The sequence below is a fragment of the Oceanimonas sp. MB9 genome (assembly GCF_011319775.1).
In the GTDB taxonomy this organism is placed as follows: domain Bacteria; phylum Pseudomonadota; class Gammaproteobacteria; order Enterobacterales; family Aeromonadaceae; genus Oceanimonas; species Oceanimonas doudoroffii.
Genome location: NZ_VFBE01000009.1, coordinates 55,997 through 283,730 on the forward strand (window position 1 = coordinate 55,997; position 227,734 = coordinate 283,730).

Consider the following 227,734-nt stretch of genomic DNA (forward strand, 5'->3'; position numbering starts at 1 on the left):
GTGTCCTGTGCAATGAAATCAATAAAAGCAGGGGAGGGAATATTCGGCCCGCCATGGGGCGGGCCGTTGGCAGGAGCCTGACTTAGATTTTGCCGACCAAGTCCAGGGACGGGGCCAGGGTGGCTTCGCCTTCCTGCCATTTGGCGGGGCAGACTTCACCCGGGTGGGCGGCCACATACTGGGCGGCCTTGATCTTGCGCACCAAGTCAGAAGCATCGCGGCCAATGCCTTCGGCGGTCACTTCAATGGCCTGAATAACGCCCTCGGGATCGATGATAAAGGTGGCACGGTCGGCCAGGCCCTGACCTTCACGCATCACACCAAAGTTGTTGGTGATGGTGCCGGTCTGGTCGCCCACCATGTAGTACTGGATCTTGCCAATGGTGTCTGAGCTGTCGTGCCAGGCCTTGTGGGTAAAGTGGGTGTCGGTGGATACCGAGTACACTTCCACGCCCATTTTCTGCAGCTCGGCATAGTGATCCGCCAGATCGCCCAGTTCGGTGGGGCACACAAAGGTGAAGTCGGCCGGGTAGAAGAACACCACGGACCATTTGCCCTTGAGATCGGCGTCGCTCACCTTGACGAATTCGCCCTGATAAAAGGCATCGGCGGTAAAGGGTTTGATTTCGGTATTGATGGAAACGGCCATAACAGCTCCTTTCGTGTTGTCGGTAAATGTGTGTCTCGAACGCCGTTGATGGTAAGGGAGAATAGATTGTTAGGTAAAATCATTGGTTTCTATTGAATTGATTGTTGTTTCCTATTTTAAATGTCGGGAATGCCGCGACCCGCCAAAAAAATCTTCCTCTTCGACTGGCCGACCAGGGCGGCAGCCCAGCCTTAAATGAGCGAAGTTGTCGCCTGTCTGTGCCCTGTTCAGGGGCGATCATGAAAATGACAAAACAACGACACTCCTGGTAATCCGTGGTTGAGGGTACTGTAGGAGTGAATGATTTTTTGCGATCGCAAAAATACTGGTCGATAATTGTACTGGTTCCCGCTGGGCCCGGCTTCAGCCCACGGCTTACCGCGGACAGGTGGCGTATGTAAGGAAAAGGGTTTTGTTTGATATTAGTCCAAGGTTGTTATTATTTTGGTGTTAAATTTACGTAATTAAATTACATTTGTCGCCGTTGTGACCTTGATTATGGTTTTTTTGATGTGCCTTTATTCAAGGGGGTTAGCCAGTTTTTAACGTTTTATTGGGCCAGGGATGGAATGTGACATATGTTGTGTTTTAGTTAAATCGGATCTTGATTTAGGGCTTTTTTTTGCGCAACGTAATAGTCACACCGCAACGCAAAACAAAATCTGAGTCTTGTACGGCAATGCCTTTTGGCCGCTACAAGCCAAACAAACGGAAACGGGCCGAGCCGCCCTACAACAACAAGAACCCGATTGCCGAGCCAGCCGAATGCGGTGCCAACGCTGGTTTGACAGGGATGTATAACCGATTGAGCCCATGGCTCGACGCCAACAACACAGGACTGGAACCATGCCATACGCCAACGAGATCGATAAACTGGCCACCCTCATCAAACAGAACCCGAGCTGGGGCGCCATCAAACCCGAACATGCCGCCCGCATGCGCGTGCAGAACCAATTCAAAACCGGCCTTGATATCGCTAAATACACCGCCAAGATTATGCGCGAAGACATGGCCGCCTATGATGCGGATCCGGCGCAATACACCCAGTCTCTGGGTTGTTGGCACGGCTTTATCGGTCAGCAGAAGCTGATTTCCATCAAGAAACACTTTGGCAGCACCAAGCGCCGCTATCTCTACCTCTCCGGCTGGATGGTTGCCGCCCTGCGCTCCGAGTTCGGCCCACTGCCGGATCAGTCCATGCACGAAAAGACCTCGGTACCGGCCCTGATTGAAGAGCTGTACACCTTCCTGCGCCAGGCCGACTCCTGGGAGCTGAACCACCTGTTCCGTTCACTGGAAGACGCTCAGAATGCCGGAGACAAGGCCAAAGCCCAGGAAATACTGGCCCAAATTGACAACCATGAAACCCATATCGTGCCCATTGTTGCCGACATTGATGCCGGTTTTGGCAACGCCGAAGCGACCTACCTGCTGGCCAGAAAAATGATCGAAGCCGGCGCCTGCTGTATTCAGCTGGAAAATCAGGTATCCGATGAGAAGCAGTGCGGTCACCAGGATGGCAAAGTGACCGTGCCTCATGCCGACTTTCTGGCCAAGATCAACGCCGTACGCCTGGCCTTTCTTGAGCTGGGTGTGGACGACGGTGTTATTGTGGCCCGTACCGACTCCCTGGGTGCCGGCCTCACCAAGCAGATTGCCGTGACCAACGAGCCGGGCGATCTGGGTGATCAATACAACAGCTTTATCGATGGCGACGTGATTGAAAGCGCGGCAGACATCGCCAACGGCGACGTGGTGATCAAGCAAAACGGCAAGCTGGTTCGTCCCAAGCGCCTAGCTTCCGGCCTGTTCCAGTTCAAGCCCGGCTCCGGTGAAGACCGTGTTGTCATGGACTGTATCGCCAGCCTGCAAAACGGTGCCGATCTGCTGTGGATTGAAACCGAGAAGCCCCATATCGGCCAGATCAAGGGCATGGTAGACCGCATTCGCGCCGTGGTGCCCAATGCCAAGCTGGTGTACAACAACAGCCCGTCCTTCAACTGGACCCTGAACTTCCGTCAGCAGGTGTTCGATGCCTGGGCCGCCGAAGGCAAGGACGTGTCCGCCTACGACCGTGATCGCCTGATGAGCGCCGATTACGACAGCACCGAGCTGGCGCAACTGGCCGACGAGTGGACTCGCAACTTCCAGCGTGACGCCGCCCGTGAAGCCGGCATTTTCCATCACCTGATCACCCTGCCGACCTATCACACCGCGGCCCTGTCCACCGACAATCTGGCCAAGGGTTACTTCGGCGACGAAGGCATGCTGGCCTATGTGGCGGGTGTTCAGCGCCAGGAAATTCGTCAGGGCATCGCCACCGTCAAGCATCAGGACATGGCCGGCTCCAACATCGGTGATGACCACAAGGAATTCTTCGCCGGTGAGGCCGCGCTCAAGGCCGGTGGCAAGGACAACACCATGGGTCAGTTCGACAATATCTGAGCCCGGTTGACCCCATAACAATAAACCATCGCAATACCTATCTCGTTTTTCGGCAGCCCTTGAGGCTGCCTTTTTTATGTGTTTTTATTAATAGGTGTTAAGTAAAAGGTAACACTGCCGATATTCCACTTCAGCACTACATGGATACTGCATCGAGTCATTCTTACTGACCGTACGCATTAGTCATACCTCTTTATCGGTAACATGAATGGAGGGCATCCCTTGCCATAATGGTATTGGCGGTTGCTCGGAAGGATCCTTTACTATCATGCTTCACATTAAAAAAACCGCCCTGTCGGCCAAGTTGTTTGTGACCACCGGCCTGCTGTTGTTGCTTTGCGTGCTGATCCTAAACAGTGTCGTGAACCACTTTTTGAAACAGACTGCCGGCGACGTCGGGCGGGAAGCCGCGACGGTGCTGCAAGCCGAAATCAGCCAGCAGCTCAGCAGTCAGGCGGCCACTGCGGGGACCCGGCTGGCTGCCTTCATCAATGACAGCTTTCGCACCCCCCTGACCCTGGCCCAGGTGCTGGCCGCCAGTATTTCGGGACCTGCTCAGGATCAACTCAGCCGGGAGCAGGTGGTGGCGATCAACCGCCAGTTGCTGATGGCCAACCCTCAGCTCGGTGCCATTTACAGTCAATTCGAGGCGAATGCCTATGATGGCCTGGATGCTCTCTATGTGAATGGCTATACCCATTCGGTGAACGGTGCCGGCAGCTTGGAGGTGTACTTGGTACGTCAACAGGATGGTGCGCTGGAGCAATTGCGGGTGGACGACGCCGCCGAGAAACACGACACCGGCCGCAACGAACGGGGAGAGCGCAACGCCGAATGGTTTCTGTGTCCGATGGAGACTAGCCAACCCTGCCTGCTGGAGCCGTATTTGTATGAGATTAAGCCTGGCCACAGTGAATTGATGACCAGTGTAACGGTGCCCATTATCGCCGAAGGCCGGTTTCGTGGTGTGAGCGGGGCAGACATTCATCTGTCGGCGTTTCAGCAGCAGATCATGCAACTTGCCGACTCCCTTTACCATGGTCAGGCTGAAGCCTTGTTGCTCAGCAGCCAGGGGATGGTGGTGGCGTCCAGTCGTCAGCCCGACAGCCTGGGCCGTCCGCTGAGCGAGGTGATGGAAGGAAACGCATCGCAGCGCTTGCTGGCCCTGAGCGGGGGTGAGGTGAGTACGCTGGGGGATGATTATCTGTATGGCGTTTATCAAATGCCGATCACCGCAGCCGGGGTGAACTGGTCGCTGTTGATCCGGGTGCCCCGTGAGGTGGCTCTGGCTGATGTGGCCCTGCTTCAGCAGCACCTGACGGCCGGTGTGCGCGAGCTGACCCATCAGCAGTGGTTGGCCGGAGGCCTGATCATGATTGCCGGTATTGGCGCCATGGTCCTGTTGGTACGTACCATTACCCGCCCGCTCACCCTGATGAACGAACGGATTGGCAGCCTGAACAGTGCCGAGGGGGACTTGACCCGAACCGTACAGATAGACACTCATCGGGAACTGATCGCCTTGTCTGGCGGCTTTAACGGTTTCATCGAGACCCTGCGTCAGCTGGTGCTCAGGCTCAAGCTGACCGGTCAGGAGGTGGGGCGGGAATCCGATAACGGCGCCCGGCTGGCCGGCGACATGCATCAGCAGGTGACCCGACAAAACCGGGAGTTGGAGTCGGTGGTGACCGCCATGAACGAGATGAGTGTGGCCTCCGCCGAGGTGGCCCGTTTCTCCGAGCAGGCGGCGATCGAGGCGGGGCAGGCCAATCAGGCCCTGCAGGGCACTCAGGGGCGACTGGCCGGCACTGTGGATGACATCGGCCAGCTGGCCGTCGAGGTGCTGGCTGCGGCCCAAGCGGTGAACCAGGTGGCGGAACGCAGTGAGGCCATCAACAGCATTCTCGATGTCATACGGGCCATTGCCGAGCAGACCAACCTGCTGGCGCTCAATGCCGCCATCGAAGCGGCCCGGGCTGGCGAACAGGGCCGGGGCTTTGCGGTGGTGGCCGACGAGGTGCGGGCACTGGCGGCCAAGACCCGTCAGTCCACCGATGATATCGCCGAGTTGATTGAGAGGCTCAACCGGCAGGTGGGTGATACCGTGCAGATCATGGAGCAGGGAGCGGCGCGGGCCGAACACACCTCGGCGCAGTCGAAAGAGGCTTACCAGGATCTTTCCGGGGTAACAACATTGATCCAGACCATCAGTGATCACGTTACCCAGATGGCGACCTCGGCTGAAGAGCAAAGCGCGGTTTCAAGCGACATTAACCGCAACCTGACCAGACTGGGTGAGGCAGCGGCGCAACTGGCCGATCTTGCCGAGTCGGTGGGACAGCACGGTCAGCGCTTGAGCGGCCTGTCCGGGGGGCTCAAGCAGGAGTTGGGGCGCCTGAAAACCTGAGCCCGGGCATGCCGGTTACTGAGCGGCCGGATTGGTGTCATATCGGGCCGCCCATGCAAAAACGACTAGAATTAGCCTCGAGGTTCCAGTCTGGACTGCGAGGGCGGCATGACCAATCCCAATAACGCCACCATTACCTTGGTGCACCGGATCCGGTTCGTGGACGGCCACGGCCTGACCATTCCTACCTTTCGGCTGTTAAAGGACGACGGTCACTTCTATGCCGATGCTATTGCGCCTGAACTCGACAAGGAGCAGGCGCTGGCCATGTACCACAGCATGGTGGCCACTCGGCTGCTGGATGAGCGCATGCTGGCGGCCCAGCGCCAGGGCCGTATCAGCTTTTACCTGCAGAGCCTGGGGGAGGAAGCCCAGGCGGTAGCCAGTGCGGCGGCGCTGGCACCGGAAGACATGATCCTGGCCCAGTACCGGGAGCAGGGCGCCCTGCTGCACCGGGGTTTTACCCTGGCGCAATTCATGAGCCAGCTGTTTTCCAATGAGGACGATCTGGGCAAGGGCCGGCAGATGCCGGTGCACTACGGCTGTCGTGAGCTCAACTTCATGACCATTTCCTCCCCTCTGGCCACGCAAATTCCCCAGGCCACCGGGGTGGCCTATGGCCAGCGACTGGCCGGCGAGTCCGCCATCACCCTGTGCTACTTCGGGGAAGGGGCGGCCTCGGAAGGGGACTTTCACGCCGGCCTGAACATGGCGGCGGTGCTGAAAACCCCGGTGATCTTTTTTTGCCGCAACAATGGCTACGCCATTTCCACGCCGGCCAGCGAACAGTTTGTAGGTGACGGCATCGCCAGTCGCGCCGTGGGCTACGGCATTCGTACCCTGCGGGTGGACGGCGCCGACACCCTGGCGGTGTTTGAGGCCACCCGTCAGGCTCGGCAACTGATGCTCGACGATCCCCAACCAATGCTGATTGAAGCCATGTCCTACCGGCTGGGGGCCCATTCATCATCGGACGATCCCAGCGGCTACCGCTCTCAGGCCGAAGAGGAGCGCTGGCGCAAGCGGGATCCCATTGGTCGCTACCGCCTGTGGCTGCAGCATCAGGGCTGGCTGAATGAGGATGATGATCGCCGTCACCGTGATGAGCTGCGCCGGCAGATCCTGGAGGCCATGAAACAGGCCGAGCAGCGGGCCAAACCCGCGCTGGAGAGCCTGGTGGAAGACGTTTATGCGGCGGTGCCGCGCCACCTTGAGCGTCAGCTGGCCGGGCTGAAACATCCTTCGAGTGGCCGGCAAGGGGAGGACGCATGAAGCAGATGAACCTGTTGCAGGCGGTCAATCAGGCGCTGACCCTGGCCATGGAGCGGGATGCCAGCGTGCTGTGCTTTGGCGAGGACGTGGGCCACTTTGGCGGCGTGTTTCGGGCCACCAGTGGCCTGCAGGACAAATATGGCGAAGATCGTTGTTTCAATACTCCGCTCACCGAGCAGGGCATTGTCGGCTTTGCCAACGGCCTGGCGGCAAAAGGATTGAAGCCGGTGGCGGAAATTCAGTTCGCCGATTACATCTTTCCCGCCTTTGATCAACTGGTCAACGAAACCGCCAAGTTCCGCTATCGCTCCGGCAACCAGTTCAACGTGGGCGGCCTGGTGGTGCGTACGCCCTACGGCGGCGGCATTGCCGGGGGCCATTATCACAGCCAGTCGCCGGAAGCGTATTTTGTACATACCCCGGGGTTGCGGGTGGTGGTGCCCCGAGGACCGGTGCAGGCCAAAGGGCTGCTGCTGGCGGCCATCGCCTGCCCGGATCCGGTGATCTTTTTTGAACCCAAGCGGCTGTACCGGGCGGCGGTGGCCGAGGTGGACGAAGGCTATTACCAGCTGCCCCTGGATAAGGCCGAGGTAGTGCGGGAAGGCTCGGATATCACCCTGCTGGCCTGGGGAGCCCAGATGGACTACCTGCTGAAGGCGGCGGATCTGGCCGACAATGCGGGCATTTCCTGTGAGGTGATCGATCTGCAGAGCCTGCTGCCCTGGGATGAAGACACTGTGGTGGAATCCGTGCTCAAGACCGGGCGGTTGCTGATCAGCCATGAGGCGCCCCTGACCGGTGGCTTTGGCGCAGAGATTGCCGCCACTGTACAAGAGCGCTGCTTTCTGTATCTGGAAAGCCCCATCGCTCGAGTGTGCGGCCTCGACACTCCCTTTCCGCTGGCGCTGGAAAAGCGGTACATGCCCGATCAGCATCGGATTTTCGACGCCATTAACGCCACCATGAATTTTTAGGAGCGCACATGAAAAAGGACTTTCTGCTGCCGGATATCGGCGAGGGCATAGTGGAGTGCGAGCTGGTGGAGTGGCTGGTGGCCGAGGGTGATCGGGTGGAAGAAGATCAGGCCATTTGCGATGTGATGACCGACAAGGCGCTGGTGCAGATTCCGGCGGTGCACGCCGGCACCATCTCTCGCTTGTATGTAAAAAAGGGGGACATGGCCAGGGTGGATGCGCCGCTGTTTGAAATGACGCTGGCAGATGATGAGGCCACCGCAAGCGTCCCTCGAAGCGACTCGCAGCAGAATGAGGCGACGGAAAACGCCGAGACCAGCGAAGGCGAGAGGTCCCCGGGTGCCGGGGCCTTCGGCGAAGCGACTTGCCATGCCGAGTCTCCTGAGAAAGCCTTTGCGGCCGGCAACCGGGCCGTGGCCAGTCCGGCGGTGCGTCGGCTGGCCCGGGAGCATAATGTGGATCTGGCGCAGGTGCCGGGTTCCGGCGATAAGGGCCGGGTCTACAAGGAAGATGTGGAGGCCTGGCTGGCGGCCCAAGGCGCGCCGTCGCGGACCGAATCGGCCTGGCGCGAGCCCCTGAGCGGTGTGCGCGCCGCCATGGCCCGGCACATGACCGACAGCCTCACCGTTCCCCGCTTTACCTATTGCGAGGAGTTTTGCCTGGACGAGCTGCTCGCGCTCAAATACCGGCTGACGCCGGAGTTTGAGCGCGATGGGGTCAAACTGACGCTGTTGCCGTTTTTTATCAAGGCGCTGTCGCTGGCGCTGTCTGACTTTCCGCTGCTCGGTGCCCGGCTTGAAGGCGATGGCCGCACCCTGGTGTATGAAGACGGTCATCATGTGGGGGTGGCAGTGGACACTCCAACCGGCCTGCTGGTGCCGGTGCTGCACCACTGTGAAGACAAGTCGTTGTTGACGCTGGCGCGTGAACTGACCCGGCTGACCGAGGCGGCCAGGGCCGGTCGCCTGTCTCAGGCCGAGCTCGCCGGCGCCACCATCAGCCTGTCCAATATCGGCGTGCTGGGCGGTACCGTCTCCACCCCCATCGTCACTCCGCCTCAGCTCGCCATTGCCGCCCTGGGGCGGTTGCAACGGTTGCCCCGGTTCGATGAGCAGGACCGGGTGGTGGCCCGGCAGTTGATGACGGTGTGCTGGTCGGCGGATCACCGAGTGATCGACGGCGCCACCCTGGCCCGCTTCAACCGCTGTTGGCAGGGTTACCTGGAGCAGCCCGGGCGCATGCTGGCCCGGCTGCACTGATGCCCGCCTGACGCCGCCATGGACGCCCTGGGCAACTTTTACATTCCCGAAGAGCAGTCCATCTATTTGCTGAGCGCCAACGATGCGCAAAAGCTGAAGGACTGGATTGCCCTGTGCATCGCCGAGCTGGAAAAGCTCGGCTACCGCGACATCACCCTGGCGGGCAAGGGAGTATACGGCTTTACCTTTGCCGGCACCGGCGAACGGGGCGAGCAGGTGGCGTTCAAGTTTTCCCGACTCGATTTGCCCGAAGCGGTGCGCGAACGGCTGGCCGACGAGGCCTATATGTTGTCCTGCGTGCGGCATCCGCTGATCCCTGAATACCTGGCCTATGCCCTGCGCGGCCGTCAGGGCATTTTGCTGATGAGTCGGGCGCCGGGGGAAGATCTGGAGCACTACAGCCTGCGCCGGGGTCGCCTTTCGGCCCGTGAAGTGATCGACATTGCCGCCCAGCTGGCGGACATTCTGCAGGCCCTGCGCCGACAGACGCGGGACGGTGAACCGGCGCCCGTGGTGCACGGCGATATCAAGCCGTCCAACATCATGTATGACCCCGGCAGTGGGCGTATCAGCCTGGTGGACTGGGGCTCGTCTGTGTTTGCCCAGCAGGATGCCGATGGCCACTGGGCCGGGGCCGGCGGGTTGGCGCTGCTGTCGGGAGATTTGCAGCAGTCCAACGCCCGCATGGGGGATGTTTATTTTATCGGGCCCGAACAGCTGGCGGGTGCGCTGTCGAGCCCCCGCTTTGACGAGCAAGGAGTGGCCGGCACCCTGTACGCGCTGGCCTCGGGCCAGGGTTGTCGCTTTGGCCGCAAGGCCATGCCCGCCGCCAGCCTGGGCTTGCCACTAGAGTTCGCCCGGCTGCTCGATGCCCTGCTGGACGACGATCCCGAGCGTCGCCGCCGGGCCGGGGACTATTGGCTGGCGGCCATGCCCCGGCTTAAACAACTGGTGCTGCCCGAGCTGCCCCTGTTTGACGACAAGCCGCAATTGCCGGTGTGGCCCGGCTCGGGAACGCGGGACATCGACACCGTGGTGTATTCGTCACGCAAGTCCTTTCTCCGTGAGCACAGCGAACGAGAAGACATACAACAGGTTGCCGATGCCCAGCTGGAGCGCTATTACAAACAATACCTCGAAGGCATGGGGGAGACCGAAAAGGCCTTTGTGGCGGCTGTCGGCCGGTTGGGGCGCTACCCGGTGATGGGTGGCCTGGCCATTCACTGGCACGACGGCGGCGTGGACATCGACTCCAGCCTCAATCTCTATGACAAGGCGCTGCTGCCAGCCTTTGGTGTGGCGGTTAACAATGTGGTTGCCCTGGCCCGGGCCATTACCAAAAACGGCGTGTTCAAGGCGTGCCTGTTCAACGCGCGCAACACCCTGCATTTAAGCCGCAGCGGGCCTGCTCAGCCCTTTATGCCGGCGCCGGCCATGCGTATTCCCTACCGGCTGGCGGACAGCCCCGACACCGGGGCCGATCGCCAGCCTCACTCCTATTTTGAAGACGGTCGTGATCCGGATGAGCAGCTGGTGCTGCCCGAGGAGATCATGGTGGTAATAGCCAGGCTCAACCACATTCACCACAGCGGCTGCATTATTTTTGAAGTGACGTCCGATCATCTCAAGTTGCACAGCTACTACCGGCTGCTGGATGTGGCCGCCGAGGCCGAATTCGCCGCCCTGCTGGCGCAAATTGTCGCGCATATTCCGCTGATCACCGACACGGGGGTGGGGGGCTTTATGAAGCTGCCCTGCAAGAATACGCGGTTTTTTAGCCGCCAGCCGGTGCAGCCCGAGCGCTTTTACCCCGCCAACCCCCGGGCCTGGTCGAGAACAAACGCTTCCAGCTCGGGATAAAAGTGAAGGAAGGCGGTTTCCATGTCGCCGTAATGCTGCTCCAGCAGCGGCCGGCACCGGGGCAGGGGAGTAGGTCGTTTAAAGCGCTGGTCAATGCGTGCCAGCGCGCCGAGCAGGGCGTCAAAGTCCCGGTAGCGGGCGAGCATGCCACTTTGCTTTAGTCCGGCCACCAGCCGCACCATGGCCTCGGGCCAGTGCCGGTCGGGCGTCAGCCGTTCGTGGGCCTGCCGGACAAACTCGTCAAGGGGCAGCGCATGGTAGCGGGACCAGTGCCGGGCCAGAAAATGATCGAACATCATGTCGGTGATAATGCCGCCAAAGCGACGAAAGGGCGGCGGCAGGGCGCGCACCCTGGCCGCGTGCAGCGCGTGGGCATCGGTAAAGCTGTCGATGCGCCGGTGCAGCATAATGCCAATCTGCAATGAGGCGGGCAGGGACGTATCCACCCCGCCCCGGGCATATTCCCCCAGCAGGGCGCCGGCCAGGCTGGTGTGGCTGAGTTCGGCCAGGTGCAGGTGAGCCAGGTAATTCATTTAGTTGGGGGAGTCGTCCCGGTATTCGGCGCCGTCGGTCTCGGCCTGCAGTTCATCCACCTCGCCGGCGTCGAGCTCGTCATCCTGCTCGTCCAGTTGATTGTCGAGCACCTCCAGCAGGTGAATGGCCACCGCCACAAAATCGCTGTCGGTGACAATGCCCACCAGCCTGTCCTTGTCCACCACCGGCAGGCAGCCGTATTTGTGCTTTTGCAGGTACAGCGCCGCCTCGCGAATGCCGGCCCGAGGGCTGACGGTGGTGACACCGGTTTTCATGATTTCCGACAGCATGTGGTGTTCAAGGAACTGGCCGTTGCGGCCCTGCTCCAGGCTGGACTCCTGAGCGGCGAGAATGTCCCGCTGGCTGACCAGGCCAACCAGCCGATCCTGCTCCAGCACCGGCAGGTGGCGAATATGATGGCGCTGCATCAGGGTGCGGGCTTCGGCCAGGGTGGCGGAAGGAGGCAGCCCCAGAACGCGGGATGACATTATTTCGGAAACAATGGCCGGCATGATGGTTCTCCTCTTTTTATATCAAGATAGCCCAACACGGTGCGTCGGTAACCTGACCGGGATCATGGGTGAGGCAATCATGGCTCACTTTCGCTGCGGGGTCGAAATTGCTTCAACGTCGAATTGCCTTGATCCCTTCAGGTGCGCTCACTAGACTAGCGCTCGTCTTATACAGAGGTAGTTATGCAGGTCCAAGATTTTTCCTTTGAACTTCCCGATGAACTCATTGCCCGCCACCCCATGCCCGAGCGCACCGCCAGCCGGCTGTTGCAGCTGGACGGCAATACCGGGAACCTGGTGCACGGCCGCTTTGGCGACATTCTGGACCTGATCAATCCCGGCGACCTGCTGGTGTTCAATAACACTCGGGTCATTCCGGCCCGGCTGTTCGGCCGCAAGGCCAGCGGTGGCAAGCTGGAAGTGCTGGTGGAGCGTATGCTTGACGACAAACGGGTGCTGGCCCATGTGCGTTCCTCCAAGTCGCCCAAACCCGGCACCGAGCTTATTCTTGAGCCCGACGTTCGCGCCACCATGGTGGCCCGCCACGATGCCCTGTTTGAAATCGAGTTCAACGACGACCGTAGCGTGCTGGAGATCCTTGAAGCGGTGGGGCACATGCCGCTGCCGCCCTATATCGATCGGCCCGACACCGACGCCGACAAGGAACGCTACCAGACCGTTTACAACGAAAAGCCCGGCGCAGTGGCGGCACCCACCGCCGGCCTGCACTTCGACGAGCCGCTGCTGAACGCCATTCGCGCCAAGGGCGCCGAGCTTGCCTTTATTACCCTGCACGTGGGCGCGGGCACCTTTCAGCCGGTGCGGGTCGACAATGTGCTTGAGCACAAAATGCATGCCGAATACATCGAAGTGCCTGCCGAGGTAGTGGCGCAAATCGAGGCGACCCGGGCGCGTGGCGGCCGGGTGATTGCGGTGGGCACCACCTCGGTACGGTCGCTCGAAAGCGCGGCTCAGGCCAGCCTCGCCAAAGGCGAGCCGCTGGCCCCTTTTTATGGCGACACCGACATCTTTATCTACCCCGGTTACCGCTTTCAGCTGGTGGACGCTATGGTCACCAACTTTCATCTGCCGGAGTCGACCCTGATCATGCTGGTCAGCGCCTTTGCCGGTCAGGACCACATTATGGAGGCCTACCGTCAGGCGGTGGCCGAGCGTTACCGTTTCTTCAGTTACGGCGACGCCATGTTTATTACCAGACAGATCAAGTGATAAATAAACGTGAGGGGTAAGGAGTGAGGTGTGAGGGACAAAGCATAAGACGTTGGTTTTTCACCTCACTCCTCACGACCCACCCCTCACTTGTTTACAAATAGGGTCGGACTGTTTCTCCGGCCAGTGAGGTAAAGAATGAAATTTGAACTGGATACCACAGACGGACGCGCCCGCCGCGGTCGGCTGATCTTTGACCGGGGCGTGGTGGAAACCCCGGCCTTTATGCCCGTGGGCACCTATGGCACCGTCAAGGGCATGACGCCCGAAGAAGTGGCCGCCACTGGCGCCCATATTTTGCTGGGCAACACCTTTCACCTGTGGATTCGTCCCGGGCAGGAAGTGATGAAAATGCACGGCGATCTGCACGACTTTATGAACTGGCAGGGACCCATCCTCACCGACTCCGGCGGCTTTCAGGTATTCAGCCTGGGGGACATTCGCAAGATTACCGAGGAAGGCGTGCATTTCCGCAATCCGGTGAACGGCGACAAGATTTTCCTGTCACCGGAAGTGTCCATGGAGATCCAGTACGATCTGGGCTCCGACATCGTGATGATCATGGACGAGTGCACCCCGTACCCGGCCACCTGGGAAGAAGCCAAGAAGTCCATGGAAATGTCCCTGCGCTGGGCCAAGCGTTCCCGGGATCATTTCGACAAGCAGGGCAACAAGAACGCCCTGTTTGGCATTATTCAGGGCAGCGTTTACGAAGATCTGCGGGATCAGTCTCTGGAAGGCCTGCTCGACATCGGCTTTGACGGCTATGCCGTGGGCGGCCTGGCGGTGGGTGAGCCCAAGCACGAGATGCACAAGGTGCTGGAGCATACCTGTCCGAAAATTCCCGAAGACAAGCCCCGTTACCTGATGGGCGTGGGCAAGCCGGAAGATCTGGTGGAAGGCGTGCGCCGGGGCATCGACATGTTTGACTGCGTGATGCCCACCCGCAACGCCCGTAACGGTCACCTGTTCACCACCGACGGCGTGGTCAAGATTCGCAACGCCAAACACAAGACCGATACCGGCCCGCTGGACGCCGATTGCGATTGCTATACCTGCAAAAATTACTCCCGCGCCTATCTGTATCACCTGGACAAATGCAACGAGATACTGGGTGCGCGTTTAAACACCATTCACAACCTGCGTTACTACCAGCGGGTGATGGAAGGTTTACGCGGCGCCATTGAGCAGGGTAAATTAGATGACTTTGTGGCAGAGTTCTATCGTCGGCAGGGCAAACCCGTGCCGCCGCTGGGTCAGCCAGCATCCACGAGTGAATAACGGCTTTTAACCATAACGAGGAAACTGCAAGAATGGATATTATCTCCAGTGCTCACGCCCAGGGTGGCGGTGCCGCCGGTGGCGGTATGGAAATGATCATCATGCTGGTCGTGTTCGGCCTGATCTTCTATTTCATGATCTTCCGTCCCCAGTCCAAGCGGGTCAAAGAGCATAAAAACCTGATGTCTTCCCTGAGCAAGGGTGACGAGGTGCTGACCAACGGTGGCCTGGTGGGCAAGATTGCCAAGATCTCTACCGACAACGACTATGTGGTACTGAGCCTGAGCGAGCAAAGCCAGGTGACTATCAAGAAGGACTTCATCACCGCCGTCCTGCCCAAGGGCTCCATTCAGTCCCTCTAATTCTTTCCTGTCGAGGAGCACAGCGTGTTAAATCGATATCCGCTGTGGAAATACTTGATGGTGATCCTGGTGATCACCATCAGTTTTCTTTATGCAGCACCCAACCTGTTTGGTGAAGATCCGGCGCTTCAGGTGTCCGGCAGCCGTGGAACCCAGGTTTCTGCCGAGGTACTGGTCAAGGCCCAAAGCAGCCTCAATCAGGCCGGCATCGAGGTAAAAAGCGCCGCCCTGGAAAACGACCAGCTTCTTATCCGTTTCCGCAATACCGACGATCAGCTCAGGGGCAAGGACCTGGTTGCCGAGACCCTGGGTGACGACTACGTCACCGCCCTCAACCTGGCCCCGTCCACCCCCGCCTGGCTGGAAGCCATCGGTGCCGGTCCGCTCAAACTGGGCCTGGATCTGCGCGGCGGCGTGCATTTCCTGATGGAAGTGGACATGGCCGAGGCCCTGAACCGAGTGCAGGAGCAGACGGTTCAGGACTTTCGTACCGAACTGCGCCAGGAGCGGCTGCGCTATTCCGGCGTACTGAGCCGGGACGGCGGCACCCTGGTGGTGTTCCGGGACGTTGAGACCCGTGACAAGGCCATCAGCCATTTGCGCAATCGCAACACGGATCTGGTGTTTACCACCAGGGACACCGGCGACAGCTACGGCCTGTTTGCGGTCATGAGCGAGCAGCGGCTGAAGGAAGTAAAGGAATACGCCCTGCAGCAAAACATCACCATTATTCGCAACCGGGTCAATGAGCTGGGCGTGGCCGAGCCACTGGTTCAGCGCCAGGGCGCCGACCGCATCGTGGTGCAACTGCCCGGCATTCAGGACACCGCCCGCGCCAAGGAAATTCTTGGTGCCACCGCCACCCTGGAATTCCGCCTGGTGGATGAACGGGCCGATGCCGCCGCCGCGGCGGCAGGCAGGGTGCCCCCGGGCTCCGAGCTGTTCACGGATCGCGATGGGCGCGCCGTGGTGCTGCAAAAGCGGGTGATCCTCACCGGTGAGCACATTGTCGATGCCAACTCCGGCATGGACGAGTTCAGCCGTCCCCAGGTGAACATCAGCCTGGATGCCCCCGGTGGCAGCCGCATGGCCGACTTCACCAAGGACAACGTGGGACGGGCCATGGCCACCGTCTTTACCGAGTACAAACCCGGTGACAAGCCCAGCGCCGATGGCAAGCCGACCCTGCGCAAGGAGCAGGAAGTGATCAACGTGGCCACCATTCAGTCCCGACTGGGCCGCAGCTTCCGCATTACCGGCATCGACTCCATGGCCGAGGCCCAGAACCTGGCACTGCTGCTGCGAGCCGGCGCCCTGATTGCGCCCATTCAGATTGTGGAAGAGCGCACCATAGGGCCGAGCCTGGGGCAGCAGAACGTGGAAAACGGCCTGCTGGCCATGATCTACGGCCTGCTGGCGGTGGTGCTGTTTATGAGCATCTACTATCGCAAGTTCGGCCTGGTGGCCAACCTGGCATTGCTGGCCAACCTGGTGATCATTATCGGGGTCATGTCCATGGTGCCGGGGGCGACCATGACGCTGCCGGGCATTGCCGGTATCGTGCTCACCATCGGCATGTCGGTGGATGCCAACGTGCTGATCTTCGAGCGTATTCGCGAGGAATTGCGGGACGGGCGCAGCATTCAGCAGGCGATTCACATGGGGTATGAGAAGGCCTTTGGCACCATTACCGATGCCAACATCACCACCTTTATTACCGCCATCATTCTGTTCGCGGTCGGCACCGGGCCCATCAAGGGCTTTGCCGTTACCCTGATGATCGGCATCCTGGCCTCCATGTTTACCGCCATTGTCGGAACCCGGGCCCTGGTCAACCTGCTCTGGGGCGGCAAGCGCCTCAAGAAGCTGTCGATATGAGGAGACTGAGCGATGTTTGAAATCCTCAAGACCAAAGAGCCGCTGCCCTTTATGCGTTTCTCCAAGGGCGCTACCGTGCTGTCGCTGGTGCTGATTGGCCTGTGCTTTTTCAGCCTGGCCACTCGGGGCCTGAACTGGGGCCTGGATTTTACCGGTGGCACAGTTGTGGAAGTGGCCTTTGAGCAGGCGGTGGAGCTGGACGGCGTACGTGAGCAGCTGGACGGCGCCGGTCTGGCCGGCGCCACCGTGCAGCATTTTGGTACCAGCCGGGATCTGCTGATCCGCATGCCGCCCCAGGAAGGCGCCGATGTGCAGCAGCAGGGCGATGCGGTGATGGCCGCCATGCAGCAGCTGTCGGCGGACGCCGAGATGAAGCGGCTGGAGTTTGTTGGCCCGTCCATCGGCAAGGAGCTGGCGGAGCAGGGCGGCCTGGCCATTCTGGTGGCGCTGCTGTGTATCCTCATTTACGTGGGCATGCGCTTTGAGTGGCGGCTGGCGTCCGGCGCTGTGCTGTCACTGGCCCACGATGTGATCATCACCCTTGGGGTGTTTTCCTGGCTGCAGATCGAGGTGGACCTCACCATAGTGGCGGCGTTGCTGACCGTGGTGGGTTACTCCCTCAACGACACCATAGTGGTGTTTGACCGGGTGCGGGAAAACTTTCGCCGCGTGCGCGAGGCCACCACGGCCCGAGTGTTTGACGAAGCCATTACCGACACCCTGAGCCGAACCCTGATCACCTCGGCCACCACCCTGGTGGTGGTGGTGGCGCTGTTCATGAAGGGTGGCGCACTGATCCACGGCTTTGCCACCGCGCTGCTGCTGGGCATCGGGTTCGGTACCTATTCGTCCATCTATATCGCCAGCGCCTGGGCCATGCTGCTCGGGGTCAAGCGGGAGCACATGCTGCCGCCTGTGGTGGAAAAGGAAGGTGCGGATCAGGAACCCCTGGTGTAATCGCAGCCATGCAGACATAAAGAAGCCTTCGGGCTTCTTTTTTTTGCACCGTCTTTGGCATGGGGATGCGGGTTGGGACGAGTACAGCGGGTTGCAGCCGTGTCGCAAGCCTATGGCCGCAAGAGGCCGAAGCATGGCCCGAATCCATCTGGCGCACAGAAACGCGCCCTTTAGCCCCCTTTCTCGTCATTGATTGCATTTGCAGCATGACAAACGCCTTGCGGCTGCATAACATGGGGACATAGAACAAGACAAGTTCGGAGCCTTCTTGAAACACAGATTTTTGCTCGGTCCGTTGGCCCTGCTGGGCATGATGCTGACCGGATGCAGCGCCCCCAGAGTGGTCACGCCGACCCTGGTGTTGCCGGTACCCATGCAGGTTTCCTATCAAAGTGAGCTGGGCATTGCCCGTTTGGGGCAGATGCTGAGTGCGCCTGGGCTGACCCCGGAGCAGCGGGCCGAGCTGTTTTTTCAGCGAGGCGTGGTGTTTGACCGGGTGGGCCTGCGCGCCATGGCCCGGCTCGACTTCAACCGTGCGCTGCGCGAGCGGCCCGACTTTGCCGATGCCTACAATCTTAACGGCGTTTACCTGACCCAGAATCAGGAGTTCGACGAGGCCTATGAGGCCTTTGACTCGGCCCTGGAACTGGCGCCAGATTATGTGTATGCCAACCTCAATCGGGGCATCGCACTGTATTATGGTGGTCGTCCCGAGCTGGCGACGCGGGATCTGAAAGTGTTCCTCGACGAAGAGCCCACGGATCCTTACCGCCTGCTGTGGTGGTACCTGGCGCTGGAAAAGGTGGACCTTGCCATGGCACAGGAGCGCTTGGCCGAGCATCGCCGGCTGTACGGCACCGACGAATGGGCCTGGGACATCGTCGATGTCTACCTTGGTACCCTGACCCCTGAGGCACTGCTGGCGCGCATTTCCGAACAGAGCGAAGACAACCAGGAACTGGCCGAAATGCTGTGCGAGGCCTACTTCTATCTGGCCAAACAGGCCCAGCGCAACGAGCAGCCGGAGCAGGCCGAGGTTTACCTCAAGCTGGCGCTTTCCACCAACATCTACGACTTTGTCGAGCACCGCTACGCCCTGCTGGAACTGGATCTTATCGGCCAGCAAGCCCGGCTCAAGCGCTGAGCCAAAGACGGGATTAACACCTGACCCTCCAGCACGACTGTGATAAAATCCTGCGCCCTGAGCGCAACGGAATTAAGTGAACATGCTTGAGCAAGTACGCATCGTGCTGGTAAACACCTCCCACACCGGCAACATGGGATCTGCCGCCAGGGCCATGAAGACCATGGGCCTGAGCGATCTCTGCCTGGTCGACCCGGTCAGCCCGCCCGATGGTCAGTCGGTGGCCCTGGCCGCCGGTGCCAGCGACATTCTGGCCAATGCCCGCACCGTGCCGACCCTGGCCGACGCGGTGGCCGATTGTGGCCTGGTGATCGGTACCAGCGCCCGCTCGCGTACCTGGTCCTGGCCGATGCTCGATGCCCGCCAGGCGGGCGAAAAGGCCATGGCGGAAGCGCCCAGACACAAGGTGGCGCTGGTGTTCGGCCGGGAGCGTACCGGCCTGACCAACGAAGAACTGCAGCTGTGCCACTATCATGTGGCCATTCCCGCCAACCCGGAATACAGCTCCCTCAACCTGGCCATGGCGGTACAGACCCTCAGCTACGAGGTGCGCATGGCCTGGCTGGCCGGCAGCCACCACGAACCAGAAGCAGCCGACTACCCGCTGGCGGCGGATCTGGAACGCTTTTACGCGCATCTGGAGCAGACCCTGCTGGACACCGGTTTTATCATCAAGCCGCACCCCGGTCAGGTAATGACCAAGCTGCGCCGGCTGTTCAATCGGGCCCGTCCGGAAGACCACGAACTCAACATTTTGCGCGGCATTCTGACCTCGGTTCAGCGCCTCGGCCGGCAAGGCAAATAGCCGACTGTTTTACTGGGGTAAATACTTGACTGAATCACTCGGGTATGACACCCTGACGCCAATGTTGGAAAACGGTTTGACCACATGAGACTGACATCAAAAGGCCGTTACGCCGTGACCGCCATGCTGGATGTGGCGTTGCATGCCAATGACGGTCCGGTATCCCTGGCCGACATCTCGGAGCGGCAGGGCATTTCCCTGTCCTACCTTGAGCAACTGTTCTCCCGCCTGCGCAAGCAGGGCCTGGTGAGCAGCGTGCGGGGGCCCGGCGGTGGTTACCTGCTGGGCCTGGACGCCGAGGCCATTTCCGTGGGAGCGGTCATTGCCGCCGTGGATGAGTCGGTGGATGCCACCAAGTGTCAGGGCAAGGGGGACTGCCAGAGCGGCAACCAGTGCCTGACTCACTCCCTGTGGTGCGCCCTGAGCGAACGGATCAGCAATTTTCTCGACGCCATCAGCCTGGCCGAGCTGGTCAGCCAGAGCGAAATCCGGCGCATATCCGGACAGCAAGACAAACATCTGAGCATGCTGAATCTGCACGATGAGCAGGATCGGCAAGTGAGCCTGAAAGTTCAACTTTAAATGTCGATGACAAGACTGCCGTACAGGGCAGCGTTGGAACGGAGAATATGATGAAACTGCCCATTTATCTCGACTATGCGGCTACCTGCCCGGTAGATCCGCGCGTTGCCGAAAAAATGATGCAATACCTGACGCCGGACGGCATCTTCGGAAACCCGGCCTCCCGCTCACACCGGTTTGGCTGGCAGGCGGAAGAGGCGGTCGATATCGCCCGTAACCAGATCGCCGACCTGATCAACGCCGATCCGCGGGAAATCGTATTCACCTCCGGCGCCACCGAGTCCGACAACCTGGCTATCAAGGGCATTGCCAACTTCTATGGCAAAAAGGGCAAGCACATTGTTACCTCCAAGACCGAGCACAAGGCGGTACTGGATCCCTGCCGCCAGCTAGAGCGGGAAGGTTACGAGGTCACCTACCTGGAGCCGCAGCCCAACGGCCTGTTTACCCTGGAACAGATTGAGGGCGCCCTGCGTGACGACACCGTGCTGGTGAGCATCATGCACGTCAACAACGAAACCGGCGTGATTCAGGACGTCAAGGCCATCGGTGAGCTGTGCCGCAGCCGCAAGATCATGTTCCATGTGGATGCCGCTCAGAGTGCCGGCAAGATTCCGGTGGATGTCAAAGAGATGAACATCGACCTGCTGTCCATGTCCGCCCACAAGATTTACGGTCCAAAAGGCATCGGTGCCCTCTATGTGTGCCGCAAGCCGCGGGTGCGCCTGGAAGCCCAGATGCACGGCGGTGGCCACGAGCGTGGCATGCGTTCCGGTACCCTGCCGACCCACCAGATTGTGGGCATGGGTGAGGCCTTCCGCATTGCCAAGGAAGACATGCAGGCCGAAGGCGAACGCATTCGCACCCTGCGCGACCGCCTGTATCAGGGCGTGAAGGACATCGAGGAAGTTTATGTCAACGGTGACCTGGAACAGCGCGTTCCCGGCATTCTCAACATCAGCTTCGCCTACGTCGAAGGCGAGTCACTGATGATGGCGCTGAAAGACCTGGCGGTCTCTTCCGGCTCGGCCTGTACCTCTGCCAGCCTGGAGCCTTCCTATGTGTTGCGCGCACTGGGCCTGAACGACGAGCTGGCGCACAGCTCCATTCGCTTCAGCATCGGCCGTTTCACCACCGAGGAAGAGGTCGATTACGCGGTGCGCCTGGTAAACGAGGCCATCGGCCGTCTGCGCGAGATGTCTCCGCTGTGGGAGATGTTCAAGGACGGTGTGGATCTGGAAAAAGTTGAGTGGGTACACCATTAAGGTGTAACGGACTGCGAGAGGAATTGAATCATGGCTTACAGCGAAAAAGTAATTGATCACTATGAAAACCCCCGCAATGTCGGTGGTTTCGACAAGAATGACCCGAGTATTGCGACCGGCATGGTGGGTGCCCCGGCCTGCGGCGACGTGATGAAGCTGCAACTCAAGATCAGCGATGACGGCATTATCGAAGATGCCAAATTCAAGACCTATGGCTGTGGCTCTGCCATCGCCTCCAGCTCACTGATCACCGAGTGGGTGAAAGGCAAGAGCCTGGATGAAGCCGCCAGCATCAAGAACACCGACATTGCCGAAGAGCTGGCCCTGCCGCCGGTGAAGATCCACTGCTCCATTCTGGCGGAGGATGCCATCAAGGCGGCCATCGACGACTACAAGCAGAAAAAGAACCTGGCGTAAGACGGAGACATCATGGCGATCACCATTACCGACGCGGCCGCCCAGCGGGTGCAGAGCTTTCTCAACAACAGGGGCAAGGGCATCGGCCTGCGGCTGGGAGTGAAAACCTCCGGCTGTTCCGGTCTGGCCTATGTGCTGGAGTTCGTGGATGAGCTGTCCGAGGGCGATCAGGTGTTCGAGCATGGCGAGGTCAAGGTGATCGTCGACAGCAAGAGTCTGGTTTATCTGGATGGCACCGAGCTGGACTTCGTCAAGGAAGGCCTGAACGAGGGCTTTCAATTCAACAACCCCAATATCACCGGGGAGTGTGGCTGCGGCGAAAGCTTCAACGTGTAAGGAAAGTGGCATGAACTACTTTGAGCTGTTTGGTCTGCCTGAGCAATTTCAGCTCGACGGCCAGGCCCTGGCCGCCGCCTACCGTCAGCTGCAGTCGCAGTTTCATCCCGATAAATTCGCTTCCCGCCCCGAGCGGGAGCGATTACAGGCGGTGCAACAGGCCGCCCGTATCAACGACGCCTTTTCTACCCTGAAAAATCCCCTTGGTCGCGCCGAATACCTGCTGTCACTGCAGGGAGTGGACATTCGTGGCGAGCAGCAGACCCTCAAGGATCCCATGTTCCTGATGCAGCAAATGGAATGGCGCGAGCAGCTGGAAGACATTTCCGCCGCCGGCGACGTGTTTGCCGCCATCATGGCCTTTGAGCGGGAGCTGAAGCAGGCTTCCGACGATTACTACCGCGAGCTGGAACAACGGCTTGACGCCGGTCACTGGGAGCAGGCCGCCGACACGGTGCGCAAACTCAAATTCATGGTCAAGCTGCACGCCGAACTTGAGCGGGTGGAAGACGCGCAGCAGGAATTCTGAATCTCATGGCATTGTTACAAATTTCCGAGCCGGGCCAGAGCGCGGCTCCGCACGAGCACAAGTGGGCCCTTGGCATCGATCTTGGTACCACCAATTCACTGGTGGCCGTGGTGCGCAGTGGCCTGGCCGAAACCCTGCCCGACGAACAGGGCCGCGAACTGCTGCCGTCCGTGGTGCACTACACCGCCGATGGCCTGCGGGTGGGCTTTGATGCCAGGCAGGAAGCGGAATTCGATCCGCAAAATACCATCGTCTCGGTCAAGCGGCTGCTGGGCAAGGCCCTGGCCGATGTGCCGCGCAACCGGCTGCCTTACGACTTTCGCGATACCGATGCCGGCATCATCGAGCTGAATACGCCTCAAGGGCCGGTTAACCCGGTGCAGGTTTCCGCCGAAATCCTCAGAACCCTGGGCGAACGCGCCGAGGCCAGCCTGGGCAACCCGGTAGAAGGCGCGGTGATCACCGTGCCCGCCTATTTTGATGATGCTCAGCGTCAGGGCACCAAGGATGCGGCCAAGCTGGCCGGCCTGAATGTGCTGCGCCTGCTCAACGAGCCCACGGCTGCGGCCATTGCCTACGGCCTGGACTCGGGTCAGGAAGGGGTGATCGCGGTATATGACCTGGGCGGCGGTACCTTTGATATCTCCATTCTGCGCCTGCACAAGGGCGTGTTTGAAGTGCTGGCCACCGGTGGCGACTCTTCCCTCGGCGGTGACGATTTCGATCACGCTCTTGGCGACTGGATTCAGCAACAGGCCGGTGTCACCGGGCTGTCGCCGGCTCAGCAACGCAACCTGCTGGATGCCGCCATCGCCGCCAAGGTGGCATTGACCGATAACGAGCAGGTTAATGTCGCCTGGGAAGGCTGGCAGGGCGAGCTCAGCCGTGAGCAGTTTAATAGCCTTATTCAGCCCTGGGTCAACAAGACCCTGATGGCCTGTCGCCGCGCCCTGAAAGACGCCGGCGTCAGCCAGGACGAAGTGCAGGAAGTGGTGATGGTGGGTGGCTCCACCCGGGTTCCGCTGGTGCGGGAGCGGGTTGGTGAGTTTTTTGCCCGCGAGCCACTGACCAGCATCGACCCCGACAAGGTGGTGGCCATCGGTGCCAGCATTCAGGCAGACATTCTCATCGGCAACAAGCCCGACAGCGACATGCTGCTGCTGGACGTGATTCCATTGTCTCTTGGTCTGGAAACCATGGGCGGCCTGGTGGAGAAGGTGATTCCCCGCAATACCACTATTCCCGTGGCCCGGGCACAGGAATTCACCACCTTCAAGGACGGCCAGACCGCCATGGCCATTCACGTGGTACAGGGTGAACGCGAGCTGGTGGCCGACTGCCGCTCCCTGGCCCGCTTTGTGCTGACCGGCATTCCGCCGATGGCCGCCGGCGCCGCCCATATTCGCGTGACCTTTCAGGTGGACGCCGACGGCCTGCTGTCGGTGAGCGCCATGGAAAAATCTTCCGGCGTTCAGGCCAGCATTGAGGTCAAACCTTCTTACGGCCTGAAGGAAGAAGACATTTCCACCATGCTCAAGGCGTCCTTTGAGCATGCCCAGGAAGACATTGCCGCCCGTATGCTGGCCGAGCAGCGGGTGGAAGCGGCGCGGGTGGTGGAAAACATCATCAGCGCCCTGCAGGCCGACGGCGACGAACTGCTCAGCGAGCAGGAGCAGGCCGACGTAGTGGCTTCGCTGGAAGCATTGCAGCAGGCGGCTCAGGGGGACGACCCGGAAGCCATCAAGCGCGCCATTGAACAGACCGACAAACAAACCGCCGACTTTGCCGCCCGCCGAATGGACGCATCCATTCGCAAGGCACTGGCCGGCCAACGAGTGGACAAGGTGTAACGATGCCGAAGATTGTATTTCTGCCCCATGCCGACCTTTGCCCCGAGGGCGCTGCCGTCGAGGCCGAAACCGGGGAAACCGTGCTGGATGTGGCGCTGCGCAATGGTATCGACATTGAGCACGCCTGTGAGAAGTCCTGTGCCTGCACCACCTGCCATGTGATCGTGCGGGAAGGCTTTGACTCGCTGGAAGAAAGCACCGAGCTGGAAGACGACATGCTGGACAAGGCCTGGGGCCTGGAGCCGGAGTCCCGGCTGGGTTGTCAGGCCCGGGTGGATGACGAGGATCTGGTGGTGGAAATCCCGCGGTATACTGTGAACATGGTATCCGAAGGCCACTAAACACGATACAAGCCAAGGTGAAGGTGAAACGCATGAGTTTGAAATGGACCGACAGTCTGGATATTGCCCTGGCGCTGATGGAACGGCACCCGGAGGTGGATCCCAAAACCGTGCGCTTTACCGATCTGCACCGGTGGATCTGCGAGCTGGAGGAGTTTGACGACGAGCCCGAACACTCCAACGAGCGCATTCTTGAAGCGGTGATCCTCGCCTGGATGGACGAATACGACTGACAGAAAGCCAGAAGCTTGAAGCCGGAATAATTTTAGGCTTCCAGCTTTCAGCTCACCGCTTATAGCTTTATAGAGAGCCACAGTGATACTGTGGCTTTTTGCGTTTTTTGACGAGATAACAAGGAATCATGATGTCCGCGACCATGAAGGTGATGCTGACCAACGACGCCGCCCCGGCCTGCTGGGGCGACAAGGCGCTGCTCAGCTTTCAGAATGACGAAGTGCGTGTGCACCTGGGCGAGGGAGAGCCGGCGCGCCGGGTGCAGCAGGCGGGGCGCAAGCTCGACGCCATGGGCATCAAGAACCTGGCCCTCTGTGGTGATGACTGGACGCTGGAAAGCCGCTGGGCCTTTGCCCAGGGCTTCTATAACGCCAAGGGCGGCCAGCAGCTGGAGCTGGGCGAAATGAGCGCCGACGACCAGGCGGAGTTCGACGCCCGCCGTACCGCGGTGAACTGGGTACGGGAGATGATTAACGGCACGCCGGAAGACGTTTACCCGGCATCTCTGGCCACCGAGGCCGGCAAGTTTCTGCAGTCGCTGGCCCCCGAGGCGGTAAGCTACCGCATCTACAGCGGCGAGCAGCTCAAGGATCTGGGCCACGTGGGCATCTACGAAGTGGGCCGGGGCAGCAGCCGTCCGCCCACTTTGCTGGAGCTGGACTACAACCCCACCGGCAATGCCGATGCCCCGGTGGCCGCCTGCCTGGTGGGCAAGGGCATCACCTTTGACTCCGGCGGTTACAGCATCAAGAGCTCGGACGGCATGTCGGTGATGAAATCCGACATGGGCGGTGCCGCCACCGTCACCGGTGCCCTGGCCCTGGCCATCTCCCGCGGCCTGACCAGTCGGGTGAAGCTGTTTCTGTGCTGCGCCGAAAATTTGGTGTCGGGCCATGCCTTCAAGCTGGGAGACATTCTCACCTACCGCAACGGCCTGACCGTGGAGATCCTCAACACCGACGCCGAGGGCCGGCTGGTGCTGGCCGACGGCCTGCTGGCGGCCTCGGCCACCGGTGCGCCCTTTATTCTGGACGCCGCCACCCTCACCGGCGCGGCCAAAATGGCCCTGGGCCGGGACTACAACGCCGTGTTCAGCATGAACGACGAGCTGGCGCTGCAGACGGTGCAGGCGGCGAAGGACGAAGACGAAAAGGCCTGGCCGCTGCCGCTGGAGCCGTTCCACCAGAATCTGCTGACCTCGGCCTTTGCCGACATGGCCAACATTCACGGCGGCGAGGGGCAGGCCGGGGCGTCCACCGCCGCCGCCTTCCTGTCCCGCTTTGTGCCCGACAACGGCCGCAGCTGGGTACACATGGATCTGTCTGGCTCTTACCAGAAGGTGCCCAATGACCTCTGGGCCGCCGGTGGCAAGGGCCACGGCGTGCGCACCATTGCCGCCATGCTGGCCCGCGTGTGCCAGGGCTGAGTTCTCCCGAGAAAAATATGCGCGGGCGGTGTTAACTCGCCCGCGCTTTTCGTATAATCCGCGCGTTTTTACTGTCGAAAACAGAACCTGTTGATTAAAGGATACCCCTATGGCTATCGAACGTACCTTTTCCATCGTCAAGCCCGACGCCGTTGCCAAGAACCTGATCGGTGCCATCTACGGCCGTTTTGAGTCTGCTGGCCTGAAAATCGTTGCTTCCAAAATGGTTCACCTGAGCCGTGAGCAGGCCGAAGGTTTCTACGCCGAGCACAGCGAGCGTCCCTTCTTCAAGGCCCTGGTTGACTTCATGACCTCCGGTCCGGTGATGGTACAGGTGCTGGAAGGTGAAGATGCCATCCGTCGCAACCGTGAAATCATGGGCGCCACCAACCCCGCCGATGCCCTGGCCGGTACCCTGCGCGCCGACTACGCCAACAGCATCGACGAGAACGCCGTACACGGCTCCGATGCCCCGGCGTCTGCTGCTCGCGAAATCGCCTACTTCTTCAGCGACGAAGAAATCTGCCCGCGTACTCGTTAATCGCGAGTCGACGGCAATAGAAAAGGGAGCTTCGGCTCCCTTTTTTTATGGCGGCCGATGGCCCTGTTGTTATTTTGGTATACACAAAATGTAAATATTGTTTACATTGACTGCAACATTAAAGCTGATATTGTACCGGTTGTGGTATACATAAATTAACATTTTCAGGGAGTGATCATGAGTACAGAATCTCGTAACACCGCTGTCGGTAACCGTCCGGAAGACGAAAACCTCGGCATTGCGGCCAACATTGCCTACGGCTTTCAGCATGTGCTGACCATGTACGGCGGCATCATTGCGGTGCCGCTTATTGTGGGGCAGGCGGCGGGCCTGGGCTCGGCGGAAATCGGCATGCTGATCGCCGCCTCGCTGTTTGTGGGCGGCGCCGCCACCCTGCTGCAGACCCTGGGCATTCCCTTCTTTGGCTGCCAGCTGCCGCTGGTACAGGGGGTGTCCTTTGCCAGCGTGGCCACCATAGTCGCCATCGTCACCACCGGTGGTGGCCTGCCATCGGTGTTTGGCGCCGTCATTGGCGCGGCCCTAATCGGGCTGTTGATCACGCCCGTCTTTTCCAAGATCATCAAATTTTTTCCGCCCCTGGTCACCGGTGCGGTGATCACCACCATCGGCCTGACCCTGATGCCGGTGGCGGCCCGCTGGGCCATGGGCGGAAACAGCAGGGCCGAAGATTTCGGCAGCATGACCAACATTGGTCTGGCCGGCGCCACCCTGGCGATCGTGCTGCTGCTGAGCAAGCTGGGCAATGCCGCCATCAGCCGACTGTCCATCCTGCTGGCCATGGTGATCGGCACCCTGCTGGCCTGGTCCCTGGGCCTGGTGGATTTCTCCCGCGTGCTGGAAGGCCCGATTTTCGCCTTTCCCACGCCGTTCCATTTCGGCATGCCGGTATTTGAGCTGGCCGCCATTATCTCCATGTTGATCGTGGTGCTGGTGATCCTGGTGGAAACCTCCGCCGACATTCTGGCGGTGGGTGACATCATCGACACCAAGGTGGACGCCCGTCGCCTGGGTGACGGCCTGCGTGCCGACATGATTTCCAGCGCCGTCGCACCCATGTTCGGCTCCTTTACCCAAAGCGCCTTTGCCCAGAACGTGGGCCTGGTGGCGGTCACCGGTGTCAAGAGCCGCTACGTGGTGGCGGCGGCCGGTGTGATCCTGGTGACCCTGGGCCTGATGCCCATCATGGGGCGAGTGATCGCCACCGTGCCCACCGCGGTACTGGGCGGCGCCGGCATCGTGCTGTTCGGCACCGTGGCCGCCAGCGGCATTCGCACCCTGGCCAAGGTGAACTACACCAACAACATGAACCTGATCATCGTGGCCACCTCCATCGGCTTTGGCATGCTGCCCATCGCCGCGCCCAGCTTCTATCATCATTTCCCGGACTGGTTCGCCACCATTTTCCACTCCGGCATCAGCTCCACCGCCATCATGGCCATTCTGCTGAACCTGCTCTTCAATCATCTGAGCTGGGGCAACTCCGACAAGCAATCGGTGTTTGCCGCGGGCACCGAACGAACCATTCGCCAGGAAGACATCGCCTGCCTGAACGACGGTGACTACTTCGTCGACGGCAAGCTGTTCGATGCCGACGGCAACGAGGTGACCATTGAAGTCTGCAAGGGGCGCTCCGGCAAGCAGCCGGCGCTTACCCCGGTGGCCAGCGGTCACTGATAACCTCTTGCCATGTGAATCAGGGCCGCCATTGGGCGGCCTTTTTCATGGGTGCCACGCGGCGCCGAAGCAGGCCGGCACTGGCAACCGAATGCTAAACTCTGTACAATTTCGCGCCCTGTGGGCTCTGGTCATAACGCGTGAGGCAACCGATGAGTGAAACCAAAATAAATCTGCTGGATCTGGATCGTGACGGCATGCGAGAACTCTTTCAGGAAATGGGAGAGAAACCCTTTCGTGCCGATCAGGTGATGAAGTGGATTTACCATTTCGGTTGCGATGACTTTGACCAGATGACCAACATCAACAAGGTGTTGCGCGGCAAGCTCAAGGAGCGGGCCGAAATTCGTGCCCCCGAAATCAGCGTCGAGAAAAAGTCTGCCGACGGCACCATCAAGTGGGCCATGCAGGTGGGCGATCAGGAAGTGGAAACCGTGTACATTCCCGACGGTGACCGCGCCACCCTGTGTGTGTCGTCCCAGGTGGGCTGTGCCCTCGACTGTAAATTCTGCTCCACCGCCCAGCAAGGGTTTAACCGCAACCTTCGTGTGTCGGAGATCATCGGCCAGGTCTGGCGTGCCGCCAGCCGGGTGGGCTTTGTGCGCGACTCGGGCCGCAAGCCGATCACCAACGTGGTGATGATGGGCATGGGCGAGCCGCTGCTCAACCTCAACAACGTGGTGCCGGCCATGCGCCTGATGCTGGAAGACTACGGCTTTGGCCTGTCCAAGCGCCGGGTGACCCTGTCTACCTCCGGCGTGGTGCCGGCGCTGGACAAGATGGCCGACATGATTGACGTGGCCCTGGCGGTATCGCTGCATGCCCCCAACGACAAGCTGCGCTCCGAGATCATGCCGATCAACGACAAGTACAATATCGCCGAGCTGATTGCCAGCATTCGTCGTTACCTGGCGGTGTCCAATGCCAACCACGGCAAGGTGACCATCGAATATGTGCTGCTCGATCATATCAACGACGACATGCAGCATGCCCACGAGCTGGCCGAGTTGCTCAAGGACCTGCCCTGCAAGATCAACCTGATCCCGTTCAACCCGTTCCCCGGCAACCCTTACGGCAAGCCCAGCAACAGCCGCATTGATCGCTTTAACAAGGTACTGATGCAATACGGCAATACCGTCACCATTCGCAAGACCCGGGGGGACGATATCGACGCCGCCTGCGGTCAGCTGGTGGGGGATGTGATCGACAGAACCAAGCGCACCATGAAAAAACGGATGCAGGAACAAAATATATCCGTCACAATGGTTTAACTGCAAAAACCACTGGCGGAATGGGGAATGCGAAGGGTCATTCTGTTACCGGCATTGCTGATGGCGGGCGCACTGGCCGGGTGCGTACATGAAACCATTAATCTCAGTGACAAGGGCAAGGCCGGCAAGATGGTGTTTGAACCATCCCAGGCCGCGCTGACCCGCATGAACCTTGGGCTGGAATACCTGCGCCGGGGAGACACCGGTCAGGCCAAGTTCAACCTGGAGCGGGCCCTGTCCCAGGACCCGCGCAACCCGGACATTCACCTGGCGCTGGCCTACTTTTTCCAGTCGGTGTCGGAATTTGACAAGGCCGAGCAGCACTACAAGCGCGTGCTGCGTCTGGATGCCGAACATGGTGACGGGCTGAACAATTACGGTGCCTTTCTGTGTGACAGGGAACGATTTGACGAGGCCGATGTCATGTTCAGGAGGGCGGTGGCCGTTGCCGGTTATGTGAAGGTGGCGGATACCTATGAGAATGCCGCCCTGTGTGCCCTTGGCCATGGGCGGGAGCAGGCGGCGATGGGTTACTTTCAGCGTGCGCTGGAATACACCCCGGAGAAGCCGCGGGCGCTGCTCGGCATGGCCGGACTGCTGGCAGGCAGTGACGGCGCCAGTGCCCTGCACTACCTCGACCGCTACCGGCAGGCGCATCTGCCCAGTGCGCAGAGTTTATGGCTGATAGTCCGTGCCGCCGAGGCCGAGGGCCGGGTGGCGCAAGCCCAGCAGGCTGGTGCCGAGCTGGTACGTTTATTTCCCGATACAGAACAGGCCAGGCGATTCCTGACAAATGACTACTAACGAAGAACAACAACAGGCCGGTGAAGAGCAACAGGCACCGACATCCGGACCGGGCGCCCTGCTGCGTCAGGCGCGTGAAGGCAGAGGCTGGAGCCAAAATGAGGTGGCGCGCCGGCTTAACCTGCGGGTGGCGGTGATTGAATCCCTCGACAGCGACCAATACAAGGCCGGCGTGGCGCTGACCTTTCTGCGGGGCTACGTCAAGGCCTATGCCCGCCTGGTGGGGGTGAGCGAGCAGCAGGCGCTGGCCGCCTTTGACGGCATGGCTGGCATGGAGCAACGGCGCCAGGATGCCACCGTGTCGATGCAGAGCTTTTCCAAAAAGACCCGGCAGCAGGCCAGTGACAAGTGGCTCAAGCGCATCAGCTGGCTGGTGTTGCTCGGCCTGGGTACTTCCCTGGTGTTCTGGTGGTGGCAAAACAGCGGCGCCGGTTTTGTGGAGCGTGGCGAGCCCGTGCCGCAGCAACAGATAGCCGAGCCGGTTGACGCCCCCGAGCCGGCACCGCTGCTGACGTCGCCTGCCCTGAATGACGCCGCCGACGAGGCCGTGACCATTCCTGCCGGTGATGCCGACCTGACCGGTGCGCCTGTGTTGCCGGAGGAAACACCGGCGGCCCCGGCGGTTGTGGAAGACGTGACCGAGGTGGCGCCCGAGCCGACGCCGGAGCCGGCCCCCGCAGCGGAGCCGAAAGCGGATCCGCAATTGCTGGTGTTAAGCTTTTCCGACGATTGCTGGATAAAGGTCACCGACGCGGAAGGCCGAGTGCTGTCCGAAGGGGTCAAAAAGTCCAGTGACCGCCTTGAGCTGAAGGGGGAGCCGCCGTTCCGGTTGGTACTGGGCGCTCCCCAGGCGGCCAGCGTGGAATACCTGAACCAGGCAGTGGATCTGTCTTCCTTCCGCGCCGGCCGGGTTGCCCGCCTGACCGTCCCGCAATCCTGATGTAACGAGCAAGAGCAAACCATGTCCCAACACGAATCACCCATCATTCGTCGCAAGTCCAAGCAAATTCGTGTCGGCTCCGTGCTGGTGGGGGGGGATGCCCCCATCAGCGTGCAGACCATGACCAATACCCTGACCACAGACGTGGAGGCCACCCTGGCCCAGATTCGGGCGGTGGAAAAGGCCGGTGCCGATATCGTACGGGTGTCGGTACCCACCATGGAAGCGGCGGAAGCCTTCAAGGTTATTCGTGCCGGTACCAGCATGCCGTTGGTGGCCGACATTCACTTCGACTACCGCATTGCCCTGCAGGTGGCCGAATACGGCGCCGACTGCCTGCGCATCAACCCGGGCAACATCGGCCGGGAAGACAGGGTACGGGCGGTGGTGGACTGCGCCCGGGACAAGGGCATTCCCATTCGCATTGGCGTGAACGGCGGCTCGCTGGAGCGCGATCTGCAGGAAAAATACGGTGAGCCCACGCCGGCGGCACTGGTGGAATCGGCGCTGCGCCATGTGGACATTCTCGACAAGCTCAACTTTGACCAGTTCAAGGTCAGCGTCAAGGCCTCCGATGTATTTCTGGCGGTGGGTGCCTACCGGGAGCTGGCCCGCCAGATCGAGCAGCCCCTGCACCTCGGCATTACCGAGGCCGGCGGTTTTCGCAGCGGCGCCGTCAAGTCTGCCATTGGCCTGGGCATGCTGCTGGCCGAAGGCATCGGCGACACCCTGCGCATCTCCCTGGCTGCCGATCCGGTGGAAGAGGTCAAAGTCGGCTTTGACATTCTCAAGTCCCTGCGCATTCGCGCCCGGGGCATCAATTTTATCGCCTGTCCGTCCTGTTCACGTCAGGAGTTCGACGTCATCGGCACCGTCAACGCCCTGGAAAACCGGCTGGAAGACATTGTCACCCCCATGGACGTGTCCATTATCGGCTGCGTGGTCAATGGGCCTGGCGAGGCCCTGGTGTCCGATCTGGGCCTGGCCGGCGCCCAGCGCAAGAGCGCCTTCTACGATGGCGGCGAACGGGTAGACCGGCTCGACAACACCCAGCTGGTGGATGCCCTTGAAAGCCGCATTCGGGCCAAGGTCGCCAGGATGGATCCCGCCGCCCGCATTCCGGTGCAGGACAAGGACTGACCCCCGCTTTTTACTCATCGATTCAGAACCAGAGATATTTTTGTGGCCAAACAAATTCAAGCAATTCGAGGAATGAACGACTGCCTGCCGGAGCAGACTCCGGCCTGGCAACAGGCGGAAGCCGTGCTGCGCAATACCATGAGTGCCTACGGTTACAGTGAAATTCGTCTGCCCATCATGGAAGTGACCGGCCTGTTTCAGCGCGCCATCGGTGAAGTCACCGATGTCGTGGAAAAGGAAATGTACACCTTTGAGGATCGCAGCGGCGACAGCCTGACCCTGCGCCCCGAAGGCACCGCCGGCTGCGTGCGCGCCGGCATTGAACACGGCCTGCTGTACAACCAGGAGCGGCGCATGTGGTACATGGGTCCCATGTTCCGCTATGAACGTCCGCAAAAGGGTCGTTATCGCCAGTTCCATCAGTTCGGGGTGGAAGTGTTTGGCCTTCACGGCCCGGACATCGATGCCGAGCTGATTATGCTCACCGCCCGCTTCTGGAAGGCCCTGGGTGTGACCGAGCACCTGACCCTGCAGCTTAACAGCCTGGGTCAGCCGGAAGAGCGGGCGCAGTACCGTCAGGCCCTGGTGGACTTTCTGCAACAGCACGAAGATCGTCTGGACGAAGACTGCCGCCGGCGCATGCACACCAACCCGCTGCGGGTGCTCGACAGCAAGAACCCCGAGGTGCAGGCGCTGCTGGCCGACGCCCCTGTGCTGTCCGACTACTTCGGTGAAGACACCAAGGCCCACTTTGACGGCCTGCAGGCGTTGCTGAGTGCCGCCGGCATTGGCTTTGAAATCAACCCTCGGCTGGTGCGCGGCCTGGATTATTACAACCTCACCGTGTTCGAGTGGGTCACCGAAAGCCTGGGCGCCCAGGGCACCGTTTGTGGCGGCGGCCGCTACGACGGCCTGGTGGAGCAACTGGGCGGACAGGCCACCCCGGCGGTGGGCTTTGCCATGGGGATGGAGCGGCTGGTGCTGCTGCTGGAAACCCTGAATCGGGTTGCGGAACAACCGGCCCAGGCCGATGTCTATGTGGCCATGATGGGGGACAGCACGCGCGTGGCGGGCCTAGCCCTGGCCGAACGCTTGCGGGACGAACGACCCGGACTTCGGGTCATGAGCCACTGTGGCGGCGGCAATTTCAAGAAGCAGCTCAAGCGGGCCGACAAGAGCGGGGCCGTGGTGGCGCTGATCCTTGGAGAAGACGAAGTGGCCCAGGGCCAGGTGACGGTCAAGTTCCTGCGTGGCCAGGCCGAGCAACAGACCCTGGCCCAAAGCGAGCTGGTTGAACACCTCGAACAAAAGGGGATATGAGTTGGACGTTTACAGCACGGAAGAACAACAAATTGAAGCCATCAAGCGCTGGTGGCAGGAATACGGCAAGGCCATTATTCTGGGCTCCGCCATCGGCCTCGCCGGCCTGTTTGGCTGGCGTTATTACCAGGGCCACCAGCTGGAAACCCGTGCCGACGGCGCCGAGGCTTTTGAGCAGGTAAGCCGCGATCTGGCCAGCCAGGGCAGTGCCGCCTTTGACAGCACCGCGGCTTTTGTCAGCGAGAACCAAGGCAATAGCTATGGCGAACTGGCGGCCATGCTGCTGGCGGCGGAAGCGGTCAGGGCCAATGACCTGGAACTGGCTCGGCAGCAGCTGGAACTGGCCCTGGCGGGCATGACCGATGATGCCCTGGCCAACACCGTGCGCCTGCGTCTGGCCCGGGTGCTGATCGCCGCCGGCGATCTTGATGCCGCCCAGCGCCGCCTCGACGAGGTAACCGGTGACGCCTTTGCCGCCCAGTTGCACGAGGTGCGGGGCGATCTGTTCCGGGCCCGGCAGCAGCCCGCCGAGGCCCTGGCGGCCTATGAGGCGGCCCGTGAAGCAGGTGGGGTAGGCGACAATCCGGCGCTGACCCTGAAGCTTGACGATCTGGCCGGCGTTGATGCCGGCAAGGGAGAGTGAGCATGTCCAGACACCTGCTGAAGGCCCTGCCGCTGTCCCTGAGCCTGGTGCTGGGGGCCTGTTCCAGTTCAACCCCGGTGGCACCGGCCAATGCCTTGCCCGAGATCGACAATGCCTTTGACGCCGAGACCCGCTGGTCCGCTTCCGTGGGCAAGGGCGTGGGCGATTACTACTCCCAGCTGCGCCCGGCGGTGGACGGTGACCGGCTGTTTGCCGCGTCTCGCAATGGTGTGCTCAAGGCGTTTTCACTGGTCGAGGGAGACGACTTGTGGGAAACCGAACTCGATGAGCTCGATATCAATGAAAACCAGCGCAGCCCGCGCATTGCCGGCGGCCTGACCGCCGCCTACGGCAACCTCTATTTCGGATCGGAAAACGGCGTAGTCTATGCCGTATCCCAGGCCGATGGCGAGCTGCTGTGGACGCGGGACGTGCCCGGCGAAGTGCTGGCGGCCCCGGCGGTGGACGAAGGCAAGGTGGTGGTGCATACCAGCGCCGGCAACCTGGTGGCACTGGATGCCGGCAGCGGCGAGCAGCAGTGGCTGCTGCGCAACGAGCAGCCCAGCCTGACCCTGCGCAGCATGGCCACCCCCATTACCGCCGGCGGTGCCGTGCTCTATGGCCGGGCCGACGGACGCCTGGGCATTGCCCTGCTGGCCAACGGCCAGCCGGTGCGGGACACCCGCATTGCCAGTCCCAAGGGCGCCACCGAGTTGGAACGCATGGTGGATGTGGCCGCCAGGCCGGTGATCCTGGGCGATATTCTGTTCACGATCGCCTATAATGGCCAACTGACCGCGCACCAGCTTATTTCCGGCCAGTCCCTGTGGAAACGCCAGTATCAGGGCTCTCAGGATCTGAGCACGGACGGTCGCCAGCTGTATATCACCGACAGCCGCAGCCACCTGTTTGCGGTGGATGCCCGCAGCGGCAGCGAGGTATGGGCCAATACCGAGCTGGAAAACCGCCGGCTGACCGCTCCCGTGGTATTCGGTGACTACCTGGTGGTGGGTGACGACGACGGCTATCTGTACTGGCTGAATCGCGACAGCGGCGCCATCGTCTCGCTGGAGCGCGTCGACGGCTCGGGTCTGTATGTGGCGCCCGTGGTGTCTGGCGACACCCTGTATGTGCAAAGCCGCGACGGCGACCTGACGGCTATCGGCCAGCCCTGAGGTCGACGAAACCTGACGTCATCGGCTCCTGATTGCGTGATCAGGAGCCGTTATTGTTTTTCGGAGAATGTTTTTATGATGCCAGTAGTGGCTCTGGTGGGCCGCCCCAATGTGGGCAAATCCACCCTGTTTAACCGCCTGACCCGCACCCGTGACGCCCTGGTGGCCGACTTTCCGGGCCTGACCCGTGACCGCAAATATGGCCAGGCCCGCTTTGGCGAGCTGGAATACATCGTAGTGGATACCGGCGGTATCGACGGCAGTGAAGAAGGCATCGAGCTGGAAATGGCATCCCAGTCGCTGGCGGCCATCGACGAGGCCGATGTGGTGTTGTTTATGGTGGATGCCCGCGCCGGCATGACCTCGGCGGATGAGGCCATTGCCAGCCACCTGCGTCGCTGTCAGAAGAAAACCTTGCTGGTGGCCAACAAGACCGACGGCATCGACGCCGACTCGGCGGTGGGCGAGTTTTATCAGCTGGGCCTGGGCGACATTCACCAGATTGCCGCCGCCCACGGCCGCGGTGTGCTCGGCCTACTGGAAACCGCGCTGGCGCCTCAGCTTGAGCTGCTGGCCGGCGAGACTCGGGACGATGCCGACGAGGCGGATGAAGAACACGAGTTTGACGATGCCACCCTGGAAGACGCCATGGCGGTGCTCGACGAACTGGAGCAGGAAGAAGCGGCACCTTTTGAAGATGCCCCCATCAAATTGGCCATCGTCGGTCGCCCCAATGTGGGCAAGTCCACCCTCACCAACCGCATTCTGGGTGAAGAGCGGGTGGTGGTATACGACATGCCCGGTACCACCCGTGACTCCGTGTATATTCCCATGCAGCGGGACGAGCAGGATTACATTCTGATCGACACCGCCGGGGTACGGCGCCGGGGCAAGGTGCACGAGGCGGTGGAAAAGTTCTCGGTGATCAAGACCCTCAAGGCCATTGAGGACGCCAACGTGGTGCTGCTGGTGCTGGATGCCCGGGAAGGCATCTCCGATCAGGATCTCAGCCTGCTGGGCTTTGTGCTTAACGCCGGCCGCAGTATCGTACTGGCGGTGAATAAATGGGACGGCCTGAGCCAGGACGTGCGCGACGACATCAAGCGCGAGCTGGACCGACGCCTGGGCTTTATCGATTTTGCCCGCCTGCACTTTATTTCGGCCCTGCACGGCAGTGGCGTGGGCAACCTGTTTGAATCGGTCAAGGAGGCCTATGCCTCGGCCACCAAGCGGGTGAACACCTCCATGCTGACCCGTATCATGCAGATGGCCCAGGACGATCACCAGCCGCCGCTGGTGCGTGGCCGCCGGGTCAAGCTCAAATATGCTCATGCCGGGGGCTATAACCCGCCGCGTATCATTGTGCACGGCAACCAGGTCAAGGATCTGCCCGACTCCTACAAGCGCTATCTGATCAACTATTTCCGCCGTTCACTGCAGATAGTGGGCACGCCCATTCGTGTGGAGTTCCAGGAAGGGGACAACCCCTACGCCGGTCTGAAGAACAAGCTGACCGCCAGCCAGCTGCGCAAGCGCAAGCGCCTGATGAAACACCTCAAGAAAAAGTAAACCCGATAAAAAACGCCGGCCCAGCCGGCGTTTTTTATCATTTGAGACCTGTGATTTTGCGCCCGCCCGTGCTCCCGCCTAGGCTGAAAAGGCATTCCCGCTTTTATTGTACGGAGGCCCCATATGTACAAGTCTTTGCTGGTGGCGGTAGACGGTTCAAAAAATGGCCGCAAGGCGCTGGAGCTGGCCTGTCACCTTGCCAGGGTCGATAATGCCGAGCTGCATATTCTGCATGTACCCGAAGTGCTGCCCCACGAGGCCACCCTGATCTGGGGCATTGGTGCCGTGGCCATTGGTGATGAGTTGCAGGAAATGGAAGCCCTGGGGCATCGCATCATCTCCGGTGCCGAGGCCGAGGCTCAGAAACTTGGGGTGGAAAAGATACAGACTCACCTGGTAAAGGGCGAACCGGCCCGAACCATTCTCAAGCAGGCCGCCGGGCTGGGCGCCGAAGTGATCGTGCTGGGTACCCGGGGGCTGGGAGATCTGGCCGGATTGGTGCTGGGCAGCGTATCCCACAAGGTAGCCAGCAATGCCAAATGCGGGGTGATTACCATTCGTTGACCCGCGCAGAATACCGGCGCGGTCAGGGGTTATTCAAAGCCGGCCTGGGTCAGGAAATAGGTGGCGTTACGGCGTAATATCTTGCGCCGCACGTCGTGCATCATGATCTTGCGGCGGGCGCCAACGGCGGGTTTGCGCTGTTTCAGCGCGATGCGTCTTCTTCTCAGCATAAGTTCTCTCGTCTCTACCAGGCCGCATACTGCGGCCTTTTTTGCCTTGATATCAGCTTGTGATATCAGGGTAAAGTGACAATGTTATTAATATGTTGGATCTGTCGGCTGGGTCTCAGCCTGAGCGGTGGCCAGGCCGGCATCCGTGCTGGGTTTGTACAGCCACTGCAGGCTCTGGTAGTACTGGCGAATGTTGCGCACAAATTTTCTGGCTTCCCGACCCCGGGCATAGCCATACCGGGTCTGGCGGTGCCAGCCCGTTTGGTGCAGCAGGGGCAGGCTGTCCTTGACCGAGGCCCAGGCATCGGGATCCTGCCCCCTAAGTCGAGTGATGCGCCGAGCATCGAGCAGGTGACCCAGGCCGATGTTGTAGGCCGCCAGCGCAAACCAGATGCGTTCGTCATCGGGAATGCTGTCGGGCAGGCGTTCGAGCAGCGACGCCAGGTAACCGGCGCCGCCACGAATGCTCTGCTCGGGATCCAGCCGGTCTTCAACCCCCATCTGGCGGGCGGTGTCTTCGGTCAGCATCATCATGCCGCGCACGCCGGTATAAGAGCGGGCTTGCGGATCCCAGTGGGACTCCTGGTAGCTCACCGCCGCCAGCAGGCGCCAGTCGAGGCTGCCCGCGTGGCGCTCAAACAGTGGCCGGTACCGAGGCAGCAGGTCTTCGGCCCGGCGCAGAAAGGTGCGGGTGTCGACGTAATCGAAGTCCTGAATATGGCCAAAGTACTTTTCATTGAGCCGGGCCATAAGGCCACTGGCCCGCTGTTGGGCGAAGTAGTCCAGCATGGCCGCCAGCAGGCTGTCGTCGTCGCGCCTGTCCATGATCCAGGCCACCGGCTGGGAGTTGGGCAGGCTAAAGGCGGCGTCCACATTGGGGTAGTAACGCTGGGTGCGGGCCAGCAGGGTGTCTTCCACCAGGGTGTAATCGGTGCGGCCCTCGGCCACCTGGCGCAACAGGTCTTCCGCATCCGTGTCCTTGCGGGGCTCCCATTGCAAATCGGGCAGATCCTGTGCCATACGGTGCAGCCATTCCGCCTGGCTGGAGCCGGCCAGCACCTGTACCTTACCCTCGAGTTGGGTCAGATCCTGAGGCCGGGTGTCTCCCTTGCGGTAGACCAGGGTCTGGGCCACTTCATAGAGGCTGGGGCCAAAACGGTAGTGCTGCCGGCGCAGGGGGGTTCCGGTAAGGCCGGCGGCCAGCATGTCGACCTGACCGGCATCGAGCAGGGCGAACAGCTCGTCCAGGTTATAGGCGGGCACCATGGTCAGCTCGACGCCCAGGTAGTCGGCAAAGCCCTGTGCCAGCTCATAGTCCAGCCCCTCTTCGCGCTCGTTGCGCAAAAAGTAGTAAAGGGGGTGGTAGAGGGTGCCGACCCTGAGCTCTTCCCTGGCCTGGATCTGTGCCTGCTGACTGGCGCCCGTGCTCTCGGGCCGGCAGCCGGCGAGGGCAAGCAGCGCCAGCAGGGCCGTGGCGGCGAATACGCGCGTTGTGTGCAAAGGCTGCTCCTTATGAGAAAACGCCGGCATTTTATAGCAAAAGCCGGCGCTTTGGTCAGGTTATTGCCGAATTTTACGTCGCCTGGGCAGGGGATGCTGCGGCAAATCGGCGTCGACAGGGCAGGGGTGTAAACCTATAATACCGCCAGTTTGAGAACCCCCCATACACTCACGCTTTGAGAATTAGCCACTATGGAAATACTGAGAGGCTCACCGGCCTTATCCGGTTTCAGAACCCAGGCGATCCTTCGTCGCGCCCAGGAGCAGGCGCTGCCCCTGACCGCCGTTGAAACCGAGTATGTGCACTTTGTCGCCCTGACCGCCGAGCTCGATGCCGATGGCCGACAAACCCTGACTCAGCTGCTCGACAGTCCCGCCGAGGCCGTCACCCCGGCAGCCGGCAGCCGCCTGATGCTGGTGACCCCCCGTCCCGGAACCCTTTCTCCCTGGTCGTCCAAGGCCACCGACATTGCCCGCAACTGTGGCCTGTCCCAGGTCAAGCGCATCGAGCGCGGCATCGCCTATTACCTGGGCTTTGAGCGTGAGCCCAGTGAGGCCGAGCTGGCCGCTGTCAGTGCCCTGCTGCACGACCGCATGACCGAAACCACCTTTGACAGCCTGGCCGCGGCCGAGTGCCTGTTCGCCGAGGCCGAGCCGGCGCCGCTGACCTCCGTCGACATTCTCGGCGGTGGTCGCGCCGCCCTGGCCGAGGCCAACGTGCGCATGGGCCTGGCCCTGGCAGACGATGAAATCGATTATCTGTTTGACGGTTTCAGCAAGCTGGGCCGTAACCCCAACGACATCGAGCTCTACATGTTTGCCCAGGCCAACTCCGAGCACTGTCGTCACAAGATCTTCAACGCCGACTGGACCATAGACGGTATCGAACAGCCCAAGTCGCTGTTCAAGATGATCAAGAACACCTTTGAGCAGGTGCCTGAGCACGTGCTCTCCGCCTACAAGGACAACGCCGCCGTGATGGCCGGCTCGCCCGCAGGCCGCTTTTTCCCCAGCCCCGAGTCGGGCGAGTACCGCTACCATCAGGAAGACATTCACATTCTGATGAAGGTGGAAACCCACAACCACCCCACCGCTATTTCCCCTTACCCGGGCGCGGCCACCGGCTCCGGCGGTGAAATCCGTGACGAAGGCGCCACCGGCCGCGGCTCCAAGCCCAAGGCGGGCCTGGTGGGCTTCAGCGTGTCCAACCTGAAAATTCCCGGCTACGCACGCCCCTGGGAGCAGGACTTCGGCAAGCCCGAGCGCATCGTCAGCGCCCTCGACATCATGATCGACGGCCCCCTGGGTGGTGCCGCCTTTAACAACGAGTTTGGCCGTCCGGCGCTGCTCGGTTACTTCCGTACCTATGAAGAGCGGGTCTCCAGCTTTAACGGCGAGGAAGTGCGCGGTTACCACAAGCCCATCATGATCGCCGGCGGTCTCGGCAACATTCGCGGCGAGCATGTTGAAAAAGGCGAGATCCCGGTAGGCGCTAAACTGGTGGTGCTGGGCGGTCCGGCCATGAACATTGGTCTGGGCGGCGGCGCGGCCTCGTCCATGGCGTCCGGTCAGTCCTGTGAGCAGCTCGACTTTGCCTCGGTACAGCGGGACAACCCGGAAATGGAGCGCCGCTGTCAGGAAGTGATCGACCGCTGCTGGGCTCTTGGCGACGACAATCCCATCGTGTTTATTCACGACGTGGGCGCCGGCGGCCTGTCCAACGCCATGCCCGAGCTGGTGAACGACGGCGACCGCGGTGGCCGCTTCTACCTGCGTGACATTCCCAACGACGAGCCGGGCATGAGCCCGCTGCAGATCTGGTGTAACGAATCCCAGGAGCGCTACGTGCTGGCGGTGGCCGACGACCGGCTGGCCGAGTTCGAGGCCTTCTGTCGCCGGGAGCGGGCTCCCTATGCGGTGATCGGCGAGGCCACCGCCGAGCGTCACCTCAGCCTGCACGACGAGCACTTCGACAACCAGCCCATCGACATGCCGCTGGAAGTGCTGCTGGGCAAGCCGCCCAAGATGCACCGCGACGTGAAAAGCGCCCAGCATCACAGCCCGGCGCTGGATCTGGCCGGCATCAACCTGAAAGACGCGGTCGAGCGGGTGATGACCCTGCCCACCGTGGCCGACAAGGGCTTTCTGATCACCATTGGTGACCGCAGCGTCACCGGCCTGGTGGCCCGGGATCAGATGGTGGGCCCCTGGCAGGTGCCGGTGGCCGACTGTGCCGTGACCGCCGCCGCCTACGACACCTATGCAGGTGAAGCCATGTCCATGGGCGAGCGCGCCCCGGTGGCCCTGCTCGACTTCGCCGCTTCCGCCCGGCTGGCGGTGGCCGAAGCCATCACCAACATTGCCGCCACCGAAATTGGCGAGCTCAATCGCATCAAGCTGTCCGCCAACTGGATGTCTGCCGCCGGTCACCCCGGTGAAGACGCCGGCCTGTACGACGCGGTCAAGGCCGTGGGCGAAGAGCTGTGCCCGGTACTGGGCCTCACCATTCCGGTGGGCAAGGACTCCATGTCGATGAAGACCCGCTGGGAGCAGGATGGCGATGATCGTAGCGTCACCGCGCCGCTGTCGCTGGTGATCTCCGCCTTTGGCCGAGTGACCGACGTGCGCAGCACCGTTACCCCCTGGCTACGCACCGATCTGGGCGAAACCGATCTCATTCTGGTGGATCTGGGTAACGGCAAGAACCGCCTCGGCGCCTCGGCGCTGGCCCAGGTCTACCGTCAACTGGGTGACAAGCCCGCCGACCTCGACGATGCCGAGCAGCTCAAGGGCTTCTTCAACGCCATGCAGGCGCTGGTGGCCGAGCAAAAACTGCTGGCCTACCACGACCGCGGCGACGGTGGCCTGTTTGTGACCCTGGCGGAAATGGCCTTTGCCGGCAACACCGGCCTGGACGTGGAGCTGGACCTGCTGGGTGGCGATCACTTGGCGGCGCTGTTCAGCGAAGAGCTGGGTGCCGTGCTGCAGGTGCGCAGGGAAGACAAGGAAGCGGTGCTGACCTGTCTGGCCGGCCATGGCCTGGCCGCCTGCACCCATGTGATTGGCGAGCCCAACCAGGACGACACCCTGCGCCTGCTGGCCGACGGCAAGGAGCTCTACGCCGAATCCCGCACCGAACTGCGCCGGCTGTGGTCCGAGACCAGCTACCGCATGCAGGCCCTGCGTGACAATCCGGAGTGCGCCCAGGCCGAGTTTGACGCCAAGCTGGAGAACAATCCCGGTCTGTCGGCGTCCCTGAGCTTTGATCCCAAGGAAGACATCGCCGCACCCTTTATCGCCAAGGGCGTGCATCCCAAGATGGCCATTCTGCGTGAGCAGGGCGTCAACTCCCACATGGAAATGGCCGCCGCCTTTGACCGGGCCGGGTTCAGTGCCGTGGACGTGCACATGAGCGATCTGCAAAGTGGTCGCCTGCGTCTGGACGAGTTCGCCGGCCTGGTGGCCTGTGGCGGCTTCTCCTACGGTGACGTGCTGGGTGCCGGCGGTGGCTGGGCTAAGTCGATTCTGTTCAACGAGGCGCTGCGTGCCCAGTTCGAGGCCTTCTTTCAGCGCGACGACAGCTTTGCCCTGGGCGTGTGTAACGGCTGCCAGATGCTGTCGCAGCTGCGGGATCTGATCCCCGGTGCGGCCCACTGGCCGGACTTTGTGCGCAACACCTCCGAGCGCTTTGAAGCTCGCTTCAGCCTGGTGGAAGTGCAGGAGTCACCCAGCCTGTTCCTGTCGGGCATGGCCGGCTCCCGCCTGCCCATCGCCGTGTCTCACGGTGAAGGCCGGGTGCAGACCAGACGCGTCGACATCGCCGCCCTGGAAGCCAGCGGCACCATTGCCCTGCGTTACGTCGACAACCACGGTCAGGCCACCGAGCGCTATCCGTTCAACCCCAACGGCTCCGCCAACGGCATTACCGGCCTGTCCAGCGAAGACGGCCGGGTGACCATCATGATGCCGCACCCGGAGCGGGTATTCCGCACCGTGGCCAACTCCTGGCACCCGGACAACTGGGGCGAGGACGGTGGCTGGATGCGCATGTTCCGCAATGCTCGCAAGCAAATCGGCTGATTTGCCAAATGCGACTCAAAATAAAAAGCCCGCGAAAGCGGGCTTTTTATTTTCCGTTTGAGTCTATATTATGTGCAGGCTCACACGACCTGACCCTGTCTGCCCCGAGGCAGCAATAACCACAACCGTGCCCCCCATAGTGAGATAACAAGAGCGTAATCATGGAATCAGAGAACAGCTCGGCGGTGACCGCCTTTGAAGGGCACACTCCCTTTGCGCTGGCCGAGCCGGTACGGGCCAACACCGGCCTCGGCCTGGTGCGGCAACTGATGCAGCACACGCGGGAAGGCATAGTGCTGATGGATGCCCGGGGCCGGGTGCTGGAGGTCAATCCGGCCTTTTGCCGCCACTGCGAGCTGGATGCGGACAGCCTGAAAGGGCGGCACCTGACCCACGTCAGCCAGGGGCGCTATCAGGGGCGTTTCTACCGTCGCATTTGGCAACGATTGCAGTTTCGCGGGCACTGGGAAGGTGAAGTGGAGCATCTGACCGGGCAGGGGGAAGTGGCTACCCACTGGCTGATGCTGCGGTTGATCCGCGACGAAGCCGGGCTGATCAGTCATATTATCGGGATTCTCGACAACATCAGCCGGTTGCGCCAGTCTGAAGAGCGGCTCAGCTATCTGGCCCATCACGACAGCCTGACCGGCGCCGCCAACCGCGCCTTTTTGCTGAGCTGGTTCGCCCGCATCAAGTGCGACCTGCATCCCGACGAGCAGCTGGCACTGCTGTTTATCGACCTGGACAGGTTCAAGCCCATCAACGACGGTTTTGGCCACGGCGTGGGGGATCAGGTGCTGAAAACCCTGGCCGGGCGGCTGCGGCAGCAGGTGGATGCCAATGAAATGGTGGCGCGCATCGGTGGTGACGAGTTCGTGCTGGTATGGCGCATGAGCGGTGGTGAGGAGCAACCCTTGCTGGAGCGGGCCGCCCGCTTGCTGGAAAACATGGAGGCGCCGGTCAGCGCCGGTCATCACCAGTTGAGTGTGGGGGCCAGTGTGGGCATCAGCCTCTATCCCCGGCACGGGCTGGAAATCGAAACCCTGCTGCGCTACGCCGACACCGCCATGTACGAGGCCAAGACCCGTAGCCAGGCCCGTATTTCCCTGTTTGACTCCGCCAGTTTTGCCCGGCTGGAGCTGCGCAGCCGGCTGGCCCGGGAGTTTCACGAGGCACTGGCACGGCGTCAGCTGTTTCTGGAGTATCAGCCGAGGCTGGATGTGGAGTCCGGTCGCATAGTAGGGGCCGAAGCCTTGTTGCGCTGGCGCCATCCGGTGCTGGGGCTGGTCCCCCCGGACGATTTTCTGCCCGCGGCACGCAATGCCGGCCTGCTGGGGCGGCTGGCGGAGTGGGTATTCGGCGAGGCGGCCCGGCAGTCGCAAGACTGGCGACGGCAGGGCTGGCAGGGCCGCATCAGCCTGAACATGCGGGGACTTGAGCCGGAGCTGGAGCAGCAGCGGATTTTGCGGTTGCTCGATATTCTGCGCGAGCACGGCGCCGAACCGGCGGACTTTGAGCTGGAGCTGCGCAGTGACTTCATTATGCGCCGCAGTGACTCCCTGCTGCGGGTGCTGTCGGCCTTTCGTCAGGCCGGCATGGGTGTCTATCTGGATAACCTGGGTGACGGCCGGCTCAACCTGCGGCTGCTGCAGCAACTGCCGGTGGACGGCATCAAGCTGGATCGACGGCTGTTCGCGGAGGCCTTTGAAGACTATGAGCGGGCGGTGATCCGTGCGCTGCTGTTGCTGGCCGGTACCCTGGGGCTTGAGGCCGTGGCCTGCGGAGTGGAAAACCGGGAGCAGCTTGCCTTTCTGCAGGAACATGGTTGCCACCTGATCCAGGGCCGGCTGGTGGCGCCGCCCCTGGCACCGGCACAGGTGCCGGCCTTTATGGCAGGCTGTCCAGTCCCTGCAGGGTCAGCCGGCCGGGGCTGATCTCCAGGCTCAGCACTTGATCCTGCAACTGGCGTCGCAGCGGGTCCTGCTCGCTCAGCCGGTATACCGGGTAGCGTGACAGGTAATCCGCCAGGCTCTGCAGCAGCAGCGGCATCACTAGCCCCCCCTGGGAGCCGGCGCCGCTGTTGTTCAGGCGATATCCCAGCAGTTCAAATTCGTCCAGATAAAGGGCGCCTTCCTTGCTGTCAAAGCGGGGGCGGGCGCTGAAGTCGCCGCTGATGTCCCAGTCCTGTTGTTGCTCCCCCTGATCCAGGGTAACGATGCCCCGCCCGCTGACCCGTGCCTTGTCCGGCTGCTGCCGCCCCAACTCAACCTGCAGGTCGGCCAGGCGCACGGCGGCCTTCAGCCAGCTGCCCAGGGTCACGGGAAACTCCCGCCCCAGCTGACTGGCCAGGTGCTGGTTGAGTTGTTGCTCGGTTAGGCTGAGGGTTTGTGCCGGCAGGGCGGTGCTAACCCCAAGCAGGATCAAAAAAAGTATACTTTTCATAGTCCTGTATCCATGATGCAAAAAGACATGGGCACAGTCTGCCCCGTCTGGGGAAAGAGGAGCAAGGCGTTTTTGAACGATTACATCGATACCCTGCTGGGCTGGTTGCTGTTTGCCACCCATACCAGCCTGGTGGTGGGGGTAACCTTCAGGGTGATCATGAAGCGCCGGCCGGTGGGAGTGTCTCTGGCCTGGCTGGCGCTGATCTACGCCATTCCCATTTTGGGCGTGGCCACCTACATACTGTTCGGCGAGGTGCGTCTGGGGCGCAAGCGGGCCGAACGGGCGCGGGCCATGTACCGGCCCCATGCGGACTGGATCAACGTGCTGGTCAACCGCTTTCCCGGTCAGCAGTTTGAGGTGAGCGATCAGGTCCGACCCATTTATGAGCTGGTCAAGGCCCGGCTCAACATGCCCATGCTGAGCGGCAATGGCATGACCCTGCTGCAGCAACCGACGGAAATTCTGAGCTCACTGCGCATGGACATCGAGCGGGCACGCAGCTCCTGTTATCTGGAGTTCTATATCTGGCACCAGGGCGGCATGGCCGACGAGGTGGCCCATGCGCTGATGGCGGCGGCGCGCCGCGGTGTGGACTGCCGGCTGCTGCTGGACTCGGTGGGCAGCGCCGACTTCTTTCGCAGTCGCTGGCCCGGCCGCCTGCGCGAGGCCGGGGTCAAGGTGGTGGAAGTACTGCCGGTGGGCGCCTTTCGCGTGCTGTTTGAACGACAGGATCTGCGCATGCACCGCAAGCTGGTGGTGATCGACGACGACGTTGCCTATACCGGCTCGATGAATCTGGTGGATCCCGCCTGCTTCAAGCAGGACGCCGGCGTGGGCCAGTGGGTCGACATCATGCTGCGCATTCGCGGCCCCATCGTGCCCATTATCTGGTCGCTGTTCGTGTGGGACTGGGAAATGGAAACCGGCGAGCGGCTGCTGGAGCAGCTGGAATACCACCCCATCTGTTGCCTGGACAACCAGCTGCGGCTGCAGCTGTTGCCCTCGGGGCCCTTTATGGGCGGCGATGCCATCAGCCAGAGCCTGCTCAGCGCCGTGTATCAGGCTCGGCGGCGGCTGGTGCTGGTCACTCCCTACTTCGTGCCCGACGACCCCCTGGTGGCGGCACTGTGCTCCGCCGCCGACCGGGGCGTGGAGGTGCAGCTGCTGCTGCCGGAGAAGAACGACTCGCGCATGGTTAATCACGCCTGCAACGCCTTCTTTGACGAATTGCTGCACGCCGGGGTGGAGATCCATCTCTATTCCGCCGGCCTGCTGCACACCAAGTGCGTCCTGGTGGATCACCAGTTTGGCCTGGTGGGCACGGTGAACCTGGACCGGCGCAGTTTCTGGCTGAACTTTGAGATGACCCTGCTGGTGGATGACGGCCAGGCCATGGGCGAGCTGTTGCAGCTGGCCGACCGCTACCTGGCGGACGCTCGGCCGCTGTCGTGGCTGGAGTGGCGCCAGCGGCCGCTGCGCAAGCGGCTGCTGGAAAACCTGTTTTACCTGCTCAGCCCGCTGCTGTAACAGCGGGTGAGGAGTGAGGGGAGAGGCGTAAGGAGAACGGCCGCCTTACTCCTCAACCCTTACTTCTCACCGTCACTTTACTGCTTGTAATGCTTAAGGAATCGGGCAATGCGGCCGATGGCGTCTTCGATGTCGTCGACTCTGGGGAGGGTCACCAGGCGGAAATGGTCCGGCTTGGGCCAGTTAAAGCCGGTGCCCTGCACGATCAGCATTTTTTCCTGCAACAGCAGATCGTAGACCATCTTCTGATCGTCGCGAATGTCATACACCTTGGGATCCAGCCGGGGGAACATGTAGATGGCGCCCTTGGGCTTGACGCAGCTGATCCCGGGAATCTCGTTGAGCAACTCCCAGGCACGGTCGCGCTGGCGGCGCAGCCGGCCACCGGGCAGTACCAGCTCGTTAATGCTCTGGTAGCCGCCGAGCGCCGCCTGAATGCAGTGCTGCATGGGCACGTTGGCGCACAGCCGCATGGAGGAGAGCATCTCCAGCCCTTCGATATAATCCCGGGCCAGGTGTTTGGGCCCGCTCAGCATCATCCAGCCCTGGCGAAAGCCGGCGGCGCGGTAGCTTTTGGACAGGCCGTTAAAGGTGGCCACCAGCACGTCGTCGCACAGGGTACACACCGAATGGTGGGCCACGTCGTCGTAGAGAATCTTGTCGTAGATTTCGTCGGCAAAAATAATGAGCTTGTTCTGGCGGGCGATCTCGATCACTTCCAGCAAAAACTCGCTGCCGTAGACGGCGCCGGTGGGGTTGTTGGGGTTGATCAGCACGATGCCCTTGGTACGCGGGCTGATTTTGGATTTGATGTCGTCCAGATCCGGGTACCAGTCGGCCTGTTCGTCACAGGTGTAGTGCACCGCCTTGCCGCCGGAGAGGGTCACGGCGGCGGTCCACAGCGGGTAGTCCGGGGACGGCACCAGAATTTCGTCGCCGTTGTTGAGCAGAGCCTGCATCGACATCACGATCAGCTCCGACACCCCGTTACCGATATAGATGTCGTCCAGATCCGTGGTGCGCAGCCCCTTTTGCTGGTAGTACTGCATGACCGCCTTGCGTGCTGAAAACAGCCCCTTGGAGTCGCAATAGCCCTGGCTGGTGGGCATGTTGAGAATGGCGTCCTTGAGCAGCTCTTCCGGTGCGTCAAAGCCGAACGGCGCCGGGTTGCCGATGTTCAGCTTGAGAATACGGTGTCCTTCGTCTTCAAGGCGGCGGGCTTCCTTGTGAACGGGTCCACGAATGTCGTAACAGACGTTGTCCAGCTTGTGGGATTTTTCTACTGAATACATGGGTGTTTACAGCCTCGGAATCATACGGTTGCCCGGCAGCGACGAACCCGGCAAGGGCCGATCTGGATTCGGTTGGCGGACAGTGGCGTCAGGTAATGGGACCCATGATGGAGCTTTGGCTACCGAATGAAAAGAGGAAAAAGGGGGCTTTGAGCGAAAAAAATGCTGAAAACGGTGATTTTTCAGCAAGCTTGGTGTGAAAGGCACCACGTGGGCGGCCGGTTGGCCGCCCGAACAGCACTTACTGGTACAGGCCCAGGTGCTCCTTGGCGTGGGCTTCAAAGTCGGTGAAGCCGCCGATGTGCTGCTGGTCGAGGAAAATCTGCGGCACCGTCTGTACCGGCTTGCCCACGGTCTTTTCCAGGTCTTCCTTGGAAATGCCTTCGGCGTGAATGTCCACATAGCGGTATTTGAAATCTTCCCGTTCGGTGCTGAGCTTGTCCGCCAGCTCCTTGGCGCGCACGCAGAAGGGGCAACCGGGACGACCAAAAATCACTGCAAACATGCTGTTCTCCTTAAATCGGTGAGTCGGGCGCCAGTATAGACAGAGCACGCCCCCGATGAAAATCGTTAGTGTGTGTTGTTTTGATTGGTTTTAACGATGGATGAACGTTGCGTCACCCCTTCCAGCCAGTCCCGTTCAAAGCGCCGGGCCGGCCATTCCAGCTCGCCGGCGGCCATGGCAGCGGACTGCTCGGGGCTGATGGACAGCCCGTTTTGCAACAGCACAAAGGCCTTGCGTTCCCCGTTGTCGGTATCGATAAAGCCGGCCAGGTTCTGCACATGGGCAATGGTACCGGTCTTGGCGATTACTCGCCCTTTGAGTGCGGGCCCCTGCACGCTCTTGCGATAACGCAGGGTGCCACTTTCGCCACTCACCGGCAGAGCGGCCATCAGCCATTGCGCTCGCGGATCCTGTGCCATGGTCAGCAGCACCGCCATCAGATCCTTTGCCCGCAGCAGGTTATGGGCAGAGAGCCCGGAGCCGTCGGCCAGCCAGGATGGTCCCAGGTCGATATCGGCTTCTTGTTTAAGGATCTCGCGCACCGCCTGGGTGCCGTTGCGAAAGCTGCCGGGCTGGTTAAAGTGCTGTGCCCCCAGGGTGCGCAGCAGGCTGTCGGCGTAGAGGTTGTCGGAGTGCACCAGGATTTGCCGGGCCAGCTCGCGCAGCGGCGGCGAGTGATGCTGGCCGAGGGTGGCCCAGTCACCGGCGTCGACACGGCTGCCCTCAATATGGCCGGACAGCGTGATGCCGGCCTGCTGCAGCGCCCAGCCGGTGAGCCGCTCGCCCCAGGCGGTGACATCCTGAATGGCAAAGCGCAGCGGCCAGGGATCCTGGCGTGGGCCGATACAGCCGGTGAGGTGATACTGATTGGGCGGCGTCATGTCGAGCTCCAGCGCACAAAATCGTTGCTCCCGCTCGGCCTTGTTCAGCACCGCCACGTCGGCGCTGACGGTGACGGGCTGATGGGCCGGCACCGTGGCTCGGGCCGGCTGGCCAGAACGGGCATAGAGCGCACCCTGCACGCAATTGCGATCCAGGATCAGCGCCGCCGCCGGTGCCGTGTAGCATACCCCCAGATCGTTCCAGGACCAGCCATTGCCCCGATCATAACCGGCAAAGCGGTACTGGTTGAGCAGCACCCGGCCGCTGACGTGGCGAATGCCGCTCTGGCGCAGCAGTGCCGCCAGCTGTTCGCGGGTGAGGGAAGGATCGCCGGCAAAGTCGATCAGCAGATCGCCGTCCAGCCGGCCCTGTCGCAGCTCGCCTCGGTAGCGCAGGGTGGTGGTGTAGTGCCAGTCCGGCCCCAGCGCCAGGGCGCCGGCCAGCACGGTGACCAGCTTCTGGGTGGAGGCGGGCTTCATCAGCTGTTGTTCCTGATGACGCCGCTCTATGTTGCCGGTCGCGGCATCGGCCAGCATCCAGGCACTCTGGCCATTCGCTGGGGGCGTGGCGGCCGATACCGAGGTGACAAAGGCGGTGGCCAGTACGGCAGAAACAAGGGTGGAAAGCAGTTTCATGGCTTCTCTATAACGCATGGGCGGTACGAAACCGGCCTCGATAATCAAAAATGGTTTCCCTGATCTGCCAGCCCCGTTTGTTGGCCCGGGCAATCACAAAGTCAGGGTGGCGAAAGCGCGAGCCGGCGGCCAGCACCTGCTCCAGGCTGGTAAAGTCGGGCTCGGTGCCCGGCGCCGGCCAGTGTGGACGCACAAATTCCCGGTAAAAACGGCCCTCTGGGCCCTTTGCGTCAAAAGCATACCATTTCTGCAGCTCGGTGCCGTCTTCATCGTGATAGGTGACTTTCAGTGCCGGGCCGTATTTGCCGGCGGCAGCGTCCAGGCTGAGGCCAGCACAACGCAGCACCAGCGCATCCTTCAGCGCCAGGGCATCCTTCAGTTGCTTGTCGGGATCCACCAGCACCTCACCACAGTCATGGCATTGGCGGGCGGCGATGTCATTCTCCGCCAGGCACTGCGGGCAGCTTTTAAAGCGAAAGCGGTAACCACATTCTTCCCGTTCGCCGTCATCGTCTTCAAAAAAGCCCTGGCAGCGGCGGCCAAAGTGTTCCAGCAGCCGGCCTTCGGCATCGGTCTTGCCCCAGAAGATATTGGCAAAGCCGCAGGCGGGGCAGGGCACCTGCACCTGGGTGGTGTCGGCATTGGGCCTGGGCTCGCCCACTTCGGGGGCGAAAATATCCATGTTGTTGCCGGCATAGTCCAGCACCTGGCAATCGGTCTTGCCCGGACTGAGCCGCAGGCCTCGGCCGATGATTTGCTGGTACAGGGCCACCGACTGGGTGGGGCGCAGAATGGCAATCAAATCCACATGGGGGGCATCAAAGCCGGTGGTGAGCACCGCCACGTTGACCAGGAACTTAAGCTCCCGGGCCTTGAACCGGGCAATAATGGCGTCCCGCTCCGGCCCCGGCGTGTCGCCGGTCACCAAGGCGGTCTGCTCGGCGGGCAGCAGGCCGGCCACCTCGGTGGCGTGGCGCACGGTGGCGGCGAAGACCATCACCCCCTGGCGATGTTCGGCATAGTCCTTTATTTGTTCCACCACATGGGGGGTGACTCGGGGCTGGCGGGCCAGCTCCCGCTCCAGCGCCTGCTCGGTAAACAGCCCCTGCTCATACAGCCGGGAAAAGTCGTAATGCACCACGGGGGCGTCCACCAGCTCCGGCGGACACAGGTAACCCTGCTTGATCATCAGTCGCAGCGGCAGCTCAAACAGGCAGTGCTCAAAAAAACGCGGTGTGCGGCTGCGCACCATGCCGTGGTGATGGCTGCGGTAAATCCAGCCCAGCCCCAGCCGGTAGGGGGTGGCGGTGAGTCCCAGCACCTTGAGAGCCGGGTTACCGGTACGCAGATGATTGATAACCTGGGCATACTGGCTGTTGTCGTCATCGGAGACCCGGTGGCACTCGTCAATGATCACCAGGTTAAAGCCGTTAAAGGCGTCCAGGTTGCGGGCCACCGACTGTACCGAGCCAAACACCACCTGACGGCTGCTTTCCCGGCGCTTGAGCCCGGCGGAGAAAATATCGGCTTCCACGCCATAGGCCTGATACTTGGCGTGGTTCTGCTCCACCAGCTCGCGCACATGGGCCAGCACCAGCACCCGGCCCCGGGCGAGGCGTGCCAGCTCGGCGATCACCAGGCTCTTGCCGGCGCCGGTGGGCAGCACCAGCACTCCCGGCTCGCTGTGGCGGCGAAAATAGGCAAGGGTGCGGTCAACCGCCTCCTGCTGATAGGGACGTAACGTAAACATTTATCTCACCAAAGCTGGAAGCCCGTTTGGTCTGCAAGGCCGTGCAACATCGTCGGTCACAGGGGACTACTTCGCCGACACGCCGTAACCCCTTCCATGGGGGCTCCGCTGCGCCCTCCCTGGCGCAGAGGGGGGCGGTGAAGCTGCAGCAGGGATTGCCGGAGCCGACCGTCAAATGCCATGGATGGCATTTGCCGAGCGTCCGATGGACGGGCTCGAAGCGTGTCGGCGCAGGTAACCCTGCTGCTGCATCCTGATACCGGCGGCAGACGGGCAATTTGGGCCTCACATTTGCCCCGGAATAAGGTATCTTTAGCGCCTATCGTTTGTAATAACCGAGGCAACCATTCCTATGATCATCAAACCCAAGGTTCGTGGCTTTATCTGCACCACCACCCATCCGGTCGGCTGTGAGGCGAATGTACGTGAGCAGATCGCCTACGTCAAAGGCAAGGGTACCCTGGCGCAGGGGCCGAAAAAGGTGCTGGTGATCGGCGCATCCACCGGTTACGGCCTGGCATCCCGCATCAACGCCGCCTTTGGCAGCGGCGCCGCCACCATAGGCGTGTTCTTTGAAAAGCCGGGCACCGAGAAGAAGACCGGCACCGCCGGCTGGTACAATGCCGCCGCCTTTGACAAGGCCGCCAAGGAAGAAGGGTTGTACGCCAAGAGCATCAACGGCGACGCCTTCTCCAACGAATGCCGCGAGCAGGTTATCGAGCTTATCAAGCAGGATCTGGGCGACATCGACCTGGTGGTGTACTCCCTGGCCTCGCCGGTGCGCAAGCTGCCCGACAGCGGCGAAGTGGTGCGCTCCGCGCTCAAGCCCATCGGCGAACCCTACAAGTCCACCGCCCTGGACACTAACAAGGACGTGCTGGTGGAAGCCGTGGTCGAGCCTGCCAATGAGCAGGAAATTGCCGACACCATTCAGGTCATGGGTGGCCAGGACTGGGAACTGTGGATGAACGCCCTGGAAGACGCCGGCGTGCTGGCCGAGGGTGCCAAGTCCGTGGCCTATTCCTACATTGGCACCGATCTCACCTGGCCCATCTACTGGCACGGTACTCTGGGCAAGGCCAAGGAAGATCTGGACCGCGCCGCCCACGCCATCGACAGCAAGCTGAAAGCGCGCGGCGGTGACGCCCATGTGGCGGTGCTGAAGTCGGTAGTGACCCAGGCCTCTGCCGCCATTCCGGTGATGCCGCTGTATATCTCCATGGCCTTCAAGGTGATGAAGGAGCAGGGTATTCACGAGGGCTGCATCGAGCAAATTCAGCGCCTGTTCCATGACCGCCTCTACAGCGGCCAGCCGGCCCCGGTGGACGAGCAGAACCGCCTGCGCCTGGACGACTGGGAGCTGCGCGATGAAGTACAGAACGCCTGCCGCGAGATCTGGAAACAGGTGCAGGACGACAACATCTATCAGCTCACCGACTATCAGGGCTACAAGGAAGAATTCCTGCGTCTGTTCGGCTTTGGCCTGGACGGCGTGGATTACGACGCCGACGTGGACACCAAGGTTGATTTCGACGTGATCGAACTGGCCTGAGCCCGGTCAGCCAAACAATAACGCCAAAGCCCCGTTTCGGGGCTTTTTTGTGCTCGTATTCGACAATATCCGTCCCTGTCGGTATGGCCGGGTATGGCCAGGCAGCCGGGCCGGCGCTAGGGTTAATGGCATATTCACCGGCAGGAGACCCGCCATGAACAAGCATTCCCTTATTGCCTCCCTGTTATTGGCCGGGCTGGCATTGCCGGCCCAGTCCCAGCCGCCCGAAGGCAAGGGGCCGGGTCAGGCTCCCGGCCGGCTCAAGGAGCAAAAATGGCAGCAGGATGAAGGAGAGCATCATCGCGACAGGCGCGAATATCGTTATGAGCGGGAGCGGCACCATGATCGTGAGCTGCATATCGACGAGCTGTTGCTGCGGCGCCTGTTTCGTGAGCACAGAGACTGGCTGCATTACGACGACCGGCGCAGCCTGCCACCGGGCATTGCCAAGAACCTGCGCCGAGGCAAGCCGTTGCCACCGGGCATTGCCAAGCGGTTTGATCCCAGGCTGAGGGAGCGCTTGCCCTATTACGAGGGCTACGAATGGCGTCGGGTCGACAACAAGGCGGTACTGGTGGATCTGGCAACCGAAAACGTGCGTTATATTCTGGAAGACATTCTTAACTGATCCGGGCTGTGGGTTGGTCGAAGCATACCCGGTTGCGGCCTTCCGCCTTGGCCCGGTACAAGGCCTCATCGGCTCGTTGCAGCCAGTCGAGGGCACTTTCAAACGATGGGGTCAGTTGTGCCACACCCAGGCTGATGGTGTATTCCAGCTGCTGGCCGTGGGTGCCGACCCTGGCCTCGTCAACCGATCGGCGCAGTCGCTCGCATATTACCGCGGCACCGTCGACGTCGGTATGAGGCAGTATGATGCCAAATTCCTCTCCACCGTAGCGTCCGGCCATATCGGCATCGCGCAGGGTATGGCGAATAAGCCCGCTCAGGTGACGCAGCACATCGTCTCCGGGCAGGTGGCCATGGGTATCGTTGAGCAGCTTGAAATTGTCGATGTCCACCATCACCAGGCTACAGGCATGGCGGTAGCGCCGATAGCGGGAATATTCGGCGTGCAGCAGGCCTTCCCAGCTGCCCCGGTTGAGCAGGCCGGTCAGCGGATCCGTCATGCTGAGATGGGCCAGGCGCTCGTTGGCCTGCTCCAGCGCCAGCTTGCCGGCGGCCACGTCGGTAACATCATGAATCATTAGGCATACGCGCCGAATCTGGCCGTCTGCATCCGCCAGCGGGTGCAGGGTCAGGTTCTGAAACATGTACTCATGGGTGCCGGTAACGGGCCGGGTGCTGTGAAAGCGAAACAGCCTGGGCCGCTGTTCCCAGCAGGTAAAGGCGCGCGTATTCAAGGTGACCACGGTATCCACCTTGCGTCTCAGCCATTGTTCGGGCAGCTCCGGAAACAGCTGGAACAGGCTTTTCCCCAGTGCCTGGCCGGCACCGAGACCGCTGTGGTTTTCCATAAACCCGTTCCACAGTTCGATGCGAAACTCGAGATCCAGCACCACCAGACCGAGGTCGACCGACTCCAGCATGTCCATCATCCAGTGAAAATCTTGTGGGCCGTGTTCATGCTGGGGCATGGCATTACTCCGTCAGGTAACTGAGTTTTTGCTCCAGGCTGCGGATCGACGCTTCGGTCAGCAGTACCAGGAGGTTGCAATAAATATGCTGTTGCTCAAGGGCATAGGGAATTTCGATGCACAGCAGCTGTTGCTGGTGGTGATGATTGCCATGGTATTCCAGCAGGGTGCTCACGGGCAGGTGCCGACCGAGTACCTTGGGTTGGGCCAGGCCCAGACGCACATCAAACTGATCTCCCAGCCCCTTGAGAAAGGCGCCGAACAATATGCTGGAGACATCCATCAGGATCTCCACATCCGGTGCCGTGGTGTCAGAAGGCGAATAATGCAGCAGTCGCGCCATCTCCTCCAGGCTGCTGTCGGAAAACAGCAACAGCGCCTCGCCGGCCAGACCGGCCCCCACAAAGCCCTGGCACACCGCCGAAAACCCTTCATCGGTAGCGGTGGAAATGGCCAGGCTGAGCTCGGCGCGGGCAATGGGCGCAACCAGAGGCACCGGCTGTGGAATAAAGGTATTGAGTAACCGGGCCAGCAGAGCCGTGGCCCGTCCCATGGCGATATTGGCCACTTCCTGCAGATAGTCGGTGAGTGCCAGGGATTCCTGTGGGAACGGTGTATGAAGGGCGTTGCCGTCCTGCCGCGGTGCGTAAAGGCCGTAGCGACGCAGCAAGTCGGTGAGTGCGTTGCGGTTGACGGGTTTGGCCAGAAAGCCCATGGCGCCGAGCGCCTGCACGCGGCTGCAGGCTTCGGGCTGAATGTCGGCCGACACCACCAGGGTCATCACCTCGAGCTGCTCACGGCGCAGGGCCTTCAACACCTCATAACCGTCGAGCCCGGGCATATTGAGGTCAAGCAGCAGCAGGTCAAAGCGGGTCTGGCGCAGCAATGCCAGCGCCTCCTTGCCATGGCTGGCAAACTCCAGCCGGGTGGTCAGGGGCGAGGGCAGGGCGCGGGCTATCTGCCGGCGGGCAACGGCGGAGTCGTCGCAGATCAAAATACGAATGGTCATGCCGCTTGCCTCATGATGAGTTGGGCTCGAATGAGTATATAGCCTTTAATTGAAGCACAAAGCCGGCACAGAGCAAAGTGAACCGGGCGAGACGCAGTCTGCAAATGCGGCAAAAGAGCCCGGCCCTCGCATTTTGCCGGCGAGAGTGGCTTTTCCGCCGGCGGGCCTCGTTATATGCTGTGGTCATGGCGGCGTTCGCCGCCGGATTCAGGATGAATGAGCCTGCGTGCCGACGTCAGGTAACGAAGGCGCGGGCCGGTGCAAAGGAAGATGTAACTGCATGAGGGATTTTTTTACCCTGGGGCGCTGGATGCCCGGTCTGGTGGCATTGCTGAACTACCGGCGCGACTGGCTGACGGCGGATGTACGCGCCGGTCTGTCGGTGGCGGCGGTGGCGCTGCCGGTGGCCATTGCCTATGCCGAGCTGGCCGGGGTCAGTGCCGTGGTGGGCCTGTATTCCTGCATATTGCCGATGATCGCCTATGCCGTGTTTGGCACCTCGCGCCAGCTGATTGTGGGGCCCGATGCGGCCACCTGCGCGGTGATTGCTGCCGTGGTCACGCCCCTGGCCGCCGGTGACGCCACCCGCCACTGGCAACTGGTGATGACCATGACCGCCATGACCGGGTTGTGGTGCCTGGTGGCCAGTTACTTTCGCCTTGGAGTGCTGGCGGATTTTCTGTCCCGGCCCATTCTGCTGGGCCTGCTCAACGGGGTCGCCATCACCATCATGGTGGGGCAGCTGTCGCGCATTTTTGGCTTCACCTTTGATGAATCCCAGCTGATCGAGCGCCTCGCCGCCACCCCCGACTACCTGACCCTGGTGCATTGGCCCACTTTGGGGGTCAGTGCCCTGACCCTGGTGATCATGTTGCTGTGCCGGCGGTTTCGTCCGCTCTGGCCCAGCAGCCTGCTGGCGCTGACGGCGGCCGCCGCCCTGTTGTGGCTGTGGGGCCCCGACCGGGCCGGAGTGGCGGTAGTGGGCACCCTGATGGGAGGCATACCCGAGTTCCAGCTGCCGGAGTTTCCCCCCGGGTTGATGCGGGATCTGGTGATGCCGGCGCTTAACCTGGCCATGGTGAGCTTTGTGTCCATGATGCTGACCGCCCGCAGCTTCGCCGCCCGCAACGGTTACGACATTGACGCCGATCGGGAGTTTCGCGCCCTGGGAGTAGCCAACCTGGCCTCGGCCTTTTCACAGGGATTTGCCATCAGCGGCGCTGACTCTCGCACCGCGGTCAACGACGCCAATGGCGGCAAGAGCCAGATGGTGTCGGTGGTGGCCGCCGGCCTTATCGCCCTGGTCACTTTTTTCCTGACCGCGCCGTTGCAATACATTCCCACCGCGGCGCTGGGAGTGGTGCTGGTAATGGCGTCCTGGTCGCTGATCAACCTGCGCGGCCAGTGGGGCCTGCGCAAGTCCGACAACGCCGCCTTCTGGCTGGCCTGGATCACCTTTGTCAGCGTGCTGTTCATGGGGGTCATTCCGGGGATTACCCTGGCGGTGCTGCTGGGCCTGTTCCAGTTTCTGCGCAATGTGATGCGGCCGACGGATCAGCTGATGGGCATGAACGAGGAAGGGGTGGTGCACACCCTGGGACGCAATGAAGAGGTCAAGGCCATCACTGGTGTGCTCATCTATCGCTTCAACTCGCCGCTGACCTACTTTAACGCCTCCTATTTCAAGCGTCGGGTGCTGACCCTGCTGAGCGACGAGCAGGCCCAGCCCGAGTGCCTGATCATCGATGCCGTGTCCTGCTTTACCCATCAGGACATCAGCGTGATGAGTGTGGTGGGGGAGCTGCACAAGGAGCTTAGGCGCCGGGGTATTCACATGGTGATGGCCGGGCGGCGCGGGCAGATGACCCACTGGCTGCACCAGGCGGGCATTCGCGTGGGCGAAGACGGTATTCAGGTCTATCCGGATCTGTATGAAGCACTGCGCATTACCCGGCGGCACCTGCATGGCAGGCCGACCGCCGGGCCGGCGACGGTGCGCAGCCCGTGAGGCCAAGGCTGTTGTGGCTGCCGCCACCGGGAGTGGCGGCGCTGGTGGCGGGCCTGATGTGGCTGGTGACCGAATGGCTGCCGGCGTTGGCGGCAGGCTGGCCGGCCTGGCTGGCGTGGTTGCCGCTGACGGCGGGGCTGATGCTGATGATGCTGGCGGCCCGGGAGCTGCATCGCGCGCGTACCACCCTGCAGCCCTTTGCGCCCGAGCGCACAAGCCGGCTGGTGACCACAGGGGTATTTGCCCGCTCGCGCAACCCCATTTACCTCGGCGATCTGCTGCTGTTGCTGGCTTTTGCCCTCTGGCTGCAAAGCTGGCCGGCCCTGCTCGGGCCGGTATTGTTTGTGCGCTACATGAACCGAGTGCAGATACGCGCCGAGGAACAGGCCCTGGCCCTGCGCTTTGGACAAGCCTATACCGACTACTGCGCGCGGGTGCGGCGCTGGCTTTAACACCTTGTCTGTTAGCCCTAGCACCCTCGTCGGACAAAGCCCACGGCGAAGCAGACACGCTTTGCCCTCCTGGGCCAGACACAGAGTCGTTTGTCGAGATACTGTCAGACAGCGCCCAAATTTCACGAAGTAATAGCAGGGATTGCCGGAACCGACCGTCACTTGCCATGGAAGGCATGTGCCGAGCGTCCATGGGGCGAGCTTGCTCGCCGTGACGAAGTAAAAAATCCTGACCGAACATTGAATATGTTCGCAGCAGGTTTTTTATGAGTGACCTTTAACGAAGCATGTCGGTGGAGTGCAACCGCGCTGTTGCTTCGCGTGACGAGTCTTTCAACAACGCCAGCCCTTGCGGGGTGAGGGGCGGGGCCTTACACTGGCGCGCTTTGGCCAGGCCTGCTCGTAAACGGCCTTTGCCCGGCTGTTATGACATGACCACCGAAAGGGAGCCCGAGCCCATGACCGCAGACAACGGCGATACCCGCCTGAATAAATTCATCAGTGAAACCGGCATCTGTTCCCGCCGGGAAGCCGACCGGCTGATTGAACAGGGTCTGGTCAGGGTGAACGGCGAGGTGGCCGGCATGGGCGTGCGGGTCAGTGATGCCGATCAGGTCACCGTGCGCGGCAAGCCGTTGCGTGCCAAACCCAAGGCCGTGTATCTGGTCTATAACAAACCCATTGGCATTACCTGCACCACCGACCGTGCCATTCCCGAAAACATAGTGGATGCGGTTAATTACCATGCCCGCATCTTTCCCATCGGCCGGCTCGACAAGCCGTCCTGCGGGCTGATTTTGCTGACCAACGACGGCGATATCGTCAACAAGATACTGCGCGCCGGCAATGCCCACGAAAAAGAATATATCGTGTCCATGGACAAGCCCATTACCGATGACTTTGTCGCGAAAATGTCGGCGGGCGTACCCATTCTCGATACCGTGACCAAGCCCTGCAAGGTGCGCAAAATCGGCCCCAGAACCATCAATATCATTCTGACCCAGGGGCTGAATCGGCAGATACGGCGCATGGCGGAATACCTGGACTATCGGGTGACCAGCCTGAAGCGGGTGCGCATCATGAATATTCACCTTGGTGAGCTAAAGCCGGGCCAGTGGCGTTATGTCAGTGAGCAGGAGTTGGGGTTGATTAACCGCATGATTGCGGGCTCGAGCAAAACCGAGGAAGCCTCGGTGCTTGAGCAGCCCAAGGCGGCTCGCCAGGGGCCGCGTATTCGGGACAAGGCCCCGGCCCGGGGCCGGTCAGCCGACGACGGTCGGCGGGAAGGACGCCGAGGCCCGACCGGTGCCGGCCGGGCCAACGCCCGCACCGGCGGTAAGGCTGATCGTCCTGGTACCCGCTCCGGCGGCAAGGCCGGGGCCCGCTCCGGAGCGCGACCCGGCGCCAGGCCGGGCGGGAAAAAGCCCGGACGTTAAGCGCCGTCCCGAACGAGTTCGTCTTCAAAACGCAGCAGGTGGAACTGCTTTTTGCCCCGGCGCAGGATCAGATAGCGCCGGTGTAATCGCGGCAGGGTGAGAGTGTCGGCGCTAACCGGCGCGCCATTGACCGCGATGGCACCGCTGCCGATCAGCTCCCTTGCCTGGCGCAGCGAGCTGGCCAGGGCGGCCTGTTTCAGCAGCCCGCTGAGCGAGGGGGGCTCAGTAGCCGCCGTGGCTTCAATGCGGGTCATGGGAATGCCGTCCTGCTCCAGCTGCGCAAACTCCTCCACACTCAACCCGTTAAACTCACCGGAAAACAGCGCCTGGCTGATGCGCTCCGCCGCCGCCAGTGCCTGCTCGCCATGCACCAGCCGGGTCAGCTCCCGGGCCAGCACCCGCTGCGCCTCGGGCTTGCCGGCCCGTTGCCGGTCACTGGCTTCCAGGGCGGCGATGTCTTCGAGCTCAATAAAGCTGTAGTAACGCAGCAGGCGGTATACGTCGTCGTCACTGGTATTCAGCCAGAACTGGTAAAAGGCGTAGGGCGAGGTTCTGGCCGCATCCAGCCAGACGGTGCCGCTTTCGGTCTTGCCGAACTTGGTGCCGTCCGCCTTGGTGATCAGCGGCAGGGTCAGGCCAAACACCTGCCGGCCGTTGAGACGGCGGGTGAGATCGATGCCACTGGTGATGTTGCCCCACTGATCGTTGCCGCCAATCTGCAGGGTGCAGTCGTATTGCCGGTTGAGCATGACGTAGTCATAGGACTGCAGCAGGCTGTAGGAAAACTCGGTAAAGGAAATGCCCTGCTCGGGCCGGGCCAGGCGCTGGCGCACCGACTCCCGGGCGATCATGGCGTTGACCGAGAAGTGTTTGCCGATGTCCCGCAGAAAGGGCAGTACCTCCATGCCGTGCATCCACTCGGCATTGTTCACCAGGCGCACGTTGGCTTCATTCACGGCGTCGTGACCTGTGTTCAGCAGCCGGCGTATCTGGGCGCTCAGCTCATTGCTCCAGGTTTGCACGGTGCCGGCCTCATTGAGGCTGCGCTCGCCGGCCTTGAAGCTGGGATCGCCAATCATGCCGGTGGCACCGCCCACCAGGGCCACCACCCTGTGCCCGGCCAGGCTGAACCGGCGCAGCATCAGCAGGGGCACCAGATGGCCGATGTGCAGGCTGCCGGCGGTGGGATCAAAGCCGCAATACAGGGTGCGCGGGCCTTGTTCAAGGTGGGCCGACAGGGCGGCGGCATCGGAAGACTGGGCGATCAGCCCGCGCCGGTGCAGGTCGTCCAGCAGGGACAGGGAATGGCTCATGCAGGGCTCCGTTGATAAAAGCCCGATACTGACTCGAACCGACTTGCCCCGATATGTCCTTTTCAGGATAGTTTGCGATAATGACGGCGCGAGATTGTAACGGGGGCACCCCATGACCGAACTGGATGAAACCCTGCTGACCCGGACCATCAATGCCCTGGGCAGCGCCAGCTTTCCCCGCTGTCTGGCCCGGCTGCTGCAGGCCCGTATCGACTGTGACTGCCTGTTGATGGTGAGCTACCGCAACGGCGGCCCGGCGGTGTACCTGTTTGATAACCTGCGCCACAGGCGCGAGCTGCTGTTTCAGCGTTACCTCAACGGCCTGTATGCGCAGGATCCGTTTTGCCGGGCGCTGAGCCATGGCCTGAAAGACGGGGTCTATTCCCTGCGCACCCTGGCCCGGGACCAGGGCATGGCGCCCGATTATTCGGCAGCCTTTTATCAGGATACCGGCTGGCAGGAAGAGCTGGGGCTGGTATTCCGCCTGCCCGGCAATCAGTGGCTGATGATCTTTTTTGGTCGCTTGCAGGCCAGGCCCTTTACCCCGGCGGAGCAGGGGGCGTTGCGGAATCATCTGGCGCTGGTGCGGGCACTGTGCCATCGGCACTGGCCGGCGGGGGCCGGCCCGCTGGCGCAGTCGCCGCCGGCACCGGCCCGAGTGGACACCCTGGTAAAGGCGGCCCTGGCCAGTTTTGGCCGGGGACGGCTGACCCGGCGCGAAGCTCAGGTGGCCGCCCTGCTGGTGCAGGGCATGGACAACGAGGCCGTTGCCGCCAGCCTGGGCATAGGCGCGGGCACGGTCAGAAATCACCGCAAGCACCTCTATGCCAAACTGGGTGCAGACTCGCAAGGAGCTCTTTTTGCGCTATTTCTTAATCACCTGATCACCGGCGAAGGGGAGCGAACATAGCCAAAAGAGCAGTCCAGACGTCCTTTGGCCCTCGCTCAAATTCGGCACCGGTGTATAATGGCCGCCACTCTGGGCAATACCGACAAGGACAAAGGGGACGCAGGTCATGATCCCAAGGTTAGCGCTGCAACAGCAGACAACCCCCATCTACCATTCATTTCTAGAGGCCCTGGCCGACAGCGGCTTTCGCGGCGACATCGAGCGCAGCTACGCCAGTCGGCTGGCGGTGGCCACCGACAACAGCGTGTATCAGTGCCTGCCCCAGGCGGTGGTGTTTCCGCGCTCATCCCAGGATTTGGTGGTAATGCTGACCCTGGCCGCCAAGGACGCCTACAAGGATATACGCTTCTCCCCTCGGGGCGGCGGCACCGGCACCAACGGCCAGTCCCTGAACGACAATATCGTGGTAGACCTGTCTCGCCACATGACCCAGCTGCTGACCCTGGATGACGATGGCCGCCGGGTGCGCATTCAGACCGGCATGGTCAAGGATCGGCTCAACCAGCTGGTGGCGCCCCACGATTTGTTCTTCTCGCCGGATCTGTCCACCAGCAACCGTGCCACCGTGGGCGGCATGATCAATACCGACGCCTCCGGCCAGGGCTCACTGGTGTATGGCAAAACCTCGGATCACGTATTGGGGGTGACCGCCGTGCTGGTGGACGGCACCCTTATCGAAACCGGGCCGGTATCCGGCGAGGACTTGAATAAAAAGCTGGAGGAAGACAGCCGGGAAGGGGAGTTGTACCGCTGCGTGTATCACAGTGTCACCGGCCATGCCGATGAAATTGAGCGGCGCTTTCCCAAACTGAACCGCTTTCTGACCGGTTACGATCTGCGCCACGTTTACGACCAGGCCAGCCACACCCTGGATCTGACCCGCATTCTGTGCGGCTCGGAAGGCTCCCTGGCCTTCATTACCGAGGCCTGGCTGGATCTGACCCCCATTCCCAATTTCCGTACCCTGGTCAACGTCAAGTACGACAGTTTTGAGTCGGCCCTGCGTAATGCCCCGCTGATGGTGGAAGCCAAGGCGCTGTCGGTGGAAACCGTGGACTCAAAGGTGCTCAATCTGGCCCGGGAAGACATTGTCTGGCACTCGGTGAGCGATCTCATTCAGGACGTGCCGGGCCGTGTGATGGACGGCCTTAACATGGTGGAATACGCCGATCAGGACGAAGCCGCCCAGCGTGAAAAAGTCGACGCCCTCTGCGCCCGCCTCGATGGCCTGATCGAGCGCGGCGAGGCCGGCGTTATCGGCTATCAGGTGTGCGACGATCTGCCTTCAATCAACCGCATCTATGGGATGCGCAAAAAGGCGGTGGGCCTGCTCGGTAATGCCAAGGGCCGCAAAAAGCCGGTGGCCTTTGTGGAAGACACTGCCGTGCCCCCGGAGCACCTGGCCGACTACATCATGGAATTCCGCCAGTTGCTCGACGATCACGGCCTGCAATACGGCATGTTCGGCCATGTGGACGCCGGCGTGCTTCACGTTCGCCCGGCCCTGGACATGACCGATCCGGAGCAGGAAGTGATGTTGCGGCGCATTTCCGATAAGGTGAACGCCCTTACCGCCAAATACGGCGGCCTGATGTGGGGTGAACACGGCAAAGGCTTTCGCTCCGAATACAGCCCCACTTTTTTTGGCGAGGTGCTGTTTACCGAGCTGCGCCGTATCAAGTCGGCCTTTGATCCCTTTAACCGGCTGAACCCGGGCAAAATCTGCACGCCGCTGGACAGCCTGGAGCAGCTGGTGTCGGTGGACGCCACCAAGCGCGGCTATTTCGACCGGCAGATTCCGGTGCACGTGCGCGACGGCTTTACCCAGGCCATGGATTGCAATGGCAACGGCCTGTGCTTTGATTTTGATGTGCGCTCACCCATGTGTCCGTCGATGAAGCTCTCCGCCGACCGCCGGCACTCGCCCAAGGGCCGGGCCGGCCTGGTGCGGGAATGGCTGCGCCAGCTCTCGTCCCAGGGCTTTGACCCCATGGCCGGGGAGGCCGCGCTGCAAAGCCGCGGCACCAGCGTCAAGGACATGGTGCTCAGAGTGAAAAACACCCTGGACAAGCGCCGGGGCGAATACGACTTCTCCCATGAAGTGAAAGAGGCCATGGACGGCTGCCTGGCGTGCAAGGCCTGCTCCAGCCAGTGTCCGATCAAGGTGGATGTGCCTACCTTCCGCGCCCGTTTTCTGCAGCTGTATTATCAGCGCTACCAGCGTCCGCCCCGGGACTATCTGGTGTCCTGGGTGGAAAGCTATACCCCCTGGATGGCCAAGGCCCCGGGCCTGTTCAACCCCATCATGAACCACAAGTGGCTGCAGGGTGGAACGTCCTCATTGCTTGGCATGGTGGACATGCCGCAACTGAGCCAGCCATCGCTCAAGGCCCGCCTCGGCAAGGGGCCGGCGGCCCGGTTCGATCTGGAACAGCTGCAGGCCATGAGCGACGAGGAGCGCGCGAAAACCCTGCTGGTGGTGCAGGATCCCTTTACCTCCTTCTACGACGCCGGCGTGGTGCACGATCTGGTGCGCCTGGCCACGGCACTGGGCTTTAACCCTGTGGTGCTGCCGTTCAAGCCCAACGGCAAGCCGGCCCACGTAAAGGGCTTTTTGCGCCGTTTTGCCGCCATGGCCGCCGACAGCGCCCAGTTCCTCAATCGACTGGCCCGGCTCAATATTCCCATGGTGGGGGTAGATCCGTCACTGGTGCTTTGCTACCGGGATGAATACGCCAAGGTACTGGGCCCGGCCCGGGGCGACTTTGACGTCTTGTTGCCCCAGGAATGGCTGCTGACCGTGCTGGAGCGGATCCCGGCCCGAGAAACGACCGGTGATCCCTGGCACCTGTTTGCCCACTGCACCGAGAAAACCGCCAAGCCCACCACCCATCAGGACTGGAGCCGTATTTTCACCCACCTGGGCGCCAAGCTGGAAGCCGTGCCAGTGGGCTGTTGCGGCATGGCCGGCACCTATGGCCACGAGCGGGAGCACGCCGAGGGCTCGCGCACCCTGTTCACCATGAGCTGGGCCGAGCCCCTGAGCAAATTGCCCAAAGAGCGCTGTCTCGCCACCGGCTTTTCCTGCCGCAGCCAGGTCAAGCGCATTGAAGGTGAGGGCCTTCGCCATCCGGTGCAGGCCTTGCTAAGCTTGTTGGCCTGAGGCTGGATGTGTGAGGACAGAGGGGAGATGTGAGGGGTACACCTCACCCCTTACCCCTCACCCCTCACGACAGGATAAGGAGCGTGTATGGGATTACTCTGGGGATTAATCATCGGTGGCCTGGCCGGCTGGATTGCCGGCAACCTGATGAAGGGACAAGGCTTTGGCCTGCTGGGTAATATCGCGGTGGGCCTGGTGGGCGGCTTTCTCGGCGGCCTGGTATTTCGGTTGTTGGGGCTGGCGGCCACCGGTATTATCGGCTCGCTGGTGATGTCGGTGGTGGGCGCCGTGTTGCTGCTGTTTATCGTGGGCAAAATAAAAGGCCGACGATAAAGACGCGGTGAGGGGAAAGGGTGAAGGGCCCATGCCCGTTCACCTCACCCCTCATGTGTTTCCCTCTCGCCTTACGTCTTAGCCCCAAGTACAACCCCTCACCAGAGTTCTTTTATGTGGAAACGTGAATTTACGCTGGACAGTTTGAATCAACTGTCAGAGAATACGCTCGCAGCCCAGTTGGGCATGACCTTTTGTGAAGTGGGTCACGATTATCTACGCGGTACCATGCCGGTAGACCATCGTACTCACCAGCCTCTTGGCATGTTACATGGCGGCGCGAGTGTCGCGTTTGCCGAGACCCTGGGTTCAGTAGCTGCCAATATGTGCGTTGAAGCGGGTTTTTATTGCGTTGGGCAGGAAGTTAACGCAAATCACGTCCGCGCCAAACGAAGCGGCCTGGTAACAGGAACCGCACGTCCCCTCCATTTGGGCGCGACGACACAAGTCTGGCAGATCGACATCCATGACGAGCGTGACCGCCTGGTGTGTACCAGCCGGTTGACCATGGCGGTGTTGAGACAAAAACGGCCAGATTAGCCTTGTGTATTCATGTGTGACACCTTTCGTGTGAAGGAAAGCCCTCACCCAGTGTGAGTAGGGCTGTCCTCGGCCTTTTACTGTATCAGTCCGCCGACATTTTATTTATTCGGAACTGTTAAATGACAAATACCTCTGTAGTACCCGGTTTTGCCGATCTCGGCCTGGCGCCTGCCGTTCTTCAAGCTCTGACCGACATGGGTTACGAGCAGCCTTCTGCCATTCAGGCCGCCGCCATTCCGACTCTGCTGACCGGGCGCGACGTGCTGGGCCTGGCCCAGACCGGTACCGGCAAGACCGCCGCCTTTGCCCTGCCGATGCTGAGCCGCATCAGCGGTGGCAACGCCTACCCGCAGGTGCTGGTACTGGCCCCGACCCGGGAGCTGGCCATTCAGGTGGCCGAGTCCTTTGAAAACTACGCCAAATACCAGAAAGACATTCGCATTGTCTCCATCTATGGTGGCCAGGCCTACGACAGCCAGATCCGCGCCCTGCGCCGTGGCGTCGACATTGTGGTGGGTACCCCCGGCCGGGTGATGGACCACATGCGCCGTGGCACCCTCAAGCTCGACAACCTGCAGGCCCTGGTACTGGACGAAGCCGACGAAATGCTGCGCATGGGCTTTATCGACGACGTGGAGTGGATTCTGGAGCACACCCCGGACACCCGTCAGATCGCCCTGTTCTCTGCCACCATGCCGCCGGCCATTCAGCGCGTGGCCCAGAAGTACCTGAAAGATCCTCAGGAAGTGCGCATCGCCAACAAGACCCGTACCAACGCCAGCATTCGTCAGCGTTACTGGTTTGTGCGTGGCATGCCCAAGCAGGAAGCCCTGTGCCGTCTGGTGGAAACCGAAGACATGGACGCCTGCCTGGTGTTTGTGCGTACCCGTAAAGACGCCGAAGACGTGGCCGAGCTGATGAGCCGTGAAGGCCACGCCTGTGAGGCCCTGCACGGTGATATTCCCCAGAAGCTGCGTGAAAAAGTGGTGGATCGCCTGAAGAACGGTCGCCTGAACATTCTGGTTGCCACCGACGTGGTTGCCCGTGGTCTGGACGTGGAGCGCATCAGCCACGTTATCAACTACGACATGCCCCACGACAACGAGTCTTACGTGCACCGCATTGGCCGTACTGGTCGTGCCGGCCGTGAAGGCGACGCCATTCTGTTTGTGACCGGCCGTGAAAAGCGCAGCCTGTACAACCTGGAGCGCCACACTCGTCAGCCCATCGAAGAGATGAGCATGCCGACCGCCGACGATATCAACAAGATTCGCGCCGAGCGCTTCAAGGCTCGTATTCGCACCAGCGTGGACGCCGACGAAAAGGCCCTGGCTCCCTTTGTGGAAATGGTGAGCGAGCTGCAGGCCGATGGCATGGACACCGCCGCCCTGGCCGCCGGCCTGGCCCGTCTGCTGCAAGGCGATCGCCCGCTGTTCGTGGAAGACAAGCCCATGGCTGCTCGTCGTCCGGACGTGCGTGAAGCCCGTGAGCCCCGTGCCCGTGGTGACCGTCCCGAGCGGGGCGAGCGTCCTCGTCGCGGCGGTAAGGATGACGTATCCGGTGTGACCATGGAAACCTTCCGCGTTGACGTGGGTCGAGTACACGGTGTCAAACCGGGCCACCTGGTGGGCGCCATTGCCAACGAGGCGGATCTGGAGTCCCGTTATATCGGCCAGATCCAGATCCACGACGACTTCTCCACCGTGGATCTGCCCGAAGGCATTCCCACCGAGCTGCAGCAGATCCTGCAGAAGGTGCGCGTCTGTCAGCGTCCGCTGAACCTGGCCAAGTACGAGGGTGGCCCGCTGCCCCGTCGCCAGTTCCGCCAGAAGGACGATCGTGGCGGTGACCGCGGTGGCAAGTTTCGCCCGCGCCGCAACGACAAGCGCCTGAACGGCTAAGCCCGTTTCACGCCGATTTAAAAGCCCGCCGGTGTTCCCGGCGGGCTTTTTTATTGCGTGGAAGATGGAGGACCTTGGAGGAAAAACGTAAGGGGGGAGGAGGCAGAGTGAAGATAGCCTGTTTGTTTGTTGGATCGGCGTTAGCCTGGAACAGCAGGCAGTGAAGCTGGGTGATTTGCAGACGGTGATAAACGACGTTAACTCACCATATTTACGGTGAAGGTGGTTGCTCCCCGGTGTACTGGGCGGCCCATAATGGACACGTCTCACGTCTCACGTCTCACGTCTCACGTCTCACGTCTCACGTCTCACGTCTCACGTCTCACGTCTCACGTCTCACGTCTCACGTCTCACGTCTCACGTCTCACGTCTCACGTCCACGTCTCACACAAAAAAGCCCCGCACGTTGGCGGGGCTTTGAAGGCTTGCTGTTGGTCGGCCTTAGTTGGCCAGTGACTCGGGCAGGTGCTCGCGAATGGTGGACAGCATCACCTTGAGCACCTTGGGGTTGGCACAGACCACGTTGCCGCTGCGGTCAAAATTGTGGCCACCTACAAAGTCGGTCACGATGGCACCGGCTTCGCGGGCGATCAGGCTGCCGGCTGCGGTGTCCCAGGGCTTCAGGCCCAGCTCCCAGTAACCGTCTACCCGGCCGGCGGCCACATAGGCCAGATCCAGGCTGGCGGCACCGGCGCGGCGAATGTCGGCGCACTGCACGAACAGGCCCTGGAACATGGCCAGATAGGCCTCGGCCTGGTGCTTTTGCTTGAACGGAAAGCCGGTGGCCAGCACGGTGTTGGTCAGATCCTTGGCCTTGCCGGTACGAATGCGGTAGCCGTTAAGCTGGGCGCCGGCGCCGCGGCTGGCGGTGAACAGTTCGTCACGAATGGGATCGTAAATCACGGCCTGCTCGGTGCGGCCTTTCACCCGCAGGGCGATGGACACGGCGAAATGGGGAATGCCCTTTACGAAGTTGGTGGTGCCATCAAGGGGGTCGATAATCCACTGGTAGTCGGGATTGCTGCCAGTCAGCTCGCCGCACTCCTCACCAATAATGGTGTGTTCGGGGTAGGACTTGCGAATGGTGTTTATTACGGCGTTTTCCGCGTCAAGATCGACATTGGTAACGAAATCATTCTGGCCTTTTTGACGAGTTTCCAGATTGTCCGGATTGGCAAAACCCTTGACGATAACCTGACCGGCGTTACGCGCAGCGCGCACCGCAATATTCAGCATCGGATGCATATGAGAAGACCCACTTGATGTTAAAGAACAAAATTCGAGCGCGAATTATACCAGCGTCCCCAAGGCAGGCAAGGATTAAAATGGGTGGCTAAAATTTAACCAGGCTTGTAAGGATGAGGTAGGCCGGCATGAACAGGGTAAGCGGCTGTGTGTGGTTGGTGGTCATGCTGGCTTTACCCTTGCGTGCGGATCCTTCCCTGATGGTGTCGGGGGGGAAGGGCGACGACGCCGAACGCTACGGCATTGGGGTGGGCTGGCAGCAGGACTGGCGGGAGCTGGCCGGTGGGCGCCTCGATTTAGGCGTGGACCTGGACGGCAGCCGCTGGCGCCTGGGCGGCGACCACCTGACCCAGCTCAGCGTAGTGCCAAGCCTGGTATATGAAGGCGGCCGGCGCGGGTTGCGACCGCTGGCTTATGCCGGGGTGGGACCTGCCTGGATCAATCGCAGCCGGCTCGGTCCGCGTAATCTGTCCAGCCGGCTGCAATTTAACAGCCGGGCCGGGCTGGGGGTGGCCGTGGGGCGCCACAGCCTGGCACTGGAGGCCTGGCACCTGTCCAATGCCGGGCTGAAAAAGCCCAACGACGGCCTCACCTCCTGGGGCGTCAGTTATCGTTACCGGTTTGATTAGAAAAACTGGGTCTGGCCATTATAAAAGCTCGCATGAATCTCGATTGCCAGTGAATCTCTCCGTTCTCTATGATGTGAGCCATATCACGTACCTTTTTTTGGAGAGAGTGGCCATGTCGGGCCTGTCCTTGGTGTTGCTTACCGTATTGATGGTGGCGGCGGGTCAGATGACCCAAACCCTGTATGTGCCCGCCATGGGCGATATGGCCGATGCGCTGCAGGTCAGCGGCCAGGCGCTGCCCCTGGTGATGGCCTTCTACCTGATCCCCTACGGCCTGTTTCAGTTTGTTTATGGTCCGCTGTCGGACCGACATGGCCGGCGTCCGGTGCTGCTGGTAGGCCTTGGTATCTATGTGCTGGGCTCGGCGCTGATCCTGCTGGTGCCGACTTATCCCATGCTGCTGCTGGGCAGCTTTGTGCAGGGGGCGGGCACGGCGGCGGCGGGCAGCCTGTGCCGCAGCTTGATGCGGGATCGCTTTGAGGGCGCCGAGCTGGTGCGTTACAACGGCTATGTGTCCATGGGCATTATGCTGGCGCCGTTGCTGGCGCCCCTGGCCGGAGGCTGGCTTAACCTTCACTTTGGCTGGCAGTCGATGTATGGCTTTCTGCTGGCAACCGGGCTGGTGATCCTGCTGGTGATGAGCCTGTGTTTTCGGGAAACCCTGCCCGCCGAGCGTCGTCATGTGCAGCCCATGCTGCCGGCCTATCAGTACGTATTGCATCACGGTGGCTTTCGTCGTCAGCTCGGCATGCTGATCGCTACCTTTGCCGGCCTGATCCTGTACGAGGCGGTGTTCAGTGTGCTGGCCGGCCGGCAGGGCAACCTGACCAGTGCCGAAATCAGCCTGCTGTTTATTCTGCCATTGCCACTGTATTTCGGCGGGGCCATGCTGGCGTCGATGAAGGCGGCGGTATGGTCGGTGCGACGCATGCAGTGGCTGGCCAGTGCCGGGCTGCTGGGTGGTGCCGTGCTGGTGTTGGCGGGTGGGCTGCTGCCGGAACTGGGTCTGTTTATGCTGGTGCTGGGTGGGGGCCTGTATTTTGCCGGAGCGGGCCTGCTGTTTCCGGTGGCCACCTCCAAGGCGGTGGCGCCCTTTTCACAGCATGCCGGTACCGCCGGCGCCCTGCTCGGGGGCTGTGCCAACCTGGGGGGCGGTTTATTCCTGCTGGTGCAGGGCCTGTTGCCGGAGATGGATCAGCGCGTGCTGGGCGGGTTATTACTGGCCTGTGCCGGCCTGGTGGTATGGTTTCTGCTACCTGAGGAAGAAGCCCTGCCCGCACCCGGGGTGTGAGCTTTGGAATATGAACCCATGAAAAAGCCCCGGTCTTCTGGATCGGGGCTTTTTGTTCAGGCGTGATGCAGCAGCACGAACTTGTCCCATAACTGCTCTTCGCTCTCCCGGTGGTCGGGGTCGTCAATAATGCAGTCGATGGGACAGACGCTGATGCAGGTCGGCTTGTCGTAATGCCCGACACACTCGGTGCACAGATCCGGGTCTATCTCGTAGATCTCCGGACCGTAATAAATGGCACCGTTCGGGCACTCCGGCTCGCACATGTCGCAGTTGATACAGTTATCCTTGATTAACAGCGCCATCGGCTTGCTTCACATGAGGGTTGCGGGTGTCCTGCTGGTCACCCAGGTTGCGCATCAGAATACCGTAGGTCACGTCAATGTTGGCGTCGAGGGGAATGTACATCACATGGCCGTTGCCCGGGGCCACCTCTACCTGCTCGCCCTTGCGGTTTTTCATTTGCTCCAGAGTAAAGGTGAGGTTGCCCTTTGGCGTCATCAGCTCCAGGCTGTTGCCTACCAGAAACTTGTTTTTGACTTCCACTTCCACCCAATCGCCGTCGCGGCCGGTGATCTCGCCCACAAACTGCTGGCTGGTGGACACCGAATAGCCGTAGTCGTAATTCTGGTAATCGCCGTGGGCATGGCGCTTGAGGAACCCTTCGGTGTAGCCGCGATGGGCCAGGTTTTCCAGGGTGCTCATCAGGGTGGTGTCAAAGGGCTTGCCGGCCACGGCGTCGTCAATCGCCTTGCGGTATACCTGGGCGGTACGGGCCACGTAATAGAAGGACTTGGTACGGCCTTCAATCTTGAGGGAGTGCACACCCATGCCGGTCAGGCGCTCCACATACTGCACCGCGCGCAGATCCTTGGAGTTCATGATGTAGGTGCCGTGCTCGTCCTCATAGGCGGCCATGTATTCGCCCGGACGGTTGCCTTCTTCCAGCAGCACCGGCTCATCATGGGGCTTGCCGGCCCCAAGTGTGGGGGTGATGTCGCTTTCCACCGGCTGTACCATGATCGGCTCCTGCTTGTGCACGATCTGGCCGGCGTCGTCTTCCTTGGCCTCGTGCACCTTGTATTCCCAGCGGCAGGCGTTGGTGCAGGTGCCCTGGTTGGGGTCGCGCTTGTTGATGTAGCCCGACAGCAGGCAGCGGCCGGAGTAGGCCATGCACAGGGCGCCGTGTACGAACACTTCCAGCTCAATGGTGGGGCAGTGTTGGCGAATTTCCTCGATCTCTTCAAGGGACAGCTCCCGTGACAAAATCACCCGCTCGATGCCGTAGTCCTGCCAGAATTTCACCGAGGCCCAGTTGACCGCATTGGCCTGAACCGACAGGTGAATGGGCATCTCGGGAAAGTGCTCACGCACCAGCATGATAAGACCCGGGTCGGACATGATGAGGGCATCGGGGCCCATGTCCACCACCGGCTTCATGTCGCGCAGAAAGGTTTTCAGCTTGGCGTTGTGGGGCTGAATATTGACCACCACGTAGAACTTCTTGCCGAGGGCATGGGCTTCGTTGATGCCAATCTGCAGGTTCTCGTGGTTGAATTCGTTGTTGCGCACCCGCAGGGAGTAGCGGGGCTGGCCGGCATACACGGCGTCGGCGCCATAGGCAAAGGCGTAACGCATGTTCTTGAGGGAACCGGCGGGGGAAAGCAATTCGGGTACAAACATGATGATCTCGTCTGATGTCAGGTCAGCGGGCCGCCACCTGATGGCGGCCGGGGCCGGCATTTTACTCCCATGCGCCGGTGATTTCGAGTTATCGTTACCGATAAGCGGGCCGTACCCGTTCCACTTCCAGCTTCACCCGGCGTTTGTCCCGGTCCACCTCGGCCCAGATCAGCAGCTGGCCCCGGCGGTGGCGGCGCAGCTTGCGCCAGTCGTCGTCATCCATGTCGATTTTGATGGTGCCGGTGCCGTCGCGGAACAGAAATTCGTCGTCATTCAGCCGCCGCACAATATGGCCGGACAGAATAATGCGGCTGTCATCGGCCAGCCGCCGAGCCTCGGCCACGGAGGTGACGGGCAGACGCTCCCGGCGATATTCGTTACGGTACTCATGGCGGTATTCCCGCTCATATTCATGGTGGTGCCAGCGCTGATCGTCGTGGGCCGAGGCGGCGCCGGCCGCCAGCCATAGCAGTCCCAACAGGCCGGCAAAAGAAGAAGGACGCATGGTTGAACTCCTGCAAATGCGATGGTGAGCCACCATAGCCGTCGCCCGCGAAGAAAACCGTCGTTAGCGGTCAGTAGTATATGAAAAGGGCCGTAAACACGAGAAGCGTGGGACAGCTTTGGTCATATACGTGCGGAGAAGGCCCCACTGTCGTGGGGCAAAGGGTGGTTTGTTGGCGGGGTTGCTCGGCTGAAGCCAGGCCTTGATTAACGGCTTTCCTCGCCGCCCATGGCGTCAATCAGCTCGGGAATAAAGCGGGACAGTTCTCCGGTGACCAGGGCGAAGTCGGCGTCGAAGCGGGCGGCCGGGTCTTCACTGGTGACGTCGTCGTTTTGCTCGCGCAGCTCTTCCGAGAACTTGAGTCGCTTGATGCTCATGTCGTCGCCCAGAATAAAGCTGATGGTATCGCCCCAGTTCAGCGCCAGCTTGGTCACCAGCTTGTCGGCGTCGAGGTGGGCCTTCATTTCGTCGCTCAGCAGATCCTGCTGCTTGGCGCGAATAATGCCGCCGTGCTCCAGCGCCGAGCGCAGTTCGGCCTCGTCTTCCAGGGCAAACCCGGCGGGGGCGGCCCCTTCTTTGAGCCAGTCGGTCAGGGTCAGCTCGGGGGGCGTGGTCATGGCCAGGGGGACTACCGGCAGGCTGCCAATGCATTTGCGCAGCAGTGCCAGCAGATCTTCGGCACGCTTGGCGGAGCTGGCGTCCACGGCAATAAAGCCATCGTCGGGGTTGATCCAGGCAAAGGTTTGCTGAAAGCGGCTAAAGGCGCGAGGCAGCAGGCTGACGATCACCTCTTCCTTGATGGCGTCCTTTTCCTTTTTCTTCAGGGCCCGGCCCTGCTCGGCTTCCAGGCTTTCCACCTTTTCGGCCACTTCATCGTTCACCACCGAGCCCGGCAGCATTTTTTCTTCCTTTTTGGCGCACAGCAAAATCTGGTTGCCGGCGCTGTGAGTCAGGGCCTGACCGCGCTTACCCAGGGGGGAAATCCAGCCCACCTTGGCCTGATCCTGGCTGCCGCAGGGGCTGAAGGTCATGGCGTCAAGCTGCTTTTCCAGCTCTTCCAGGCTGAGCTCAAAAGGGCGGGTAAAACGATAAATTTGCAGATTTTTAAACCACATGGAGTCCTCGGTGACAGGCCGGAAAAGCGGCATTGTACTGCAATCCGACTTTGTGATCAGTCAGTCATTCCTGCACAACAAAGACGGATCCCGCTCACAGGAGTGAACAAATTCGGGCTGGTCGGGCTTCGGCCGCCATACACTGGACTCAGATGCCGGTGAAAGGGGAAAGCATATGATACGACAGGCCAGGCCGGAGGATACCGAGGCCATTCTGAATGTCTGGCTATTGGCCTCGCTGCAGGCGCATGACTTCGTGCCTGCCGCCTATTGGTGGCGGCAGCAGGAGCAGATGCGGGCGCGCTATCTGCCGTCGGCGGAGGTGTGGGTGTGCGAGCGGGAGGGAGAAGTACAGGGGTTTATTGCCCTGGCCGGCGATTATCTGGTGGCGCTGTTTGTGCGCCCCGACTGCCAGAAAAAGGGCATTGGCAAGGCACTGATGGCCACCGCCAAGCGGCTGCGTCGTCAGCTTACCCTTAAGGTATTTTGTGAAAATGACATTGCCGTGCATTTTTATCGCCGGCATGGCTTTGCCATTACCGAGGAGCATCTTGACCCGGGCACCGGCCAGCCTCAGCTGTGCATGGATTACGATTCCCCCTGAGAAAAGCTTCGTTTGAAACCCGAGCGTCACAATTTCATAAAACTGTCATACTTGCTTCCAATAATGGGCATGAACACAAAACCATAGCAGAAGGCGGTTGAAGAATGACACGGAAAATACTGGTGGTGGAAGACGAAGCGCCCATTCGGGAAATGCTGTGTTTCGTGCTGGAGCAAAAGGGATTCTCAACCCAGGAGGCGGAGAGCTACGATCAGGCCCTGGAGCTTATCAAGGAGCCCTACCCGGAACTGATCCTGCTCGACTGGATGTTGCCTGGCGGTAGTGGCATACAGCTTATCAAGCACCTCAAGCAGGACGAGCTGACCCGCCAGATCCCGGTGATCATGCTGACCGCCCGGGCCGAGGAAGAAGACAAGATAAAGGGCCTGGACGTGGGCGCCGACGACTACATCACCAAGCCGTTTTCTCCCAATGAACTGACCTCCCGTCTCAAGGCGGTGTTGCGCCGAGTGGCGCCCACCTCGGTGGAAGACGTGATCGAGGTGCAGGGGCTGCGCCTGGACCCGCTCAGCCACAGGGTCAGCGCCGAAAACCAGCAACTCGACATGGGGCCCACCGAATTCAAGCTGCTGCACTTTTTCATGACCCACCCGGAGCGGGTATACAGCCGCGAGCAGTTGCTGAATAATGTGTGGGGCACCAATGTCTTCGTGGAAGACCGCACCGTGGACGTGCATATTCGCCGGTTGCGCAAGGCCATTTCGGCCTGTGGCCACGACAAGCTGATCCAGACGGTGCGGGGTGCAGGTTACCGTTTCTCCGTTCGCCCATGAGGCTCCCATGCAGCAACAGAATACCAACCGGGGCAGGTGGTGGCAGTTGGGACTGTTCTATACGGTCTTTGGTCTGCTCGGCCTGCTGCTCGACAATCTGGCGCTGGGGCTGCTGGCCGGCACCCTGATCCAGCTGGCCATCTTTTATCGTTATCAGCATACGCTGCTGGTGTGGCTGTGGCGGGATCGCAGCCTGACGCCACCCGAGGGCAAGGGCAGCTGGGAAGATATCTTCAACGGCATTTACCGGCTGCAGCAGCGCCAGCGCTCGCGCCGGCGCGAGCTGGGGGTGTTGGTGCGTCGTTTTCGCGAAGGGGCCGAGGCCTTGCCCGATGCCGCCGTGGTCATTCGCCGGGACGGCAGCATTATCTGGTGCAATAAGCTGGCCCAGCAGTTGCTCGGGTTTCGCTGGCCCGACGATGCCGGCCAGCACATCGGCAACCTGATCCGCACGCCGGTATTTATCACCTATATGAAGCGGGGAGATTTTCGCGAGCCGCTGGAGATGCCCTCGCCGGTAAGTGAAGAGCGCTTGCTGGAATGCCGCATCATGCCTTACACCGAAGATCAGGCGCTGCTGGTGGTGCGGGACGTGACCCGGCTGCGCAGCCTGGAGCAGGTGCGCAAGACCTTTGTGGCCAATGTTTCGCACGAGCTGCGCACGCCGCTGACGGTGCTCAAGGGCTATCTGGAAATGCTCGAAGAGCCGCCGTCCGAGCCCATGTGGCGCAAGACCCAGAAGGTATTGGTGGAGCAGACCCAGCGTATGGACGCCCTGGTCAACCAGTTGATGACCCTGAGCCGCTACGAGGCCGCCACTCAGCCCGATTTTACCCGGGTGGTGGACATGCCCGGCATTCTGCACATGCTGGAGCAGGAAGCGCTGGCGCTCAGTGGTGAGCGCGGCCATGAGTTCAGCTTTGAGGTGGAAGCCGGCCTGCGGCTCAGGGGCGATCCCGAACAGATGCGCAGCGCCATGTCCAACCTGGTGTATAACGCCGTGCGCCACACCCCGGCGGGCAGTCACATTCGGGTGCAATGGTGTCGCCAGGGCGAATTTGGCCGCTTTGCCGTCAGTGATGACGGTGACGGCATCGCCCCGGAGCACATCGCCCGGCTCACCGAACGGTTCTATCGGGTTGACAAGGCCCGTAGTCGCCAGACCGGCGGATCGGGCCTGGGGCTGGCCATCGTCAAACACGCCCTCAGTCACCACGATAGTCATCTTGAGATAGAGAGCCATCCCGGAAAGGGAAGCTGCTTCAGTTTTCGCCTGCCCGCTCGCCTGCTGGTGGCCGACGCCGGCGTGCAACAGAGTGCCTGAGGTGGGGAGTGACACTTCCATGACATTGCGCTCTTCTGTCATAAAAGCGTCACCTAGGATTAATAGGATTGTCACCGCTGCCGGCAATACTGGCCGCGTCTTGAAAGACCGAACTTATTGGAGATTAAGGATGAAACTGAACAAACTGGCAAGTGCACTGGGACTGACCGTGGCCATGGCCGCCACTTCCGCCGTTGCAGCGGTGGATGCTTCACTGCCCGATTACCAAAAAGTCAGCGGTGTGTCCGGCAACGTATCTTCTGTTGGCTCCGACACCCTGGCCAACATGATGACCCTGTGGGCCGAAGAGTTCAAACGCCAGTATCCCAACGTCAACGTGCAGGTCCAGGCCGCCGGCTCTTCCACTGCGCCGCCCGCCCTGACCGAAGGCACTTCCCAGTTCGGCCCCATGAGCCGCGCCATGAAGAGCAATGAAATCGAAGCCTTTGAAAAGCGTTACGGTTACAAGCCCACTCCGGTTCGTGTGGCCATCGATGCCCTGGCGGTGTTCGTACATAAAGACAACCCCATCGAAGGCCTGAGCATGGATCAGGTGGATGCCATCTTCTCCAGCACCCTGAGCTGCGGCCTGTCCGAGCAGATCACCAAGTGGGGCCAGACCGGCTTGGACGGCGACTGGAACAGCCGCGACATTCAGCTCTATGGTCGTAACTCCGTGTCCGGCACTTACGGTTACTTCAAGGACGAAGCCCTGTGTAAGGGTGACTTCAAGAACAATGTGAACGAGCAGCCCGGCTCCGCCTCCGTGGTGCAGTCCGTGTCTTCTTCCCTGAACGCCATCGGTTACTCCGGCCTGGGCTACAGCACCTCCAGTGTGCGCGCCGTGCCGCTGGCCGATGCAGGCTCCACCGACTATGTGGAAGCCAACTCTGAAAACGCCATCAGCGGCGAGTATCCGCTGTCCCGTTTCCTGTACGTGTACGTGAACAAGCACCCCAACAAGCCCCTGGGTCCGATGGAAGCCGAATTCATCAAGATGATGCTGTCCAAGCAGGGTCAGGAAATCGTCGACAAGGACGGCTATGTGCCGGTACCTGCCGCCGTGGTTGAGGCCGACCTGAAGAAACTTGGCCTGATGTAAATACGTTTTACCGTTCTGGTTGCTGTTTGAGCCCCGGCTTCGTCCGGGGCTTTTTTATGCCTGCAGCACGGGTAAATCCACGTATTCCGCAGCAAGCCACTTTTTAATTGTGCACAACTGTGGCTATATAAGGGGGCAAAGCAGACAGGCAGTATGTGAAGCAGGAGCAATTATGGAAATCAGGAAGATCCGCAGTGGTGAAACGAGCAGTATCTGGCAGTTGTTCCACGATACGGTGCACCGGATCAACCAGGCCGATTACAGCGAACACGAACTGGCGGTATGGGCCCCTGACGAATACGACGAACCGCGCTGGGTCAGCCGCTTTATTCGTACCCGGCCCCTGGTAGCGATGGAAGGCAAGCGCTTGTTGGGGTTTGCCGAACTCGACGACGATGGCCGCATTGACTTGTTTTATGTGCACCACGCCCGCCAGGGCGAGGGGATTGGCCGGGCGCTGATGCAGCGGCTCAAGGCCGAGGCCGCTTCTCGCGGGCTGTGCCGGCTGTATTGCGAGGCCAGCATCAATGCCCGCCGTTTCTTCGAGGCCATGGGTTTTATGGAGGTCGAGCGTCGTCGGCGCGAGCGGCGTGGCCAGCCGGTGCAGGTGTTGCTGATGGAGTACCGGGCGTAACACCCTGAGTGATGAGGTGGTTCTATGGACCGTGAACACGGGCCATGGAGCCATCAAAACATATCATCAGCGGCCAGGCCGTAAAAACCGCCATAAGCGAGACGGGCTTTTCTGGAAGTTGATACGCTCGTGTTGATTAGCAGTAAACGCAAAAAGCCCACCGTAAGGTGGGCTTTTTAGGATGATTTGGTCGGCGTGAGAGGATTTGAACCTCCGACCCCTGACACCCCATGACAGTGCGCTACCAGGCTGCGCTACACGCCGAATCGGGAGCTACTATAAGGTTCCGCCCGCCCGGCCGCAACCCCCTTTTTTCCTTCCTGAGTGCGTTTGCCGCTTTATTGATCGCAATGGCGCTTTTTTGGGCCAGGGCGGGCCGTGCTTGCAGCCGGGCCGGCTTTTGCCATAATAGCCGCCTTCAGGAGGGGCGATGAACGAGCAAGATGAATACTGGATGCGCCGGGCTATGGCGCTGGCGGCACGGGCCGAACAGGAAGGAGAGGTGCCGGTAGGTGCCCTGGTGGTGCATGAGGGCGAATGTGTGGGTGAGGGCTGGAATCGCTCCATCGGCCATCACGATGCCACCGCCCATGCCGAGATCATGGCATTGCGCCAGGCCGGCGAGCGCCTGGGCAATTACCGGCTGCTCAACAGCACCCTCTATGTCACCCTGGAGCCGTGCATGATGTGCGCCGGCGCCATGGTGCACAGCCGCATACGGCGCTTGGTGTACGGTGCCGCCGACGCCAAGACCGGTGCCGTGGATTCGGTGCTGCAACTGCTGGCCACGCCTGGGCTCAATCACCGTATCGACTGGCAGTCGGGTGTGCTGGCCGAGGCCTGCTCCACCCAACTGAGCGATTTTTTCAAACGCCGCCGAGCGGAAAAAAAGGCCGCCCGCAAGCAGGCGGCCGAACTCCCTGCATCAGTCGACAATACGGGGGTAAGTGGCGGCTAAGCTGAGGGGTTAAGCCCGCACCAGCGTCAGCTTCCAGCCGGCCTTGTCCTGGTAGGCTTGCTCCCGCTCCAGGGTGGTCAGCAGCAGGGCGTTGTGAGCGCACCAGTCGGCGGGAAGGTGCAGGCGCAGTTCGTCTTCGGCGGCCGGCTTCAGCACCAGAGGTGGCAGCACGCCGTCCTGGCGCCGGCGGTTCAGCGCCACCGCTATACGCAGCAACCTTACCAGTCGCCACAATTGCTGCTCGGGCAGGTAGTTCAGCGGCTCCAACTCGGACAACTTGAGCGCCTTGCGATGAAAGCGCACCAGTGCCGCCAACGCCTTTTGCTGCTCCTGGGTAAACCCGGGCAGATCGGTATTGCCGACGATATAAGCGGAATGGCGATGAACACCGGTGAAGTTGATGTGCAGGCCAATTTCGTGCAGCCGAGCCGCATGACCCAGCAGGTCACCTGAGTTCGCATTCAGCCGCCAGTTATCACATACCTGGACAAATAGTTGTCTGGCGGTGTCCTGCACCCGGTCGGCCTGCTGCCGATCGATGTCGTATTCCCCGGCAAGGGCCTGCAGGGTGTTAAGCTGAATATCGTGATGTTTGGCACGGCCGAAGACACTGTACAGCAGCCCTTCGCGCAGGGCGCCATCGGAAAAGCCCATGCGATCCAGATTGAAACTGTGGTAGATGCCAAGCAGGATGGACAGCCCGGCGGCAATCAAGGGCTTTCGATCCTCACTCAGGCCGGCCATGTCGACTTGATCAATATGCCCGGCCTGTACCAGCCGTTGCTTGATATGCTTCAGGCCGGTCAAGTTAATGACCGGCTCGCCGGTGGCGGCGGTACACATTTCCAACAGTGTCTTGATGGTGCCGGAGCTGCCGAGCACCTGATCCCAGCCCAGGGCCAGATAACGACCCAGTATCGGCACCAGCTGATATTCCGCCGCCTCGATTGCCTGTTGGAAGCGGGCCTCGCTGAGTACACCATCGGCAAAATACTTGCGGGTAAAACTGACACAGCCCATGCTGCGGCTGGAGACCTGACGGCAATCGAAATCCTGGCCGATAACCAGCTCGGTACTGCCGCCACCAATGTCGATCACCAGCACTTGGCCCTGGGTCTGCTGGGTATGTGCCACCCCATGATAAATCAGCCGGGCCTCTTCGTTGCCACTAACAATATCAATGGGAAACCCCAGCACTTGCTGGCCCCGGCGCACGAACTCCTGGGCATTGACGGCCTCACGCAGGGTATAGGTTCCCGCCACCCTGACACGAGTGGCGTGAAAGCCGTTCAAGCGCTCGCCGAACAGCCTGAGGCAATCCAGTCCTCGGGCCATGGCGTCCTCGCTAAGGCGATTACCATCGTCCAGGCCATCGGCCAGGCGTACCCGCTGTTTCAGCCGGTCGACGATGCGCAGGCCGTCGCCGTGGTAACGGGCGATCACCATATGAAAGCTGTTGGATCCCAGATCCATGGTGGCCACATACTGATCGGTCATGGGCGCTTACTCCTCCAGCGCTTTGAGGTAATCATAGGTGGCGGTCTGGGAGCGCACCTTGCGCCGGTTGCCCCGGCTGACATAACGGTTGCCCTGGCCGGCGTCCAGCACGCGGGCCTTGGTGGTGTCATTGAGCTGCAGTTCCAGCAAATCCATGACGCGCCGGCGCAAGCTTGGCTCCAGTATGGGCGTGGTGACTTCCACACGAAAGTCCATGTTGCGGGTCATCCAGTCGGCGGAAGAGAGATAGACCCTGGGCTGGCCATTGTTGTGAAACACCATCACCCTGGGGTGTTCCAGATAGCGATCGACAATGCTGATGGCACGAATGCGTTCACTGACCCCGGGCACGCCCGGCAGCAATGAGCACATGCCGCGAATGATGAGATCGACATCTACCCCTGCCTGGCTGGCGGCATAGAGCCGGTGGATTAGCCCCTTGTCGACCAGGTTGTTGAGCTTGAGCACAATGCGTGCCGGCAGGCCCTGGCGGGCGTGGGCGATTTCGGCATCTATCATGGCATACAGCCCTCGGCGCTGGTTGAGGGGAGACACCAGCAGGTGCTGAAACTTGCTGCGGCGATAGGGCTGACGAATAAAGTCGAACACCGCCGCCACTTCCTGGGTGAGTTCCTGATTGGCGGTGAGCAGGGAAAAGTCGGTGTAGATATTGGCGGTTTTTTCGTTGAAGTTGCCGGTGCCGACATGGGCATACTGCACCAGACGGCCTTCTTCCCGCCGAGTGACCAGACACAATTTGGAATGTACCTTGAGGCTGGGCACGCCAAATTCCACCGTGATGCCGGCCTCGGTGAGTTGTTTGGCCCAGTCGATGTTGGCGGCTTCATCAAAGCGGGCGCGCAGCTCGATCACCACGGTCACCTGTTTACCGTTGTTGGCGGCGTCCATCAGTGAATACATGATGCGAGACAGCGACGCTACCCGATACACGTTCATTTTGATGCTGACCACCGCCGGGTCAAAGGACGCCTGACGTACAAACTCGGTGACGTGGCTGAAGCTGTGGTAGGGAAAATACAACAAAATATCGCGCCGGCGAATGGCGTCAAAGGAGGAAGGGCTGTCACGAAACTCCCGGCACTTGAGTGGCGGCAGTGGCCGGTTGACCAGGTGTTGTCGGCCCACGTTGGGAAAGCCGATAAAGTCCTTGAAGTTGTGGTAGCGGCCACCGGGCATGACGGCATCATGATGCTGTATGTCGAGCTTGTGCAACAGGTTGGCGAGCATGTCGGCGGGCATGTCCCTGTCGTGTACAAAGCGCACCGGCAGGGCGGTCAGCCGTTGCTTGAGGCCGTCGCTCATCTTTTCCAGCAGGCTCTGGTCGAGCTGATCCGACAGATCGTATTCCGCGTCCCGGGTCATCTTGAAGGCGTGGGCCGTGATGTGGTCGTAGTCAAAAAAGCCGGCGAACAGCTCGTTCAGGCACAGGCGAATGACGTTGTCCATGATGATGATGCTTTTCTTGCGCCGGCTTTTGCCCGGCGGCAGCACCACAAAACGGGGCAGTACATCGGTGGGAATCTCCACCAGGGCGTAGTGATGATGGTGGTTCTTGCTCATGCCTACGCAGAGGTAGGTATGCTCATCTTTGAGAAAGTGCACCGGATTGATGCCGGCATTCAGTACGATGGGGGAGAGGTAGGCACGGACCTCGTTTTCAAAATAGCGCCTGAGCCAGTGTTCCTGATCGGGGTCGATCTGGGACTCGTTGAGCAGGAAAATATTCTGCCGGGCCAGGGTGACAATCAGCTCCTTGTAGGTCTCGTCGAAGATTTCTCCCAGCCGTACCACCTTTTGCTGAATTTGTTGCAACAGCGAGGCGGCGCCATTGGTCCGCCCACTGTCGGCGTCTATCATCACCCGGCGCTTGACGTCGGCCACACGCACCCTAAAAAACTCATCCTGATTGTTGGAAAAAATGCCCAGAAAGCGTACCCGCTCGATCAGGGGTACGCTCTTGTCCATGGCCTCCTGCAATACTCGCTCATTAAACGACAGCCAGCTGAGCTCTTTCTCCAGGTACCATTTTTCCGTGCCCATTGTGTTTTCCGGTATTTTTCATTTGTCATTTTTGGCACTGTTTATGACAAACAAGTATGACATTTTTATTACGACTCAAATGAGTTCAATGTCAACGACCAGATCGTCGCTCAGGGCCTCCAGACGGCTTTGCAGGTCCCCCAGGGTCTGGCCGTGGGGCAAGGTCAGGGTGCTCTGGGCCTCAAACAGCATGATGCCGGTAACGGGCGCCGGGTGGCTGTCGGTTTTCAGGTTTTTCACGCTGATGTTCTGGCTGTTGAGAATATCGGTGACCTCGTCGACGATACCAACCCTGTCGTTGGCGGTCACCGTGAGTTTCAGCTGTTGGCCACGAAGCGCGGAGCCCTGGCCTTCCACCAGTTGCACCTGAAAGTCTGGCAGGGCCTTCAGCGCCTGTTCCAGGCCGGCGCTGTGCTCGGCGGGCACGCGAATTTCCACAATGCCGGCAAAATAACCCGCCAGCTCGCTCATGGCACTGCCCTGCCAGCTGCCGTGGTGTTTGCGAATAAGGGCGGCCAGTTGCCGGACCAGGCCGGTTTTATCGGGGCCGATAAGGGTGGCGACCAGGGTTTTCATGGTTTCTCTCCTTGAATGACATGATCAGTTCACTGTTCAAGATACACGCCGGCACTTTTTTTTACAGGGTTACTTGCGGCTTTTGTGCTCTGTAACAAAACTGTCATTTCCCCGCCATAGAATGCGGGCAACCGAAAAAGCGAACGGAGTGACGATATGTCGGCTCAAACTCAAACCATGGCTCTGTCGGGAAGCCGTAAGCGCTGGCTCAAAGACAGGCTGGCCCAGGCGGGCGTGACCGCAGGCGGCATCGTCGTGCTGGTGGCGCTGCTGCTGATCTTTTTTTACCTGCTGTATGTGGTCAAGCCCATCTTCGATGGCGCCAGCGTGGAGCCTGTGGGCGAGTTTGCCCTGGACGGCGACGGTGCTCCCCTGGTACTGGGGGTGGAAGAGCAAAACGAGCAGGCATACACCTTCTCCGAAGACGGCACCGTGCATTTTTATTCCCTGCTGGAACAGGGCCGGGTGCTGAGCAGCGTTTCGGTGGAAGGAGAGATCACCACCGCCGCCGCCAGTGACAGCAAGCCGATGGCGGCCTACGGCCTGAGTGACGGTAGCATGCGGGTGCTGGCGCCTAAATTCGATGTCAGCTACCCGGACAATGTGCGTACCATTACTCCCGGCCTGACCTATCCCTTTGGTTCGTCGCCGCTGCAGGTGGACGAGCAGGGCCGGGCGCTGGAGCAACTGAGCTTCGCCACCAATGGCGAAGACCTGCTGGTGGCGGCGGTGGTTGCCGGCGGCGACATCGTACTGACCCGCTTTTCCGGCAAGGAAAATTTTCTCACCGGCGAGCTGGAGCTGAGCCCCACCCAGGTGGCCATTCCCGGCCTGCCGGCGCGGGTGGAGCAGGTGCTGGTCACCCCCAACCTGCGTTTCATGTTCGTTCGCAGCGGCAACGAGGTATCGGTGTATGACGTGCGCAACATCAACAAACTGCGGCTGCGCTCCGTCATTCCCATGAACGCCCGGGGCGGCAACATCTCCGCCATGACGCTGCTGGCCGGCGGTAACTCCCTGCTGGTGGGCAACGACAACGGCGTGGTGTCCCAGTGGTTTGAGGTGGCAAAGGACGGCAAGCGTGAATTTACCTTTATTCGCGAATTCGAGGCTTCCGGTCCGGTGGCGCACATCGCCAACGAGATCAACCGCAAGGGCTTTGTGACCGTCAGCACCCAGGGTGAGGTGGATATTTTCCACACCACCGGAAACAGCCACCTGTTTTCCGAAAAACTGGCCGGTGAGGGCGTGTCTGCCCTGTCCTTTTCTCCGCGCAACAACCTGTTGCTGGTGGCCGAACAGGGCCGGCTGTCTACCTTTGAGGTGGACAATGAACATCCTGAGGTCACCTGGAAGGCGATGTGGACCAAGGTCTGGTATGAAGGCTATCCCGAGCCTCAGTATGTGTGGCAGTCCACCTCCGGCAGCAGCGATTTCGAGGCCAAGCTGAGCCTGGTGCCCATTTCCTTCGGCACCATCAAGGCGGCTTTCTATGCCCTGCTGTTCGCCGTACCCATCGCCATTGCCGGCGCCGTGTATACCGCCTACTTCATGTCTCCCGGGCTGCGCAAGGTGGTCAAGCCCACGGTGGAAATCATGGAGGCCCTGCCTACCGTTATCCTCGGCTTTCTGGCCGGGTTGTGGTTGGCGCCGCTGATTGAAACCCATCTGCCGGGTGTGGTCATGGTGCTGGTGCTGATGCCGGCGGGTGTGCTGCTGACCGCCTTTATCTGGCACCACCTGCCCAAGCACATCAAGAACGCCGTGCCCGACGGCTGGCAGAGCCTGTTGCTGCTGCCGGTGGTATTGCTGGTCGGCTGGGCCTGCTTCGCCTTCAGCCCCGCGGTGGAAAGCGCCTTTTTCGGCGGTGATGCCCGCGGCTTCCTCACCAACGAGCTGGGCATCGGCTTTGACCAGCGCAACTCTCTGGTTGTGGGCATCGCCATGGGCTTTGCAGTCATTCCCACCATCTTCTCCATTGCCGAAGACGCCGTATTCTCCGTGCCCCGGCACCTGACCAACGGTTCCCTGGCGCTGGGCGCCACGCCCTGGCAGACCCTGACCCGGGTGGTGATGCTGACCGCCAGCCCCGGCATTTTCTCGGCGGTGATGATGGGCCTGGGCCGGGCCGTGGGTGAGACCATGATAGTGCTGATGGCCACCGGTAATACGCCGGTGATGGACTTCAGCATCTTCAACGGCATGCGTACCCTGGCCGCCAACATTGCGGTGGAAATGCCGGAAGCGGAGGTGAACAGCTCCCATTACCGGGTGCTCTTCCTGGCAGCCTTTGTGCTCTTTGTGTTCACCTTCCTGTTCAACACGGTTGCGGAGTTCGTGCGTCAGCGGCTGCGTGACAAGTACAGCTCACTGTAAGGGGCGAAACAAATGAGTAAGTGGTTCAAATCAGGTGCGCCCTGGATATGGATGACCGGCGGGGCGGTAAGCCTCAGCCTGGTAGCGGTACTGGGCCTGTTGCTGATGATCGGCTGGCGTGGCCTGACCTATTTCTGGCCGCACACCATCTATGAATGGCAACTGAGCACGCCCGAGGGCGAGCGTTATACCGTTATCGGTGAAATTCACGACCGCGAGGCCGTGCCGGTGTCCCAGCTACGCGGTGCCGGCCTGGCGCTGGAAGGCGTGACCGAAGACAACCTGACCCGTTACCTGGTCAAAACCGGTAACCGGGAGTTCGTGCCCCTGGACTTTCGCTGGATCCTGGAAACCGACATCGTGTCCCGCAGTGAGCCGGGCCAGCTGGCGGTGATCGAGCGCTCCCACAACGGCAATTTTTACGGCTACGTGGAACGGGTGCTGGAAAATGACAGCGCCGTGGCCGGCGACACCCGCGAGCAGTTGCTGGCCCGTATTGAACGGGTAGACGAACTCAATGAGCGCATGAACGATCTGCAGCGCGGCGATATTGGTGCCATCAACCATCAGCTGGAACGGCTGCGGCTGGAGCAACGCAAGCTGGAGCTGGATGGCGAACTCACCGAGGAGGCGCTGGCCGCCATTCAGGCCGAGGAAGCGCAGCTGCGCGCCGACTACCAGGTGCTGGAAAAGGAGCTGTTTGCCCTGCGTGAGGAAGCCCGCCGCGACAGCGTGGTGGTGCGTGACATGCGTGGCCAGGAAGTGACCTTGTCGCTGGGGGATGTGCTGGATGTGGCCTGGCCCAACGACATGAACCTGCTGGCCCAGACCGGACACTGGTTTGGCGAAATGGGCAAGTTCATCAGCGGTGAGCCGCGGGAAGCCAACACCGAGGGCGGCGTGTTCCCGGCCATTTTCGGTACCGTGTTCATGGTGATCCTGATGGCCATTATCGTTACCCCGCTGGGGGTCGTGGCCGCCATCTACCTGCATGAATATGCCGGCAAGAACAACCTGACCAAGATCATTCGCATTGCGGTCATCAACCTGGCGGGCGTGCCCTCCATCGTCTATGGCGTTTTTGGCCTGGGCTTCTTCGTGTACATGCTGGGCGGTTCCATCGACAAGCTGTTTTACCCGGAAGCCCTGCCCACGCCCACCTTTGGTTCGCCCGGGGTGCTGTGGTCGGCACTGACCCTGGCTATCCTTACCCTGCCGGTGGTGATCGTCTCCACCGAGGAAGGCCTGTCGCGCATTCCCGGGTCGGTACGGCAGGGCTCCCTGGCCTTGGGGGCGACCAAGGCCGAGACCCTGTGGCGCATTGTGATCCCCATGGCCAGCCCGGCCATCATGACCGGCCTGATCCTGGCCATTGCCCGGGCCGCGGGCGAAGTGGCACCGCTGATGCTGGTGGGCGTGGTGAAGCTGGCACCCAACCTGCCGGTGGACGGCAACTTCCCCTACCTGCATGTGGATCGCAAGTTCATGCACCTGGGCTTTCATATTTATGACGTGGGCTTTCAAAGCCCCAACGTGGAGGCGGCGCGTCCCCTGGTATATGCGACCTCCTTCCTGCTGGTGACGGTGATCGTGGGACTTAACCTGACCGCCATCGGCATTCGCAACCACCTGCGTGAAAAATTCCGCTCGCTGGATCAGTAAACCGGCCGGCCAACGTTTAGAGGTATAGAAACATGATTAACGTCGCTACCCCCCTTGGTCAGGACTCGACCCTGGATGTCAGCCGCCTGAGCGAGGAGCAGACTGCCCTGGAAGTGCGCGGACTCAACCTGTTCTACGGTGCCAAGCAGGCCCTGTTCAACGTGGACATGAAAATTGCCAAGGGTCAGGTTACCGCCTTTATCGGTCCGTCTGGCTGCGGCAAGTCCACCCTGCTGCGCTGTATCAATCGCATGAACGATCTGGTGGAGACGTGCCGTATTGAAGGAGAGATTCTGCTGCACAACCAGAATATCTACGGCAAGGAAGTGGATGTGGCCGCCCTGCGCCGCCGGGTGGGCATGGTATTTCAGCGTCCCAACCCCTTTCCCAAGTCCATTTACGAGAACGTGGTCTACGGCCTACGGCTGCAGGGCATCAACGACCGTCGCCGGCTGGACGAGGCAGTGGAGCGCTCCCTGCGCGGTGCCGCCCTGTGGGACGAGGTAAAGGACCGGCTGCATGATAACGCCTTTGGCCTGTCCGGTGGTCAGCAACAGCGTCTGGTGATTGCCCGGGCCATTGCCATCGAGCCGGAAGTGCTGCTGCTCGATGAGCCCACCTCGGCGCTCGATCCCATTTCCACCCTGGTGATCGAAGAGCTGATCAACACCCTGAAAGAGCAGTACACTGTGGTCATCGTGACTCACAATATGCAGCAGGCGGCGCGGGTGTCGGATCATACGGCCTTTATGTACATGGGTGAGCTTATCGAATATTCCGATACCAACAGCCTGTTCACCACCCCCAGCAAGAAGAAGACCGAAGACTACATCACCGGTCGCTACGGCTAAGGAGCCTTCAGGATGGACAAGCAGAATCTCAATAAGCATATCTCCGGTCAGTTCAACGCCGAGCTGGAAGGGGTGCTCAACCAGGTATTGGTGATGGGCGGACTGGTGGAGCAGCAACTCAACGACGCCATTACCGCCATTCACGACCAAAACATGGACCTGGCGCGCCAGATCGTGGCCAATGACCACAGGGTCAACGCCCTGGAAGTACAGATCGACGAAGAGTGCACCCGCATTATCGCCAAGCGTCAGCCGGCGGCTTCGGATTTGCGTCTGGTGCTGGCCATTATCAAGACCATTACCGATCTGGAGCGCATCGGCGATGTGGCCAAGCGTATCGGCATGATGCTGCTCGACAACGCCAACAAGAAGCAGCCGCCGCTGGTGTCGATGGAGAACATGGGCCGGCGTACAGTACGCATGTTGCATGAGTCCCTTGACGCCTTTGCCCGCATGGACGTGGAAGCCGCCATTGAAGTGCACAAGGAGGACGACAAGGTGGACCGGGAGTACGAGTCCATCATTCGCGAGCTGATGACCTTCATGATGGAAGATCCCCGCTCCATTCCCCATGTGCTCAATGTACTCTGGTGTGCCCGTTCTCTGGAGCGGGTAGGGGACCGGGTACAGCATATCTGCGAATACATCATCTATTTCGTCAAGGGCAAGGACGTTCGCCACACCAGTGACGAAGACATTCACAGCATGCTGGATTGAACAGCCTGATCATCGCTGAGATGGCTTTGATTGACACCAAAACGCGCTTCGGCGCGTTTTTTGTTTTTGACGTGGCCGAGGGGAGATGGAAAGGGCCGGCCGATGGGGAGAAGGGAAGGCCCCAGAGCGGATCCTGCCTGATCCTGAAGCAGGGGTATAAAACACTGCGCGTAGACATTATCTCATTGAATTGTATTGGACATTACAAAGTGCGTGATTTTTTATTCACAATTTGTGAAGATCCTGTGACCATAAATCGCAATTCCGCTTTGCCTCCACCGGTCTTCACGAGGTAAACTATCGCTCCCAAGCAATCAGGGTTAGTGATCGGAAGATTGAACACTACTGACAACTAGAATAGAAGAAGCAACTATGACGGAACGTACTCATCTCGGCACTTTGCAAGTCGCTACCGTTCTTCATGATCTGGTAGTAAACGAAATCATTCCCGGTACCGGCGTTGAGCCCGCCGCGTTCTGGAGTGGCATGGAGCAGATCGTCAACGATCTGGCCCCCAAGAACCGCGCCCTGCTGGAAAAGCGTGACGCCCTGCAGCAAAAGATCGACGAATGGCACAATGCCAACGCCGGCCAGCCTCACGATGCTGCTGCCTACAAGCAATTCCTGACCGACATCGGCTACCTGGTGCCGGAAGTGGAAGACTACCAAATCACCACTACCAATGTTGACGCCGAACTGGCCACCCTGGCCGGTCCGCAGCTGGTGGTGCCGGTGAACAACGCCCGTTACTGCCTGAATGCCGCCAACGCTCGCTGGGGCAGCCTGTACGATGCCCTGTACGGCAGCGACGCCATTGCCGAAACCGATGGCGCCGAAAAAACCAAGACCCTGAATCCTCGCCGCGCCGAAAAGGTGATTGCCTGGGGTCGCAACCTGCTGGATCAGGCCGCGCCCCTGGCCACCGGCAGCCACGCCGACGCTACCGCCTATCAGGTAGTGAATGGTCAGCTGCACATCACCCTGGACAACGGTGACACCACTACCCTGGCCGATGCCGACAAGTTCGCCGGTTACAAGGGTGACACCGCCGCCCCGGCTTCGGTACTGGTGCGCAATAACGGCCTGCACATTGAGCTGCAGTTCGATGCCGCCAACCCGGTTGCCCAGCTCGACAAGGCCGGCATCAAGGATCTGATCGTTGAAGCCGCCCTGTCCACCATCATGGACTGCGAAGACTCCGTGGCCGCCGTGGACGCCGAAGACAAGGTTGGTGTATACCGCAACTGGCTGGGCCTGATGAAGGGCACCCTGACCCAGAAGGTGAAGAAGGGCGACAAGGAAATCATCCGCTCCCTGAACCCGGATCGCGAATACCTTAACCCTCAGGGTGAAGCCTTTACCCTGCACGGCCGCAGCCTGTTGTTCGTGCGTAACGTGGGTCATCTGATGACCAACGAAGCGGTACTGGACAAAGACGGCAACGAGGTGCCGGAAGGCATCATCGACGGCCTGGTTACCTGCCTGATCGCCATTCACGATCTGAAGGGTAACGGCAAGTTCCGTAACTCCCGTACCGGCAGTGTTTACATCGTCAAGCCCAAGATGCACGGCCCCGAAGAAGTGGCCTTTGCCGTTGAGCTGTTCGAGCGCATTGAGCAGGTACTGGGTCTGGCCAAGAACACCCTGAAAGTGGGCATCATGGATGAAGAGCGCCGTACCAGCGCCAACCTGAAGTCCGCCATTTATCAGGCTCGCGAGCGAGTGGTGTTCATCAACACCGGCTTCCTGGATCGCACCGGTGACGAAATTCACACCAGCATGGAAGCCGGCCCCGTTGTTCGCAAGGGCAACATGAAGCAGCAGGCCTGGATCCAGTCTTACGAGAACAATAACGTGGACGTGGGTCTGGCCGCCGGCCTGCAGGGCAAGGCGCAAATCGGCAAGGGCATGTGGGCGATTCCCGACAACATGGCCGACATGCTGGAGCAGAAGATCGCCCACCCGCTGTCCGGTGCCAACACCGCCTGGGTTCCGTCTCCGACCGCCGCTACCCTGCACGTGACTCACTACCACCAGGTGAACGTGAAGTCCCGTCAGGATGAGCTCAAGTCCCGTGAACCGGCCAACCTGGATGACCTGTTGACCATTCCGCTGCTGACTCAGGCCGACAGAGATGCCCTGACCGCAGAAGAGATTCAGAACGAACTGGATAACAACGCCCAGGGCATTCTGGGTTATGTGGTTCGCTGGATCGACCAGGGTGTTGGCTGCTCTAAGGTGCCCGACATCAACCACGTGGGCCTGATGGAAGACCGCGCCACCCTGCGTATCTCCGCTCAGCACATCGCCAACTGGCTGCGTCACGGCATCTGCTCCAAGGAGCAGGTAATGGAGTCCATGAAGCGCATGGCCGCCATTGTGGACCAGCAGAACGCCGGTGATCCGCTGTATCGCAACATGGCGCCGGGCTTTGATGGCGTGGCTTTTGAAGCCGCCTGCGCCCTGGTATTTGAAGGCACTACCCAGCCCAGTGGTTACACCGAGCCGCTGCTGCACGCCTACCGTCGCAAGCTGAAAGCCCAGGGCTAACAGCCGCGTTCAGGCAAGTTAAAACCCCCGGCCCCAGGCCGGGGGTTTTTGTTTTTGCGGGACCGCCGAGGGGCATGCTTCGAGAAAAGTGATCCATCCCCGATATTGAGCGCTCAAGACTTGTTCAGGGCCGCCGAATGCTGTCACTCTGAACGCCTTTGTTTTCACGTTCAGACCGTTACCCGCCATGATAAAACGTCTGGTCATATCCCTGTCGTCGCTGATCTTCAGCGTCTTTCTGCTGATGGGGGGCAATACCTTCGTGATGACCCTGCTCGGGGTCAATCTCGGACTCAAACAGGTGGAGCCGACGCTGATCGGCAGCATCATGGTGTGCTATTCGGTGGGCTTTATGCTCGGCTCCCTGTACGGACCCGGGGTGATCAAGCGGGTCGGGCACATTCGCGCCTTTGCGGTGTTCAGTGCGGTACTGGCCAGCTCCACGCTGATTTTCCCGCTGACCGACAGCATCATCGTCTGGGCGCTGCTGCGGGCGCTGAGCGGCATTGCCGTGGCCGGCAGTTTTGTGGTGATTGAAAGCTGGTTCAGTGCCGTGGCCAGCAGTGACAACCGCGCCACCCTGTTTTTTGCCTATCAGATCTGCGCCTATCTGGCGGCCACCGCCGGTCAGTTGCTGATTGGCTTTACCGATCCGGCCGCCTTTGTGCCTTTTACCATAGGCGCCATTCTGCTGACCGCCGCCCTGGTGCCGCTGTCACTGACCCGCATGGATGCGCCCACGGTGGAGCACAGCGAACGCATCAGCCTGAGATCCATCGTGCGCAGTGCGCCGGTGGGGCTGGTGGCGGCCCTGTGCAGTGGGGTGCTGATCAGCAGCTTCTACTCCATGGCGCCGGTGTATGCCATTCAGGTGGGATTGCCGGTGGATCAACTGTCCTGGTTTATGGCGGCCTCCATCTTTACCTTTATCCTGTTCGCCTGGCCCCTGGGACGGCTGTGTGACCGCCTTAATCGCGGCACCATCATGCTGGCCATCAACCTGGTTATCGCCCTCAGTGCCGCCGGCGTGATTGTGGGGGGCGGCTATCATATTGGCATTCTTATCGGTTTCTCCGCCCTCTACATGGGCATGGTGGCGTCCATTTATCCGGTGGCGGTGGCCATTACCAACGATCGCATGGAGGCGCACCATATTGTGGCCGCCAGCACCACTCTGCTGCTCAGTTACGGCCTCGGCAGCTCGCTGGGGCCGCTGTTCAGCTCCGGCATGATGACCTGGCTTGGTCCTCAGGGGCTTTACCTCGGCTGCGGTGGCGTGGCCCTGCTGCTCAGCGGCTACACCCTGTGGTGGCAGTGGCGCACTCCGGCGGTACCGGTGGCCGAGCAGGCCGCTTATATTGCCACCCCGGCAGATACCCCGGGTGTGATCACCGAACTTGACCCCCGTAACGACGAGTTTGTGGACGTGCCCATGGAAGAGGTTTTTCCGGATCTGGAAGAAGAAGCGGTGGCCCAGGCGCAGGCCAGCCAGATGGAGCTGGAGCTGAGTGAGCCGGCGCCGGCGGCCGAGGATGATCTCGAGGCGCAGCCCCGGCCGTGATTGGCATTCATTGTTTAAATTCTGTACTGTCATCAAACCGTCAATCGGTATGGTTACCCTGAGTTCGGTTTCAATCAGTGAGGACAAGTCCAGTGAATAATGTGCCGCGTATGAGTGCTGTCTCTGCCCCGTCGCCCTGCATCTGGTCGGCGGACGATTGTTACCCTGCCAAAATGCTGCACTGGCTGCAGCAACAGTCTGCCGAGGCCAAGGTGACCCCCGTGGTCACCGAGCCCGAGCCAGAGCTGGAAGTCGTCTGAATTTTGACCCCTGAATGCCGCCCCGGTCGTGCAAACGGCCGGGTTTTTTCTTTTTAGGGCTGCATCACTGCCTTCGCCATTCCCCTTGCTTTCAATCCTCGTTAGACTTGGGCCTGAATTCTGACAACGGGCGTCAAGCCCGCACCCAGCAGGAAGCAGACAGCAATGATTCGACTCGCCATCAACGGTTATGGCCGCATCGGCCGTAGCGTGTTGCGTGCCTTTTACGAGCGCGGCCTGGACCGGCGCATGAAAATCGTGGCCATTAACGAACTGGCCGAGCCCGAGGCCATGGCCCACCTGACCCGTTACGACTCCAGTCACGGCCGGTTTGCCCGGGAAGTCAGCCTGGACCACGAGGGCATGCGAATTGGCGACGATCACATTCGGCTGTGTCATGAGCCCGATGCCGGCCGCTTGCCCTGGGCCGAGCTGGGGGTAGATCTGGTGCTGGACTGCACCGGGGTGCTGTCCAGCCGGGCCGACGCCGGCCTGCACCTGGCGGCGGGGGCGGGGCGCGTGCTGTTTTCCCATCCGGCCGACAGCGACGTTGACGCCACCATTGTCTATGGCGTCAATCACCAGCAGCTCACCGGTGATGAGACCATTGTCTCGAATGCGTCATGCACCACCAACTGCGTGGTTCCCGTGATCGAAACCCTGCATCGTGTGTTCAACATCAAATGCGGCAATATCACCACCATTCACTCGGCCATGAACGATCAGCAGGTGATCGATGCTTATCATCCCGATCTGCGCCGTACTCGCGCCGCCAGCCAGTCCATTATTCCGGTGGACACTAAGCTGGCCAAGGGTGTTGAACGCATATTGCCGCACTTTGCCGGCAAGTTCGAAGCCATTTCCGTGCGGGTGCCCACCATCAACGTGACCGCCATGGATCTCAGCATTATTGTGGAAAAACACGCCTCGGTGGACGAAGTCAATCGAGTGCTGCGCGAGGCTGCTCACGGGCCGCTCAAGGGTATTCTCGATTACACAGAAGCACCGCTGGTGTCGGTGGACTTCAATCACGATCCCCATTCTTCCATTATTGACGGCACCCAGACTCGGGTGAGTGATGCCAACCTCATCAAGATGCTGATGTGGTGCGACAATGAATGGGGCTTTGCCAACCGCATGCTGGATACCAGCCTGGCCTGGCTGACGGCAAGGCAAGCAAATTAACAGATTCGGTTAACAACAGTACTGCCAATTAGAGGACGCATTATGTCTGTCATCAAAATGAATGAACTCGATCTGTCCGGCAAGCGGGTGCTGATCCGTGCCGACCTGAACGTGCCGGTGAAAAACGGCAAGGTCGGCTCCGACGCCCGCATCCTGGCCTCGCTGCCCACCATTGAGGCGGCCATGGCCCAGGGCGCCAAGGTGATGGTGACCTCGCACCTGGGACGTCCTACCGAAGGGGAATATGCCGACGAGTTCTCGCTGCAGCCGGTGGTGGACTACCTGGCCGCCAAGCTGGACGCTCCGGTACGTCTGGCAACCGACTACCTGAATGGCCTGGAACTGGCCGAAGGCGAGCTGGTGGTACTGGAAAACGTGCGCTTCAACAAGGGCGAGAAAAAGGACGACGAAACCCTGTCCCGTCAGTATGCGGCCCTCTGTGATGTGTTCGTAATGGATGCCTTCGGCACCGCCCACCGCGCCCAGGCCTCTACCCACGGTGTGGCCAGGTTCGCCCCCGTGGCCTGTGCCGGCCCGCTGCTGTCCGCCGAGCTGGAGGCCCTGGCCAAGGCCATGGACAAGCCCGCCCGCCCCATGGTGGCCATTGTCGGCGGATCCAAGGTATCCACCAAGCTGACCGTGCTTGAGTCCCTGTCTCAGGTGGCCGACCAGCTGGTGGTGGGTGGCGGCATCGCCAACACCTTTATCGCCGCCGCCGGCCACTCGGTGGGCAAGTCGCTGTATGAGCCGGAGCTGCTCGACACCGCTAAAAAACTGGCCGCCGAGTGCGCCATTCCCCTGGCCACCGACGTGGTGGTGGGTACCGAATTCTCCGAGCAGGCCGAGGCCGCCATCAAACCGGTGAGCGAGGTCAATGCCGATGACATGATTTTTGATCTCGGCCCCGACTCTGCCGAGGCCCTGGCCAAAATCTTGAAGGAAGCCAAGACCATTCTGTGGAACGGCCCGGTGGGCGTGTTTGAATTCGACCAGTTCGCCCAGGGCACCGAAGTGGTGGCCCGCGCCATCGCCGAGAGCGACGCTTTCTCCATCGCCGGTGGCGGCGACACCCTGGCGGCCATCGACAAGTTCGGCATCAAGGACAAAGTATCCTACATTTCCACCGGTGGCGGCGCCTTCCTGGAGTTTGTGGAAGGCAAGATCCTGCCGGCGGTGGCCATGCTTGAGCAGCGCGCCAAGGACTGAACCCCATTTATTTAACACGGCCGGTTTTACCGGCCGTGAACAAGCTTACAGGAGCAAAACAATGTCCCAGAAAATTTCCGACGTGGTCAAGCCGGGTGTGGTCAGCGGCGATGACATGCAGAAAATTTTTGAAATCGCCAAGGCCAATCAGTTCGCCCTGCCGGCGGTGAACGTGGTGGGCACCGACTCGGTCAACGCGGTGATCGAAGCCGCCGCCAAGGTGAAGTCGCCGGTGATCGTGCAGTTCTCCAACGGCGGCGCCGGCTTTTTTGCGGGCAAGGGCCTCAAGCTGGAAGGCCACCAGGCCGCCATTCTGGGCGCCATTTCCGGCGCCCGCCATGTGCATGCGGTGGCCGAAGCCTATGGCGTGCCGGTGATCCTGCACACCGACCATGCCGCCAAAAAGCTGCTGCCCTGGATTGACGGCCTGCTCGACGCCGGTGAAAAGCACTTTGCCGAGACCGGCAAGCCGCTGTTCAGCTCCCACATGATCGATCTGTCCGAAGAGAGCCTGGAAGAAAACATCGAGATCTGTGCCCAATATCTGGCGCGCATGAGCAAGATCGGCATGACCCTGGAGATCGAGCTGGGTTGCACCGGTGGTGAGGAAGACGGCGTCGACAACACCGGCATGGACAGCTCCCTGCTTTACACCCAGCCGGAAGACGTTGCCTACGCCTACGAGAAACTGAGCGCGGTCAGCGACAAGTTCACCATTGCCGCTTCCTTCGGCAACGTGCACGGCGTGTACAAGCCCGGCAACGTCAAGCTGACCCCGCAGATCCTGGACAACTCTCAGAAGTACGTCTCCGAGAAATTCGGTCTGGCGCCCAAGTCCCTGAACTTCGTGTTCCACGGCGGCTCCGGCTCTTCTGCCGAGGAGATCAAGGAGTCTATCGAGTATGGTGTGATTAAGATGAACATCGACACCGACACCCAGTGGGCCACCTGGGCCGGCGTGATGGATTATTACAAGGACAAGGAAGCCTATCTGCAGGGCCAGATCGGTAACCCGGATGGCGACGACAAGCCCAACAAGAAGTACTACGACCCCCGTGTCTGGCTGCGTGAGGGCCAGCTCAGCATGATCGCCCGCCTGGAGCAAGCGTTCCGCGAACTGAACGCCGTCAACGTGCTGTAAGCCACCAGTAAGCGCAAACAAAAATACCGGCCATGAGGCCGGTATTTTTTTAGCTTGTTTGCAGGCCCAATTTTTGGGGCAGTGCCCGGCTTGAGCGGGGCCTTGTCAGCCTTCCAGCTCGCCGCAGAAGCGGTAGCCTTCACCGTGAATGGTGGCGATGATTTCGGGCGTGTCCGGTACCGATTCGAAATGCTTGCGAATACGGCGAATGGTCACGTCCACGGTGCGGTCGTGGGGTTTGAGCTCACGGCCGGTCATTTTCTTCAACAGCTCGGCACGACTCTGGATCTGGCCCGGATGCTCGCAGAAGTGCACCATGGCACGGAACTCACTGCGGGGCAGCTTGAACATTTCACCGTTGGGGCTTATCAGGGCGCGGCTGTTGATGTCCAGGGTCCAGCCGTTGAAGCGGTAGGCTTCCACCTGCTTTTCTTCTTCCTGGGTATCGGGCGCCTGCATGGTGCGACCCAGCAGGTTGCGGGCGCGAATGGTGAGCTCACGGGGATTGAACGGCTTGGTGATGTAGTCGTCGGCACCGATTTCCAGGCCCAGGATCTTGTCGACCTCGTTGTCGCGACCGGTGAGGAACATCAGCGCCAGGTTGTGCTGTTCGCGCAGCTCCCGGGCCAGCAGCAGGCCGTTCTTGCCGGGCAGGTTGATGTCCATGATCACCAGGTTGACCTTGTGGCTGGACAGGGCCTTGTACATTTCCTCACCGTCGGTGGCTTCCAGCACGGTGTAACCTTCCGCCTCAAAAATGCCTTTAAGGGTATTGCGGGTGACCAGTTCGTCTTCAACGATAAGAATGTGTGGAGTCTGCATGAGCTTACCTGTTCTATGAATGTAAAAATACTGTCGCTGGTACCGGGGTGAAGGCCGTCAACATGGGCCGGCATTGAATGTAACAAGTTTACACCATTCCGCCCATCGCCACGGGCTTGCACCTGTCCCGATACCGTTATTGTTTTTATATGCGTCCCATGCAGTTACTGCGTCATACCCAACAGACTTGAAAACGGGAAGAACAGAGGTCCTTTTAAAAAATTGGTGTTATTTTAACAGTTAACAGGGGCATAACAACAGTTTGCAATGGATAATGTTACATAGTTTTATGAAGGGGCTTGATCCAGGTCAAGCCCGAAATTCATACGATTCCGTGGTTGTTGCCGCAAGGCCCTTGGCGCTTCGGTCAACGTACCGGAACACAGTGTTTGACAACGGAGAATGAAATGCTCGATTTGCTGCCGGATCTGTGTGACGAGCACGCAGACAAAATAAAGGTACTGGACCCGGTTTTTAAGGACTTTGGAGGTTCGGCCCTGTTCTGGGGACAGGCGGTCACGGTGCGCTGCTATGAAGACAACTCCCGAGTGCGGGAGCTGGTGTCCCAGCCCGGCACCGGCAAGGTGCTGGTGGTGGATGGCGGTGGCCTGCTGCGCTGCGCCCTGATGGGCGACATGCTGGCGGAAAAGGCCCTGGAAAACGGCTGGGAAGGCATTGTGATTCACGGTGCCATTCGTGACGCCGGTACCCTGGGTGCATTGTCGCTGGGCATCAAGGCGCTGGCGGCCTGTCCGATCCGCTCGGAAAAGCGCGGCGAAGGCGTGGTGGACGTGCCGATCACCTTTGCCGGCGTTACCATACAGCCGGGCGACTATGTGTACGCCGATCTCAACGGTGTGCTGGTGTCCCGCGAGCCCCTGAGCCATCCGCAGCTGTAATTTCTGTGTGAGTGGAAAGGAGACAGGAGTAAGGGGAGTAACTGCTTCACCTCACTCCTCACGACTTTCACCGTACTTGTACCTGAACCGTTGCCGGCACTGGTAGGGGAAAATATCCCCCACCATGCCGCTTTCAATGTTCTGTTGCTGCCTGCGCCAGTATTCGGCGGTAAATAGCTCCATATGCTGCTCACTAAAGGCGGCGCGCACTCGCGGCTTGTACAGCAGAAAGGTTTTGAACTCTTCCGGAAACACATCATTCGGTCCCACCGAATACCAGGGCTCAGGGCAGAGTTGATCCTGAAGGTGGTCGGTTTTGGGAATGGCGCGAAAATGGCACTCGGTCATGTAGGCAATTTCGTCATAGTCGTAGAAAATCACCCGGCCGTGACGGGTGACGCCAAAGTTTTTGAACAGCATGTCGCCGGGAAAGATATTGGCGGCGGCCAGCTGTTTGAGGGCGTTGGCGTATTCGTCCAGGGCATCGTGCAACTGCTGATCGTCGGCCTGCTCCAGGTGAAGGTTAAGCGGAATCATGCGCCGTTCGGTATAAAGGTGATGAATGATCAGCCGGTCATCCCTGAGGGTGAGTTGTGACGGTACTTCCCGCTGCAATTCGTCGAGCAGTTCTGGGCTGATGCGGTTCAGGGGCAGCTCGAAGTTGGTAAATTCCATGGTGTCGGCCATGCGGCCCACCCGGTCGTGTTGTTTGACCAGCCGGTACTTGGCCTTGACGGTGGCGCGATCCACGGTTTTGGGTGGTGTGACCTTGTCCTTGATTACCTTGAATACCACGTCGGATGACGGCAGGGTAAATACGCTCATGACCATGCCCTTGATGCCTTCCGCCGGCACGAACCGATCCCGTGAAGCCTGTAGCTGCTGCAGAAACTCTCGGTAAAAAATGGTTTTGCCGTGCTTTTGCCAGCCGATGGCGTTGTAAATTTCGTAGTCCGACTTGTTGGGCAGCAGCGGCCGCAAAAACTGCACCAGCAGTGATGGTTGAGGGCACCACACCATGAAATAGGCGCGGGCAAAGCCAAACAAAATGGAGGCGTCGTCATGGCTTAGCAGCAGGGTGTCGATCACCAGGCCACCCTGCTCATGCAATATCGGCAGAATAAAGGGCAGGGGACCTTCGGGCCGCTCCAGACGGCCAATGAGGTAGGCACCCTTGTTGCGGTAAAACAGGGTGTTGATAACGGTCAGCCGCAAGGGCATATCGGCCAGCCCCTGCTCGGCCAAGGTGCGCCGAACGTGCTCAAGATCCCGAGCCAGGTGAATAAAGGGGGGGGCCAGCCGCAGGCGCGTCAGCAGGTGTTGCAGGGTGCCGACCAGAGCCCCCGGTGCGATCTGGTAGTGCCAGGTGACGGGCGCAAGATCCTGCTCCCCCGGCTGAGGCACGAAGGGGTGCACATAGAGGTTTTCGGCACGAATGCTGCGGTGGCGGGTGGAGCGGCGGTAGACCGAGTTGTAGAAGGATTCGGCCATGTCGGCATTGGCATGGTTTATCAGCAGATCGTTAAAGGCCTGCTTCAGTGCCTTCAGCTCCTGATGGCGCAGGGGGCTGCGGTTGTAGTCGAGCACGGCCCGCACCGTGTTGTTGACGTGCTCGTCATACAGCCAGATGCGTCTGCGCGCGGCCTGTTGCACGCCCTGCCAGTCCTGGCGTTCAAAACGGGCCCTGGCCCCTTGAGTGAGCACCAGAAAATAACGGTGAAAGTCGTCGAAACCGCGCATGACGATATGCGCCATTTCCCGAGTTCGGCTGTTCATGACCATGCAGCTCCCGATAAAGACCGAAAAGCATGTTAATGAACCGCAAGGGAAAAAAGCCAAGGGGCAGTGAGCGTTTTGTGGTCTGCCGCAAGTTGCGGAGAAGGGAAAGCGGGAAATCTGTGACCTGGTCATGCATCTGGAGCGCCCCGGTGGGCGCTCCAGACACAGGATGCGTTACTTCAGCTCGTCGGTGAGCTTGACCGCGCGGCCGATGTAGTTGGCCGGGGTCAGTTGCTTGAGCTCGTCTTTCACGGACTCGGGCAGTTCCAGGCCGTCGATAAAGGCGCGCATGCCGTCACCGTCTACCCGCTTGCCCCGGGTCAGCTCTTTCAGCTTCTCGTAGGGCTTTTCGATGCCGTAACGGCGCATCACGGTTTGTACCGGCTCGGCCAGCACTTCCCAGTTCTGATCCAGATCGGCGGCCAGCGCCTGGGAGTTGGCTTCCAGCTTGCTGATGCCCTTCAGGGTGGCCTGATAGGCGATCAGTGAGTAGCCCACGGCCACGCCCAGGTTGCGCAATACGGTGCTGTCGGTCAGATCTCGCTGCCAGCGGGAAATGGGCAGCTTGGCGGCCAGGTGATTGAAAATGGCATTGGCCAATCCCAGGTTGCCCTCGGAGTTTTCAAAGTCGATGGGGTTGACCTTGTGGGGCATGGTGCTGGAGCCGATTTCGCCGGCCACGGTTTTCTGCTTGAAATAACCCACGGAGATATAGCCCCACACGTCCCGATCGAAGTCGATCAGAATGGTGTTGAAGCGGGCAAGGGCGTCAAACAGCTCGGCGATGTAGTCGTGGGGCTCGATCTGGGTGGTGTAGGGGTTCCAGGTCAGGCCCAGGCCGGTGACGTACTGCTCGGAGAAGGCGTGCCAGTCTACTTCCGGATAGGCGGAGATATGGGCGTTGTAGTTGCCCACGGCGCCGTTGATCTTGGCCAGCAGCTCCACGCCCTGGATTTGCTTGAGCTGACGCTCCAGACGGTAGGCGACGTTGGCCATTTCCTTGCCCAGGGTGGTGGGCGAGGCGGGCTGGCCGTGGGTGCGGCTCAGCATGGGCAGATCGCGATATTGGGCGGCCAGGCGCTTCACTTCGTCGATCAGTTGCTGGCAGTAGGGCACCACCACGTCATCGCGGCCGGCCTTCAGCATCAGGGCGTGGGCGTTGTTGTTGATGTCTTCACTGGTGCAGGCAAAGTGAATGAACTCGCTTACCGCGGCCAGCTCGGGCAGGGCCTCAACCTTTTCCTTCAGGAAGTATTCCACGGCCTTGACGTCGTGGTTGGTGGTGCGCTCGATGTCCTTGATACGCTGGCCGTCGGCCTCGCTGAAGTTGGCGACAATGCTGTCGAGCAGGGCGTTGGCTTCATCGGAGAAGGCCGGTACTTCGGCAATGGCGTCCTGGGCGGCCAGGGCCTGCAGCCAGCGAACTTCCACCTCTACGCGAAAGCGCAGCAGGCCGAACTCGGAGAAAATGGCGCGCAGCGCCTCGGTTTTGCTGCCGTAACGGCCATCGACCGGGGAAATGGCCGTTAATGCTGACAATTCCATGAACTGAAACTCCTGAAGGTTGGGGGGTAGTTAAAGCAAATTGGTTAAAACAAATCAGTAACGCAGCGCGGCCTGGGCCTGAGCCACCAGTCGCTTGCGGGAAAACAGAATATGACGGCGTTTTCCGCCGAGCTGGCGCCACAGCACGGCGCTGCGAATGCCTGCCAGCAGCAGGGCGCGGATCTGGTGCTGCACCAGCGGCTGCTGCAGAAAGCTGGGGTTACCGGCCACCTGAATGCGCGGCCCCAGCGGGCTGATAATGTCGCTGTAAATGCCGGCCAGGTTGCCCAGCACCTGTTCGTCGAGCAGCTCGAAATGGTGCAGCTGGCGTTTGACCTGGCTGATGCGCTCACCCAGCATCGACAGCAGATCCCGGCGCTTGGACAGCTTGCGCTCCAGCGCCACCAGTCCCACCAGATAACGGGTAAGCTCGGCGTTTTTCTTGCTGCTGTCGGGGCTGAGCTGTTCGATCAGGGTTTGGTAGCCCAGGCGCAGGTGGTCGTGGCCGCCGTAAATGTCCGCCGACTGGGCGGCATCGGTCACCATGATGCTGTTCAGGGTGGTGGCCAGTACTTCTTTGTCTTCGATAACGCCCTGGCGGGCCACCTGTTGCACCAGGCTTGCCGCCTGACAGATACCGGCAAAGGCCAGGGTTTGACTTTCCAGACTGTGACTCACGCTTAATCCTTGTTGAACCGGGTTTCAATAATGCCGCCGCCCAGGCAGACCTCGCCGTGGTAGAACACCGCCGACTGGCCCGGAGTGACCGCCGCCTGAGGCTCGTCAAACAGCACGCGAATGGTGTCGGCATCTACCGGCTCAATGGTGCAGGGAATGTCGGTCTGGCGGTAGCGGGTTTTCACGCTGCAGCGCACCGGCTCGGTGATCGGCTGGCGATTCACCCAGTGCAGCTGGCGGGCGATCAGGCCGTCGGAATAGAGGCGGGGGTGATCGCCCTGGGCCACCACCAGCACGTTGCGTTCCACTTCTTTGTCGACCACGTACCAGGGCTCGTCGCCGGCATTTTTCAGGCCGCCGATGCCAAGGCCCTTGCGCTGCCCCAGGGTGTGGTACATCAGGCCCTGATGCTGGCCGATGATGTCGCCGTCCACGGTTTCAATGTTGCCGGGCTGAGCGGGCAGGTAGCGGGCCAGGAAGTCGGTGAACTTGCGCTCGCCGATAAAGCAGATGCCGGTGGAGTCCTTTTTCTTGGCGGTGACCAGCTCCAGCTGTTCGGCAATGCGGCGCACCTCGGGCTTTTCCAGCTCGCCCACCGGAAACAGGCTTCTGGCCACCTGTTGAGAGCTCAGGGTATAGAGGAAATAACTCTGATCCTTGTTGCCGTCGAGGCCGCGCAGCAACCTGGGTTCGTCGTCAAAGCTGCGGCGCACATAGTGGCCGGTGGCGATGTAATCGGCACCCAAATCCTCGGCGGCGAATTCCAGGAACGCCTTGAACTTGATTTCCTTGTTGCACAGGATGTCGGGATTGGGGGTGCGGCCGGCCTTGTATTCCGCCAGAAAATGCTCGAACACATTGTCCCAGTATTCGGCGGCAAAATTGATGGTGTGCAGTTCGATGCCGAGTTTGTCGCACACGGCCTGGGCGTCGCGCAGATCTTCCGCCGCGGAGCAGTACTCGTCGGTGTCGTCTTCTTCCCAGTTCTTCATGAACAGGCCTTCCACCTGATAGCCCTGCTGTTGCAGCAGGTAGGCCGAGACCGAGGAATCCACACCGCCGGACATGCCGACAATCACTTTCAGCTGACTGTTATCGCTCATAACGCCCATTAACTCGATTGCAAAACGGGCGCTATTTTACCAGACAAATGTCGTGAGGGGTAATGGGGAAGGAGGGAGGGATATAGCTCCGTTTCTGATCGTTATATGCACCATCATTACCCCCATGAAATGGGGCCTATCGCGGGGCCGGTTTCAGCGCCGACAGCGGAAACCGCTCGCCTTTGAGGTAATCCTGCAGGGAGGCCAGGATCAGCGGGCTGCGCAGCCGATCGCCCAGGGCTGCTATCTCCGCCAGGGTCAGCCAGTGGCAGCGAATAATGTCACCGTCCGGGTCCTGTGGGTGGGTGGCCAGTGGCTCGGCTACCTCGGTGCAAAAGGTAAAGCGCACAAAGTGCTTGCCGTTGTCCGGCGCCGTGTATTGATACACACCCACCGCTTCTGTCAGCGGCAGCGCCAGGCCGGTTTCTTCCAGCAACTCGCGGCGCGCGCCGTCCAGCAGGTTCTCACCCGGCTCAAGGTGGCCGGCGGGCTGATTGAACATCACTTTGCCCTGCTGCCATTCTTCCACCATCAAAAAGCGCTCATTGGCGCGCACGATCACCGCCAGGGTTACCGCATGACTCATAGTTTTCTCCATTGCCCGGGTGGCAGGTCGTCCAGGGTCCAGTTGCCCACGGCGTAGCGAATAAGCCGCAGGGTGGGAAAGCCGATATGGGCGGTCATGCGCCGTACCTGGCGATTGCGCCCCTCGGTGATTTGTATCTCCAGCCAGGTGGTGGGAATGGCCTTGCGCTCGCGTATGGGCGGGTTGCGCGGCCAGACTGCCGGCTCGTCCATGCGCCGTATCTTGGCCGGCAGGGTGGGGCCGTCCTTCAGCTCCACGCCCTGTCGCAACTGGTCGAGGTCGGCCTCAGTGGGGTCGCCTTCCACCTGCACCCAGTAGGTTTTGGCGGTCTTGCGCCCGGGCTGGGTCAGGCGGGCATTGAGGGCGCCGTCATTGGTCAGCACCAGCAGGCCCTCGCTGTCCCGATCCAGCCGGCCGGCAGCATACACTCCAGGCACGTCCACGTAGTCGGCCAAAGTCTCGCGACCCTCGCCGTCGGTAAACTGGCACAGCACCATATAGGGCTTGTTCAGCAATAAGGTAACCGGTGGGCCTGAGGGCTTTTTCGGCGCGGGCTTGCGGGGGCGACGGGTAACGTTGGGCTTCATGGAGGTTATTCGGGGTATGGGGAACAGGGAGTGGGAAAAGGTTGGGATTTACGTTGCTCATCCCAACCTACTTCAGTTTTAGCTTTCGGCGGTGATGATTCTCGGCAGGTTGTCGTCCTGCCGCAGGGTCAGCACTTCACAGCCGGTTTCGGTCACCAGCAGGGTGTGCTCATACTGGGCCGACAGGCTGCGATCCTTGGTCACCACGGTCCAGCCGTCGTTCAGCATCTTGCTGTGGCGCTTGCCCACGTTGATCATCGGCTCAATGGTCAGACACATGCCGGCCTTCAGTACCTCGCCGGTGCCCGGCTTGCCGTAGTGCAGCACCTGGGGCTCTTCGTGGAACTCCTTGCCAATGCCGTGACCGCAGTATTCCCGCACCACGGAATAGTTGTGGGCCTCGGCGTGCTTTTGAATGGCGGCGCCGATGTCGCCCAGGTGCACTCCGTCCTTGACCATTTTAATGCCAAGTTCCATGCACTCCTGGGTCACTCGGCACAGGCGCTCGGCCATGATGCCGGGCTTGCCCACGATGAACATTTTGGAGGTGTCGCCGTGGTAGCCGTCCTTGATCACGGTGATGTCGATATTGAGAATGTCGCCGTCCTTGAGTTTCTTGTCGGACGGAATGCCATGACAGATCACGTGGTTGACCGAGGTACAGATCGACTTGGGAAAACCGTGGTAGTTCAGCGGCGCCGGAATGGCCTGTTGCTCATTCACGATATAGTCATGGCAGATCCGGTTGAGTTCGTCCGTGGTCACGCCGGGCTTTACATGGGGCTCGATCATTTCCAGCACCTCTGCGGCCAGGCGGCCGGCCACGCGCATTTTTTCGATTTCTTCCGGGGTTTTTATGACTATGCTCATACTCGTCTCTGTGAAATGGCTGGGCGATTTAGCGGGCGTACCCGTGAGAGGGTCAAAAGTGTACCCTTGCCGGCCGCCAACTTCCAGCGCCGAAATCGCACCCGGCTCTGGTGCGGGCGGGGCAAATGTGGTATAAAGCGCGCCGTGATGCCGGGTTGCGTCTGTTGGGCAATTCCGCCGTCACCAACATTCACTTTTTTAACACACACACACATCGGCACATGCTCCAGGGTGCCTTCGGGTCGGAGTCATGGGATGTGTGGAGGCCTAACCCAATACATATTTGAGGAAATCATGGCACAAGTATCTATGCGCGACATGCTGAAAGCCGGCGTTCACTTCGGTCACCAGACCCGTTTCTGGAACCCCAAGATGAAGCCTTACATTTTCGGCGCCAGCAACCGGGTTCACATCATCAACCTGGAAAAGACCGTTCCCCTGTTCAACGATGCGCTGAACTACCTGGGCAACGTTGCTTCCAAGAAAGGAAAGATCCTGTTTGTTGGTACCAAGCGCGCAGCTTCTGAAGCCGTTAAAGAAGCCGCTACCAAGTGCGACCAGTTCTACGTCAACCACCGCTGGCTGGGCGGTATGCTGACCAACTGGAAAACCGTACGTCAGTCCATCAGCCGCCTGAAGGATCTGGAAGCCCAGTCTCAGGACGGTACCTTTGAAAAGCTGACCAAGAAAGAGGCGCTGATGCGTACTCGCGAAATGGAAAAGCTGGAAAAGTCCCTGGGTGGTATCAAGGACATGGGCGGTCTGCCCGACGTACTGTTCGTCATCGATGCGGATCACGAGCACATCGCCATCAAGGAAGCCAACAACCTGGGCATCCCCGTGGTATCTGTAGTTGACACCAACTCCAACCCGGACAACGTGGACTACATCATCCCCGGTAACGATGACGCCATCCGTGCCGTTCAGCTGTACCTGAGCGCCGCTGCCGATGCCGTGAACGCTGCCCGCGCGCAAGACCTGGCCGTGCAAGCCGAAGACAACTACGTCGTAGAAGAATAATAAAGACTGAGCTCAGCTCACGCCTTTATTAACCATACGCAAGTTACAGGTTAACAGGGGCCATGTGCCCCTGTTTTCTTAACAAGACCGAGGACATTACGAATGGCAAACATTACCGCTGCCCTGGTAAAAGAACTGCGCGAGCGCACTGGCGCCGGCATGATGGATTGTAAAAAAGCCCTGATCGAAGCCAACGGTGACATCGAGCAGGCCATTGAAGACATGCGCAAGTCCGGCCAGGCCAAAGCCGCCAAGAAAGCCGGCCGCATCGCCGCCGAAGGTATCATCCTGGCCCGCCAGGCCGGCAGCGTTGCCGTGCTGGTAGAAATGAACAGCGAAACCGACTTCGTTGCCAAGGACGCCAGTTTCCGCGCCCTGGGTGAGCAGATCGCCGATCTGGCCCTGGCCAACAAGATCAACGACGTTGAAGTACTGAAGGCCGCCGAGCTGGCCAACGGTGAAACCGTTGAAACCGCCCTGACCAACCTGATCGCCAAGATCGGTGAAAACATGAGCCTGCGTCGCGTCGTGCTGGTGGAAGGCGACAACGTGACCACTTATCTGCACGGCACCCGCATCGGCGTTATCGCCAACCTGCAGGGTGGCGACGAAGAGCTGGCCAAAGACGTGGCCATGCACGTGGCTGCTTCCAGCCCGCAGTTCGTTAAGCCCGAAGACGTGTCCGCCGAAGTAGTGGCCAAAGAGCGTGAAATCCAGGTGGAAATCGCCGTTAACTCCGGCAAGCCGAAAGACATCGCCGAGAAGATGGTTGAAGGCCGCATGAAGAAGTTCACCGGCGAAATCTCCCTGACCGGTCAGCCCTTCGTTAAGGATCCGTCCATCTCCGTGGGCGACCTGCTCAAGCAGAACGGCGCCGACGCCCTGGGCTTCGTACGTTTCGAAGTGGGTGAAGGTATCGAGCGTAAGGAAGAAGACTTCGCTGCCGAAGTTCAGGCTCAGATCGCCGCTTCCAAGGGTTAATTCCCGCCCCTTTTAATGCTGTTCGGACCGCGACATTTCGTCGCGGTCTTTCTATGACCAGGAATAGAAAGCATGAGTACCAATCCGAAACCCGCATACAGACGCATTCTTCTCAAACTCAGCGGTGAAGCGCTGCAGGGAGAGGAAGGCTTTGGTATCGACCCCGCCGTACTGGAGCGTATGGCTCAGGAAATCAAGGAACTGGTAGAACTGGGCGTACAGGTAGGCCTGGTGATCGGCGGCGGCAACCTGTTCCGTGGTGCGGGCCTGGCCAAGGCGGGCATGAACCGCGTGGTGGGCGACCACATGGGTATGTTGGCCACCGTGATGAACGGCCTGGCCATGCGCGATGCCCTGCACCGTGCTTATGTGAATGCCCGTCTGATGTCAGCCATTACCCTGGAAGGCGTGTGCGACAGTTATAACTGGGCGGATGCCATCAGCCTGTTGCGCAAGGGCCGAGTGGTGATCTTCTCTGCCGGCACCGGCAACCCCTTCTTTACCACCGATTCGGCCGCCTGTCTGCGTGGCATCGAGATCGAGGCCGACGTGGTGCTCAAGGCCACCAAGGTCGATGGTGTGTTCAGTGAAGATCCGGTCAAGAACCCCGACGCCGAGCTGTATCATCACCTCGGTTACGATGACGTGCTCGACCGCGAGCTCAAGGTCATGGATCTGGCCGCCTTTACCCTGGCGCGGGATCACAACCTGCCCATTCGTGTGTTCAACATGAACAAGCCGGGGGCACTGCGCCGGGCCGTCATGGGTGAAACCGAAGGCACCCTGATCAGCAACAAGCTCTGATAAACTGTGAGGGGTGAGGGGGAAGGTGTGAGGAGAACAGACCAAACAGGTGCCGACTGTTGGTTTTACCCCTCACTCCTCACTCTTCACTCCTCACCGAGACAAAAAAGGATAACGACCGTGATAAACGACATTAAAACCGACGCCAAGGCGCGCATGGAAAAAAGCGTGGAAGCGCTGAAAACCCAGATGAACAAGGTGCGTACCGGCCGTGCTCATCCCAGCCTGCTCGACAGCATCAGTGTTGACTACTACGGCGCTTCTACCCCGCTCAACCAGCTGGCCAACATCACCACCGAAGACTCCCGCACCCTGGCGGTGACCGTGTTTGACCGCTCCATGATTCAAGCGGTGGAAAAGGCCATCATGATGTCGGATCTGGGTCTGAACCCGTCCAGCGCCGGTGCCATGATCCGCATTCCGCTGCCGCCGCTGACCGAGGAGCGCCGCAAGGACCTGATCAAGGTAGTGCGTAACGAAGCCGAACAGGGCCGGGTGGCCATTCGCAACATTCGTCGTGACGCCAACAGCAGCCTGAAGGCCCTGCTGAAGGAAAAGGAAATCTCCGAAGACGACGATCGTCGCGCTCAGGATGACGTGCAGAAGCTGACTGACCTGTACATCAAGCAGGTGGATGACGCCCTGGCCGCCAAGGAAAAAGAGTTGATGGAAATCTGATAGTTACATCAGGTATAGTAGCCGACGCCGTGTAGCTGCCTGCACGGCGTTTGTTTTTGTGCAGGAGAGACTATGCCAGCTACGGCAGCAACAGACGAACAGTCCCGCCTACCCCGTCACGTCGCCATCATCATGGACGGCAATGGCCGCTGGGCCGAACAACGGGGCAAATTCCGGGTATCCGGCCACAAGGCCGGGGTGAAGTCGGTTCGGGCGGCGGTCAGTTTTGGCTACCGGCTCGGCCTTGAGGCCCTGACCCTGTTCGCCTTTTCCAGCGAGAACTGGCGCCGTCCCCAGGATGAGGTCAGCGCCCTGATGAGCCTGTTTATCGCCGTGCTGGGCTCGGAAGTGCGCAAGCTGCACCGCAACAACATTCGTCTGCGCATCATAGGGGATCGCAGCGCCTTCGCGCCGCACCTGCAGCGCAAAATCGACGACGCCGAACGCCTCACCGCCAACAACACCGGCCTGACCCTCAATATTGCCGCCAATTACGGTGGCCGCTGGGACGTTACCCAGGCGGCCCGGGCACTGGCCGAACGGGTGGCCGACGGCAGCCTGAGCCCGGCAGACATCGACGAGGCAACGCTGCATCAGCAGATCCAGCTCAGCGATCTGCCGGCGGTGGACCTGCTGATCCGCACCGGCGGCGAGCAGCGCATCAGCAACTTTCTGCTGTGGCAACTGGCCTATGCGGAGCTCTATTTTACCCCCGTGCTCTGGCCCGACTTTGGCGAAGAGGCGTTCAGCGACGCCATTGCCGCCTTTGTGGGTCGGGAACGGCGTTTTGGCTGCACCGGCGCTCAGATTAGAGAGCTGCTGGAGCACAAGGCTGGCGCCGACAACGAATAATAACGATAAGGGTGAGCATGCAAGGCGAAAGGCCTTCACCCTCGAAGAGAGGACATTTCTTGCTAAAGCTTCGTATCATCACGGCCTTGTGCCTGATCCCTGTGGTGCTGGGGGCCATTTTTATGCTGCCCCTGCCGTTTTTTGCCCTCTTTGCCACCGCCGTCTACCTGCTGGCGGGGAGGGAATGGGGCCATTTTATCGATGCCGGAAAAACCAATGTGGTCATGGTGTTCCTGGCCCTGGTGCTGGTGGCACTGATGGCCAGTGTCCCCATCGAGCATATCTGGGCCGACGGCCTGCACGGCTGGATTGACCTGGTACTGAACGCCGGCGCATTGTGGTGGCTGTGCGCACTGCCGCTGGTGCTGCGTTATCCGGCCAGTCGTGCGCTGTGGCAGGGCCGGCCCTGGCTCAAGGCGGTGTTTGCCCTGCTCAGCCTGGTGCCGTTTTTCTGGTCGCTGCTGGTGTTGCGCAGCTATCAGTATGAGCAAAACCCGCACTACGGCGCCTGGCTGCTGCTGTTTGTCATGGCCCTGGTGTGGGCCGCCGATACCGGCGCCTATTTTGCCGGCAAGGCGCTGGGCCGGCACAAGCTGTGCCCCAGCGTCAGCCCGGGCAAAACCATTGAAGGCATGATCGGCGGCGTACTGGCCGCCTGTGTCCTGGCATTGGTGGTGACGCAGGCGGTGGCACTGCCGGCGGCCCAGACCCAGGCGGTGCTGCTGGCGTCCGTGGTGGCGGTGTTGGCCTCGGTGCTGGGAGACCTGGTAGAAAGCATGTTCAAGCGTGAGGCCGGCCTCAAGGACTCGGGCAGCATTTTGCCCGGCCACGGCGGCATCATGGACCGCATCGACAGCCTGACCGCGGCACTGCCCATCTTCGTGGTGGTGTACCGGCTGGCGGGGCAGGGTTGACATGCAACAGCTGACCATACTCGGAGCCAGCGGCTCCATTGGCCAGAGTACGCTTGGGGTGGTGCGCCGCCATCCCGAGCGTTTTGGCGTTTTTGCGCTGACCGCCAGCCGTCAGGTTGAACGCATGCTGGCAGACTGCCTGGAGTTCGCGCCCCGTTTTGCGGTGATGGCCGAGCCCGCCGCCGCCGCCGAGCTGCGCCGGCGGCTGAATGAGGCCGGCAGTCGCACACAGGTGCTGGACGGCGCCGAGGCCCTGTGTCAGGTGGCCGCCGAGCCCGAGGTCGATACCGTGATGGCGGCCATAGTGGGCGCCGCCGGCCTGCTGCCCACCCTGGCGGCGGTGCGGGCCGGCAAGCGGGTGCTGCTGGCCAACAAGGAAGCCCTGGTGATGAGCGGCGAGCTGTTTATTGATGCCGTGCATCACAGCGGTGCCGAACTGCTGCCGGTGGACAGCGAGCATAACGCCATCTTCCAGTGCCTGCCTCCCGAGCTGCAACGTACCCCGGGCAGAGGGGACCTCGCCGGCGCCGGTATCGGCAAGATCCTGCTGACCGGCTCCGGCGGACCCTTTCGCTATACCCCGGTAGAGCAGCTTTCCGAGGTAACCCCGGCCGAGGCGGTCAATCACCCCAACTGGTCCATGGGGCCCAAGATTTCCGTGGACTCCGCCACCATGATGAACAAGGGGCTGGAATACATCGAAGCGCGCTGGCTGTTTAATGCCGCGCCACACCAGATAGACGTGCTGGTGCACCCCCAGTCGGTGATCCATTCCATGGTGCAGTACTCGGATGGTTCCGTCTTGGCCCAGCTCGGTCAGCCGGATATGATGACTCCTATCGCACACAGCCTGGCCTGGCCCGAACGCATCGAGTCCGGGGTGGCGCCGCTCGACTTCACACGTCTTGGTGAGCTGAGCTTTATGGCACCCGACATGGCCCGTTACCCCTGCCTGCAGCTGGCCATCGACGCCTGTGGAGCGGGGCAGGGCGCCACCACGGCGCTGAATGCGGCCAACGAGGTGGCGGTGGCGGCCTTTCTGGAGCGGCGGCTGGCCTTTATGGCCATCGCCGGTATCAACCAAAAGGTCATGGACAGCCTGGGCGCCAGCCGGGCTCGGTCGCTGGAAGACATTCTGGCCCTGGACGCGCAAGCGCGGCGGCTGGCCGGGCAACTGATCGGGAAGCAAGCATGATCGGCATATTGTGGAACCTGGGCGCCTTTATCGTCGCCCTTGGCATACTGGTGGCGGTACACGAATACGGCCATTTCTGGGTGGCCCGGCGCAATGGCGTGCGGGTCGAGCGCTTTTCCATCGGCTTTGGCAAACCCATCTGGCGCAAGGCCGGCCGTGACGGCACCGAATATGTGGTGGCCATGATCCCCCTGGGCGGTTACGTCAAAATGCTCGACGGCCGGGTGGACGAGGTGCCCGCTGAGCTGGCGGATCAGGCTTTTGATCAGAAGTCGGTATGGGCGCGCATGGCCATTGTCGTGGCCGGGCCCATGGCCAACTTTCTGTTTGCGGTGTTCGCCTTCTGGCTGATGTTCATGATCGGCGTGCCTTCGGTCAAGCCGGTGCTGCGGGATGTGACCGCCGAGTCGCCGGCGGCCATGGCCGGCCTGCAGCCGGGCATGCAGATCACCGCCATCGATGGCAACGAGGTGCTTACCTGGGAAGATGTCAACTTTGCCCTGATCGGCCGTATTGGTGCCGAGCAACTGAGCATGCAGGTACAGGATGCCGACGGTCGCAACCAAAGCCTGACGGTGCCGCTGAGCAGCTGGCAGTTCGACCCCGACAGTGAATCGCCCATTTCCGCCCTGGGCCTTCGGCCCGAGGGGGCGACTCCTACCCTGGCCCTGGAGCAGGTGCTGGCGGGGGGCGCCGGCGAACAGGCGGGGCTGCTGCCCGGCGACACCCTGTACAGCGCCAATGGCGAAAAACTCGCCGACTGGGATCAGTTTGTGGCCCTGGTGCAGTCCTCGCCCGGCATTCCGGTGGAACTTGTGGTACAGCGGGGCGGTCAGAGCCTGGACCTGACGCTGACCCCGGCGTTGCGTGAGACCGACGACAGGGCCATTGGCTATGTCGGACTGGCGCCGTCGGTCACCCCGGTGGACGAACGCTACCGTTTCGAGCTGAGCTACGGGCCGGTCAAGGCATTGTGGGCGGGTATGGATCGTACCTGGGAACTGACGGTGCTGACTTTTAACATGATTGGCAAACTGCTGACCGGCATCGTCTCCGTCGACAACCTGAGCGGGCCCATCTCCATCGCCAAGGGCGCCGGTGCCAGCGCCGGGTTCGGCCTGGTGTATTTTCTCAGCTTTATGGCGCTGGTCAGCGTCAACCTGGGCATCATCAACCTGCTGCCCCTGCCGGTGCTCGACGGCGGCCACCTGCTGTTTTACCTGGTAGAGGCAGTGACCGGCCGGCCGGTGCCGGAGCGCGTGCAGGAACTGGGTTTTCGAATAGGAGCGGCCCTGCTGATATTGCTGATGGGGCTGGCACTGTTTAATGACATTGGTCGCCTGTAAGGCGACAAGACACAAGGATCAAGTCAGGCTATGGCAAAAACAAGGGCTGTAACCAATACGCTCGCCGCGTCCTGCCTGCTGGGAGCCAGCATGCTGGCTCAGGCACAGGGCGGCATCTCCCCCTTTGTGGTAGAAGACATTCAGGTCAAGGGCCTGCAACGGGTCACCCTGGGGGCCGCGCTGCTCAGTCTGCCGGTACGGGTGGGCGAAGAAGTGGATCAGGCCCAGCTGGCCGAGGCCATTCGCAGCCTCTATGCCTCCGGCAACTTTGAGCAGGTGCAACTGCTGCGGGACGGCGACGTGCTGGTGGTGCAGGTGACCGAGCGTCCCACCATTGCCGGCATCAGCTTCAGCGGCAACAAGGAGATCAAGGAAGATCAACTGCGGGAAAGCCTGGAAGGTGCCGGCGTGCGAGTGGGTGAGCCCCTGGACCGCACCACCCTGAGCGAGCTGGAAAAAGGCCTGGAAGACTTTTATTACGGCGTGGGCAAATACTCCGCCAACGTCAAGGCGGTGCTGACGCCGCTGCCTCGTAACCGGGTGGACCTCAAATTTGAATTCGTGGAAGGCGAGGCCGCCGAAATCAAGCAGATCAACATTGTCGGCAACCGCGCCTTCAGCGAAGAGCAACTGCTGGATCAGCTGGAGCTGTCCGATGACGTACCCTGGTGGAACATTCTGGGCGACCAGCGTTACCAGAAACAGAAGCTGGCCGGCGACATAGAAACCCTGCGCTCCTTTTACCGCGACCGGGGTTACCTCAAGGCCGACGTGACATCCACTCAGGTGTCCATGTCACCCGACAAGCAGGGTGTCTACATCACCCTTAACGTCACCGAAGGGGAGCAGTACACCGTCTCCGGCGTCAGCCTGCGCGGCAACATGATCGACCGCCAGCGGGAGATCAATGAACTGGTGCCCATCGAGAAAGGCGACCTCTACTCCGCCGGCGACGTCGCCCATATGGAAGAGCTGCTGTCGCGGTTTCTCGGCCGCTTTGGCTACGCCTATCCGCGTATCAACACCTTTCCGCAGATCGACGAAGCCGCCAAAAAGGTGGAGCTGGTGGTTAACATCGAACCGGGCAACCGGGTCTATGTGCGCCGTATTAACTTCAGCGGCAACGAAATCACCAAGGACGAGGTGCTGCGCCGGGAAATGCGTCAGGTGGAAGGCACCTGGTTGTCGAGCGAGAACGTCGAGCAGTCCCGTACCCGTCTGAACCGGCTGGGTTACTTTGAAAACGTCGAGGTGGAAACCCGTCGTATTCCCGGTGAAGAGGATCTGGTTGACCTGGACGTCAAGGTCAAGGAGCAGCCCGCCGGCTCCATTAACTTTGGGGTGGGCTTTGGTACCGACTCCGGCTTCAGCATTCAGGCCGGACTGCAGCAGGACAACTTCCTCGGCACCGGCAACCGGGTGGGTATTAACTCCCAGATGAACGACTACTCCAAGAACGTGTCGCTGGACTTTACCGACCCCTACTTCACCGTGGATGGCGTCAGCCTGGGTGGCCGGGTCTACTACCGCGCGTTTGACCCTGATGACGATTTCGGCTCGATCGACTACGAAAGCACCACCTATGGTGTGCGTGGCCTGACCGGTTTTCCCATCGATGAGGACAACAGCCTTAACTTCAGCCTGGGCTATGAGCACAATACCCTGAGCCAGCCGAGCGATCCTTCGTTGCAGCTGCAGGACTTCTGGTCCGAGAATGGCGTGAACGATGATGAAGATATCACCTTTGACGATTTCGACATCACCGCCGGCTGGACCCGCAACACCCTTAACCGGGGCATGTTCCCCACCGCCGGCAGCCGCCAGAGCGTCAGCGCCAAGGTCACCGTGCCCGGCTCGGACCTGCAGTATTACAAGCTGAGCTTTGACGACGGCCATTATTTCCCGCTGGATCGCAAGCACAACTGGGTGTTGCACGGCAAGTTCCGCGCCGCCTACGGTAACGGCTACGGCAGTACCGGCCGGCTGCCGTTCTTTGAAAACTACTACGCAGGCGGCTTTAACACCCTGCGTGGTTTCAAGAGCAACTCGGTGGGTCCGCGCGCCGTCTATGACGAGAACGGCACCCTGAGCACCGACGACAACACCATCGGTGGTAACGCCCTGCTGGCCGGTTCTCTCGAGCTGATTGTGCCCACGCCCTTTGCCGGTGAAGACCTGCAACGCTCTTTGCGTACCAGCCTGTTTATGGACGTGGGCACGGTATGGGACACCGAATACGATGCGTCACGGTTCGCCGGTTGCACCTCCGGGTGTTATGACTTCGGCGATCCGGGCGAGTATCGTGCTTCGGCCGGCGTCAGCATGCAGTGGCTGTCGCCGCTGGGCCCGCTGGTATTCTCCCTGGCCACCCCGATCACCGAGGTGGAAGGGGATGAAACCGAGGTGTTCAACTTCAATATCGGCCGTACGTTTTAAATAAAGACGTGAAGGGTGAGGCGTCGGGCGTGAGGAGAAATCGATATCCTCACCCTTCATCCCTCACCGAACAAGGAGCATGCACATGAACAAACTGTTTAAACTGGCCGGCGCCCTGGCGCTGGTGCTGACTGCCACCCTGGCCCAGGCGCAGGGCAAGATCGCCGTGGTGGATACCGGCGAGGTATTTCAGAAAATGCCCCAACGCGAGGTGGTACGTAACCAGCTGAAAAACGAGTTCGCCTCTCGCGTGAAGGAAGTACAGCAGCTGGAAGAGCAGGGCCGCAGCTTTGTGGAAAAACAGCAAAAAGACATGGCCTTTATGAACGACCAGCAAAAGGCCGAGGCCCAGAAAAAACTTAATGATATGCAGGCCAACTTCGTGCAAAAGGCCCGGGCGCTGGAGCAGGATCGGGCCCGCCGCGAAAACGAAGAACGCCAGAAAATGCTGTCGCGCATCAAGGTCGCGATAGATGACATCACCAAGGCGCAGGGTCTGGACCTGGTACTGGAGCGGGGAGCCGTCATTTACATGGCACCTTCCCTCGACATCACCCAGCAGGTGATCAGCCGCGTCAGCAAGTAATAACAAGAGCAAGCCCATGAGCGTAACACTGCAACAACTGGCCCAGGCACTGGGCGCCGAGCTGCACGGCGATGCGGCTGAGCCCATTCTCAAGGTCAACACCCTGGAAAAGGCCGGCCCCGGCGACATCGCCTTTCTCACCGACGGCAAATACCGCCACCTGCTAACGAGTACGCAGGCCACGGCCGTTATTCTGCGGGCAGAAGACAAGGGCGAAAGCCCGGTGCCCTGTCTGGTGATGAAGGATCCCTACCTCGGCTTTGCCCTGGCGGCCCAGGCCCTTGACACCACACCGGCTCCGGCGGTGGACATTCATCCCACTGCCGTGGTGGCGGACGACGTCACCCTGGGCGAGGGCGTGGCCATCGGCGCCAATGCGGTGATCGAGTCCGGCGTGGTGCTTGAAAGCGGCGTTATCGTCGGTCCCGGCAGCTTCGTGGGCAAAAATACGCGCCTGGGTGCCCGCACCCGGTTGTGGGCCAACGTCACCATCTACCACGGTGTGACCATGGGGACCGACTGCCTGGTGCAGTCGGGCACGGTGATTGGCGCCGACGGCTTCGGTTATGCCAACAACAAAGGGGAGTGGGTCAAGATTCCGCAGCTCGGCGGCGTGGTCATCGGTAACCGGGTGGAAATCGGCGCCTGTACTACCATAGACAGGGGGGCTCTGGACGACACCCGCATCGCCGACAACGTGATCATCGACAACCAGTGCCAGATCGCCCACAACGTGGAAATCGGCTACGGCACCGCCATGGCGGGAGGCACCATCATGGCCGGTAGTCTCAAGGTCGGTAAATATTGTATTATTGGCGGCGCCTCGGTGTTCAACGGCCACATGGAGATCTGTGACGGCGTCACCATTACCGGCATGGCCATGGTGATGCGACCCATTACCGAGCCCGGCATCTATTCCTCCGGTATTCCGCTGCAACCGAACAAGGAATGGCGCAAAACGGCGGCGCGCGTGATGCGCATCGACGACATGCACAAGCGGCTGAGCCAGCTTGAGAAAAAATTAAACAACAAAGATTAAGCACATTTGGTAGGGTTAAATTTTGAGTAACGAACTGAATCAGTTGGACATCCAGGAAATTCTGGAACTGTTGCCGCACCGCTATCCTTTTCTGATGGTCGACAAGGTGGCCCACTACGAAATCAGCCCTGAGCGCAAGACGCTGCGCGGCATCAAGAACGTGTCGTTCAACGAGCCTATGTTCACCGGCCACTTTCCCAACAAGCCGGTGTTTCCCGGTGTGCTGATCCTGGAAGCCATGGCCCAGGCCACCGGCATTCTGGCATTCAAGATGGTGGGCAAGCCCAAGCCCAATGAGCTGTATTACTTTGCCTCCATCGACAACGCCCGTTTTAAGCGCCCCGTGGTACCGGGAGATCAACTGGTGCTGGACGTGGTTTATCTGAAAGAACGCAGAGGCATTGCCAAGTTTACCGGTGTTGCCAGCGTTGACGGCGAAGTAGTGTGCACCGCCGAGCTGATGTGTGCCAAACGCGAGGGTTGAGTGTGAGTGAACAAGGTGCAGTGATCCATGAAACCGCCATCGTCCACCCCGATGCCAAAATCGGCAAGGGCGTAGAGATTGGCCCCTGGACCCTGGTTGGTCCCGACGTGGAAATTGGTGACGACTGCTGGATTGGCCCCCATGTGGTGATCAAGGGGCCCACCCGCATCGGCAAGCGCAACCGTATTTTCCAGTTTGCCTCCATCGGTGAAGACTGCCAGGACAAGAAGTACGCCGGCGAGCACACCGTGCTGGAAATCGGCGACGACAACGTTATTCGTGAATCCTGTACCTTTCACCGGGGCACGTCTCAGGATGAAAGCCTCACCACAGTGGGCAGCCGCAACCTGTTTATGGTGAATGTGCACGTGGCCCACGACTGCCGCATTGGCAGCGACTGCATTTTTGCCAACAACGCCACCCTGGCGGGGCATGTGCACATCGGTGACCATGTCATCTTTGGTGGTCATGCCGCCATTCACCAGTTTGGCCGGGTTGGCAGCCACGCCTTTATCGCCGGCTGCGCCGCGCTCAATAAAGACGTACCGCCCTATGTGATGGCCGCTGGGCTCTACGCCAAGCCCTTTGGCATTAACTCCGAAGGCCTGCGCCGCCGGGGCTTCAGCAAGGAAGCCATCTCCGCCATCAAGCAGGCCTACAAGGAAATCTTCCGCAGCGGCAAGACCGTGGAGGAAGTGCTTCCGGCCCTGCAGGCGCTAAGCGACAAGCAGCCGGAAGTGGCCATCATGGTCGACTTCCTCAAGGCCAACGAGCGCGGGATTATTCGTGCCTGAGGCGCCGCTGCGTATTGGCATCGTCGCCGGTGAAGTCTCCGGCGACACCCTTGGCGCAGGACTCATTCGCGAGCTGCGCCGCCGCCATCCCGATGCCATCATTGAAGGCATCGCCGGCCCGCAGATGCAGGCCGAGGGCTGTAAGGCCCTGTTCGACATGGAAGAGCTGGCGGTCATGGGGGTGGTGGAAGTGCTGGGCCGGCTGCCGCGCATTCTGCAAATTCGCAAGCAGATCATTCGGCATTTCATTGCCAACCCACCCGATGTGTTCGTGGGCATCGATGCCCCCGATTTCAACATCGGTGTGGAGCACAAACTCAAGCAGGCGGGCATAGCCACCGTGCACTACGTCAGCCCCTCGGTCTGGGCCTGGCGGCAGAACCGCATTCACAAGATCAAGGCCGCCACCGATCTGGTGCTGGCCTTTCTGCCCTTTGAAAAGGCGTTTTACGACCGTTTTGATGCCCCCTGTCGTTTTATCGGCCATACCCTGGCGGATAAAATGCCGCTGGTGCCCGACACGCGGGGTGCTCGGGAACGCCTGGGCCTGGATGTGAATGGTCGCTATCTGGCGCTGCTGCCCGGCAGCCGTCATGCTGAAGTGACCCTGCTGACCCCGGTGTACCTGGAGGCCTGCAAGCAGCTCAAGGTGCGCCACCCCGAGCTTCAATTTGTGGTGCCCCTGATCAGCGAAAAGCGCCGCCAGGAGTTTCTCTCCATCAAGGAGCGGGTAGCTCCCGGGCTCGATATTACCCTGATTGAAGGGCAAGGTCGCGAGGTGATGACCGCCGCCGATGTGGTGCTGCTGGCATCCGGCACCGCCACCCTGGAAGCCATGCTGGCCAAAAAGCCCATGGTTGTGGGCTATAAACTGAAAGACTTCAGCTACTGGCTGGCCCAGCGGCTGGTGAAAACCGAGCATGTGTCGTTGCCCAACCTGCTGGCGGATCAGACCCTGGTGAGCGAGCTGATTCAGCACGAATGCACCCCCTGCCATATCGTGGACGAAATCGGCAAGCTGTTTGATAACGACACCAGTGAGCTGGTGGCCCACTTTACCCAACTGCACAAACGTATTCGTTGCAATGCCGACGAACAGGCCGCCCTGGCGGTGCTGGAGCTGGCAACCAGAAAACCATGATCGATATAATTTACCCCAGCGGCGTGCTGGTGGCCGGGGTCGATGAAGTGGGGCGGGGCCCCCTGGTCGGCGACGTGGTCACCGCCGCCGTGATTCTTGACCCGAATCGTCCCATTCCCGGCCTGGCCGACTCCAAGAAAATCAGCGAGAAAAAGCGTGAGCTGCTGGCGCCGCTTATTCGCGAGCATGCCCTGGCCTGGGCCATTGGCCGTTGCAGCGCAGCCGAAATTGATGAACTGAATATTCTGCAGGCCACCATGCTGGCCATGACCCGGGCGGTGGCGCGGCTGTCGGTGCAGCCCGGCTTTGTGTTTATCGACGGCAACCGCTGCCCTCAGCTTCCCATGCCCGCCCAGGCGGTGGTCAAGGGCGACAGCCGGGTGGCGGAGATCAGCGCCGCCTCCATTCTCGCCAAGGTTGCGCGAGACAATGAAATGCTGGCGCTCGATGCCAAACATCCCCAATACGGCTTTGCCCGCCACAAGGGCTACCCCACCAAGGAGCATATGGCGGCCCTGGCCGAGCACGGTGCCCTGCCCGAGCACCGCAGAAGCTTTAAACCCGTGGCCCGGGCGCTGGAGGGCGCATGACCCCGAGCTTTATTCACCTGCGCATTCATTCCGACTTCTCCATGGTGGATGGCCTGGCCAAGATCGGCCCCATCACCGGCCGAGTGCAGGAGCTGGGCTATCCGGCGCTGGCGCTGACCGACCAGATGAATATGTGCGGCCTGGTGCGCTTCTACGGCGATGCCCATAAAAAGGGCCTGAAGCCCATTGTCGGCACCGATTTCTGGGTGCAAAGCGAGGAAATGGGCGAGCAGCTGTTTCGCCTTACCCTGCTGGCCATGGACAACACCGGCTACCAGAACATCACCCTGCTGATATCAAAGGCCTACGAGCGCGGTCATATTCAGCACAGGCCGGTGATCGACAAAGACTGGCTGGCAGAGCACAGTGACGGGCTGATTATTCTGTCCGGCGGCCGGGAAGGGGACGTGGGGGTCTATCTGCTCAAGGGCAACCAGACCCTTGCCGAACAATGCCTGCGCTTTTATCAGCAGCATTTTGCCGACCGTTATTACCTTGAGCTGCTGCGTACCGGTCGCCCCGACGAGGAAAGCTACCTGCACATGGCGGTGGCGCTGGCGGCCGAAGCGCAGCTGCCGGTAGTGGCCACCAACGAGGTGGTGTTTCTCGACAAGAGCGACTTTGACGCCCACGAGATTCGCGTGGCCATTCACGATGGCTACACCTTGGACGACAAGCGCCGGCCCAAACGCTACAGTCCCGAGCAATACCTGAAAAGCGCCGAGGAAATGGCCGAGCTCTTTGCCGACATTCCCGAGGCGCTGGAAAACAGCGTGGAGATCGCCAAGCGCTGCAACGTGACCGTGCGCCTGGGCGAGTACTTTTTGCCGGACTTTCCCACCGGCGACATGAGTATTGAAGACTTCCTGGTCAAGTGCTCGGAAGAAGGCCTGGAAGAGCGGCTGGAGTTTCTGTTTCCAGATCCACAGGTGCGCGCCGACAAGCGCGGGGAATACGACGAGCGCCTGAAGATTGAACTCGACGTGATCAACCAGATGGGCTTTCCCGGCTACTTCCTGATCGTGATGGAGTTTATTCAGTGGTCCAAGGACAACGGCATTCCCGTGGGGCCGGGCCGGGGTTCCGGCGCCGGCTCCCTGGTGGCCTACGCCCTGAAGATCACCGATCTGGACCCGCTTGAATTTGACCTGCTGTTTGAACGCTTTCTGAACCCCGAGCGGGTGTCCATGCCCGACTTCGATATCGACTTCTGCATGGACCGCCGGGATGAAGTGATTGATCACGTGGCCGAACTCTACGGCCGGGACGCGGTGTCCCAGATCATCACCTTTGGCACCATGGCCGCCAAGGCGGTGGTGCGCGATGTGGGCCGGGTGCTGGGCCACCCCTACGGCTTTGTGGATCGCATTTCCAAGCTGATTCCGCCCGATCCGGGCATGACCCTGGCCAAGGCCTTTGAGGCCGAGCCCAAACTGCCCGAGCTCTACGATCAGGACGAGGAAGTCCGCGCACTGATCGACATGGCTCGCGTGCTGGAAGGGGTGACCCGCAACGCCGGCAAGCACGCCGGTGGCGTGGTGATCGCGCCCACCAAAATAACCGACTTCGCACCGCTTTATTGCGACGCCGAAGGCCGCCACCCGGTGACCCAGTTCGACAAGAACGACGTGGAATCCGCCGGCCTGGTGAAATTCGACTTTCTCGGCCTGCGCACCCTGACCATCATCGACTGGGCGCTGGGCATGATAAACCCGCGCCTGGAGAAGGAAGGCAAGCCAACCGTCGACATTGCCGCCATTCCCATCGACGACAAGCCCTCGTTCCAGCTGCTCAAGCGCTTTGAAACCACGGCGGTATTCCAGCTGGAATCCCGGGGTATGAAGGATCTGATCAAGCGCCTTCAACCGGACTGCTTTGAAGACATGATCGCCCTGGTGGCGCTGTTCCGTCCGGGCCCGCTGCAGTCGGGCATGGTGGACAACTTTATCGACCGCAAGCACGGTCGAGAAGCGGTGTCCTACCCCGATGAGCAGTGGCAGCACGAGTCGCTCAAGCCCATTCTCGAGCCCACCTACGGCATTATTCTGTATCAGGAGCAGGTAATGCAGATAGCCCAGGTGCTGGCGGGCTATTCCCTTGGTGGCGCCGACCTGTTGCGCCGGGCCATGGGTAAAAAGAAACCCGAAGAAATGGCCAAGCAGCGGGCCGGCTTTGAGGCGGGCGCCGTGGCCCAGGGCATTGACGGCGAACTGGCGATGAAGATCTTTGACCTGGTGGAGAAATTCGCCGGGTATGGCTTCAACAAGTCACACTCCGCCGCCTATGCTTTGGTGTCTTACCAGACCCTGTGGCTGAAAACCCACTACCCGGCCGAGTTTATGGCGGCGGTGATGACCGCCGACATGGACAACACCGACAAGGTGGTGACCCTGGTGGACGAATGCCAGCGCATGGGGCTGACCCTCATTCCCCCCGACGTCAATACCGGTCGCTATCGTTTCACCGTGAACGAAGACGGTCATATCGTCTACGGCATCGGCGCCATCAAGGGCGTGGGTGAGGCACCTATTGAATCCATTCTCGAGGCGCGGGAAAAAGACGGTCCGTTCCGGGATCTGTTCGATTTTTGCAACCGAGTGGATCTGAAGCGGCTCAACAAGCGGGTGATGGAAAAACTCATCCTCTCCGGTGCCATGGACCGGCTGGGTCCGCACCGGGCCTCCATTATGGCCTCGCTCGAAGAAGCCATGAAGGCCGCCGATCAGCATGCCAAGGCCGAGGCCCTGGGACAGGGAGACATGTTCGGCGTGCTGGTGGAAGAGGAAAACGTCGAGCATGCCTTTGCCGACGTGCCGCACTGGCCCGACAAAATCTGGCTGGACGGCGAGCGCGATACCCTCGGGCTCTACCTCACCGGCCACCCCATCAACCAGTATGCCAAGGAGCTGCGCCACTACACCAGCGGCCGACTGAGCGAAGTGCAACCCGGCGGCCGTGATCGAGTGAGCACGGTGGCGGGGCTGGTGATTGCCGCCCGGGTGATGACCACCAAGCGGGGCAACCGCATGGGCATTCTCACCCTGGACGACAAATCCGGCCGGCTCGACGTGACCCTGTTCTCCGATGCACTGGAACGCTATGAGTCTTTGCTGGAAAAAGATAAAATTCTGGTCATCAGTGGACAGGTCAGCTTTGACGACTTCTCCGGTGGCCTTAAAATGTCGGCCAGGGAAGTACTTGATATCAGCGATGCCCGGGAGCGCTTTGCCCGCGGGCTCGCACTGTACATCGACAAAAGCCGCATCGATCAGGGCTTTTTTACTCAATTGCTGGACATACTCACGCCGGTAAGGGCGGGCGTATGTCCTGTGCGTGTGACCTATAACCGACCCGGCGCAAGAGCCGAGCTCACTCTGGGCACCGAGTGGCGGGTAACCCCCACCGACCAGATGCTGGAATCGCTCAGGGGCTTGCTGGGTTCGGACAAGGTCGAACTGATTTTTGACTAGAGGGCAGCCATGAGCCACCATTTCCTGGATTTTGAACAACCCATCGCCGAGCTTCAGGCCCAGATTGAAGAGCTTCGTCACATGGGCGAAGGCGAAGGCCTCGACATCGACCTGGATGAAGAGATCGGCCGTCTGGAAACCAAGCGTGACGAGCTGACCAAAAAGGTCTTCAACAACCTGGGTCCCTGGCAGATCTCCCAGCTGGCCCGTCACCCTCGTCGTCCCTACACCAAAGACTACCTGGAGCTGATGTTTGGTGAGTTCGATGAGCTGGCCGGCGATCGCGCCTATGCCGACGACAAGGCCATTGTGGGCGGTGTGGCCCGCTTTGACGGTCGTCCGGTGATGGTGATCGGCCACCAGAAGGGCCGTGAGACCAAGGAAAAGATCAAGCGCAACTTCGGCATGCCGCGTCCGGAAGGCTACCGCAAGGCCCTGCGCCTGATGGAAATGGCCGAGCGCTTTAAAATGCCCATTCTCACCTTTATCGACACCCCTGGTGCCTACCCGGGCGTGGGTGCGGAAGAGCGTGGCCAGAGTGAAGCCATTGCCCGTAACCTGAAGGTGATGGCCGGCCTCAAGACTCCCATTATCTGCACCGTGGTGGGTGAAGGCGGCTCCGGCGGCGCCCTGGCCATTGGCGTGGGCGATCGGGTCAACATGCTGCAGTATTCCACCTATTCGGTGATCTCGCCGGAAGGCTGTGCCTCCATTCTGTGGAAGAGCGCCGACAAGGCCTCGGTGGCCGCGGAAGCCATGGGTATCACCGCCGGTCGTATTCACGAGCTGGGCCTGATCGACAACGTGGTGGAAGAGCCCATGGGTGGTGCCCACAGCAACCCGCTGCTGATGGCCGAGCGCCTGAAACAGCGGCTGGTAACTGACTTGGCCGATCTCGACCGGCTCGACACCGACAGCCTGCTGGAACAACGCTACCAGCGCCTGATGAAATACGGCTACTGCTGACCCGGCTTTGCCGGGAGCGGTAAGCCAGAAGCTTGAAGCCATAAGAAAGCCGTAGGTTGGCGATGAGCGTAGCGAATCCCAACATTTGAGCCGAGCGCCTGAATGTTGGGATCTGTTCCAGCCTACCTTCTACTTCCTGTCACAACACCATGTCTCTCTACTCCCACTTTCACCAACGCCTTCACGATCTTTACCCGCAAGGGCCGCTTTATGTTGCCTTCAGCGGCGGGCTCGACTCCACCGTGTTGCTGGCGCTGGCCGCCAGGTTTGCTACCGAACAACAACGTGACATTGTGGCCCTGCATGTGCACCACGGCCTGCAGACGGTGGCAAAGGCCTGGCCACAACACTGTGTGCAGGTAGCAAATGAGTTGGGGGTGGATTGCCGCATTCTGAGCGTAAAGGTGGAAACCGGCCCGCGCGTGAGTGTTGAGGCCGCCGCCCGTGACGCCCGTTATGCCGCCCTGGTCGCCGAGCTGCCACCGGGAGCGGCCCTGCTGACCGGACACCATCTGGATGATCAGGCCGAGACCCTGTTGCTGGCGCTCAAGCGTGGCGCCGGCATCAAGGGGCTGGCCGCCATGCCGGAAAGCAAACCCCTGGGGTGGGGCGTGCAGTTGCGGCCGCTGCTGGAGAGGGCTCGTGCCGAGCTTGAATGCTTTGCCACTGAGCAGGGTTTACGCTGGGTAGAAGATCCGTCCAACGCCGACAACCGCTTTGACCGCAACTTTCTGCGCAACGACATTTTGCCCCGGCTGCAGACGCAATGGCCGGCCTTTGCCCGCACCGCCAGCCGCAGCGCGGCCTTGTGTGCCGAACAGCTGGAGCTGGCGCAAGCCCTGGCCGAACAGGATCTTCCGGCGCTGCAAAATGCCGGCGGCGGGCTCAGCATTGCCTGCCTGCAGTCGCTCAGCCCGGCCCGGCGCAACAATGCCCTGCGCCACTGGCTGGGTGAGCGGGGGCTGCATTTAAGCCGCAGCCAGCTGGAGGTAGCCTGGCGGGAGCTGGCGCTGGCCCGTGAGGATGCCGAGCCTCTGCTGGCGATTGGCGGCAACGAGCTGCGTCGGTATCTGGGGCATTTGTATGTGCTGGCACTGCAGGGGGAGCCGGTGGCGCTGGCGGCCCTTCAGCCTGAACAGTGGCATGATCTGGGCGTGGGCCGGTTGCGACTACGCCAAGTGCCGGACGGGGCGAATATTTGCGGTGCCTTGGCACTGAATGAGCTGCATATCGCCTTTGCCGTACCCGGCTTGCGGGCCCGGCCTGCCGGGCGTAGCGGCTCCCGACCGTTAAAAAAATTGTGGCAGGAATACGGCGTGCCGCCCTGGCAACGGACACGCATTCCCTTGCTGATGCAGGGCGATCAATTGGTTGCCGCGGTGGGGATGTTTATCTGTGCCGACTATGCCGCCGAGGCAGACCAACCCGGCTGGCAGCTTGAGTGGATAGCTGAAACGTAGGCGGCCCTGCCGCGCTCCGATACGTCTCTCGTCTTACGTCCTTCGTCTCACTGCTTACATGTTGTTAGGTTCCCGTTTTTTGCAGCGAGGCTTCCAGCCCCAGAAACGCGCACACCTCATCCAGCCGCTGATGGGTGTCGGCATAGCCCAGATCAATCAGCTCTCGAGTATAGGCCTGCTCAAACAGCAAAAAGCTGGCCAGACCGGTGGCATCCCCGGCTTCCACCCCGAACAGCCTGAGCATGGCACGAATGTTCCAGGGCAGGCGATGGAAGTGCTGCAGGGTCATTTCGTCCAGGTTGCGGCTGGGCTTGAGCACCAGGTTGTCGATATGGCGCAGGCTCAGCTGTTCCCGCTTGCGCTCGGGGATCAGCCGAATGGTGCTGTTGATGCGCTGCAACCGCTCAATGTCTGAGGTGAGGGCATCGGTAAACACCGTATCCAGCAGGTGACCGGCAATGTCGGAGCTGCTGGGATCGCTGGGCAGGTGATCCGGATCGGGTTCGTCACTGGCCAGGGTAATGATCAGGATTCTGCTGGCACCCAGGTGAATGGCCGGACTGAGCGGGTTGAGCTGGTGAATGGAGCCGTCACCGAAGTAGTGGTTCTGCAGCCTGCAGGGCTTGAAGATAAAGGGCAGGGCACTGCTGGCCATCAGGTGCGGCGTGGCGATAATGGACGATCGCCCCGAACGACCCGCCCGGGCCCAGGGCTGATGATGGGGCCGGCCCTGAAAAAAGGTGGTGGAGTCCCCGGTGTTGTAGTTTGAAGCGGTGACCGCCAGCACCTCCAGTGCACCGTAAAGCAGGTTATTGTCGATGCGCTGGAAGTCGATCAGGGTTTCCAGCAGCCGCTCCAGCGGGCTGTTGTCAAACAGCGGCAGCGCCATTTGCGCAGGCCGGCCCAGCATGCCGCTGGCCAGGCTTTTCACCGAGTGCGCCACAATGCGGCCGAGCTGCAGCCGCAGCACCTTGTGGGTATTGAGGTGGCGCCACACATATTCCAGCTTGCGCACTCCCAGATGAAAACACGAGGCATAGCAGGCCAGCGCCGTGGCGTTGATGGCCCCGGCCGAGGTGCCGCACAAAATGGGAAAGGGAATGGCGTGCCCCCGTGGATAACAATCGGCAATGGCCTTGAGCACGCCCACCTGATACGCGGCCCGCGCACCACCGCCGGTCATCACCAGCGCACAGGTATTGCTGGCTTCTCGTTCCATGATGATCCTCCCTTTTGGTTCAGTATAAATAACCATTTAAAAGGGAAGAGGAAAGATGGCTCAAGTGGAGAGCAGGCCTACAAGCTTGCGCCAGGACCGTAGGTTGTAATGAGCCTCAGCGAATTCCAACATGACGCAGTCGCCAGTGGTTGTTGTGGTTCGCTTCGCTCATCACAACCTACTCGACCACCAGCGCCTGGCCGCTGCACAGCACCAGCTAAAGGTTGGCGCTTCGCACCAATATGCGACCAGGCTGGCCGCGACGCCCCGCCCGCGCTCCAAGGTGCTTAAAGAAAGTTGGTGCTACAAAGCAAAAGCGCCCTTGCGGGCGCTTTAAAGCATTACAGCAGGCCTTGCACCTTGGCCACGATATCGGCAATGGCCACTTCCTGCTTGTCGCCGCCACGGCGGTGTTTATATTCCACCACCTCGTTGTCCAGGCCGCGCTCGCCAATCACAATGCTGTGGGGCACACCCAACAGTTCCATGTCGGCAAACATGACGCCAGGGCGTTCCTTGCGATCGTCGAACAGCACTTCAATGCCGGCGGCGGTCAGCTCGGCGTAGAGTTTTTCGGCCACTTCCTGCACCCGGTGAGACTTGTGCATGTTCATGGGAATGATGGCCACCTGGAAGGGGGCGATGGCGTCGGGCCAGATAATGCCGCGATCGTCGTGGTTCTGTTCAATGGCGGCGGCCACAATGCGCGACACGCCGATGCCGTAGCAGCCCATTTCCAGCACGGTGGCCTTGCCGCCTTCGTTCAGCACGGTGGCATTCATCTTCTCGGAGTAGTTGTTGCCCAGCTGGAAGATATGGCCTACTTCAATTCCGCGTTTGATCTGCAGCACGCCCTTGCCGCAGGGGCTGGGGTCGCCTTCGCGCACGTTGCGCAGATCGGCCACGTCGGGCAGCGGCAGATCCCGGCCCCAGTTGATGCCGAAGTAATGCTTGTCGTCGATATTGGCGCCGGCGCCAAAGTCGCTCATTACCGCCACGGCGCGATCTACAATGACCGGCACCGGCATGTTCAGCGGACCCAGGGAGCCGGGGCCGGCGCCCACGGCGGCGCGTACTTCTTCCTCGGTGGCAAAGGTCAGGGGGCTGGCCACCTGGGGCAGTTTCTCGGCCTTCACTTCGTTGAGTTCGTGATCGCCGCGCACCAGCAGCGCCACCAGGGGGGCGTCTACATCGTCGGCGGCCTTCACCAGCAGGGTCTTCACGGTCTGCTCAATGTGCAGGCCGAAGTTGTCCACCAGGGCGGCAATGGTTTTGGTGTTGGGGGTGTCGACCAGGGTCATTTCCTGGGTTGGTGCATCGGCGCTGTCTTTGGGTGCCAGGGCCTCGGCCATTTCAATATTGGCGGCGTAATCCGACTCGGTAGAGAAGGCAATGTCGTCTTCACCGCTCTGGGCCAGCACGTGGAACTCGTGCGAGGCACTGCCGCCAATGGCGCCGGTGTCGGCGAGCACGGCGCGGAAGTCCAGTCCCATGCGCTCAAACACCCGGCTATAGGCCTGATACATGTCGTCGTAGGTCTGCTGCAGGCTTTCCTGCGTGGTGTGGAAGGAGTAGGCGTCCTTCATGACAAACTCGCGGGAGCGCATCACCCCAAAGCGCGGGCGCACTTCGTCGCGGAACTTGGTCTGGATCTGATACAGGTTCAGGGGCAGCTGTTTGTAAGATGCCACTTCATTGCGCACCAGGCTGGTGATCACTTCCTCGTGAGTGGGACCCAGCACAAAGGGGCGGTCGTGGCGGTCTTTAATGCGCAGCAGCTCGGGACCGAACTTGTCCCAGCGACCGGTTTCCTGCCACAGATCGGCGGGCTGCACCACCGGCATCAGCATTTCAATGGCGCCGGCCCGGTTCATTTCTTCGCGCACAATGGCGGCGACCTTGTTCAATACCCGCAGACCGCTGGGCAGCCAGCTGTAGAGGCCTGAAGCCAGCTTGCGGATCATGCCCGCGCGCAGCATCAGCTGATGGCTGATCACCTCGGCGTCGCTCGGGGTTTCTTTGAGGGTGGAAAGCAGGTATTGGCTGGTACGCATGAACGAGAACCTTGTAAGCTTGAAGTCCGTTAAAGCCCGAATTGTAGCAGGGGGGCGGGGCAGGCAGAAGAGTCTTGTGGTTTACAGCCTTACAGGCCCGGCTTCAGCCGGGCTAGGTGTCATGCTGACGATCTCTTGCACCAATAAATTGGGGTCTACAGGCGCTCCAGCTCCAACACCCGAGTCAGCTGCCCAAACACCTCATAGCGCACGTTATAGTCATACAACCGTACGCCATACTGCTGCCATTGCTGTAGCTGCTTCTTGTAGGCCGGGCGCGGATCCTGCACCAGCACCTCGGTAATGAATGCTTTCAGTTCGGGAATAGTCGAGCGGGCGCAGGCCTGCTCGGCTTCGGGGGAGAAAATGACTTCCATGCCCAAATCCGGCGGGGCCGGGGCAAAGCCGCCGTGGGCGTGGGGCACGGCGTCGGCCCAGGGAATATACGGTTTGATATCGACAATGGGGGTGCCGTCTACCAGATCCACGCCACCCAGCTCCAGCCATACCCTGCTGCCGTCTTTGCACATGTCGCGCAGCTCTACCACCGAGAGCCCGATGGGGTTGGGCCTGAAAGTGGAGCGGGTGGAAAACACGCCCACGCGCTCGTTACCGCCCAGGCGAGGCGGGCGCACGGTTGGCTTCCAGCCCTGCTCCATGGTCTGGTGAAACACAAACACCAGCCACAAATGGCTGAATTCGCCCAGCCCGCGAAACGCGCTGGGGTCATTATAGGGAGGCAACATCTCCAGCTGCGCCCGGGCCCGGCTTACCAGCCCCGGCTGGCGCGGCACTGCAAACTTTTCCTTGTAGGGTGAGCGAATCGTGCCGATAGGGTCGAGCTTGATGGTGGTCATAACAATATCCGGTTAATGGTGGATCGCGCAGGTGTTGGAGCGTAGGCGGCTCGCCTGCAATAGCGCCCACAGGGCGCTTAAAGGACGTTGCCGCTACGCGCCACCCGCGCTCCAAATCGGGGCCTGCAAGCTTGCGTCGGGGCCGTAGGTTGTAATGAGCCTCAGCGAATTACAACAATCCGCGGGCGACTGTGGTTGTTGCGGTTCGCTTCGCTCATCACAACCTACTGTGGAGCGCAGGAGGTTCGGGACACGCTGTCCGCCTGCAATTTGGCGCCAAGCGGCAACTCTCTCAAGCCCCCTCACGGGGACTAATGCAGGCGAGCCGCCCCTATTCAAGGACAAGATCCGCGCTCCAAATCGCGGCCCACAAACTTGCACAAGCTAAAACGGCACCTAACATGATACGCCTCACGCCTCACGCCTCACGCCTCACGCCTCACGCCTCACGCCTCACGCCTCACGCCTCACAAAATCACTCGTTAACCACCAGTGCCTGGCCGCTGCACAGCACCTGCTCAATGCAACCGGGCATGTCTTCAAAGCGAATGCAGCGATCCAGCAAAATGCCATTGGCGCCCATGTCGGCGGCACGGCGACGAATATCGGCGCGTGCGTCGGCGTCCTTGGGCGGCGGATCCTGGCTTTCAATCTGGCAGGCTTCACCTTCCACCGTGCCCAGGCTCACGTAGTTCGCAGCCTTGAGCTCCTCACGACCATAAAGCTTTACATTGCTGCCCTTGTAGTAGTCCTTGATGCCGGCCGGCGACACATTGCTGTCGAAGCCCATGTTGGCACAGCCGGAGAGGGTGAAGGCCACCAGGGCCAGACCGAGAACACGCATGACAAATCCTTAAGATCAGAGTGAGTTACCTTTATTCTGCACCGGGTGGAGCGGAAGATCGAATGAAATTGCTTATGATTCATGACTCACAGGAGGCTGAGCTACTTCGGTAGCAATGATACCTGTCTCGGCGTTTTCAGGTTTCTGCGGATCAAGCCTGGCCCCTAGCTGGACAAGGTTTTATCGAGTGTCCAAATCCGCTAAACTTGTGCGCCTTTGTAACGAGCCGCCCGTGCCTTGCAGAATGCGATTTTCTGGGCGCCAGCAGTACAGTTAGCGGCCGTGGGGGAATGGCCATCACAACCCTTTGGGCGGTAGCGTGCATTTAAAGCATTAAGCGGCCTTGATTTATGGAACGGGTCAAAGTGGCTGCGTGCTCCTCCCGGACCTTGTTTTCTATCTAAACGACTAATCAAAAAAAGAACCACATCATGAAAATTGCCATTGCCGGTACCGGCTATGTGGGCCTGTCCAATGCCATGCTGCTTGCCCAGCATAACGAGGTGGTTGCCCTCGACATCGTTCCTGAAAAAGTGCAATTGCTGAATGATCGACTCTCTCCGATTGTTGACGCAGAAATCAGCGATTTTCTTAAAAACAAGCCCATCAATTTTCGTGCGACCCTCAGCAAGGAAGAGGCGTACCTGAATGCCGACTATGTGGTGATTGCCACGCCTACCGACTACGATCCCGACACCAATTACTTCAACACCAGCAGTGTGGAGGCGGTGGTCCGCGATGTGCTCAGTATCAATTCTGACGCCGTCATGGTCATCAAGTCCACCGTGCCGGTGGGCTATACCCAACGCCTGAAACAGGAAATGGACAGTGGCAACATCCTGTTTTCACCGGAGTTTCTGCGTGAAGGCAAGGCGCTGCACGATAACTTGTATCCTTCCCGTATCATCGTGGGCGAACAGTCCGAACGCGCCGAAGTATTCGCCGGCCTGCTGCTGCAAGGTGCCGTCAAGAAGGAGGTGCCGGTGCTGTACACCAACAGCACTGAAGCCGAAGCGGTCAAGCTGTTCTCCAATACCTACCTCGCCATGCGGGTGGCTTATTTCAACGAGCTGGACAGCTACGCCGAAACTCATGGCCTGGACAGCCGGCAGATCATCGAGGGCGTGGGGCTGGATCCGCGGATTGGCAGCCACTACAACAACCCCAGCTTCGGCTACGGCGGCTACTGCCTGCCGAAAGACACCAAGCAACTGCTGGCCAACTACCAGGACGTGCCCAACAACATCATTCAGGCCATCGTTGACGCCAATACTACCCGCAAGGATTACATCGCCGATGCCATCATCGCCAAGCAACCCAAGGTGGTGGGGATTTACCGCCTGGTGATGAAGTCCGGATCCGATAACTTCCGTGCTTCAGCGATTCAGGGCGTAATGAAGCGGATCAAGGCCAAGGGCATTGAAGTGGTGGTGTACGAGCCGGTGCTTCAGGAAGCGGAATTCTATCATTCCAGAGTGATCAATGACCTGGAGGAATTCAAACAGATCAGTGACGTGATCATCGCCAACCGCCGTTCAGAAAAACTGGTTGACGTTGAAAGCAAGGTTTATACGCGTGACTTGTTTGGGAATGATTAAATGAAATATTTGGTGACAGGTGCAGCTGGTTTTATTGGTATGCATACGAGTAAGAAGCTGCTGGAAGCAGGTCATGAAGTGGTTGGGTTAGATAACCTCAATAGCTATTATGATCCGGCTCTGAAAGAGTATCGATTGGCACAGCTTAAACTGTATGCACAGTTCCGTTTTGTGAAGCTGGATCTTGCAGATCGTGAGGGCATGGCGGCCCTGTTCAAAAAGGAACAGTTTCAGCGTGTGATTCATCTCGCAGCGCAAGCTGGTGTCCGTTATTCACTTGAGGCTCCATTTGAGTATGTTGATAGTAATTTAGTGGGAATGATGACGGTGTTAGAGGGGTGTCGTCATGGAAAAGTTGAGCATCTGGTATATGCTTCGTCCAGTTCAGTATATGGAATGAACACCAAAATACCATTCAGCGAATCAGATAATGTAGAGCGCCCAGTATCACTTTATGCAGCTACAAAAAAGTCTAATGAACTGTTAGCACATTCCTATTCTCATCTATACAAGATCCCTACCACCGGTTTACGTTTCTTTACGGTTTATGGACCTGCGGGTCGTCCTGATATGGCTCCTTGGCTTTTTACAGAAGCTGTTCTATCCGGTAAGCCAATCAAGGTTTTTAATCATGGTAAAATGCAACGTGACTTTACTTATGTCGATGATATCGTGGAAGGGATCTATCGTATTCAAGATGTTATTCCTCAGCAACAGGCACCTTACAGTTTATATAATATAGGTAATAACCAGCCTGTGGAACTTCATAAGTTTATCTCGGCTATTGAGAAAGCTTGTGGTAAGGAGGCTGATAAAATATATATGGATATGCAGCCTGGTGATGTTCCGGTGACTTATGCCGATACTCGACAACTGGAAGATACAGTGAAATATAAGCCTAAAACTGAAATTGATAAAGGTATGCAGTCATTTGTGGATTGGTACCTGGGATATTTTAAATTCTAATGTACAGAAGAATCCTAAAGCTCTATCAGCTCCTAACGCGAGAGCAACGTCAAAAGCTTATTAAGCTACAGGTTTTGGTGGTGCTTATGGCTTTTGCCGAGTTGGTTGGCGTAGCAGCTATCGGACCTTTTATGGCCCTGGTAGGTGATATGTCGAGATTGCAGGGTGATAACCTGTTGTCACAAGTGTACCAGACGGCTGGCTTTAATAACCCAAAAACCTTCCTGTTTTGGGTGGGTGTGGCTGTTTTGATAGTCCTTGCGCTGGCAGCTGCGATCTCTATTTATACTACTTGGAGGCTTTCTCTTTATGCCCAGCAGGTAGGTGCGGAGCTATCGGTTCGCCTTTACCGCCATTATATGCAGCAGCCATGGCTTTTCCATGCTAGTGGGAGTAGTAGCCAATTAACCAACAAAATATCCCAAGAATGTCAAAGAGTTACTAATCAGATTATCCAGCCTCTTATGCAGATGAATGCGAAAAGTGTGTTGGCATTATTTATTGCGTCTGCAATATTTATATTTAACCCCTTAGTGTCTTTTGCTGGTTTAGTGATTTTTGGACTGGCGTATTTTCTGTTATACCGATCAGTCAGGAGGCTTCTTGCTCATAATGGTAGCTTGACTAGCAGTAGTAATCGCCTTCGATTTAAGCTTATGAATGAAGGGTTTGGTGGTATAAAGGATACGCTTTTGTTAGGTCGGCAGGCGGAGTTTAATAATCGGTTCGAATCTGCCAGCCTTCAATTTGGCAAATCCCAAGGGGTTAATTCCGGGCTATCCCAAGCTCCACGTTATGCAATGGAACTGGTCGCTTTTGGAACAGTAATTTTTTTGGTTTTATATCTTTTGTCAGTTTATGATGGTGACATTGGTTATATTCTTCCTGTGCTTTCAATTTATGCACTGGCTGGGTTTAAATTGCTGCCTGCTTTTCAGCAAATTTATGCCAGTCTAACCAAGATAAAAGGAAATATTGCCGCTTTTGATGGGTTGGAAGCTGATTTGGTAGCAAGTCAGGAAAAAGTAGAAATCAAGCCGGCTTGTGAACTAGTAAAACTACAACCAAGTTCAATGATTGAAATAAAGAATGTGACATTTTATTACCCTGAGAAAGAAACCGCAGCGCTTAAGAATGTCTCACTATCAGTGCCGGTAAATCAAGTTGTTGGTTTAGTTGGGGCATCTGGTTCAGGTAAGTCAACACTCATTGATGTATTGTTGGGGCTGGTCACCCCCCAACAGGGGGACTTATTAGTAGATGGAATAAAAGTTGAGGAACATAACAAAAGAGCTTGGCAGAGCAATGTTGGCTTCGTACCACAAACAATATTTCTGTCAGATGCCAGCATTAGAGAGAATATTGCATTTGGCTTACCAGTTGAAGATATTGATGAAGTCAGGATAAAGCGAGCGGTGGCGATGGCACATCTTGAAGATCTGCTGAAGAGTTTACCTGACGGGTTGGATACAGTGGTTGGTGAGCGAGGTGTTCAGCTTTCCGGTGGGCAGCGACAGCGGATTGGAATCGCACGAGCTCTTTATGATGATGCGGAGGTGCTGGTGCTTGACGAGGCGACCAGTGCTCTGGACAGTATCACCGAAAAATTAGTGATGGATGCAATTCATGACTTTTCGGGAAAAAAAACAATTATTATGATAGCACACCGTCTTTCAACAGTAAGACAGTGTGACATTATATTCCTATTTGAAAGCGGTCAGCTTGTTGATTCCGGAAGTTATGTTGATCTAAATGGAAGGAATCAGAGATTCCAGTCTATGGCTGAGTGTAAGTGATTACTTTTAAAGGTTTTAAATATGTTTAATGGAAAGACGCTTCTTATTACCGGGGGCACCGGTTCTTTCGGTAACACCTTTGTGCCGATGACCCTGGAAAAATACAACCCCAAAAAAATTATCATCTTCTCCCGTGATGAGATGAAACAGTGGGACATGGCCAAAAAGTACCAGGACGACCCTCGTGTTCGTTTCTTTATTGGTGACGTACGTGACCGTGAGCGTCTTTATCGAGCACTGGATGGCGTGGATTATGTGGTGCACGCGGCGGCCACCAAAATTGTGCCGACTGCGGAATACAACCCGTTTGAGTGCGTTAAAACCAATATCGACGGCGCCATGAACCTGATCGATGCCTGTATCGACAAAAAGGTGAAAGGCGTGGTGGCGCTGTCGACCGACAAGGCCAGCAGCCCGGTCAACCTTTATGGTGCCACCAAGCTGGCCTCCGACAAACTGTTTGTAGCCGGCAACCACTATGCCGGTGGCAAGGGCACCCGCTTTTCCGTAGTGCGTTATGGCAATGTTATGGGCTCACGTGGTTCAGTCATTCCCTTCTTTATGTCGATTAAGGACAAGGGCGTGCTGCCGATCACCGATGAGCGCATGACCCGCTTTATGATCTCCCTGGAACAGGGCGTAGAGCTGGTGTGGCATGCTTTTGAAGACATGGTGGGTGGCGAGATCTATGTGAAGAAGATCCCCTCCATGAAGGTGACCGACCTTGCCCATGTGGTGGCACCGGAAGCCAAACAGGAAGTGGTTGGCATTCGCCCCGGTGAGAAACTGCATGAGCAGATGATTGGTGCCGAAGATGCCTACTTCACTTACGAGTACCCGGAGCACTACAAAATACTGCCGCAGATCAACAACTGGGATAAAGACGCCAACCGCATTAAAGACGGCAAAAAAGTACCGGAAGGCTTTGTCTACGCCAGCGACAACAACACCGAATGGATGAGCAACGCCGACCTGCAGGCCTGGATTGAAACCAACCGTGAGAAAATCGGGAGTATCTGATGATCCCTTACGGCAAACAGGACATCACCCAGGCAGATATTGATGCCGTGGTTGAGGTATTGCAGTCCGATTTTCTGACTCAGGGGCCAAAAGTGCCCCTGTTTGAGCAGACGGTTGCAGCCAAGGTGGGGGCAAAACATGCCCTGGCGGTGAACAGCGCCACCAGCGCCCTGCATATTGCCTGCCTGGCGTTGGGCCTGGGCAAAGGCGACTGGCTGTGGACCACGCCGGTTACCTTTGTGGCGTCCGCCAACTGTGGCCTCTATTGCGGGGCACAGGTGGACTTTGTCGATATTGACCCGCGCACCTACAACCTTTGCCCCAAGGCGCTGGAAGCCAAACTGATCATCGCCGAGCGTGAAGGTAAACTGCCCAAAGTGCTGGTGGCAGTGCATTTGTGCGGCCAGCCCTGCGATATGCAGGCAATTCATGCGCTTTCTCGGCGCTTTGGCTTCAGGGTCATTGAAGATGCCTCTCACGCCATTGGTGGAAAATATCAGGGCGAGTACATCGGTAATGGCCGCTACAGTGATATTACCGTGTTCAGCTTTCATCCGGTGAAAATCATCACCACCGCCGAGGGCGGCATGGCACTGACCAATGATGACGCCCTGGCCGAGAAGATGAGCCTGTATCGCAGCCACGGCGTGACCCGGGATCAAAACCTGATGGCCCACGAGCCGGACGGGCCCTGGTATTATCAGCAGGTTGACTTGGGATACAATTACCGCATGACCGAGCTGCAGGCGGCGCTGGGCATCAGCCAGATGGAACGGCTGGATGCCTTTGTGGCCCGCCGCCACGAACTGGCGAAGCGCTATGATGCATTGTTGCAAGATCTGCCGGTTACCACTCCCTGGCAGCATCTGGACGGCTATTCCGGCCTGCACCTGTATGTTATTCGCCTGCAGCCGAACAAAATTGGCAAGTCTCATCGTCAGGTGTTTGAGCAGCTAAGGGAGCAGGGCATTGGCGTAAACCTGCACTATATTCCGGTGCATACTCAGCCCTATTACCGGGAGATGGGATTCCAGCCTGCCGACTTCCCGGAAGCAATGCGTTACTACAGCGAAGCGATTAGCCTGCCGATGTATCAGGGATTAACCGATGCGCAGCAGGATGAAGTAATTCAGGCGCTGAGCTCTGTACTGGAGAAGACAACAGCATGACCCGAGTCGCGATTATCCCTGCCCGGGGTGGTAGCAAGCGTATTCCCCGTAAAAACATAAAAACGTTTTGCGGCAAGCCGATGATCGCCTGGTCCATTGCGGCGGCAAAAGTCAGCGGCTGTTTTGACAAGATCATTGTTTCTACAGATGATCTCGAGATTGCGGAAACGGCCCGGCATTGGGGGGCGGAAACGCCCTTTATGCGACCGGCAGCATTATCTGACGACTACACCGGCACCATTCCGGTGATCCGCCATGCGGTGCAATGGCTGCAAGCGCATGAAGGCCCTGTTGACTACGCCTGTTGCATTTATGCCACTGCGCCTTTTGTTGCTGCTGAAGACCTGCAACGAGGCTGGCAGCTGCTTAACAGCACAGCGCAGGATTACGCCTTTTCCGTTACCAGCTACGCCTTCCCGATCCAGCGAGCCATTCACATTACCTAGCAGGGAAGTGTGGCCATGTTCAACCCTGAGCATTTCATGAGCAGCTCCCAGGATCTGGAAGAAGCCTGGCACGATGCGGGGCAGTTCTACTGGGGCACGGCAGCAGCTTGGCTGGCCGAAAAGCCGCTCTTTGCCGACGGCTCTGTGCCGGTACCACTGCCTCGCCACCGAGTGCAGGATATTGATACCCAGGAAGACTGGACCCGCGCCGAGTGGCTGTTCAAGGCCATGCAGGCCACAGCGGAGGCCGAATGAAAATAGCCTTCCGTGCTGATGCATCCATTCAGATTGGCACCGGTCATGTAATGCGCTGTTTAACGCTGGCTGAAGAGCTGAGACTCCAAGGCCATGAATGCCTGTTTATCTGCCGTGAGCATAAAGGGCATTTGGGTGACCTGATTGCCTCGAAAAGTTTTTCATTGAATTTGCTGCCGAGCGGTGATGAAGCGGAGCATGCATCGACAGAGCTGAACTGGGGGCTTCCATCATTGAAAAGCACTTCACACTCGATCGTAATGGTGGCGGCCCTGACGACAGCTTCTCACTGGAGCCCGCCGAGCTGGCTGCACTGTGCCGGGACAGTAAAGCCGCATGGCAGGCGCTGGGAAAAGTGGATTATGGGCGAAAGTCCAGTGAACAAGGCAATGTGAAATTCAGGCGCTCTTTGTACTTTGTGAAAGATATGAAAGCAGGTGATGTTATCACCGGAGATTGTATTCGAAGCGTACGGCCCGGTTTTGGTGCGGCACCAAAACACTATGAGAGTATCCTGGGTAAAAAAGTGTGCGTTGATGTACAGGCTCACTCTCCGGTGAGAATTCAATTGTTTGTTGAGTGAAGCAAAGAAAAATTACGAAAAAGCCTTGTATAGAAAAACATTAAGCTGGAAGTGGCTACAGTCTCCAGGAGTAGGACCATGGTCGTAAGTAAATCTGCCTGAACCTAGTGGTGGAAAAACTGTCCATACAGGGTTATCTGCTCTATGAGTGACCAAAGCTGAAAACCTTGGGTATTGTGAACGCGATATGTGAAGATAGTGGTCAACCGATAAAAGAGGACTGGATATCAAAGTTCGCTACTTCATCCGTTCAGCGTAGGCTTTCTCCGAAGGAAATGCTAGGGGAAGCCCGTTCACTTTGATCAATTGAATAACAGCTGCACTACAAGCTGGATATAGGTATGTGAGAAGATGACTGTCGCATACGCCGCCAACAGGTCGGTGAAACATGGCGATTATTCGGCATATCACTTTCAGTGCCCTGAACCGCGATACCAGTTTCAGGGGGGCATCAAACGTAAGGAGAAGCGGGAAAGTCGCAATACTGACTACCTGTCTCAAGCCCTGTCAGGACTGGGGTGTTTATAATCTTCCCCAGCTTTTAATTTTTATCTCATAAATTTATCTGTAACGCTCTTTATTAAAAGAGTTTTGGTTGAGTGCTGTTATATGAAAAATGTTTTGATTTTATTTGCTCCAAAGTTTAAAGAGCTTGGAGTAGATGTGGCAAAGAACATGCAGGAGAAATTTCCAGACATTAAAATTACAGGTATCTGTACTGGTGGTGCTACTGTTGTAAATTATGTAAAAGGCTCTCTTGGACCCATTCTTGTTGATATTTACGATCTTGAGAATATGGAAGAAGAATGGTTGGAGCAAAACGATCATCAAATAGATTATAATTATCTCTCCGAAATTGATAAATCATATGGAGTGGGTGCCGTAGGTGAGGTTATTACGGCAGACCGAAGAGTAGGGCTTGGTTTGGTCAGAGGTGGATTGACTCGGCCTGATTATATTGGTGATCAAGCAATTAGAAATCCTAATGAAGTTCCGCAGAAATATGTCCAGGGTTTATTTTTATTTATAGAGGGAATCTTCGATAGGTATAATTTTTGTGGAGTTTTTTGCTATGCGGTTGCAGGTGGTCCAGCAGTGGCTCTGGCAAAGGTGTGTAAGGCTAGAAATTCTATTTTTACAAGGCTGAATGTAACCAGGATCGGTGATGGCTTTGTTATTGATACTGATTATAAAGGTTGTCTTGAACCTGTGGCTGAACGATTTTTGTCAGCCGAGGAGCTTCCACAATCAGTTTTGGATAAAGCAGCCAATTTTCTTATTGATTACCGTAACCAGCCTGCAATACCAGGCTATATGGCATATAATAATAAAATGCTCAAGGAAAACAGGTTGCTCCCCTTGCTTGGGAAGTTTGCTGTTTATAGCACAGCGTTTTGTGTTAAAAATATTCTTCCTGAGAAGTATAAGATACGCCTGAACCTAATCGGAGTTAAAAGAAAGCTTTTTGAGTTGATGCTGGAGTGGCGCAAAGTCCGCTTCGATTATTCTGTGTTTGATTCCGATCCTCCGTCTTGTGCTTATGTATTCTATCCGCTCCATGTTGATCCTGAGGCATCTACGATGGTGATGTCTCCTATGCATACTGATCAAATATCAGTAATTGAAGCTATTTCAAAATCATTACCTGGAAATAAGGTGCTTGTAGTTAAAGAGCATCTACCAATGGTTGGGAAACGTAATCAAGAGTTCTATCAAGCAATAAAGAATATGCCGCGTGTTAAGCTGGTATCACCTCTGTTAAGCGCACATGAGCTGATAAAATCTTCAGCAGGTGTTGTTGTTATTACAGGTACGGCGGCTTTTGAAGCAAATATTATGGGAAAAAAAGCTATTGTTGTTGGTGACTCTCCATACTTAGCTATGGGAACAGGTCTGATTCATGAAACATCCTTGTCGAAGTTGCCCGATGCACTGGAAAAACTTGAAGTTATGCCTGAGCCGGAAGATGAAAAAATTATTCGCTACATCGGTTGCTTGCTGAGTGAGTCATTTAATATGAAAACGTCGTTGTTATGGGGTGACTATCTTTCTCACTCTGAGCCCGAACGGCACAAAGCTGTAAAGGATATATCGGCTTCCATTATTGAAAAGATAGTACAATGAAAAGAAATAAAATTCTCTTTCCTTTTGTGGGGGATACTTTAGGTGGTAGTCACCTTTCTGCCCTGAGTTTAATCGATTCTCTTCCAAAAGAAAGATTTGAGCCGATAGTTATGGTTTATAAAAGGGGAAGGTTAACAGAATATCTTGATCAACAAGACTATGAATACCGCGTTATGAAAAACAAGACCTTTGTAGGAAATGTTAGTTTTATTAGTAAGGTTTTCTTGTTCTTTGCTTCATTTTTTGATTCATTTTTTTTTATAAAGAAAAATGGTGTTGAACTGGTTCACACTAATGACCTGAGAATGCATTATTCATGGGTGTTCGCTTGTCTTTTTTCAGGGGTGCCACATGTATGGCATCAGAGAAGTGAATCCCCAAGAGGTGTTATTCTATCTTTTTTTTCAAAGAGGCTTTTGACTATTACTGAGTTTTGTAAATCAGGATTTCCACCTTTAGTGAGGGGGAAAGCAATTGTTGTGGATGATCCTGTTACTACTGAAGGTAATAAGAAGGTAAAGTGTTCTTTGGATGCTTCTTACATGAAGGTTTCTTGGGTTGGAAATCTAATTAGTCAAAAAAGGCTAGATGTCGCGATACGTATTATTAGCAAGTTAAAAGAAATAACCCCTAATATCGAGCTCCATATTTTTGGCGAGAAGAGAGAGCCTGTATATGCAGAGATGTGTTCTCTAGTTTCTGAGCTAAAGTTGTCCGAAAATGTGAAGTTTATGGGTGTTAAAGCACCTATTAATGAGTGGTTGTCTGAGACGGATGTACTACTGGCAACTGCAGAGAATGAAGGTATGGGCAGAGCGCTTATAGAAGCTATGCTACTTGGTTTACCTGTAGTGGCCAGCGATCATGGTGGGCATAAAGAAGTTATCCAACACAATGTGAGTGGCGTTCTGGTCCCTCTTGAGAATATAGATGGTTATGTTGATGCTATTCTTAAGTTGGTGAAAGATGCTGACTTAAGGAAATGTATTGTTGAAAGTGCAATAAGTTACGCTAATGAAAAGTATTCTTGTGAAAAGCATGCAGGGTCGATAGTGAATATTTATAACGAAGTGCTAAGTGAGACTAGTGAAAATGTCAGGTAAAATTGTTTTACATGTCATAACTGGTCTTGAAGATGGTGGTGCTGAGTCGGTATTGTATCGATTATGTACAGCAGATGTAACACACCGGCATGTAGTTGTATCCTTAATGGGTGAAGGGAAATATGGTCCTTTGCTGAAGGAAGCCGGCATAGACGTTTATTGTCTGAACCTGCCTTCAGGTCGAATCAAGATTGGGGCACTATTCAAGTACATTCGGATGATAAAAGAAATCAAACCAGATATTGTACAAACCTGGATGTACCATGCAGACCTTATTGGAGGGGTTTGTGCACGATTAGCTGGTGTGAGAAATGTATCCTGGAACATTCGTCACTCTGAGCTTGAAACTGGTAAATCTAGAAAGTCTACAATTGTTGTTGCTAGACTTTGTGCTTTAGTAAGTTATTTTGTTCCAAGTAAAATAATCTGCTGCGCCACCAAGGCTAAAGAAGTACATGAAAATATTGGCTACGATCGCTCTAAAATGGTGATTGTTGAAAATGGCTACAACTTGAATAGCTTAAAGCCTGATGACTGTTTAAGAAATAATTTTCGTGTCGAGCTTGGTATTGATGACGGTGAGCTTTTGCTGGGAATGGTTGGGCGATTCAATATACAGAAAAATCATCATGGTTTATTGCAGTCATTGTCTTTTGTCAAGGCTAGTGGGTTACATTTCAAGTGTGTTCTTATTGGTTCAGGGATGGATGATGAAAACGCCGAACTGGCTAATTGGATATGTCAAACAGGATTGCAGAACGAGGTACTCCTGTTAGGGCAAAGAACCGATATCCCGGCTGTTATGAACGCACTCGACATTCACTTGTTAAGCAGCTCGTTTGGGGAGGGCTTTCCTAATGTGTTGGCAGAGGCTATGGCGTGTGGAACACCCTGCGTGACGACTGATGTTGGTGATGCAGCAATAATTGTTGGTAATACAGGCTGGGTTTCACCTACGAACGATTCAGCTGATTTTTCAAATAAGGTCATTCAGGCAGTCAATGAAATGCGTAATAATCCGGAGTGCTTTGAAAAACGGAAGATAGGTGCAATTGAGCGCATTCATCATAATTTTAGTCTTAGAGCCATGCTTGATAAGTATCATAAAGTCTGGTAATTGCCATTTGATTTGTGAAATAATTTACATTTATTATATTAAGGTGTTCTCGCATTGCTGGCTTGCAATAAAGAAATCCTGTTTGTTGTTAATGTTCCTGAGTTTTTCATCTCGCATCGCCTCCCTCTGGCAGTTGCTGCACAAGCGGAAGGTTATAAAGTCCATGTGGCGAGTGCAGCAGGAAAATGTGTAGATGAAATATTATCTCTAGGGTTCAAGCACCATGTTATCCCATTTGTCCGCAGTGGCCAGAATCCACTGGTGGAGTTGATAACTGTCGTGAAGTTGATAAGTTTGATGCGTCGTATTCAGCCTGATCTTGTACACCTGATCACGATTAAGCCCGTGCTGTATGGCGGAATAGCCGCCCGTGTGGCAGGCGTTAAGTCGGTGGTGGCGGCTGTCTCCGGGCTGGGGACTGTGTTTCTGGCGAGCTCCCGGTTTGGCCGTTTGCGAAAATGGCTGGTAACCCGATTGTATGGCGCTGCATTCAAGCAACAGCAACTGGCGGTTATTTTTCAGAACCCGGATGACCGGGATACGTTGCTCCAGGCAGATGTGCTATCGACGGAACAGATTCGTATGATCCGTGGTTCGGGTGTTGCGCTTGAGAAATACCCTTTGTGTAAAGAGCCAGAAGGTCGTCCTGTTGTAGTGATGGCTGCACGTCTGCTCAGGGATAAGGGAGTCGCTGAGTTTGTTGAAGCTGCCCAGCTGTTAACGCAACGTGAGCTTGATGTTGAAATGCGCCTGATAGGCTCACCTGACCCAGGTAATCCGACGACCGTGACACCTGAGGAGTTAGCGCGTTGGGCAGAGGAGGGCTGCGTTAACTTGCTGGGGTTTCGGGAAGATATCGCGACTCAATATGCGGCGGCCAATATCGTGTGTCTGCCTTCCTATTATGGGGAAGGTTTGCCTAAATGCCTTGTGGAAGCGGCTGCATGTGGTCGGGCTGTGGTGACAACAGATCATCCGGGGTGCCGTGATGCCATAATCCCGAATGTTACCGGGCTTTTGGTGCCGATAAAGGACTCTGTTGCACTGGCTGATGCGATTCAGCGTTTTGTAGAAGACGCTCAATTGAGACATCGAATGGGTGAAGCAGGCAGAACGTTGGCGGAGGAAGTATTCGCGATTGAGAAGATAGTTTCTCAGCATATGGAGATCTACAACGAGCTGGTGAGTTCATGAGTGAAGCTACGCATATTTTACTGACCGGGGCGAGTGGCTTTGTGGGGCGGGCATTGCACGCCAAGCTGATAGAACAGAATATGCCTGTTGCTGCGTCATTACGTATGCCGTCACAGCTAGAAGTACCTAATACATTTTTTATTAGTGATATTGATGGCCGGACTGACTGGTCAGCTGCCTTAACCGATCAGCACATCGTTATCCACACCGCCGCCCGTGCTCATATTATGAAAGACGAGGTAGCCGATCCGCTGGCAGAATATCGCAAGGTCAACGTTGAGGGAACGTTGAATCTTGCTTGGCAGGCGGTAGCCGCAGGTGTAAAGCGCTTTATCTTTATCAGCTCTATCAAGGTCAATGGTGAGCTAACTGGCTTGAATAAGCCTTTCACAACGGAAGACGCTCCTGGACCGGAAGACGCCTACGGCATTTCCAAACTGGAGGCTGAACAGGGCTTGCAGCAACTGGCCGCCGAAACCGGTATGGAGCTGGTGATTATTCGCCCGCCACTGATCTACGGGCCCGGTGTTAAAGGCAATTTTGCCAGCATGATTTGGCTGGCTAAAAAGGGGCTGCCTTTGCCGCTGGGTGCGATTAAAAACAAGCGATCTCTGGTGGCGCTGGATAATCTGGTTGATCTCATCATTACCTGCATTGATCATCCCGCTGCGGCCAATCAGGTGTTTCTGGCCGGAGACGGGCAAGATTTGTCCACCACCGAGCTGTTGCGCGGTGTAGCCAGGGCCATGGGCTCGCCATGTCGGCTGGTGCCGGTGCCGGCGGGGCTGTTGCAGCTTGGTGCAACCATGTTGGGTAAAAAAGCCATGGCACAGCGTTTGCTGGGGTCGCTACAGGTCGATATTTCCAAGGCACGCAAGGTATTGGGCTGGAAGCCGCCTCTGTCGGTGGAGCAGGGATTAAAGAGGTGTTTTGATGATTAGGTTGTTTGATGTTGTATTTTCACTGCTGGGGCTGGTGTGTGGCTTTCCACTGCTGGTACTACTTGCGGTTATCGGGATTTTCGATACCGGTTCCCCCATTTTTCGTCAGGTGCGGGTCGGCCGGCAGCAAAAAGCCTTTACCCTGGTCAAGTTTCGCACCATGAAGGTAGATACAGCCTCGGTAGCGACTCACCTGGCAAGCAGTGCTTCCATTACGCCATTCGGTGGTTTTTTGCGTAAAACCAAACTCGATGAGTTGCCCCAACTGTGGAATGTACTGAAAGGCGATATGAGCCTGGTAGGGCCAAGGCCAGGCCTGTTTAACCAGCAAGAGCTGACCGCTGCCCGGGCTGCCCGTGGCGTTTATGATGTACGGCCCGGCATTACCGGCCTGGCGCAGGTGAGCGACATTGACATGTCTACGCCCGAGCTACTGGCCGAGACGGATCAAAAAATGATCCAGTCATTCTCGGTGAAGGGTTATTTCCGTTACATTCTGCTCACGGTGTCCGGCAAGGGCAGTGGTGACCGGGTAAAAAGCTGACATGAGCAGTAAATCAACGGGATAATTTTCCATGCTTCAAGCCATCAAGTGGCTGTTTCAACAGCCCCGTGCCGTTAAGCGAGTCATTAGCTTGCTGCTGGACACCTTGTTTATTTCGCTGGCCTTCTGGGCGGCGTTTATGCTGCGGCTCGACAGCTCCGCCTTTCTGGGCTCCGTTAAGCACTGGCTGGTGCTGGCGGCCATGCTGCCGCTTACCCTGCTGTGTTTTGTGCGCTTTGGCCTTTACCGGGCGGTGCTGCGTTATTTGGGGCACCATGCCACCGTGGTGATGATGGGGGGGGTGACGGTGTCAGCCATTACCATGGTGCTGGCTGCGTATTACTTTAACGCCTTTTTACCTCGCTCGGTGCCCATTATCTACGCAGCGCTGGCGTTGTTGTTGTGTGGTGGAGCCCGTACCATGGCCCGGGCACTGTATAACCAAAGTACCAAAAAACAGAAAACCCCGGTTATTATTTATGGCGCCGGCGCTTCCGGGCGTCAGTTAAATACTTCTCTCACCCATGGCAGTGAATATCGCGCCGTGGCCTTTGTGGACGACAACATTGCGCTGCAAAAGGCGCTGCTGCAGGGGTTAACCGTGTATCCGCCCGCTGCCTTACCCTGGCTTATTGAGCACTTTGGCGCGCAAAAATTGCTGCTGGCCATGCCCAGTATCAGTCGCCAGCGTCGCCGCGAAATTGTGGATACTCTCGAAAACCTCTCCCTGGATATTCTCACCATTCCCGGCATGGCCGACCTGATCAGTGGCAAGGCGACATTGAGCGAGCTGCACGAGGTGAGTGTGGAAGACTTGCTTGGCCGGGATCCGGTTGAGCCGTTCCCCGAGCTCATTTCCGCCAATATCAAGGGCAAGGTGGTGATGGTCACCGGGGCCGGCGGCTCCATTGGCTCCGAGTTGTGCCGGCAAATTGTGCAGCAGGGCCCAGCCACCCTGGTGTTGTTCGAAAGCTCGGAATACGCACTTTACCAGATAGATCAGGAGCTGGCGGGCATGTGTCGGACGGCCCATTATCCGGTACGCATTGTGCCTGTTATGGCCTCGGTACAGCAGCAAAACCGGCTGGAGGCGGTGATGCAGGCTTTTGGTGTACAAAGCGTTTATCACGCCGCCGCTTGCAAGCATGTGCCTATGGTGGAATACAACGTGGTGGAAGGTGTGCGTAATAATGTGTTTGGTACCTGGCGGGCGGCCGAGGCGGCCATTCACTGCGGGGTAGAGACCTTTGTGCTTATCTCTACCGACAAGGCGGTACGCCCTACTAATGTCATGGGCACCAGCAAGCGCTTGGCCGAGCTGGTGTTACAGGGCTTGGCCAAGCGCCAGAACAGCACCCGTTTTTGCATGGTGCGTTTTGGTAATGTGTTGGGTTCGAGTGGATCTGTTGTGCCGCTGTTTAAACAGCAAATCCGTGCCGGTGGGCCCATTACCCTTACCGATGAAAAAATAACTCGTTACTTCATGACCATTCCCGAGGCGGCCCAACTGGTGATTCAGGCCGGCGCCATGGGCAAGGGCGGAGATGTGTTTGTGCTGGATATGGGGGAGCCGGTCAAAATTATCGATCTTGCCCGCAAAATGGTGCGGCTGATGGGATATGAGGTCAAGGATGAGCGGCAGCCGAATGGTGATATAGAGATTAAGGTGACCGGTCTACGCCCGGGCGAAAAGCTGTATGAAGAGCTGTTGATCGGCGGCAACGAGCAGCCCACGGCGCATCCGCGTATTCGTACTGCCTACGAACTGCACCTGCCCTGGCAGGAAATGCAGACCCTGCTGCAGGAGCTGAATATCGCCTGTGAGCAATACAACCAGCCTCGCATTCGCGAGTTGCTGCTGCAGGCGCCCACCGCGTTTAATCCGCAGGATGGCATTTGCGATTTGGTGTGGCAGCAAAATCAGGCCGGAGAGGGCCCGTCGGCTGACAGTGACAGGAGCAAGGTGGTCGCACTGGTGCAGTGAGTGAGTGTTGCTGCGTCCAATGGTTTGTTGTGGCTGCGCTTCATGTGTGTTTCAACCCGTAATGCCCGTTGTTTGATCGAACAACGGGCATTTTTGTTTTTGGCGGACTATGTTGCCCGGTGAGACGAAACAATTAAGGAGAGCACATGAACAAGGGAGTGGAGATTGTGCTCCAGGGGCTGTGAACGGTTACCGGCTCCTGCCATGAGCTGCGAGTGGGCGATACTGGCATTTTAATTGACTGTGGCTTGCTTCAGGGCTGGATGCCGGCAGCGAGCTGGCCATCGATTTTGATATTGGCCATATCAGGGCGCTGGTGATTACCCACGTGCACATAGATCACGTGGGGCGTTTGCCTTATTCGATGGAGACGGGGTTCAAGGGGCTCATTTATTGCTCGCAACCATCGGCATTGCTGCTTCCCGCCGTGCTGGAAGATGCCCTTCAAATTGGTTTTACCAGAGATGAAAAGCTTATTCTGCGTGTGTTGAAGGTGCTGGAATCGTGCCTGCAATCCCTGCCTTATGGTGAGTGGCAGCAGGTGGTGGTAGATTCACACTAGGCAGCCAACTTTACCCGGCTGTACCGTAAGCTCGAACATTCCTGGGAGGGAGCCCGGGACCGGGTGACCAAAGAGCGGCACTCATTGTCGTTTGAACAGCTTACAGTGGTGAACAGTCACCAAGGAGCCTCTTGATGCCGTCAACTATTTGGCACGTTTACACCAGCCTTGCGTCGTGCTTGTCGGCTCCGGCATGTGCTCAGGCGGCCGGATAATAAATTATTTAAAGGCTCTGCTGAATGACTCCCGTAATGACGCTTGTTTGTGCGTTATTAGGCCGAGGGGGTGCTGGGGTGCGATATCCTGGCCTATGGCCCAGAAGGAGGCTGGGTGGAGCTGGATGGTGAGTGTTTCACCATTCGTGTCCGGGTGCACCAGATAAGCGGCTATTCGGCCAACGCCGGCCAGCAGGATTTGATAGACTTCTCCACTGGCATGGCGCCACCACTACGGCATACGGCAAATTCGTTGGATCCATGGCGAGGCCGAGGCGGTGTTGCAGGCGCGATTGAGAGGGCTGTTGTTGGGAGCGGAAGTGTGATATCCCGTGAGAAATGAGGCATTTGGAACGCGGGCAGCCTGTAATCTATAGAGTTGGGCGCTAATTTAATAAAAGCAGTGGGATAAAATGAGAGCTTTAATCCGGCAGCCGGCCTTTTTGGCTTTGCAACAATTAAAACAGCAAGAGCAGGGAACCAGCCTGGCACAGCGCTTTGCTGATGATCCGGCCCGTTTTGCGCAGTTCTGCCTGGGGTTTGGCGATCGTATGCGGGTGGACCTGTCGCGCCAGCACTGGTCTGCCGAGGTGCGGGCGCAGTTGTGCCGACTGGCGAGCGACATGAACCTCAGGCAGGGCATTGATGCGCTGTTTGGTGACAACGCTTTCAACCACACCGAGGGCCGGGCGGCACTGCACACGGCACTGCGCATGCCGCCCGAGGCAAAAGCCATGCACAGGGGTGAAAACGTGGTGCCCAAGGTGCACGCGGAGTTGGCACGCATTCAGGACTTTTGCCGGCGGGTGCATGGCGGTATCTGGCACGGTTACACCGGCCGACCCATTACGGATGTAGTAAACATTGGCATTGGCGGTTCCGACCTTGGCCCGGCCATGGTGGCAGAGGCGCTGGCGCCTTGTCAGGACAAGGGCATTCGCACGCATTTTGTTTCGAACATGGACGGTGCCCAGCTCGGCAGCGTGCTGGCGGGGTTGACCCCGGCCACCACCTTGTTTGTGATCTCGTCAAAAACCTTTACCACAGACGAGACCATGACCAATGCGCGCGCCGCACGGTCCTGGCTGCTGACGGCTTGCGGCGGTGAGGAACACATTGCCCGACATTTTGTGGCGGTGTCGGTTAATGCCGAGGCGGTCACGGCCTTTGGTATAGATGAAGCCAACATGTTTCGCTTCTGGGACTGGGTGGGGGGCCGCTTTTCGCTGTGGTCGGCCATTGGTCTGCCCATCGCCCTGGCCGTAGGTTTTGAGCGCTTCCAGCAATTGCTGGCGGGGGCGCATGCCATGGACGAGCACTTGCGCCAGGCACCTTTTGAGCAAAACATTCCGGTGTTGCTGGCGCTGCTCAGTATCTGGAACATTAACGTGCTTGGCCTGCAAAGCGAAGGCGTGTTTCCCTATCACCATCACTTAAAGCGCTTTCCTGCCTTTTTACAGCAGCTGAATATGGAGTCTAACGGCAAGGGGGTGAACAACGCCGGCCAGCCGGTGGACCACGCCACCGGCCCGGTGGTGTGGGGCGAGGTCGGCACCAATGGCCAGCACGCGTTTTTCCAGTTGCTGCATCAGGGCAGCGTGATGGTGCCGGCGGAGTTTATTGGCTTTGCTCGCTCTGCCTACCCTTACCCCGAACATCAGCGCAAGCTGTTGGCCAATATGCTGGCCCAGGCGCAGGCCATGGCATTTGGCAAAGCACGTGAACAGGTAGAAAGCGAGCTGACTGCAGAAGGTCTGAGTGCCGAGGCCGTTGCCGAACTGGCGCCATACAAGGTCATGCCCGGCAACCGCCCCAGCACGGTAATTTTGTGTGATGAGCTTACCCCCTACAATCTGGGAGCGCTTATTGCCATGTATGAGCACAAAACCTTTGTGCAAGGGTGGCTGTGGAACATTAACAGTTTTGATCAGTGGGGCGTTGAGCTGGGCAAGAAACTGGCTGCCCGTTTAATTGATGATCTTGGCCATGGCGTGACGCAAGGGCACGACAGCGCCACTAACGGCCTGCTGGCGCAAATTAAGCGCTGGAGTTGATGTAGGCCCGGCTGCAGCCGGGCAAACCATTCCATAGGTAACGCTATTGCTCCGTTAACGCGGGGAATATAATTACCCCCTCGCACCGCCCTCGCACCGCCCTCGCTTCAGTCTTCACTTCCCTATTTCCCTCCTCATATTCCAATCGTTCGATTTTTCGCCGCATTTCCATAACTTCACTAGACTTAGATTCAGGTGCCTCCACATGGAGCAGTTATGGGTATGCAGGATGCAAACACACTCAGGGACCCTCTGTTACAGAGCCTGGTGTTTCTCACCCGGTTTTTTGGTCAGCCCCATCAGGGCGAGGCCCTGATCAATGGCTTGCCCCTGGCCGATGGTTTGCTTACCCCGCAGCTGTTCTCCCGCGCCGCCGACCGTGCCGGTTTTTCTTCCCGTCAGGATGTTACCCCCCTTGAGGAAATCTCAGCGCTGCTGCTGCCCTGCATTCTGCTGCTGAAAAACGGTGGCGCCTGTCTGCTGCTGGAGCTGAGTGACGAGCGCGGCTGTCGGGTCTTGCTGCCCGACACCGGCGAGGGCGAGCAGTGGCTGCCCGCCGATCAGCTCACCAAAAGTTACAGTGGTCGGGTCATTTATCTGAAGCCCCGCTTTCGTTTCGATGAGCGCTCACCTCGAGTGTTGGATCACGAGCATGGCCACTGGTTCTGGAGCACCTTGCGCCGCTCTTCCTCCATCTATCGGGACGTGCTCATCGGCTCTTTGCTGATCAACCTGTTCGCTCTGGTCACGCCGCTGTTTACCATGAATGTGTACGACAAAATCGTGCCCAACCTGGCATTCGACTCGCTCTGGGTGCTGGCCACCGGCGCCGCCGTGGTGTTCATTTTCGACTTTGTGATGCGCCTGCTGCGCAGCCACTTTATTGACGTGGCCGGCAAAAAGGCCGATGTGCTGCTGTCGGCCCGCATTTTCGCCAAGGTGATGGGCATGCGCATGGAGGCACGGCCGCCCTCTACCGGTGCCTTTGCTCGCCACCTGCAGGAGTTTGAGGCCATTCGCGAATTTCTTACCTCGGCCACGGTGGCCGCCCTGGTCGACATTCCCTTTGCGTTGCTGTTTTTGTTCATTATCTGGATTTTTGCCGGCCACATGGTGTGGGCGCCTTTTATTGCCATGTTGCTGCTGCTGGCGGTCAGCCTGCTGGTGCAGCGGCCGCTGCGCCACAGCATAGAGGAAGGCTCCAGGCTGGCGTCCCAGAAAAACGCCAACCTGGTCGAGGGCATTGCCGGACTCGAGACCATCAAGCTGTTTGGCGCCCAGGGGGCCTTTCAGCACCGTTGGGAGCAGGCGGTGAGTCACATGGCGGGCTGGGGCATGAAAACCCGACGGCTCACCAATGGGGTGTCTACCCTGGCCAGCGTGATCCAGCAAATTACCACCGTCAGCCTGATTGTGCTGGGGGTCTATCTGATTGCCGCCGGCGAGCTCTCCATGGGCGGGCTCATTGCCGCGGTCATGCTCGGCAGCCGGGCCATCGCGCCCATGGTGCAGCTGTCGGTGCTGTCCACCCGCTACAACCACGCCCGCTCGGCCATGGATATTCTGGAAAAAGTCATGGCCGCCCCCGACGAGCAGGAAGAAGGCCGGCGCTTTGTGCATCATCCCGAATTCAGGGGCGACATCGTCTTTGAGCGAGTGAGCTTTCGTTACCCCGGCAGCGGACAGGATGTGCTGAGCAATGTCAGTCTGCATATTCGTCCCGGTGAAAAGGTGGCGGTCATTGGCCGCATCGGTTCGGGTAAAACCACCCTGGAGCGGCTGGTGGCCGGGCTTTACCAGCCCACCCAGGGCGCCATTCGCATTGACGGCATCGACATGCACCAGCTGCAGCCGGCGGTGCTGAGAAGCAACATGGGGTGTGTGCCTCAGGATGTGACCCTGTTTTACGGCACCATTCGCGACAACATCGTCATTGCCAACCCCCTGGCGGACGAGGCCGCGGTGCTCCGTGCCGCCGAGCGGGCCGGGGTGACCCTGTTCACCAATCAGGATCCGGACGGCCTGGATCGTCAGGTGGGCGAGGGCGGCCGCCTGCTGTCGGGGGGACAACGCCAGGCGGTGGCCATTGCCCGAGCCCTGCTTAACGATCCGGTGATGCTGATACTGGACGAGCCCACCTCCAATATGGACAACCGCTCCGAGCTGCATGTGCGCCAGCAACTGCAACGGCTGGATGCCCACCAGACCCTGCTGCTGGTAACGCACCGCACCTCCATGCTGGAGGTGGTGAACCGTATTATCGTGCTGGAGCAGGGCAGAGTGATGGCCAACGGCCCTCGAGAGCAGGTGCTGGCGCAGCTGCAGGCGGGCAAGGTGACCATGCGGGAGGTGGGCCATGGCTAGCAGGCAACCGTCTCCCGAACTGCTCGACTACACCAGCGACACCGCCGCCGCGGTGCTGCTCAACACTCACAAAGGCGCCCGGGCGTTGCTGTGGTGCATGCTGGCCTTTGTGCTGGCGGCCATTGTCTGGGCCTGTTTTGCCGAGCTGGAAGAAGTCACCACCGGCACCGGCACCGTGATTCCGTCCAGCCAGATCCAGGTGGTGTCCAATCTGGAAGGGGGCATAGTGCGCGAGCTGTATGTGCGTGAAGGTCAGCAGGTAGACAAGAGCCAGCCGCTGTTGCTGATAGACGACACTCGGTTTAAATCGGACTTGCGCGAGCGCGGCCAGGAAATTGCCGCCTTGCAGGGAGACGCCCTGCGGCTGGCGGCTCAGGTGGCCGCCATCAGAGTACAGGAAGACCCCGAACTGGACTGGCGCGAGCAGGTGGAGGTGACTCCGGTGGCGCTCAGTTTTCCTCCCGAGTTTGTGGAGCGCTACCCCCAGCAGCCCGACATTCAACGTTCCCTTTATCAGGAGCGGCTGGATTACGTGAAAAACCAGCTGTCCATTTTCGGCAACCAGATCCGTCAGCGCGAGCAGGAAATCGTGGAAACCAACGCCAAGGTGCGCACCCTCAGCCGGGGCGTGGGGCTGGCCGCCCGGGAAGTGAACATGAGCCGCCCCCTGGCTCGGGAAGGCATAGTACCGCGGGTGGAAATTCTGCGTCTGGAGCGCCAGCTTAACGAATTACAGGGCGAGCTGGAGTCCACCCGGCTGCTGCTACCCAAATTGGAGGCTACCCTGCGAGAAACCATTTTCAAGCGCAAGGAGGTGGCCTTGAGCTTTCGCTCCGACTCCCAGCAGGAGTTGAGTGAGCGCCGTGGCCGGCTGGCGCAGTTGAAGGAAGGCGAAGTGGGCCTGCAGGATCGGGTGGCTCGCACGTCTGTGCTGTCGCCGGTCAGGGGCACGGTCAAAACCCTGAGCGTGAACACCGTGGGTGGTGTGGTACAGCCGGGGGTGAGTCTGGTGGAGATAGTGCCGCTGGAAGACACCTTGCTGGTGGAGGCGCGCATCGAGCCTCGCGACATCGGCTTTTTACGGCCCGGGCTGGAGGCCATGGTCAAGTTCACCGCCTACGACTTCACCATTTATGGCGGTCTGGTGGGTGAGGTGGAAAAGCTGAGTGCCGACTCGATTCAGGATGACGAAGGCAACACCTTTTTTCTGGCCACCATTCGTACCAAAGAGAGTTATCTGGGCAGCGAGCAGGCACCGCTGCGCATTATTCCCGGCATGCAGGCGGGGGTAGACATCATCACCGGCAAAAAAACGGTGCTCGATTACCTGCTCAAACCCATTTTAAGAGCAAAGCAGGGCGCTTTGCGCGAGCGTTGAGTCGAAAAAGGGAGAAAAACAATGAGAAAATCGGCGATTGCAGTGCTGGTGGGTGCCGCTATGGTGCTGCCGGCCCACGGGCAAACACTGGAGGAAGCGGTCACCCAGACCCTGCTGACCCACCCCAAGGTCAAGGAATCCTTTCACCTCTACCAGTCCCGCCAATACGAACATGATGAGGCCTTTGCCGGCTATCTGCCCACCCTGGATGCCAATGCCGGCATCGGTTATGAATACACCGACAGCCCGGGCGTGCGCGACGGCGATGCCAGAACAGACAAGACCCTGACCCGCAAGGAAGCCGGGCTGTCGCTGCGGCAAATGCTGTTTGACGGCTTTAAGACCCCCAGCAATGTGCACCGTACCCAGGCGGAAGCGGACGCCCAGCGCTATGCGCTGCTGTCGGACGCGGAAAACATCGCCCTGCGGGTGGCCGAAGTGTATCTCGACGTGCTGCGCCAGGACGAGATCGTGGAGCTGTCGCGGCGCAACCTGAGCACCCATGAGCAGATCCTGTCGGACATTCAGCGCCGCACCAGCTCGGGGGTGGGCTCCACCGCCGATCTCAACCAGATTAACGGCCGGGTGGCGCGGGCCTATTCCAACATGACGGCGGCGGAAAACAACCTGCGGGACGCCCAGAGCCAGTTTGTCTCCCTGGTAAACGAAATGCCCGGGGATTTGCGCCAGCCCCAGCCCGATGCCAACTATGTGCCTCCTACCCTGGAAGACGCCCTGGCCCAGGCCAAGGACAATCACCCCACACTGATGTCGGCTTCCTTTGATGTGGAAGCGGCGCACCAGCAGCACAGAGACGCCAAATCGGGCTTTTACCCCACAGTCAATATCGAGCTGGACAGCAACTGGAATGACGACATTGACGGGGTGCGAGGCCACAACAACGACTTCACCGCCATGGTGCGCATGCGCTACAACCTGTTTAACGGTGGCGCCGATCTGGCCCGTAGCCGCTCTACTTCGGCACTGGAGATGCAGGCCAAAGACATTCACATGAATGCCCACCGCCAGGTGGAGGAAGGCATGCGCCTGGCCTGGGCGGCCTATGAATCGCTGGGTCGGCAGAAGGACTTTCTGCAGCGCCATGTGGAGTCGAGTTATGACACCGTGGATGCCTACAAGAAACAGTTTTCCCTGGGCAGTCGTACCCTGCTGGACGTGCTCAACACCGAAAACGAATTGTTTGAGGCGCGCCGTTCCTACATTAATGCCGAATACGATCAGCTGCTGGCGGAATACCGCATTATGAATGCCTCGGGCCGCCTGTTGGAGGCGCTGCGCTTTACCCAGCCCGAGCAGTGGCAGGAATCAGAATAAATAAGGAGAAGCCTGATGAAACCATGGATTTTACTGGCCCTGATGTTGCCGCTGGCAGGTTGTTCTGTGACTGCCGAGCCGGAGCGGGAAACCATGCCCGAATATGATCTTACCGATATGGACAGGGACGGGGTGATCACCGCCCGGGACAACTGCCTGGAGTCCACCCTGAATGCTTCGGTAGATAACGACGGTTGTCAGGGCAACGAGAACCGTGTGCTGCAGCAAGACATTATCGTGTTGTTCGCCCACGACAAGTCGAATATTACTCCCAAGTACCAAAGTGAAATCAACCAGATGTCCGCCTTTATGGCCGAAAATCCGGATCTCAAACTGCTGCTGGAGGGCCACGCCAGCCGGGTGGGTACGCCGGAATACAATCTGGCGTTGTCCAAGCGGCGGGCCCAGACGGTGCGTCGGGCGCTGATGCAGCAAGGGGTGCCGGGCGAACGGCTGGAGATCATCGGCTACGGCGAAAGCAAGCCGCTGTTGATGGGGGACGACGAGCAGTCGGCCGCCGCCAACCGCCGAGTGGTGGGCGCGCTCACCAATATGCGGGAAGGGGTGAGAATGCGCTGGAACGTATACAGCATGGAGTCGCCCTCTGAGCAATGAGGCCGTTTTATCACCGGCTGTGTGGGCTGGCGCTGCTGGGCGTGTTGTTTGGCATGCCAGCCTGGTCGCTGGAGGAAGAAGACGGCAGTCTGCGCCTGAGTGTGCAGCGGTTTTATGGTGAGGCGGCGGGACGCCGGCTGGGAGAATGGCGCCGGCTGGTGAGAACCGGGCAGGCCGCCGGCTGGAGCGAGCTGGACGCCATTGCGCGAGTGAACGACTTTTTCAACCGCCTGGTGTTTATCGACGATATTGAACTCTGGGCCGAAGAGGATTTTTGGGCCACACCAGCGGAGTTTATTGGTGCGGGAGGGGGGGACTGCGAGGACTTCAGTCTGGCCAAATATTTCTCCCTGCGTGAGCTGGGGTTGCCCGACGACAAGCTCAGGCTGGTCTATGTTAAGGCGCTGGAGCTGAACCAGTTTCATATGGTGGTGGCCTATTACCCCACGCCCTCGGCGGTGCCGCTTATCCTCGACAATTTAAAGCCAGCCATCATGCCGGCTACGGCGCGCACCGATCTGGCGCCCATATACAGTTTTAACGGTCAGCACTTGTGGCTGATGAAGGAAAGAGGCAGGGGCGAGCTGGCCGGAGCGTCTTCGCGTCTGTCGTTATGGAACGAGTTGCGCAGCAGGCTTGAGCACACCCGGCTGCAGCGACCGGCAATCAATCTGGATGATGGATTATGACCCTGTACCGGCAACTACTGCTCACCATGCTGCTGCTCTTTGCGCTGCTGTTTGTATCGGCCTATTCGGTGCAGTTCAGCTCCACCCGCAGTTATCTTGCCCAGCAGCAGGAGTTTATGGTGATCAACACCGTCACCGCCCTGGGGCTGGCGCTGACTCCCTATCTGGAAAGCGACGACGCCGTGGGCGCCGAGTCGGTGGTCAATGCCGTGTTCGACGGCGGTTATTACCGCAAGGTGGAGTTGCGCCTGCTGGCCTCAAACAAAACCATTTCCCGAGAGAACGCCACTCCACCGGGCAGGGTGCCGGCCTGGTTTGCGGGCCTGGAACTGTTTGAAGGCGGCCGCCACCAGGCGGTGCTTACCTCGGGCTGGCTGCAGCTGGGCCAGCTGTATGTGGAAGGACACACCGGCCATGCCTATTTTCAGCTGTGGCGGGGCATGAGCCGGCTGGCCACCTGGTTTGCACTGAGTTTTGTACTGGTGTGGGTGTTGCTGGTGCTGGCCCTGCGGCATTTGCTCAAGCCCCTGCACAGCATTGAAGAGCAGGCTCATGAAATAGAGCAACATCACTTTGGCAAAAGCATTCCGCTGCCGGCCACCCGGGAGCTGCGCCGAGTGGTGTCGGCCATCAACGGCATGGCCGGCAAGTTGGAGGCTCAGTTTGAGGAGCAGGCTGCCGAGGCCGAGCGCTTGCGGCACCGCGCCTTTGTGGATCATACCTCCGGCCTTGGCAACCGCAGCTATTTTATGGCCCAGAGTCAGAGCTGGCTGGGGGACGATCGCTGTGGGGCCGTGGTGCTGGTGTCGGCGGGAGCGCTGGACCGGCTGTATCGGGAAGAAGGCTTTGAGGCTCGGGATCAGATGATAAGGGTGATCGGCAAAAACCTGCGCCAGTTGTGCCGGGATCATGGCGAGCATGTGCTGGCGCGCATTTCCGCCACCGAATACGCCATGCTGCTCGACGAAACCGAGCCCGCCGGCCTGCGCCAGCTGGGGGAAACCATCAACCGGCAGATTGCCGAACTGGTCAAGGATCCCGATGACGACAGGGACATGCCCCGGGTGGGCATTGCCCTGGTGCAGCCCGGGGATGAAATCGGCCGCCTGCTGACCCGGGCCGATCATGCCCTTAACCGGGCACGCATGGATGAAACCGGCGTGGTGGTGGAAGCGCACAAACAACGGGAGCGGCTGGGTCGGCTGGAATGGAAGCAACTGCTGGAAGAAGCGCTGGAGCACGATGATTTCGAACTGAGCGTACAGGCGGTGATGGACTTTGCCGGCGAGCGCTGCCACGACGAGGTGTTTGTCAGCATTCGCAAGGACGGCATCGCCTTTGGTGCCGACAACTTTTTGCCGGTGGCGGAGCAGTTCGGCCTGGGGGAGCGGCTGGATCTGCATATTGTGACCCGCGCCCTGCGCATGCTGGAGAACCGTCCCGAGCTGAAACTGGCGGTAAACCTGACGCGGCAAAGCTGCCATCAGGACGGATTCTGGCGCAAGCTGGCCCAGGTGCTGGAGCGCTACGAGGCGGTACGGGACCGGCTGTTTCTGGAGCTGCCGGAAAGTGCCTTTGCCTTTGGCTGGGAGCGGCTGATAGCGCCGCTGGCCTCGCTCAAGGCCGCCTGGGGGGTGGACCACTTCGGTCGTCACTTCGACCTGTTGGTGCACCTGGGGCGGTTTCGGCCGCGTTATGTCAAGCTGGATCACGGTTATACCAGCCAGGTGCTGCAGCCCGACTATAACGACGCCTTTCTCGCTGCCGTGTGCCGCGCCGCCCACGGCATGGGCGCCCTCACCATTGCCACTCGCGTGGAAACCGGGCAGCAGGTGGATCGCCTGAGGAGCCTGCATATCGACGCCTACCAGGGCTACGTCAGTCCTCCCGGCCGCCTCTGCTGACTATCAACCTTCGCAAACATTTCTCACTCATGTTCGGTGGCCTCCTCCCTCGAAGGCGTCAGCCCATTGCCATGGGTCATGGTTCCTCGCTTTGTGCAGGTGAGCAGCACTGACTTCAGGCCGCCGTCCGAATCGGGGGACGAGCCAGGCTCACGGCCCCTTTGGATTCACTTGAATAAACCTTTCAGTTTTTTAGAAAGGATTGGCTGCAATCCGCATTGTGGGTGGCTAAATTTTGCGCAGGAACCCGCCGGGTTTCGCCCCTAGCCTTAATACAAGCAAGGCAGTAACAGGGATGGAACCATGAAAACCACAAAAATCGAAAGTACCGTACAGGTGGTCAGCCTTAAGGGGCAGGCCTTTATCATCTCACAGAATGGAACGGTTACTCCGGTCAGTGCCGGCCAGGTCATTCCTGCGGGCACCCTGCTGCTGACCGACGAAAACTCCGGCATCGTCTATGGCGACGCACCGGAAAATGCCATGTCGGCCCAGCCGGCGGTGAATGAAACCGCGGCAGAAGAAGCCGAAGCCATTCAGGCCGCCATTCTGGCAGGCCTTGACCCGACCAAGTTGTTTGCGGCCCCGGCCGCCGGTAATCCGGCCTCAGGTCAGGTGAATGCCGATGGCAGTGGCAATGCCGGCTTTGTGGTGGTGGATCGCACCGGCGATGCGCTGCTGGCCGAGGCGGGGTTCGATACCACCTTTGCCAGTCAGCCCTTTGACTTCGTGATTGAGGCCTTGCCGGAGCGCAACCTGGACGACTCCATTCCCGTGCTGGTGGTGGTGATCGATCCGCCCCTTACACCGCCCGGTGATGGCGGTGGCAACGGCGGTAATAACACCGCCTTTGTGGAAGAGAGCGCCCTGCCCAACGGCAGCAACCCCGACAGCGATAATGAAAGCTGCACCGGTTATTTCGATATCAACACCGGCAACGACGAGCTGGCCAGGGTGGAAATACGCTTGCCCGGTGGAGAATGGGTGGATGTGACCGGCGGCGGTGTGATTGAAGGAAAATACGGTACCCTTACGGTGACCGTGGAAGACGGCGTTTACCGCTGGCGCTACGATCTCAATGGCGCGGTGGATCACCCCAATGAAGGGGAAACCGGCGCCGATGATACCCTTCCCGACGACTTTGAAATTCGAGTGACCGATGACGACGGCGATCAGGCTACCGCCGGGCTGACCGTCAACGTGCACGACGACGGTCCCATGGCCGAGGCCGACTCCTTTACCGTGGGTGAGTCGGGCAAGCCCTGCTATAACCTGATGCTGATCATCGACACCTCCGGCAGCATGGAAGGGGAGCGGCTGGCGCTGGCCAAGCAGGCCCTGATTAACCTTATCAACAGCTATCGCGACATTTCTTCCAAGCTCAATATCAGCGTGATCGACTTCGGCACCCAGACCAAGATGGTGTTGGCGGACATGACCGCCGATGAGGCCATCGCCCATATCAATTCGCTTACCGCCGAGGGCTGGACTAATTACCAGGATCCGCTGGAAGACGCCCAGGAGCTGCTGACCGAACAGGTGGCCGACAAGCCGGAGTATGAGCACAAGGTGTATTTTATTTCCGACGGCGAGCCCAACCGGGGCGATGTGCCCGAGGGATGGCAGGGCTTTGTGGATGACAACGGCATTGACGTGATTGCCGTTGGGGTAGGGGAAAACAGTCCCGAGGCCCGCGATGAGCTCGACAAGGTGGGCAACAGCGGCGACACCACCCTGATTATTGAGGACCCCGAAGAGCTGGATGCGGCCCTGCAGGACACCGTGCCCAGTGAGGTATCGGGCAATGTGCTGGACAACGACAGCTTTGGGGCCGATGGCCCTGGCCGGGTGGTGTCGGTGACCTATGGTGATACCACCTATGAGGTACCCGAAGGCGGCTCGGTGGACATACCCACCGACAGTGGCGGCACCCTGACCATGCATTCCAATGGTGATTTTACCTACAGCGGCCCCGCCGATGTGGACGAAGACATTACCGAAAGCTTTACCTACACCATGGAAGATAGTGACGGCGACACCAGCAGCGCCACCCTCAATATTACCGTGACCGACAGCGACGTCCCCGACGATGGTGGCGACAACGGTGGCGGGCACGACGACGGCGATGATCATGGACATGGCCATTGCCCTCCCTTCCATTACTGGATTGATCACATCAGTCTGCCTCATGTGGCGGCAACCTTTGCCGGCATCTGGGCCCAGGCACTGGCCGCGGCGGATTTGCTGATCGACATGGGGGATACGGATCCCGGCATTAACCTTTCCTGGAAGAACTGCCCCGACAAGGTGGTTTGGCAGAAACATGATCTCTTTGATGGCGGTGATTACATCGGTGAGCAACTGGTGGCCCAGTTTGCTCCCGGCGCGGAACATTGGGGCAAGCTGTTCACCTTTACCATGAAGATTGACGGCGGCTACGAGTTTGAGCTGCACAATGCCGGCTATTTTGCCGACGGCGGCGACTGGAAGGGCAAGGATCTCGACTTTGAATGGAGCCTGACCGACTGCGAGGGCAAGCATCATGGCGGCCCCCTGAGTGTGGAGATTGACACCGGCACCCATCATCAGAGCGGCACGGCGAGCAGCGATGTATTCGCGAGTGCAGGCAGTGCCAAGCTGCACCTGCAGGGGCTGGATGGCAACGACACCCTTCACGGCGGTAGTGATATCGATGTGCTGCTGGGGGGCGGTGGCGACGATCTGCTGGCCGTGGGTCTGGGCAGTAATGTGCTTAGTGGCGGTGCCGGGCACGATCATTTCCATTTCAGCGAAACCGACCTCAATTCCCTCAATACCATTACCGACTTTGAAAAGGGCGTGGATGTGATTGACCTGGGCGAGCTGTTGTCGGGAGAAGAGGCGGGCAATCTGTCCGATTACTTGACCTTCAGTCAGGATGGGAAAGACACCCTGCTCAGTGTCTCACCCGAGGGGGATGGTGATGGCACTCAGCAGATCCGCTTTGAAGACACCAACCTGATGGATCTTTACGGAGTAACCGGCAGCGCCGATCTGGTGCAGGCCATGGTGGATGATCAGTCGTTGCAGGTTGATAAAACCTGATGTGAGGGAGGTGAGCCATGGCCAAGGTAATTTCGGTGCTGGTGCAAGGTGTCGGCTACCACTGGAACGGACAGGACATTCTGGTGGATGACGGCATCAGTGCCCCCTGGCCACTGGCGGGGCCGGTGCTGGACGGCGTGGAGCTGTATAATCAGGAAGGGGAAGCCAGCGGCACCTTTACCATCGACTTTGAACGTCAGGACTGGCTGCTGGCGGGAGAGAGCGATCTGGGGGCGGTGCTGTTGGTGGATGAAAAAGGAGCGGGCCTGAGCCCGCTGTCTCCCCTCACGGCCCAGGCCATGCGGTTGCCACCGCCGGCCCTGTCTGCTTCGAATGATGAGGCTGCCCACTCAGCCGAAGCCCTGACCCTGGACGACATTCTGCTCAGCAGCGAACTCCCCGATCTGTTTGCCTCTGCGACCATAACCGACACAGCCGCACTGAACAGCGACCTGATTGACGATGTTATCAACTGGCTCTCGGTGTATAGTCCTCCCGAATGAGATATTACCAGCCATGTCACTTGTTGGCCCGGCGTTAGCCGGGCCAGTTTTGTGCCGTTAAACGCACATGACCCGATAAATCGGTGCTTGTCGCGTTACGCCGGTGGCTGCCTTATCGATCATCAACACCAAGAGGATCACCATGCGAAATCTGTCTGCTTCCGCCCTGCTAAGCCTGCCGCTGCTCTTCAGCTCGGCGGCATTTGCCATTGCCGTTCCCGATGCCCCCCACCTGGTGACTCAGGGGGAAGCCAGCATAAGCGTGGCCCCCGACATGGCCACCCTGGAGCTGGCGGTGACAGCCCTGAAGAAGGACAGCCGCCAGGCCAAGCAGGAAGTGGATACTCGAGTGGCGGCGCTGTTCAGCGGCCTCAGTGCCCTTGGCATTAAGAAGGCGGACATTGACAGCGGCAACCTGATCACCCGGCCGGATTACCACTACCCCAAAAATGGTGAACGCGAGCTGAAGGGCTATGTGGCCGAGCGCACCGTGACCGTGCGGTTGTATCAGCTCGACAATCTGAGCCAGGCCATCGACACCGCCCTGGCCCAGGGGTTGCAGAACGTGCAGCATATTCGTTATGGTGTGCGAGAGTCCGAGACCTACCGGCAAAAGGCCCGCCAAGCCGCCATTGCCGATGCCAGGGCTCTGGCCGGCGAGCTGGCCGGTGGCTTTGAACTCGCGTTGGGAGAGGTATATGCCATTGAGTATGCGGGCCAGTCTCCGGTGCATCCGCGGCCCCTTGGTGCGGCCCGCATGATGGCCGATGCCGCTCCCGAGAGCTATCAGCAGAACGAGATTGAATTTACCGATCAGGTACAGGTGGTCTACACCCTGAATTAACCCTGATGCGCGGCCTTGTCCCTTGGCGGAGACGAGGCTGCGCCCTCTGATTGCCTTGATTTTCCTTACTTACTTTTATTAAAAAAAAATTTATAACTTAAAAAAACGTGACTTTGATGGCAAAAATTCCCTAAAGTCGATGTTTTTGATACTTTATGGCAAAACCCAAGCAGTTGTCATAAAGGACCCCGGTAATGGCCAACTATTCCCTCGAAAAAGAAAAAATCAAAATTTTATTGCTGGAAGGCGTACACCCCGGCACCGTTGAATCGTTCAAGGCCGCAGGCTATAGCAACATCGACTACCTCAAGACTTCCCTGGCCGAAGACGAGCTGAAAGAGCGCATCAAGGATGTGCACTTTGTGGGCATCCGTTCCCGCACTCAGCTGACCGAGTCGGTCCTGGACGCCGCCGACAAGCTGGTGGCCATCGGCTGTTTCTGCATCGGCACCAACCAGGTGGATCTGAGTGCCGCCGAAATTCGCGGTATTCCGGTGTTCAACGCGCCTTTCTCCAACACTCGCAGCGTGGCCGAGCTGGTACTGGGCGAACTGCTGCTGCTGCTGCGCGGCATTCCCGAGCGCAACGCCAAGGCCCACCGGGGTGAATGGCAGAAAACCGCTACCCACTCCTTTGAAGCCCGTGGCAAGAAGCTGGGCATCATCGGCTATGGCCACATCGGTACTCAGCTGGGCATTATTGCCGAAGGCATCGGCATGCAGGTGTATTACTACGACATCGAGAACAAGCTGTCGCTGGGCAACGCCATTCAGGTGGCCAGCCTGAAAGAGCTGCTGAACATGGCCGATGTGGTGTCGCTGCACGTGCCCGAAACCGCCCAGACCAAAAACATGTTTGGTGCCGAACAGCTGGCGATGATGAAGCCGGGTGCCATTTTGATCAATGCATCACGGGGCACCGTGGTCGACATCGACGCGCTGGCGGCGGCCCTGGCCAGCAAGCACGTGGCCGGTGCGGCCATCGACGTATTCCCGGTGGAGCCCAAATCCAACGACGAGGAGTTCATTTCCCCGCTGCGCGAGTTTGACAACGTGATCTTGACCCCGCACATTGGCGGCTCCACTCAGGAAGCTCAGGAAAACATCGGCTACGAAGTGGCGGGCAAGCTCATCAAGTATTCCGACAACGGATCCACCCTGTCGGCGGTGAACTTCCCCGAGGTATCACTGCCGAGCCATGCCGGCACCAGCCGCCTGCTGCACATTCACCACAACAAGCCGGGCATTCTCAGTCAGATCGCCCAGGCCTTTGCCGGGGACGACATCAACATTGCGGCCCAGTACCTGCAGACCTCGCCCAAAATCGGTTATGTGGTGATCGACGTGGAAACCGCCCAGAGCGAACAGGCCCTGGAAAAACTCAAGGCCATCAGCGGCACCATTCGCGCTCGAATTCTGCACTGACAGCACGACCGACAGAGAATGTGAAAGGGGCGCAAGCCCCTTTTTTAATGGTAAGATTTTTTGTAGGTTGCGAATAAGCGAAGCGAGTTCCAACATTTGCGTTGCCGGCAGCGCGGGCTTCGGCCCGGGCCGAAGTGACGGGAGTTATATTCAAACGGATAACAACATGAGCAGAGCACTGGAAGATTTGTTGACCCTGCTGGCGCTGGAGCCACTGGACGACGGCCTCTATCGGGGCCAGAGTGCGGATCTGGGGTTTGGCGCCGTGTTTGGCGGTCAGGTGATGGGGCAGGCGCTGGCGGCGGCCAAATACACCCTGGACCCGGAGCGGCCGGTGCATTCCTTTCATTCCTATTTTCTGCGTCCCGGGGACGTCAACCGGCCCATCATCTACGACGTGGAAAACATTCGTGACGGCAAAAGCATCTCCACCCGCCGTGTGCAGGCGCTGCAGTACGGCAAGCCGATCTTCTACATGACTGCCTCGTTTCAGCAGCCGGTGCCGGGCTTTGAGCATCAGGCGCTGATGCCCGAGGTGGCCGGACCGGAAGATCTGGTGCCGGAGCACGAGCGGCTGGCGGCCCAGGCCGAACGGGTGCCGGTCCAATTGCGCAAAAAACTGTTGTCGGGCAGCCCCATCGACATGCGTCAGGTCAATTTCGTGGATCCTCTTAACCCGCAAAAGGCCGAGCCCAGGCGCTGCCTTTGGCTCAGGGCCAATGGTCCCCTGCCGGATGATGCCCGCATTCACAAATATCTGCTGGCCTATGCTTCAGACTTCAACTTTTTGCCCACGGCGCTGATGCCCCATGGCCGCTCCTTCTGGGAGCGGGAATTGCAGGTGGCCACCATCGATCATTCCATGTGGTTTCATGACGATTTTCGTTTCGACGACTGGGTGCTCTATGTGATCGACAGCCCCCGGGCCGTGGCCGGTCGTGGCCTGGTACAGGGGCAACTCTTTAGCCGCGATGGCCGGCTGGTGGCTACCACCATGCAGGAAGGCCTGATCCGTTCGCGCAGCGGCAAGCAATAATACCGCAACGCCCCAAGGGCAATCTTGCCGGCTGACAAGCAGCCAGCCAATTGTTGCCAGGCAACAATCCGATACATTTTGAATACTGGATACCTGAAATGAGTAAAACCTGGAGTGAGGTCATCGGGCCGGAAAAACAGCAGCCTTATTTTCGGCAGGCCATGCAGGCGGTAGCGGCCGCCCGCGAGGCGGGCAAGGTGGTTTATCCGCCAGAAAGCGAGGTGTTTAATGCCCTCAAGCTGACCGAACTGTCGCAGGTCAAGGTGGTCATGCTGGGGCAGGATCCCTACCACGGGCCGGGACAGGCCCATGGTCTGTGCTTTTCGGTGCGCCCCGGCGTGCGGGTGCCGCCGTCGCTGCGCAATATGTACAAGGAGCTGGAAAGCGATATTCCCGGCTTTATAACGCCCCGGCATGGCTTTTTGGAGTCCTGGGCGCGGCAGGGGATTTTAATGCTTAATACCGTGCTCACGGTGGAAGGGGGCAAGGCCCATTCCCACGCCAAACTGGGTTGGGAAACCTTTACCGACAGGGTGATTCAGGCGGTGAATGATCACTGCGACGGCGTGGTATTTTTGCTGTGGGGCAGCCATGCCCAGAAAAAGGGCCGTCATATCGACGGTCAGCGCCATCATGTGCTGACCGCGGTGCACCCCAGCCCGTTGTCGGCCCACAGGGGCTTTTTTGGCTGCCGGCACTTTTCAACCACCAATCAGTTACTGGAGCGCCAGGGCAAAGCCCCCATCGAATGGCAGCTGCCGCTGGAGGTGCCAGCCGCGCCCTGATGGGATAGGGCATGTCTACAGCTCCAGGCCGTCCAGGTCTCCGTCAAATGCGCAGTCCAGTTGCTGTAATTCCTGCTTCAGGCGGCGCCTTTCCATAATGGCTTCAATTTCCCGCCATTTGCGCTCCTTGCTTGTTTCAACTGTGGTCCGGCGTGAATATTTTTCATGCCCCTGGTCCTGACCAAATATCAGTTTCTGCATGGGTAGCCCCTTGTTCAACGTCTGTTTCAACTTGTCGACCGCCTTGAAAATCATTCAAGGCGGCATAATCCATGGCGCCAATGTGGATAAACGGATGAAGTGGGCGAAGACTTTAATGGGGCAATATGGAAGAGGGGCGGGCGGTATTTAACGGATAATAAAAAGGCGCCCGAAGGCGCCTGAATTATGGTTCGTGCTCTTTTACAGTTTCAGCTCTTCGGCCATGGCATCAAGTTCGAAGGTACAGTCGAGTTGCTGAAGTTCTTCTTGCAAACGCCTTTTGTCCTTAAGGGCTTCAATTTCCCGCCATTTACGTTTTTTGGCCGGCTCGCGCGCAGTACGCGGGGACCTTTCAACCACAAAATCCTGATCGAAGCGTGACCTCTCCATGGGGCTCCCTCCTGTTGGTTATCAGTTGCAGTCGCAGTTCATATATCACAACAGGTTATAAATTAGAATGTGGTTGTTGCACTTTTATTAAGTTGCAATGCAAATGGCGGGAGTTTATGCGAGAAAAGAGAGGGATGGGAAAGACAGAGTGGCGTTCGGGTTGCTGACGCGTAGCGTCAACCGTCAATAAAAGCGCCCTTGCGGGCGCTCATGCAGGCCGGCGGCCTGTGCTACAGATAACAGGCGATTAAATCATCGCCGTGAGCATGTCTTCCAGTTTGCCCTGATCGATGGCGAAGTTGCGAATGCCTTCGGCCAGTTTCTCGGTGGCCATGGCGTCCTGGTTCTGCTCCCAGCGGAACTCGGCTTCGGTCAGCGGGGCCGGGCGGGCTGCCGTGGCGCCCTGATCCTGCAGTTTCTGCACGACCTCACCCTCGGCCTGGCTCAGCTCTTCCAGCAGGTTCGGGCCTATGGTCAGGCGGTCACAGCCGGCCAGCTCGAGAATTTCGCCGGTATTGCGAAAGCTGGCACCCATCACCACGGTGTTGTAGCCGTGCTGCTTGTAATAGTTGTAAATGCGAGTGACCGACAGCACGCCGGGATCTTCCGCCGGGGCGTAGTCTTTTTTGTCGGTGTTGTTCTTGTACCAGTCCAGAATGCGGCCCACGAAGGGAGAGATCAGGTAGGCGCCGGCCTCGGCACAGGCGCGGGCCTGGGCAAAGCTGAACAGCAGGGTCAGGTTGCAGTTGATGCCTTCTTGCTCCAGTACCTCGGCGGCGCGAATGCCTTCCCAGGTAGAGGCCAGTTTGATCAGAATGCGCTCCTTGCTCACGCCGGCCTCGGCGTAGAGGGCGATCAGACGGCGGGCCTTGGCAATGCTGGCTTCGGTGTCGAATGACAGCCGGGCGTCCACCTCGGTGGAGATGCGGCCGGGAATAAGCTTGAGAATTTCACAGCCAATGTTCACCGCCAGCTTGTCGGAGGCGTCAATCAGTTGCTGGTCGGCGTCCTGGCTCTGCGCCTTGGCCCAGGTCACGGCGTCTTCGAGCAACGGGCGGTACTCGGGGATCTGCGCCGCCTTCAGGATCAGGGACGGGTTGGTGGTGGCATCTTCGGGCTGATACTTGCGAATGGCGTCGATGTCGCCGGTGTCGGCGACCACAGTGGTCAGCTTGCGCAGTTGTTCGAGTTTGTTGGCCATGAACGGGTCCTTCAGGGTGATGTTTAGCGCTATATTCTAGTTTTAACGCTCTCGAAAGTCATTGGCCTTGGTCCAGGGAAGCCTGATGGCCGGCCGCTGTGATCCGGCTCACTCGGCTCGAGCGTGCGGCTGTGGTACATTGCGCCGCTTCGCGTGGAACTCATGTAAATGAAGGCCATGAATTTTGATTTGACGCTAGAGGTGCTCATGGACTCCTTTATTGCCTTTATCAACAACCTGCTGTGGGGATCCGTGCTGATCTACCTGCTGCTGGGCGTGGGCATTTTCTTTACCGTGCGGCTGGGCCTGATCCAGTTCCGCCACTTTGGTCATATGTTCTCGGTGCTGCGGCACAGCCGCCAGTCCGATGAGGCGGGCATTTCCTCGTTTCAGGCACTGTGTACCAGCCTGGCGGCCCGAGTGGGCACCGGCAACTTGGCCGGGGTGGCGGTGGCGCTCTATCTGGGTGGCCCCGGTGCCATTTTCTGGATGTGGCTGATTGCCCTTATCGGCATGGCCACGGCCTTTGCCGAAAGTACCCTGGCCCAGCTTTACAAGGTCAAGGACGATGACGGCAACTACCGAGGCGGCCCGGCCTACTACATGGAGCGGGGCCTTGGCATGCGCTGGATGGGCGTGCTGTTTGCGGTATTTCTCATCATCGCCTTTGGCCTGGTATTCAACGCGGTGCAGGCCAACTCCATCAGTGCCGCCATGCAGGTTGCCTTCAGCGTGCCCGAGTGGCTTACCGGCCTGGTGCTGGTGGTACTGGCGGGGCTGATTATCTTTGGCGGCCTGCGCACCATTGCCCGCTTTGCCGAGCTGGTGGTGCCCTTTATGGCGCTGGCCTATCTGCTGATCGCCCTGGTGGTGGTGGCCATGAACCTGACCGAACTGCCCGGCGTGCTGGCGCTGATAGTGAAGTCGGCCTTTGGCCTGGAGCAGGCCGGTGGCGGTGCCATGGGGTATGCCATCTCCCAGGCGCTCATTAACGGCATCAAGCGCGGCCTGTTCTCGAACGAGGCGGGCATGGGCTCGGCGCCCAATGCCGCGGCGTCGGCCACTCCCTATCCGCCGCACCCGGCGTCCCAGGGCTATGTGCAGATGCTGGGGGTCTTTGCCGACACCATAGTGATTTGTACCTGTACCGCCTCCATCATTCTGCTTTCGGGCCAGTTTGAGCCCGGCTCAGGCGTCACCGGCATTGAGCTGACCCAGAAGGCGCTGGCCAACGAGGTGGGCGACTGGGGCAATATCTTTATCGCCATTGCCATCCTGTTCTTTGCCTTTACCAGCATAGTGGCCAACTACGCCTATGCCGAAAACAACCTGGTGTTCCTGGAGCACAACCATCCGGCCGGGCTGCTGGTGTTCCGCTTGTTCGTGCTGGGCATGGTCATGTTTGGCTCCATTGGTGAACTGCCCACCATCTGGGCCATGGCCGATACCTCCATGGGCATGATGGCGCTGATCAACCTGGTGGCCATACTGTTGCTGTCCGGCGTGGTGATTAAGCTGGCAAAGGACTACAATGACCAGCGCAAGCTGGGCCGGCTGCCCACCTTTGACGCCAGCAAATACCCCGAGCTGCACAGCCAGCTGGAAGAGGGGATCTGGGATAAAAAGAAGTAACTTGAGGGATTAGGGCCTGCAGGTTGTGATGTGCTTCGCTCATCACAACCTGCTTCCTTCATGCTGGCCGGGCTAGGTTCCAAACGCTTACATTTTACGTCTTACGTCTTACGTCTTACGCCTTGGATCAAGGCTGTTCACCCACCAGAAACTGCTTGCTGATGGCCTTGAAGGTGTCGGTACCGGCCTGCTGCATCAGTTCAAACACCACCATTTCCCGGCTGACGATGTGAGCGCCGGCGCTGCGCATGCGCTCCAGGCCAAGGCGGCGGTCTTCCTCGCTGCGGCTGCCCACGGCGTCGGCCACCACAAAAACCGCCTTGCCCGCCTGCAGCAACTCCAGCACGGTTTGCAGCACGCAAACGTGGGTTTCCATGCCGCATACGATGATCTGGCTGCGATCCTGCCAGTGCTCGGGCACACAACCGCCGGCCACGGCGGAAAAATGCACCTTGTCCACCACCTCGGGCTGCTTCACCAGGGCGGTAAGGGCTGGCAGGGTGTGACCCAGGCCGCGAGGGTACTGCTCGGTGAACAGGGTGGGAGTGCCCAGCACCTGACAGGCCTCAATCAGCCAGCCGGCGCGTGCGGCCAGACCGTTGCTGTCGTGAATGGCGGGCACCAGTTTTTCCTGAATGTCGATCACCAGCAGGGCGGCCTTCTCGGGATGCATCAGCATAATCTTCTCCTTGTTAAACGGCTGCCCCAGTATGCCGGTTTCGGTGCAAATAAACAGTCCGCCTAGACCTTGAACTCGCCCAGCAGCCGGTCCTGGTGCTGCATCTGCTCCAGCATGGCATGGCACTTGTTGAGCTGCTCCAGGGCACCATTGGCCACATCCTGGCTGATGTCCCGAATGTTGGTGGTGTTCTGGTTGATCTCTTCACTGGTGGCGCTTTGCTCTTCGGCGGCGGTGGCAATCTGCAGGTTCATGTCGTTGATTTGCGCAATGGCCTCGCGAATACGGCTCAGCACTTCGTTGGCTTCGGCGGCATCCGTGGTGGTGCTGGCGGCCAGTGCCTGGCTTTGCTGCATCTTGTGCTCGGCCTGCTGCACTCCCTGCTGCAGCTTTTCTATCATGTCGCCAATTTCCTGGGTGGACTGTTGGGTGCGGGACGCCAGCGAGCGTACTTCGTCGGCCACCACCGCAAAGCCGCGGCCCGACTCGCCGGCCCGGGCCGCTTCAATGGCAGCATTGAGCGCCAGCAGGTTGGTCTGCTCGGCAATGCCGCTTATCACCGACAGAATCGATTCTATATTGCGGCTGAGCTGGGCAAGCTCGTTAACGGAGGCCATGGTATCGTCCATGTCGGCGGCCAGGCGGGCAATGGCCTGGGTCGAACGGGACACCACCAGCACGCCCTGTTCGGTTTCCTGGTTGGCGGCGTTGGCGGCCTCGGCGGCATTCTGAGCGTGGCGGGCCACGTCGTTGGCGGTCGCGGCCATTTCATGCATGGCGGTAGCCAGCTGATCCAGCTCCTGCAATTGCAGTTGCAGCTGTTGCTCGGCCTGCTCCGACTGTACCGAGGTTTCGGCGATGCGTGACTTCAGGGTATGGGCACTGCTCATCACATTACCGATCAACTGCTGCAGGTGGGCCAGAAAACCGTTGAACTCGCCGGCAACTAGGGCGAATTCGTCTTTTCTGACGATGGGCAGGCGTCGGGTCAGGTCGCCTTCGCCGCTGTTGATGTCGGCCAGGGAGCGGTGCAGGCCACCCAGCGGCTTGAGCTGGCTGGTCATCAACAGCACCAGGATCACCAGGCTGACGGCAACGCCTATGGCGGCGATGAGCAGGGACTGCCATTGCAGCCTGTCGGCCCGCGCCATGACAATGCTTTCGTCCAGGGCTACGCCGATATACCAGTTGGCACCCTGCAGGCCCTCAAGGGGAGTAAAGGTCACCCAGTGGGGGGCGCCGTTGAGAGCATGGGTGCTGAGTTCGGCGCTGATCTCGGGCGTGCTGCCGTCAAACAGATCGCTCAGCGGACGGCCGTTGAGGGCGGTGTCGGGGTGGGAGATGATGTTGCCGGACCGGGTCACCAGAAAGGCGTGGCCGGCGCCGTTGAAATCGATCACGTTAATCGCATCGGCAATGGATTTCAGGCTGAGATCGCCGCCAAAGGCTCCCAGAAAACGGCCGTTATCGGTAATTTTGGCTACCGCGGAAATCAGAATGTCACCGGTGCTGGCGTCGGCATAGGGCTCGGTGAGCGAAGCTCTGGAGGCGTTTCGGGCCACGGTGTACCAGGGGCGCTGGCGGGCGTCCCAGCCGGCAGGGTTCCACTCTGGGGTGTTGGAAATGGCCCGTCCTGCTTCGCTTTCCAGGCCGCCGAAAATCAGCATGAATTCTTCCCTGAGCAGCGGCAGATCAAAGGTGTGCTGCACTTGCTCACGGCTGAAGTTGCCGTTGATTTGTTGTGCCGCCATGTCGATCAGACCCAGCTTGCCGTTCAGCCAGTTTTCTATCTGGTGCGCCAGGGTGGAGCTGGTTTCATGAACGGTGGCGGCGGTTTGCTGGCGCAGGCTGTCCCGCACCTGCGAAAGTTGCAGCCAGGACAACAAACCAACGGTGATCAGCAATACGGCGGCGGCGGTGAGCCCCACCTTGTGAGTCAGCTTCATACAACATTTCCCTGTTTTTGTGGCTCGAAGAAAACGACCGAGGTCGTATTGAACGGCGGCCCTGAGCCAAACTCAACGGTTGTTTTTCATTGTTTGCGCAAGCGCACAATTTTTTAACATGGCGGGAGTGACGGCAGCAGAAACTGGTATTTTTTTCGCCTTTTCGTGTTTGTCCCCTTGCCTGCCGACCGATTTCGATTTATTCATATCGCCCTTTTTTTCCAGCCTGGGAGTTTCCACCGGCACGTCGCGTCGGGCAGTCGACCCGTTCGCCAGTTTCTTTTCCGTTGTTCCCGTCACGGGGTCTTTCCCGTTTTTCATTGTTGCTGTTTTCGTCACTGTTTTGGTTTTGCCTGGAGGTAAGGCGTTAATGAGTGGTGGCAATACCTGTTTGAATTGCGGCGCCTGCTGTGCGTTTTTTCGTGTGTCTTTTTACTGGGGAGAAGTGCACAGCGACTTTGCCGTGCCCGAGCCTCTGACCGAGCCGGTGTCTTTTACCCGTCTGGCCATGCGTGGCACCAACCAGCCATCGCCCCGTTGTGTGGCGCTGGAAGGGGAGGTGGGCGGCTGCGTGTCCTGCTCCATTTATGAAAATCGTCCCGGCCCCTGCCGGGATTTTGAGGCCTATGACGCCGAGGGCGCCTGCAACCGGGCCCGGGCCGCTCATGGCCTGCCCCCGCTGGAGGACAATCCGGTGGCGGCATAAGCAGGCGGCGCCAGACCTTGGAGGAAGCGACCGCGGTGGTGGCCACTCCCTCGCATCGCCAGTCATAAACAACCGGCCTAAGACGGTGCCGGGCCGGTTGTTCAGGGCACAAGGCCTGACGTGGTGTTAACGGTCGTCGGAGCTGGACTCAATGCGGTGAATGCTCAGATCCGCGCCGTTATATTCCTGCTCGGCATCCAGCCGCAATCCCACCAGAACCTTGATCAGGCCGTAGATGACAAGGCCTCCCAGCAGGGCAATGGCGACCCCCAGCAGTGAGCCCAGCAACTGGGACATCAGGCTGACGCCGCCCAGGCCACCCAGCGCCTCGCTGCCGAAAATGCCCGCGGCAATGCCGCCCCAGAGGCCACACAGTCCATGCAGGGGCCAGACCCCCAGCACGTCGTCGATTTTCCAGCGGTTCTGGGCCTGAGTGAAGGCCCAGACAAAGAGTACCCCGGCGACGCCACCCACCAGCAATGAACCAAGGGGATGCATGACATCGGATCCGGCGCAAACCGCCACCAGCCCGGCCAGGGGGCCGTTATGGATAAATCCGGGGTCGTTGCGGCCGGCGATCAGGGCGCTGATGATGCCACCGACCATGGCCATCAGGCTGTTGACCGCCACCAGTCCGGAAATGCCATCCAGCGTTTGGGCCGACATGACATTAAAGCCGAACCAGCCGATGCAAAGAATCCAGGCGCCAAGGCCGAGAAAGGGAATATTGGAGGGCGGAAAAGCCACCAGCCGCCCACCCTTGTAGCGCCCGTGGCGAATGCCCAGCAAAAGCACCGCCACCAGCGCCAGCCAGCCTCCGACACCATGCACCACAACGGAGCCGGCAAAATCGTGAAAGGGCGCACCAAACCGGTTTTCCAGCCAGTCCTGAATGCCATGGTTACCGTTCCAGGCAATGCCTTCAAACAGCGGATAGACCAGTCCCACCACCAGCGCCGAGGCGATCAGGAAGGGCCAGAAACGTCCGCGCTCGGCGATGCCGCCGGAGATGATGGCCGGAATGGCGGCGGCAAAGGTCATCAGGAAAAAGAATTTGACCAGCTCGTAACCGTGGTTCTGGGACAGCACGGCGGCACTGTCATAAAAGGTGACGCCGTAGGCCAGCCAGTAACCGACAAACAGGTAGGCGAGGGCCGAAAAGCCAAAATCGCTCATGATCTTGGCCAGGGCATTGACCTGGTTCTTGCGCCTGACGGTGCCCACCTCCAGAAAGGCAAACCCGGCATGCATGGCAAACACCAGTATGGCCCCCAGCAGGATGAACATTGTGTTGGCACTTTGCGACAGCTCGCCGATAGCGCTGCTGATTGATTCCACGCGATTTCCTCCGTAACGGTGACCGGTGCCCCAGATAGGGTCGCCTGCACCGAAATGCAGCATGATTTACCTTAGCACCCGCCACCTGATTATGACGTTGCCCGCTTTGGTGCGGCGTGAGACTGGGTTGCACCAAAGCGGATCCTGTTAGCGCGAGTATCGAGGCAAAATTTGTGCCAATGGGTCTGCCACTGCCGGCTCACAGAAGGCGGCGGCGTGCTGGTAATCGCGGGGTTTCGGCGGCCATGCGCGCGGCCTGTGGCAGCATCGGCGCCATGGAAAGGCGCTAAGAAACGCAGTAAGCGACGGAAAATGCTGGTGTTTTGAGGGTTGTCCGGTAGTCTTTAGGCAGAACACAAGGAGCCTGGTTATGGAAAAACTCTCTGCCCTCGAGCAACGCGTGATTGGCTGCCTGATTGAAAAACAGGTGTCCACTCCCGATGTCTATCCGCTTACCCTCAATTCACTGGTTAACGCCTGCAACCAGAAAAGCAACCGGGATCCGGTGATGAGCCTCGCCGAGCGCGACGTGCAGTCGGTGCTCAACACGCTGGGGGCCCGTCGTCTGGTGAACAACGTGGCCGGTTTTAACGCCCGTGCCGCCAAGTATCAGCATCGCTTCTGTAACACCGAGTTTGGCGAGCTGCAATTCAGCGCCGGTGAGCTGGCCATTGTCTGCGAGCTGCTGCTGCGTGGCCCGCAAACCCCGGGGGAGCTGCGCAGCCGCTGCGCCCGCCTGCATCCGTTTGGCGATGTCAGCGAGGTGGACGACTGCCTGCACAGCCTGATGGAAAAGGGCCCCTTTGTGGTCAAGCTGGAGCGACAGCCCGGCAAGCGGGAATCGCGCTATGCCCACCTCTTTGGCGATGCTCCGGTGACCGAGCCATCGGCCCCGGTGACGCCGGCAGGGGACGCTCAGGCCCGTATCGCCGAGCTGGAGGCGGAAGTGGCCCGGCTCAAGGCCCGCATTCGCGAGCTGGAAGGGGAGTGATGCCGTTCGCCACTTTCAGCCGGTACCATCGAAAGCATGGCACGGGCGCAGTGGCAGCGAGCGGAACTTGCATTTAACGTCGGCACTGGGTGCTCATCCTGGCATTTATCGGCCATAGTGGTAGGAGCGATAATGGCGGTGGGAGCCAGTGATGAATCCCCTGACAGATGCAGACGACCAGCAGGAAGTAGCGCGCCGGCTCAGCCTGGACGCCTTCTGGATGCCCTTTACCGGCAACCGGGCCTTCAAGGCCGCGCCCCGGCTGCTGGCCGGGGCGGACGGTGCCTATTTTACCGATGTGGACGGCCGCCGGCTGTTCGACAGCCTCTCCGGGCTGTGGTGCACCGGCCTGGGGCACAAACACCCGAAAATCATTGAAGCCATTCATCGTCAGCTGCATACCCTGGATTATGCCCCCGGGTTTCAGACCGGCCATCCCCTGGCCTTTGCGCTGGCCGAACGATTGGCGGCGCTGGCGCCCGCCGACCTTAACCGCGTGTTTTTTACCAACTCCGGCTCCGAGTGTGCCGACACCGCCCTGAAAATGGCCCGGGCCTACTGGCGTGCCCGCGGCAAGCCGGAAAAGACCCGGCTCATTGGTCGGGCCAGGGGGTATCACGGGGTGAACATGGGCGGCACCAGCCTGGGGGGAATCGGCGCCAACCGCAAGCACTACGGTCAGCTGGTGGACGCGGATCACCTGCCTCACACCTTGCTGGCGGAAAACGCCTTCAGCCGGGGCCAGCCCGAACAGGGCGCGGAGCTGGCCGATCATTTGCTACGGCTGATTGAGCTGCACGACGCCTCCAATATCGCGGCGGTGATCGTGGAGCCCATGTCCGGCTCGGCCGGTGTCATTGTGCCGCCGGTGGGCTATTTGCAGCGGTTGCGGGATATTTGCCATCGACACGATATTCTGCTGATTTTCGACGAGGTGATCACCGGCCTGGGCCGCATGGGCGAACTGTTCGGCGCCGATTTTTTCGGCGTGGTACCTGACATCATGAACCTGGCCAAGCAGCTCACCAACGGGGTGGTGCCCATGGGGGCGGTCATCGCCAGGGAGCATATTTATCAGGCCTTTATGGCGCAGCCGGGGCCGGACTACATGGTGGAGTTCCCTCATGGCTATACCTATTCCGGCCATCCCCTGGCCTGCGCCGCCGCCATGGCGTCGCTTGATATTCTCGTTGAAGAGGAGATGCCGGGCAGGGTGCGGGCGCTGATGCCGGTGTTCGCGGAGCAGATCCATCGGCTCAGAGGACTGCCCCATGTAGTGGACATTCGCAACTGCGGCCTGGCCGGAGCGGTGCAGCTGGCGTCATACCCGGGCGAGCCGGCGCGCCGGCCCATGGAGCTGGCCATTGCACTGTGGCAGGCGGGCTATTATGTGCGCTTTGGCGGAGACACCCTGCAGTTTGGCCCGCCCTTTATCTCCACTCCAGGAGAGATTGAGCAGTTGTTTGGCGGCGTAGCGCGTGTGCTCGCCAATGCTTGAGCCTGGTGCCGTTCATGGATGTGAACGAGTGTGGTCGGTGCCCCTTTTATTGCCGGGCGCAAGCTGTCACAATATGCGCCTCTTGAGGGAGTAATCGTTCGGCAACCGCCGAAACGGCTGTCAACAATCTCTGAGCCAAAGGCTTATGGCAGTCGTGTCCTGACGGATTGATGAGACTCGAGACGCAACCATCCACCGGGCGGGAGATGGTGCGTCTTGGTTGTCGTGTCCCGCCCCAAGAGCGCTTATGAACATGTCTTGCCTGTCATTTCTTCTGTCTGCCCCTGTTCATGGGGGGAAATCACCATGCTGATGTCTGTTGCTGCCATTTTGCTGGGCCTTGCGGTGCTGGTGTGGAGTGCCGATCGTTTCGTGGATGGCGCCTCTGCCACCGCCCGTCATGCGGGCATGCCCCCCTTGCTGATCGGCATGGTGATCGTGGGCTTTGGAACCTCGGCGCCGGAAATTGTGGTGTCTATTATCTCGGCGCTGGAAGGCAACCCCGGCCTGGCGCTGGGTAATGCCTATGGCTCCAACATCGCCAATATCGGGTTGATCCTGGGGATAACGGCGCTGATAAGCCCCATTGCCGTGCATTCCCAGGTGCTGCGCAAGGAACTGCCCATACTGCTGCTGATCACCCTGCTGTCCCTCAGCCTGTTGTGGAACGGCTGGCTGGCGCGGACCGATGCCATCATGCTGCTGGTGGTGTTTGTGCTGCTGATGGCCTGGAGCATTCGTCAGGGCCTGCGGGACGGTAATGACAGCATGGCCGCCGAGCAGGAGAGAGAGCTGGACGACAACCTGATGAGCCTGAAAAAGGCGCTGTTCTGGCTGCTGGCTGGCCTGGTGCTGCTGATCATCAGCTCGCGCATTCTGGTGTGGGGCGCGGTGAACGTGGCCCAGGCCTTTGGCGTGAGTGACTTGATTATTGGCCTGACCATTGTGGCCATCGGCACCTCGCTGCCGGAGCTGGCATCGTCCATTGCCGCCATTCGCAAAAACGAGCACGACCTGGCCCTGGGCAACGTGATTGGCTCCAACCTGTTCAACACCCTGGCGGTGGTGGGTCTTGCCGGCATTATTCACCCGCTGGAGGTGATGCCGGAGGTGCTCAGTCGCGACTTTATGGTGATGATAGTGCTGACCCTGTCGCTGTTTGTGCTGGGCTTTGGCTTCAAGGGCCGGCAGGGGCGCATCAACCGTTTTGAAGGCGCCTTTTTGCTGACGGTGTATGTGGCTTACACCGGCTGGCTGGCCGGCAATGTGATTGCCGCCGCTTAGATTACTCCAGGCGATGGAAAGGCAGGCGGGGTGAGGCACGCGACTCGCCTGCATTGGCGCCCGTAAGGGCGCTTTCTTCTTTGTGGGCCTTACACGAGGCTGCTTCGCCCCTCTACCTCATTCGCTTCAAACGCGACCGAGTCTATACTCACCCGCATAACCCCAATCTGGCGCGGGAGAACATCATGACCGGGCTTAAGGCGCCGTGGGCCACCGCCGGCCTGCTTTTCATTCTGCTGACACAGCCGGCGTCGGCAACACGGCTTTCCGTTGACGACAGCAATCCCAACACTCGGGGCTGGATGCAGGGCTTTCCACCGCCACCGGAAAAACGCCTGCGTGCCGTCGATGGTTCCTTTTTTGAATTTCCCGCCCTGCGTTACAGCGTGGCGCACATGCGTGAATTTATGCCCACGGTGGAAGTGTCTCGCGGCCTGGGAGCGCCCGCGCCGCTGAACTATCGCCTGGATCCGCTTATCGACAAGCTGCGCTTTCTGCCCTGGGGAAGCGAGCAGCCCATCACCTTTGCCGACGCCCTGACACGCAATTACACCGATGGCCTGCTCATTCTGCACCGGGGGGACGTGGTGTATGAACGCTATTTCGGGGCGTTGAAGGAAGACGGTCAGCACGCCGTGATGTCGGTGACCAAGTCGGTGACCGGCCTGCTGGCCGCGGTGCTGGTGGCCGAAGGCAGGCTGGATGAAACCAGAAAGGTAGCCGACTATGTGCCGGAGCTGGCGAGCTCTGCCTTTGGCGACGCCAGCGTGCGCCAGCTGATGGACATGACCACGGGACTGCAATACAGCGAAAACTATGCCGATCCGAATGCCGAGGTGTGGCAATTCTCCACCGCCGGCAGCTCCTGGCCCAAGCCACAGGGTTACTCCGGGCCGGTGGGCTACCTTGACTACCTGACTGGGGTGCAGAAGCTGGGGGAGCACGGCCAGGCCTTTGGCTATAAGACCGTAAACAGTGATGCCCTGGGTTGGGTGATTTCCCGCGTGACCGACACCTCGGTGGCCGAGTTGCTGTCGGAAAAAATCTGGCGGCGCATCGGCATGGAGCAGAGCGCCTATTACCAGGTGGACGAGCTGGGCATTCCCTTTGCCGGCGGCGGGCTGAATGCCGGCCTGCGCGACATGGCCCGTCTGGGCGAGCTGGTGCGAAACCAGGGCCGCTGGCAGGGCGAGCCGTTGCTGCCGGCGGCGGCCATCGACGACATTCTGCGTGGCGGCAGCCAGGAGGCCTTTGCCCGGGCGGGTTTTGACAAGCTAAGAGGCTGGTCTTATCGCAATATGTGGTGGGTAACCCACAACCCCAACGGCGCCTTTGCCGCCCGTGGCGTGCATGGCCAGACCATCTACATTGACCCGGCCGCCGAGATGGTGCTGGTGCGCTTTGCTTCCCACCCGGTGGCGGCCAACGGCGCCAATGATCCGCTTTCGCTGCCGGCCTGGCAGGCGGTGGCCGATCACCTGATTTCGCTTGAGAAACCCTGACAGGAGCTGGCGATGAAACCCTCTGAACTTTTCGATCTTTCCGGCAAGGTGGCCATTATCACCGGCGGCGCCAACGGCATCGGCAGGGGGTGCTGCACCATGCTGGCGGCCCATGGCGCCAGCGTGGTGGTGGCGGATCTGAAGCTGGATGATGCCGAGGCCACCGCCGAGGAAATTCGCCATGACGGCGGCAAGGCCGTGGCCATGGCCTGCAACGTTACCCAGGACGACGATCTGACCGGGCTGGTGAACCAGACCCTGGCGGAATTTGGCCAAATCAACATTCTGGTGAACAACGTAGGCGGAGGCGGTGCCGGCCGCGAAAGCCCGGCCACGCTGACCGTTGAAGCGTTTGCCCGCACCTTTGAGCTGAACGTGTTCAGCACCTGGCGACTGGCCCAGTTGTGCGCCCCGCACATGGCCAAGGCCGGCTATGGCTCCATCATCAATATGTCGTCGATGAGCTCCATCAACAGAAGCCCGGCCATCAGTGCCTATGCATCATCCAAGGCCGCCATCAATCACATGACCGCCAATCTGGCGTTCGACTACGGCCCCGCCGGTATACGTGTGAACGCCGTGGCCCCGGGGGCCATTCGCACCGACGCCCTGGCCTCGGTGCTCACTCCTGAAATCGAGGCCGGCATGCTGGCCCACACTCCGCTCAAGCGCCTGGGCGAGGCGGATGACATTGCCGGCGCCGTGCTCTATTTCGCCGCTCCCGTGTCTTGCTGGGTGAGCGGCCAGACCCTCTTCGTCAACGGCGGGGGTGTGCAAACGTTGGACTGAGTCTCATTGTTGATCCTTGCTACCAAGGTGTAATGGCACTGGCCGGTCGCCTCTGATAAGGTCGCCGGCCTTATATTGTGACAAACACATATATTGCCCATTTAACCATCAGTGTTGTTATTTTTTGGCTTTTAAAGGGATTAACCGACGATCATGTGGAACATCATCAAAATCGCCAGTGCATTTATTGGCATTATCGTGGGGGCGGGGTTTGCCTCTGGTCAGGAAGTGCTGCAGTACTTCACCAGCTTTGGTTATTTGGGCACGGCGGCGGCCGTGGTGGCTACGGCGCTGTTTGCCTATCTGGGCATGATGCTCACCTGGCTGGGCAGCCGCACGCAAACCCGCTCCCATAAAACCGTGGTGTATCAGATAAGCGGCCGCTACCTGGGCGTGATCGTGGATGGCGTGATCATCTTTACCCTGTTTGGCGTGGGTGTGGTGATGATCGCCGGCGCCGGCTCTACCCTGCACCAGCAGTTTGGCCTGCCTTCCATGGTGGGCAGCGTGCTGATGACCTTGATGATGGGCGCAACCCTGATGCTGAACGTGCGGCGGGTGGTGGCACTGATTGGCAGTATTACTCCATTTCTGGTGCTGGCGCTGATCCTTATCTGTATTTTCAGCCTGCTGACCATGGATCGCAGTTTTGCCGAGCTGGCGCCGATTGCCGAGAGCGTGGAGTCCACCCTGCCGCACTGGCTGGTGTCGGCGGTGAACTATGTGTCGTTCAATATTGCCGTGGGCGCGGCCATGTCGCTGGTGATGGGTGGAGCTGAGCCCAATGCCCGCATTGCCCGCTGGGGTGGCCTGCTGGGCGGCCTTGGGGTGGGGGTAATGATCATGATCAGCCACCTGGCCATGTTCTCGCAAATCGATCAGGTGGCCGGCTATGCCCTGCCGTTGCTCAAGATCATTGACGGCATTTCCCCCTGGCTGGCCAAGGCCATGGCCTTTGTGCTGTTTGGCATGATCTTCAGCACCGGTGCCAGCATGTTCTATGCCTTTGTTGCCCGCTTTGTGGAAATGCGCACCCCGGCAGCCAACCGCTTCAGCATCATCACCCTGGTGGTGGGCTTTGTGGCCAGCTTCGCCGGCTTTACCCAGCTGGTGGCCTTTTTCTATCCGCTGATCGGTTATCTGGGCCTGTTCCTGGTGGGAGCGCTGATCTATGCTCCCCTGCGACTGAAGCGCGCCCGTGTGGCGAGCAACCTGCAGCCTTTGACCGGCAACGAGTAACCTAAACCTGGCCGCCTGCCAAATGGAGCGCGGGCGGCTTGTGCCTCACTCGTTTTCACGTTTCCGCCCGTACGCTCCCGCTTTTAAACCTTTTCTTTCTTCAGTACCTTATGGCCAACAGTATGGAAAACCGGTTAACGCCATAAGGAGAAAAGCATGACCATCACTCACCAGGATCTGCGCCATTTGCGCCGTTGTGTGGAGCTGGCCGAAGAAGCCCTGAACGAGGGCGACATGGCCTTTGGCTCCGTGCTGGTATCGGCCGACGGCGCCGTGCTGGCGGAAGACCGCAACCGTATTCACACCTGCGAGCCCACCTGGCACCCGGAAATTGCCCTGGCCCGCTGGGCCGCCGAAAACCTGGATGAAACCGAGCGCGCCCGCGCTACCCTCTATACCTCGGGCGAGCACTGCCCCATGTGCTCCGCCGCCCACGCCTGGGCGGGTCTTGGGCGTATTGTGTTTGCCAGCTCCTCTGGCCAATTTTCCGTCTGGTGCGAGCAATGGGGCCTGCCCGGCTCACCGGTAACAGCCCTCGCCATCAACGAAGTGGCCCCCGATATTCCCGTGGCCGGCCCGGTGCCGGAGCTGGCCGAAGAAATCCGCGAGCTGCACCGGCGGTATTTTGGCATTGAGAGCCAGGACTAAACCAACGGCCTCACGTTGCCCCCGTAAACTAAAGCCAATAAAGCCAATAAAGCCAACAGAGTTTATGGCAGTAGTGGACTGAGTTGCCGCATAAGCGTTGAAGCCGGGGCTGGTCACAGCATTCTGAGGAGAGGGGAAAACGGGGCAGAACCGCCCCGTTTTCCGTTCTGTTATCTCTTAGGCGAGTGCCTGGTGCATAAAGTCCTGCACTTGCCGTGTCAGCCGCTGCTTGTGGGCGTCGTCGATAAAACTGGCCTCAATGGCATTGAGGGTAAATTGTGCCAGTTCTTGCGGCGTCAGCGCATGGCTATTGGCTACCGCCTGAAAGTTATCGGTCATGTAGCCGCCAAAGTAGGCCGGATCATCCGAGTTGATGGTCACACAGACATTTCGGCGCAGCAGCTCAACGATGTTGTGCCGATCCATATGGTCAAACACCTTCAGCTTGGTATTGGAAAGCGGGCAAACGGTGAGGGGCACACGACGTTGGGCCAGTCTCTCCACCAAGGCCGAATCGTCCACACAGCGCACGCCATGATCGATGCGTGAAATGCTCAGCAGCTCAAGGCTGTTGTGAATGTTCTCAACCGGCCCTTCTTCTCCGGCATGGGCCACGGTCAGAAAGCCGTGACCAATCGCCTCCTGAAACACGCGCTCAAATTTCTCCGGCGGATGGCCCAACTCCGACGAGTCGAGGCCGACGGCCACAATTTTGTCCTTGTGCGGCAGTGCCATGCGCAGGGTGTCAAAGGCGCTGTCTTCGTCCAGGTGGCGCAGAAAGCACATGATGAGATGACTGCTGATGCCCAGCTGCTCCCGGCCGTCACGCAGTGCCCGGTCAATGCCGTTGAGCACGGTGTCAAAGGCAATGCCCCGCTCGGTATGGGTTTGCGGGTCAAAGAAGATTTCGGTATGGATGACGTTATCTGCCTGGCAACGCAGCAAATAGGCCCAGGTCAGATCGTAAAAGTCCTGCTCGTGGATCAGAACCCTGGCACCCTGATAGTAGATGTCGAGGAAGGATTGCAGGTTGCTGAACTGATACGCGGAGCGTACGGCTTCCGGCGTGTTAAACGGCAGGGCTATCTGGTTGCGTTGCGCCAGCTCGAACATCATTTCCGGCTCCAGCGTGCCTTCGATGTGCAGGTGCAGTTCAACTTTCGGGAGTTGCTGAATAAAGGTGGTTTGGTTCACGCTTGTGTCTCCATTCAAGGGATATCAACAAGCGCTTTTCTCTTGCCTGATTATTGACGATGTACAAAGAGAAAAGCGCTATGCACTTTCTCTTCGTAATCTGGAATTTACGGCTCCAGGTAGAGACCCTCACCCCTTATCAGTGAGGTTATACGAAGCATCGGCGTTGCCGATAGGAAGCCATTGTAGCCATACCGGAACCGCCATGCCAATAGGTGGTCAGCGGTAAAGTAGCTGAAGCGTTTAAAGCCGAAAAAATGGCACCAGGGCTAACCCTGGTGCCATTCTGAGTCGTGAGGAAAGTGGGGGAGTTTTTCTCATCCCTTACTCCTCACGTTCAACGTCTTACTTGCGCGTCGCGGCCTTCATCTCTTTTACAAAGGCGGTGAGGGCATCGAGCATGGCCTGGGGCTGGTCCAGGTGTTGTTCGATGATCTTGACCACGGCGGAGCCGGAGATGGCACCGGCGGCACCGGCGGCAATGGCATCGCGCACCTGATCGGGGCTGGAGATACCAAAGCCGAGCAGGGACGGCGGCGCATTGAATTTGGCCAGGGTGGCCAGCAGGGTATCTACCGGTTTGCCGGCCTTGGTTTCGGTGCCGGTTACGCCGGCACGGCTTAGCAGGTAGGTATAGCCGGCGCCGGTTTCCGCCACCGCCTTGAGGGTGGCTTCGTCACCGTTGGGCGGCGCGATGTAAATGCTTTCAATGCCGGCCTGGTCGGCGGCGGCCTTGAACGGCGCGGCCATCTCCAGCGGCACATCGGCCACCAGCACCGAGTCTACCCCGGCCTCGGCGGCGCGGGAGTAGAAGCTGTCTACACCCGGCGCATACACCAGGTTGGCATACACCAGCAGGCCGATGGGCAACTCGGGGTACTTTTCCCGCACTTTTTTCAGAATGTCAAAGCAGGTCTGGGTGCGGGTGCCGGCATTGCGGGCACGCAGGGTGGCGGCCTGAATGGTGGGGCCGTCGGCAATGGGATCGGAGAAGGGTATGCCCAGCTCCAGGGCATCGGCGCCGCCGGCCACCAGGGCATCAATCACCTTGAGCGAGTGCTCCGGCGTGGGATCGCCCAGGGTCACGAAGGGCACAAAGGCGCCTTCGTTGCTGGCATTCAGTCGCTCGAACAGGCGGTGGTAGCGGCTCATTTGATTTCTCCTTTTTGCTCCAGAATATCGGCCACGGTAAAGATGTCCTTGTCGCCACGACCGGACAGGTTAACCACCAATACTTGTTCTTTTTCCGGCTCGGCCTCGGCCATTTTCAGGGCATAGGCCAGGGCGTGGGACGACTCCAGCGCCGGAATAATGCCCTCGTTGCGGGCCAGGGCCTGAAAGGCATCCAGGGCTTCGTCATCGGTTACCGACACATACTGGGCCCGGCCGGTGGTGGCCAGATAGGCGTGCTGGGGGCCAACCGAAGGAAAGTCGAGGCCGGCGGAAACGGAGTAGGACTCTTCCACCTGGCCGTCTTCGTCGTGCATCATCAGCGACAGCATGCCAAAGAACACGCCCTTGGTGCCTTCCCCCAGGGTGGCGCCGTGCTCGCCGGTGTGAATGCCCTTGCCCGCCGGCTCCACGCCGATGAGCCTGACGCTCTCTTCCTCAATAAAGTCGGCAAACAGGCCAATGGCGTTGGAGCCTCCGCCCACGCAGGCGATCACCGCATCGGGCAGGCGCGCTTCGTGCTCCACAATTTGTACCTTGGCTTCTTCGCCAATCATGCGCTGAAATTCCCGCACTATGGTGGGGAAAGGGTGGGGGCCGGCGGCGGTGCCCAGCAGGTAGTGTGCCTGCTCATAGTTGGCGGCCCAGTCGCGCAGTGCTTCGGTGCAGGCGTCCTTGAGGGTGGCGGAGCCGGAGTGCACCGGAATCACTTCGGCGCCCATCAGCTTCATGCGGAAGACGTTGGGCTTTTGCCGCTCGCAGTCCACCGCGCCCATGTATACCCGGCACTTGAGGCCGAGCAGGGCACAGGCCAGGGCGGTGGCCACGCCGTGCTGACCGGCGCCGGTTTCGGCGATGATCTCGGTCTTGCCCATGCGCTTGGCCAGCAGTGCCTGACCCAGTACCTGGTTGGTTTTGTGGGCGCCGCCGTGCAGCAGGTCTTCCCGCTTCAGGTAGATGCGGGTCTTGGTGTTGGCGGCCAGGTTGCGCACGCGCGTGAGCGGAGTGGGGCGGCCGGCGTATTCCGCCAGCAGCTCGCGAAATTCGCGGTCAAATTCCGGATCCTGCTGGGCATCGACAAAGGCCTGCTCCAGTTGCAGCAGTGCCGGCATCAGGATTTGCGGTACATACATGCCGCCGAAGTCGCCGAAAAAGGGGTTAAGTAAGCTCATTTTTGTGTCCTGCGTCCGTAATGTCTGAGGGTGGCAAAGGCCGCCTTGAGTTTGGCTGCGTCTTTTTGGCCGGGGGCGCTTTCCACGCCGGAGTTAAAGTCCAGGCCGCGACAGCCCTGGCTTGCCGCGGTGGCGGCGTTGTCGGGGGTAAGCCCGCCCGCCAGCATGGCATTGGCCTTGTCGATGTCGTTTAACAGTGCCCAGTCAAAGGCCAGCCCGGTACCGCCGCTTTGATTGCCGGATTTGGTATCAAACAGCAGCCGGTCGGCATTTTTCGGCAGGGCCGGCAGTTCGTTGCTTACCGCCACCGCTTTCCAGATGGCCACGCCGGGCAGCCGGGTTTTAAGCTGGTTGATGGTGTCGTCGTCCTCAGAGCCGTGCAGCTGCACCGCAGCCAGGCTCAGCTCGGTGGCGGTGGCGACCACGTCTTCCACGGCGTGATTCTGGAACACGCCCACGTAGTTGAGCGGGGCTGCGGCCATCACGCCGCGGGCCTGGTCCAGGTTCACGCAACGGGGGCTTTTTTCCACAAAAATCAGGCCGCCATAGACGGCGCCGGCCTCATGGGCGGCGGCGGCGTCTTCCGGACGCGTCAGGCCACAGACCTTGTTGTCGCCGAGGATCAGACGGCGCACCGCCAGGTCCAGATCGTCTTCGGCCATCAGCGAGCTGCCCACCAGAAAGCCGTCGGCATGGGCCGAGAGTTCCTTGGTCTGGCCGTGGTGGTGAATACCGGACTCGGAAATGACCACGCGGTCGTCGGGGATCAGCGCCGCCAGCCGTTTGGTGCGGTCGAGATCGATGCTCAAATCCCGCAGATCCCGGTTGTTGATGCCAATGACTTTGGCACCCAGTGTCAGGGCACGGGCCACTTCGTCCTCGTCGATCACTTCGGTGAGCACGCCCATGTTCAGGGACTCGGCCACGGCGGCAAGCTCGGCATACTCTTGGTCGTTCAGCACCGACAGCATCAGCAGAATGGCGTCTGCCTGGTGATGGCGGGCCAGCTTGATCTGATAGGGGTCGATAATGAAGTCCTTGCAGATCACCGGCTGGGTGACCTGATTGCGCACTTGCGTGACAAACTCAAAGCGGCCCTGAAAGTATTTCTCGTCGGTCAGCACCGAAATGGCCGAGGCGTAGCGGCCATAGACGCCGGCAATGGCATCCAGATCAAATACTTCCCGAATCAGCCCCTTGGAAGGCGAGGCTTTTTTACACTCCAGAATAAAGGCCGGTTTGCCGGCGGCCAGGGCCTCGGCAAAGGGGCGATCACTGGGGGTGAGACCGGCTTCAAAGCTTGCCAGGGGCTGGCTTTGCTTGCGTTCCTCTACCCAGATTTTTTTGTCGGCAACGATTTTGCCGAGCACCGTATTCAGCATTGACTCAACTCCGCCAGTTGTTTAACCACGCCCATGGCATGGCCGGATCTTAACACGGACAGCGCCCGCTCCACGCCCTGCTTGAGGTTTTCCACCTGGCCGCTCATCAGCAGCAGCGGCGCCACGTTCATGGCAATCACGCTCTGCTGGGCCAGGGTGCCTTCTCCGGCCAGCAGGGCCTCGGTAATGCGGCGGTTTTCCGCCGGCTCGCCGCCTACAATGGCGCTGATGTCGTGGCGCTCCAGCCCCAGCTCTTCCGGGGTGATGTCATATTCGGTAATGGTGTCGCCATTGATCTCGGCAATGTGGGTGGTGCCGTGAATGGCAATTTCGTCCAGGCCGCTGCCGTGCACTACCATGCCGCGGGTCAGGCCCATGGCCACCAGGGTATCGGCGATGGGACGCACCAGCGCCGGGCTGTATACGCCCAGCACCATAAAGCTGGGGCGGGCCGGGTTAATCAGCGGACCCAGCACGTTAAAGATGGTGCGGGTTTTCAGGGCCTGGCGCACCGGCATGGCGTGGCGAATGCCGCCGTGGTAGTGGGGGGCAAACAAAAAGCACACATTGGTCTCGTCCAGGCAGTGACGAGCCTGTTCCGGGTTCAGATCCAGGCGAATGCCGAGCTGCTCCAGCAGATCGGAGGAGCCCGACTTGGAGGACACGCCCCGGTTGCCGTGCTTGGCCACCTTGATGCCGCAGGCGGCGGCCACCAGCGCCGAGGTGGTGGAGACGTTAATGGTGTTCATGCCGTCACCGCCGGTGCCGACGATGTCGCAAAAGGCGTAATCGGGGCGCGGAAAGGGCTTGGCGGCGGCCAGCAGGGCGCTGGCGGCACCGGCGATCTCATCCGGAGTTTCGCCCTTGATCTTCAGTGCGGTCAGCAGGGAAGACAGCACGATCGGGTCCATATCGCCGCTCATCACCTGCTCAAACAGGGCGTGGGCCTGCTCACGGCTGATGTGTTCTCCCCGGTAAAGTTGCTCCATGGCCTGGCTCATGCGGCGTTCTCCTTGTTGGTAATAAATTCCAGACTCTGGGCCAGCAGGCGCGCCCCGTCCGTGGTCATGATGGATTCGGGATGGAACTGAAAGCCCAGCACCCGGTTGGTCTTGTCCTGTACCGCCATGGTCATGCCGTTGAAGTCGGCAATCACCTCAAGGCCGGCGGGAATGTTGCTGCCCACCAGGGAGTGGTAACGGGCCACCGGCAACGGGTTGGTCAGGCCGCTGAACACGCCGTTACCGCTGTGGCTGATCAGTGAGCTCTTGCCGTGCTTGATTTCGCCGGCGCTTTCCACCGTACCGCCGTAGTGCTCCACCAGGGCCTGATGGCCGAGGCAGATGCCCAGCACGGGAAAGCGGCCCAGGCACTGTTCGATAAGGACGGGCATGTTGCCGGCGTCGGCGGGCTTGCCCGGACCGGGGGAAAGCACCAGCACCGGGTTCTCCGCCTGCTCCATGGCGGTGAGCAGCTGGGTCACCGGCACGGTATTGCGGTAAATGTTCACCGTGGCACCCAGGGCGCGGAACTGATCCACCAGGTTGTAGGTAAAGGAGTCGTAGTTGTCGAGCAGGAAAATGGTCTGGCTCATTGGCTCACCTCCGCCAGTGTGGTGCCGTGAGAAAGGGCGATGGCATTGAGCACCGCCGCCGCCTTATTGCGGGTTTCGTCGGCTTCCGACTGCGGGTCGGAGTCATACACCACGCCGGCGCCGGCCTGCACATGGGCAAGGCCTTGGCTGACAAAGGCGGAGCGAATAACGATGCAGGTATCCATATCGCCGAGGCCGTTCACATAGCCCACGGCACCGCCGTAGCTGCCCCGGCGCTGGCCTTCCACCTCGCGGATCAGCTCGCTGGCGCGAATTTTGGGGGCGCCGGTGAGGGTGCCCATGTTCATGCAGGCCTGATAGCCGTGCAGGGCGTCGAGATCGGCACGCAGTGTGCCCACGACGCGAGACACCAGGTGCATGACGTGGCTGTAGCGATCCACGCTCAGCAGATCCTTTACATAGCGGCTGCCGGGCTCGCTGATGCGGGCAATGTCGTTGCGGGCCAGGTCCACCAGCATCAGGTGCTCGGCGGTTTCCTTTTCGTCCTGGCGCAGATCCAGCTCGATGCGGCCGTCCAGATCCAGGTTAATGCTGCCGTCCGGGTTAAAGCCCCGGCGGCGAGTGCCGGCGATGGGATACATCTCCACCTGGCGGCTGTCATGGTCAAACTTCACCGAGCTCTCGGGGCTGGCGCCGAACAGAATGAAGTCTTCGTCGTTCACATAGAACATGTAGGGGCTGGGGTTGGTCTGCTTGAGCTTGCCGTAGGCCGCCAGGGGGCTGGGGCAGGGCAGGGTGAAGCAGCGCGACGGCACCACCTGAAAGATGTCACCGGCCACGATATTGCTCTTGAGCCGCTCCACGTCGGCACGAAACTCGGCGTCGCTCTTGCTGGCTGTGACCTTGCCGCTCAGGCCGGACTCGGCCTCGGGGCTGGCATAACGCTCGCCACAGGCGGCGGCCAGCGCGTTGAGGCGGGTCTGCAGCCGAGCCTGCTCGCGTGAGTCAAAGGCGCAGGCGGCCAGGTGGCACTGCTCTTTTACGTGATCCAGGGTGATCAGGGTTTCCGCCAGGTAAAAACAGAAGTCGGGGCAGTGGTTGATGCCCTCGGCCACCTCGGGCAGGAGCTCAAAGGAGGCAATCAGATCATAGGAGAAGGTGCCGCCCATAAACAGGTGCTGCTGGCCCTGGTCGGCGGTAAAGCGGGTCAGAATGAGCCGAATGGTTTCCAGCACGGAAGCGGCCTTTAGCCGGCTGTCTTCGTCCTGATCGGCGTCGGCCTCGGCCAGGGTTACGGTAAGCTGGGTGTCGGTGCGTTCGCCACCCAGTTCACTGTGAACCAGGGTAAGTGCGGGCTGGCCGTTGGCATTAAGGGCGGTAAGGGTGACGTCCCGGCCTCGGCATACCAGGCGAACACAGGCGTCGAGCATCAGCAGGCTTTGGGTGCCCGCCTTGGTGTCTATTTCGGCGGATTCCAGCAGCAGGCTGTTGTCGCCGGGCTGGCTGAGGGCGGCGTATAACGCCAGGGGATCATCGGTATAGGGGGCATTCTGCAATAAAACGTGAAGCTGACCTTGCGCCATTGGGTATTCCTTATAAGTTAATGCTGATCATCAGGGATCTGTCTGATGACCTGGCTGGCAATGTCGTCGTCGGTGACGGACGCGAATGCCGGTTGCTGAACAGGCCGGTTTTCGGGTTGCCATCGCCAAAAAATGAAAGAGGTCGGTTTCATCGCATCACCTTTTACTGGATAATAAAAAAGCCCGCAGAGTTGCGGGCTTTTATGTTCGCTGAGACTGTTGAACGAATACAGCAAATCACACCCGCTTCAGGGAGTGTGCCACCACCAAATGGTCAGAGTGGAAGTTTGCTGCAACATGGCGCTCGTCTCGCTAATCGAAAAACTGGATACAGTTAAACGATATTTGCGGTGGCAAGTCAAGCACGACCACAGGATTTTTTTATGCGCATCGACCTGCACAGCCATTCCACCGCCTCCGACGGCAGCCTGAGCCCCAGTGAGTTGCTGGCCCGGGCCGCCGAAAAGGAGGTGGATGTGCTGGCGCTGACCGACCACGACACCCTGGCGGGGCTGGCCGAGGCGCGCACCGCCGCCGAGGCCCATGGCATTCGGCTGGTCACCGGAGTGGAAATCTCGGCGCTGTGGGAGCACAAGGAAATTCATGTGGTGGGCCTGAACCTGGATCCCGGCCATGAAGGGCTGTCCCGGCTGCTGGCCGAGCAGGGGGCCCGCCGCGACGCCCGCGCCCGGCTGATGGGCGAACGGCTGGAAAAGGCCCGCTATCCCGGTGCCTATGAGGGCGCCAGGGCCATCGCCGGCAACGCCGCCATTACCCGAACTCATCTGGCGCGCTGGCTGCTGGAGCAGGGCGCCGCCGACTCCATGGGCAAGGTATTCAAAAAGTTTCTGAGCCGGGGCAATACCGGCTATGCGCCGCCGGACTGGTGCTCTCTTGATGATGCCATCGGCGCCATACAGGCCGCGGGCGGCGTGGCGGTGCTGGCACACCCCACCCGTTACGAACTGTCGAACAAGTGGGTGCGCAAAATGCTTAGTGCCTTTGCCGAGGCCGGTGGCGACGCCATGGAGGTGTCCATGGCCCAGCAAAGTCCACAGGAACGTGCCACGCTGGGTAAGTGGAGCCGGGAATACGGCCTGGCCGCCTCGGTGGGCTCCGATTTTCACTTTCCCAGCCAGTGGCGGGAGCTGGGGCGCCAGTTGTGGCTGCCTAAAGAAGCCACCCCTGTGTGGGAGCGCTTTCTGTAAATCATTCCGGGAGGAATCATGAGTCAGTTTTTTGAAATTCATCCAGACACCCCTCAGCCACGGCTGATCAACCAGGCCGTGGCCATCGTGCGCCAGGGCGGCGTGCTGGTGTATCCCACCGATTCGGGTTACGCCATCGGCTGCCTGGTGGGTGACAAGAGCGCCATGGAGCGCATCTGCCGCATACGCCAGATCGACAAGGAGCACAACTTCACCCTGGTGTGCCGGGACCTGTCCGAGCTTTCAGCCTATGCGCGGGTCGACAACACCGCCTTTCGGCTGATGAAAAACAACACGCCGGGGGCCTACACCTTTATCCTGCGGGCCACCAAGGAAGTGCCCAAGCGGCTGCAGAACCCCAAACGCAAGACCATTGGCCTGCGGGTGCCGGATCATGCCATCAGCCTGGCCTTGCTTGAGGCCCTGGGTGAACCGCTGATGTCCTGCAGCCTGATTTTGCCCGGTGAGAGCGAGGCGGAATTCGACCCCTTTGAAATCCGCAACCGGCTGGAAAAGGTGGTGGATCTGATTATTGACGGCGGTGTGATCGACTCTCGACCCACCACGGTGGTGGACCTTTACGACGACACCCCGGTGATCGTGCGCGAAGGCGCAGGCAGCCTGACCCCTTTTGAATAAGTGAACGACATGACTGAAAAACTGCAAAAAGTGCTGGCCCGGGCCGGCAAGGGCTCGCGCCGGGAAATTGAGGGCCTGATCAGCCAGGGCCGGGTCAGCGTCAACGGCAAGGTGGCGGTGTTGGGTGACCGGGTCACCGGCAGCGAGCAGATTCGCGTAGACGGCCACCTGGTGGAAACCCAGGCCGAAAGCGATATCGTGTGCCGCGTGCTGGCTTACCACAAGCCGGAAGGCGAGGTGAGCACGCGCAAGGATCCGGAAGGCCGCCCCACGGTATTTGACCGCCTGCCAAGGTTGCAGGGCGCCCGCTGGGTGGCGGTGGGCCGACTGGACGTGAACACCTCCGGTTTGCTGCTGTTTACCACCGATGGCGAGCTGGCCAACCGGCTGATGCACCCCCGGCATGAAATTGACCGGGAATATGCGGTGCGGGTGTTTGGCGAAGTGGATGAGGCCATGCTGCAGCGGCTGCGCAAGGGCGTGATGCTCGAGGACGGCGAGGCCCGTTTCGAGACCCTGAAATACACCGGCGGCGAGGGCATGAACCTCTGGTTCCACGTCACCCTGAAGGAAGGCCGTAATCGGGAAGTGCGCCGGCTGTGGGAATCCCAGGGCGTGCAGGTGAGCCGGCTGATGCGGGTACGCTACGGCAAGATTGAAATGCCCAAGAACCTGCCTCGAGGCGGTTGGGCCGAGCTGCCGCTGGATCAGGTCAACTACCTGCGCAAGGAAGTCGGCCTGGCCCCGGAGCAGGAAAGCAAGGTGGACGTGAATGCCGCCGACCGCTTCAAGCAGGTGGCCCGTATTCGCAAGGCGGTGCGCAAACACAACACGCGGGTCAAGGGCACCGGTACCGGCGCGGCCCCGAAAAAGCCGGCTCCTACCGGATCCCGTGGCCAGGGACCCAAGCCGGGCCAGCGGCAAAAGCGCAAAACCCGAATGTAAGCTGGAAGCGATAAGCTGAAAGCCTGACGCCGCAGTAGGTTGGGATGAGTTTTACGAATCCCAACAGTTCAGCCGTCGGCTCTGTTGTTGGGATTCGCTTCGCTCATCGCCAACCTACGACTTGATAACATTGTTCATCGTAAACAAAAAACGGCGCCGGGATTAACCCCGGCGCCGTTTTTGCTTTGCGCATGTGTTATGACCGGACCGTAGGTTGAAATGAGCCTCGCCGAATTCCAACGTGCCGCAGCCGCCTTCGTGTTGGGATTCGCTACGCTCATCGCCAACCTACGACTCTCATTCCTTCACAAATCGGTGGCAAACTCCTTGCGGGAGAAGGCCACGCGCTCTTCCGGGGTCAGGGTGATTTTGCGGCCGAGCTTTTCAATCTTGCGCAGGCGCGGCACCAGGCCGGCGGCGTTGGCGGTCTGTATCGCCAGGCCGGGGCGGGCGTTCAGCTCCAGCAGCATGGGGCCCTTTTGCTTGTCGAGCACCATGTCGGTGCCGATATAGCCCAGGCCCGACATCTCAAAGCAGGACGAAGACAGGTTGAGCAGCTGCTCCCAGTAGGGCACCTTGAGCTCGAACAGATCCCGGCCGGTGTCCGGGTGATGGCGCACCGGCTGGTTGAACTGCACCGCCCGAATGGCGCGACCGGTATTGATGTCGAGGCCCACGCCCACGGCGCCCTGATGCAGGTTGGCCTTGCCGTCTGACGCCTGGGTGGACAGCCGCATCATGGCCATGATGGGAAAGCCCTTGAACACGATCACGCGAGTATCGGGCACGCCTTCATAGGAAAAACCGTCAAACACATCGTCGAAGTTGATCAGCGCTTCAATCAGCGCCACGTCCGGCTTGCCGCCCAGGGAGTAAAGCCCGGCCAGAATGTTGGACACGTGGCGTTCCAGATCCTCTATGGTCTCGGCCTTGCCGCTGGGCTTGGTAAAGTTCTGGCGGTCGTGATCCACGATCACCGTAATGCCCTTGCCGCCGGAGCCCTTGGCGGGCTTGATGCAAAAGCCCGGCCAGTCCTTGACCATGTCCCACAGGTGTGCCACCTGGTGCTGGTATTCGATAACGCCGACCATCTCGGGCACGGTCACCCCGGCATCCAGGGCGATCTGCTTGGTCTTGAGCTTGTTGTCCACCAGCGGATACAGCCGCCGCGGGTTGTAGCGGCTGATATAGGAAATATTGCGCCGGTTCATGCCCATGATGCCGAGCCGGCCCAGCTCAAAGGGCGAGGCGTATTTGGCAAGCAGGTTTTTAATCATGTTTCAGCTCGTCTACCAGGGGCTTGAAGCGCTTGAGTTCGGTCAGGCGATAACCGGTGTAGTTACCCAGCACCAGCACCGCCGCCATCACGATCAGCTGCAGGCCGAGGAAGTTGAAGGTGAGGTGGCGAATAAACTCGTTGTTCATGGCCAGGAAGGCCATGACCGCCACCACCAGGGAGCCGCCGCCCTGCTTGAGCACTTCCTTGGGACCTTCTTCTTCCCACAGCACCGACATGCGCTCTATGGTCCAGGCCAGAATGATCATCGGGAAGAAGGTGATCTTCATGCCCTCGGTCAGGCCCAGCTGATAGGCGACGATACTGAAAAAGCCAATCATGCCGATGACCATGATGATCACCGCCGATATTCGCGCCACCAGCAGCAGGTTAAGGTGCGAGAGGTAGGAGCGCAGTACCAGGCCGGTGCCCACGATCAGCAGAAAGCCGACCAGGCCGGTCAGCAGGCTGGTCTGAATAAAGGCCATGGCGATCAGCACCGGCATAAAGGTGCCCGAGGTTTTTACCCCGACAATAATGCGCAGGAACACCACCGCCAGCACGCCGATGGGGATCAGCAATATGCCCTTGAACAGGGCCTGCTCTTCCAGCGGCAGGTTATAGAGCGACACGTTGATCCAGTCGGGCTGATCAAACTTCTTGGCCAGGGCCACGTTCACCGGCTGCTCCTGCTCCAGCATGGAGAAGCTGACCCGGGAATTGCTGGCACCCACCAGATCCAGCACCGGGGCCGAGTGGTATTCCCACAGCAGCAGGCTTTCCTGCCGGCCCTGCTCACCGGTGGCCGGGTTGAAGATGTCGTAGCGTTCGCCGTCAAACACCTGCACCACGTCCACCAGCCGCTGGCGACGACGGCCGTCTTCCAGCTGCAGTCCCTTCAGCAACCGGGCCGACACGCCGGCGCGGTGCAGCATGTCGACCAGCAGCGGGCCCGAAGTCTTGTACTGGGCCAGCAGCTCGGCGTTCTGGCCGCCGCTGCCCAGCTCCTTGAGCAACTCCCGTGTGAGGGTAATGCCGTCGGACGAGCGCGCTTCCGCCAGGGTCAGCACCTGATCCATGGCGGTGGCGTAAGGCTCGGCCACTTCCACCGTGGTGACCTGGGGCGGCACATTGCCAAGGGGGCCCTTGGCAAAGGGGTCGAGCATCATGTCGACCTTGTAATACAGCTCCTGGTGACCGGAGGCGGAGCGAATGGACCATTCGGCCCGGCTGCCACCGTCTTCGGCTTGTACAAAGGACAGACCATAACCCGGTGACGCGGCAGACTCGTTCATCAGGGTAAAGCCGGGCTGACTGCCGGGAATGGCCAGGGACGCCTTGACCGGCCGGCCGTCGGCCTCAAATTCCACCTTGGCTTCCACCGACCAGATCTGGCGTTTTTCGCCGGGCAGCCAGGGCACTTCATACACGAAATGGCGGTGCAGCATCAGTGCCAGCCCCACCAGAAACAGGGCCGCCACGATCAGATAAAAGGGTTTGCGTGAGTACATGTGGTTTACTCGCTGGAGGGGTTGGGACGCTTGGGCTTGCCCTGCACGTTACGGCGGGCAATATCGACCACGGCGATGTCTTTAAGAAACTCCCGGCCCAACAGCACCGGATAGGTCATCTGGGAACGGTCGGTCAGGGTAAATTCGGTTTTTTCCGACAGCCGGCCCAGCCGTAGGGTCAGCTCCACCACGGGTCGGCGTTCGGTTTCCTCGGCCGACGCCTGACGAATGCGCACATAGCGCACCAGGGGCGCTTCCACCGGCAGCTTCTCCTCCACGCCTTCGTGGGTCATGTTAAAGCTCACCCAGGGTTTGCCGTCGCGCTCAAACTCGGTGATGTCCTGGGCGCTGAGGGACGAGGTGGTGGCGCCGGTATCAATGCGGGCGGGAAAGGCATCGTTGACCGCATCCAGCCAGACGTCTTCGGTTTCGCCCACAATCAGCTTGCCGTCCCGGGTTTCGTTGTCGGGAATCTCGGGGGGCGGCGGCGGCATGCTGGGGGCCGCACCCGGTGTGGGAGGCGGCACCGCCACCAGTTGTTTCTTCAGGTTGCGAATGTCCTGCTGCAGGGCCTTCATAAAGGCGTGATGGCTGGTATTGAGTCGCGAGCCCTGTTGTTCCATGGCCATGACCAACCGGGCCTCCTGGTCGGCCAGCGCCGCCGACAACTCGGGCTCGGATACCGGCGGGGGCGGTGGCTCGTCGGTGGTGGTCTGGCTGGCGCAGGCGCTCAGCAACAGGGGCATCAGCAGTGACAGGGCCGCTTTATTCATCCTTTTCTCTCTTTGTTCCGTGTTGGGGATCCACCGGCTTGTTGGCGATGATGATGGCGCGCTTGGGAGCCGGATAGCCTTCAATGGTTTTGCCGGGGTCGTTCGGGTCGAGAAAGTCCGCCAGCGATTCGTTGCGCATCCAGTCGGTGCGCCGTTGTTCGTTCAGGGTGGTCAGACTTTCGTCCACCACGCGAATGTTTTCAAAGCCGCATTTGGCAAGCCACCCCACCAGGGCCGCAGCGCTTGGAATAAACCAGACGTTGCGCATTTTGCCGTAGCGCTCACCGGGAACCAGCACGCTGTGCTCGTCGCCGTCGATCACCAGGGTCTCCAGCACCAGCTCGCCACCGTCGCGCAGCTGCTCCTTGAGCTGCAGCAGGTGATCGATGGGGGAGCGTCTGTGATAGAGCACGCCCATGGAGAACACGGTGTCAAAGGCCCGCAGCTCGGGCAGCTCTTCTATGCCTAAGGGTAATACCTGAATCCCTTTATAACCATTGGCGAAGTGCCGGATGGCCTCGAACTGACACAGAAACAGCTGGGACGGATCTATGCCCACCGCCATTTCGGCACCCTCACCGGCCATGCGCCACAGGTGGTAGCCGCTGCCGCAGCCCACATCCAGCACATAGCGGTTGTTGAGCGGGCTGATATGGGGCTTGAGCCTGTCCCACTTCCAGTCGGAGCGCCATTCGGTGTCGATATGAATGCCGTGCACCTCAAAGGGGCCCTTGCGCCAGGGATGAAACTGGCCCAGCAGGCTTTCAATTTTTTTCTGCTCTCCGGCCGACACCTCGCCCGACTGGCCAATGGCGACCCGGTCCTTGAGCTCGATACGCTGGGTATGAATGGCCGGCAGCTTGCGCAGGGCCCGGCTCCAGCGCGCCAGATCACCGTGCAGGTGCTGTTTTTGCCAGTCGTGCAGCTGGGCCGGCAGGCAGTGCAGCCAATGGCTGAGCCGGGTCTTGGCGATTTGCTGGTAGAAGTCGCTGAAGTCGATCATTTGACCGCCACCATGGAGCCGAAGTTAAAGCACTGGAACCACATGTCGACATGGGCAAAACCAAGTCGTTTGAGTCGTGCCTTGTGCTGCTCGGGGGAGTCGGGGCGCAGCACGTTTTCAAGGGCCGTACGCTTTTGGCTGATTTCCAGCTCGCTGTAGCCGTTGGCCCGCTTGAAGTCGTGGTGCAGCTCGATCAGCAGCTCGTTGACGGTGTCGTCGGCACTGACGAATTTTTCGCTCAGGATCAGCACGCCGCCGGGCTTCAGGCCGGCGTATATGTTGCCAAGCAGGACTTCACGCAGTGCAGGATCGATAAACTGCAGGGTGAAGTTAAGCACCACCACGGAGGCGTTTTCAATGGTGAGGTCGCAGATGTCTGCTTCCAGCAGCTCCACCTCGACGTCGGAACGAAAGGCGGCCAGGTGATTGCGTGCCCGCTCCACCATGGCCGCCGAGTTGTCGACCGCCACAATGCGGCAGCCGGGCTGGTTCAGGTTGCGGCGCATTTCCTGGGTGGCGGCGCCGAGGGAGCAGCCCAAATCATAGAGTTGAGTATGAGGCTGGGCAAAGCGGGCCGTCATCATGCCGATGGCGGAAATGATGTTGGAGTAACCGGGCACGGATCGCTTGATCATGTCCGGAAAGACGTCGGCCACTTTGTGGTCGAAACAGAAGTCGCCCAGCCGGTCGATGGGGGCGGCGAAGATATGATCTTTTTCTTGCATGACGTTGTAAATATAGAACTCTTGCTCACGGCAGCGGCGCTGCGCTGAATGGACGGTATTGTAAAAGAAGCGCAATGGGTTGTCTTGAGCGGCACCATTCGGTGCGACAAATTCTTTTTGTGCTGGCGGTGAGGAAAGTGAGGAGTAAAGGGAAAGGGGTGAGGAGAACCGCGTTGGTTTTGGTTTTTCCGCCTCACCCCTCACCCCTCACTCCTTACGAACGACCTCAAAAAAGACTGCCCTGGGGCTCGGGCGCCTGGCCGGGAAAGGCGGGCAGGGGGCAGTCCAGCGCCTCGGCGATGGTGGCTGCCAGGACCGGGGCCTCGACATTGTCGGCGGTATGCACAAACAGATACACCGACTTGCCTTCATTCAGCCAGCCTCTCAGGCGCGGCAGCCAGGGCTGCCAGAAGGGGGTGTTGGCGGACAGGTTCGGGTTGCCGATAAATCGCACCATGGGTGACTGACCCGTGCTGATGATGTGCACCGGCACCCTTGGCTTCTTCTGCTGGGCATCTGCCAGCGCCGGCGTGGTGGGGGCCACGGCAAACACCGGCCTTGAGTCCATGATAATGCGGTTGGCGCCCTGCTCCAGCAGCAGCCGGTTAAGTCGGCGTTCGGCTTCCCCCTTGGCAAAAAACGCCGGGTGGCGCACTTCCACCCCCATTTCAACGGTGTTCGGCAGGGCGTTCAGCAGTTGTGCCAGGCCGTCGAGCTGTTCCGGTCCCGTGGCGGCGGGCAGCTGTAGCATCAGCATGCCCAGCTTGTGATGCAGGGGCGTGAGCTGGTCGAGAAAGGCCTGCGCCGTGGCAATGTTGTCGGCCAGGCGGCCTTGGTGGCTGACGGTGGACGGAAACTTGAAGGTAAAGCGAAAGTCGTCGCCGGTCATGGCCTCCCAGCGCGTCAGGCTCTGGGTATCGGGCACGCCGTAAAAGCTGGTGTTGCCTTCCACGGTATTGAACACACGGGCGTAGTCTGACAGATGCTCGGTGGTTTTCAGTCCCCGGCTCAGCAGGTTGCCCGGCCAGCCGGCATGGGACCACTGGCTCAGGCCCAGATATAACGGCATATTTCTCCTGAAAAGATAATGTGAGGGGTGAGGAGTAAAGCGAGAGGGGGATTTTGGCCTCCTGGCGCCTAACCCCTCACCATGCTTATCAAAAACATCGAGTTTTACCCGTGTTCGGGTTTCCGATTATACTAGCGCGCTGTTTACAGACCAATTCAAGCCTGCGGCCGGGCGCCGCAGCCAAAGCACATCATAGGAAGACTCCATGCGCACTCATTATTGCGGGCAGGTAGACGCCTCCCTGGTTGGCCAGAGCGTAACCCTCAGTGGCTGGGTACATCGTCGTCGTGATCTGGGCGGTCTCATCTTTATCGACATGCGCGATCGGGAAGGCATTGTTCAGGTGTTCTTCGATCCCGACAAGGCCGACGCCTACGACAAGGCGTCTGGCCTGCGTGCCGAGTTCTGCGTGCAGATAACCGGCGTGGTGCGTGCGCGTCCCGAGTCTCAGGTAAACAAGGACATGGCCACCGGCGCGGTGGAAATCTTTGCCCACGAGCTCACCATCATCAACAAGGCGGCACCGCTGCCCCTGGACTTCAACCAGAACAACTCCGAAGAGCAGCGGCTGAAGTACCGCTACCTGGATCTGCGCCGTCCCGAGCAGGCCCGTTTCCTCAAGACCCGGGCCCAGGTCACCAGTCGAGTGCGCCGCTTTATGGACGAGCATGGTTTTCTCGATATCGAAACCCCCATGCTCACCAAGGCCACCCCGGAAGGCGCCCGTGACTATCTGGTGCCGAGCCGGGTGCACAAGGGCTATTTCTATGCGCTGCCCCAGTCGCCCCAGCTGTTCAAGCAGCTGCTGATGATGAGCGGTTTCGATCGCTACTACCAGATTGTAAAGTGCTTCCGCGACGAAGACCTGCGCGCCGACCGCCAGCCCGAATTCACCCAGATCGATGTGGAAACCTCTTTTATGAGTGCCGAGCAGGTGCGTGAGGTGATGGAGCAGCTGGTACGTGAACTGTGGCAGGACGTGGCCGGCGTGGATCTGGGTGCCTTCCCAGTGATGAGCTTTGCCGAAGCCATGCGTCGTTACGGCTCCGACAAGCCGGATCTGCGTATCGCCATGGAGCTGACCGACGTGGCCGACCTGGTGAAGGATGTGGACTTTCAGGTGTTCGCCGGTCCTGCCAACGACGCCAAGGGGCGTGTGGCCGCCCTGCGCGTGCCCGGTGGCGCGGCGCTTTCCCGCAAGCAGATTGACGAATATGGCAAGTATGTGGGCATCTACGGCGCCAAGGGCCTGGCCTGGCTCAAGGTGAACGATGCAACCAAGGGCATGGACGGCATTCAGTCGCCGGTGGCCAAGTTCCTGAACGAAGCCATCGTCACCGAGCTGCTGGCGCGCACCGGTGCCACCGACGGCGACGCCATCTTCTTTGGTGCCGACTCCGCCAAGGTGGTGTGTGACGCCATGGGCGCCCTGCGCTTGAAACTGGGCAAGGATCTGAACCTGATCGAGAACAGCTGGAAACCGCTGTGGGTGGTGGACTTCCCCATGTTCGAGGAAGAAGACGACCGTCTTTACGCCATGCACCATCCCTTTACCGCCGCCAAGGACATGTCGGCACAAGAGCTGGAAGCCAACCCGCTGGCGGCCGCCGCCAATGCCTATGACATGGTGATCAACGGCTACGAAGTGGGCGGTGGCTCGGTGCGTATTCACGACAACGCCATGCAGCAGACCGTGTTCCGCCTGCTGGGCATCAATGCCGAGGAGCAGCAGGAGAAGTTCGGCTTCCTGCTCGACGCCCTCAAATACGGCACCCCGCCCCATGCCGGCCTGGCCTTTGGCCTGGACCGCCTGGTGATGCTGCTGACCGGCACCGACAACATTCGGGACGTGATTGCCTTTCCGAAAACCACCACGGCCTCCTGTCTGCTCACCGATGCCCCCAGCCTGGCCAACCCGGATGCACTGACCGAGCTTGCCATTCGCACCGAGCAGCCCAAGGCGGAGTAAGGCATGGCCCACAAGCACCCGGAGTCGGTACTCATCCTGATCCATACTCGGGATCGCGTGCTGTTGCTGCAGCGCAAGGACAATCCCGACTTTTGGCAGTCGGTGACCGGCAGTCTGGAAGCCGGCGAAAATCGCATGCAGGCCGCCATCCGCGAGCTGGAGGAAGAAACCGGCCTGGTGGTGGGCAACGGCCTGCAACTGGTGGAAACCGGGCACCGGGTGCGTTTTGAAATTTACCCCCACTGGCGGCATCGCTACCGTCCGGGGGTGACCCACAACTGGGAATACGAATTCCGTTTATGCCTGCCCGAGCCGCAACAAGTGCGGCTCACCGAGCACCTGGATCAGTGCTGGCTGCCCTTTGAGGAAGCCCGCACCCGGGCCGGCTCCTGGACCAACCGGGATGCCATCGGCAGGTTGATAAACACCGAATAAAGGAGACTCAAGTAATGGCAGGTCACAGTAAATGGGCCAACATCAAGCACCGCAAGGCGGCGCAAGACGCCAAGCGCGGCAAGATCTTCACCAAACTAATTCGTGAACTGACCACGGCGGCCCGTGAGGGCGGCTCCGATGCAGCCTCCAACCCCAGATTGCGCGCCGCCATCGACAAGGCACTGTCCAACAACATGACCCGCGACACCATCGACAGAGCCGTGAAGCGCGGTGCCGGCGAGCTGGACGGCCAGCAGCTGGAGACCATCATCTACGAAGGCTACGGTCCAGGTGGCACCGCCGTGATGGTGGAGTGCATGACCGATAACCGCAACCGCACCGTATCGGAAGTGCGTCACGCGTTTTCCAAGAGCGGTGGCAACCTGGGCACCGACGGCTCGGTGGCCTACCTGTTCGAGAAAAAGGGCGTGATCACCTATGCCGAGGCCGACGAAGAAACCGTGATGGATGCGGCGCTGGAAGCCGGTGCCGAGGATGTGGTGGTGAACGACGACGATTCCATCGACGTGTACACTCAGTGGGACGAGTTCGGCGCGGTGAAAGACGCCCTGGACGCCAGTGGCCTGGCAGCCGACAACGCCGAAGTGACCATGATCCCTTCAACCAAGTCTGAACTGGATGAAGACACCGCCCCCAAGCTGCTGCGGCTGATCGACATGCTCGAAGATCTGGACGACGTGCAGGAGGTGTATCACAACGGTGATATCTCCGACGAACTGGCGGAGCAGCTCTAACGGCGTTAGCTGGAAGCGATAAGCCTGAGTCCGAAAACCGCCCGAGGTCACAATATTTTTCCCAGCTTCCAGCCCTGAGTGTTCTTTTTATGTCCATTATTCTCGGTATCGATCCCGGCTCGCGCATCACCGGCTACGGTGTGGTGCGCCAGACCGGCAATAAAATGGAATACCTGGGCTCCGGCTGCATTCGCATGACCGACGACGCCCTGGCGCCCCGGCTCAAGAAAATTTACGACGGGGTCAGCGAAATCATTTTGCAGTTTCGCCCCAACCTCTTTGCCATTGAGCAGGTATTTATGGCCCGCAACCCGGACTCGGCGCTGAAACTGGGCCAGGCCCGGGGCGCGGCCATTGTGGCCGCCGCCAACGCCGGACTGGAGGTGGCGGAATATTCCGCCCGTCAGATCAAGCAGGCGGTGGTGGGGCAGGGCGGTGCCGACAAGAGTCAGGTGCAACACATGGTGGTCAAGCTGCTCAGCCTGCCGGGCACGCCCCAGGCCGATGCCGCCGATGCCCTGGCGGTGGCCCTGTGCCACGGCCACACTCGCCAAAGCCTGGTCAGCATGGCCGGCCAGGTGCGCGGCACCGTACGCGGGCGTCTGCGCTGACGGCTCAAGCACATGGATATTTATCCAGTTATTTATTATTCTTGGCCCAGTTTTGTCCTGATTAGCGGAGCGCCTCAGTGATAGGTCGGTTAAAAGGTATTATTGTCGAAAAGCAGCCCCCCGAAATCCTGCTGGATGTGAACGGGGTAGGGTATGAAGTCACCCTGCCCATGAGCTGTTTTTACGAGCTGCCCAATGTGGGCCAGGCCGCCACCGTGCTGACCCATTTTGTCGTGCGGGAAGACGCCCAGCTGTTGTTTGGCTTTAACACCAAAACCGAGCGAGCGCTGTTTCGGGAGCTGATCAAGACCAATGGCGTGGGTCCCAAGCTGGCGCTGGCCATTCTCTCGGGCATGACCGCCGATCAGTTTATTCATAATGTGGAGCAGGGCGAGATCACCGCCCTGGTCAAGTTGCCCGGTGTTGGCAAGAAAACCGCCGAGCGGCTGGTGGTGGAAATGCGCGACCGGCTCAAGGGCTTTGGCGGTTATGATCTGTTTAACCCGGCGCCCGAGTCGGCCCTGGCCGGCGGCGGTGACGGCGCCAGGGACGAAGCCCTGGCCGCGTTGCAGGCGTTGGGTTACAAGGCGGCCCAGGCCGAGCAGCTAATGAAGAAAATTGCCAAACCCGGCATGGATGCGGAGCAGCTGATCCGCGAAGCCCTGAAAAGCATGGGGTAAGCCATGATAGAAGCGGATCGTTTTATCAACCCGGCCCCGCGCCAGGAAGAGGAAGCCATCGATCGGGCCATACGCCCCAGGGCGCTGGCGGACTATCGTGGCCAGGATCACGTGCGCGGCCAGATGGAAATCTTTATCGAGGCGGCGCGCCGGCGGGAAGAGGCCCTGGATCACCTGCTGATTTTTGGCCCGCCCGGGCTTGGCAAGACCACTCTGGCCAACATCGTGGCCAATGAGATGGGCGTAAGCATCAAGACCACCTCGGGCCCGGTGCTGGAAAAGGCCGGGGATCTGGCGGCCATGCTCACCAATCTCGAGCCCGGTGATGTGCTGTTTATCGATGAAATTCACCGCCTGAGCCCGGTGGTGGAAGAAATCCTCTACCCGGCGATGGAAGACTACCAGCTCGACATCATGATCGGGGAAGGCCCCGCCGCTCGCTCCATCAAGCTGGAGCTGCCGCCCTTTACCCTAGTGGGCGCCACCACCCGGGCCGGCTCGCTGACCTCACCCCTGCGGGACCGCTTTGGCATCGTACAGCGGCTGGAGTTCTACCAGGTATCGGATCTGGCCCATATCATCAGCCGCAGCGCCGGCAAGCTGGGTCTGGATATCGACGACGACGGCGCCCTGGAAATGGCCCGCCGGGCCCGGGGCACGCCGCGCATTGCCAACCGGCTGCTGCGCCGGGTGCGGGACTTTGCCGAGGTCAAGGGCAGCGGCGCCATCGACGCCGCCATTGCCGCCCAGGCCCTGGATATGCTGGATGTGGACAAGCAGGGCTTTGACTACATGGACCGCAAGCTGCTGACGGCGGTACTCGACAAGTTCATGGGCGGCCCGGTGGGCCTCGACAACCTGGCCGCGGCCATTGGCGAGGAAAAGGAAACCATCGAAGACGTGATTGAACCCTACCTTATTCAGCAGGGCTTTTTGCAACGCACCCCCCGCGGCCGCCTGGCTACCCCTCGCGCCTACCTGCATTTCGGCTTCGACCTTCCCGAAGCCTGACGGCAGCCGGAAGCTAGAAGAGAGCGAAAAAAGGTGAGGGGAGAGGAGTAAGGCGTCAAATCCGAGATTCCTCATACCTCCCTCACCCCTCACCCCTCACAGCCCAGTCAGGGTCACCTAATGTCGTGCGCTGACGCAGTCTGCTTCTTTCATGGCGACGACTTGGGTATAGTAATTCCCAGATTTTTCAAACAGGTTTTGCTTGTTGCCATGTCACAGACACCGTTTCACTGGCCGGTGCGTATCTATTACGAAGATACCGATGCCGGCGGCATTGTATATAACGCCAACTATCTGAAATTCATGGAAAGGGCCCGCACCGAGTGGTTGCGCCACCTGGGTGTGGAGCAGGACAGCCTGCTCGAGCAGGATATTGCCTTTGTGGTGCGCCGGGTCGAAATGGATCTGCGCCGTCCGGCCCGGTTCAATGATGCATTAAAAGTCACCGTCACGGTGAAAATGCTCAAACGTGCCTCTATTGTGTTTGAGCAGGAAATTCTGGATGATGCGGGCCTTTCTCTGGTGAGGGGCGAGGTGGTCATCGCCTGTGTGAATATCGCTCAAATGAAACCTTTCGCCATACCTGAGCCGTTGATGGGAGTATTGTCGGGTGCACGCTGATATTTCGTTTATTGGTCTTTTTCTGCAGGCCAGCCTGCTGGTCAAACTGGTGATGCTGGCCCTGGTGGGCATGTCGGTGCTGTCCTGGGCGCTGATCATCAATCGCCGCAAGGTGCTGACTTCGGCCCGCGACGATGCCGAGCAGTTTGAAGACAAGTTCTGGTCTGGTGCCGATCTGGGACGCCTCTACCATGAGTCCAATGCCCGGCGCGACAGCTTGGCGGGCATGGAGCAGATCTTTCATGCCGGTTTTCGCGAGTTCGTGCGCCTGCAAAAGCAGGGCCGGCCTCAGGACACCATTCTCGAAGGCACCTACCGTACCATGCGGGTGGCGCTGTCCCGGGAAGTCGACCGGCTGGAAACCAACCTGTCGGTACTGGCGACCATCGGCTCCATCAGCCCCTATATCGGCCTGTTCGGTACCGTATGGGGCATCATGAACGCCTTTATTGCCCTGGCGGAAATCAAGCAGGCCACCCTGGCCATGGTGGCCCCGGGTATTGCCGAGGCGCTGATTGCCACCGCCATGGGGCTGTTTGCGGCCATTCCGGCGGTGATTGCCTTTAACCGTTTCAGCTATCAGGTGGAGCGACTGGAAAACCACCTGGCCAACTTCATGGACGAGTTTTCCACCATTCTCAACCGGCAAGTGACCACGGGTAACCAGTAATGCAGAGCTATCAGCGCAAGCGACGCAAACGCGTGGCCGAGATCAACGTGGTGCCTTATATCGACGTCATGCTGGTGCTGCTGATCATCTTTATGGCCACGGCGCCAGTGATTACTCAGGGGGTCAAGGTGGATCTGCCCCAGGCCGAGGCCGAGCTGCTGCCGGATGACAGCGAGACGCCGCTGGTGGCGTCGGTGGACGCCGAGGGCCGTTATTTTCTCGACGTGGGTGAGACGCGGGACGAGGCGGTGGATCTGCTGGCCCTGGCAGACATGGTGCAGCAAAAGCTGGCCACCAATCCCAAGGCACCCGTGGTGGTGCAGGGTGATGCCAATGTGCGCTATGACGCCGTGATCCAGCTGATGGCCACCCTTAAGGCGGCCGGCGTGCCCAGTGTGGGCCTGATGACCCAACCGGAGCAATAAGGCGTGTTTGATAACCAGAGTGGTGGCATTCGCAAGGCGGTGCTGATTTCCCTGGGGCTGCATGTGTTGATTGGCGTGCTGTTCCTGGTGGGGGTTAATTTCAGCACCCCCAAGCGGCCCACCCAGGCGGCGTCCATTATTGAAGCCACCATGATTGATGATGGCATGGTGGCGGCCCAGGCCGAGCGCCTGGCGGAAATGCAGGCAAATCGCGACGCCGAGCAGGCCGCAGCGCAGGCGCAAGCCGAGGCCGCGCAAAAGGCGGCGGAAGAGGCCGAACAGAAGGCCGCCGAGCAAGCGGCGGCGGCGGAGGCGGCGCGCCAGGCCGAGCAGGAAAAGGCCGTGGCCGCCCAGCAGGCGAAAGCCGAGGCGGAGCGCCGGCAGGTGCTGGAGCAGCAACGCCAGGCGGAAGAAGCTCGCAAGGCCGCGGAAGCCAAGAAACAGGCGGAAGCCGAAGCCGCCCGCAAGGCCGCGGAAGCGCAGAAACAGGCGGAAGCCGAAGCCGCCCGCAAGGCCGCGGAAGCCAAGAAACAGGCGGAAGCCGAAGCCGCCCGCAAGGCCGCGGAAGCGCAGAAACAGGCGGAAGCCGAAGCCGCCCGCAAGGCCGCGGAAGCCAAGAAACAGGCGGAAGCCGAAGCCGCCCGTAAGGCCGCGGAAGCGAAGAAACAGGCGGAAGCCGAAGCCGCCCGCAAGGCTGCGGAAGCCAAGAAGCAGGCGGAAGCCGAGCAGAAACGCAAGGCCGAGGAAGCCCGCAAGGCTGCGGAAGCGAAGAAACAGGCGGAAGCCGAAGCCGCGCGCAAGGCGGAAGCGAGTAAAAAGGCCGAAGCCGAGCAGGCGCTGAAGGATCTGGAAGCGCTGATGGGTGGCGGCTCGGCAGGAGGTTCTTCGTCGGCCGCGTCGGCGGCAGAAGTGGATCGTTATACCGGCATGATTATTGCCGCGATACAGCGCAACTGGCTGGTAGGACCGACCATGGTGGGCAAGCAGTGCCGTATTAATGTGCGGGTGGCGACCGATGGCCTTATCCTGACCATAGGCCAGGGCCAGGGCGATGCGGAGGTATGCCGCTCGGCAGAGCTGGCCATTCGCAAGACCGGTACCCTGCCTATGCCCAAGGATCCGGCCGTGAACAAACAGCTGCAAAACCTGAATTTGACCCTGATACCGAGGCTTTGATGATGACAAAACGATGGTTGTGGTTATGGCTGCCGCTGCTGATGCTGGCAGGACGGGCACAGGCGGCACTGGATATCGTGATCACCGGCGGCATAGACAGTGCCCGGCCGGTGGCGGTGGTGCCTTTTGAATGGACCGGCGGTGGTGCCGCGCCTCAGGAGTTGTCCGAGGTGATCGGCAATGATTTGCGCAACAGCGGCATGTTCCGGCCGCTGGATCGCAGCTCGCTGCCCCAGCGGGTCTCTCGGGCCGATCAGCTGGATCCGAATCTGTGGCGCACCCGCCAGGCGGAAGCCGTGGTGGTGGGCAGCATAGCGCCGGCGGGCAACAATCAGTACCGTATCAGCTTTGAGCTGGCCGACGTGCTGGGCGGCAACGGCGCCAAGTTGCTGGAAAGCCGCAGTGCCACCGTGCCTGCCGCCCAGCTCAGGCAGTATGCCCACCGTATTTCCGACATCGTGTTTGAGAAGCTGACCGGCATCAAGGGCGCCTTCCTGACCCGCATCGCCTATGTCACGGTGCAGCACGGTGCCCAGTATCCGTATCAGCTGATGATCGCCGACTACGACGGTTTCAACGAGCAGGTACTGCTGCGCTCCCGGGAGCCGCTGATGTCGCCGGCCTGGTCACCGGATGGCCGCAAACTGGCCTATGTGTCCTTTGAAAACAAGAAGGCCGAGGTGGTGGTGCAGGACATTTACAGCCAGCAGCGTCAGGTGGTGAGCTCCCAGCCCGGCATCAACGGCGCGCCCGCTTGGTCCCCCGATGGCACCCGGCTGGCACTGGTGTTGTCGCAGGATGGTCAGCCCGAAATCTATGTACTCAATCTGGCCAGCCGCCAGTTGACCCGGGTGACCAATAACCGCACAATCGACACCGAGCCGACCTGGTCGGCGGACGGAAGAAGTATTTATTTTGTCTCCGAACGGGGAGGCCGACCGCAGGTTTACCGCACCGATCCCGGTGCCGACAATGCGCGTCGTGTGACCTTTGACGGAGACATGAATCTGGGCCCCAGGGTCACGGCAGACGGCCAGAATATGGTGCTGGTCAGCCGCTCCCAGGGGCAATACCGGATTGCCCGGCAAGAGCTGGATGGTGGAAATCTGCAGGTGTTGACCGAAACACAGCTGGATGAATCGCCGAGCCCTGCTCCCAACGGCACCATGATCATCTACAGCACCACTTATCAGGGGCGGCAAGTGTTGTCTCTGGTGTCTATGGATGGTCGTTTCAAGGCCAGGCTGCCGGCCCGCAGCGGCGATGTCCGCTCACCGGCGTGGTCACCGTTTCTAAACTAAAAATTGCTTTTCCCAAGGAAAAATCATGCAAATGAAAAAACTGCTTCAGAGTCTGGCCGTCGCACTTCCCATGTTGACCCTGGCTGCATGTAGCTCCACCAGCGATTCCGACGCCATGACCGGAACCGATGGCAGCTACCAGAACGGTGGCGTACAAACTGGTGCCCAGAACGGTGGCGCCCTGTCTGCCGATGAGCAGATGCGTCAGCAATATGAAGCCCTGCGTCGCGAGAACGTAATTTACTTCGAATTCGACCAGGATGAAGTGACCGGCCACTACGCCCAGGTGCTGGAAGCCCATGCCAGCTTCCTGCGTTCCAACCCCAATGTCAGCATTCTGGTGGAAGGCCATGCCGACGAGCGCGGCACGCCCGAGTACAACATCGCCCTGGGCGAGCGTCGTGCCAAGGCCGTGACCAGCTACCTGCAGAGCCTGGGCGTAAGCGGTTCCCAGCTGGCCATCGTCAGCTACGGCGAAGAAAAGCCGCTGGATACCTCCCGCAGCGAAGACGGTTTTGCCAAAAACCGCCGCGCGGTACTGGTTTACTAAGGACTGATTCGGTTACGTTATGATGAAATTCGCGGCCATTTCGATGGCCGCTGTTTTATCCACCGCCAGCTGGGCTCAGGCCCCGGTGGCCAGTGTGGGTGGCAGCGGCTCCGTCAATGAGCGCCTGGCCGAGCTGGAGCGGGGTTTCAGTGCCCGGTCCCAGGCGCAGATAGATCAACAGCGTCAGCTCAATGCCCTGCAACAGGAGCTGAGCGAAATGCGCGGTCTGCTGGAAGAGCAGAGCTACCGGCTGGAGCAGGTAATAGAGCGTCAGCGCAGCATGCTGGCGGCCCAGCAGGAAGCGGCGTCGGCGCCTCGGGTTGCCCCGTCGCCGGCCCCGTCGTCTGAGGCTGAAACCGCGCCTGAAAGTGGCGGCAGTGCCCCCGAGACGGCGGGAGATGAGCAGGCCGCCTACGACAAGGCAGTGAATCTGGTGTTGCAGGACAAGGACTACAACGCCGCCATTCCGGCCTTTGCCCGCTTTATTACCCAGTATCCTCAGTCGACCTATGTGCCCAACGCCCATTACTGGCTGGGACAGCTGTTGTTTGCCCAAAAACGTTTTGACCAGTCCAAGGCTCAGTTCGCTCGGGTGGTGGAAGCGTATCCCAAGTCCAACAAGCGTCCGGACTCCCTGCTCAAGCTGGGGCTGATAGCCCGGGAGCAGCAGGACGACGGTCAGGCCCGGCAGTATTTTGAGCGCGTGCTAAGCGAATACGGCAGCAGTGGTGCCGCGCGGCTGGCTCAGGAAAACCTGGATGCGATGAAATAACCGGCGGGTTGACGGATTTTTGTGAGAGTCGCCTGTTCCTTGAGCAAACGAAATAAAATGGCAATTTAGCTGTTGCGTCACACAATTAAATCCGTAATATAGGCCGCCGTTGGCAGGGGGCAGCAGCCACCCACCAGACCGGGTCGTTAGCTCAGTTGGTAGAGCAGTTGACTTTTAATCAATTGGTCGCAGGTTCGAATCCTGCACGACCCACCAGATTCCGGACGCTTAGCTCAGCCGGGAGAGCACCTCCCTTACAAGGAGGGGGTCACTGGTTCGATCCCAGTAGCGTCCACCAGTTTTCTCACTTTTGTCAAAAGTGAACCCAGGGTGATTAGCTCAGCTGGGAGAGCACCTCCCTTACAAGGAGGGGGTCACTGGTTCGAGCCCAGTATCACCCACCACTTTCAGTGGTTTACAATTTGGGTCGTTAGCTCAGTTGGTAGAGCAGTTGACTTTTAATCAATTGGTCGCAGGTTCGAATCCTGCACGACCCACCATTCCCTGCCGATTATTTCTTCCCTTCGTTATATTCTGTTTCGCTTTTTCATATTGTTAACATAGATTTGGGTTGCCTTCCCTTCGGCGGTATAATGACCGCAGATTGTTATTGAATGGAGCACTGGCAAACCGCCATGACTGAAGCTGTTGATATTGTCGAGTTTGACTATCCCTTTCCTCCCAAGCCGGCCCCGCTCAGCGCGGAGCAGCAGAGTGCGCTGAAGGATGAAATCAAAACCCTGCTCAAGGCCCGCAACGCGGTACTGGTAGCCCATTATTACACCGATCCGGAAATTCAGGCCCTGGCCGAAGACACCGGCGGTTGCGTGGCCGACTCGCTGGAAATGGCGCGCTTTGGCAAGGAGCACGAGGCCCAAACCCTGATCGTGGCGGGGGTGCGCTTTATGGGGGAGACCTCCAAGATCCTGAGCCCGGAGAAAACCGTGCTGATGCCCACCCTGGAAGCGGAATGTTCCCTGGACTTGGGCTGCCCGGCCGATGAGTTCACCGCCTTCTGTGACGCCCACCCGGATCATACCGTGGTGGTGTATGCCAACACCTCGGCGGCGGTCAAGGCCCGGGCCGACTGGGTGGTCACCTCCAGCATCGCCCTGGAAATTGTCGAGCATCTCGACAGTGAAGGCCACAAGATCATCTGGGCACCGGATCGACACCTGGGGGCCTATATCGAGAAACAGACCGGCTGTGAAATGCTGCGCTGGCAGGGCGCCTGTATCGTGCATGACGAGTTTCGCGCCAAGGCCCTGAAGGAACTGAAGGCCCAGAACCCGGATGCCGCCGTGCTGGTGCACCCGGAGTCTCCCCAGTCGGTGGTGGAGCTGGCCGATGCGGTAGGCTCGACCAGCCAGCTGATCCAGGCCGCAAAGGATCTGCCCCACAAGCGCCTGATCGTGGCCACCGACAAGGGCATCTTCTACAAGATGCAGCAGGCCTGTCCCGACAAGGAAATGGTGGAAGCGCCCACCGGCGGTAACGGCGCCACCTGCCGCAGCTGTGCCCACTGCCCCTGGATGGCGATGAACGGTCTGGTGGCCATTCGTGGTGCCCTGAAGGAAGGCGGCGCAACCCACGAGATTCAGGTGGACGAAGACACTCGAATCAAGGCCATGATCCCCCTGGAGCGCATGCTCAATTTCGCCAAAGAGCTGAAAATGAAGGTCAAGGGCAACGCCTGATCATGACGCAATAAAAAGGCCGGCGCAGTGCGCCGGCCTTTTTATCTCGAGGGGCGGGAGAATTATCTGGAGATATGAGCGATCAGCTCCAGCACCTTGTGGGAGTAGCCGATCTCGTTGTCATACCAGGACACCAGCTTGACGAAGTTGTCGTTCAGTGCAATGCCGGCACTGGCGTCAAATACGCTGGTGCAGGTCTCGCCCAGAAAGTCGGTGGATACCACGTCGTCTTCGGTGTAACCGATGATGCCCTTGAGCTCACCCTCGGACGCGGCCTTGATCACCGCGCAGATTTCCTCGTAGGAAGCCGCTTTTTCCAGGCGTACGGTCAGGTCTACCACGGATACATCCGGGGTCGGTACGCGAAACGCCATACCGGTCAACCTGCCGTTGAGTGCGGGAATCACTTTGCCCACGGCCTTGGCGGCACCGGTGGAGGACGGAATGATGTTCTGACCGGCACCCCGGCCGCCACGCCAGTCCTTGGCGGAAGGACCGTCCACGGTTTTTTGGGTAGCGGTGGTGGCATGCACCGTGGTCATCAGGCCTTCAACAATGCCAAAATTGTCGTTGATAACCTTGGCCAGGGGCGCCAGGCAGTTGGTGGTGCAGGACGCGTTGGAGACGATGTCCTGGCCGGCATATTCCAGATGGTTGACGCCCATTACGAACATGGGGGTGTCGTCCTTGGACGGACCCGTCATGACCACCTTTTTGGCGCCGGCCTGAATATGCTTGCGGGCGGTATCGTCGGTGAGGAACAGGCCGGTGCCTTCTGCCACCACGTCCACACCTGCCTCGTCCCATTTCAGGTTGGCCGGATCCCGCTCGGCGGTAACACGAATGGCCTTGCCATTCACGATAAGCTGACCGCCCTCGACCTGCACATCGCCACGAAAGCGGCCGTGAGTGGAGTCGTACTTCAGCATGTAGGCCATGTAGTCCACATCAAGCAGATCGTTGATGGCGACCACCTCAATGTCGTTACGCTCGCAGGCGAGGCGAAACACGAAACGACCGATGCGACCGAAGCCGTTGATACCTACCTTGATAGTCATACGTTCACCTGAAAAAAGTTGTGGGAAAGATAAGGCTAAAATCTCATTGGTTGTAAAATTACAAAAAAATCGCCTATCGTCAATCAGGAAATCCCGTTCACTCTTGCTTTGGATCATTATTTTTGAAATTTTATTTCACAAATGATGCCTGACTTTCAAAGCAGGACCGCCACAGGTGAAGTCTAACCAGACATCAGTAGGCGGCTCCCCCGTGCTGATAGCGGCCCTGTTGCAGTTGCCGAACAATGGCATCGGCCTGCTGGCGCAGCCTGGCCTGCTGGTCTTCATCGAAACGGACATGGGACGCCATTTGCCCCCAGTCCACCTGCTGGCTGTCCTTCAGTTCTTTCATGATAGTGGTCCATATCCAGGCTTCCTGGTAGCGCTGCTGACTGACATAAAGCTCAACCAGTGTGCCCATCAAATCCGCAGGTGGTTGTTTCCCGGCGGGCAGCAGAGCCAGCGCCCGGTGTAGGGCTTGCTCGGTGGCTTCTGGATCCCGGTGGCGCACCAGTCGGGCCAGGGCCAGCTGCAGATCGGCCTGCTGCATGGCCGGGCGCTCGGCCTGAGCGATAAAGGCGTTACGTGCGGCCCGGTCGCCGTGGCGTTGCCAGCGCCACAGTTGCAGGTAGGGGTAGTCCGAGTCGGCGGTCTGCGCTTCCAGTCGCTCCAGTTCCTCGGTGATGTCGACAAGGGTTTCCACCTTGTCGTTCTTCCGCTCATGGCGCTTGGTGTATTCGATATCCAGCAGCGGATCCAGGCACTGGCGGTAGTCTTCCAGGCTGCTCATCAGCCGGTAGCGACCGGCATCGCCGGCGGCACCGGCCCGCTCGTAGCGGGCCTGCACCAGGGCATCTCGTTCTGCGTTGCACCAGCTGTCGCCGTGTAAATCGGCGCAGAACTGGGGAAAGCGAGTGCACAGGCCGCTGGTGCGATCCCGGTCACAGCCTGTCAATAAAAGTGCGCCCGCCAGCAGCAATAACGGGGGATTGATACTCATATGAAGCTTTATGTGGTCGGCCTTGGTCTGGTAATCATACCCCCTATCCACTAAAATGGGCGCGCCTGAAAGTCCAAAAACGGCAACTTAAATGCCTGCCTGTTTTTGCTGTGAATACCAATAACGGTTACGTGAATTAAAAGGATCCGGTCGATGACCCATGAGAGTTACCTGTCCGCCTGGCAACAGAGCCAGGAACTGGCAGAGTCCATGCAGCCCCTGATTGGCAAACTGTATCGCAACCAGGGTGTGGAAACCTGCGTTTATGCCCGCCCCCTGCTGAATGCCTCTACCATCGATATTCTCAAGGCTCACCGTGTGGTGCGTCGTCACGAAGGCCAGCCGCTGCCGGTCAGCCAGAGCTACCCGGTGCTCAAGGCGCTGAGCGAGATGGAACTGGCTCCGGCCAGCATCGACCTGGGCAAGCTGGCGGTTCGCTACTGGAAGGAGCACCAGGACGAGTCCGGCCTGGCCGAGTTCCTCAAGGCCGAACTGGCCCCGGCCCTGAACAGCAATGCCGACGCCAAGCCCACCGATGTGGTGCTGTATGGCTTTGGCCGCATCGGCCGCCTGCTGGCCCGCCTGCTGATCGAGCGTGCCGGCAGCAATAACGGCATGCGCCTGCGTGGCATCGTGGTGCGTGGCAGTGGTGACGATCTGGAAAAGCGCGCCAGCCTGCTGCGTCGTGACTCCGTACACGGTCCTTTTAACGGCTCCATTGAAGTGGACGCCGAAAACAACGCCATTATCGCCAACGGCACCTACATTCAGGTGATCTACGCCAACAGTCCGGAAGAGATCGACTACACCCAGTACGGCATTCACGATGCCCTGGTGGTCGACAACACCGGTAAATGGCGCGACGAAGCCGGCCTGGGCCTGCACCTCAAGGCCAAGGGGGCCGCCAAGGTGCTGCTGACCGCACCGGGCAAGGGCGACATCAAGAACATCGTATTTGGCGTGAACGATCACATGATCGATGCCGAAGACCGCATCATGTCTGCCGCGTCCTGCACCACCAACGCCATCACCCCGGTGCTGAAGGCAGTCAGTGACGCCTATGGCGTGAAGAACGGTCATGTGGAAACCGTGCACTCCTACACCAACGATCAGAACCTGATCGACAACTACCACAAGGGCGATCGCCGTGGCCGCAGTGCCGCGCTGAACATGGTACTGACCAGCACCGGCGCCGCTTCTGCCGTGGCCAAGGCACTGCCCGAGCTGAAGGGCAAGCTGACCGGCAACGCCATTCGCGTTCCCACGCCGAACGTGTCCATGGCCGTGCTTAACCTGAACCTGGAAAAGGCCACCACCGCCGAAGAGCTGAACGACTACCTGCTGCAGGTGTCCCTGGACTCCCCGCTGCACAACCAGATCGACTTCAGCACCAGCAGCGAGCTGGTGTCTACCGACATGGTCGGCTCCCGTTTTGCCGGTATCGTTGACTCCCTGGCCACTATCGTCGACGGTGATCGCGCCGTACTGTACGTGTGGTACGACAACGAATTCGGTTACAGCTGCCAGGTGGTACGCGTAATGCAGAAAATGGCCGGCATCGAGCTGATGGATCTGCCCGCACGAGGCTGATCGCATTTTTGCAAACCGGCAGTCAAAAAGGGGAGGCGCAAGCCGCCCCTTTTTTCGTTGGTGATGGTAAATTGGCATCATCTTTACAGGAGGAATTGTCATGTCATCGTTTCAGCAAGCCATTGCCGCCATGCCCAAAGAAGTATATGAGCGGCTGAAAACCGCCGTGGAGCTGGGCAAGTGGCCCGATGGCTCTGTCCTGACCCCGGAGCAGAAGGAAAACAGCATGCAGGCGGTGCTGGCCTGGCAGGCCATGCACAACGACAACCCCGAGCACATGACCATTGGCAAGGGGGGCGAGCTGATCATGAAGTCCAAGTCCGAGCTGCGCCGCCAGTTTCGTGATGAAGAAGAGATCATGCGCAGCAAGCTGAACTGAACCTTGTATGCCCGGGCCCGTCCCGGGCAACCTTTCCCAATCCCCAATCCCCAATCCCCAATCCCCAATCCCCAATCCCCAATCCCGATATTCAAACGTCTTGCCTCTACGTGTCACCGGCTGAAATTTTTCTTGTACAACCTTGATCAAATTGTACAACCAGCGCTAGAGTAAACTCAGTGGTTGTACAAGAGGGCTAACAATGTACAAGTTTGATCCCCGCGTGATTAAAGTCGGTATCAGTGGCTGCCTGATGGGGCAGAAGGTCCGTTTCGACGGCGGTCACAAGCGTTCCAACTTCTGCACCGACGAGCTGGCCAAGTTTGTGGAGTTCGTGCCGGTGTGTCCGGAAATGGCCATCGGCCTCGGCACTCCCCGGCCCAGCATTCGCCTGATTGGCGGGGAAGGGGGAGTCATTGCCCAGACCGCCAAGGGGCAGGACGTGACCGAGGCACTGCGGGACTACGGTCGCCATATGGCGACCCAGTTCGAGGGCCTGAGCGGTTACGTGCTGTGTGCCAAATCGCCCAGCTGCGGCATGGAGCGGGTGCGGGTCTACCACGAGAGCGGCAAGGGCAATGAGAAGGAAGGGGTCGGTCTCTATGCCGCCGAAATCATGCAGGCGCTGCCCCTGCTGCCCTGCGAGGAAGACGGCCGGCTCAACGATCCGATCTTGCGGGAAAACTTTGTCACCCGGCTGTATACCCTGCACGACTGGCAGTGCCTGCTGCACAGGGGGATGACCCCGTCCCGGCTGATCGCCTTTCACAGCCGCTACAAGTACCTGCTGATGGCCCACCACAGAGACGGTTACCAGGAGCTGGGCCGGCTGGTGGCGGACTTGTCGAGCGACCCGGAACAACGGGCGCAGGAATATATTTACCGGTTGATGCAAACCCTGACCCGGCGGGCCAGCCGCAAGGGGCACACCAATGTGTTGCAGCACCTGCAGGGCTATTTCAAACGTCAGCTGAATGCTCGGCAGCGCCAGGAGCTGGCCGGCACCATTCACCAGTACCGGGAAGGCATTCTGCCGCTGCTGGCACCCATTACCCTGCTGCGTCACTACCTGGAGGAATACCCCAACGATTACCTGCGTCAGCAGGTGTACCTCAATCCGCATCCGGAGGCATTGCGACTGCGTTATGGCATCTGAGCCCCAGTATCCGATTCGGGAAGTGTCCCGTTTAACCGGTATCAACCCGGTTACCCTGCGGGCCTGGCAGCGCCGCTACGGCCTGCTCAAGCCAGCGCGTACCGACAAGGGCCACCGGCTCTATTCCGACGATGATGTTGCCCTGATCCGGCAAATTCTGCACTGGGTCGAGCAGGGGGTCAGCATCGGCCAGGTCAAGGGCCTGCTGAGCGATCCGCAGCCGGTGAAAGCCGGCTCCAACTGGGAGCAGGCGCTGCACCGGTTACTGACCGCGGCCTGTGAGCTGAATCTGGGGCGGCTGGAAGTGGAGCTGAACGAGCTGGCCAGCCTGTATCCGGCCGAGCTGCTGCTGCGTCATGTCATTGAACCCTGGCTGGCGGAGCTGGGCCGGCTGAATCGTCCCGATGACCAGCTGATTGAGCAAAGTGCGACCGCCCTGCTGGCCCGAGTATTCAGTCAGTTGCTGACCATTAAGTCCGGTCCGCGCATTGCCGTGGCCCGAGTGGGGGAAAGCCATGCCCTGAGCGGACTGCTGACCTGTTTTGAGTTGCAGGGGCTGGAATGCCGCAGCCTGGAACTGGGCCGCCTCGAGCCATTGCAACTGCCGCTGGCGGCCCAGCGGCTGAAATGCGACGCGCTGGTGGTGCAACTGGGCGGCGGCCTCACGCAAAGTTGGTTTGCGGAGCGGGCCCAATGCTGGCCCGAGCACAGCTTTTTTATCGGAGAGCTGGGGCGAATGTACGCCGATCAGGGCTGCCTCAGTCGGCCTCATGGCATCACCGTCAGTGAAATCGCGAGGAAGTACGATGCGACATTTGGTGTGGTTTAGAAACGACCTGCGCCTGGCCGACAATCCGGCCCTGCATGCGGCCATGGACGAGGGTGAGCAGGTGCAGGCGCTCTATATCGACTGTCCGGGGCAGTGGCGGCAGCACGGCAACAGCCCCCTGCAGCGAGACTTTCTGCGCCGAAACCTGCAGGCCCTGAGTGAAGGCCTGGCCAGGCTGGGCGTCCCCCTTGAGCTGCTGGTGTGTGAACACTTTGACGACGTGCCCGAGCGGCTTTCCGGCTGGATAAAAGAGCACGACATCGACGCCCTCTATGCCAACCGGGATATCGGCATTAACGAGCGCCGCCGCGACAAGGCGGTGCAGCAGGCCCTGAACATTCCCTGCCGGGTCTTTAACGGCGACTGCGTGATGAACCATGGCAGCATCACTACCCAGAGCGGTGACATGTACAAGGTGTTTACGCCCTTTTCCAAGGCTTGGCTGAGCGCGCTCAAGGCCCAGGGCTACCGGTTGTTGCCGGTGCCCGAGGCGCGGAACGACGCCTGTGATCCGGCCGATATTGCCCTTGCCGGGGACCTGCAAGACAGCGGCGCCTGGGACGCCGGCGAGCAGGCTGCAGGGCAGGCGCTGGCGCGGTTTTGCGCCGAGCATTTGCTCGATTACGGCGAGCAGCGTGATTTTCCGGCGGTGGCAGGCACCAGCCGGTTGTCACCTTATCTGGCCCTGGGAGTATTGTCCCCCAATCAGTGCCTGGCGGCCATCGAAAACGAGCTCGGCAGCCTGCCCCTGGGGCGGGGAGAGCGCGGCTTTGCCTGGCTGAACGAGATCATCTGGCGGGAGTTCTACCGCCACCTGCTGGTAGCCTTTCCCCATTTGTCGATGAACCGGGCCTTTAAGGAAGAAACCGAGGCTCTGCAGTGGAGCCATGACGAAGACGGTTTTGCCGCCTGGTGTGATGGTCGAACCGGTTATCCCCTGGTGGATGCCGCCATGCGCTGCCTAAAAGACACCGGCTGGATGCACAACCGGCTGCGCATGATAGTAGCCAGCTTTCTCACCAAGGATTTGCATATTGACTGGCGCCGGGGAGAAGCTTGGTTTATGGCCCGGCTTATCGACGGCGAGCTGGCCGCCAACAACGGCGGCTGGCAGTGGGCGGCGGGCACAGGTGCCGACGCGGCGCCTTATTTCCGCGTGTTTAACCCGGTGACCCAGAGCGAGCGCTTTGACCCGGACGGCGAGTTTATTCTCCGCTGGGTGCCGGAGCTGAAAAACGTGCCGGCCAAACACATTCACGCCCCCCACGACTGGCTGCGCAAGCAAGGGCGCGAGAGCGATTACGTGCCGCCCCTGGTGGATCACGCCCGCGCCCGACAGCACGCCATTGCCATGTTTGACGCCCTGAAGGACGAGGAGGAGGCATGAGTCCCGCCCTGAGCGCCTTTTGCCGCCTGTACCGGCGCCTTTCCCCCGCTGAGCTGCAGGGCTTGCGTCATGTGTATTCAAAGGATGTGTTGTTTGCCGACCCGGCCCACGACATTCGTGGCATCGAGTCGCTGGTGGCCTATTTCGAAGGGCTGTTTACCCGGGTGCAGCAGTGCCGGTTCGACATTATTCAGGTGATGGAGCAGGACGGTGAAGCCTATGTGCGCTGGGAAATGCACTTTGTTCACCCCCGGCTCAATGGCGGCCGGCCGGTGACCGTGCCCGGGGTCAGCCATTTGTGTTTTGCCGACAGCATTTATTACCACAGAGACTTCTTTGATCTTGGCGCCATGCTCTATGAACAGTTGCCGCTGCTGGGCAAGGGCATACGGGCATTGAAACGGAGGCTGAATTCATGAAACGGGTATTGATCACCGGTGCCAACTCCGGCATCGGCCTGCAACTGGCGCAGGATTATTTATCCGAGGGCTGGCAGGTGGTGGCCTGCGGCCGCAACCACGACAAGCTGGCCGAGGCCCTGTCCGGTGAGCGGGTGGAGTACGGCGTGTTTGACATCAACGACCGGGACGCCGTGCGCGATGCGTTGAGTGCCGTGGCGCCGGTGGATCTGGCCATTCTTAACGCCGGCACCTGCGAATATGTGGACGATGCCCATGCCTTTGACGCCGCCCTGTTTGAGCGGGTGGTACAGGCCAACCTGATCGGCACCGGCAACTGTGTGGCGGCGGTATTGCCGCGCATCAAGACCGGCGGCCGACTGGCGCTGGTGAGCTCGTCGGTGACCTTTGTGCCTCTGACTCGGGCCGAGGCCTATGGCGCCTCCAAGGCTGGCGTCGACTACCTGGCCCGTACCCTGGCGGTGGATCTGAATGCCGCCAACGTCGCCGTCAGCCTGATTCGGCCGGGGTTTGTAGACACCCCCCTGACCCAAAAAAACGACTTTCCCATGCCCGGCCGGGTCAGTGTGCAGCAGGCCAGCCAGGCCATACGCCGGGGGCTTTCGCGCGGTAAACGTGAAATCACCTTTCCCTTCGGGTTTATCGCTACCCTGCGGGGCCTGTCCTGGCTGCCCCAAGGATTGTGGCTGAGTCTGGCCCGGCGTATGAAAAAGGAGCAGGCATGAGCAGCATTGCGGTCATCGGCAGTGGCATCGCCGGTCTTACCTCGGCCTGGCTGCTGAGCCGGCGGCACAGGGTGACCCTGTTCGAGGCCAACGATTATCTGGGCGGGCACACCGCCACCGTGGACGTGACCCTGAACGGCCGCCGTCACGCGGTTGACACCGGTTTTATCGTGTTCAACGACCGCACCTATCCGCGGTTTCAGCGGCTGCTGGCCCGGGCCGGGGTGGAGGCCCGGCCCACCGAAATGAGCTTCAGCGTGCAGCAGGGAACCACCGGGCTGGAATATAACGGCCATACCCTCAATACCCTGTTTGCCCAGCGCAGTAATCTGGTGAACGGGCGTTTTTACGGTTTTCTGCTGGAAATCGTGCGTTTTAACCTGCTGTGCAAGCGGGCGCTGAAGGACAACACCCTGACCGAGCAGGACACCCTGGGCGGGTTCCTGGCGCGGCACGGCTTTTCCGACTTTTTTGCCGGCCATTATGTGCTGCCCATGGTGGCGGCCATCTGGTCATCGTCCCTGGCCGACAGCCGGAATTTTCCGTTGGCCTTCTTTCTGCGCTTTTTCAACCATCACGGCCTGCTCAATCTGGTGGACCGGCCCCAGTGGTACGTGGTGCAGGGCGGCTCGCGCAGCTATATACCGGCGTTGGTGCAGGGCGTGCAGGAGGTGCGGCTGAACAGCCCGGTACAGTCGGTGCGGCGGCTGGAGAAGGGGGCAGCGATCACCACGGCGGCGGGCACCGAGACCTTTGACGAGGTGATTATGGCCTGCCACTCGGATCAGGCACTGGCCATGCTGGACGATGCCACCGCGGCCGAGCGTGAGGTGCTGGGCGGGCTGGCCTACCGCGACAACGAGGTGGTGCTGCATACCGACACCCGATTGCTGCCCGCCGAGCGCCGGGCCTGGGCCAGCTGGAACTATTACCTTGAGGGGGGCGAGCAGGCGCTGCCGGCGGTGACCTATAACATGAATATACTGCAGGGAATTGAGTCAGATGACACCCTGTGCGTGACCCTGAACCGCACCGATGCCATCGATCCGGCCCGCATTCTGCGCCGTTTTCGCTATGCCCATCCGGTGTACAACCACGCCGCCATCGCGTCTCAGGCCCGACGGGGTGAGATTTGCGGCCGGAACCACACCCATTTCTGCGGCGCCTACTGGTACAACGGTTTTCACGAAGACGGGGTACGCAGCAGCCTGGACGTGTGCGAACGCTTTGGAGCCGGCCTATGAGCCTGAACAGCGCCATTTATACCGGCGTGGTGCGCCATCGCCGTTACCAGCCCAGGGCCCATGCCTTCAGTTATGGCCTGTACATGCTGGCGCTGGATCTGGACGAGCTGCCCCGGCTTGACGCCACCAGTCGCTGCTTTGCCCTTGAAGGCTTTGCGCCGCTGAGCTTTCGCCGCCGCGACTACCTGGGGGACGCGCACACGCCGCTCAAGCAGGCGGTGCTGGAAGAAGTGGCCCGTCTCGGCGGAGACTCCCTCGGCCTGGAGCGGGTGGTGATGCTGGGTCAGGTGCGCTGTTTCGGCCTCTATTTCAGCCCGGTAAACCTGTTTTTCTGTTACCGGGGCAAGGAAGCCCGCTACCTGCTGGCGGAGGTCCGCAACACCCCCTGGCGGGAGCGTCACTGCTATCTGGTGGATCTGGCCCGGCCCGCACCCACCGACAAGGCCTTTCACGTGTCGCCCTTTATGGGCATGGCCATGCAGTATCACTGGCGCATTGCCCCGCCGGCGGCCCGCACCCTGGTGCACATCGAAAACCGCACCCCCGAGCTGCTGTTTGACGCCACCCTGGCCCTGCGCCGGCGACCGTTCAGCGGTCATGCCCTGCGGGCGGCGCTGTGCCAGTGGCCAATGATGACGCTCACCGTGGTGCGTGGCATCTACTGGCAGGCGCTGAAACTGTTTTTTAAACGCATTCCCTATCATTCACATCCTTAAGGACGCCACGATGGAGACGACACTGACCCCCGCCGCCCCCCGCCGCCTGGATCGCTGGGCCCGCCGTCTGGCTTTTTCATTGCTGTCGGGCCTGAAGGACGCCGGGCTAACCATAGAAGACGGCGACGACACCTTCTTTTTCGGTGATGCCAGGGCGGATCTGCAGGCCCGGGTACGGGTGCTGGATCCCCGCAGCTACCGCCGGCTGCTGGCGGGAGGCAGCATCGGGGCCGCCGAAAGCTGGGTGGAAGCCGGCTGGCACAGTCCGGATCTGACCGCCCTGACCCGGCTGTTTGCCCGCAACCTGGCGGTGCTGGATCGCATGGAGCGGCGCCTGGGCTGGCTTACCTGGCCCTTGCACCGGCTGGTGCACCGGCGCAACCGCAATTCTACCCGCGGCAGCCGGGCCAACATTGCCGCCCACTACGATCTGGGCAACGACATGTACGCCCTGTTTCTCGACCCGTTGATGCAGTATTCCTCGGCGGTGTTTCCGGAAGCCGGGGTCAGCCTGGAGCAGGCCCAGCAGCACAAGCTGCGGCTTATCTGCTCGCGCCTGGAACTGGGGCCCGATGATCACCTGCTGGAAATCGGCACCGGCTGGGGTGGACTGGCCTGCTACGCCGCCCGCCATTATGGCTGCCGGGTGACCACCACCACGCTGTCCCGGGAGCAGTTTGAGCATGCTCAGGCGCGGGTGAAACGGGAAGGGCTGGAAGAGCGGGTGACCCTGTTGCTGAAGGACTACCGAGAGCTGACCGGTCAGTATGACAAGCTGGTGTCGGTGGAGATGATAGAGGCGGTGGGCCACGAGTATCTGCCAGCCTATTTCCGAGCCCTCAACCGCCTGCTCAAACCCCACGGCCGGCTGCTGATCCAGGCCATTACCATGGTGGATCAGCGCTACGATCAATACCGCAAGGGGGTGGACTTTATTCAGCGCTACATTTTTCCCGGCGGTTGCCTGCCCTCGGTCAGCGAGATGACCCGGCACCTGCGCGAGCAGACCGACATGACCCTGGTGCGGCTGCACGATTATGGCTGGCACTATGCCGAGACCCTGCGCATCTGGGCCGAGCGCTTTCAGCAGGCCGGCCCCGATCTGGCCCGTCTGGGTTACGGCGCCGACTTTCAGCGGCTGTGGGCCTATTACTTTGCCTACTGCGAGGGCGGCTTTCGGGAAGGCACCATTGGCCTGGCGCATTTCGAGGCTACCCGGCCGGCGGCCCGGGCACGGAGCTGACGGAGCGAACCATGTCGAAATGGCAATGGACCCAGCTGCTCGCCTTTGAAGGTTTCTGGCTGCTGGCGGTGGCCGGGCAGAATGCCTGGGCCTGGCTCACCGCCGGGCTGCTGCTGGTGCATTTCGCCTTTACCCCCAGCCGTCGGGCCGATGTGCGGGTGTTGTGGCTGGCGGCCCTGGGGATGGCGGTGGACGGCCTGCTCACCCTGACCGGAGTGTTTGCCTTCAGCCACTGGCCTCTGTGGCTGGGACTGCTGTGGGTGGGTTTTGTGTTGACCCTGGGGCACAGCCTGGTGTGGCTGCGGCGCTTTTCCTGGCCCTGGCTGGCGCTGACCGGAGCCGGGGCGGGAGTGTCTTCATACCTGGCGGGCTGGAAGCTGGAGGCGGTGGTGCTGCCCCTGGGGCCCTGGACGACGGCCTTTATTCTGGCGTTGATCTGGTCGGCGCTGCTGCCCCTGCTGGTGATATTTGATCAACGATTGCGGAGGACGTGATCATGAAGAAGTTCTGTTGCCTGTTGTTGTTACTGGTGTCCCAGGCCTGGGCCAGCCCGGTGTCCGATCTCACCCTGGTGGGGCAGGGCAAGATGAGCTGGCTGTTCTGGGATCTGTACCATGCCCGTTTCTACAGTGAAGACGGCCGTTATCAGGCCAACCGCTTTCCGCAGGCCCTGTCGCTGCGCTATCAGCGCAATATCGACAAGGAAGACCTGCTTACCGCCACGGTAAAGGAATGGCAGCGACTGGGGGTGAGCTGGAAGCCGGAATGGCCCGAGCAGCTGGAGCGATTGTGGCCTTCGGTGCGGACCAATGACGAATTGGTGCTTCGCGTGGATGAAAACGGTACCAGCCGGTTTTACTTCAACTGGCGGCTGCTGGGCAGCATCGACGATCCGGCCTTTGCTCCCGCCTTTCTGGCGATCTGGCTTTCCACGGACAGCCGGGATCCGGCCCTGACCCGACAGCTGAAAGGAGGCTGACATGAAAGTATTACTGGCGGCGGTGATGGCATTGTTGCTGAGTTCCTGCAGCAGCCAGATTGCCGACTATGAAAACACCACGCCAGCGCTGGAGCTGGACCGGTTCTTTACCGGCGA

At 59.8% G+C, this 227,734-nt stretch carries 207 protein-coding genes, 5 tRNA genes, 1 pseudogene and 1 riboswitch (1 of these 214 only partly in view); of the genes and pseudogenes, 157 read left to right on the top strand and 56 right to left on the bottom strand.

Annotation, left to right across the window (positions count from 1 at the left end; genetic code table 11):
* Positions 1 to 82: 82 nt before the first annotated feature.
* Positions 83 to 649, bottom strand: a complete 567-nt coding sequence (ahpC, locus tag OJHNALOF_RS11660; protein ID WP_094200654.1) for an alkyl hydroperoxide reductase subunit C — start codon at positions 647 to 649, stop codon at positions 83 to 85.
* An 846-nt stretch (positions 650 to 1,495) separates the two neighbouring features.
* Between ahpC and OJHNALOF_RS11665 the strand changes: the two genes are divergently transcribed.
* The 6 genes from OJHNALOF_RS11665 (at position 1,496) to OJHNALOF_RS11690 (ending at position 10,866) form a co-directional block, all read left to right on the top strand.
* Positions 1,496 to 3,094 (top strand): isocitrate lyase, encoded by a 1,599-nt coding sequence (locus tag OJHNALOF_RS11665; protein ID WP_165662124.1) that lies wholly within the window; start codon positions 1,496 to 1,498, stop codon positions 3,092 to 3,094.
* Positions 3,095 to 3,362: 268 nt separating this feature from the next.
* The gene (locus tag OJHNALOF_RS11670) at positions 3,363 to 5,501 is read left to right on the top strand and encodes a methyl-accepting chemotaxis protein (RefSeq protein WP_165662125.1); all 2,139 of its coding nucleotides are present in this window, start codon (positions 3,363 to 3,365) and stop codon (positions 5,499 to 5,501) included.
* Between the two features lie 108 nt (positions 5,502 to 5,609).
* Positions 5,610 to 6,773, top strand: a complete 1,164-nt coding sequence (locus OJHNALOF_RS11675) for a thiamine pyrophosphate-dependent dehydrogenase E1 component subunit alpha (RefSeq protein WP_165662126.1) — start codon at positions 5,610 to 5,612, stop codon at positions 6,771 to 6,773.
* On the top strand, positions 6,770 to 7,747 hold the full coding sequence (locus OJHNALOF_RS11680) for an alpha-ketoacid dehydrogenase subunit beta (RefSeq protein WP_165662127.1): 978 nt from the start codon (positions 6,770 to 6,772) through the stop codon (positions 7,745 to 7,747). Before OJHNALOF_RS11675 ends, OJHNALOF_RS11680 begins: the two co-directional genes overlap by 4 nt.
* A gap of 8 nt (positions 7,748 to 7,755) precedes the next feature.
* The gene (locus tag OJHNALOF_RS11685; RefSeq protein ID WP_165662128.1) at positions 7,756 to 9,006 is read left to right on the top strand and encodes a 2-oxo acid dehydrogenase subunit E2; all 1,251 of its coding nucleotides are present in this window, start codon (positions 7,756 to 7,758) and stop codon (positions 9,004 to 9,006) included.
* 18 nt (positions 9,007 to 9,024) lie between these two features.
* Positions 9,025 to 10,866: a phosphotransferase gene (locus OJHNALOF_RS11690; RefSeq protein WP_165662129.1), complete on the top strand. Its 1,842-nt coding sequence runs from the start codon at positions 9,025 to 9,027 to the stop codon at positions 10,864 to 10,866.
* On the opposite strand, the gene OJHNALOF_RS11695 is transcribed toward OJHNALOF_RS11690, so the two are convergent.
* Together OJHNALOF_RS11695 and OJHNALOF_RS11700 are read right to left on the bottom strand one after the other, a co-directional pair.
* A complete protein-coding gene (locus OJHNALOF_RS11695; protein ID WP_165662130.1) occupies positions 10,812 to 11,399 on the bottom strand; it encodes an ACP phosphodiesterase in 588 nt (195 codons plus the stop codon). The two genes, OJHNALOF_RS11690 and OJHNALOF_RS11695, sit on opposite strands and share 55 nt — an antisense overlap.
* Positions 11,400 to 11,912 carry a CBS domain-containing protein gene (locus OJHNALOF_RS11700; protein WP_206063690.1) on the bottom strand — a complete coding sequence of 171 codons (513 nt, stop codon included), beginning with the start codon at positions 11,910 to 11,912 and terminating at the stop codon, positions 11,400 to 11,402.
* A gap of 183 nt (positions 11,913 to 12,095) precedes the next feature.
* On the opposite strand from OJHNALOF_RS11700, the gene queA reads away from it, so the two are divergent.
* The 27 genes from queA (at position 12,096) to OJHNALOF_RS11835 (ending at position 38,211) form a co-directional block, all read left to right on the top strand.
* Positions 12,096 to 13,142: a tRNA preQ1(34) S-adenosylmethionine ribosyltransferase-isomerase QueA gene (gene queA / locus OJHNALOF_RS11705; protein WP_165662131.1), complete on the top strand. Its 1,047-nt coding sequence runs from the start codon at positions 12,096 to 12,098 to the stop codon at positions 13,140 to 13,142.
* A 138-nt stretch (positions 13,143 to 13,280) separates the two neighbouring features.
* Complete coding sequence (gene tgt, locus OJHNALOF_RS11710) at positions 13,281 to 14,423, top strand: tRNA guanosine(34) transglycosylase Tgt (RefSeq protein WP_094200664.1); 1,143 nt, start codon at positions 13,281 to 13,283, stop codon at positions 14,421 to 14,423.
* A 32-nt stretch (positions 14,424 to 14,455) separates the two neighbouring features.
* Positions 14,456 to 14,785, top strand: a complete 330-nt coding sequence (gene yajC, locus OJHNALOF_RS11715; protein WP_094200665.1) for a preprotein translocase subunit YajC — start codon at positions 14,456 to 14,458, stop codon at positions 14,783 to 14,785.
* Between the two features lie 24 nt (positions 14,786 to 14,809).
* Positions 14,810 to 16,663 carry a protein translocase subunit SecD gene (gene secD, locus OJHNALOF_RS11720; protein WP_094200666.1) on the top strand — a complete coding sequence of 618 codons (1,854 nt, stop codon included), beginning with the start codon at positions 14,810 to 14,812 and terminating at the stop codon, positions 16,661 to 16,663.
* Between the two features lie 12 nt (positions 16,664 to 16,675).
* The gene (gene secF / locus OJHNALOF_RS11725) at positions 16,676 to 17,620 is read left to right on the top strand and encodes a protein translocase subunit SecF (protein ID WP_094200667.1); all 945 of its coding nucleotides are present in this window, start codon (positions 16,676 to 16,678) and stop codon (positions 17,618 to 17,620) included.
* Positions 17,621 to 17,888: 268 nt separating this feature from the next.
* Positions 17,889 to 18,764 carry a lipoprotein NlpI gene (gene nlpI / locus OJHNALOF_RS11730; protein ID WP_281254932.1) on the top strand — a complete coding sequence of 292 codons (876 nt, stop codon included), beginning with the start codon at positions 17,889 to 17,891 and terminating at the stop codon, positions 18,762 to 18,764.
* Positions 18,765 to 18,846: 82 nt separating this feature from the next.
* Entirely contained in the window at positions 18,847 to 19,569 is a 723-nt protein-coding gene (trmJ, locus tag OJHNALOF_RS11735; RefSeq protein ID WP_094200669.1) for a tRNA (cytosine(32)/uridine(32)-2'-O)-methyltransferase TrmJ, read from the top strand.
* Positions 19,570 to 19,653: 84 nt separating this feature from the next.
* Positions 19,654 to 20,151: a Fe-S cluster assembly transcriptional regulator IscR gene (gene iscR, locus OJHNALOF_RS11740; RefSeq protein ID WP_094200670.1), complete on the top strand. Its 498-nt coding sequence runs from the start codon at positions 19,654 to 19,656 to the stop codon at positions 20,149 to 20,151.
* Positions 20,152 to 20,201: 50 nt separating this feature from the next.
* Positions 20,202 to 21,416: an IscS subfamily cysteine desulfurase gene (locus tag OJHNALOF_RS11745; protein ID WP_094200671.1), complete on the top strand. Its 1,215-nt coding sequence runs from the start codon at positions 20,202 to 20,204 to the stop codon at positions 21,414 to 21,416.
* A gap of 30 nt (positions 21,417 to 21,446) precedes the next feature.
* Positions 21,447 to 21,833, top strand: a complete 387-nt coding sequence (gene iscU, locus OJHNALOF_RS11750; RefSeq protein WP_094200672.1) for a Fe-S cluster assembly scaffold IscU — start codon at positions 21,447 to 21,449, stop codon at positions 21,831 to 21,833.
* A gap of 12 nt (positions 21,834 to 21,845) precedes the next feature.
* The gene (gene iscA / locus OJHNALOF_RS11755; RefSeq protein ID WP_094200673.1) at positions 21,846 to 22,169 is read left to right on the top strand and encodes an iron-sulfur cluster assembly protein IscA; all 324 of its coding nucleotides are present in this window, start codon (positions 21,846 to 21,848) and stop codon (positions 22,167 to 22,169) included.
* A 10-nt stretch (positions 22,170 to 22,179) separates the two neighbouring features.
* Positions 22,180 to 22,698: a co-chaperone HscB gene (hscB, locus tag OJHNALOF_RS11760; protein ID WP_165662132.1), complete on the top strand. Its 519-nt coding sequence runs from the start codon at positions 22,180 to 22,182 to the stop codon at positions 22,696 to 22,698.
* Positions 22,699 to 22,703: 5 nt separating this feature from the next.
* Entirely contained in the window at positions 22,704 to 24,548 is a 1,845-nt protein-coding gene (gene hscA, locus OJHNALOF_RS11765; protein ID WP_165662133.1) for a Fe-S protein assembly chaperone HscA, read from the top strand.
* A gap of 2 nt (positions 24,549 to 24,550) precedes the next feature.
* A complete protein-coding gene (gene fdx, locus OJHNALOF_RS11770; protein ID WP_094200676.1) occupies positions 24,551 to 24,889 on the top strand; it encodes an ISC system 2Fe-2S type ferredoxin in 339 nt (112 codons plus the stop codon).
* Between the two features lie 32 nt (positions 24,890 to 24,921).
* The gene (gene iscX / locus OJHNALOF_RS11775; protein ID WP_165662134.1) at positions 24,922 to 25,122 is read left to right on the top strand and encodes a Fe-S cluster assembly protein IscX; all 201 of its coding nucleotides are present in this window, start codon (positions 24,922 to 24,924) and stop codon (positions 25,120 to 25,122) included.
* Between the two features lie 131 nt (positions 25,123 to 25,253).
* A complete protein-coding gene (gene pepB / locus OJHNALOF_RS11780; protein WP_094200678.1) occupies positions 25,254 to 26,549 on the top strand; it encodes an aminopeptidase PepB in 1,296 nt (431 codons plus the stop codon).
* A gap of 109 nt (positions 26,550 to 26,658) precedes the next feature.
* Positions 26,659 to 27,090, top strand: coding sequence for a nucleoside-diphosphate kinase (gene ndk, locus OJHNALOF_RS11785; RefSeq protein WP_094200679.1), 432 nt, complete (start codon positions 26,659 to 26,661; stop codon positions 27,088 to 27,090).
* 177 nt (positions 27,091 to 27,267) lie between these two features.
* Complete coding sequence (locus tag OJHNALOF_RS11790; protein WP_094200680.1) at positions 27,268 to 28,785, top strand: nucleobase:cation symporter-2 family protein; 1,518 nt, start codon at positions 27,268 to 27,270, stop codon at positions 28,783 to 28,785.
* A 152-nt stretch (positions 28,786 to 28,937) separates the two neighbouring features.
* Positions 28,938 to 30,056, top strand: coding sequence for a bifunctional tRNA (adenosine(37)-C2)-methyltransferase TrmG/ribosomal RNA large subunit methyltransferase RlmN (locus OJHNALOF_RS11795; protein WP_094200681.1), 1,119 nt, complete (start codon positions 28,938 to 28,940; stop codon positions 30,054 to 30,056).
* 27 nt (positions 30,057 to 30,083) lie between these two features.
* On the top strand, positions 30,084 to 30,860 hold the full coding sequence (pilW, locus tag OJHNALOF_RS11800) for a type IV pilus biogenesis/stability protein PilW (protein WP_206063691.1): 777 nt from the start codon (positions 30,084 to 30,086) through the stop codon (positions 30,858 to 30,860).
* A complete protein-coding gene (locus OJHNALOF_RS11805; RefSeq protein WP_165662135.1) occupies positions 30,850 to 31,800 on the top strand; it encodes a RodZ domain-containing protein in 951 nt (316 codons plus the stop codon). Before pilW ends, OJHNALOF_RS11805 begins: the two co-directional genes overlap by 11 nt.
* A 21-nt stretch (positions 31,801 to 31,821) precedes the next feature.
* On the top strand, positions 31,822 to 32,940 hold the full coding sequence (ispG, locus tag OJHNALOF_RS11810) for a flavodoxin-dependent (E)-4-hydroxy-3-methylbut-2-enyl-diphosphate synthase (RefSeq protein WP_094200684.1): 1,119 nt from the start codon (positions 31,822 to 31,824) through the stop codon (positions 32,938 to 32,940).
* A gap of 42 nt (positions 32,941 to 32,982) precedes the next feature.
* Positions 32,983 to 34,260 (top strand): histidine--tRNA ligase, encoded by a 1,278-nt coding sequence (gene hisS / locus OJHNALOF_RS11815; protein ID WP_094200685.1) that lies wholly within the window; start codon positions 32,983 to 32,985, stop codon positions 34,258 to 34,260.
* 1 nt (position 34,261) lies between these two features.
* A complete protein-coding gene (locus OJHNALOF_RS11820; protein ID WP_094200686.1) occupies positions 34,262 to 34,903 on the top strand; it encodes a tetratricopeptide repeat protein in 642 nt (213 codons plus the stop codon).
* A gap of 2 nt (positions 34,904 to 34,905) precedes the next feature.
* The gene (gene bamB / locus OJHNALOF_RS11825) at positions 34,906 to 36,078 is read left to right on the top strand and encodes an outer membrane protein assembly factor BamB (protein ID WP_094200687.1); all 1,173 of its coding nucleotides are present in this window, start codon (positions 34,906 to 34,908) and stop codon (positions 36,076 to 36,078) included.
* Positions 36,079 to 36,153: 75 nt separating this feature from the next.
* The gene (der, locus tag OJHNALOF_RS11830) at positions 36,154 to 37,647 is read left to right on the top strand and encodes a ribosome biogenesis GTPase Der (protein WP_094200688.1); all 1,494 of its coding nucleotides are present in this window, start codon (positions 36,154 to 36,156) and stop codon (positions 37,645 to 37,647) included.
* A gap of 123 nt (positions 37,648 to 37,770) precedes the next feature.
* Positions 37,771 to 38,211 (top strand): universal stress protein, encoded by a 441-nt coding sequence (locus OJHNALOF_RS11835; RefSeq protein ID WP_165662136.1) that lies wholly within the window; start codon positions 37,771 to 37,773, stop codon positions 38,209 to 38,211.
* 29 nt (positions 38,212 to 38,240) lie between these two features.
* Here the strand turns inward: OJHNALOF_RS11835 and OJHNALOF_RS11840 are convergent, their stop codons facing one another.
* Positions 38,241 to 38,381: a hypothetical protein gene (locus tag OJHNALOF_RS11840; protein ID WP_165662137.1), complete on the bottom strand. Its 141-nt coding sequence runs from the start codon at positions 38,379 to 38,381 to the stop codon at positions 38,241 to 38,243.
* 87 nt (positions 38,382 to 38,468) lie between these two features.
* Entirely contained in the window at positions 38,469 to 39,881 is a 1,413-nt protein-coding gene (gene mltF / locus OJHNALOF_RS11845; RefSeq protein WP_240919726.1) for a membrane-bound lytic murein transglycosylase MltF, read from the bottom strand.
* A 192-nt stretch (positions 39,882 to 40,073) separates the two neighbouring features.
* Between mltF and purL the strand changes: the two genes are divergently transcribed.
* Positions 40,074 to 43,961: a phosphoribosylformylglycinamidine synthase gene (gene purL, locus OJHNALOF_RS11850; RefSeq protein ID WP_165662139.1), complete on the top strand. Its 3,888-nt coding sequence runs from the start codon at positions 40,074 to 40,076 to the stop codon at positions 43,959 to 43,961.
* A 161-nt stretch (positions 43,962 to 44,122) separates the two neighbouring features.
* Positions 44,123 to 45,895 carry a bifunctional diguanylate cyclase/phosphodiesterase gene (locus OJHNALOF_RS11855; RefSeq protein ID WP_165662140.1) on the top strand — a complete coding sequence of 591 codons (1,773 nt, stop codon included), beginning with the start codon at positions 44,123 to 44,125 and terminating at the stop codon, positions 45,893 to 45,895.
* Here OJHNALOF_RS11855 and OJHNALOF_RS11860 read toward each other — a convergent pair.
* Positions 45,849 to 46,403 (bottom strand): DUF1439 domain-containing protein, encoded by a 555-nt coding sequence (locus OJHNALOF_RS11860; RefSeq protein WP_094200693.1) that lies wholly within the window; start codon positions 46,401 to 46,403, stop codon positions 45,849 to 45,851. The genes OJHNALOF_RS11855 and OJHNALOF_RS11860 overlap by 47 nt on opposite strands.
* Before the next feature lie 72 nt (positions 46,404 to 46,475).
* Between OJHNALOF_RS11860 and cls the strand changes: the two genes are divergently transcribed.
* Positions 46,476 to 47,933: a cardiolipin synthase gene (cls, locus tag OJHNALOF_RS11865; RefSeq protein ID WP_094200694.1), complete on the top strand. Its 1,458-nt coding sequence runs from the start codon at positions 46,476 to 46,478 to the stop codon at positions 47,931 to 47,933.
* Positions 47,934 to 48,010: 77 nt separating this feature from the next.
* Here the strand turns inward: cls and OJHNALOF_RS11870 are convergent, their stop codons facing one another.
* The 4 genes from OJHNALOF_RS11870 to OJHNALOF_RS11885 all read right to left on the bottom strand — a co-directional run bounded on the left by OJHNALOF_RS11870 (position 48,011) and on the right by OJHNALOF_RS11885 (position 52,997).
* The gene (locus tag OJHNALOF_RS11870; protein WP_094200695.1) at positions 48,011 to 49,225 is read right to left on the bottom strand and encodes a pyridoxal phosphate-dependent aminotransferase; all 1,215 of its coding nucleotides are present in this window, start codon (positions 49,223 to 49,225) and stop codon (positions 48,011 to 48,013) included.
* Positions 49,226 to 49,466: 241 nt separating this feature from the next.
* Positions 49,467 to 49,730 (bottom strand): GrxA family glutaredoxin, encoded by a 264-nt coding sequence (locus OJHNALOF_RS11875; protein ID WP_094200696.1) that lies wholly within the window; start codon positions 49,728 to 49,730, stop codon positions 49,467 to 49,469.
* Between the two features lie 65 nt (positions 49,731 to 49,795).
* On the bottom strand, positions 49,796 to 51,247 hold the full coding sequence (gene dacB, locus OJHNALOF_RS11880; RefSeq protein ID WP_165662141.1) for a D-alanyl-D-alanine carboxypeptidase/D-alanyl-D-alanine-endopeptidase: 1,452 nt from the start codon (positions 51,245 to 51,247) through the stop codon (positions 49,796 to 49,798).
* A 7-nt stretch (positions 51,248 to 51,254) separates the two neighbouring features.
* Positions 51,255 to 52,997: a DEAD/DEAH box helicase gene (locus tag OJHNALOF_RS11885; RefSeq protein WP_165662142.1), complete on the bottom strand. Its 1,743-nt coding sequence runs from the start codon at positions 52,995 to 52,997 to the stop codon at positions 51,255 to 51,257.
* A gap of 352 nt (positions 52,998 to 53,349) precedes the next feature.
* Here OJHNALOF_RS11885 and fabV point away from each other — a divergent pair, with 352 nt between their 5' ends.
* Positions 53,350 to 54,549 (top strand): enoyl-ACP reductase FabV, encoded by a 1,200-nt coding sequence (gene fabV, locus OJHNALOF_RS11890; RefSeq protein ID WP_165662143.1) that lies wholly within the window; start codon positions 53,350 to 53,352, stop codon positions 54,547 to 54,549.
* Between the two features lie 154 nt (positions 54,550 to 54,703).
* Positions 54,704 to 55,177: an anti-virulence regulator CigR family protein gene (locus tag OJHNALOF_RS11895; RefSeq protein ID WP_094200700.1), complete on the top strand. Its 474-nt coding sequence runs from the start codon at positions 54,704 to 54,706 to the stop codon at positions 55,175 to 55,177.
* On the opposite strand, the gene OJHNALOF_RS11900 is transcribed toward OJHNALOF_RS11895, so the two are convergent.
* Positions 55,170 to 56,144, bottom strand: coding sequence for a GGDEF domain-containing protein (locus OJHNALOF_RS11900; RefSeq protein ID WP_165662144.1), 975 nt, complete (start codon positions 56,142 to 56,144; stop codon positions 55,170 to 55,172). The genes OJHNALOF_RS11895 and OJHNALOF_RS11900 overlap by 8 nt on opposite strands.
* A gap of 4 nt (positions 56,145 to 56,148) precedes the next feature.
* Positions 56,149 to 57,153 (bottom strand): response regulator, encoded by a 1,005-nt coding sequence (locus tag OJHNALOF_RS11905; RefSeq protein WP_165662145.1) that lies wholly within the window; start codon positions 57,151 to 57,153, stop codon positions 56,149 to 56,151.
* Positions 57,154 to 57,433: 280 nt separating this feature from the next.
* Here OJHNALOF_RS11905 and OJHNALOF_RS11910 point away from each other — a divergent pair, with 280 nt between their 5' ends.
* From OJHNALOF_RS11910 to rluF, 3 genes are all read left to right on the top strand, one after another.
* The gene (locus OJHNALOF_RS11910; RefSeq protein WP_165662146.1) at positions 57,434 to 59,161 is read left to right on the top strand and encodes a SulP family inorganic anion transporter; all 1,728 of its coding nucleotides are present in this window, start codon (positions 57,434 to 57,436) and stop codon (positions 59,159 to 59,161) included.
* Entirely contained in the window at positions 59,158 to 59,613 is a 456-nt protein-coding gene (locus tag OJHNALOF_RS11915; RefSeq protein WP_370462321.1) for an isoprenylcysteine carboxylmethyltransferase family protein, read from the top strand. Before OJHNALOF_RS11910 ends, OJHNALOF_RS11915 begins: the two co-directional genes overlap by 4 nt.
* Before the next feature lie 458 nt (positions 59,614 to 60,071).
* Positions 60,072 to 61,049 (top strand): 23S rRNA pseudouridine(2604) synthase RluF, encoded by a 978-nt coding sequence (rluF, locus tag OJHNALOF_RS11920; protein WP_165662147.1) that lies wholly within the window; start codon positions 60,072 to 60,074, stop codon positions 61,047 to 61,049.
* Here the strand turns inward: rluF and tyrS are convergent.
* The gene (gene tyrS / locus OJHNALOF_RS11925; protein ID WP_165662148.1) at positions 61,046 to 62,362 is read right to left on the bottom strand and encodes a tyrosine--tRNA ligase; all 1,317 of its coding nucleotides are present in this window, start codon (positions 62,360 to 62,362) and stop codon (positions 61,046 to 61,048) included. The genes rluF and tyrS overlap by 4 nt on opposite strands.
* Before the next feature lie 112 nt (positions 62,363 to 62,474).
* Here tyrS and OJHNALOF_RS11930 point away from each other — a divergent pair, with 112 nt between their 5' ends.
* The 5 genes from OJHNALOF_RS11930 to OJHNALOF_RS11950 all read left to right on the top strand — a co-directional run bounded on the left by OJHNALOF_RS11930 (position 62,475) and on the right by OJHNALOF_RS11950 (position 69,212).
* On the top strand, positions 62,475 to 63,272 hold the full coding sequence (locus OJHNALOF_RS11930) for a helix-turn-helix transcriptional regulator (protein ID WP_165662149.1): 798 nt from the start codon (positions 62,475 to 62,477) through the stop codon (positions 63,270 to 63,272).
* A gap of 106 nt (positions 63,273 to 63,378) precedes the next feature.
* Positions 63,379 to 66,435, top strand: coding sequence for an FAD-binding and (Fe-S)-binding domain-containing protein (locus tag OJHNALOF_RS11935; protein WP_165662150.1), 3,057 nt, complete (start codon positions 63,379 to 63,381; stop codon positions 66,433 to 66,435).
* An 87-nt stretch (positions 66,436 to 66,522) separates the two neighbouring features.
* On the top strand, positions 66,523 to 66,768 hold the full coding sequence (locus OJHNALOF_RS11940) for a GlsB/YeaQ/YmgE family stress response membrane protein (RefSeq protein ID WP_094200708.1): 246 nt from the start codon (positions 66,523 to 66,525) through the stop codon (positions 66,766 to 66,768).
* 114 nt (positions 66,769 to 66,882) lie between these two features.
* Complete coding sequence (locus OJHNALOF_RS11945) at positions 66,883 to 67,308, top strand: hotdog fold thioesterase (RefSeq protein ID WP_165662151.1); 426 nt, start codon at positions 66,883 to 66,885, stop codon at positions 67,306 to 67,308.
* A gap of 122 nt (positions 67,309 to 67,430) precedes the next feature.
* Positions 67,431 to 69,212 (top strand): DEAD/DEAH box helicase, encoded by a 1,782-nt coding sequence (locus OJHNALOF_RS11950; RefSeq protein WP_165662152.1) that lies wholly within the window; start codon positions 67,431 to 67,433, stop codon positions 69,210 to 69,212.
* A 441-nt stretch (positions 69,213 to 69,653) separates the two neighbouring features.
* Here OJHNALOF_RS11950 and suhB read toward each other — a convergent pair whose 3' ends face one another.
* The gene (gene suhB, locus OJHNALOF_RS11955) at positions 69,654 to 70,457 is read right to left on the bottom strand and encodes an inositol-1-monophosphatase (RefSeq protein WP_094200712.1); all 804 of its coding nucleotides are present in this window, start codon (positions 70,455 to 70,457) and stop codon (positions 69,654 to 69,656) included.
* Positions 70,458 to 70,585: 128 nt separating this feature from the next.
* On the opposite strand from suhB, the gene OJHNALOF_RS11960 reads away from it, so the two are divergent.
* Together OJHNALOF_RS11960 and OJHNALOF_RS11965 are read left to right on the top strand one after the other, a co-directional pair.
* Positions 70,586 to 71,086, top strand: a complete 501-nt coding sequence (locus OJHNALOF_RS11960; RefSeq protein WP_165662153.1) for an acyloxyacyl hydrolase — start codon at positions 70,586 to 70,588, stop codon at positions 71,084 to 71,086.
* A 112-nt stretch (positions 71,087 to 71,198) separates the two neighbouring features.
* Positions 71,199 to 72,377: an MFS transporter gene (locus OJHNALOF_RS11965; RefSeq protein WP_165662154.1), complete on the top strand. Its 1,179-nt coding sequence runs from the start codon at positions 71,199 to 71,201 to the stop codon at positions 72,375 to 72,377.
* 56 nt (positions 72,378 to 72,433) lie between these two features.
* Here OJHNALOF_RS11965 and OJHNALOF_RS11970 read toward each other — a convergent pair whose 3' ends face one another.
* The 4 genes from OJHNALOF_RS11970 to rdgC all read right to left on the bottom strand — a co-directional run bounded on the left by OJHNALOF_RS11970 (position 72,434) and on the right by rdgC (position 75,680).
* Positions 72,434 to 72,682 (bottom strand): YfhL family 4Fe-4S dicluster ferredoxin, encoded by a 249-nt coding sequence (locus OJHNALOF_RS11970; RefSeq protein ID WP_094200715.1) that lies wholly within the window; start codon positions 72,680 to 72,682, stop codon positions 72,434 to 72,436.
* The gene (yegQ, locus tag OJHNALOF_RS11975; RefSeq protein ID WP_094200834.1) at positions 72,660 to 74,060 is read right to left on the bottom strand and encodes a tRNA 5-hydroxyuridine modification protein YegQ; all 1,401 of its coding nucleotides are present in this window, start codon (positions 74,058 to 74,060) and stop codon (positions 72,660 to 72,662) included. Before yegQ ends, OJHNALOF_RS11970 begins: the two co-directional genes overlap by 23 nt.
* Positions 74,061 to 74,154: 94 nt before the next feature.
* On the bottom strand, positions 74,155 to 74,565 hold the full coding sequence (locus OJHNALOF_RS11980) for a YgiW/YdeI family stress tolerance OB fold protein (protein WP_165662155.1): 411 nt from the start codon (positions 74,563 to 74,565) through the stop codon (positions 74,155 to 74,157).
* 206 nt (positions 74,566 to 74,771) lie between these two features.
* The gene (gene rdgC, locus OJHNALOF_RS11985) at positions 74,772 to 75,680 is read right to left on the bottom strand and encodes a recombination-associated protein RdgC (RefSeq protein WP_094200717.1); all 909 of its coding nucleotides are present in this window, start codon (positions 75,678 to 75,680) and stop codon (positions 74,772 to 74,774) included.
* 175 nt (positions 75,681 to 75,855) lie between these two features.
* On the opposite strand from rdgC, the gene OJHNALOF_RS11990 reads away from it, so the two are divergent.
* The 5 genes from OJHNALOF_RS11990 to OJHNALOF_RS12010 all read left to right on the top strand — a co-directional run bounded on the left by OJHNALOF_RS11990 (position 75,856) and on the right by OJHNALOF_RS12010 (position 80,138).
* The gene (locus tag OJHNALOF_RS11990; RefSeq protein WP_094200718.1) at positions 75,856 to 76,284 is read left to right on the top strand and encodes a GNAT family N-acetyltransferase; all 429 of its coding nucleotides are present in this window, start codon (positions 75,856 to 75,858) and stop codon (positions 76,282 to 76,284) included.
* 104 nt (positions 76,285 to 76,388) lie between these two features.
* Positions 76,389 to 77,078: a phosphate regulon transcriptional regulator PhoB gene (gene phoB, locus OJHNALOF_RS11995; RefSeq protein ID WP_094200719.1), complete on the top strand. Its 690-nt coding sequence runs from the start codon at positions 76,389 to 76,391 to the stop codon at positions 77,076 to 77,078.
* Positions 77,079 to 77,085: 7 nt separating this feature from the next.
* Positions 77,086 to 78,402, top strand: a complete 1,317-nt coding sequence (phoR, locus tag OJHNALOF_RS12000; protein WP_094200720.1) for a phosphate regulon sensor histidine kinase PhoR — start codon at positions 77,086 to 77,088, stop codon at positions 78,400 to 78,402.
* Positions 78,403 to 78,532: 130 nt separating this feature from the next.
* Positions 78,533 to 79,504 carry a PstS family phosphate ABC transporter substrate-binding protein gene (locus OJHNALOF_RS12005; protein WP_094200721.1) on the top strand — a complete coding sequence of 324 codons (972 nt, stop codon included), beginning with the start codon at positions 78,533 to 78,535 and terminating at the stop codon, positions 79,502 to 79,504.
* 172 nt (positions 79,505 to 79,676) lie between these two features.
* The gene (locus OJHNALOF_RS12010; RefSeq protein ID WP_094200722.1) at positions 79,677 to 80,138 is read left to right on the top strand and encodes a GNAT family N-acetyltransferase; all 462 of its coding nucleotides are present in this window, start codon (positions 79,677 to 79,679) and stop codon (positions 80,136 to 80,138) included.
* Positions 80,139 to 80,325: 187 nt separating this feature from the next.
* Here OJHNALOF_RS12010 and OJHNALOF_RS12015 read toward each other — a convergent pair.
* Positions 80,326 to 80,402 (bottom strand) — tRNA-Pro (locus tag OJHNALOF_RS12015).
* 166 nt (positions 80,403 to 80,568) lie between these two features.
* On the opposite strand from OJHNALOF_RS12015, the gene tadA reads away from it, so the two are divergent.
* Complete coding sequence (gene tadA, locus OJHNALOF_RS12020) at positions 80,569 to 81,096, top strand: tRNA adenosine(34) deaminase TadA (protein WP_165662156.1); 528 nt, start codon at positions 80,569 to 80,571, stop codon at positions 81,094 to 81,096.
* Positions 81,097 to 81,105: 9 nt separating this feature from the next.
* Here tadA and OJHNALOF_RS12025 read toward each other — a convergent pair whose 3' ends face one another.
* The 3 genes from OJHNALOF_RS12025 to OJHNALOF_RS12035 form a co-directional block, all read right to left on the bottom strand.
* Entirely contained in the window at positions 81,106 to 82,593 is a 1,488-nt protein-coding gene (locus OJHNALOF_RS12025; protein ID WP_165662157.1) for an exopolyphosphatase, read from the bottom strand.
* Between the two features lie 6 nt (positions 82,594 to 82,599).
* Positions 82,600 to 84,654, bottom strand: coding sequence for a polyphosphate kinase 1 (gene ppk1, locus OJHNALOF_RS12030; protein ID WP_165662158.1), 2,055 nt, complete (start codon positions 84,652 to 84,654; stop codon positions 82,600 to 82,602).
* Positions 84,655 to 84,729: 75 nt separating this feature from the next.
* Complete coding sequence (locus OJHNALOF_RS12035; protein WP_094200726.1) at positions 84,730 to 85,230, bottom strand: glycine cleavage system protein R; 501 nt, start codon at positions 85,228 to 85,230, stop codon at positions 84,730 to 84,732.
* A 156-nt stretch (positions 85,231 to 85,386) separates the two neighbouring features.
* On the opposite strand from OJHNALOF_RS12035, the gene OJHNALOF_RS12040 reads away from it, so the two are divergent.
* The 11 genes from OJHNALOF_RS12040 to fbaA all read left to right on the top strand — a co-directional run bounded on the left by OJHNALOF_RS12040 (position 85,387) and on the right by fbaA (position 98,739).
* Positions 85,387 to 87,606, top strand: coding sequence for an ABC transporter permease subunit (locus OJHNALOF_RS12040; RefSeq protein WP_094200727.1), 2,220 nt, complete (start codon positions 85,387 to 85,389; stop codon positions 87,604 to 87,606).
* Between the two features lie 12 nt (positions 87,607 to 87,618).
* Positions 87,619 to 89,268 (top strand): phosphate ABC transporter permease PstA, encoded by a 1,650-nt coding sequence (gene pstA, locus OJHNALOF_RS12045; RefSeq protein WP_165662159.1) that lies wholly within the window; start codon positions 87,619 to 87,621, stop codon positions 89,266 to 89,268.
* Positions 89,269 to 89,300: 32 nt separating this feature from the next.
* Positions 89,301 to 90,119: a phosphate ABC transporter ATP-binding protein PstB gene (gene pstB, locus OJHNALOF_RS12050; protein WP_094200729.1), complete on the top strand. Its 819-nt coding sequence runs from the start codon at positions 89,301 to 89,303 to the stop codon at positions 90,117 to 90,119.
* Positions 90,120 to 90,131: 12 nt separating this feature from the next.
* Positions 90,132 to 90,836, top strand: coding sequence for a phosphate signaling complex protein PhoU (phoU, locus tag OJHNALOF_RS12055; RefSeq protein WP_094200730.1), 705 nt, complete (start codon positions 90,132 to 90,134; stop codon positions 90,834 to 90,836).
* Positions 90,833 to 91,132, top strand: a complete 300-nt coding sequence (locus tag OJHNALOF_RS12060; RefSeq protein WP_165662160.1) for a hypothetical protein — start codon at positions 90,833 to 90,835, stop codon at positions 91,130 to 91,132. Before phoU ends, OJHNALOF_RS12060 begins: the two co-directional genes overlap by 4 nt.
* 76 nt (positions 91,133 to 91,208) lie before the next feature.
* Positions 91,209 to 93,386, top strand: a complete 2,178-nt coding sequence (locus tag OJHNALOF_RS12065) for a malate synthase G (protein WP_094200731.1) — start codon at positions 91,209 to 91,211, stop codon at positions 93,384 to 93,386.
* A 187-nt stretch (positions 93,387 to 93,573) separates the two neighbouring features.
* Positions 93,574 to 94,947: an MFS transporter gene (locus OJHNALOF_RS12070; protein ID WP_165662161.1), complete on the top strand. Its 1,374-nt coding sequence runs from the start codon at positions 93,574 to 93,576 to the stop codon at positions 94,945 to 94,947.
* A gap of 110 nt (positions 94,948 to 95,057) precedes the next feature.
* Positions 95,058 to 95,207, top strand: a complete 150-nt coding sequence (locus OJHNALOF_RS12075) for a hypothetical protein (protein ID WP_165662162.1) — start codon at positions 95,058 to 95,060, stop codon at positions 95,205 to 95,207.
* A 165-nt stretch (positions 95,208 to 95,372) separates the two neighbouring features.
* Positions 95,373 to 96,392, top strand: a complete 1,020-nt coding sequence (gene epd / locus OJHNALOF_RS12080) for an erythrose-4-phosphate dehydrogenase (protein ID WP_165662163.1) — start codon at positions 95,373 to 95,375, stop codon at positions 96,390 to 96,392.
* 42 nt (positions 96,393 to 96,434) lie between these two features.
* Positions 96,435 to 97,598, top strand: a complete 1,164-nt coding sequence (locus OJHNALOF_RS12085) for a phosphoglycerate kinase (protein ID WP_094200734.1) — start codon at positions 96,435 to 96,437, stop codon at positions 97,596 to 97,598.
* A 61-nt stretch (positions 97,599 to 97,659) separates the two neighbouring features.
* Complete coding sequence (gene fbaA / locus OJHNALOF_RS12090; RefSeq protein WP_094200735.1) at positions 97,660 to 98,739, top strand: class II fructose-bisphosphate aldolase; 1,080 nt, start codon at positions 97,660 to 97,662, stop codon at positions 98,737 to 98,739.
* 105 nt (positions 98,740 to 98,844) lie between these two features.
* Here the strand turns inward: fbaA and arcA are convergent, their stop codons facing one another.
* Positions 98,845 to 99,561 carry a two-component system response regulator ArcA gene (gene arcA / locus OJHNALOF_RS12095; protein ID WP_094200736.1) on the bottom strand — a complete coding sequence of 239 codons (717 nt, stop codon included), beginning with the start codon at positions 99,559 to 99,561 and terminating at the stop codon, positions 98,845 to 98,847.
* Positions 99,562 to 99,968: 407 nt separating this feature from the next.
* Between arcA and OJHNALOF_RS12100 the strand changes: the two genes are divergently transcribed.
* Positions 99,969 to 100,460 carry a putative 4-hydroxy-4-methyl-2-oxoglutarate aldolase gene (locus tag OJHNALOF_RS12100; protein ID WP_165662164.1) on the top strand — a complete coding sequence of 164 codons (492 nt, stop codon included), beginning with the start codon at positions 99,969 to 99,971 and terminating at the stop codon, positions 100,458 to 100,460.
* Between the two features lie 51 nt (positions 100,461 to 100,511).
* Here the strand turns inward: OJHNALOF_RS12100 and aceK are convergent, their stop codons facing one another.
* The 7 genes and pseudogenes from aceK to map form a co-directional block, all read right to left on the bottom strand.
* The gene (gene aceK / locus OJHNALOF_RS12105; RefSeq protein ID WP_165662165.1) at positions 100,512 to 102,236 is read right to left on the bottom strand and encodes a bifunctional isocitrate dehydrogenase kinase/phosphatase; all 1,725 of its coding nucleotides are present in this window, start codon (positions 102,234 to 102,236) and stop codon (positions 100,512 to 100,514) included.
* Between the two features lie 177 nt (positions 102,237 to 102,413).
* Entirely contained in the window at positions 102,414 to 103,784 is a 1,371-nt protein-coding gene (gene purB / locus OJHNALOF_RS12110; RefSeq protein WP_165662166.1) for an adenylosuccinate lyase, read from the bottom strand.
* A 54-nt stretch (positions 103,785 to 103,838) separates the two neighbouring features.
* Positions 103,839 to 104,462: a high frequency lysogenization protein HflD gene (hflD, locus tag OJHNALOF_RS12115; RefSeq protein WP_094200739.1), complete on the bottom strand. Its 624-nt coding sequence runs from the start codon at positions 104,460 to 104,462 to the stop codon at positions 103,839 to 103,841.
* Positions 104,463 to 104,464: 2 nt separating this feature from the next.
* Positions 104,465 to 105,565, bottom strand: coding sequence for a tRNA 2-thiouridine(34) synthase MnmA (mnmA, locus tag OJHNALOF_RS12120; protein WP_165662167.1), 1,101 nt, complete (start codon positions 105,563 to 105,565; stop codon positions 104,465 to 104,467).
* Between the two features lie 136 nt (positions 105,566 to 105,701).
* Complete coding sequence (locus OJHNALOF_RS12125) at positions 105,702 to 106,151, bottom strand: NUDIX hydrolase (protein WP_165662168.1); 450 nt, start codon at positions 106,149 to 106,151, stop codon at positions 105,702 to 105,704.
* Positions 106,151 to 106,738, bottom strand: a pseudogene (locus OJHNALOF_RS12130) (pseudouridine synthase); the annotation flags it as partial. The gene OJHNALOF_RS12125 and the pseudogene OJHNALOF_RS12130, both read right to left, overlap by 1 nt.
* A 78-nt stretch (positions 106,739 to 106,816) precedes the next feature.
* The gene (gene map, locus OJHNALOF_RS12135; protein WP_094200743.1) at positions 106,817 to 107,608 is read right to left on the bottom strand and encodes a type I methionyl aminopeptidase; all 792 of its coding nucleotides are present in this window, start codon (positions 107,606 to 107,608) and stop codon (positions 106,817 to 106,819) included.
* 294 nt (positions 107,609 to 107,902) lie between these two features.
* Here map and rpsB point away from each other — a divergent pair, with 294 nt between their 5' ends.
* From rpsB to tilS, 18 genes are all read left to right on the top strand, one after another.
* A complete protein-coding gene (gene rpsB, locus OJHNALOF_RS12140) occupies positions 107,903 to 108,628 on the top strand; it encodes a 30S ribosomal protein S2 (RefSeq protein WP_094200836.1) in 726 nt (241 codons plus the stop codon).
* Positions 108,629 to 108,730: 102 nt separating this feature from the next.
* Complete coding sequence (gene tsf / locus OJHNALOF_RS12145) at positions 108,731 to 109,609, top strand: translation elongation factor Ts (RefSeq protein ID WP_165662170.1); 879 nt, start codon at positions 108,731 to 108,733, stop codon at positions 109,607 to 109,609.
* Between the two features lie 72 nt (positions 109,610 to 109,681).
* Positions 109,682 to 110,413 (top strand): UMP kinase, encoded by a 732-nt coding sequence (gene pyrH / locus OJHNALOF_RS12150; protein WP_014293058.1) that lies wholly within the window; start codon positions 109,682 to 109,684, stop codon positions 110,411 to 110,413.
* 120 nt (positions 110,414 to 110,533) lie between these two features.
* A complete protein-coding gene (gene frr / locus OJHNALOF_RS12155; protein WP_094200745.1) occupies positions 110,534 to 111,091 on the top strand; it encodes a ribosome recycling factor in 558 nt (185 codons plus the stop codon).
* A gap of 72 nt (positions 111,092 to 111,163) precedes the next feature.
* On the top strand, positions 111,164 to 111,943 hold the full coding sequence (gene uppS, locus OJHNALOF_RS12160) for a polyprenyl diphosphate synthase (protein ID WP_165662171.1): 780 nt from the start codon (positions 111,164 to 111,166) through the stop codon (positions 111,941 to 111,943).
* Positions 111,944 to 112,002: 59 nt separating this feature from the next.
* The gene (locus tag OJHNALOF_RS12165; protein WP_094200747.1) at positions 112,003 to 112,857 is read left to right on the top strand and encodes a phosphatidate cytidylyltransferase; all 855 of its coding nucleotides are present in this window, start codon (positions 112,003 to 112,005) and stop codon (positions 112,855 to 112,857) included.
* Position 112,858: 1 nt separating this feature from the next.
* Positions 112,859 to 114,052, top strand: a complete 1,194-nt coding sequence (gene ispC / locus OJHNALOF_RS12170) for a 1-deoxy-D-xylulose-5-phosphate reductoisomerase (protein ID WP_094200748.1) — start codon at positions 112,859 to 112,861, stop codon at positions 114,050 to 114,052.
* A complete protein-coding gene (gene rseP, locus OJHNALOF_RS12175; RefSeq protein ID WP_165662172.1) occupies positions 114,049 to 115,398 on the top strand; it encodes a sigma E protease regulator RseP in 1,350 nt (449 codons plus the stop codon). Before ispC ends, rseP begins: the two co-directional genes overlap by 4 nt.
* A gap of 30 nt (positions 115,399 to 115,428) precedes the next feature.
* Positions 115,429 to 117,834, top strand: coding sequence for an outer membrane protein assembly factor BamA (gene bamA, locus OJHNALOF_RS12180; RefSeq protein ID WP_165662173.1), 2,406 nt, complete (start codon positions 115,429 to 115,431; stop codon positions 117,832 to 117,834).
* An 85-nt stretch (positions 117,835 to 117,919) separates the two neighbouring features.
* Entirely contained in the window at positions 117,920 to 118,420 is a 501-nt protein-coding gene (locus OJHNALOF_RS12185; RefSeq protein ID WP_165662174.1) for an OmpH family outer membrane protein, read from the top strand.
* 16 nt (positions 118,421 to 118,436) lie between these two features.
* Positions 118,437 to 119,459, top strand: a complete 1,023-nt coding sequence (gene lpxD, locus OJHNALOF_RS12190) for a UDP-3-O-(3-hydroxymyristoyl)glucosamine N-acyltransferase (RefSeq protein WP_165662175.1) — start codon at positions 118,437 to 118,439, stop codon at positions 119,457 to 119,459.
* A 22-nt stretch (positions 119,460 to 119,481) separates the two neighbouring features.
* On the top strand, positions 119,482 to 119,943 hold the full coding sequence (gene fabZ / locus OJHNALOF_RS12195) for a 3-hydroxyacyl-ACP dehydratase FabZ (RefSeq protein WP_014293049.1): 462 nt from the start codon (positions 119,482 to 119,484) through the stop codon (positions 119,941 to 119,943).
* Between the two features lie 2 nt (positions 119,944 to 119,945).
* Positions 119,946 to 120,737 carry an acyl-ACP--UDP-N-acetylglucosamine O-acyltransferase gene (gene lpxA, locus OJHNALOF_RS12200; RefSeq protein ID WP_370462322.1) on the top strand — a complete coding sequence of 264 codons (792 nt, stop codon included), beginning with the start codon at positions 119,946 to 119,948 and terminating at the stop codon, positions 120,735 to 120,737.
* The gene (gene lpxB, locus OJHNALOF_RS12205; protein WP_165662176.1) at positions 120,730 to 121,878 is read left to right on the top strand and encodes a lipid-A-disaccharide synthase; all 1,149 of its coding nucleotides are present in this window, start codon (positions 120,730 to 120,732) and stop codon (positions 121,876 to 121,878) included. Before lpxA ends, lpxB begins: the two co-directional genes overlap by 8 nt.
* A complete protein-coding gene (gene rnhB / locus OJHNALOF_RS12210; protein ID WP_165662177.1) occupies positions 121,875 to 122,468 on the top strand; it encodes a ribonuclease HII in 594 nt (197 codons plus the stop codon). The genes lpxB and rnhB overlap by 4 nt, the downstream gene beginning before the upstream one ends.
* A complete protein-coding gene (gene dnaE, locus OJHNALOF_RS12215) occupies positions 122,465 to 125,938 on the top strand; it encodes a DNA polymerase III subunit alpha (protein ID WP_165662178.1) in 3,474 nt (1,157 codons plus the stop codon). Before rnhB ends, dnaE begins: the two co-directional genes overlap by 4 nt.
* A 9-nt stretch (positions 125,939 to 125,947) precedes the next feature.
* Positions 125,948 to 126,904 (top strand): acetyl-CoA carboxylase carboxyl transferase subunit alpha, encoded by a 957-nt coding sequence (gene accA / locus OJHNALOF_RS12220; RefSeq protein ID WP_094200757.1) that lies wholly within the window; start codon positions 125,948 to 125,950, stop codon positions 126,902 to 126,904.
* Between the two features lie 149 nt (positions 126,905 to 127,053).
* Positions 127,054 to 128,364, top strand: a complete 1,311-nt coding sequence (tilS, locus tag OJHNALOF_RS12225) for a tRNA lysidine(34) synthetase TilS (RefSeq protein WP_165662179.1) — start codon at positions 127,054 to 127,056, stop codon at positions 128,362 to 128,364.
* A 64-nt stretch (positions 128,365 to 128,428) separates the two neighbouring features.
* Here tilS and OJHNALOF_RS12230 read toward each other — a convergent pair whose 3' ends face one another.
* From OJHNALOF_RS12230 to rcsF, 4 genes are all read right to left on the bottom strand, one after another.
* Positions 128,429 to 129,583 (bottom strand): patatin-like phospholipase family protein, encoded by a 1,155-nt coding sequence (locus OJHNALOF_RS12230; RefSeq protein WP_165662180.1) that lies wholly within the window; start codon positions 129,581 to 129,583, stop codon positions 128,429 to 128,431.
* 341 nt (positions 129,584 to 129,924) lie between these two features.
* Positions 129,925 to 131,637, bottom strand: a complete 1,713-nt coding sequence (locus tag OJHNALOF_RS12235; protein WP_165662181.1) for a proline--tRNA ligase — start codon at positions 131,635 to 131,637, stop codon at positions 129,925 to 129,927.
* 155 nt (positions 131,638 to 131,792) lie between these two features.
* Positions 131,793 to 132,494, bottom strand: a complete 702-nt coding sequence (tsaA, locus tag OJHNALOF_RS12240; RefSeq protein WP_165662182.1) for a tRNA (N6-threonylcarbamoyladenosine(37)-N6)-methyltransferase TrmO — start codon at positions 132,492 to 132,494, stop codon at positions 131,793 to 131,795.
* Between the two features lie 475 nt (positions 132,495 to 132,969).
* Entirely contained in the window at positions 132,970 to 133,338 is a 369-nt protein-coding gene (gene rcsF, locus OJHNALOF_RS12245; protein ID WP_165662183.1) for an Rcs stress response system protein RcsF, read from the bottom strand.
* 431 nt (positions 133,339 to 133,769) lie between these two features.
* Here rcsF and OJHNALOF_RS12250 point away from each other — a divergent pair, with 431 nt between their 5' ends.
* From OJHNALOF_RS12250 to ung, 30 genes are all read left to right on the top strand, one after another.
* Positions 133,770 to 134,936, top strand: a complete 1,167-nt coding sequence (locus OJHNALOF_RS12250) for a nucleotide sugar dehydrogenase (protein WP_165662184.1) — start codon at positions 133,770 to 133,772, stop codon at positions 134,934 to 134,936.
* Complete coding sequence (locus OJHNALOF_RS12255) at positions 134,937 to 135,902, top strand: NAD-dependent epimerase (RefSeq protein WP_165662185.1); 966 nt, start codon at positions 134,937 to 134,939, stop codon at positions 135,900 to 135,902.
* 86 nt (positions 135,903 to 135,988) lie between these two features.
* Entirely contained in the window at positions 135,989 to 137,698 is a 1,710-nt protein-coding gene (locus OJHNALOF_RS12260) for an ABC transporter ATP-binding protein (RefSeq protein ID WP_206063693.1), read from the top strand.
* Between the two features lie 21 nt (positions 137,699 to 137,719).
* On the top strand, positions 137,720 to 138,718 hold the full coding sequence (gene pseB, locus OJHNALOF_RS12265; RefSeq protein WP_165662187.1) for a UDP-N-acetylglucosamine 4,6-dehydratase (inverting): 999 nt from the start codon (positions 137,720 to 137,722) through the stop codon (positions 138,716 to 138,718).
* The gene (gene pseC, locus OJHNALOF_RS12270; RefSeq protein ID WP_165662188.1) at positions 138,718 to 139,887 is read left to right on the top strand and encodes a UDP-4-amino-4,6-dideoxy-N-acetyl-beta-L-altrosamine transaminase; all 1,170 of its coding nucleotides are present in this window, start codon (positions 138,718 to 138,720) and stop codon (positions 139,885 to 139,887) included. The genes pseB and pseC overlap by 1 nt, the downstream gene beginning before the upstream one ends.
* Complete coding sequence (pseF, locus tag OJHNALOF_RS17015; protein WP_240919727.1) at positions 139,884 to 140,333, top strand: pseudaminic acid cytidylyltransferase; 450 nt, start codon at positions 139,884 to 139,886, stop codon at positions 140,331 to 140,333. Before pseC ends, pseF begins: the two co-directional genes overlap by 4 nt.
* Before the next feature lie 36 nt (positions 140,334 to 140,369).
* A complete protein-coding gene (locus tag OJHNALOF_RS17020; protein WP_240919728.1) occupies positions 140,370 to 140,588 on the top strand; it encodes a hypothetical protein in 219 nt (72 codons plus the stop codon).
* Positions 140,589 to 140,820: 232 nt separating this feature from the next.
* Positions 140,821 to 141,171, top strand: coding sequence for an N-acetylneuraminate synthase family protein (locus OJHNALOF_RS17165; protein WP_370462337.1), 351 nt, complete (start codon positions 140,821 to 140,823; stop codon positions 141,169 to 141,171).
* A gap of 609 nt (positions 141,172 to 141,780) precedes the next feature.
* Entirely contained in the window at positions 141,781 to 143,295 is a 1,515-nt protein-coding gene (locus OJHNALOF_RS12290; RefSeq protein ID WP_165662189.1) for a hypothetical protein, read from the top strand.
* A complete protein-coding gene (locus tag OJHNALOF_RS12295) occupies positions 143,292 to 144,398 on the top strand; it encodes a glycosyltransferase family 4 protein (protein ID WP_165662190.1) in 1,107 nt (368 codons plus the stop codon). The genes OJHNALOF_RS12290 and OJHNALOF_RS12295 overlap by 4 nt, the downstream gene beginning before the upstream one ends.
* Positions 144,388 to 145,515, top strand: a complete 1,128-nt coding sequence (locus OJHNALOF_RS12300) for a glycosyltransferase (protein ID WP_165662191.1) — start codon at positions 144,388 to 144,390, stop codon at positions 145,513 to 145,515. The genes OJHNALOF_RS12295 and OJHNALOF_RS12300 overlap by 11 nt, the downstream gene beginning before the upstream one ends.
* Positions 145,516 to 145,569: 54 nt before the next feature.
* Entirely contained in the window at positions 145,570 to 146,709 is a 1,140-nt protein-coding gene (locus tag OJHNALOF_RS12305; RefSeq protein ID WP_206063695.1) for a glycosyltransferase family 4 protein, read from the top strand.
* A complete protein-coding gene (locus OJHNALOF_RS12310) occupies positions 146,706 to 147,650 on the top strand; it encodes an SDR family oxidoreductase (RefSeq protein WP_165662192.1) in 945 nt (314 codons plus the stop codon). Before OJHNALOF_RS12305 ends, OJHNALOF_RS12310 begins: the two co-directional genes overlap by 4 nt.
* Positions 147,643 to 148,194: a sugar transferase gene (locus OJHNALOF_RS12315; protein WP_165662193.1), complete on the top strand. Its 552-nt coding sequence runs from the start codon at positions 147,643 to 147,645 to the stop codon at positions 148,192 to 148,194. The genes OJHNALOF_RS12310 and OJHNALOF_RS12315 overlap by 8 nt, the downstream gene beginning before the upstream one ends.
* A 31-nt stretch (positions 148,195 to 148,225) precedes the next feature.
* Positions 148,226 to 150,178 carry a nucleoside-diphosphate sugar epimerase/dehydratase gene (locus tag OJHNALOF_RS12320; RefSeq protein ID WP_165662194.1) on the top strand — a complete coding sequence of 651 codons (1,953 nt, stop codon included), beginning with the start codon at positions 148,226 to 148,228 and terminating at the stop codon, positions 150,176 to 150,178.
* Positions 150,179 to 150,506: 328 nt separating this feature from the next.
* A complete protein-coding gene (locus OJHNALOF_RS16940; RefSeq protein WP_370462323.1) occupies positions 150,507 to 150,740 on the top strand; it encodes a hypothetical protein in 234 nt (77 codons plus the stop codon).
* Between the two features lie 148 nt (positions 150,741 to 150,888).
* On the top strand, positions 150,889 to 151,122 hold the full coding sequence (locus OJHNALOF_RS17170) for a hypothetical protein (protein ID WP_370462324.1): 234 nt from the start codon (positions 150,889 to 150,891) through the stop codon (positions 151,120 to 151,122).
* 246 nt (positions 151,123 to 151,368) lie between these two features.
* On the top strand, positions 151,369 to 153,009 hold the full coding sequence (gene pgi, locus OJHNALOF_RS12330) for a glucose-6-phosphate isomerase (RefSeq protein WP_165662195.1): 1,641 nt from the start codon (positions 151,369 to 151,371) through the stop codon (positions 153,007 to 153,009).
* A 222-nt stretch (positions 153,010 to 153,231) separates the two neighbouring features.
* Positions 153,232 to 155,373 (top strand): type I secretion system permease/ATPase, encoded by a 2,142-nt coding sequence (locus OJHNALOF_RS12335; RefSeq protein WP_165662196.1) that lies wholly within the window; start codon positions 153,232 to 153,234, stop codon positions 155,371 to 155,373.
* Positions 155,366 to 156,751, top strand: coding sequence for an HlyD family type I secretion periplasmic adaptor subunit (locus OJHNALOF_RS12340; protein ID WP_094200777.1), 1,386 nt, complete (start codon positions 155,366 to 155,368; stop codon positions 156,749 to 156,751). The genes OJHNALOF_RS12335 and OJHNALOF_RS12340 overlap by 8 nt, the downstream gene beginning before the upstream one ends.
* Before the next feature lie 21 nt (positions 156,752 to 156,772).
* A complete protein-coding gene (locus tag OJHNALOF_RS12345) occupies positions 156,773 to 158,086 on the top strand; it encodes a TolC family outer membrane protein (RefSeq protein WP_094200778.1) in 1,314 nt (437 codons plus the stop codon).
* Positions 158,087 to 158,101: 15 nt separating this feature from the next.
* Positions 158,102 to 158,701 carry an OmpA family protein gene (locus OJHNALOF_RS12350; RefSeq protein ID WP_165662197.1) on the top strand — a complete coding sequence of 200 codons (600 nt, stop codon included), beginning with the start codon at positions 158,102 to 158,104 and terminating at the stop codon, positions 158,699 to 158,701.
* A 53-nt stretch (positions 158,702 to 158,754) separates the two neighbouring features.
* On the top strand, positions 158,755 to 159,390 hold the full coding sequence (locus OJHNALOF_RS12355) for a transglutaminase-like cysteine peptidase (RefSeq protein ID WP_240919751.1): 636 nt from the start codon (positions 158,755 to 158,757) through the stop codon (positions 159,388 to 159,390).
* Complete coding sequence (locus tag OJHNALOF_RS12360) at positions 159,387 to 161,294, top strand: EAL domain-containing protein (RefSeq protein WP_165662198.1); 1,908 nt, start codon at positions 159,387 to 159,389, stop codon at positions 161,292 to 161,294. Before OJHNALOF_RS12355 ends, OJHNALOF_RS12360 begins: the two co-directional genes overlap by 4 nt.
* Positions 161,295 to 161,597: 303 nt before the next feature.
* A complete protein-coding gene (locus OJHNALOF_RS12365; protein WP_165662199.1) occupies positions 161,598 to 164,378 on the top strand; it encodes a retention module-containing protein in 2,781 nt (926 codons plus the stop codon).
* Between the two features lie 17 nt (positions 164,379 to 164,395).
* Positions 164,396 to 164,881, top strand: coding sequence for a hypothetical protein (locus OJHNALOF_RS12370; RefSeq protein ID WP_094200783.1), 486 nt, complete (start codon positions 164,396 to 164,398; stop codon positions 164,879 to 164,881).
* Positions 164,882 to 165,023: 142 nt separating this feature from the next.
* Entirely contained in the window at positions 165,024 to 165,725 is a 702-nt protein-coding gene (locus OJHNALOF_RS12375) for an SIMPL domain-containing protein (RefSeq protein ID WP_165662200.1), read from the top strand.
* A 194-nt stretch (positions 165,726 to 165,919) separates the two neighbouring features.
* Entirely contained in the window at positions 165,920 to 167,149 is a 1,230-nt protein-coding gene (serA, locus tag OJHNALOF_RS12380) for a phosphoglycerate dehydrogenase (protein WP_094200785.1), read from the top strand.
* 166 nt (positions 167,150 to 167,315) lie between these two features.
* Complete coding sequence (tesB, locus tag OJHNALOF_RS12385) at positions 167,316 to 168,185, top strand: acyl-CoA thioesterase II (RefSeq protein WP_165662201.1); 870 nt, start codon at positions 167,316 to 167,318, stop codon at positions 168,183 to 168,185.
* Between the two features lie 98 nt (positions 168,186 to 168,283).
* The gene (gene ung, locus OJHNALOF_RS12390; protein ID WP_094200787.1) at positions 168,284 to 168,970 is read left to right on the top strand and encodes a uracil-DNA glycosylase; all 687 of its coding nucleotides are present in this window, start codon (positions 168,284 to 168,286) and stop codon (positions 168,968 to 168,970) included.
* A gap of 15 nt (positions 168,971 to 168,985) precedes the next feature.
* On the opposite strand, the gene OJHNALOF_RS12395 is transcribed toward ung, so the two are convergent.
* From OJHNALOF_RS12395 to tal, 3 genes are all read right to left on the bottom strand, one after another.
* Positions 168,986 to 169,171, bottom strand: coding sequence for a DUF3545 family protein (locus OJHNALOF_RS12395; protein WP_094200840.1), 186 nt, complete (start codon positions 169,169 to 169,171; stop codon positions 168,986 to 168,988).
* 201 nt (positions 169,172 to 169,372) lie between these two features.
* The gene (locus OJHNALOF_RS12400; protein WP_094200788.1) at positions 169,373 to 169,561 is read right to left on the bottom strand and encodes a DUF3545 family protein; all 189 of its coding nucleotides are present in this window, start codon (positions 169,559 to 169,561) and stop codon (positions 169,373 to 169,375) included.
* A 247-nt stretch (positions 169,562 to 169,808) separates the two neighbouring features.
* Positions 169,809 to 170,762 (bottom strand): transaldolase, encoded by a 954-nt coding sequence (tal, locus tag OJHNALOF_RS12405; RefSeq protein ID WP_094200789.1) that lies wholly within the window; start codon positions 170,760 to 170,762, stop codon positions 169,809 to 169,811.
* A 207-nt stretch (positions 170,763 to 170,969) separates the two neighbouring features.
* Between tal and OJHNALOF_RS12410 the strand changes: the two genes are divergently transcribed.
* The gene (locus tag OJHNALOF_RS12410) at positions 170,970 to 172,394 is read left to right on the top strand and encodes a sodium:alanine symporter family protein (RefSeq protein ID WP_094200841.1); all 1,425 of its coding nucleotides are present in this window, start codon (positions 170,970 to 170,972) and stop codon (positions 172,392 to 172,394) included.
* 127 nt (positions 172,395 to 172,521) lie between these two features.
* Here OJHNALOF_RS12410 and OJHNALOF_RS12415 read toward each other — a convergent pair whose 3' ends face one another.
* The 3 genes from OJHNALOF_RS12415 to OJHNALOF_RS12425 form a co-directional block, all read right to left on the bottom strand.
* Entirely contained in the window at positions 172,522 to 173,073 is a 552-nt protein-coding gene (locus tag OJHNALOF_RS12415; RefSeq protein WP_165662202.1) for a hydrolase, read from the bottom strand.
* Between the two features lie 62 nt (positions 173,074 to 173,135).
* Positions 173,136 to 175,019, bottom strand: a complete 1,884-nt coding sequence (locus OJHNALOF_RS12420) for a methyl-accepting chemotaxis protein (protein WP_165662203.1) — start codon at positions 175,017 to 175,019, stop codon at positions 173,136 to 173,138.
* 72 nt (positions 175,020 to 175,091) lie between these two features.
* Positions 175,092 to 175,340 carry a hypothetical protein gene (locus OJHNALOF_RS12425; protein ID WP_165662204.1) on the bottom strand — a complete coding sequence of 83 codons (249 nt, stop codon included), beginning with the start codon at positions 175,338 to 175,340 and terminating at the stop codon, positions 175,092 to 175,094.
* A gap of 49 nt (positions 175,341 to 175,389) precedes the next feature.
* Between OJHNALOF_RS12425 and OJHNALOF_RS12430 the strand changes: the two genes are divergently transcribed.
* Entirely contained in the window at positions 175,390 to 175,725 is a 336-nt protein-coding gene (locus OJHNALOF_RS12430) for a YkgJ family cysteine cluster protein (protein ID WP_165662205.1), read from the top strand.
* Between the two features lie 126 nt (positions 175,726 to 175,851).
* Here OJHNALOF_RS12430 and OJHNALOF_RS12435 read toward each other — a convergent pair whose 3' ends face one another.
* Positions 175,852 to 177,063 carry an ammonium transporter gene (locus OJHNALOF_RS12435; protein WP_165662206.1) on the bottom strand — a complete coding sequence of 404 codons (1,212 nt, stop codon included), beginning with the start codon at positions 177,061 to 177,063 and terminating at the stop codon, positions 175,852 to 175,854.
* Between the two features lie 370 nt (positions 177,064 to 177,433).
* On the opposite strand from OJHNALOF_RS12435, the gene OJHNALOF_RS12440 reads away from it, so the two are divergent.
* The 7 genes from OJHNALOF_RS12440 to OJHNALOF_RS12470 all read left to right on the top strand — a co-directional run bounded on the left by OJHNALOF_RS12440 (position 177,434) and on the right by OJHNALOF_RS12470 (position 185,014).
* Positions 177,434 to 178,054, top strand: a complete 621-nt coding sequence (locus OJHNALOF_RS12440; protein WP_165662207.1) for a YceH family protein — start codon at positions 177,434 to 177,436, stop codon at positions 178,052 to 178,054.
* A gap of 151 nt (positions 178,055 to 178,205) precedes the next feature.
* Entirely contained in the window at positions 178,206 to 179,552 is a 1,347-nt protein-coding gene (locus tag OJHNALOF_RS12445) for an aspartate aminotransferase family protein (protein WP_165662208.1), read from the top strand.
* 306 nt (positions 179,553 to 179,858) lie between these two features.
* Positions 179,859 to 180,836, top strand: a complete 978-nt coding sequence (locus OJHNALOF_RS12450) for a calcium/sodium antiporter (protein WP_094200796.1) — start codon at positions 179,859 to 179,861, stop codon at positions 180,834 to 180,836.
* A gap of 185 nt (positions 180,837 to 181,021) precedes the next feature.
* Positions 181,022 to 182,338, top strand: a complete 1,317-nt coding sequence (locus OJHNALOF_RS12455) for a serine hydrolase (RefSeq protein ID WP_165662209.1) — start codon at positions 181,022 to 181,024, stop codon at positions 182,336 to 182,338.
* Between the two features lie 12 nt (positions 182,339 to 182,350).
* Positions 182,351 to 183,127 (top strand): glucose 1-dehydrogenase, encoded by a 777-nt coding sequence (locus OJHNALOF_RS12460; protein WP_165662210.1) that lies wholly within the window; start codon positions 182,351 to 182,353, stop codon positions 183,125 to 183,127.
* Positions 183,128 to 183,280: 153 nt separating this feature from the next.
* On the top strand, positions 183,281 to 184,366 hold the full coding sequence (locus tag OJHNALOF_RS12465) for a hypothetical protein (RefSeq protein WP_094200799.1): 1,086 nt from the start codon (positions 183,281 to 183,283) through the stop codon (positions 184,364 to 184,366).
* 156 nt (positions 184,367 to 184,522) lie between these two features.
* Positions 184,523 to 185,014, top strand: coding sequence for a nucleoside deaminase (locus tag OJHNALOF_RS12470; RefSeq protein WP_165662211.1), 492 nt, complete (start codon positions 184,523 to 184,525; stop codon positions 185,012 to 185,014).
* Positions 185,015 to 185,191: 177 nt separating this feature from the next.
* On the opposite strand, the gene OJHNALOF_RS12475 is transcribed toward OJHNALOF_RS12470, so the two are convergent.
* The 7 genes from OJHNALOF_RS12475 to OJHNALOF_RS12505 all read right to left on the bottom strand — a co-directional run bounded on the left by OJHNALOF_RS12475 (position 185,192) and on the right by OJHNALOF_RS12505 (position 193,070).
* Positions 185,192 to 186,208, bottom strand: a complete 1,017-nt coding sequence (locus tag OJHNALOF_RS12475; RefSeq protein ID WP_165662212.1) for an adenosine deaminase — start codon at positions 186,206 to 186,208, stop codon at positions 185,192 to 185,194.
* 76 nt (positions 186,209 to 186,284) lie between these two features.
* Positions 186,285 to 186,384: riboswitch (purine riboswitch) on the bottom strand.
* A gap of 169 nt (positions 186,385 to 186,553) precedes the next feature.
* Positions 186,554 to 187,360, bottom strand: coding sequence for a tryptophan synthase subunit alpha (trpA, locus tag OJHNALOF_RS12480; RefSeq protein WP_165662213.1), 807 nt, complete (start codon positions 187,358 to 187,360; stop codon positions 186,554 to 186,556).
* A complete protein-coding gene (trpB, locus tag OJHNALOF_RS12485) occupies positions 187,357 to 188,550 on the bottom strand; it encodes a tryptophan synthase subunit beta (RefSeq protein ID WP_165662214.1) in 1,194 nt (397 codons plus the stop codon). Before trpB ends, trpA begins: the two co-directional genes overlap by 4 nt.
* A complete protein-coding gene (gene trpCF / locus OJHNALOF_RS12490; RefSeq protein ID WP_165662215.1) occupies positions 188,547 to 189,932 on the bottom strand; it encodes a bifunctional indole-3-glycerol-phosphate synthase TrpC/phosphoribosylanthranilate isomerase TrpF in 1,386 nt (461 codons plus the stop codon). The genes trpB and trpCF overlap by 4 nt, the downstream gene beginning before the upstream one ends.
* A complete protein-coding gene (gene trpD, locus OJHNALOF_RS12495; protein WP_165662216.1) occupies positions 189,926 to 190,933 on the bottom strand; it encodes an anthranilate phosphoribosyltransferase in 1,008 nt (335 codons plus the stop codon). Before trpD ends, trpCF begins: the two co-directional genes overlap by 7 nt.
* On the bottom strand, positions 190,930 to 191,526 hold the full coding sequence (locus tag OJHNALOF_RS12500; protein WP_165662217.1) for an aminodeoxychorismate/anthranilate synthase component II: 597 nt from the start codon (positions 191,524 to 191,526) through the stop codon (positions 190,930 to 190,932). Before OJHNALOF_RS12500 ends, trpD begins: the two co-directional genes overlap by 4 nt.
* Positions 191,523 to 193,070: an anthranilate synthase component 1 gene (locus tag OJHNALOF_RS12505; RefSeq protein ID WP_165662218.1), complete on the bottom strand. Its 1,548-nt coding sequence runs from the start codon at positions 193,068 to 193,070 to the stop codon at positions 191,523 to 191,525. Before OJHNALOF_RS12505 ends, OJHNALOF_RS12500 begins: the two co-directional genes overlap by 4 nt.
* 383 nt (positions 193,071 to 193,453) lie before the next feature.
* On the opposite strand from OJHNALOF_RS12505, the gene OJHNALOF_RS12510 reads away from it, so the two are divergent.
* The 3 genes from OJHNALOF_RS12510 to rluB are packed head-to-tail and all read left to right on the top strand — an operon-like array spanning position 193,454 to position 195,862.
* Positions 193,454 to 194,278 carry a PHP domain-containing protein gene (locus OJHNALOF_RS12510; RefSeq protein WP_094200808.1) on the top strand — a complete coding sequence of 275 codons (825 nt, stop codon included), beginning with the start codon at positions 193,454 to 193,456 and terminating at the stop codon, positions 194,276 to 194,278.
* A gap of 18 nt (positions 194,279 to 194,296) precedes the next feature.
* Positions 194,297 to 194,917, top strand: a complete 621-nt coding sequence (locus OJHNALOF_RS12515) for an L-threonylcarbamoyladenylate synthase (protein WP_165662219.1) — start codon at positions 194,297 to 194,299, stop codon at positions 194,915 to 194,917.
* 9 nt (positions 194,918 to 194,926) lie between these two features.
* Positions 194,927 to 195,862, top strand: coding sequence for a 23S rRNA pseudouridine(2605) synthase RluB (gene rluB / locus OJHNALOF_RS12520; RefSeq protein ID WP_165662220.1), 936 nt, complete (start codon positions 194,927 to 194,929; stop codon positions 195,860 to 195,862).
* A gap of 305 nt (positions 195,863 to 196,167) precedes the next feature.
* Here rluB and OJHNALOF_RS12525 read toward each other — a convergent pair whose 3' ends face one another.
* From OJHNALOF_RS12525 to OJHNALOF_RS12550, 6 genes are all read right to left on the bottom strand, one after another.
* Positions 196,168 to 197,139, bottom strand: coding sequence for an alpha-L-glutamate ligase-like protein (locus tag OJHNALOF_RS12525; RefSeq protein WP_094200810.1), 972 nt, complete (start codon positions 197,137 to 197,139; stop codon positions 196,168 to 196,170).
* Entirely contained in the window at positions 197,132 to 198,649 is a 1,518-nt protein-coding gene (locus OJHNALOF_RS12530; protein ID WP_165662221.1) for an inactive transglutaminase family protein, read from the bottom strand. The genes OJHNALOF_RS12525 and OJHNALOF_RS12530 overlap by 8 nt, the downstream gene beginning before the upstream one ends.
* A gap of 5 nt (positions 198,650 to 198,654) precedes the next feature.
* Positions 198,655 to 199,422 (bottom strand): ATP-dependent zinc protease, encoded by a 768-nt coding sequence (locus OJHNALOF_RS12535; protein ID WP_165662222.1) that lies wholly within the window; start codon positions 199,420 to 199,422, stop codon positions 198,655 to 198,657.
* Positions 199,415 to 200,425, bottom strand: a complete 1,011-nt coding sequence (cmoB, locus tag OJHNALOF_RS12540; protein WP_165662223.1) for a tRNA 5-methoxyuridine(34)/uridine 5-oxyacetic acid(34) synthase CmoB — start codon at positions 200,423 to 200,425, stop codon at positions 199,415 to 199,417. The genes OJHNALOF_RS12535 and cmoB overlap by 8 nt, the downstream gene beginning before the upstream one ends.
* Positions 200,422 to 201,150, bottom strand: coding sequence for a carboxy-S-adenosyl-L-methionine synthase CmoA (gene cmoA, locus OJHNALOF_RS12545; RefSeq protein WP_165662224.1), 729 nt, complete (start codon positions 201,148 to 201,150; stop codon positions 200,422 to 200,424). The genes cmoB and cmoA overlap by 4 nt, the downstream gene beginning before the upstream one ends.
* A 226-nt stretch (positions 201,151 to 201,376) precedes the next feature.
* Complete coding sequence (locus OJHNALOF_RS12550; RefSeq protein ID WP_165662225.1) at positions 201,377 to 202,219, bottom strand: DUF72 domain-containing protein; 843 nt, start codon at positions 202,217 to 202,219, stop codon at positions 201,377 to 201,379.
* A gap of 205 nt (positions 202,220 to 202,424) precedes the next feature.
* Between OJHNALOF_RS12550 and aspS the strand changes: the two genes are divergently transcribed.
* From aspS to nadA, 18 genes are all read left to right on the top strand, one after another.
* Entirely contained in the window at positions 202,425 to 204,188 is a 1,764-nt protein-coding gene (gene aspS, locus OJHNALOF_RS12555) for an aspartate--tRNA ligase (protein ID WP_094200815.1), read from the top strand.
* 3 nt (positions 204,189 to 204,191) lie between these two features.
* Positions 204,192 to 204,623: a dihydroneopterin triphosphate diphosphatase gene (gene nudB, locus OJHNALOF_RS12560; protein WP_165662226.1), complete on the top strand. Its 432-nt coding sequence runs from the start codon at positions 204,192 to 204,194 to the stop codon at positions 204,621 to 204,623.
* A 14-nt stretch (positions 204,624 to 204,637) separates the two neighbouring features.
* Positions 204,638 to 205,378 (top strand): YebC/PmpR family DNA-binding transcriptional regulator, encoded by a 741-nt coding sequence (locus tag OJHNALOF_RS12565; RefSeq protein ID WP_094200817.1) that lies wholly within the window; start codon positions 204,638 to 204,640, stop codon positions 205,376 to 205,378.
* Between the two features lie 89 nt (positions 205,379 to 205,467).
* Complete coding sequence (ruvC, locus tag OJHNALOF_RS12570) at positions 205,468 to 205,989, top strand: crossover junction endodeoxyribonuclease RuvC (RefSeq protein WP_094200818.1); 522 nt, start codon at positions 205,468 to 205,470, stop codon at positions 205,987 to 205,989.
* A gap of 77 nt (positions 205,990 to 206,066) precedes the next feature.
* Positions 206,067 to 206,669 (top strand): Holliday junction branch migration protein RuvA, encoded by a 603-nt coding sequence (gene ruvA / locus OJHNALOF_RS12575; protein ID WP_165662227.1) that lies wholly within the window; start codon positions 206,067 to 206,069, stop codon positions 206,667 to 206,669.
* Between the two features lie 3 nt (positions 206,670 to 206,672).
* Positions 206,673 to 207,680: a Holliday junction branch migration DNA helicase RuvB gene (ruvB, locus tag OJHNALOF_RS12580; RefSeq protein ID WP_094200820.1), complete on the top strand. Its 1,008-nt coding sequence runs from the start codon at positions 206,673 to 206,675 to the stop codon at positions 207,678 to 207,680.
* A gap of 210 nt (positions 207,681 to 207,890) precedes the next feature.
* Complete coding sequence (ybgC, locus tag OJHNALOF_RS12585) at positions 207,891 to 208,301, top strand: tol-pal system-associated acyl-CoA thioesterase (protein WP_094200821.1); 411 nt, start codon at positions 207,891 to 207,893, stop codon at positions 208,299 to 208,301.
* A gap of 1 nt (position 208,302) precedes the next feature.
* Positions 208,303 to 208,971 carry a protein TolQ gene (gene tolQ / locus OJHNALOF_RS12590; RefSeq protein WP_211284220.1) on the top strand — a complete coding sequence of 223 codons (669 nt, stop codon included), beginning with the start codon at positions 208,303 to 208,305 and terminating at the stop codon, positions 208,969 to 208,971.
* A complete protein-coding gene (gene tolR, locus OJHNALOF_RS12595; RefSeq protein WP_165662228.1) occupies positions 208,971 to 209,396 on the top strand; it encodes a protein TolR in 426 nt (141 codons plus the stop codon). The genes tolQ and tolR overlap by 1 nt, the downstream gene beginning before the upstream one ends.
* 3 nt (positions 209,397 to 209,399) lie before the next feature.
* Positions 209,400 to 210,572, top strand: a complete 1,173-nt coding sequence (tolA, locus tag OJHNALOF_RS12600) for a cell envelope integrity protein TolA (RefSeq protein WP_165662229.1) — start codon at positions 209,400 to 209,402, stop codon at positions 210,570 to 210,572.
* Between the two features lie 2 nt (positions 210,573 to 210,574).
* The gene (gene tolB, locus OJHNALOF_RS12605; protein WP_165662586.1) at positions 210,575 to 211,873 is read left to right on the top strand and encodes a Tol-Pal system beta propeller repeat protein TolB; all 1,299 of its coding nucleotides are present in this window, start codon (positions 210,575 to 210,577) and stop codon (positions 211,871 to 211,873) included.
* 25 nt (positions 211,874 to 211,898) lie between these two features.
* The gene (gene pal / locus OJHNALOF_RS12610; protein WP_094200826.1) at positions 211,899 to 212,423 is read left to right on the top strand and encodes a peptidoglycan-associated lipoprotein Pal; all 525 of its coding nucleotides are present in this window, start codon (positions 211,899 to 211,901) and stop codon (positions 212,421 to 212,423) included.
* Positions 212,424 to 212,442: 19 nt separating this feature from the next.
* Positions 212,443 to 213,195, top strand: coding sequence for a tol-pal system protein YbgF (ybgF, locus tag OJHNALOF_RS12615; RefSeq protein ID WP_165662230.1), 753 nt, complete (start codon positions 212,443 to 212,445; stop codon positions 213,193 to 213,195).
* A 140-nt stretch (positions 213,196 to 213,335) separates the two neighbouring features.
* Positions 213,336 to 213,411: transfer RNA gene (locus OJHNALOF_RS12620), tRNA-Lys, on the top strand.
* A 6-nt stretch (positions 213,412 to 213,417) separates the two neighbouring features.
* A tRNA-Val gene (locus OJHNALOF_RS12625) sits at positions 213,418 to 213,493 on the top strand.
* Between the two features lie 30 nt (positions 213,494 to 213,523).
* Positions 213,524 to 213,599: transfer RNA gene (locus OJHNALOF_RS12630), tRNA-Val, on the top strand.
* Positions 213,600 to 213,619: 20 nt separating this feature from the next.
* Positions 213,620 to 213,695, top strand: a tRNA-Lys gene (locus OJHNALOF_RS12635).
* Positions 213,696 to 213,830: 135 nt separating this feature from the next.
* A complete protein-coding gene (gene nadA, locus OJHNALOF_RS12640; RefSeq protein WP_165662231.1) occupies positions 213,831 to 214,892 on the top strand; it encodes a quinolinate synthase NadA in 1,062 nt (353 codons plus the stop codon).
* A gap of 62 nt (positions 214,893 to 214,954) precedes the next feature.
* On the opposite strand, the gene gapA is transcribed toward nadA, so the two are convergent.
* Both gapA and OJHNALOF_RS12650 read right to left on the bottom strand, forming a co-directional pair.
* Entirely contained in the window at positions 214,955 to 215,950 is a 996-nt protein-coding gene (gene gapA / locus OJHNALOF_RS12645; protein WP_094198738.1) for a glyceraldehyde-3-phosphate dehydrogenase, read from the bottom strand.
* Between the two features lie 193 nt (positions 215,951 to 216,143).
* Complete coding sequence (locus tag OJHNALOF_RS12650; protein WP_165662232.1) at positions 216,144 to 216,950, bottom strand: DUF2989 domain-containing protein; 807 nt, start codon at positions 216,948 to 216,950, stop codon at positions 216,144 to 216,146.
* Between the two features lie 153 nt (positions 216,951 to 217,103).
* Between OJHNALOF_RS12650 and OJHNALOF_RS12655 the strand changes: the two genes are divergently transcribed.
* From OJHNALOF_RS12655 to OJHNALOF_RS12715, 13 genes are all read left to right on the top strand, one after another.
* Positions 217,104 to 218,540, top strand: a complete 1,437-nt coding sequence (locus OJHNALOF_RS12655; RefSeq protein ID WP_165662233.1) for a glyceraldehyde-3-phosphate dehydrogenase — start codon at positions 217,104 to 217,106, stop codon at positions 218,538 to 218,540.
* Between the two features lie 100 nt (positions 218,541 to 218,640).
* A complete protein-coding gene (locus OJHNALOF_RS12660) occupies positions 218,641 to 218,919 on the top strand; it encodes a YeaC family protein (RefSeq protein WP_094198741.1) in 279 nt (92 codons plus the stop codon).
* 202 nt (positions 218,920 to 219,121) lie between these two features.
* Complete coding sequence (locus OJHNALOF_RS12665; protein WP_165662234.1) at positions 219,122 to 220,075, top strand: DUF523 and DUF1722 domain-containing protein; 954 nt, start codon at positions 219,122 to 219,124, stop codon at positions 220,073 to 220,075.
* Positions 220,065 to 220,904, top strand: coding sequence for a MerR family transcriptional regulator (locus tag OJHNALOF_RS12670; RefSeq protein WP_165662235.1), 840 nt, complete (start codon positions 220,065 to 220,067; stop codon positions 220,902 to 220,904). The genes OJHNALOF_RS12665 and OJHNALOF_RS12670 overlap by 11 nt, the downstream gene beginning before the upstream one ends.
* On the top strand, positions 220,882 to 222,291 hold the full coding sequence (phrB, locus tag OJHNALOF_RS12675; RefSeq protein WP_165662236.1) for a deoxyribodipyrimidine photo-lyase: 1,410 nt from the start codon (positions 220,882 to 220,884) through the stop codon (positions 222,289 to 222,291). The genes OJHNALOF_RS12670 and phrB overlap by 23 nt, the downstream gene beginning before the upstream one ends.
* Positions 222,288 to 222,710 (top strand): nuclear transport factor 2 family protein, encoded by a 423-nt coding sequence (locus OJHNALOF_RS12680; protein WP_094198745.1) that lies wholly within the window; start codon positions 222,288 to 222,290, stop codon positions 222,708 to 222,710. Before phrB ends, OJHNALOF_RS12680 begins: the two co-directional genes overlap by 4 nt.
* A complete protein-coding gene (locus OJHNALOF_RS12685) occupies positions 222,707 to 223,435 on the top strand; it encodes an SDR family NAD(P)-dependent oxidoreductase (RefSeq protein WP_165662237.1) in 729 nt (242 codons plus the stop codon). Before OJHNALOF_RS12680 ends, OJHNALOF_RS12685 begins: the two co-directional genes overlap by 4 nt.
* Positions 223,432 to 224,679 (top strand): NAD(P)/FAD-dependent oxidoreductase, encoded by a 1,248-nt coding sequence (locus OJHNALOF_RS12690; protein ID WP_165662238.1) that lies wholly within the window; start codon positions 223,432 to 223,434, stop codon positions 224,677 to 224,679. Before OJHNALOF_RS12685 ends, OJHNALOF_RS12690 begins: the two co-directional genes overlap by 4 nt.
* Positions 224,676 to 225,395 carry a DUF1365 domain-containing protein gene (locus OJHNALOF_RS12695; RefSeq protein ID WP_165662239.1) on the top strand — a complete coding sequence of 240 codons (720 nt, stop codon included), beginning with the start codon at positions 224,676 to 224,678 and terminating at the stop codon, positions 225,393 to 225,395. The genes OJHNALOF_RS12690 and OJHNALOF_RS12695 overlap by 4 nt, the downstream gene beginning before the upstream one ends.
* Positions 225,396 to 225,405: 10 nt before the next feature.
* Positions 225,406 to 226,638, top strand: coding sequence for a cyclopropane-fatty-acyl-phospholipid synthase family protein (locus OJHNALOF_RS12700; RefSeq protein ID WP_165662240.1), 1,233 nt, complete (start codon positions 225,406 to 225,408; stop codon positions 226,636 to 226,638).
* 11 nt (positions 226,639 to 226,649) lie between these two features.
* Positions 226,650 to 227,132 (top strand): DUF2878 domain-containing protein, encoded by a 483-nt coding sequence (locus OJHNALOF_RS12705; RefSeq protein WP_094198750.1) that lies wholly within the window; start codon positions 226,650 to 226,652, stop codon positions 227,130 to 227,132.
* A 2-nt stretch (positions 227,133 to 227,134) separates the two neighbouring features.
* Positions 227,135 to 227,617, top strand: a complete 483-nt coding sequence (locus OJHNALOF_RS12710) for a chalcone isomerase family protein (protein ID WP_165662241.1) — start codon at positions 227,135 to 227,137, stop codon at positions 227,615 to 227,617.
* A 1-nt stretch (position 227,618) separates the two neighbouring features.
* Positions 227,619 to 227,734, top strand: the beginning of a protein-coding gene (locus OJHNALOF_RS12715; RefSeq protein WP_165662242.1) for a DUF3833 domain-containing protein. The gene runs 415 nt beyond the window's last position; the window shows 116 of its 531 coding nt (coding positions 1-116); its start codon is at positions 227,619 to 227,621; the stop codon falls past the right edge of the window.

Coding starts and splice junctions, on each gene's coding strand:
- OJHNALOF_RS17020 (WP_240919728.1), top strand. CDS start 140,370: ATGAGCAGCTCCCAGGATCTGGAAGAAGCCTGGCACGATGCGGGGCAG.
- trpA (WP_165662213.1), bottom strand. CDS start 187,360: ATGAGCCGCTACCACCGCCTGTTCGAGCGACTGAATGCCAGCAACGAA.
- iscU (WP_094200672.1), top strand. CDS start 21,447: ATGGCTTACAGCGAAAAAGTAATTGATCACTATGAAAACCCCCGCAAT.
- OJHNALOF_RS12250 (WP_165662184.1), top strand. CDS start 133,770: ATGAAAATTGCCATTGCCGGTACCGGCTATGTGGGCCTGTCCAATGCC.
- OJHNALOF_RS11905 (WP_165662145.1), bottom strand. CDS start 57,153: ATGACCATTCGTATTTTGATCTGCGACGACTCCGCCGTTGCCCGCCGG.
- OJHNALOF_RS11860 (WP_094200693.1), bottom strand. CDS start 46,403: ATGAAAAGTATACTTTTTTTGATCCTGCTTGGGGTTAGCACCGCCCTG.
- pseF (WP_240919727.1), top strand. CDS start 139,884: ATGACCCGAGTCGCGATTATCCCTGCCCGGGGTGGTAGCAAGCGTATT.
- OJHNALOF_RS11870 (WP_094200695.1), bottom strand. CDS start 49,225: ATGTATTCAGTAGAAAAATCCCACAAGCTGGACAACGTCTGTTACGAC.
- OJHNALOF_RS12070 (WP_165662161.1), top strand. CDS start 93,574: ATGATAAAACGTCTGGTCATATCCCTGTCGTCGCTGATCTTCAGCGTC.
- OJHNALOF_RS12465 (WP_094200799.1), top strand. CDS start 183,281: ATGTGGAACATCATCAAAATCGCCAGTGCATTTATTGGCATTATCGTG.
- tyrS (WP_165662148.1), bottom strand. CDS start 62,362: ATGAGCCATTCCCTGTCCCTGCTGGACGACCTGCACCGGCGCGGGCTG.
- OJHNALOF_RS12510 (WP_094200808.1), top strand. CDS start 193,454: ATGCGCATCGACCTGCACAGCCATTCCACCGCCTCCGACGGCAGCCTG.
- dacB (WP_165662141.1), bottom strand. CDS start 51,247: ATGAAACTGCTTTCCACCCTTGTTTCTGCCGTACTGGCCACCGCCTTT.
- OJHNALOF_RS12670 (WP_165662235.1), top strand. CDS start 220,065: ATGGCATCTGAGCCCCAGTATCCGATTCGGGAAGTGTCCCGTTTAACC.
- ndk (WP_094200679.1), top strand. CDS start 26,659: ATGGCTATCGAACGTACCTTTTCCATCGTCAAGCCCGACGCCGTTGCC.
- OJHNALOF_RS11835 (WP_165662136.1), top strand. CDS start 37,771: ATGTACAAGTCTTTGCTGGTGGCGGTAGACGGTTCAAAAAATGGCCGC.
- OJHNALOF_RS11680 (WP_165662127.1), top strand. CDS start 6,770: ATGAAGCAGATGAACCTGTTGCAGGCGGTCAATCAGGCGCTGACCCTG.
- OJHNALOF_RS11675 (WP_165662126.1), top strand. CDS start 5,610: ATGACCAATCCCAATAACGCCACCATTACCTTGGTGCACCGGATCCGG.
- pgi (WP_165662195.1), top strand. CDS start 151,369: ATGAGAGCTTTAATCCGGCAGCCGGCCTTTTTGGCTTTGCAACAATTA.
- OJHNALOF_RS11855 (WP_165662140.1), top strand. CDS start 44,123: ATGGAATCAGAGAACAGCTCGGCGGTGACCGCCTTTGAAGGGCACACT.
- ppk1 (WP_165662158.1), bottom strand. CDS start 84,654: ATGGGCACGGAAAAATGGTACCTGGAGAAAGAGCTCAGCTGGCTGTCG.
- tadA (WP_165662156.1), top strand. CDS start 80,569: ATGAACGAGCAAGATGAATACTGGATGCGCCGGGCTATGGCGCTGGCG.
- OJHNALOF_RS12455 (WP_165662209.1), top strand. CDS start 181,022: ATGACCGGGCTTAAGGCGCCGTGGGCCACCGCCGGCCTGCTTTTCATT.
- arcA (WP_094200736.1), bottom strand. CDS start 99,561: ATGCAGACTCCACACATTCTTATCGTTGAAGACGAACTGGTCACCCGC.
- dnaE (WP_165662178.1), top strand. CDS start 122,465: ATGACCCCGAGCTTTATTCACCTGCGCATTCATTCCGACTTCTCCATG.
- uppS (WP_165662171.1), top strand. CDS start 111,164: ATGCCAGCTACGGCAGCAACAGACGAACAGTCCCGCCTACCCCGTCAC.
- OJHNALOF_RS12530 (WP_165662221.1), bottom strand. CDS start 198,649: ATGTACTCACGCAAACCCTTTTATCTGATCGTGGCGGCCCTGTTTCTG.
- OJHNALOF_RS12350 (WP_165662197.1), top strand. CDS start 158,102: ATGAAACCATGGATTTTACTGGCCCTGATGTTGCCGCTGGCAGGTTGT.
- yegQ (WP_094200834.1), bottom strand. CDS start 74,060: ATGTTTGTACCCGAATTGCTTTCCCCCGCCGGTTCCCTCAAGAACATG.
- yajC (WP_094200665.1), top strand. CDS start 14,456: ATGGATATTATCTCCAGTGCTCACGCCCAGGGTGGCGGTGCCGCCGGT.
- OJHNALOF_RS12420 (WP_165662203.1), bottom strand. CDS start 175,019: ATGAAGCTGACTCACAAGGTGGGGCTCACCGCCGCCGCCGTATTGCTG.
- OJHNALOF_RS12535 (WP_165662222.1), bottom strand. CDS start 199,422: ATGAATAAAGCGGCCCTGTCACTGCTGATGCCCCTGTTGCTGAGCGCC.
- OJHNALOF_RS12255 (WP_165662185.1), top strand. CDS start 134,937: ATGAAATATTTGGTGACAGGTGCAGCTGGTTTTATTGGTATGCATACG.
- OJHNALOF_RS12450 (WP_094200796.1), top strand. CDS start 179,859: ATGCTGATGTCTGTTGCTGCCATTTTGCTGGGCCTTGCGGTGCTGGTG.
- OJHNALOF_RS12010 (WP_094200722.1), top strand. CDS start 79,677: ATGGAAATCAGGAAGATCCGCAGTGGTGAAACGAGCAGTATCTGGCAG.
- hscB (WP_165662132.1), top strand. CDS start 22,180: ATGAACTACTTTGAGCTGTTTGGTCTGCCTGAGCAATTTCAGCTCGAC.
- OJHNALOF_RS12300 (WP_165662191.1), top strand. CDS start 144,388: ATGTCAGGTAAAATTGTTTTACATGTCATAACTGGTCTTGAAGATGGT.
- OJHNALOF_RS12365 (WP_165662199.1), top strand. CDS start 161,598: ATGAAAACCACAAAAATCGAAAGTACCGTACAGGTGGTCAGCCTTAAG.
- rdgC (WP_094200717.1), bottom strand. CDS start 75,680: ATGTGGTTTAAAAATCTGCAAATTTATCGTTTTACCCGCCCTTTTGAG.
- OJHNALOF_RS12650 (WP_165662232.1), bottom strand. CDS start 216,950: ATGAGTATCAATCCCCCGTTATTGCTGCTGGCGGGCGCACTTTTATTG.
- iscR (WP_094200670.1), top strand. CDS start 19,654: ATGAGACTGACATCAAAAGGCCGTTACGCCGTGACCGCCATGCTGGAT.
- OJHNALOF_RS11885 (WP_165662142.1), bottom strand. CDS start 52,997: ATGTTTACGTTACGTCCCTATCAGCAGGAGGCGGTTGACCGCACCCTT.
- OJHNALOF_RS12460 (WP_165662210.1), top strand. CDS start 182,351: ATGAAACCCTCTGAACTTTTCGATCTTTCCGGCAAGGTGGCCATTATC.
- pseC (WP_165662188.1), top strand. CDS start 138,718: ATGATCCCTTACGGCAAACAGGACATCACCCAGGCAGATATTGATGCC.
- tolR (WP_165662228.1), top strand. CDS start 208,971: ATGCAGAGCTATCAGCGCAAGCGACGCAAACGCGTGGCCGAGATCAAC.
- ybgF (WP_165662230.1), top strand. CDS start 212,443: ATGATGAAATTCGCGGCCATTTCGATGGCCGCTGTTTTATCCACCGCC.
- OJHNALOF_RS12690 (WP_165662238.1), top strand. CDS start 223,432: ATGAGCAGCATTGCGGTCATCGGCAGTGGCATCGCCGGTCTTACCTCG.
- OJHNALOF_RS12355 (WP_240919751.1), top strand. CDS start 158,755: ATGCCAGCCTGGTCGCTGGAGGAAGAAGACGGCAGTCTGCGCCTGAGT.
- rluB (WP_165662220.1), top strand. CDS start 194,927: ATGACTGAAAAACTGCAAAAAGTGCTGGCCCGGGCCGGCAAGGGCTCG.
- pstB (WP_094200729.1), top strand. CDS start 89,301: ATGATTAACGTCGCTACCCCCCTTGGTCAGGACTCGACCCTGGATGTC.
- OJHNALOF_RS11970 (WP_094200715.1), bottom strand. CDS start 72,682: ATGGCGCTGTTAATCAAGGATAACTGTATCAACTGCGACATGTGCGAG.
- purL (WP_165662139.1), top strand. CDS start 40,074: ATGGAAATACTGAGAGGCTCACCGGCCTTATCCGGTTTCAGAACCCAG.
- trpCF (WP_165662215.1), bottom strand. CDS start 189,932: ATGCTGAATACGGTGCTCGGCAAAATCGTTGCCGACAAAAAAATCTGG.
- OJHNALOF_RS12340 (WP_094200777.1), top strand. CDS start 155,366: ATGGCTAGCAGGCAACCGTCTCCCGAACTGCTCGACTACACCAGCGAC.
- ahpC (WP_094200654.1), bottom strand. CDS start 649: ATGGCCGTTTCCATCAATACCGAAATCAAACCCTTTACCGCCGATGCC.
- bamA (WP_165662173.1), top strand. CDS start 115,429: ATGGCAAAAACAAGGGCTGTAACCAATACGCTCGCCGCGTCCTGCCTG.
- bamB (WP_094200687.1), top strand. CDS start 34,906: ATGTCCAGACACCTGCTGAAGGCCCTGCCGCTGTCCCTGAGCCTGGTG.
- OJHNALOF_RS12445 (WP_165662208.1), top strand. CDS start 178,206: ATGAATCCCCTGACAGATGCAGACGACCAGCAGGAAGTAGCGCGCCGG.
- rseP (WP_165662172.1), top strand. CDS start 114,049: ATGATCGGCATATTGTGGAACCTGGGCGCCTTTATCGTCGCCCTTGGC.
- fdx (WP_094200676.1), top strand. CDS start 24,551: ATGCCGAAGATTGTATTTCTGCCCCATGCCGACCTTTGCCCCGAGGGC.
- OJHNALOF_RS11910 (WP_165662146.1), top strand. CDS start 57,434: ATGAGGGATTTTTTTACCCTGGGGCGCTGGATGCCCGGTCTGGTGGCA.
- OJHNALOF_RS12430 (WP_165662205.1), top strand. CDS start 175,390: ATGAGTGGTGGCAATACCTGTTTGAATTGCGGCGCCTGCTGTGCGTTT.
- suhB (WP_094200712.1), bottom strand. CDS start 70,457: ATGCATCCGATGCTGAATATTGCGGTGCGCGCTGCGCGTAACGCCGGT.
- OJHNALOF_RS11990 (WP_094200718.1), top strand. CDS start 75,856: ATGATACGACAGGCCAGGCCGGAGGATACCGAGGCCATTCTGAATGTC.
- phoB (WP_094200719.1), top strand. CDS start 76,389: ATGACACGGAAAATACTGGTGGTGGAAGACGAAGCGCCCATTCGGGAA.
- OJHNALOF_RS12525 (WP_094200810.1), bottom strand. CDS start 197,139: ATGATTAAAAACCTGCTTGCCAAATACGCCTCGCCCTTTGAGCTGGGC.
- OJHNALOF_RS12685 (WP_165662237.1), top strand. CDS start 222,707: ATGAAACGGGTATTGATCACCGGTGCCAACTCCGGCATCGGCCTGCAA.
- OJHNALOF_RS12505 (WP_165662218.1), bottom strand. CDS start 193,070: ATGGCGCAAGGTCAGCTTCACGTTTTATTGCAGAATGCCCCCTATACC.
- ruvC (WP_094200818.1), top strand. CDS start 205,468: ATGTCCATTATTCTCGGTATCGATCCCGGCTCGCGCATCACCGGCTAC.
- rnhB (WP_165662177.1), top strand. CDS start 121,875: ATGATCGATATAATTTACCCCAGCGGCGTGCTGGTGGCCGGGGTCGAT.
- OJHNALOF_RS12680 (WP_094198745.1), top strand. CDS start 222,288: ATGAGTCCCGCCCTGAGCGCCTTTTGCCGCCTGTACCGGCGCCTTTCC.
- cmoB (WP_165662223.1), bottom strand. CDS start 200,425: ATGATCGACTTCAGCGACTTCTACCAGCAAATCGCCAAGACCCGGCTC.
- OJHNALOF_RS11980 (WP_165662155.1), bottom strand. CDS start 74,565: ATGCGTCCTTCTTCTTTTGCCGGCCTGTTGGGACTGCTATGGCTGGCG.
- fbaA (WP_094200735.1), top strand. CDS start 97,660: ATGTCCCAGAAAATTTCCGACGTGGTCAAGCCGGGTGTGGTCAGCGGC.
- tesB (WP_165662201.1), top strand. CDS start 167,316: ATGAGCAGAGCACTGGAAGATTTGTTGACCCTGCTGGCGCTGGAGCCA.
- OJHNALOF_RS11670 (WP_165662125.1), top strand. CDS start 3,363: ATGCTTCACATTAAAAAAACCGCCCTGTCGGCCAAGTTGTTTGTGACC.
- OJHNALOF_RS12710 (WP_165662241.1), top strand. CDS start 227,135: ATGAAGAAGTTCTGTTGCCTGTTGTTGTTACTGGTGTCCCAGGCCTGG.
- tsf (WP_165662170.1), top strand. CDS start 108,731: ATGGCAAACATTACCGCTGCCCTGGTAAAAGAACTGCGCGAGCGCACT.
- OJHNALOF_RS12705 (WP_094198750.1), top strand. CDS start 226,650: ATGTCGAAATGGCAATGGACCCAGCTGCTCGCCTTTGAAGGTTTCTGG.
- OJHNALOF_RS11840 (WP_165662137.1), bottom strand. CDS start 38,381: ATGCTGAGAAGAAGACGCATCGCGCTGAAACAGCGCAAACCCGCCGTT.
- queA (WP_165662131.1), top strand. CDS start 12,096: ATGCAGGTCCAAGATTTTTCCTTTGAACTTCCCGATGAACTCATTGCC.
- gapA (WP_094198738.1), bottom strand. CDS start 215,950: ATGACTATCAAGGTAGGTATCAACGGCTTCGGTCGCATCGGTCGTTTC.
- OJHNALOF_RS12425 (WP_165662204.1), bottom strand. CDS start 175,340: ATGAAAAACGGGAAAGACCCCGTGACGGGAACAACGGAAAAGAAACTG.
- pyrH (WP_014293058.1), top strand. CDS start 109,682: ATGAGTACCAATCCGAAACCCGCATACAGACGCATTCTTCTCAAACTC.
- OJHNALOF_RS12290 (WP_165662189.1), top strand. CDS start 141,781: ATGAAAAATGTTTTGATTTTATTTGCTCCAAAGTTTAAAGAGCTTGGA.
- aspS (WP_094200815.1), top strand. CDS start 202,425: ATGCGCACTCATTATTGCGGGCAGGTAGACGCCTCCCTGGTTGGCCAG.
- OJHNALOF_RS12655 (WP_165662233.1), top strand. CDS start 217,104: ATGACCCATGAGAGTTACCTGTCCGCCTGGCAACAGAGCCAGGAACTG.
- OJHNALOF_RS11940 (WP_094200708.1), top strand. CDS start 66,523: ATGGGATTACTCTGGGGATTAATCATCGGTGGCCTGGCCGGCTGGATT.
- cmoA (WP_165662224.1), bottom strand. CDS start 201,150: ATGCAAGAAAAAGATCATATCTTCGCCGCCCCCATCGACCGGCTGGGC.
- OJHNALOF_RS12335 (WP_165662196.1), top strand. CDS start 153,232: ATGCAGGATGCAAACACACTCAGGGACCCTCTGTTACAGAGCCTGGTG.
- OJHNALOF_RS12235 (WP_165662181.1), bottom strand. CDS start 131,637: ATGCGTACCAGCCAATACCTGCTTTCCACCCTCAAAGAAACCCCGAGC.
- OJHNALOF_RS11695 (WP_165662130.1), bottom strand. CDS start 11,399: ATGAATTACCTGGCTCACCTGCACCTGGCCGAACTCAGCCACACCAGC.
- OJHNALOF_RS12230 (WP_165662180.1), bottom strand. CDS start 129,583: ATGGAACGAGAAGCCAGCAATACCTGTGCGCTGGTGATGACCGGCGGT.
- rcsF (WP_165662183.1), bottom strand. CDS start 133,338: ATGCGTGTTCTCGGTCTGGCCCTGGTGGCCTTCACCCTCTCCGGCTGT.
- tgt (WP_094200664.1), top strand. CDS start 13,281: ATGAAATTTGAACTGGATACCACAGACGGACGCGCCCGCCGCGGTCGG.
- der (WP_094200688.1), top strand. CDS start 36,154: ATGATGCCAGTAGTGGCTCTGGTGGGCCGCCCCAATGTGGGCAAATCC.
- fabV (WP_165662143.1), top strand. CDS start 53,350: ATGATCATCAAACCCAAGGTTCGTGGCTTTATCTGCACCACCACCCAT.
- OJHNALOF_RS12310 (WP_165662192.1), top strand. CDS start 146,706: ATGAGTGAAGCTACGCATATTTTACTGACCGGGGCGAGTGGCTTTGTG.
- OJHNALOF_RS11875 (WP_094200696.1), bottom strand. CDS start 49,730: ATGTTTGCAGTGATTTTTGGTCGTCCCGGTTGCCCCTTCTGCGTGCGC.
- aceK (WP_165662165.1), bottom strand. CDS start 102,236: ATGAACAGCCGAACTCGGGAAATGGCGCATATCGTCATGCGCGGTTTC.
- pepB (WP_094200678.1), top strand. CDS start 25,254: ATGTCCGCGACCATGAAGGTGATGCTGACCAACGACGCCGCCCCGGCC.
- OJHNALOF_RS12500 (WP_165662217.1), bottom strand. CDS start 191,526: ATGAGCCAGACCATTTTCCTGCTCGACAACTACGACTCCTTTACCTAC.
- OJHNALOF_RS11935 (WP_165662150.1), top strand. CDS start 63,379: ATGATCCCAAGGTTAGCGCTGCAACAGCAGACAACCCCCATCTACCAT.
- OJHNALOF_RS11690 (WP_165662129.1), top strand. CDS start 9,025: ATGGACGCCCTGGGCAACTTTTACATTCCCGAAGAGCAGTCCATCTAT.
- pstA (WP_165662159.1), top strand. CDS start 87,619: ATGAGTAAGTGGTTCAAATCAGGTGCGCCCTGGATATGGATGACCGGC.
- OJHNALOF_RS12125 (WP_165662168.1), bottom strand. CDS start 106,151: ATGAGTCATGCGGTAACCCTGGCGGTGATCGTGCGCGCCAATGAGCGC.
- nadA (WP_165662231.1), top strand. CDS start 213,831: ATGACTGAAGCTGTTGATATTGTCGAGTTTGACTATCCCTTTCCTCCC.
- OJHNALOF_RS11700 (WP_206063690.1), bottom strand. CDS start 11,912: ATGCCGGCCATTGTTTCCGAAATAATGTCATCCCGCGTTCTGGGGCTG.
- OJHNALOF_RS11950 (WP_165662152.1), top strand. CDS start 67,431: ATGACAAATACCTCTGTAGTACCCGGTTTTGCCGATCTCGGCCTGGCG.
- tolB (WP_165662586.1), top strand. CDS start 210,575: ATGACAAAACGATGGTTGTGGTTATGGCTGCCGCTGCTGATGCTGGCA.
- epd (WP_165662163.1), top strand. CDS start 95,373: ATGATTCGACTCGCCATCAACGGTTATGGCCGCATCGGCCGTAGCGTG.
- OJHNALOF_RS11685 (WP_165662128.1), top strand. CDS start 7,756: ATGAAAAAGGACTTTCTGCTGCCGGATATCGGCGAGGGCATAGTGGAG.
- tilS (WP_165662179.1), top strand. CDS start 127,054: ATGTCTCTCTACTCCCACTTTCACCAACGCCTTCACGATCTTTACCCG.
- OJHNALOF_RS11930 (WP_165662149.1), top strand. CDS start 62,475: ATGACCGAACTGGATGAAACCCTGCTGACCCGGACCATCAATGCCCTG.
- OJHNALOF_RS12035 (WP_094200726.1), bottom strand. CDS start 85,230: ATGAAAACCCTGGTCGCCACCCTTATCGGCCCCGATAAAACCGGCCTG.
- OJHNALOF_RS11795 (WP_094200681.1), top strand. CDS start 28,938: ATGAGTGAAACCAAAATAAATCTGCTGGATCTGGATCGTGACGGCATG.
- OJHNALOF_RS12565 (WP_094200817.1), top strand. CDS start 204,638: ATGGCAGGTCACAGTAAATGGGCCAACATCAAGCACCGCAAGGCGGCG.
- mnmA (WP_165662167.1), bottom strand. CDS start 105,565: ATGAGCGATAACAGTCAGCTGAAAGTGATTGTCGGCATGTCCGGCGGT.
- OJHNALOF_RS12400 (WP_094200788.1), bottom strand. CDS start 169,561: ATGGAGAGGTCACGCTTCGATCAGGATTTTGTGGTTGAAAGGTCCCCG.
- OJHNALOF_RS11965 (WP_165662154.1), top strand. CDS start 71,199: ATGTCGGGCCTGTCCTTGGTGTTGCTTACCGTATTGATGGTGGCGGCG.
- ruvB (WP_094200820.1), top strand. CDS start 206,673: ATGATAGAAGCGGATCGTTTTATCAACCCGGCCCCGCGCCAGGAAGAG.
- OJHNALOF_RS12660 (WP_094198741.1), top strand. CDS start 218,641: ATGTCATCGTTTCAGCAAGCCATTGCCGCCATGCCCAAAGAAGTATAT.
- OJHNALOF_RS12295 (WP_165662190.1), top strand. CDS start 143,292: ATGAAAAGAAATAAAATTCTCTTTCCTTTTGTGGGGGATACTTTAGGT.
- OJHNALOF_RS11805 (WP_165662135.1), top strand. CDS start 30,850: ATGACTACTAACGAAGAACAACAACAGGCCGGTGAAGAGCAACAGGCA.
- accA (WP_094200757.1), top strand. CDS start 125,948: ATGAGCCACCATTTCCTGGATTTTGAACAACCCATCGCCGAGCTTCAG.
- trmJ (WP_094200669.1), top strand. CDS start 18,847: ATGCTTGAGCAAGTACGCATCGTGCTGGTAAACACCTCCCACACCGGC.
- lpxD (WP_165662175.1), top strand. CDS start 118,437: ATGAGCGTAACACTGCAACAACTGGCCCAGGCACTGGGCGCCGAGCTG.
- map (WP_094200743.1), bottom strand. CDS start 107,608: ATGAGCATAGTCATAAAAACCCCGGAAGAAATCGAAAAAATGCGCGTG.
- OJHNALOF_RS11945 (WP_165662151.1), top strand. CDS start 66,883: ATGTGGAAACGTGAATTTACGCTGGACAGTTTGAATCAACTGTCAGAG.
- OJHNALOF_RS12025 (WP_165662157.1), bottom strand. CDS start 82,593: ATGACCGATCAGTATGTGGCCACCATGGATCTGGGATCCAACAGCTTT.
- hscA (WP_165662133.1), top strand. CDS start 22,704: ATGGCATTGTTACAAATTTCCGAGCCGGGCCAGAGCGCGGCTCCGCAC.
- OJHNALOF_RS12040 (WP_094200727.1), top strand. CDS start 85,387: ATGTCGGCTCAAACTCAAACCATGGCTCTGTCGGGAAGCCGTAAGCGC.
- OJHNALOF_RS12075 (WP_165662162.1), top strand. CDS start 95,058: ATGAGTGCTGTCTCTGCCCCGTCGCCCTGCATCTGGTCGGCGGACGAT.
- OJHNALOF_RS12375 (WP_165662200.1), top strand. CDS start 165,024: ATGCGAAATCTGTCTGCTTCCGCCCTGCTAAGCCTGCCGCTGCTCTTC.
- OJHNALOF_RS12470 (WP_165662211.1), top strand. CDS start 184,523: ATGACCATCACTCACCAGGATCTGCGCCATTTGCGCCGTTGTGTGGAG.
- OJHNALOF_RS12440 (WP_165662207.1), top strand. CDS start 177,434: ATGGAAAAACTCTCTGCCCTCGAGCAACGCGTGATTGGCTGCCTGATT.
- OJHNALOF_RS12665 (WP_165662234.1), top strand. CDS start 219,122: ATGTACAAGTTTGATCCCCGCGTGATTAAAGTCGGTATCAGTGGCTGC.
- pseB (WP_165662187.1), top strand. CDS start 137,720: ATGTTTAATGGAAAGACGCTTCTTATTACCGGGGGCACCGGTTCTTTC.
- OJHNALOF_RS12005 (WP_094200721.1), top strand. CDS start 78,533: ATGAAACTGAACAAACTGGCAAGTGCACTGGGACTGACCGTGGCCATG.
- OJHNALOF_RS11790 (WP_094200680.1), top strand. CDS start 27,268: ATGAGTACAGAATCTCGTAACACCGCTGTCGGTAACCGTCCGGAAGAC.
- ispG (WP_094200684.1), top strand. CDS start 31,822: ATGTCCCAACACGAATCACCCATCATTCGTCGCAAGTCCAAGCAAATT.
- OJHNALOF_RS11900 (WP_165662144.1), bottom strand. CDS start 56,144: ATGCCCCAGCATGAACACGGCCCACAAGATTTTCACTGGATGATGGAC.
- ung (WP_094200787.1), top strand. CDS start 168,284: ATGAGTAAAACCTGGAGTGAGGTCATCGGGCCGGAAAAACAGCAGCCT.
- ybgC (WP_094200821.1), top strand. CDS start 207,891: ATGTCACAGACACCGTTTCACTGGCCGGTGCGTATCTATTACGAAGAT.
- pal (WP_094200826.1), top strand. CDS start 211,899: ATGCAAATGAAAAAACTGCTTCAGAGTCTGGCCGTCGCACTTCCCATG.
- nudB (WP_165662226.1), top strand. CDS start 204,192: ATGGCCCACAAGCACCCGGAGTCGGTACTCATCCTGATCCATACTCGG.
- OJHNALOF_RS12395 (WP_094200840.1), bottom strand. CDS start 169,171: ATGCAGAAACTGATATTTGGTCAGGACCAGGGGCATGAAAAATATTCA.
- OJHNALOF_RS12550 (WP_165662225.1), bottom strand. CDS start 202,219: ATGCCGTTATATCTGGGCCTGAGCCAGTGGTCCCATGCCGGCTGGCCG.
- trpB (WP_165662214.1), bottom strand. CDS start 188,550: ATGAGCTTACTTAACCCCTTTTTCGGCGACTTCGGCGGCATGTATGTA.
- rluF (WP_165662147.1), top strand. CDS start 60,072: ATGACCGCAGACAACGGCGATACCCGCCTGAATAAATTCATCAGTGAA.
- rpsB (WP_094200836.1), top strand. CDS start 107,903: ATGGCACAAGTATCTATGCGCGACATGCTGAAAGCCGGCGTTCACTTC.
- OJHNALOF_RS11960 (WP_165662153.1), top strand. CDS start 70,586: ATGAACAGGGTAAGCGGCTGTGTGTGGTTGGTGGTCATGCTGGCTTTA.
- OJHNALOF_RS12315 (WP_165662193.1), top strand. CDS start 147,643: ATGATTAGGTTGTTTGATGTTGTATTTTCACTGCTGGGGCTGGTGTGT.
- OJHNALOF_RS12260 (WP_206063693.1), top strand. CDS start 135,989: ATGGCTTTTGCCGAGTTGGTTGGCGTAGCAGCTATCGGACCTTTTATG.
- OJHNALOF_RS12100 (WP_165662164.1), top strand. CDS start 99,969: ATGCTCGATTTGCTGCCGGATCTGTGTGACGAGCACGCAGACAAAATA.
- OJHNALOF_RS12515 (WP_165662219.1), top strand. CDS start 194,297: ATGAGTCAGTTTTTTGAAATTCATCCAGACACCCCTCAGCCACGGCTG.
- tsaA (WP_165662182.1), bottom strand. CDS start 132,494: ATGACCACCATCAAGCTCGACCCTATCGGCACGATTCGCTCACCCTAC.
- OJHNALOF_RS11665 (WP_165662124.1), top strand. CDS start 1,496: ATGCCATACGCCAACGAGATCGATAAACTGGCCACCCTCATCAAACAG.
- tal (WP_094200789.1), bottom strand. CDS start 170,762: ATGGCCAACAAACTCGAACAACTGCGCAAGCTGACCACTGTGGTCGCC.
- OJHNALOF_RS12370 (WP_094200783.1), top strand. CDS start 164,396: ATGGCCAAGGTAATTTCGGTGCTGGTGCAAGGTGTCGGCTACCACTGG.
- secF (WP_094200667.1), top strand. CDS start 16,676: ATGTTTGAAATCCTCAAGACCAAAGAGCCGCTGCCCTTTATGCGTTTC.
- OJHNALOF_RS12695 (WP_165662239.1), top strand. CDS start 224,676: ATGAGCCTGAACAGCGCCATTTATACCGGCGTGGTGCGCCATCGCCGT.
- iscX (WP_165662134.1), top strand. CDS start 24,922: ATGAGTTTGAAATGGACCGACAGTCTGGATATTGCCCTGGCGCTGATG.
- OJHNALOF_RS12345 (WP_094200778.1), top strand. CDS start 156,773: ATGAGAAAATCGGCGATTGCAGTGCTGGTGGGTGCCGCTATGGTGCTG.
- OJHNALOF_RS12700 (WP_165662240.1), top strand. CDS start 225,406: ATGGAGACGACACTGACCCCCGCCGCCCCCCGCCGCCTGGATCGCTGG.
- trpD (WP_165662216.1), bottom strand. CDS start 190,933: ATGAGCCAGGCCATGGAGCAACTTTACCGGGGAGAACACATCAGCCGT.
- phoR (WP_094200720.1), top strand. CDS start 77,086: ATGCAGCAACAGAATACCAACCGGGGCAGGTGGTGGCAGTTGGGACTG.
- OJHNALOF_RS12085 (WP_094200734.1), top strand. CDS start 96,435: ATGTCTGTCATCAAAATGAATGAACTCGATCTGTCCGGCAAGCGGGTG.
- iscA (WP_094200673.1), top strand. CDS start 21,846: ATGGCGATCACCATTACCGACGCGGCCGCCCAGCGGGTGCAGAGCTTT.
- OJHNALOF_RS12185 (WP_165662174.1), top strand. CDS start 117,920: ATGAACAAACTGTTTAAACTGGCCGGCGCCCTGGCGCTGGTGCTGACT.
- OJHNALOF_RS12320 (WP_165662194.1), top strand. CDS start 148,226: ATGCTTCAAGCCATCAAGTGGCTGTTTCAACAGCCCCGTGCCGTTAAG.
- purB (WP_165662166.1), bottom strand. CDS start 103,784: ATGGAATTGTCAGCATTAACGGCCATTTCCCCGGTCGATGGCCGTTAC.
- pilW (WP_206063691.1), top strand. CDS start 30,084: ATGCGAAGGGTCATTCTGTTACCGGCATTGCTGATGGCGGGCGCACTG.
- OJHNALOF_RS11745 (WP_094200671.1), top strand. CDS start 20,202: ATGAAACTGCCCATTTATCTCGACTATGCGGCTACCTGCCCGGTAGAT.
- phoU (WP_094200730.1), top strand. CDS start 90,132: ATGGACAAGCAGAATCTCAATAAGCATATCTCCGGTCAGTTCAACGCC.
- ispC (WP_094200748.1), top strand. CDS start 112,859: ATGCAACAGCTGACCATACTCGGAGCCAGCGGCTCCATTGGCCAGAGT.
- OJHNALOF_RS12415 (WP_165662202.1), bottom strand. CDS start 173,073: ATGCTGATGCATCCCGAGAAGGCCGCCCTGCTGGTGATCGACATTCAG.
- phrB (WP_165662236.1), top strand. CDS start 220,882: ATGCGACATTTGGTGTGGTTTAGAAACGACCTGCGCCTGGCCGACAAT.
- OJHNALOF_RS11895 (WP_094200700.1), top strand. CDS start 54,704: ATGAACAAGCATTCCCTTATTGCCTCCCTGTTATTGGCCGGGCTGGCA.
- OJHNALOF_RS12360 (WP_165662198.1), top strand. CDS start 159,387: ATGACCCTGTACCGGCAACTACTGCTCACCATGCTGCTGCTCTTTGCG.
- OJHNALOF_RS12410 (WP_094200841.1), top strand. CDS start 170,970: ATGGACTCCTTTATTGCCTTTATCAACAACCTGCTGTGGGGATCCGTG.
- serA (WP_094200785.1), top strand. CDS start 165,920: ATGGCCAACTATTCCCTCGAAAAAGAAAAAATCAAAATTTTATTGCTG.
- OJHNALOF_RS12065 (WP_094200731.1), top strand. CDS start 91,209: ATGACGGAACGTACTCATCTCGGCACTTTGCAAGTCGCTACCGTTCTT.